Below are 173,333 nucleotides of genomic sequence, written 5' to 3'. Positions count from 1 at the left end.
AGTGGCCAAAGGGATCAGACTGTAAATCTGACGGCTCCGCCTTCGAAGGTTCGAATCCTTCTCCCTCCACCATCTTTTAAGCCAGTGCATTGCGCTGGCTTTTTTCTTATGGCTTTCTGTCAGATTTCTTCCACTGATCCATCTCACTTCTGCGACTTCGAGGATTCTGTGCCCGGCACAGCACACATGCTCAAAAAACCGCCACAAAAAAGGACTAAACTCAAACCAACAATAACTGTGATCCTTATCACTCCAAAGCCGTATGAGGACCGTGGTATGCCTGACAAAGTCCATAAACTGAACCTGACACCGCCTCCATGGCCGACCATGCGCGTTCTGGTGATTGATGATCAGCACAGTGCACAAAGTCTGATGAAAGGCATGCTCCTGCAAATTGGCATTCGTCATATTGATACCGCCTCAAACTATCGTGAAGCGATTCATCATTGCCAGCACACGGCCTATCAGCTGATTCTCGTCGATTATCATCTGGATCACATGCTGACCGGCAGTGAACTCATCAGCCTGCTGCGTAAAAAACAATTACTGAGCCCGGAATGCGGACTGGTCATTTTCTCTGCCGATACCAGCACCCGGGTTGTTCTCACGGCACTGGCTGTTGAACCTGATGCCTTTCTGACACTGCCGATGCCTGTGATCAGCCTGCAAAACAAGCTTTGTCAGGCATGGCAAAACAGTCAGGCACGTCACCCAGTCTATCAGCGGTTAACAGCACAGGGACTGACAGAAGGGATCCGGTACTGCAAGCAGCAACTCCTCAAACATGGCCCGGATTACCAGCTTGAGCACCTGCTGCTGGATATGCTGATGGAGAACAAAGACTGGTCTCAGGCAAACCGCTATGCCAGCCTGTTCAGGAAATATCACCCCTCCGTGAAAGTCTCACTGACTGAAGCTCGCCTGTATGCTCAGGCGGGAGACAAGAACAAAGCGATTCAGCACCTACAACAGTTGCTCGAAAAATCCCCGCTGTGCCTGGAAGCACTGGATTTACTGGCAAACTATCAGGCTGAAAATAAGGAAGTGCTTGCGGCACTGGCTACCGCCCAGCGCGCGCTGAAACTATCTCCTTCCGCCAGCCACCGGGCGCTGAAGGTAGCACAGCTGGCTGCGAAAACTGGCCAGAGTAAACCCTTAATGCAGGCAGGTATGACACTGGCAACGCATCTGCCCATCATCGATATCGGGTGGATCATCTGTCTGGCTGAATTCAGTGATACCTTTGAGCAACTGTACTTCACGACGCCCTCTGCGCAGACCAAACGACAGCTCAAAGTGCAGTTAGACAAAATCACGCAGCGGGCCCGTCATCGTCTGCTGCCTGCCCAGCGTCACTTTCTGTACTGCTTTCAACAGCTCGTACAGGCACGCCTGTTGCTGGCACAAGGTTCCGCACTCAAAGCAAAGCGCCGGTTGCTGCTTGGCCTGTCAGGCTATTTCAGCTGCATTCATAAATTACCGTCTGTCATTCTGGCTGAAGCGCTGCCACTGCTTTTGCAATTGGGCGAGACCGCCCTGATTGCCGATGCCTGTCAGGCTCTGAAACACAGAGACCGTTTCGACGGACACAGCCGGCACCGCTTGCAGGCACTGCGAGAAAACAGTCTGGCATTTGACGCCCTCAGATGGCTCGAAACCACGCTGAAAACAGCACAGGCCGCAAGATTAACCCGACCGGCACAAGCGTTGTTTCATTTTGAAACCATTCTCCGCGACTACCCATTATGCAGTGAAGCCCACCTGGGCCGTATTGACTGCCTGCTCAGAATGCCAGGCACGGTTCCTCCCGGGCTGTACCGCCAGAGCCTGAACGCTGTCTGCATGATGCCGCTTCCCGCCGAACAGGCAGCCTGGCGGCATGCCTTAAGTACCGAACTGAAAACCGGAAAACATCTGAGCCATCAGCCTCAAACGGGTCCGCTTTACCGGGAACTGCCGCCCATCCAGATCACCACCTGGTCTCCGCTGCTGCACTAATCTCAGAAATCCCGGCCGTGCGGCGAGTCCAGATCAAGTGCCGGGCCTGCTGGCACAACGCCGGTCGGGTTGATCATCTGGTGACTGAAATAGTAGTGGCGTTTTATCTGCTCAAAATCGGTTGTTTCTGCCACACCCGGGATCTGATAGAGCTCTTTCAAATAACCCTGTAAATTCGGATAGTCCGCAATACGCTGCTGATTACACTTAAAATGACCAACATAAACAGCATCAAAACGGATCAGGGTTGTGAATAATCGCCAGTCCGCTTCCGTGATTTGCTCTCCTGCCAGATAGCGGTTTGATGCCAGATGCGCATCGACTTTATCCAATGCGCTGAACAGCTCAGAAAATGCCGACGCGTACGCAGCCTGCGTGCTCGCAAACCCGCAGCGGTACACACCATTATTGATATTCGGATATATGAAATCATTCCAGCGGTCAATTTCATGCCGGAGCGCCAGCGGATAGTAATCATCGTGATTACCGGTGATCGCATTAAATGCCGTATTGAGCATCCGGATGATTTCAGACGATTCATTACTGACGATGGTCTGGGTTTGCTTGTCCCACAGCACAGGGACTGTCACTCTGCCAGTGTAATCCGGTTTGGCTTTTGAATAGAGCTGATGCATAAATTCAAATCCATAGAGAGGCTCTGGCTCAGAAAACTCCCAGCCGTGTTCCAGCATGTCCGGGTCGACAACCGTTACCCCAATATGCGCGGCCAGCCCTTTCAGCTGACGGAAGATCAAAGTCCGGTGTGCCCAGGGACAAGCCAGTGAGACGTACAGATGATATCGTCCGGATTCCGCCGGAAAGCCTTGCTGCCCCTCTGGACCCGGCGCTCCGTCGGCTGTCAGCCAGTGGCGGAATCCCGCATCTTCACGCACAAATTTGCCGTCGTGCTGCTCAGTCTCATACCATACATCGTGCCAAACACCCTTGATGAGCTTTCCCATGTTTACCTCGTCGTGAGTCGATTTATTCACCATTATAAGGAAGCTATTTTCATCCGTCGGCGCAGAAAATCCGGCAAAGATCATCAGGATATTCGAACGGACTTTTACAACGCTTACGCTCATTCAGGCACTATGCTAGGATGACCACATTTCCCACGCTGACAGAACAGAATTCAAATGAAAGTCATCTCATTTAATATCAATGGATTAAGAGCAAGACTCCACCAATTGCAAGCCGTCATCGATAAACATCAGCCGGATGTCATTGGTCTGCAGGAAATCAAAGTTCATGACGAAGCTTTCCCGTTAGAAGACGTTGAAGCTATGGGCTACAAGGTGTATCACCATGGCCAGAAAGGACACTATGGTGTGGCGCTGCTGTGCAAACAAGAGCCGGTTCATGTCCGCAAAGGCTTCCCGACTGATGACGAAGAAGCACAGCGCCGGATGATTATGGCTACTTTTGAGCAGGCCAACGGTAAGCCGGTCACCATCCTGAACGGTTATTTCCCTCAGGGTGAAAACATCAATCACGAAATCAAATTTCCGGCCAAAGAAAAATTCTACGCGGATCTGATGACCTATCTTGAGGCGCATCACAGCAGCGATGAAGAGCTGATCGTCATGGGTGACATCAACATCAGCCCGATCGATCTGGATATCGGTATCGGCCCGCAAAATGCCAAACGCTGGCTGCAGACCGGAAAATGTTCATTCCAGCCTATTGAGCGCGAGTGGCTGAAAAAGCTGCTGGACTGGGGGTTTGTCGATACTTTCCGTCAGCTGCATCCGAATGCGGATGACAAGTTCTCGTGGTTTGATTACCGCTCCAAAGGGTTCGACGACAACCGTGGTCTGCGCATTGACGTGGTTCTTGCGACCCCTTCACTGGCAGCGCGCTGCCATGAAGCTGGGATTGACTATGAACTGCGCGGGATTGAAAAACCGTCCGACCACGCACCGATCTGGTCTGTATTCGAATAATCCGGGTATCTCCAATCATCGCACCAATACAGAAAAGCCAGGGATAACCCTGGCTTTTTGATTGACCGGACACAGTTGAATCAGCTCAGCGCTTTCATATGGCGCAGATACCTGCCTTCCAGTTTGCGGAAAGTCCAGATCACGGTAAATGTCAGCACCATGTAACACAAACCTGCAAACAGGAAGGATTCGAACGGTGCGTAATAGCGCGAGTTCACAATCCGGGCAGCGCCGGTCAGATCGATAATCGTGACGATCCCTGCCACAGCGGATCCATGGATCATGAAAATCACTTCGTTACTGTAAGCAGGCAGGGCACGACGCAGCGAGCTCGGCAAAATGATACGGCGGAATGCCTGCATGTGACTCATTCCGTAAGCTTTCGCGGCCTCGACTTCTCCTTTCGGCATGCTGTTAATCGAGCCCCGTACAATTTCTGCGGTATAAGCAGCGGTATTAAGTACAAAAGCCACCAGCGCACAGAACCAGGCATCTTCCCAGAGGGTGCCCTGAACATTCATAAACTGGCTGACACCGTAATAAATCAGGTACAGCTGCACCAGCAGAGGCGTTCCGCGGAAAAAGTAAATATATGCCCAGGCCGGACCGTAGATCACAGGATTCTTGCTGTTCCGTGCCACCCCCATCGGAATGGCAATCAGAAGACCAATCACCAGCGCCAGCGCAACCATCCAGAGAGTCGTATAAAAGCCTTGCAGGTACAGCTGCCAGCTGTCTGTCAGAATACTAAAGTCCATCTCTTACCTCGTATGGATACTGAACCGACGCTCTGCCCACTTCAGTGCAGAAGTAGAAAGCGAGGTAAACACCAGAAACAGCACAGCGATTGCCATATAGAACGTAAATGGCATCTGGGTGGTACCAGCAGCCAGTGCCCCCTTCCGTACCATGTCATCCAGACCGATAATCGAAACCAGTGCCGTAGTTTTCAGCAGAACCAGCCAGTTATTCCCGAAGCCCGGCAGCGCATGCCGGATCATCTGAGGCAGCAGGACTCGGCGGAAAGACATCGCACTGCTCATGCCATAAGCTTTCGCAGCTTCCAGTTCCCCTTTATCCACCGCCATAATGGCACCCCGGAAGGTTTCCGCCATATAAGCACCGAAGATGAAACCTATGGTCAGAATACCAGCAACAAAGGGACTGACCTCAATATAATCGGGCAGGTAAGATGTCCATTCATGAGCCGGATCCGACGAGGCGAAGTAGTTGTTCAGCCACTCATTGATGCCATAGAGGCTGTTGTTCAGCAGAACCTGACCGCCGAAAAAGATAAGCATCATCAGCACCAGGTCCGGGATACCACGAATCACCGTGGTGTAAGCCGTAGCCGTCACTCGGGCGGTACGGTATCGGGAGAGTTTTGCCAGTGCACCCAACATGCCCAGCGTCATCGCCAGCAGCAGTGACAGCAAGGCAACCTGCAAGGTTATCCATGCGCCTTCAACCAGCGACCATTCGTATCCTTTTAAATCCAGCAAGGGGTCACTCCTTTAAACTGCAAAGGGTTTGCCATGTAAAAAGTGCCGAGCCACCTGTGACCCGGCACTCTCTGATTCATATCGTATATTTCACCGGGAGACGCATTATTGTCTCGTTACCGGGGGTTACTCACCGTAAACATCGTATGAGAAGTATTTATCCTGAATCTGTTTATAAACACCTTTCTCACGCAGTGACAGAATGGCTTTATCCAGCTTCTCAGTCAGGTCTTTGTCCTGCTTACGAGTCGCAATTCCGAAACCGTCACCGAACCATTTCGGATCAGTCAGCGAAGGACCAATGAATTCATAACCATCGCCGCCATCTTTATTCAGCAGACCTTCTTCCAGCGCAGAAGCATCTCCCAGAACCGCTGCGATACGACCCGCTTTCAGATCCAGATACGCATCATCGAATGAGCCGTAACGAACAATCTCAACGGAATCACCGTAGTTGTCTGTCAGGTATTTATCGTGCGTGGTTGCACGCTGAACACCAATTTTCACGCCCTTCAGGCCGTCTTTCGAGAAGTCCAGCTGCGTGCCTTTTTTGGCCACGTATTTATTCGGAATCAGAGCATACTTGTGGGTAAAGTCGACTTTCTTTTTACGCTCATCCGTGATCGACATTGCGGCAATGATGGCATCGTACTTACGGGCCAGCAGAGACGGGATGATACCGTCCCAGTCCTGAGCGACGATCTTACATTTGGCTTCCAGTTCTTGACACAATGCATTGGCCATATCGACGTCAAAACCTTTCAGCTCACCACTGGGTTCAGTCCAGCTGAACGGAGGATAGGCGCCTTCGATACCAAAACGAATTTCTTTCCACTCTTTCGCCTGAGCAGAGGTCACACCCAGAGCAGAAACGACTGCGGCAGCCAAAATCCATTTTTTCATTGTCTTACTCCTGTTGTATTTGCAACAACCCGCCATGTCGCCCGGGTTGAAAGATTCGCTGAATCAGCGAAGTTGTGAGTTATGTCGGTTTGAGTAAAACTCAATCCATATTTTAGTAAATCGACGAAATAAATTGCTTTAATCTTTCTGAGTCTGGGTTTTGGAACAGTTTTTCGGGTGCACCCTGTTCTTCCACCAACCCCTGATGCAAAAACATCACCTGATTAGACACATCTCGTGCGAATGCCATTTCATGCGTCACCACCAGCATGGTCCTGCCTTCCTGAGCCAGATCCTGCATTACACCCAGCACCTCCCCGACCAGTTCAGGGTCAAGCGCCGAAGTTGGTTCGTCAAACAGCATCACTTCAGGATCAACCGCCAGTGCCCGGGCAATCGCAGCACGCTGCTGCTGACCACCAGACAGATGTCCGGGATAATAATGACGTCTCTCGTACAGGCCGACTTTCTTCAGAAGGGCTTCTGCTTTTTCAATCGCTTCGGCCTTCGGTACGCCCAGTACATGAACCGGCGCCTCAATTACATTCCCCAGAACCGTCATATGAGACCAAAGATTAAAGCCCTGAAAGACCATCGCCAGCCGGGAGCGGATACGCTGAACCTGACGCTCGTCCACAGGTAAGAATTCACCGCGACGGTTGTTTTTCATTTTAATGAGTTCACCGTTGACCCAGATTTCACCCTGAGTCGGTGTTTCCAACAGGTTAATACAGCGAAGAAACGTACTTTTACCTGAACCTGATGAACCAATAATGGAGATCACATCTCCCCGGTGCGCTGTCAGTGAAATCCCTTTCAGCACTTCGTTCTGGCCAAAAGATTTATGTAAATCCTTTACTTCAAGCGCTACTGCATCTGTCATGCGCTTTGTCTCCTGTTGCTTTGTCAAACCCACAGACTGCACTGAAAACTAATCATGCAAATCTGGCTGAATGTACTTAATACTGCCCGCACAAACCTTTATGCACAGCGACAGTAACCTTCAAACCGACACCATTAACACAGTGCCAACATATAAAGAACGGAGAGAACTGATTCTGAAAACGATTCAATGTTTCACACGATTTCTTTATACAGGTAACTTTATTTTCTTATCAATCAATTAGAGAACATTCCGTTCTTTCTGCTACAACTGCCTTTACTGCAGAGAGATAGTCTGTTTTCTCATCCCTTTGTCGAAGGTATCACCACGAACTCAGATTGACAACATTTTGTTAACGTTCGGATTTTAGCATTATCAGATAAATAAATCGCATATTTAATCATTAAACACTGCCAATTGATTATTCTGCGAACACAATAGAATCTCATTAATTATAGATAGAAACCCAGTTTCATAGATGTTCCTTTTCTGCCTCTCCGGCCAAAAACAAAGGTACATGTGTCAAACACCGGGAAAATAAAGCAACACCGGACGTTCCAGGAAGTCAGAATCAGGGAAGGTATTTGTCGGGTTGCCTTGAAATGTAATCGTTCCCATCTGATGACAGCACCAACGTCTATGCCGATTTCCCCGGATGAGCTGATTTCTCAGACCATCTCAAAGTGGGAAAACATGCAGATTGAGTAACTGATAATGTGCTTCCTAAAGAGCCAGAAAATTAGCCAGAACTTGACGGCGCTTACAGATTTGCCAACATCCGGCATCCTCAAAACTATTCCCGGCATGAAAAAGGTTGATTGTCTCGTCCCTTCCGATGCCCCTATCCCCCGCCAAAAGAACACAACTTACGTAAATTAATTACACAAACTAGTAAGATCGCCCGTATTTCTCGGGACAAAAGATGCATTTCCGTAGTTTTCCTTCATTTGAGAGAAGTGAATGATCAGGATCAAATTTGCTGGGTAAGAGCGGGAGTAAACTAACACCATAATCAATATTCGATGCCAGATGTGCATCCGTACCGGACTCAGGCCCGATCCCCGGTACATATAAAAAGAATTTCTGACTTGTAGAACGAGGCCCGCTATGTCATCAAACATTCAATACGGTGACGTCCATACCGAGGTGGAAACCGATAGTTATTCGGCTCACCATCAACCTGCCAGTGCATTTCCAAACCGCTCACGCTATCTGGATCATGAACTGCAGATCATGAAACCCCGTCGATGGGGACTCAACCTGCCCGGCCGGGATTTCCGGTTTGAGTGGGAAGATTTAGTCCCGGCCATTGCCGGAACCATCGGCATCATCGCCATGTATTCCGCCGTGATGTCTTCCTATGCGGCCGCATTCGGCCTGGGCCCTGACTTTGTGGTTGAAAACGTGCGGGTCGAGATGCTGGTGTCCGCATCCCTCTTTTGTATCCTTGTTTCCGGCTTTTTAAACCCGCGCGCCAACCTGGCTGGTAACCATGGCCCGATGATCCCAATGATTGGCATGATTGCCGCCGCAGGTGGTCACCCGCTGGCACTGGGGATTTTACTGGGCGGTTTCGGCCTGGCGCTCAGCCTGTGCAAAGGGGGCTCAAGACTGGTCAAACTCACCAGTGACGGCGTTGCCGGTGGCCTGCTGATCTTCCTGGGCTTTGTCGGCTCGACCGGCCAGATCAAAAGCCTGCTGAGCTGGGGCGGCGATATCAACATGGGTTATGTCGCCGTGCTGATTCTTTTTGTCAGTATTGTGCTGTACGCGTTTCTGGCCCGTATCGGCAAACGCTGGCTGGCAATTCCGGTCTGTGCCGTCACCGGAGGCATCATTGCCGCAGTGATGGGGGCGCCTTTCGAATTTCATACCACTCCGGGACTGCCAAACCTGAATCCGGCTTACTGGTGGGGTTCAACTGAAACCGGCTGGAAACTGGGCTTACCGACCATGGAGCATTTCATCGCTTCCTTACCGTTTGCCCTGCTGGCCGTTGCCATGTGGTCTCCGGATTTTCTGGGCCACCGCATTTTCCAGGAAATGAACTACCCTGAGAAAACCGACAAGGTCTTAATGGATGTCGACGACACCATGACCGGCTGTTCTGTCCGTCAAATCGTTGGGGCAGCCTTTGGTGGCGGGAATGTCACCTCATCCTGGGGCACCTATATGATCCCGGCCGCAATTGCAAAACGTCCGATTCCGGCGGGTGCGATTTTACTGGGCAGCATCTGTATTGTTGTCGCCATTATCGGCTACCCGATGGACATTGCGATCTGGCCACCGGTCATGACGATTGCACTGCTAGCCGGGGTATTCCTGCCACTGCTGGAAGCCGGTATGCAAATGGTGAAAGACGCCAAATCCAGCCAGTCCGCCGGGATCTGTATCTTTGCCTCGATGGCCGTCAACCCGGTCTTCGGCTGGGCGGTCACTATGCTGCTGGATAACAACGGCCTGATTGGCGACAAAGATCGTCCGAACCACCTGACACTGGCTGACCGCCTGATTATTCCGGGTCTGACACTGATTGTCTGTCTGGGTGCCATGCTGGCAGTCGGCATGATTCCGGGTATCCCTGCACTGCTGGGATAATCCTGAAGAATATGAAATATTTAGCATAGCCGTGCGACACATCAAAGCCCGGCTCAGTGAAAACTGAAATACTGATACACATGCAGCCGCTGCACAATCGGTGCAGCGCCTGTAACACTTTCTACTGACGAATAACAGGTAGGTATACTATGGCAGACCAATTTGCTAACGCTTGGGAAAGCTTTGCTGCGGGTGACTGGCAAAACGAAGTCAATGTCCGTGACTTTATCCAGAAAAATTACACCCCTTACGAGGGCGATGAAGCATTCCTGGTCAGCGAAGGCACGGCTGCAACCCAGCAGCTGTGGGCAAAAGTGATGGAAGGCATCAAACAGGAAAACGCAACCCATGCACCTGTTGACTTTGATACCTCGGTCATTTCTACCATTACCGCTCACGACGCCGGCTACATCGATCAATCGCTGGAAACCATCGTCGGTCTGCAAACCGAAGCACCGCTGAAACGTGCCATCATCCCGAATGGTGGGATCCGGATGGTGGAAAGCTCCTGTAAAGCCTACGATCGCGAACTGGATCCGCAAGTGAAGAAAATCTTCACTGAATACCGTAAAACCCATAACCAGGGCGTGTTCGACATTTATACCCCGGACATCATGAAATGCCGTAAATCCGGCGTTCTGACCGGTCTGCCGGATGCGTATGGCCGTGGCCGTATTATCGGTGACTACCGTCGTATCGCGCTGTACGGTATTGATTATCTGATGCAGGACAAATTTGCGCAGTTCACTTCTCTGCAAGCGAAGTTTGAACAAGGCGAAGATCTGCAAATGACCATGCAGCTGCGTGAAGAAATTGCAGAGCAGCACCGCGCCCTGGGCCAGATGAAAGAAATGGCAGCTAAATACGGCTTCGATATTTCACGCCCGGCGGAAACAGCTCAGGAAGCCATTCAGTGGACCTACTTCGGTTATCTGGCTGCCGTGAAGTCTCAAAATGGTGCCGCGATGTCTCTGGGTCGTACCTCGACCTTCCTCGACATCTATATTGATCGCGACCTGAAAGCCGGCAAGATCACCGAAGAACAAGCTCAGGAAATGATTGACCACTTCGTCATGAAGCTACGGATGGTCCGCTTCCTGCGTACGCCTGAGTATGATGAGCTGTTCTCTGGCGACCCAATCTGGGCAACCGAATCCATCGGTGGTATGGGTGTTGATGGCCGCACGCTGGTATCGAAAACCAGCTTCCGCTTCCTGAATACCCTGTACACCATGGGCCCAAGCCCAGAGCCGAATATCACGGTGCTGTGGTCAGAAAGCCTGCCTGAAGGCTTCAAGAAGTTCTGTGCCAAAGTGTCCATCGATACCTCATCAATTCAGTATGAGAACGATGACCTGATGCGTCCGGACTTCGAATCTGACGATTACGCCATTGCCTGCTGCGTCTCGCCAATGGTGGTCGGTAAGCACATGCAGTTCTTCGGTGCCCGTGCCAACCTGGCCAAAACGCTGCTGTACGCAATCAACGGCGGTGTGGATGAGAAACTGAAAATCCAGATCGGTCCGAAGTCAGCGCCAATGGCTGATGACGTACTGGACTTTGACAAAGTGATGGCAAGCCTGGATTCTTTCATGGACTGGCTGGCGACCCAGTACGTCACCGCACTGAACTCGATCCACTTCATGCACGATAAATACAGCTATGAAGCGGCTCTGATGGCGCTGCATGACCGTGACGTCCGCCGCACCATGGCTTGTGGTATCGCGGGGCTGTCTGTTGCGGCCGACTCCCTGTCTGCGATTAAGTACGCCAAAGTGAAACCGGTCCGTGACGAAAACGGTATTGCCACCGACTTTGATATTGAAGGCGATTATCCGAAATTCGGGAACAACGATGCCCGGGTCGATGACATTGCCTGCGATCTGGTTGAACGCTTCATGAACAAGATTCGTCAGCTGAAGACCTATCGTAATGCTGTTCCGACTCAGTCTATCCTGACCATCACTTCAAACGTGGTGTACGGGAAGAAAACCGGGAACACGCCGGACGGTCGCCGTGCAGGTCAGCCGTTTGCACCGGGTGCCAACCCAATGCATGGCCGTGATGAAAAAGGTGCGGTCGCTTCACTGACCTCTGTCGGTAAACTGCCGTTCGCACATGCCAAAGACGGTATTTCTTATACCTTCTCCATTGTGCCGAACGCACTGGGTAAATCCGATGATTCTCGCCGCGCGAATCTGGCAGGTCTGATGGATGGTTACTTCCATCATGAAGCCGGCCTTGAAGGCGGACAGCACCTGAACGTGAACGTGCTGAACCGTGAAACGCTGGAAGATGCGGTGAAACATCCGGAAAAATACCCGCAGCTGACTATCCGGGTTTCCGGCTATGCGGTACGATTCAACTCACTGACCACAGAGCAACAGCAGGACGTGATTGCACGAACCTTCACTGATTCTCTGTAAGACTGTACCGGGCGGGAAACTGTCCGGTCATCTTGCTCCCCGCGGCTTCCCGGCCGTGGGGAATATACCCAAGTGACCACCGGAACCTGTCTCTTCTGAGCTGCCATCCTGAGGTGACTTGGGTATATTATTGAATAGCGACACCAAGCATTATCGGGGAGCGCGCATATGTCCGTAAAAGGCCGCATTCATTCATTCGAGTCTTGTGGAACAGTTGATGGGCCAGGGATCCGGTTCATCGTTTTCATGCAGGGCTGCCTGCTGCGATGCCAGTACTGCCACAATCGCGATACCTGGGATCTGGAAGACGGCCGTGAAGTGACCGTCGATGAGCTCATGAAAGAAGCACTCTCCTATCGCCACTTTATGAACGCCTCCGGTGGTGGTGTCACAGCCTCCGGCGGAGAAGCAATTCTGCAACCGGAATTTATCCGCGATTTCTTCCGGGCTGCGAAAGCCGAGAACATCCATACCTGTTTAGATACCAACGGTTATGTCCGCAAGCATACACCCGTCATTGATGAGCTGCTGGAAGCTACGGATCTCGTCCTTTTGGATCTCAAACAGATTGACGATGAAATTCATCACGATCTGGTGGGCGTTCCCAATAAACGGATTCTGGATTTTGCCCGCTACCTGCACAAAATCGGCCAGAAAACCTGGATCCGTCATGTCGTGGTTCCGGGGTTCACCGATACCGAAACGTCCGCCCGACTGCTGGGCGAATTTATCAAAGACATGGACAACGTTGAAAAAGTCGAACTGCTGCCGTATCACCAGCTGGGCGCCCACAAATGGGAAGCGATGGGTTATGACTATCCGCTGGAAGGCGTCAAACCACCATCGAAAGAAGTGATGGAAAAAATCAAGGGCATCCTGTCGGAGTACCACCCGAACGTGATGTACTGAGCTCGCTGAATCAACGGTGAACCGAACGGCTTCCGTATGGTTCCCGGATAAATGTCCTGCCGGTGCAATCGACTCTCGTCACTCCCGCACCGGCGGGCATCCAACCCCGGTTCAGCTCATTTATCCTGCCGGAAAATATAATCCCGATCCGCAAAAGTCCGGACCCATTCCGGCTTATAAACCACCAGCAAGGTGGTCGCCATGCCGTTCAGTAACGCCTCAGGAAACAGCAGCAATGGGATCAGAACCAGATAATTATCAACGATATACTGCCAGCGAAACTCCCCTTCCAGCCAGATCCAGCTCCCCGTCAGCAGCATATGAACCACCTGTGACAGTGCCCCGTTAAAAAAAGCAGCCACAAAAATATAAACAAACAAATGACGCGGCAGATAACGGTAACTCAGCAAAAAGACACCATAACTGGCCAAAGCCGGCGCGACCACGCCCGTCAGATTCACCAGCCCAAGATCCTGCCACGCCACAAGTCCGAAAACAGCCAGCAAGATACCCGGTAAAACACTGATCCAAATCGCAATCCGCCAACCGTGTGACAATGTCAGAACAGTCAGTGCCAGAAAATGGACCTGAAGCCCGTCGACCAGTCCGGCACGCAGACTCCATAACAAAAACAGGGCAACAGCCGAGCCCAGCACCAGATGCTGATAGTCTTTCTCCTGTCTGAATTTCGGATAGAACTCTCTGGGATACGAGGCAAGCAAAATCAAAAGCCAGACCGCCCAGCCTATCCAGGAAAGTGTTGTCATCAGTTACATCCTTGTCATCGAAATCAGGGTATAGATTGCCCAAATGCCCGGCGGCACAATTATACATCCGCAGCACCGATCATTTGACGAAAAAAATCAGGAATACCCTGTCAGATCAATAGCTGTGCGGTACATCCTGCTAAGCTGTAAACAGTGAAAAAATTGCAGGACATTGCTATGGAAATGACAAACGCCCAACGCCTCATTCTGTCGAATCAGTACCGTCTGATGGCTCAGCTTGATTCAGACAACGCCGCCAAATATGCCCGTCTGCAAACCATTGTCGAACGGGGTTATGGTCTGCAACTGCGAGAGCTGGACAAAGACTTTGGTGCCATTCCCGAAGCTGAATGTAAAGAAATCATCGAAGTGATGGAAATGCACCATGCCATGCAGGAATCCTGTAAGCAGTTGTCCGCAGAAAATCAGCAGCAGATTGACTGCCGTCGGCTCACGTTTCTCGGTTTTGACGCCATCAGCGAACCTCAGCAAATGCACTATGTTCGCTTCCTGGCTGAAGTTGAAAAACTGTATCCGCATTTTCTGCCCTCTGAGCACCACTTCAACAGTCATGTGCCGATGCAGAGCAAATACCGCCGCATGCTGACCGTCTGGCAGAAATGCCCTCGCCAGTATCATTTGTCAGCGACTGAAATTCAGCAAATTCTCAACGCCTGAACCAGGCAACAAAAGTTACGGAGATTACAAAATTCATCTCCGGGGTGGCAGCACACGCTGCCCCCATCACTCTTTCTCTCATTCACATTGGTATTCATGACGAAAATACGTCAGAGTATTGACACATCTTTTTGCAAATTAAACATTGGCGAATTCTGATGTTCCGGTAGATTTGTGTGATCTAAAACATGCTTTAAGTGAGTTTGGGTCAAAACAGGCCCAAGTAAGCGATCCGGCACAGGAAAATCGATAAGCAATGAATACTTCAGAAAACCGTTTCTGAATTTCCTGTCCCGATAGCAGCAAACTTATATATAAACGCATCAACACGATTCTGCTGATACCTGTAACCAGGCTACACCGGAAAGATGGTTACACACTGAATATCTGTTGTTACATTCGAAAGGACTCGGGTCATGTTATTCAGGCGATTCATCGTACTCATTCTGATCTCCGGCACCGCCTTTGCCGGAAGCAGGGAACAGCTGGTGATCCTGACCACTGACAATCCGGCTCTGCTCTCCCCCGGCGTTGAGCTTTTTCAGCAGCATTACCCAAATCTGGATGTTCAAATCCTGCAGCGTCGTGAAGCCGATGCTCTGGCCATGCTCTCGGCCCCAAACCATGACGTTGATGTCGTGTTCTCATCATCAATTAGGCTCTTCAGGCCCCTGACCAACCACAATGCTTTGATCCCGGTTGCCCGCCTTACCCCTCACAAAAGCCCGATGGATACAGAATATATTGCGGTTCTGGGGTATTCCGGTTATGGCCTGATCTGGAACCAGCGTTATCTGGATAAGCATCAGTTACCTGCACCACAACGACTGGAAGCCCTGACCGATCCGCTCTACTACAACCATTTGGTCATGAGCAGCCCCTCGCGCTCCGCCACGACGCACCAAATGATCGAGAATCTGTTGCAACGACATGGCTGGGATCACGGCTGGGGACTGCTGTTGCAGGTTGGCGGGAATCTGGACAGCGTTTCAGCCAGCAGCGAAAAGGTCAGTCATATCGTCGCCAGTGGTCAGGCCGGCGTTGGTCTGGGCATCAACAGTGATGCCAAGGCACAGCAGGCCCTGTTTCCATCCGTTCATTTTCGTTACCAGCCGGACAGTCTAATCCTGCCCGGTTATCTTGCGGCGCTTTCAACTGACTCTTCTTCCCCGTACGGGAAAAACTTTGTGCAATTCATGCTTTCAGAAGCGTTGCAGAAACAGATCGAACAGGCGCCGCTATATAAGCTGCGACGGCACGCGCGGCCTCAGTTTGAAGTCGCCACGTTCCCGCTTGATCAGACATTACTGCATCAGCGCGCCATCCTCGTCCAGCAATTGTTCGACATCAGTATCAGCAAACAGCTCCCCTTATTAAATCAAGCCTGGCATATGATTCATGAGGTCCGCCGACTGCCCGGTCTTGAGCCACAGCAGGCAGCCCAACTCGCACGAGCGGTAACACTGGCATCGACCCCGGTGATACGGCACGAACAGGCACATCAGCCCGCTTTCACTGCCCTGCAGGATCCCAGTCGTCACCCGGATTCGGCACAGAAACTTGAAAGCTTGCAGGATGCAATGAGCCGTCAGTTACAGGAATCAATTCAGCTGACTCAGGCCATCCTCTTCTCTCAGAAGCAGGTGCCGTAATGCTGAAAAGAAAAACGATTGGCAACCGGTTAATCAGTGCTATCAGCCTGATGGCTTTCCTGAGCATTGGCGTCAGCTTGATTGCTCTGATTACCTGGGAAAGCCTGGATGATCAGATTGATGCAATCGTCAGCAAAAACCTGCCCACGCTGCGTGCCAGCTACCATCTGGAACGAGATACCGCAGCACTGAAAGATACGTTGCATAAAATCAGCTTCAACAAAGATCATGCGCGCCACGCCGAGCTGAAACAAAAAATTACTGAGGAAGCTGCGCAAATTACCGAGTCCATTGCCAATACAGCCAGCCTGGCCTCATATCCGGCACTGAAAATCGAACTTGAAACCCTGCTCAGTGATATCGAGTCCTACACCAAGCTGCTGAATAAAAGGACCAGCTTGCTGCTGACACTGGCTCAGTCGGAAACCCGGCTGAACTGGCTGCACCAGAACATTGTTGAAGAGCTGGTCCCGATCCGGCAGGAACTAGAATGGCAGCTGACACGCCTGGATCCCAAGCAGTTGGATGACGGGAAAATCCGGGCAAATATTGATGAATTTTCCCTGTTACAGTCCATCACCATTCAGGAAAATGAACTGCATCAGCTGGTCAAAGATATCTTCCTGCAATATCAAAACCGGGATATTTCCAATAGCTTTCAGTATCTCGGCCACAAGACCGAGCAACTGAAAAGCATGGGCGATGTACTCAGCCACTATCCGTCGACCCTGCTTTTTCTTCAGCACCTCAATGAATTGGTGAGCCTGGTTGAACCCGGCGGTCCGGTGGAAAGACAGCTGCAGACTTTGTCCAGCCTGCAAAAATCTGTCCACATCTATGATAAGCGAATTCAGAACCGCCTGGTTTATCAGGAAGAACTCATTCAGGCCATGGTTGATCAGGCAGACAGCTCGCTGCTGGCACTCAATGATCATACCCGGCAGTCGGTGATCATCAGCAGTTACATCTTATTGGGCGTGGTCCTGCTGGCGATTACATTATCTGTCCTGCTTTCTGTCTATCTGGTCAGCCGGGGGATCGTCACTCGGCTGAACCAGCTCAGCCACGACCTCTATGCCGTGGCACACGGCGATCTGAACGCGACCATTCAGGTTGACGGTGATGATGAAATCGGTCTGCTGGGGGACAGTCTGCGTCAGTTCCGCCAGCAGATGCTGGAAATGCAGCAAACCAATGCCCTCAACCTGATCAATAATACCCAGGCCAGTATCATTACCTGTGACCTGTCCGGTGTTGTGGAGTCAGTCAACCCCAGTGCACAGGCCCTGTTTCAGACCGGCTCCATTCCCAAAGGGCACACCTTATGGTCCCTCTTCAACCACAACACGGAAACACGCCTCAAGCGCCTGTTTCAGAAAGGAAGCCTTTTACAAACGAACAGGGCCTGCAGCCTGACCATCAGGCATACACAGCATCAGGAGCCGCGTTACTTGCGGCTGGACTTCCGTCATTTCAATCAGGGACATGAAGACAAAGTCATCATCACGATGACAGATATTACAGAACAGGAAAGTGCAGCACGCTGGCTGGAAGGAATGGTACATGAAAAAACAGAGTCTCTGACCAAACGAAACCGCCAGTTAAAAGCAGAAATTGAAGACCGGAAACGGATTGAAGCCGATCTGCGGTCAACTCAGGACGAACTGATTCAGGCTGCAAAAATGGCCGTGGTCGGTCAGACCATGACCTCACTGGCTCATGAACTGAACCAGCCGCTATCGGCCATGTCAACGCACCTGTTTGCCACGAAAATGGCCGTCAGTCAGGACAATTATACCCAGCTGCCCGCCAGTCTGGATAAGATGGAAAGCCTCACGGAACGGATGGGCCGGATCATTTCCAGCCTGAGAAATTTCGCCAGAAAACAGTCTGCCAACCGTGCTGTTCAGGCGATCGATATCCAGCAGTCGCTCTGCCATGCCCGGCAACTGATCGAGAGTCGCCTGAAAATACAGCAGACTACGCTGCAGTACCTCGTCGACACCCCCTACCAGGTCCTGGCGGATCCGGTTCAGTTTGAACAGGTTCTGGTGAACCTCTTCGTCAACAGCTGCGATGCCGTAGCGGGCTGTCATACCCGGGAAATCCATGTCGATGTGCTCGACAATCATTCAGACAACCAGTCACTCAGACTGGCTGTCTGCGATACCGGCCCCGGATTTGCGGCCAGTATCATAGAGAAACTCTTTGTTCCCTTCACCACCACCAAAGATGTGGGACTCGGGCTGGGATTAAACATTTGCCGTTCCATCATGAACAGAATCGAAGGCAATATTTACCTTGCTTCAACATTGCAAGGAGGCGCTATGGTCGTTTTGGAGTTAAAGAAGTATGACGATTAACGATAACATTGAAGTGCTGATCATTGATGACGATCAGGATGTTGTAGATGCCTATCAGCACCTGCTTGAGGTGGCTGGTTATCAGGCAAAAACGGCCACAGACCCACTGCAGGCTCTGGCCCTGCTGCACAAAGACTGGCCCGGGGTTGTGATCACGGATATGTATATGCCGGGCACCAGTGGTAAAGATGTCTTACATCAGGTCAAAGCGCTGGATGACAGTTTACCCGTCATTATGATTACCGGGCACGGCGATATTCCCATGGCCGTTGATGCCCTGAAAAATGGTGCCGTCGATTTTCTGCAAAAACCGCTGCAACCCGCCGAACTGATCACCCTGCTTGAGAAACACCTGCCGCAGCGAAAGCAACTCGTCTCTCACCGCAAGAGAGTGCAGCAAACAACCCATGATGTCCTGCTGGGGGACAGTCCGCGTATCGAGAGCATCCGCGAACAAATCACCCTGGCGGCCAATAACAATAAAGACGTTCTGATCGAAGGTGAAACAGGCACAGGCCGCCACACCGTTGCCAGTCTGCTGCACCAGCACAGTGACATCAGCCAGGGACCATTGATTAAGCTGTGTGGCTCCAGAGTGGAGCGGACCCCGGATCTGCAACGGGCCATGATTAACGCGCGTGGCGGCAGCATCTGTATTAACAACCTGCCTGCCATGCCGCCGGAATCACAACGCTGGCTGTGCCGATTCTTACTCGAACAGGAGCGGTTGGGAAAACGGGAAGTCAGAGTGCTGGCGATTCTCGAAGGTACCGCAGAAGGTGCCGTGGAAAATGAGTCTCTGGTGCCGGAGCTGTTTTACTTCCTCAGCCAGGTTCGTTTTATCATGCCACCACTGCGCCAGCGGGTCAGTGATATCACGCCTTTATTCAAATACTTCCTGAATGCCAGTTGCCAGAAGCTGAATAAACAAGTCCCGGTGATTGATAAAGCCTATATCAATACCCTCAACCGCCATCAGTGGCAGGGAAATGTGCTTGAACTCCGCAACGTCGCTGAGCTCTATGCCATTGGTATCGTGAAGCTGACGGGGCAGGAACGTACTAAGCCCTTAGCACAGATGAGCAGTCCGTTGGACGATTTGATCGACAGTTATGAGAAACGGGTCATTGAGGATGCGCTTTACCTGTTCAGCGGCCGTATTAATGAAGTCTCGAACTACCTGCAAATTCCGCGTAAAAAGCTCTATCTGAGAATGAAAAAGCACAGTCTCGATAAAGCAGACTACAAAGCAAGATAAGCGGGACAAGCCCGAAACAAAAAAAGCCGGAGCACTGCCCCGGCTTTTTCGTCACTGAATTCGGGAAATCAGAACTCGTAACGGATTCCCAGCTGATAGAAATCTTCCTCCGCATCACCGAAGTCAGCACCGCCATTGGTGCCATTATCTCCATCACGGAAGACATAGCTGGCAAACAGTGAAGAACGGCTGGTGAGGTGATACTGAGCTTCAAGGGTCGTGTCTTTCAGTTCCAGTTCATCCCCATCCGTGTTCTCCAGGCTGCGGTAACCACCACGTAGGGTCCAGTAATCGTTCAGATCATAGATGGCAACCACTTCCCACACTTCATCTTTACTCTTATTGGCAGCTCCGGTATCCAGCTCATCTTCGGAGTATTCTGCACCCAGAGAGATTGCACCAATCTTATAGGTGGCACCAATCCCCCAGAAGTTATATTCGTTGCCGTCTTTATCTTCACTGTACTGATAAGCCAGTACTGGTGCCAGGCTGCCGCCTTCACCCAAGTCCAGGGTATATCGGGCCGCCGCATTCATACCGTAGTCCAGTACTTCGCCAAAACGGTTGACGTCATTATTGCCAAAAATGTAGGCAACCGAGAAATCCAGTCCGTTCACACTGTTCTGGTACTGCAGCGTTGCGTCCTGACGGAAGACCTGTACGGCTGTACCGTCAACCCGGTTGGCCTGACGCGCTGTTGCAATATCAGACAGAGCGAACACGTCCACGATATCGGTGAACATAATGAGACCAGACGCCACACGGCCACCCGTCACTTTACCCAATTCCTTACCGTCGATACCCGCCCAGACATAACGCGGAGACAGGCTGTCATCGCCTGAGTTTTCAGCTTCAGCTGCACCCACCTGATACTCAGCCCAGCCGATCACAGAAAACTGATCATTAATTGGCTGTGAACCGCCCAGTCCGATACGGGCATCGAATTCACCATTCGTATCATTTTCGTTGGTGTCTTTGTCTGTGATGTTATATCCCAGACGGCCGTACACATTCACTTCGCTGCCATCTTCTCCTTTGTAGATATTGGCTGCGTAGCTCGCACCACTGACACATAAGCTGGAAATAATTGCCGCTGCTAATGTTTTTTTCATCTTTGTTTCCTTGAGTCAATATCCGGGGCTTCCACCAAATCATCAGGGTCACCCGAAGCGCAAAAAAAAGGCTGGAAACAGCAGAAGCGGCCTCAGGGAAAGGCAGTTAAAGCCTGAAGCCGGCTCCATTAAATCTTCACAACCTCAAAAGACAGCATAGAGCAGAGATTCACTATATGCACAAACAGAGTAACTTCTTTCCCTGAATATGCCCTTAATAAAACTGTGCCTGTTTCACATTGATCTGCTTAATATTTTTCTGTGAAAAAGATCACTTTTTTCTTTAGCCCGATCGATTATGAAACCAGACCGCAGCGGCCGGTTTTCGGGTTCTCTGCCCGGATAAAACAAGGTACAATCCTGCGTTTTGACACTCGGTGCTCTCTCATGCCTTATCAATGTCCTTTATGCCATCAGCCTCTCGAACACCGGGAAAATTACTGGCGGTGTCAGCAAAACCATCAGTTTGATCAGGCCAAAGAAGGCTACGTCAATCTCATGCCGGTTCATCATAAAAGTTCGAAAAATCCCGGCGACAACAAAGAGATGATGCAGGCCAGAAGAGCATTTCTTGAAGCAGGCCATTATGCGCCGATGAAAGACAAAGTGGTTGCGCTGCTCCACCGATATGCGCCGGCGAACAGTCACCGTCTGTTGGATATCGGTTGCGGGGAAGGCTACTACACGTCCGCGTTCAGGGCTTTAAGCGACCAGCACCCGGCACTGACAGTACACGGACTGGATATCTCAAAAGTTGCGGTCCGGTACGCAGCAAAACGCTACAAAGATTGTCATTCCTGTGTTGCTTCCAGTCATCGCCTGCCCTTCGCCGATAACAGCCTGGATGCCATGGTGCGCATTTACGCGCCCTGCAAAGCAGATGAAATTACGCGCACTCTGAAACCGGGAGGGATTTTGCTGACCGTGACCCCGGCAGCACGGCATCTGCATCAGTTAAAAGCCCAGATCTATGATGAGGTCAGGCCGCATGATATTCCGGCAGAATCTCTGCCCGGTATGTCACTGATCCACGAAGAGCAGTTACATTACGAAATGACACTCGACGGCAAAGAAGCCACCGCCCTGATGCAGATGACCCCTTTTGCCTGGAAGACCCCGGATTCGGTCTGGCAATTCCTGGCCCAGCAGCAGGCGTTTCATTGCGAGGCTGATTTCACACTTCGCGTTTATCAGTTGTCGGAAGCTGAAATCTCGCAACCTAATTGAAATTAATTCTCATTACTATTGAGTATTCTGCCAGTCTTCTCTATCATAGCGTCCATGAAAGAACACCCTGAACCGTCCATACTGTGACTGATACGAAGTCAGTACGACGATTCAGGAGAAAGGATGATATGCATGAAGACTGGCTATGCCTTTATACTGACAGCCCTGCTCAGTGGCTGTACAACACCGTCAGCACCGGTTGAACAAGCTCCGCCTGACACATTTTATGATTACACCATTCGCTCACCTCAAGGCGCCTCTCTGACAGAGCAACAGCTTGCTGAGGCGTTGTCTGACGCCGATATTGTGCTGGTAGGAGAATGGCACAGCCATCCGGGAACCCACCTGTTGCAAACCCGTCTGCTGGCAGCCATGTATGCCAATCGCCCTGACCTGGCTCTGTCGATGGAGCAGTTTACCCGGGATAAACAAAGCGTCGTAAACCAGTACCTCAATGGTGAAATTGGTGAACAAACGCTGATTCAGCAAGGCAATGCCTGGCCAAACTATGAATCAGACTACCGTCCGCTGATTGAATTTGCCCGTGAACATCATCTGGATGTCATTGCCAGCAATGCGCCGAAATCGATTGTGCGTTGCGTCGGCCGCTACGGTCCCGATTACCTCAACCGTCTTCCTGCCTCAGAGCGCCAGTGGGTTGCTCAGTCACTTACACTGGAAAATGACCGATACAAAGAAAAATTCACTGCATCTATGCACCATGGTGATCAAGCCCAAACCGAGCGACAATTTGCCGCCCAAACCGCCTGGGACGACACCATGGCCGAAAGCATGGTCGACTACCTGCAAACCCATCCCGGCCACCAGATTCTGCACGTCGCCGGTCGGTTCCACACGGCAGAAGGACTAGGAACAGCGTCCCGCATTGCAGCCCGCCATCCCGGGCTCAAAGTTGTCATGGTGACTCCGGTCACCCAGGACAGTCCCGTTGCCGAAGGTTCACCTGATTTTCAGGTCGAAGTCCATCCCATGCCGCAACGCTATGTGCAGGAAGCCAATATGAAAGCGGCCTTCTCCAACCTGAAACAGCGCAGCAGTCAATTGACCTGTCTTAGTGAATAATCCCGCGCTCCGCCGGCAGCCGATATCCGGCTGCCTGTTACACCTCCCCTTCTTGTGCATCAACCGTTTCATTCCTGAAGAAATTGTTCACAAAACATGCAACGCGCCAATTTCCGTCACTGCGAGTGAGCGGCAGTTCACTGTAATCACAAAAATACCAATAAAAAATAAGTCACCAAATACCCGAACAAACGTCTAACTTTTGACCAATAAACAGCCATGAAAGCAATATATAAAACCAACCAATAACCAAAACTCAGTTTATCACCCCCAAACCTTGTTACATTGTTGTTAATTTTTGGATGTTCTTTCTTTTCCCATTGAGCTAAAACATTATGCCAATGACGGGTGTTTTTGATGGCCCAGCCAGCGGCCCGTCTCGTTATCACACCAGAACAAGGATTGGATTATGAAGGGAACCAAACTGCTTTCTGCGGCCTGTATTGCTGCGGCATTGGCGCTCACAGCAACGCCAACGCTGGCTGAGATGGCAAAAGTTGCCGTTTCACAGATCGTTGAACACCCGGCGCTGGACGCAACCCGTCAGGGCTTATTGGATGGCCTGAAAGAAAAAGGGTACGTAGAAGGCAAAAACCTGGAATTCACCTATCAGACGGCTCAGGGTAACCCGGCTATTGCAGTACAAATTGCCAAGCAGTTTGTCGGTGAACAGCCCGATGTTCTGGTTGGCATTGCCACACCGACCGCCCAGGCCCTGGCTGCAGCCACCCGTTCAATTCCCGTTGTTTTCACTGCAGTCACCGATCCTGTCGGCGCCAAATTGGTTCGTAATACCGAGAAGCCGGAACGCAACGTGACCGGCCTGTCAGATCTCTCTCCGGTTGCACAGCATGTCGACCTGATTAAAGAGATCCTTCCTGATGCCAAGCGAATTGGTGTGATTTATAACCCGGGCGAAGCTAACGCCGTGGCTCTGGTTGACCTGCTGCGTAAAGCTGCAAAAGAGAAAGGTATGGAAGTCGTTGAAGGCACAGCACTGAAGAGTGCAGACGTGCAGTCAGCCGCTCAAATTGTTGCTGCGAAATCCGATGCTCTGTACGCCCCGACAGATAACACCGTCGCCAGTGCCGTTGAAGGACTGGTCAATGCTGGTAACCAGGCGGGGATTCCTGTGATTGGAGCATCCACAACTTATATTGAAAGTGGTGCACTGGCCGCACTGGGCTTTGACTATTATCAGGTTGGTGTTCAGACCGCCGACTATGTCGATGCCCTGCTCAAAGGCAAGAAAGTCTCTGAACTGCCAGTCAAAGTCGCGGTCGGTTCCGACCTGGCCCTGAATGAAAAAGTGGCAGCGAAACTGCACATCACTTTGCCGAAATCACTGGTTAGCCGCGCAACCTCAATCACCAAATAACTACACATCTCTCAGGCACCGGCCGACCCGCCGGTGCCAGCAAGGAATAAGGAGCAGTTGATGTCTTTCTTTGCTTTGATCGGTACGCTGGAAATCGGCTTGGTTTATGGCCTGGTTGCTCTTGGCGTTTATCTCACTTTCCGTGTTCTGGATTTTCCGGATCTGTCTGTTGATGGCAGCTTCCCGATGGGGGCCGCTGTCGCTGCGACCGCAATTATCGCCGGAGTCAACCCTTGGCTTGCGACAATGCTGGCGGTGCTGGCCGGAGGAATGTGTGGTCTGGTGACCGCTTTTCTTGCCGTACGTTGTGGGATCCTGCACCTGCTGGCCAGTATCCTGACGATGATCGCCGCTTTCTCGATCAACATCCGTATTATGGGGCGTCCGAACCTGGCGCTGCTGGGCGATGACACCATTCTGACCCCATTCGAAAACTTCGCTTTTGACACCGGAATGGATGCCGGCCTAATCCGCCTGGCGGTCATTCTGGCACTGGTGATCTTCAGCGGCTGGTTTGTGGTTCGCCTGCTGGCCAGTGATTTTGGCCTGGGACTGCGCGCTACCGGCGTGAACAGCCGGATGGTCAGTGCCCAGGGTGGTAATACAGCCCTTTACACCTACTTTGGTCTGGCGCTGTCAAACGCATTTGTCGGTTTCTCCGGTGCGCTGTTTGCACAAACCAACAACTTCGCCGACGTGACCTCCGGGGTCGGTACCATTGTAGTCGGTCTGGCTGCGGTGATCCTGGGTCAAACCCTGATCCCGGGCCGTAAAATCTGGGTAGCGGTTGTTGCCGTAATTCTGGGCTCCGTGCTTTATCGTCTGGCGGTCGCGTTTGCGCTGAGTACCGGCATGTTCGGTCTGAAAGCCTCCGACCTGAACCTGATCACCGCAGTTCTGGTTGCGCTGGCGCTGATTGCACCGAAGATGAAGCGCAATTTTCAGCGGAAGAAAAAACAGGCCGTTGCCACAAAAAAGAAGCTCGCGTAAGCCGGACCAGAAGGTAAGAACACTATGATTGAACTCAACAACATCCGCGTTACCTTCAATGAAGGCACCATTCTTGAAAATCAGGCATTACGCGGGGTCAACCTGACGGTCCCGGAACGCCAGTTTGTGACTGTCATCGGCTCAAACGGCGCCGGTAAATCCACCCTGCTGGGTGCCATCAGCGGGGAAACCCCGATGTCCGACGGGAAAGTGGTTATCAATGGCGTTGATGTCACCAGCAAAGCGGTGCATGAACGGGCACAGTATGCAGCCCGGGTCTTTCAGGACCCGCTGGCAGGAACCTGCGCCTCACTGACTATTGAGGAAAATATGGCGCTGGCCATGCAGCGCGGCAGCCGCCGGACCTGGAAGCTGGCCTTGTCGTCACAGCGCAGAAAACTGTTTCAGGAACGGATCAGTATTCTGGGCCTGGGACTGGAAGACCGGCTGGGAGACAGCATCGGCCTGTTATCCGGCGGACAGCGTCAGGCTGTCAGTCTGGTCATGGCGACGCTGGCTGACAGTAAGCTGTTGCTGCTTGATGAACATACAGCAGCACTGGATCCAAGAATGGCCGCTTTCGTTCTGGAACTCACCAAGCGCGTGGTCGAGGAATTTGACCTGACTGTGATGATGGTGACTCACTCCATGAAAGATGCCCTCGCCTATGGCGATCGAACCGTCATGCTTCACCAGGGGAATATTGTACTGGATGTGGCAGGTCAGGAGCGGGCCAATATGGACGTGAAACATCTGCTGGAGATGTTCAGCAAAGTGCGGGGCGAAGAGCTGGCTGACGACAGCCTGCTGCTCAGCTGATTCATCAGCTTCGACTCATGAGGCGGAATTTTCCGCCTCATCTTTTTCTGCACTTCCTTGCCACTTCACTGTTCCTGCGCAGATTTACGCAGGACAGCCCCCTGATACCCGCCCAATTCAATGTAATTGATCGGTTCTCCTGTACTGCCGTCATAAAATACCTGATCATAAGTACCGGGCAGGGAGATGCGCATCGGCCTGGTTTCCAGAAAGCTTTTTTGCCCGGCCTTTTGGATTGCCCGGTATACCACCAGCCCATGTTCATACCGCCGGGCAATCACCCCTTCAGCCGGTTGTTTGCTGAACCAGCCGCTGCGATAGAGCCAGAACCAGTTCGCAGGCAGCATCTGATGCGGCCCCAACACCGGCTTTCGGCTGTCTCCGCTGAACGGGTCCGCCTGCCACCAGACGACTTTATACCCTTTCGGCGGAGCAACGGGTTTCCCCAGATCGACCCTCAGCATCCCGGATGGCTGATAGACCCAGTTCTTGGGCAAGCCGGGGCGATACCAGTCCCGCACCGTCGTATTGGTGCTGTCATAAGTCTGGCTGTTGCCCCAATTGTGGTAATACGTCAGCCCCGGCTGATTGAACAGGTAATAAAGTGCCAGTCCGGTTTCCGTATCACGCGTCCAGGCATTACTGTCACTGGGGTGTAAATCGCTGTAACCGTCTCGCATCGAAACCATCAGCACACTCTGTGCCCCGTCTGCACTCAAAGAAAATTGCTGCCAGCTTTGCTGCAGCTTCGCCAACCCCATCGCCGGGGAGATCAAACGGGGCCGCACCCAGATGTCCACCAATCCTTTCAAGGCAGCTTCCGGTGCATTTTGCTGCCACAGCGAGAGCCCTGAGAATTCGGCAGCAAGCACTGGCGGCGAAAACTGATGTTTCATCTTGTTCAGTAATGCCACCAGCATTTCAAAATAGCGGTCTTCGGCCTCTGCTGTCCCTGCCACCAAAGGCAGCTCCAGTAACTGCCCCCCGCTGTCGACCGAGATATTGCTTCCAGCCAGTAATGCCTTCAGTCGTGGCAGGTAGCCACCAGCGACGCCCTCACGGCGCCAATGGTATCGATACCATCTCATCAGCAAAACCTGGATTGCCGGATCGCTCAGATTCGCCCGGTATACACAAGAAGATGCCGGGCGGCGGCCACTGACAAGCACCCGGGCCTGATAGGGAAAGCGGGCACTCGCGGAAGGATTGATCCGGCTCTGGAATTCATCGTCGCTGAGCAATCCGTTCTGATCTTTGTCATTCACCGGATCCCAGCCGGGAACAAATAAACCATTGGTATCCTGAACCAGCCAGGGCTGCAACCGAACCGAAGCGACACGGGTTTCCTGCGGCCAGCGCAATGCGATCGTCCAGGCAGCCTCTGATGTGGTTCCCGTCAGCACCGCTGGCTGCCATCCGTCTGGCATGGTCAAATAGCCCGTAAACAGGGTTTCGCCCTGTTGCTGCCATCGCACATCAAGCAGCTGCCAGCCAATGGGGCTTTGCCACAGTACTTGCATTGGCGGCCTGCCGGCTTCCAGCTCAAGTACCGTGAACGGATCATCTGCCATCAGGATCAGGGACTGTGATTCCACCAGAGATACCGGCAGGTTTGCCGTGCTGAACTGGCCGTTCAGCTCAGTCCAGAACTGCCGGGGCTGCGGCTCAGGCAGTTCCGGAAAGGGAGATGACGCAGAATCCTGCCAGGACAGGCGGGTATCTTCGGCATAATGCAGAAACAGGCGTTCTGGCTCCACACCCGCCAATCCTGCCTGACGGTAAAGCCATTGACGCTGTTCATCCGGATGACAGGACAGATTCTGGAGCTGAAACGGAAGGAGTACGTGGCTTTGCTGATTGAGCGCCGGAGACTGCCAGCTTCCGAGCACCAGATCAGCATGGTGCAGTTCCCACTGTTTTACGGCTTCTGCCGAGTGAAAGCGTGACGTCGTCAGCGGTTCTTCCCATCCACCGGGAAAGAGCCACGCAGCTCCCGTTGACGGGTAAACCTGTGCCTTCACAGCACAGGTCAGCAAAATCATCAGTAAACAAATCAGTCTTCCGCAACGCATTCTGCTCCCTCAAGGCAGCGGGAATCAGCTTTAGCTTAGCGTGAAAGACGATACGATGAAGGGTTAAAAATTGGACAAAAAAGCCGTGCACAATGCACGGCTTTACAGAAGGCTTCACTTCGGGACTACCAGCCCATCCAGTGGCCCAGCCCCCACAGCGTAATCATGGCCATGAAACCGGCCAGGATGTCATCGACCATGATCCCCACGCCACCATGGACATTTTTATCCAGCCAGCTGATCGGCCAGGGTTTCACCATGTCGAAGAAACGGAACAGAATAAAACCGCTGATCACCCAGGGCAGGCTCATTGGCGGAGCAATGGCCATCGTGATCCAAAAGCCGACAAATTCATCCCAGACAATACTGCCATGGTCATGAACTCCCATGTCCTGCGCAGTTCTGTGACAGATGTAAATGCCCGCCAGCGCTGCGATCAGGGTGATCCCAAGATAAGCCGCGTAAGGCAACTGGATCAGCAGATAGTAAAACGGTACCGACGCCAACGTTCCGACTGTACCGGGAATGACAGGTGACAGGCCACTGCCAAATCCGGTTGCCAGCAAATGCCAGGGGTTACTCAGTTTGATATACAGTTTGGGATCTCGCACAACTTACCCCGAGAAATGATCGTATCCATGCAGCTGCCAATCAAGCGGCAGCCCGTTCCTTTCAAGTGTCACACTGTCTCCGGCCCGGATGTTTCCGATACAAGTCGCCTTCACGCCTGCATGAGACAAAGCCACATCCAGTGCACCACGGTGATGGGCCGGAACCGTAAAACAGAGTTCGTATTCTTCGCCGCTGGTGAGTGCCAGTTTCCCGGCAGCATCCTGATCGCCGCCACAGAATGACATCAGTTCAGCAGACAACGGCAGACGGTCAACATCAATCACCGCGCCGACATCCGACCGGTTGAGGATATGGCCCAGATCGGCAATCAGGCCGTCAGAAATATCCAGCGCAGCCGAGGCTATTCCACGCAGCGCTTGTCCGGCTAACACCCGGGGCTGCGGCTGATAATGCCGGTTCAGCAAATGCTCCGCCAGCTCAGGCTTAGTGCCCGTGACCTGCTTCAGTAAGACGGCCAATCCTGCCGCACTGTCACCGAGATTACCGGTGACATAAATCAGATCACCGGCACTGGCGCCGTGCCGGGTCAGCGCTTGCCCCTGAGGTACAAAGCCATGCACCGTCAGCGTCAGGCTCAGCGGTCCCTTGGTCGTATCACCGCCAATGAGCTGAACCTGATAGTAATCAGCCATCTCAAAAAAGCCGTCACAGAAGCGGGCCAGCCAGGATTCGTCCGCTTCAGGCAAGGTGATTGCCAGGGACACCCAGGCCGGTGTCGCCCCCATGGCCGCCAGATCACTCAGATTGGCTGCCAGTGCTTTCTTTGCCACCAGTGCCGGGTCCATACCCGCCAGAAAATGATTCCCGCATACCAGAGAATCGGTACTGACGGCCAGCTGGCAGCCAGCCGGGACTTCAAGCAAAGCACAGTCGTCGCCAATCGCCAGCGCAACATCACTCCGCTGAACCGGCTGACGGGCAAAATACCGGGCGATTAAATCGAATTCGTTACTAGCCATAGAAGGTCAGAAGTTCTTGATGGTCGTTTTACCCAGAAAAAAGGCCAGCAGAGCTGGCCTCAGTTTCGTTTTCAAAAAACGATTATGCTTTTTTACGCAGAACAGGTGCAAGTTTATCCAGCACACCATTCACAAACTTGTGACTGTCTTCAGCACCGAAAACTTTCGCCAGTTCGATTGCTTCGTTAATCACAACTTTGAACGGTACGTCTTCACGTTTCATGATTTCGTACACGGCCAGACGCAGCAGCGCCAGTTCCATCTGATCCAGATCCTGCAGCGGACGCGACAGATAAGGACGCATCTTGCTGTCCAGTTCCTGATGGTTCAGCACCACACCGGTAAACAGATCGCGGAAGTACTCCACATCGGTCTGTGGTGCAGCCAGAACAGGCGCTTCAGCCTGATGTGCTTCTTCTTCAAACTGTTCACCAGACAGAAAATGCATTTCGATATCGGCAGCATTTCCTTTGGTGATTTGCCAGGAATAAATGGCCTGGACGGCAAAGTGTCGTGCGTTACGACGTGCGGCTGGTTTCACACTAACCCCCATTAGGATTCAATTTGGGACAGGACGTTTACCATCTCAAGCGCGCTGAGTGCAGCCTCTGCCCCTTTATTACCAGCCTTGGTACCGGCACGCTCGATGGCTTGTTCAATTGTGTCTACAGTCAGGACACCAAATGAAACCGGAGTGTTGTACTCCAGAGCCACCTGAGCCAGACCTTTATTACATTCACCGGCAACATACTCGAAATGCGGAGTACCGCCACGGATCACAGAGCCCAGTGCCACGATGGCATCATAACGGTCGCTTTTCGCAACTTGCTGGGCGACCAGAGGCAGCTCATAAGCACCAGGACAACGTACAACGGTAATGTTGTCGTCGCTTACCTGTCCCTGACGTTTCAGTGCGTCCAGCGCACCTTCCAGCAGGCTTTCATTGATGAAACTGTTGAAGCGACTGATAACGATAGCAATTTTTGCGTTGGGTGCCGCGATGGCGCCTTCGATTACCTTCATGGGCCTTCCTGTGACTATGTCTTTTCTTTCCGGATTGAGAAACCGCGGGAGTCTATCACAATTTATACGTGATACCAATTGACTTCACTGTCAAGTCATAAACCGCGGTAAAGTGCGATCCCGATTCCGGCGCAGAGATGAATGAAAACAGTATGTTAAACGTATTTCAGGTTCAGGAGCACACCGCTCCTTTCCCCTTAGTTACAAATATATTCCACCACTTCCAGCCCAAAGCCGGACAGTGAATGGTAGCGCTGATTACTGGACGACAGCAGGCGCATCTTGCCAACCCCCAGATCAGCCAGGATCTGCGAACCCACACCGACCTGGCGTGACGGGTTCTTCGGATTCAGCTTCACTCCCGGCTGGCCGTCAGCCTGCGAAGCCATATGCTTCACTTTGGTGATCATACCATCCTGAGTTTCATGACGATTCAGAATCACCATCACCCCGCCCTGGTCAGCAATCCGCTGCATCGCTGAAGGCAAAGTCCACTGGGACGCGCCTGAATGCAGAATGTCTTTAAAAGTATCCTGCAGATGCACCCGTACCAGCGTCGGGTTATCTTGCGAGACATTGCCTTTCCGCAATGCATAGTGGATCTGGTTGTCGATCGTATCACGGTAAGTGATCAGGTCGAACTCACCGAATTCTGTCGGCAGCACGCACTCGGCCACACGTTCTATCGTTGTCTCGTTGTTATTGCGATACTCAATTAAATCCGCAATGGTGCCCAGTTTCAGGCCGTGCTGAGCCGCAAACACTTCAAGATCCGGACGACGGGCCATGGTGCCATCCGGATTCAGAATTTCGACAATCACACTGGATGCTTCTAATCCGGCCAGACGGGCCACATCGCAGCCCGCTTCTGTATGACCAGCACGAGCCAGTACACCGCCTTCCTGTGCCATCAGCGGGAAAATATGTCCCGGCATCACAATGTCTGCCGGTGAGGCGTCTTTGGCAACCGCTGCCTGCACGGTCCGGGCACGATCAGCGGCAGAAATACCGGTTGTCACCCCACGGGCAGCTTCAATGGAAATCGTGAAATTGGTACTGAATTGCTCGGTGTTGTCCTGCACCATCAGCGGCAGTTTCAGCTGCTGGCAGCGCGCCTGGGTCAGCGTCAGACAGATCAAACCCCGGCCATGGGTCGCCATAAAGTTAATCGCATCAGGTGTGATTTTTTCTGATGCGATAATCAGATCACCCTCATTTTCACGGTCTTCGTCATCCATCAGAATGACCATTTTGCCCTGACGGATATCTTCGATAATTTCCTGTGCGCTGCTTAACGCCATGTTGCAATCCCTCACCTAAGTTTTTCTTTATGATAGCGGTTTAGCCGAGAAAGCCGCTCCGGGCCAGAAGTTCCATGCTGAGCTCTGACGAACCGCCAGCCTGTGCTGCTTTCTCTCCCAGCATCAGACGCTCCAGATAACGTGAAATGACATCCACCTCCAGATTCACCCGGCGGCCGGCTTTAAACCCGTCCATCGTGGTTTCGCCAGCTGTATGTGGCACGATCGTCAGCTTGAATTCCGCACCTCGCACTGCATTTACGGTCAGGCTGATCCCATCAATGCTGACAGAGCCCTTCTCAGCAATGTATTTTGCCAGATGATCCGGCGCTTTCACCCAGAATTCAATGGCCCGGCCGGTTTGCGTGCGGGAAATAATTTCCCCCACATCATCCACATGGCCCGACACCATATGGCCGCCAAAACGGGTCGTCGGCAACATTGCCTTTTCCAGATTCACCACCTGTCCCGGTTTGTAATCTTTAAAAGCAGTCCGGTTCAGTGTCTCCAGTGAGACATCTGCAACATACCCTTGACCGGTGAGGGCCACCACGGTCAGACAGACGCCGTTGGTGGCAATACTGTCACCCAGCTTGACATCAGACAGATCCAGCCGGCCACTGTTCACCGTGACGGAAATATCCTGCCCTTTCACTGCCAGCGCCTGAATCGTGCCAACAGCTTCAATAATACCTGTAAACATCCTAATACTTCCTTACTCTACGGCGCAGGCGTTTTGATGCTGCCGCGAATGCGAATATCCTGCCCGACCATCCGAACGTCATTCAGAACCAGTGACGGCACTTCTGACATCACAGACAGGCCGTGCAAATTCATCAGGCCGCGGCTGTCGCTGCCCATCAGTTTCGGGGCCTGATACAGGATCAACTCATCCACCAGCCCGGCACGAACTAAAGCGCCGGCCAGACCGGCACCTGCTTCTACCCAGAGATGATTGATATCCTGACGGGCCAATGCCTGCATCAGCGCCGTCAGATCCAGCTGGCCGTTCTCCTGCACCGGAACAACCAGTTGTGTGACATTTTCCGGCCATGAAAGCGTATCTGCCCGCCCTCGGGCCAGCAGCACTTTCCCCGGCAGAGAAAACAAACGTTGTGTGGGCTGAAGACGATTCTGACTGTCGATAATCACCCGGACCGGCTGACGCAATTCAGGCTGAGGATATTCAGATTGCGTCCGTTCCCCCAGCTCCTGCCAGCGAACATTCAAAGACGGGTTATCCGCCAGAACTGTGGCACTGGTCGACAGAATCGCACCTGACTGCGCACGAAATCGCTGAACATCCGCTCTGGCTTCAGGACCGGTGATCCACTGGCTGGCGCCATTGGCCAATGCTGTTCTGCCGTCAAGACTGGCAGCCAACTTGAGCTGAACATAGGGCAAACCCGTTTTCATGCGTTTGATAAAGCCCGGATTGAGTGCCAGTGCATCAGCTTCCAGCAATCCTGTTTCGACTTCAATCCCGGCGTCTCTGAGCATGGCGACACCCCGGCCTGCAACCTGCGGATTCGGATCAACCATAGCGCAGATCACCCGGGAAACCCCAGCCGCAATCAGCGCTTCTGCACAGGGGGGTGTTCTGCCGTAGTGGGAGCAAGGCTCCAGCGTGACATATGCCGTTGCGCCCCGGGCGTTTTCCCCGGCAGCACGCAGTGCAAAGACTTCCGCATGCGGCTCCCCGGCACGATAGTGAAAACCTTCACCAATCACAGTGTCATCTTTCACGATGACGCAGCCGACATTCGGATTAGGGGCAGTGGTGAAACGGCCACGTCGGGCCAGACTGATGGCGCGACGCATCATGGCGTGATCGGTCGGTGTAAACATCTTGACTTATTTTTCCAGTTTGGCGATCGCTTCACCAAATTCCCGGATGTCTTCGAACGAACGGTACACAGAGGCAAAACGAATATAGGCGACTTTATCCAGTTCAATCAGCGCATCCATCACCAGGTTCCCGATCATGTCGGATTTCACTTCGCGCTCTCCGGTCGCACGCAAGCGGGATTTGATCGTATTGATCGCTCGTTCAATGTCATCTGCACTGACCGGACGTTTTTCCAGTGCACGTTCAATGCCACCACGCAGCTTGTCTTCGTTAAACGGCTCCCGGCTGCCATTGGTTTTAATGACATGCGGCATCACCAGCTCAGCGGTTTCAAAAGTTGTATAACGCTCGCTGCACGCCAGGCACTGACGACGGCGCCGGACCTGATGACCGTCAGCGACCAGACGGGAATCGATTACTTTGGTGTCATTGGCACCACAAAACGGACAATGCATCTTGCCTCCTCAATTTCGTCGACTCAGTGTAACCCAAATCAACTGACTTGAGAGGCGCAAAGCTAAATTTTTTATCAACAAAAACGGCATCCGATGGATGCCGTTTCACTATTCTGACCTAAATGTTGGTCTGTATTCAGCCTGACCTGCTTACGCGTAAACTGGCAGGCGCTTACAGATATCCAGCACTTTCGCTTTAGTTGCATCGATCACGTCCTGGCTCTCGATGTTGTCCAGCACGTCACAGATCCAGTTCGCCAGTGCTTTCGCGTCTTCCGTCGTGAAACCGCGACGGGTGATCGCTGGTGTACCGATGCGGATACCTGAAGTCACGAACGGACTGCGAGGATCGTTAGGTACACTGTTCTTGTTCACAGTGATATTCGCTGCACCCAGTGCGGCATCAGCTTCTTTACCTGTGATGTTCTTATCAATCAGGTCAACCAGGAACAGATGGTTCTCGGTACCGCCGGAAACGATCTTGTAGCCACGCTCCAGGAACTGACCCACCATAGCTTTGGCGTTATCAACAACACGCTGCTGGTAAGCTTGGAACTCAGGCTCCATTGCTTCTTTGAACGCAACGGCTTTGGCTGCGATGACATGCATCAGCGGGCCGCCCTGACCGCCAGGGAAAACGGCTGAATTCAGTTTCTTGTACAGCTCTTCACCTGCATTTGACAGGATCAGACCGCCGCGAGGACCAGCCAGTGTTTTGTGCGTTGTTGTGGTCACTACATGTGCGTGCGGTACAGGGTTCGGGTAAACACCCGCAGCAACCAGACCTGCAACGTGCGCCATATCAACAAAGAAGTAAGCACCAACTTTGTCTGCGATTTCACGCATGCGCTTCCAGTCAACAATCTGAGAGTAAGCAGAGAAACCACCGATGATCATTTTCGGCTTGTGTTCCAGCGCCAGCGCTTCCACTTCTGCGTAGTCAATCTGACCTTGCTCATCGATACCATAAGGAATGATGTTGTACAGCTTACCGGAGAAGTTCACAGGAGAACCGTGAGTCAGGTGACCACCGTGTGCCAGGCTCATGCCCAGAACGGTATCGCCGGCATTCAGCAGGGCCATGTAAACCGCACTGTTTGCCTGAGAACCTGAGTGTGGCTGAACATTCGCGTATTCAGCACCAAACAGCTGGCATGCACGATCAATTGCCAGTTGCTCGGCTTTATCTACATACTCACAACCGCCGTAGTAACGCTTACCCGGGTAACCTTCTGCGTATTTGTTGGTCAGTTGTGAACCCTGGGCTTCCATTACACGCGGGCTGGTGTAGTTCTCAGAAGCAATCAGCTCAATGTGCTCTTCCTGACGGGCTGTTTCTTCCTGAATGGCCGCAAACAGTTCCGCGTCATAATCAGCAATATTCATGTCACGCTTTAGCATCAGTCTCTCCTGACTCAGATAGTTCTCAAATTCGCTCACCTAAGTATCTGACAAGGTCAGACTCTTAGGTCAACGGGAAATAATCTGCATTTTTCCCGATTGGTGCTGAAAACACAACCCCAGACACCACGGCAACGCAAACGTTTTCGTCACACCAGCAGATAAGTCGGCATTTTAGCGAAAATACTCCTTTTCAGATAGCCCCGAAATCGCTTTTTTATCCCCTTTTTTGTTCGTTTTTCTCATCTGGAAGATGAATTTATTTCAAGTTTGCACAAACATCCATCAAAAAAATTACATCGTAAAATGTGAACGCAACCATAATGCGAAAATAATGATTTACAAAACCGTAAATTTTAAATTACAAACCGTATTTCTTTACCTTCAGCTCCGGGATTCATTTTTTCCAGCCAGGCTATAACATATCGCGCGCATTTCCCCTCCTGTGCCGTCGCACTGACGTCACGCAGTATCAGAGGGGTATTTTTGGAGGTATCGATTGAAACACCGCGGCCACTCTCGCAAAGAAAACCTGATTGCCATTCTGACTGGCACATTCATTGTCGCGCAAGGCGTTTTTTTCTTACAACAGGCAAACTTACTGACAGGCGGAACAACCGGCTTAGCGCTGCTGATGACCCACTTTACAGATTTCAGTTTCGGTCAGCTGTACTTTGTCGCGAATATTCCGTTTTACATCATGGCCTGGTTCCGCATGAACCGCAGCTTTGCACTGACCAGTGTGTGCTGTGGAGCGCTGGTTTCAGTCATTACAGACAACCTGCACCATGTGGTGGCTATCAGCCAGTTTGATCCGGTTTACTGTGCCGTGATTGGCGGCTTGCTGATGGGATTGGGAATGTTGATTCTGTTCAGGCATAACACCAGCCTGGGCGGGTTTAACGTATTGGTGCTTTATCTGCAGGAAAAATTCGGCATTTCAGCAGGCAAGCTTCAGATGGGCATCGATATCTGCATTCTGATTTGCTCTTATTTCCTGATGACACCGACTATTCTGCTGTTGTCACTGCTGGGCGCTGTGATGCTGAACCTGGTTCTGGCCATGAACCACAAACCAGGCCGGTATCACGATGGCAAAGCCACCGCGACCGTGACGAACGACTGATTACACAACGACTGGCTCATGCAGCAAACCGGCATGAGCCAGCTTGTCCAGCAAGACATCTTTTGCCTGACGGCGTAAGTCGCGATCCAGCGCATTGATATTTACCGCGAGCTGCAAAGGCTTCCCTTCCGCACACTCAACCTGCAGTTTCAGCTGATTTTTCACCATGGATACCGCAGAAATCTGAGAAAAAGGAATGCGATAGCAACCAAGCCAGGGATTGGGGGTGATAAACAACGCTTCAGGCGTAACCATCAGTGCCGTTTTCTTTTTCCCTGCCAGATTCCGGGCAAAAATAACCAGACCTGCCAGCACAGCCAAGCCGCCTAAAGGCATCCCCACAATCATCATCAGAATCCCGACGCCAGCCAGTCCGAAGGCCAGCGGATCTTCATCGCAAAAACCAAATTGCGGGTTTTCCGGCTTCAGTTCAGATTTCACATCCTGTACCTGCCGCAGCCGCCAGCGCTGCGCATCAGCCCAATAGCAAATATGGAAAATCAGCCCCAGCGGAAAAAGTACCACTGTTGCGAACAGGACCAGACACTTCCCCAGGAAAGCAGACTTTGTCAGCAGCTTCAGACTCAGAATCTGAGCAAAAACCGCCGCTGCTGCCAGCCATGGCCAGTATGACCATATTTCTGAAGAAATCGGGAGGACAGAAAAGGGAAAAAACTTCGGATTTGAGTGAATCAGTTTCGACATCAAAGGTGCAACGACGATCACCACTGCCGCAGCTGTCAGTACGGAGATGGCAAGGCCGCCATAAGTCGACAGGGACACGCGTTTCATGATGACTCTCCTTGCAGACATTGAAATAAACTTTCGGCCGTTGCGTCATTCCGATATCCGCGAAGACAGCCTAAGGCAACAATGCGACAGGGAAAATTGGATATTAAATGATCAAATCAACAATCAGAGACCGCTTCACAATCAGAGAACATCAAAAAAAGCACAGCCCCGGACAAAGCCGGGGCTGCAGCGGTGGGAGACATTGTGCGTCTCCGGGAATTCTTGCATAAATACAATCAGATGGCGTCTTCGTCTTCTTCACCGGTACGAATCCGGACTACGCGTTCAATATCAAACATGAAGATTTTACCGTCGCCGATCTTACCGGTTTGCGCCGTTTCAATAATCGTCTCGACACACTGCTCTGCCACATCATCACTGACCACGATTTCCAGTTTTACCTTCGGCAGAAAGTCGACCATATATTCCGCGCCACGGTATAACTCCGTGTGACCTTTCTGGCGACCAAACCCTTTGACTTCAGACACAGTCATTCCCGTGATCCCCACCTCTGCCAGGGCCTCACGCACATCATCCAGTTTGAATGGCTTAATAATGGCTTCGATTTTTTTCATCTCACAATATCCTTTGCTGAGGGTCTGTTGACCCTGAGGTCTGCTGCCCCCGGGGCGGGGTCTCGGCGTGCAATCACCGATACCGGAAAGCCCCCATTATCACCGATTTTTCATTGAAAACTCAACGGCTCGCTGGCAGACGGCTCATGATTTCCGAGCCGCCAGTAATTCCCGTCCCCATAAAAAAACCGCTGCACTTGGCAGCGGTTTGATAATCAGCTGTCCGGCACGCAGCCAGCAGTGTTTTAGCCCAGATTGACACGGGCATTACGGAACATCCGCATCCACGGACTGCTCTCATTCCAGTCGTCCGGATGCCAGGAGTTCGCCACGGTACGGAAGACCCGCTCCGGGTGCGGCATCATGATGGTCACACGGCCATCCTGAGTCGTCAGACCGGTGATCCCATTCGGTGAACCGTTCGGGTTGGCCGGATAGTTCTGAGTCACCTTACCGTAGTTATCGAGATAACGCAGGGCAATGGTGCCAGACTGCTCAATCGCAGACAGGTGTTCCGCATTGCGTACTTCAACCCGGCCCTCACCGTGAGATACGGCGATTGGCATCCGGGAACCCGCCATCCCGTTGAAGAACAGCGAATCGCTCTGCTGAACTTCCACCAGACTGAAACGTGCTTCGAAGCGCTCAGATTCGTTGCGGACAAAGCGCGGCCACAAATCTGCACCCGGAATCAGGTCACGCAGATTGGACATCATCTGGCAACCATTACACACACCCAGTGCGAACGTATTGTCACGATGGAAGAAACGCTCAAACTGATCACGCGCCATGCTGTTGAACAGGATGGACTTCGCCCAGCCCTCACCGGCACCCAGGACGTCACCGTATGAGAAGCCGCCACAAGCCACCAGACCGTTAAAGCCGTCCAGCTTAACACGACCGGACAGAATATCGCTCATATGCACGTCACGGGCATCGAAACCGGCACGGTCAAAAGCCGCCGCCATTTCAACATGGGAGTTCACACCCTGCTCACGCAGAATTGCCATCTTCGGACGCGCACCCGTCGCAATAAACGGCGCGGCGACATCTTCATTGATGTCAAAGCTCAGTTTGGTGTTCAGGCCCGGGTCCTGACTGTCTTTCTTGGCTTCGAATTCCTGCAGGGCACCGGCTGGATTGTCACGCATAGCCTGCATCTGATAAGTCGTTTCAGCCCAGATTGTACGCAGTTCAGTCCGGTTCTGTTCCAGTACCCGATCGTTGCCGTTCCAGATACGCACGACATCTTCATCGACGACCGTACCCATCACATGGCTGCAGGCTTCCAGACCGAATTTCGCCAGCACGTGTTCCACATGGGCCAGATCTTCCGTACGTACCTGCAGCACCGCGCCCAGCTCTTCGTTGAACAGGGCCGCCAGCACATCATCACAGGCATCAGCATCTGTGGTGTTCAGATCGACTTCAACCCCGGTGTGACCGGCAAAGGCCATTTCAGCCAGCGTCACGTACAGACCACCGTCACCTCGGTCATGGTAAGCCAGCAGCTTCCCGTCGCGCAGCAGACTCTGAACGGCATGGAAGAAGCCTTTCAGCAGCTCAGGGCTGTCCACATCGGCTGGCTGGTCACCCAGTTGCTTGTAAACCTGTGCCAGCGCGGTCGCGCCCAAACGGTTCTTACCGCAACCCAGGTCAATCAGGATCAGGCTGGATTCGCCCTGGTCTGTCCGCAGCTGTGGTGTCACTGTTTTACGGACATCTTCCACACGGCCGAAAGCGGTGATAATCAGGGACAGCGGAGAGGTGACTTCTTTTTCTTCACCGTTCTCTTCCCACTTGGTCTTCATCGACATGGAGTCTTTACCGACCGGAATCGTCAGACCCAGCGCAGGACACAGCTCTTCGCCGACGGCTTTCACCGCTTCATACAGACCAGCATCTTCGCCCGGGTGACCGGCCGGAGACATCCAGTTTGCAGACAGTTTAATCCGCTTCAGATCGCCGATGTCGGCACTGGCAATGTTAGTAATCGCTTCACCGACGGCCAGACGGGCCGAGGCCGCAAAGTCCAGCAGGGCAACCGGCGTGCGCTCACCCATTGACATGGCTTCACCATGGTAAGTGTCGTAGCTTGCTGCCGTCACCGCACAGTTCGCAACCGGTACCTGCCAAGGACCCACCATCTGGTCACGGGCAACCAGACCGGTCACCGTGCGGTCACCAATGGTGATCAGGAAAGTTTTCTCGGCAACGGCCGGCAGGCGCAGCACGCGGTGTGTCGCTTCTTCCAGCACAATACCGCTGCGGTCAATGGCCGTTCCCTGTGCTTTTTGTGAGGTCACATCACGATGCATTTTCGGCGGTTTACCCAGCAGAATATCCATCGGCATATCAATCGGCGTATTGTCGAAGTGGCTGTCATCCAGTGTCAGATGACGCTCTTCTGTCGCTTCACCCACAACCGCATACGGTGCACGCTCGCGCTGACAGATAGCATCGAATACGGCCATCTGTTCCGGTGCAACTGCCAGTACATAACGTTCCTGGGATTCGTTACACCAGATTTCCAGCGGACTCATGCCCGGTTCATCGTTAGGTACATCACGCAGCTGGAACTTACCGCCACGCTCACCGTCGTTCACCAGCTCAGGCAGAGCATTCGAGATACCCCCAGCGCCGACATCGTGGATAAAGGCAATCGGGTTGTCATCGCCCAGCTGCCAGCAACGGTCGATCACTTCCTGACAGCGACGTTCCATTTCCGGGTTTTCACGCTGAACCGAGGCAAAATCCAGATCTTCGGCTGACTGGCCGGAAGCCATGGAAGAGGCCGCGCCGCCGCCCAGACCGATATTCATCGCCGGGCCGCCCAATACGATCAGCTTGGCACCGACTGGAATTTCTTTCTTCTGAACGTGCTCATCACGAATATTCCCCATACCACCAGCAATCATAATTGGCTTGTGGTAACCCCGGATTTCTTCGCCGTTATGAGAAGAAACCATTTCTTCATACGTACGGAAATAACCCAGCAGGTTCGGACGTCCAAACTCGTTGTTGAACGCCGCACCGCCCAGCGGGCCTTCCAGCATGATATCCAGCGCCGTCACAATTCGGCCCGGCTTGCCAAAGTCGGTTTCCCAAGGCTGCTCAAAACCCGGAACGCGCAGGTTTGATACGGTAAAGCCAACCAGACCGGCTTTCGGCTTACCGCCGATCCCGGTTGCGCCTTCGTCACGGATTTCACCGCCGGAACCGGTCGAAGCGCCCGGCCATGGGGAAATGGCTGTCGGGTGGTTGTGGGTTTCCACTTTCATCAGGATATGAGCTGCTTCCTGATGGTAGTTATACTGACGGTTTTCCGCATCCGGGAAGAAACGACCCACTTCAGAGCCCACCATGACTGCAGCATTATCTTTGTATGCTGACAGAACGTAATCGCTGTGTTGCTCGTAGGTATTTTTGATCATCTTGAACAGCGACTTTTCCTGATCGACACCGTCAATCGTCCAGTCTGCATTGAAGATCTTATGGCGGCAGTGCTCGGAGTTCGCCTGTGCGAACATCATCAGTTCGATGTCGTTCGGATTCCGGCCCAGTCTGGTGAAGTTTTCAACCAGATAATCAATCTCATCTTCAGCCAGTGCCAGCCCGAGAGACAGGTTCGCTTCTTCCAGCGCCTGACGGCCACCGGACAGAATATCCACACTCTGCATCGGCGCAGGTTCAGCGTGTCGGAACAGGGCTTCTGCCTGACTGAAATCATCAAACACGACTTCCATCATGCGGTCATGCAGCAGACCTTGCAGCGTTGTTTGCTGGGCCTCGCTCAGCGCAGCGGAGGTCGCGACATAATAAGCCGTACCGCGCTCAAGACGTTTGATTTGTTGCAGACCACAGTTACGGGCAATATCCGTTGCTTTGGAAGACCAAGGGGAAATGGTGCCTGGACGTGGGGTAACCAGCAGCAGCGTGCCGCTTGGTTCATGCTCGACAATCGTAGGACCATAGGTGAGCAGGCTGGTCAGGGTCTCCAGTGCCTGGCTGTCGAGCGGCGCAGCCAGCTCAGCAAAGTGCATGTACTCGGCATAAATACCTGTGACAGGCAGACCCGAGGCTTGACAACGCGCCAGCAGTTTATTGACACGAAACTCAGACAGTGCGGGTGAACCACGCAAAATTTCCATGTGCGTACGACTCTCGATTAGCAATTGAATGAAGGTGATATTGGCCTGATCCCCACCCCGGGAGCCACGTCAATGCCACCTTGTTCAGCGCTGATTTCCCCCTTCGGTTCAGAGGAACGGCGGTAGTATACGGGAAAAGCGGGTGTGACGTAACACCTGACGCAACCGTTTGCGCGATTTTTTTTTCAATCCGTCGCCGATCGACAGCGATCTTTGACCACCTGCCCAAAAATGCGCAAATTTTCACCTATTATCCGGTCGCCGGATAAGATCAAATGGGGCTCAGCTTTGCCCGGAATGCGACCTTTGGTATAAAGGACCACTAAATAGACAGATGAGCATGAATTATTGAGACGGTTAGCTTTTTCCGCCAGACTGCGGAACCTGGTCGCTATCTTATTGACAAGCTTGATATTATCGGGATGTCAGTGGGAAAATGACACCCGCACAGAGTTGGAACGGATCCGCGACAGTGGCGTCCTCCGCGTCGGGACACTCAACAATCAGATTTCCTACTACATTGGTCCGGACGGCCCGACCGGACTGGACTATGACCTTGCCCAGCGTTTCGCCGACAAGTTAGGCGTCAAACTGGAAATGCAGCCGGTCTTCTCTCTCTCAGGTCTGTTCCCGGCCCTGACCCGCGGCGATGTCGATCTGCTCGCCGCCGGGCTGACCATGACACCGGAACGGGTCCGGTCTTTTCGTGCGGCCCCGGCCTACTACTATGCCAGTCAGATTCTGGTCTATAAGAAAGGGGAATGGCGCCCGCGTGATGTCGACGATCTGGCCCAGAATAAAGGCCAGCTGGTTGTCGTGCGGGATTCCAGCCATGAAAAGAACCTGCTGGAGCTCAAAAAAGATCACCCGGCCCTGACCTGGCATGCCGTTGATGAAGTCGACAGCGAAGAGCTGCTCAGACAAGTCGCTGTCGGCGAACTGGATTATACCGTCGCTGATTCTGTGGATGTTGCCCTGAGCCAGCGGATTCATCCGGATATCGCCGTTGCACTGGAACTGACCGATGACCAGCCGATCGGCTGGTTCCTGAACCCGAGCAATGACGACAGCCTGTATGCGCTGCTGATTGAATTTTTCGGCGAGCTCAAACAGAGCGGCGAACTGGCGAAACTGGAAGAGAAATATTTCGGCCATGTCGATCAGTTCGACTATGTCGATACCCGGGCATTTCTGCGCGCTCTGGAAAGTAAACTGCCGCGCTGGGAAAGTATCTTCAAAAAGTACGCCGACGAGTTTGACTGGCGCCTGCTGGCGGCGCTTTCTTATCAGGAATCGCACTGGAACCCGAGGGCCGTTTCTCCGACAGGTGTCCGCGGCATGATGATGCTGACACTGCCAACCGCGAAATTAGTCGGTGTCCAGAACCGTCTGGATCCGGAACAAAGTATTCGCGGGGGAACGGAATATCTGAGAAAAATGATCGCCCGAATCCCGGACAGCATTGAACCGCATGAAAAAGTCTGGTTCGCGCTGGCGTCATATAATGTCGGATATGGCCATATGATGGATGCCCGTCGTCTGACCAAGAAACAAGGGGGTAACCCGGACGCCTGGAGTGATGTCAAACAGCGGCTGCCGTTACTGCGCCAGCGGAAGTTCTATCGCCAGACCCGCTATGGTTACGCTCGCGGTGATGAAGCCCTGCTCTACGTGGAAAATATCCGCCGGTACTATCAGAGCATCATCGGCTATGAACAGGCACACAGCCAGCCCCTGAACAGTGAAGGGATCCGGCTGGTTGACGACTGGCAGACCATTGCCCCGGTTGAAACGAATGACAACGGGACGACCCTGCTTGAGCAGGCGGCAGACAATGCTATCGAAGCCGTGATCGAAAACACCCAGCCTCAAAAAAACGTGAGTCGCTGATCAACCCCGACCGGGTGGCTGCCAGGCCACCCGGCATTTAATCTTCCTGATGATTGTCCTGCTGTTCTGCAAGCCGGCTGGCTTGTTTCAGTGCTTTTTTCTCGGCACGGCGCCGTTTAAAAAAGGCCTGCAGCTGCTGACGGCATGCATCTTCCAGCATCCCGCCCTGAAACGCCACATGATGATTCACCCCGGTATAACTGAGCATGTTCATCACACTGCCCACAGCACCGGTTTTGGGATCCGGTGCGCCGTATACCACCCGGCCAATCCGGCTGTGCACCATGGCCGCTGCACACATCGGGCAAGGTTCCAGGGTGACATAGAGCACGACATCCAGCAGACGATAGTTAGCCAGCACTTGACCGGCCTGACGTAACGCCATGATCTCGGCATGCGCCGTGGCATCATGCTGACCAATCGAGCGGTTCCAGCCTTCACCAATCACTTCACCATTGAGGACAGCCACGGCCCCGACCGGCACTTCACCTTCGGCTTCTGCCCTGCCCGCCAGCTCAATGGCCCGCTGCATGAAAAATTCGTCCTTACTGCTTGTGTCGCTCACTTTGGTTCTCTGCTGTGACTTCCGGGGCGTCGGATTATAAGCGATGCGCCTCGCGCCCACCAGCATCGTCCAGCAATCCGGCAGGCTCCACATTAGGCACAACGCGTAATTCTCACCTACTTTATATGAATCATGACAATGACAAAGTGAGCATGCCATGGAAACGATCAAATCCCGGGCTGCAGTCGCCTGGGGGCCCAACCAGCCTCTGACCATCGAAGAAGTCGATGTTGAGCTTCCCAAAGCCGGGGAAGTGCTGGTTCGTATTGTGGCATCCGGAGTTTGCCATACCGATGCCTTTACGCTGTCTGGTGAAGATCCGGAAGGAATATTCCCGGCCATCCTCGGTCACGAAGGCGGCGGTATTGTCGAAAAAGTCGGCCCGGGGGTCACCACGGTTCAGGTTGGGGACCATGTGATTCCCCTCTACACACCGGAATGCGGCGAATGTAAGTTCTGTTTATCCGGCAAAACCAACCTCTGCCAGAAAATACGCGACACCCAGGGCAGAGGCCTGATGCCGGACGGCACGACCCGCTTTTCTCTGAACGGTGAACCGATATTCCATTACATGGGATGCTCTACTTTCTCGGAATACACCGTGCTGCCCGAAATCTCCCTGGCCAAAGTCAATCCGGCGGCGCCACTGGAAGAGATCTGCCTGCTGGGCTGCGGAGTCACCACAGGCATGGGCGCCGTACTCAACACCGCCAAAGTGCATCCGGGCGATACCGTGGCAGTCTTCGGCCTGGGCGGTATCGGCCTGTCGGTCATCCTCGGGGCAACCATGGCCGGCGCTTCGCGCATCATCGGGATTGATGTGAACGAACATAAATTTGCCCTGGCAAAAAAATTTGGCGCGACAGACTGCATCAACCCCAACGAAAACGACAAGCCCATTCAGGACGTGATCGTTGAACTGACGGACGGTGGCGTCGACTTCTCTTTTGAATGCATCGGCAACGTGAAGGTCATGCGTGCAGCACTGGAGTGCTGCCATAAGGGCTGGGGCGAGTCGGTGATCATCGGGGTCGCCGGAGCCGGACAGGAAATTTCGACCCGTCCTTTCCAATTAGTCACCGGCCGGGTCTGGCGCGGGACAGCCTTTGGCGGCGTGAAAGGCCGGACACAACTACCCGATATCGTCGAGCGATATCTGAACCATGAATTCCAGCTGCATGATTTCATCACGCACACCATGCCGCTGGAAGACATCAACCAGGCATTCGAATTGATGCATCAGGGAAAGAGTATCCGTTCCGTCATTCACTACTGAGTTGTGAGGATGGCATGAAGAGCGAACTTGTCAGCAACAACAAAAGCTTTGGCGGCTGGCACCAGCAATGGCGGCATGTGTCAGATGATCTGAAGTGCACGATGCGCTTTGCCATTTATCTTCCGCCGCAGACAGAAATCGGAGAAAAAGTGCCCGTGCTCTACTGGCTGTCGGGCCTGACCTGCACCGATGAAAATTTCATGCAGAAAGCGGGGGCGCATCGGGTCGCTTCCGAACTGGGCATCGCCATCGTTGCACCGGATACCAGTCCGCGAGGCGAGCAGGTTCCGGATGATCCTGAGCGGGCATACGACCTCGGCCTCGGGGCAGGTTTCTATGTAAATGCCACCGAGCCCCCCTGGCAGCAGCACTATCAGATGTATGACTATGTGGCCGATGAACTGCCCGCGCTGATCGAAGCACAGTTTCCGGTCACGCAGCAGCGGGCGATTGCCGGGCACTCCATGGGCGGCCATGGCGCACTGGTGATCGCATTACGCAATCCATTACGATACACCTCTGTATCTGCCTTCAGCCCCATCAGCCATCCGATAGAGACCCCCTGGGGCCGGAGAGCCTTTGCGAATTATCTGGGTCCGGATGATGGCGTCGTCTGGCAACAGTATGATGCCTGTGAGCTGCTCGCCCTGAGTACGCCCCACCTGCCGGTACTGGTGGATCAGGGAACCGCGGATGAATTTCTCAGCCACCAGCTCAAACCCGGCGCCCTGCTGAAGGCCGCCGAACAGGCAGACTATCCGATTAACCTGCGCATGCAACCCGACTATGATCACAGCTATTACTTCATTGCCAGCTTCATCGAGGACCACCTGCGATTTCATGCCCAGTATTTCTTCAGACCCTGAATCGAAAAACGCCCGGCATCAAGCCGGGCGTAACCGTTCAGAGTCTGATGATTTCTTCGCTTTAGAAACCCAGTGGCAGACTAAAGGCAAAGAAGATCACCAGCAACGCCGACCACAACACCAGGAATGCAGCGGAGTAAGGCACCATCATGCTGATCACATCCCCAAACTTCAGTTCAGGTTTGTACTTCCGCATAAAGGCCAGAATCACCCCGGCATAGGTCATCATTGGTGTGATGATATTGGTGGCAGAGTCCGCGACACGGAAGGCCGCCGTCACCATGTCCGGCGTCATGTTTGGATTCACCTGATACAGCATCGGCACGAAGATCGGTCCCAGCAGCATCCACTTGGAGGTCATCCCGCCCACAAAGAGGTTGATGAATGCAGTCGTCAGAATAAAGCCAATGATCAGCGCAATCGGGAACGACTGTAACCCCAGCGAACTCAGGAAAGTCGCCCCCAGGTAAGTGACGTAAGTACCCAGACCGGAATAGCTCAGCATCGCCAGAAAGTTGTAACAGAAGAAGGTCAGCACCAGGATGTATCCCATGGTGTTCATCTGTTTCACCATCGCTGTCACAACATCCTGCAAAGACTTGAACTTCCGCGTGGTAATGCCGTAGCACAGACCCACAACGACAAACACAAAAGAGATCAGCAGAATGACATTGTCCAGATATGGTGTGACTTCGCGGCCGGCAGCATTGGTATAAGGCGCCAGCGGACCGGTTGCCAGCAGGTAAATCCCGAGCAGCGCCGCAAGCAGGCCAAGACCAGCCATCCGCAGACCTTTCTGCTCACGATCCGTCAGCTGAAAATCATCCAGTTTCAGATCATCCGGCAGCTGATAGTCCATTGAAGACAAACGCGGGGCAATAAAGCGATTGGTGATCCAGCCACCAATCACGGTCAGCACAATGGTCGAAACAAATATAAAGTAATAGTGCATGGTTGCCGGGTTCAGTGGCTCACCGCTGGCCGTTGTGAACGGAACGCCCTGTGCTTCTGCAAAAATACGGGCGTTCACGCCCAGAATCACATCAGAAGGCGTCGCCGGGATCAGGTTGGCACTGAAACCAGCCGAAACACCGGCAAAGGCCGCCGCCATACCAATCAATGGGTTTTTACCCAATCCGGCATACAACAGACCCGCCAGCGGGATCAGCACCAGATAACCGGCATCGCTGGCAATCGAGGACATAATCCCCAGGAAAACCACCATATACGGCAACCAGCGATCACTGATGCGCAGGCCAACTTTCTTGATCAGTGCCGACAACAGACCCGAATGCTCTGCAATCCCTACAGCCAGCATCACAATCAGAATGACACCCAGAACACCACGGCCAAAAGCCAGCCAGTTTTGCAGCAATGCATTGTCAAACAACCAGCGAACATGCTCAGTATCCGTCATGCTCTTGATGGTATAAGTCACACTACCGCCATCGGCGCCCATCACTTCAAACTGCATGCCACCAATCAGGCTTGTCAGAACCAGAATGAAGGCGAAAAGAAACATGAAGATCACGACAGGATCCGGAATTTTTTGTCCCGCACGTTCTATGAACTTAATCACGCCCCGCGAGTTCTTCGCCGGGCTCAGGAGCTCACTCATAGTTGTACTTCCTTATTAAATCGAATGAGTAGAAAGCTGGAGAGTACTCGATTGTCATAATTCAGTAAAACTAATCCAGATGCATTTTTTAGTTATAAAGCCCACATTAACAAATTATTACAGAATAATTATCCACGCATTGATTTATTAAAAGATTGTTAAACCAACATCTGAGCCGTCTCTTTTCGGGCGTTGCCGTCAACCCAAAAGGCACCATCAAAGCACCTTGATTCAATAAATATGAACCGAAATGAATATAAAAATACCTGCTCGATTCTGTCTCCGACAACAATCACCATTACTTTATTGCCGATTTGCAGAAATAACCTCGGGTGCCAAGGTCGTCCGATCGCCTGCAAAGCATAGCAGCAGGCCTGAAACCAGCAGACAGAGTATCCCCGCACAGAACATGACGAAACCAAAGCTGTCTGCCATCGCAGATTGATAGAGAGAACCATAATGTTCGGCCAGCCGGTCTGTGTGCACCGGAAAAATGTTATCTGTCACTGCCCGTTCTGCCATTTCGGCAGCGCCAGCTAATCCAGCCCCTTTTCCGGCAACCGTCAACGTATGAACAGCATGAATGCTCATGATGCTGCCCAAGAGGGCAATCCCCATTGTCATGCCGGTTTGCCGCAATGCATTCATAGTAGCTGAAGCAATGCCAGCACTTTCCGGCGGGGCTCCGCCCATCACCATCATGCCAGTCGCAGGGACCGACAACCCAGTGCCCAGCCCCAGTAAGGCGAAAGTCACTGCGATAACACCAAATGAGGTGAACGGCGTGAAGCTCACCATGACACACAAGGCGGCTCCGACACATGTATAACCTGCGACCATCAGCAACTGAAGGGAAAAACGGGCTGCGAGGCGCCCAAACATCAAAGAGGCCACAGCCATAACCGCAAATTCCGACATCATCTGCCACCCGGTCTGCGCAGGTGAGTATCCTTGCGCCTGCTGGAGAAACAGAGATAGGAAAAAGAGGCTGCTGTAACTGGAGAATCCGAGTACAAACGACGCTGTATTGGCAAGTGCCAGAGATCGATTCCGGAACAACCGGACTGGCAATAACGAACGCCGGACGCGACGCTCTACCCAGATAAAAGCACAGAAACCTGCCAACGCAATACTCAGCGACACCAGTACATCATCAGATAAAGCTCCTTGCTCACCGATTTTGATCAAACCATAACTGAGCATGCCCAGCCACAACATACTGAGCACCTGCCCTGCCGGATCAAATGCGGCCAGTTCCGGATGCTTACGCTCAGGAATCCCCCATGCTCCGAGCATGAAGGCAACAATGCCAAAGGGGACATTCACAAGAAAAACACTTTCCCAGCCAAAATGTTCGACCAATAACCCGCCAGCCAAAGGGCCAGAAATGAGTGCCAGCGCACTAAATGCCGACCAGCCTCCGATCGCACGCGCTCGCTGATGCGGTTCAGTAAATGCATGCGTCAGGATCGGCATCGCCCCCGGGATCAGCAATGCGCCGGCAACGCCCTGAATCGCCCGCCCCCACAAAAGCGTTTCCAACCGGCCGGCTGCGGCACAGGCCAGAGAGCCAATCACAAACAAAAGTACACTGCCCAACCACACCCGTTTATGGCCATACCTGTCACCCAGGGGCCCTGCCGACAACATCACCGCTGACAGCGCAATCGCATAGATGTTTACCACCCACTGTAATCCCGCCAAGTCTGCATGTAGCGCTGACTGAAGGGTTGGCAGCGCGACATTGACGATACTGATATCCAGAGTCGCAAGAAATGTCCCCAGATAGGCTGCTGCAACTAGAGCATGAACACGATATTTCTGCATTGCGAACCACCGGTCAAAAATCGATATTGAGATTAATTCTCATCTTATGATCCGACCGACCGTCGGTCAATGGATTTATTCAGACCACAGTTCGCCTGGCAAATCGACTGACACACCACTGATCGTGTTGCGGCGATATAGTCGATCGCATACCATCGACCGACAGACGGCCGATGCCAACGCGCTAAATCGCCTGATGCATCCTCCGGATTTTCTCTGCCTGATGATTATTGATAACTGCCGCAAGTGAGCACAATGAAACAGCAAAAAACGCCTCGCACCAAACCCGCTGAAGTACGTCTGAACGAACTGATGGCTGCCGCAGAAAAGCTGTTTTTGGAGAAGGGTGTTGAAGCAACAACGATCAACGAAATCGTCAAACTTGCCCAGGTCGCAAAGGGGACCTTTTACCACTACTTCACCTCCAAGAATGAACTGCTTGGCGCCATGGGGGAGCTCTATACCATCCGATTTTTAAATCGTCTGGCAGAAGCGGTTGAAGCCTGTGCACCGGATGACTGGCAGAAGCGTTTATGTACCTGGATTTACACCAGTGTGCTGGTGTACGTCGAGACCTACCGTACGCACGACATCGTTTATACCCATCACCATGATCGGACCAATCCGGAGAGAAATGCTCTTCTGACGCAACTGGAAGGAATTCTACAGGGAGGCATGCAAGCCGGTCTCTGGACATTGGAGCAACCACGCATCACGGCCTTAATGATCTATCACGGCGTGCATGGCGCCACTGACGAAGCCATTGCGCTCAACCCGGAAAATTATGAATCGTATGCGCGTGACGTGACCTCTGTGTGTCTTCGACTGGTGCAAACGCGCTGACCGCAACAACAAAAATCACATCTGTGTCTTCCGATGATGATATTCAAGTTTCATCACAATACTGAGACTTCGATATCGCCAGATAAAAACAAAAAAGTCCGCAATTACGCGGACTTAAGTATGATTTAGTGCCTGTTAGTGCCAGACGTTTCCGGTTGGAAAATTATTCCCACTCAATGGTTGCCGGTGGCTTACCGGAAACGTCATACACAACACGGGAAATGCCATCGACTTCGTTGATGATCCGGTTCGAAACCCGACCCAGGAAGTCATATGGCAGGTGTGCCCAATGTGCAGTCATGAAGTCGATCGTTTCGACAGCACGCAGAGAGACAACCCAGTCGTACTTACGACCGTCGCCCATCACACCCACAGAACGCACTGGCAGGAAGACGGTGAAGGCCTGAGAAACCTTGTTGTACAGATCGGCTTTGTGCAGCTCTTCAATGAAGATTGCATCCGCACGACGCAGCAGGTCACAGTAATCTTTCTTCACTTCGCCCAGAACACGCACGCCCAGACCCGGACCCGGGAACGGGTGACGGTACAGCATGTTGTACGGCAGGCCCAGTTCCAGACCAATCTTACGAACTTCGTCTTTGAACAGCTCTTTCAGCGGCTCAACCAGACCCATCGCCATATCTTCAGGCAGACCGCCCACATTGTGGTGCGACTTGATCACGTGCGCTTTACCGGTCTTTGATGCAGCCGATTCAATCACATCCGGATAAATCGTGCCCTGTGCCAGCCATTTTGCGTTTTTCAGTTTCTTCGATTCTTCATCGAAAACATCGACAAAGACGTGACCAATGATCTTGCGCTTGGCTTCCGGATCCGCTTCACCAGCCAGTGCAGACAGGAAACGTTCTTCGGCATTCACATGGACAATGTTCAGACCAAAATGGTCACCGAACATTTCCATGACCTGCTCGCCTTCATTCAGACGCAGCAGACCATTGTCGACAAACACACAGGTCAGCTTGTCGCCGATCGCGCGGTGAATCAGCATCGCCACAACAGAAGAGTCAACACCACCGGACAGGCCCAGAATCACTTCGTCATCACCGACCTGCTCTTTAATACGGGCAATCGCATCGTCAATGATGGAAGAAGGCGTCCACAGTTTTTCACAGCCACAAATGTTCAGCACAAAGTTTTCCAGCAGACGCTGGCCCTGGCGCGTGTGGGTCACTTCCGGATGGAACTGCACACCGTAGAAACGTTTTGCTTCGTTTGCCATAGCAGCGTATGGGCAAGTTGAAGTGGCTGCGACTTTCACGAAGTCAGCCGGAATTTCAACCACTTTGTCACCGTGGCTCATCCAGACGTCCAGCAGCGCATTGCCGTCTTCTGCAACCGCATCTTCGATATTCTTCAGCAGTGCCGTTGGTTCAATGACTTCAACCTGCGCATAACCGAACTCACGCAGATCGGAACCGGCAACTTTACCGCCCAGTTGTTCCGCCATCGTTTGCATGCCGTAGCATACACCCAGAACCGGAACACCGGCTTCAAAAACATATTGTGGTGCACGCGGAGAGTTTTCTGCCGCCACACTCTCCGGACCGCCAGACAGGATAATACCGTTCGGATTGAAATCGCGGATATCCGCCTCATCCACATCCCAGCTCCACAGCTCACAGTACACACCGATTTCACGGATACGACGGGCAATCAGTTGGGTGTATTGGGAACCGAAGTCCAGAATGAGGATACGTTGATCATGAATATTTGTGGTCATTCAGGCAGTCTCAAATATCTATTGCAATCAAAAGGAGCGATCAGCCAGCGGCGTACCGCTCCGGAAAAATTCGTCGGTGTTGACGAAGACCGGCGACTGAAGTCACCGGTCTCAACGTTGTCTATATCAGCCCAGACGGTAGTTCGGAGCTTCTTTGGTAATGGTCACATCGTGAACGTGTGATTCCTGCATACCAGCGCCGGAAATACGTACGAATTCAGCCTTGGTGCGCAGGTCTTCAATGGTCGCAGAACCGGTTAGGCCCATGCTTGAACGCAGGCCGCCCATTTGCTGGTGCACGATTTCTTTCAGGTGACCTTTATAAGCCACACGACCTTCAATCCCTTCAGGAACCAGCTTGTCAGCTGCATTGTCTGTCTGGAAGTAACGGTCAGAAGAACCTTTAGACATTGCACCCAGAGAGCCCATGCCACGGTAAGATTTATATGCACGGCCCTGATACAGTTCCACTTCACCCGGTGCTTCTTCAGTACCGGCAAACATAGAACCCACCATCACACAGGATGCACCGGCTGCAATCGCTTTACACATATCGCCCGAGAAACGGATACCGCCGTCGGCAATCACCGGAATGTCATACTCATTTGCAACTGCGGCAGCATCAGCAATGGCTGTGATTTGCGGAACACCAACACCGGTGACAATACGTGTGGTACAGATTGAGCCCGGGCCAATCCCGACTTTCACTGCACTGACACCCGCTTCAATCAGGGCACGGGCACCTTCAGCTGTCGCCACGTTACCGCCAACAATTGGCAGCTCAGGGAAAGCAGCACGGGTTTCACGGATACGCTGCAGTACACCTTCAGAATGACCGTGAGATGAGTCAATCAGCAGCACATCCACACCGGCTTCAACCAACGCTTTCACACGCTCTTCGTTGCCTGCACCGGCACCCACCGCGGCACCAACTCGCAGACGGCCCTGCTCATCTTTACAGGCGTTTGGCTTACGCTCTGCTTTCTGGAAGTCTTTAGCCGTAATCATACCTTTCAGCTGGAACTTGCTGTTCACAACCAGTACTTTTTCGACGCGATGCGCTTGCATCACTGCTTCAACTTCTTCGCGGGAAGCCCCTTCCTTCACAGAAGCCAGACGCTCTTTCGGCGTCATCACGCTTTCGACTGTCTGAGTCAGATCGGTAACGAAGCGAACGTCACGGCCGGTGATAATCCCCACCAGCGCATGATTGTCATCAACCACAGGGTAACCGGCAAAGCCGTTTTCTTCGGTCAGACGCTTCACATCAGCAATGGTCTGGTAAGGTTTCACCGTTACCGGCTCCTGAACCACACCCGCTTCAAATTTCTTCACCATGCGCACTTCACGTGCCTGTTGTTCGATTGACATATTCTTGTGAATAAAGCCAATCCCCCCTTCCTGGGCCAACGCAATCGCCAGACGGCCTTCAGTGACTGTATCCATAGAGGCAGACACCATCGGGATATTCAGCGAAATAGTTTTGGTCAGACGGGTGCGCAGATCCGCAGTGTTAGGAAGTACAGTCGAGTGTGCCGGAACCAGCAGGACATCATCAAAGGTCAAAGCTTCTTGTTTGATACGTAACATCGCAATATCTCACACCATGTAAGGTTTTAAAGAAGGGATAAAATATTGCGGACGAATTATACGTACCAAGCAAACGTTTGGCTAGAAAAAAAATAAAAAAAATAATTGACACTTTTAACTTGATACGTAATATATTCCGGTTTAAGTGACCAAGCTGCGGGCCGAAATTCCAGCCCTCATTGCGCCTGTCGGTTTTTCAGCCATCCTCCTGCGACATTCATTTGATACTGCTATCAAATTCGGGCACCATCTGCTGCAACATCCATTTCCTGAATCACAGGTTACCTTGTCGTGAGTCTTTACAATACCGCTTCATCCCAGAATCAGCGTATCTTTACGGTTTCCAGCCTGAACGCCCAGGTCCGGCTGTTACTGGAAAATGAAATGGGTGTAGTCTGGCTGATCGGAGAATTATCCAACTTCTCTGCACCAGTTTCCGGACACTGGTATTTCACACTCAAAGACGCACGGGCCCAGGTGAAATGCGCCATGTTCCGGGGCAATAACCAGCGCGTAACTTTCCGCCCGGCCAACGGAAATCAGGTGCTGGTCAAGGCAAGGCTGTCATTGTACGAACCGCGTGGTGATTACCAGCTGATTATCGAAAGCATGCAGCCAGAAGGGGATGGCCGCCTGCAGCAGCAGTTCGAAAAACTGAAAATGCAGCTGGCTGGCGAAGGCCTGTTTGCTCAGACTTTAAAGAAAGCACTGCCGGAACAACCGAAACGCGTCGGCATCATCACCTCTAAAACCGGTGCTGCGTTGCATGACATTCTGAATGTCCTCAAACGCCGCGATCCCGGCTTGCCGGTCGTCATCTACCCGACGATGGTGCAGGGCGAAGGTGCCGCAATTTCCATTGCTCAGGCGATTGGCCGGGCGAATTCACGCCAGGAATGTGATGTCCTGATTGTTGGCCGGGGCGGCGGTTCACTGGAAGATCTCTGGGCCTTTAACGAAGAGATTGTTGCCCGAACCATCGCGGCCAGCCAGATCCCGATTATCAGTGCCGTAGGTCATGAGGTCGATGTCACCATCGCCGATTTTGTCGCGGACATGCGTGCTCCGACACCATCCGCTGCAGCCGAGCTGGTCAGCCGTGATCTCAGCGTACAAATGCAGAAAATCACGCAGCGGCAGCAGCATCTGCGCCATGCAATGCGCCACTATCTGTCACAACGCCAAAGTCAGCTGGTACGCTGGCAGCACAGGCTCGACCGCCAGCATCCGCAAGTTCAGTTGAATCAGCAGAGCCAGCGTCTGGATGAACTGCGCAGCCGTCTTGAAAGAGCGATGCGCAAACAGATCTCTGACAGCCAGCAACACGTCCATCGCAATGAGTACAAACTGGCGCTTCACTCACCAGCTCAGCGACTGGAAAAACTGAGCTCTCAGCTTGCCACCCATCAGCGCCGTTTGCAGGACGCGATGGATCGCCTGCTGGTCAATGCACGGCACCAGCTGGCAATGGCAACAGAAAAACTCGATGCCGTCAGTCCGCTGGCAACCTTAGCCCGCGGATACTCCATCACCCGGCATGAAAACGGCCAGGTCATCCGCAGCGCCGCTCAGGTCAAAACCGGAGACACCCTGCAAACGACACTGGCCGACGGAGAAATCCGCTCAACCGTGACAGGTTAAGCCGCGTCTTCAACGAGCATACACGCGCTGATCAAACGCTGTGTATACGCCTGCTGCGGATGGTCAAAGATCTGCTCAGGCGTCCCCTGCTCCACCACTTCTCCACGCTGCATCACCATCACATGATCCGAGATGGCGCGAACCACGGCCAGATCATGGCTGATGAACAGATAACCGATGTTATGACGCCGCTGAATGTCTTTCAGCAAATCCAGCACTGTCAGCTGTACCGAACGGTCCAGCGCTGAGGTTGGCTCATCCAGCAAAATAAATTTCGGCTCGAAAATCAGCGCACGGGCAATCGCAATCCGCTGACGCTGGCCGCCGGAAAACTCATGAGGATAACGGTTGATACAGTGCGGATCGAGACGTACTTCCTGCAGGACCTGACGGGCTTTCTGCATCCGCTCCGACTTGGACATATTCGTGAAGACAGTCAGCGGCTCAGTGATAATCTCACCAATCGTCATGCGGGGCGACAACGAACCATAAGGGTCCTGGAAGACCATCTGCATGTGGCGTTTCAGCTCAAATCGCTCTGATGCGCTCATCTGACGCATGTTCTTGCCTTCAAAAGAGATATTGCCGGTTGAAGGCAGCAACTGCATCAGCGCGCGGCCTAAGGTGGATTTACCGGAACCGGATTCACCGACAATCCCCACCGTTTCGCCCTGCCGCAATGTCAGGCTGATCCCCTTCACCGCTTCGAGGTACTCGGTCGGCTGTCCCATCCAGTTCGATTTCAGCACATAACTGACTTTGACATCATCCGCCTGAAGAATCACGGGTTCGCCGGCTTTCTCTGCATGCTCTCTCGGCTTAGGTTCGGCGTCCAGCAGCATCCGGGTGTAAGGATGCTCCGGATGATGGAAGACTTTCTCAACCGTTCCGGTTTCCACAACTTCACCCTGGCACATGACCACCACATCATCGGCAAAGTGTCGGACGACACCCAGATCATGGGTAATAAACAGGATTGCCATACCCATTTCAGCCTGAATTTCCTTCAGCAGCGACAGCACCTCAGCCTGTACGGTGACATCCAGCGCAGTGGTCGGCTCATCGGCAATCAGCAGATCCGGCTTATTCGCCAGCGCCATCGCAATCATGATCCGTTGCAACTGACCACCTGAGAATTCATGCGGATAATGACGAAGCCGCTTGTGTGGCTCCGGCAGATGAACCCGCTTGAACAGGGCCAGCGTTTCTTCCATGGCCTCTTTCGACGAAACATCCCGGTGGCAGCGAATTGCTTCAGCCACCTGCTCCCCCACCGGCATGTATGGATTGAGCGATGTCATTGGCTCCTGAAAGATCATGGCGATTTTACCGCCCCGAAAGCCCCGAAGTACTTTTTCAGGTAAAGCCAGCAGCTCTGTGCCCTGAAACCAGATCTTGCTGGTCGGATCGACCCTGCCATTTTTCGGCAACAACCCCATTACCGCACTGGAAGTCACCGATTTCCCCGATCCGGATTCACCAACCAGCGCCAGAGTCTGGCCTTTTTCAAGACTGAAACTGACCTGCTTCACCGCATCCACAATACCGCTCTCCATCGTGAATGCCACGGACAGCGCTTCGACTGACAGCAATGACTTCTGCATCTTCATACCTGCATCCTTACTTCTTTCTTCCATAAATAATAATGAGAATTATTGTCAAATAAGAGTATATCGAAAGAAGATTGTTGACTACCGCTGAGTATGGTCAAGATACAAAAATTTTACGAAAACCAAGTTCAGATCGATTTTCGGCTGACTAAAACGATTCAGGGCAACTTTTCTGCCGGGTGATTCTCTGAAAAACTAAAAGTAATCCGGGCACGGGATTTCGATTTCAGCGCATTGCACTGAGGACAAAAATAGCTGGCGGCTCCGCAGGCATTCAGTTGTTCCAATGACTGCTCACAGTCCGGACAACGGGCATGTTTGACCACTTCGCGCTTGCAATGCGGGCAATAATAATTTCCTTGCTGCCAGTCCAGATTCAGCTGACAAACAGGGCACAACGATGATGACATGGCGGGAACCTTACACAGAAATGACGTTCAGTCCACATTAGCAGGGATCGACATCTAAGACATGATCAACGACAAAGTCCGGACTGATCAGCGATCACCCCCTAAAAGAACATTTATCAATACACTTCCCGAAAGCATAAGTTACATGTTCTGCATTTGGATTTTGGGCAGAATAAAACTCTGAGCTTACCAAATATTTCATAAAGATCCAGAATGATTAAAAACTAAAATGTGATCAGTAATCTGAATGATGTTCCCGTGTTTACAGGTGTTTAGCCCCACAGCCTGGTGATCAAAAATACGATTGCTCAACAGGATAATCTCCGGCCACGATCCGAAAATTCCGTTCATAAGATCATCTCTTGGCTGTCAGGATCAAAAAACCCGGCTCAAAGGCCGGGTTTTTCTGGTTTACTGATTGTTTTCCCTGTTCTTCAGGGCTGTCGTCAGTCGTTTACGCTGACGCTCCTGAGAAACCGTCAGTTTCTGACGCTTCACGTTACCATATGGGTTATCACTGTTCTGGAACTGAATGCGGATTGGTGTCCCCATCATTTCCAGTGTCTTACGGTAATAGTTCATCAGGTAACGTTTGTAAGAGCCCGGAAGATCATTAACCTGGTTACCATGAATGACAACGATTGGCGGGTTATAACCACCGGCGTGCGCATATTTCAGCTTCACACGACGGCCACGAATCATTGGCGGTTGGTGATCATCCTGCGCCATTTGCATAATCCGGGTCAGCAGCGAAGTACTGATACGCTTGGTCGCAGACTGGTAAGCTTCCTGAACGGATTCATACAGATGACCAACGCCAGTTCCGTGCAGCGCCGAAATAAAGTGGATCCGGGCAAAGTCAACAAAGCCCAGACGGCGGTCCAGCTCAGACTTCACTCGCTCTTTCACTTCATTATCCAGACCATCCCATTTGTTCACTGCAATCACCAGCGAACGACCGGCATTCAGGGCAAAGCCCAACAGGCTCAGATCCTGATCAGAAATATTTTCACGGGCATCAATGACCAGCAGGACAACGTTGGCATCTTCAACGGCTTTCAGCGTCTGAATCACCGAGAATTTTTCAACAGCCTCGTTCATATTCTTCCGGCGACGTACACCTGCAGTATCAATCAGCACGTAGTCCTGGCCGTCACGCTCCATTGGGATATAGATGGAGTCACGTGTGGTTCCCGGCATGTCATACACGACCACCCGTTCTTCACCCAGGATCCGGTTCGTCAGGGTCGACTTACCCACATTCGGACGACCGATAATTGCCAGCTTGATTGGCTGTTCCTGCAGACGTTTGTAAGCTGCCTCAGCATCTTCTTCCGTCAGGTTCGCTTTTTCGATCGCTTCAACAGAGTCCAGTGACTCAATATCAACGAACTCTTCATCTTCGGCATGCTCTGCTTTCCATGCTTCCACGAACGGAGCCAGTGCACGTTCCATCAGCGCAGTCACACCACGGTTCTGCGCCGCGGCAATCTGGTGCATTTCATCAACACCCAGTTGCCAGAAGTCTGCACAGGCACTGTCGGCATCAATGCCGTCAATCTTGTTCACCACCAGAAACGTTGGTTTCTGTCGGCTGCGCAGGTGCTTGGCAATGGCTTCATCAGCCGCCGTCAGACCAGCACGGCCATCCACCAGAAACAGTACAACGTCTGCTTCTTCAATCGCCAGCAGCGACTGCTCGGCCATTTTGGTTTCAACGCCTTCTTCTGAACCGTCGATACCGCCGGTGTCGATGACAATAAATTCGTTCTCTTCGAGCTCAGCTCGACCGTACTTACGATCCCTGGTTAGGCCAGGAAAGTCAGCGACCAGCGCATCCCGGGTGCGAGTAAGACGGTTAAACAACGTCGATTTACCCACATTCGGGCGCCCGACAAGGGCAACTACAGGAATCATAATGAGTTTACCTCTATATTTTTCATCATCTTAATGCAGCCATGTTTGTCTCAAACGACAATCACGACGTCACGGGTAGAATAACAACGGCCCCTGATGCAAAAACAAACAGGAGCCGAAGCGTTAATCTTATCACAGAATGCAGCTGTGACTAAGGCAAATGCATTTTGCTCAGTTTGCCTTCTCTGGTTACCACCAGATAGCCATCGGCCAGTGCCAGCGGCGGAACGCTAATCCCGCTGCCATCCGTTTGTTGCTGAGCAACAAATTCACCACTGCGGGGATCCAGCCAGTGCAGGTATCCGAGGCTGTCGCCAACCACCAGTTTCCCGTTAATCACCGACGGTGCACTGAGAATGCGGTGAGCCAGATCTGTATTCTGCCATAGCTCAGTCCCGCTGCGGATATCAACGGCAACCAGGTGGTCATCCGCAGTCACCAGAAACAGCACGCCTGAATCAATCACAAAATCAGTCGCTGAGGAATAATTACGTTTCCACACCTGCTGACCGCTGCGAAGATCAATGGCTACCAGATTTCCGTTATATCCTGCGGTATAGAGTCGATCGCCCTCAACAACAGGCGCTGCATCCACATCAACCAGACGATCAATTTCCGTCGCACCCTGAGGCTGGCCAACCGGCTGTTGCCAGATCAGCTGACCATTACGGATGAAAGCCCCCGCAAGACGACCATTGGCCTGTCCCCAGAAAACACCGCCGGAAATCGAGACCGGGGCACTGTCACCGCGCAGAGTTAATGTAGGAACATCACTGCTGATTTGCCATTTGGTCACACCCGTCTGGGCATCCATTGCCTGAAGAATGCCACGGCTGGTATTGACCATCACCATGCCTTCATCAGCCAAAGGTTTCGCCAGCACTTCGCCGTCGACATCAACCCGCCAGACTTCTTCACCGGTTTCCGCATCCAGAGCAATCACTTCTGCATTTTCGCTGCCGATGAAAACTTTATTGTAAGCCACCGATAGGCCACCAGAGAGCTTCGCATTCTCTTCAGCGTGAACCTGATGTTCCCAGATCTGTTTCCCCGTACTCGGATCCAGTGCTTCAACCAACCCATCCCGGCTGGCAACATACAGTTTGCCGTAGCCGGTTACAGGTGCCAGACGGGAATAGAAATGCTGTACACCTTCGCCGATATTACGAGCCCAATCCTGAACGGGCTTGAACTGGTTTTCAACAGCAGGTAACGGAGCCATTTGCACCGCTTCTTCTTCGCTGGCACAGCCGCTCAAAACACTCAGAGTGACCGCCAGGGCTACGGCTTGCTTCAATAGCTTGCGCATGGTCTGCCGCCTTTACTGGGCCAAATCGTCAAGTTTGATTTGCAAAGCCGGAGAAGCACCCAGTTCATTCGCGCTGAGGTAAGCTTCACGGGCTGCAGACTTGTCACCTTTTTGCAGCAAAATATCACCGCGCAGTTCAGCAACTTTACCTTTCCAGCTTTCTGCTTTCACTTTATCCAGTTCAGCCAGCGCCTCATCATAAGACTTCTGAGCTGCCAGAATACGAGCCAGACGTGTATGTGCAACAGGTAACAAAGCGATATCATCCGTATGGCTGATCGCCCAGTTCAGCTGTTCAGCGGCCGCATCCAGATCACCTTGGTCAATCTGTACTTTCGCCAACTGCAAAGCTGCCAGGACAGCGTACTGAGTGCTCTCATAATCATGAATGAAAGTTTGCGCCTGACTCACCGCGCCGTCATTACCACTGTTCAGTGCCTGCACTGTCTGAGTATAGGCTTCAGAGGCCTGCTCTTTCGCAGCCTGCACTTCAGCCTGATAATAACGCCATCCGTAAAGGCCACCCAGACCTAATACGGCGCCAAGAACCACGGCTTTGCCGTTTTCCTTGATCCATGCCTTAATGATTTCAATCTGTTGCTCTTCAGTGGTATTGACGTCCACGTCCTGTCCTCTCTTAAATCAATTCTGCCAGCTTGGTCGCAACCTCTGCCTGAAGCAAAGTCAGCTGCTCGCCGCCACGAAGGTCTTTCACCACAACAGTACCTTCAGCAATTTCGTTCTCGCCCAGTACCAGTGCGACAGCCGCGCCGACATTATCTGCACGCTTGAACTGCTTCTTGAAGTTACCGCCGCCAAAGTGATTCATCACGCGAAGACCCGGTACGGCTTCACGCAGGGTTTCTGCCAGCTTCATACCCGCCATCAGCGTGCCTTCACCAGCCGTGACCACATACACATCTACATTACGGCGAACTTCTGTCAGTTCCAGTTCTTCGAGCATCAGCACCAGACGTTCCAGACCCATTGCGAAACCAACGCCCTGAGTTGCACGGCCACCCAGCTGCTCAACCATACCGTCATAGCGACCACCGCCACAGACGGTACCCTGGGCACCCAGGCTATTGGTGATCCACTCAAAAACGGTGCGGTTATAATAATCCAAACCACGCACAAGGCGTTCATTTACCTGGTATTCGATACCCGCAGCGTCTAATAGTTCACACAAACCTGCAAAATGCGCTTTTGATTCCTCATCCAGATACTCAGACAGTTTCGGCGCATCCGCCAGAATCGCCTGAACGGCCTGGTTCTTTGAGTCCAATACACGCAGAGGGTTGGTATACATCCGGCGTTTGCAATCCTCATCCAGCACTTCGGTATGCTGTTCCAGGAAAGCAACCAGCGCTTCACGGTAAGCGGCACGGGCTTCAGAAGAACCAATAGAGTTCAGTTCCAAGCGTACATGTTTATCGATACCCAGCTCACGCCACAAACGTGCGGTCATCATAATCAGCTCAGCGTCGACATCCGGTCCCTGAATCCCGAAGACCTCGACCCCAAACTGATAAAACTGGCGATAACGGCCTTTTTGCGGGCGCTCATGGCGAAACATCGGTCCCATATACCACAGGCGTTGTTCCTGATTGTACAGCAGACCATTTTCAATCCCTGCACGGACACAGCCCGCAGTACCTTCCGGACGCAGTGTCAGGCTGTCGCCATTACGGTCTTCGAAAGTATACATTTCTTTTTCAACCACGTCGGTGACTTCACCGATCGCTCGTTTGAACAGATTTGTCATTTCAACAATCGGCATACGGATTTCGCTGTATCCGTAAGCGCTGACAACCTGTTTCGCGGTATTTTCCACTTTCTGCCAAAGCGGAGTCTGGGTCGGGAGGCAGTCGTTCATGCCTCGAATTGCTTGAATTTGTTTCGCCACGTTGATTCTCAATTAACCGATGGGAATTAAGCTCGAATATATATAAGACCGAATATATAAGTTATGCAGGACATTGTGAACCTGCCCCGAAGGATTCCGGGGCAAGAAAAACAGAAAAGATTACTTTTCGGTAACGTCAATCCGGTTACGCAGATCCATCATGGACGCTTTTGCCCGGATTTTGGTTTCCAGCTGGTCGATCACGTTGTCGTTATCAAAGCGCTCTTTCTGACGGACACCGTCTTCGTAGAAAGCACTTTTGCGGTTACCGCCGGCAATGCCAAGATGGGAGACTTCCGCCTCGCCCGGACCATTCACCACACAGCCAATGACGGAAACATCCATCGGTACCGTGATATCTTCCAGGCGCTGCTCCAGTTCGTTTACCGTCCCGATCACATCAAATTCCTGACGCGAGCAGGTCGGACAGGCAATAAAGTTAATGCCGCGGGAACGAATCCGAAGCGATTTCAGAATATCAAAGCCGACTTTGATTTCTTCGATCGGATCTGCCGCCAGAGAAATACGCAATGTGTCGCCGATACCTTCCGCCAGCAGCATGCCCAGACCAACGGCAGATTTCACTGCACCGGCCCGTGCACCACCCGCCTCAGTGATCCCCAGATGCAAAGGCTGCTTAATTTCTTTAGCCAGCCTGCGGTAAGACTCCACCGCCAGGAAAACATCAGAGGCTTTCACACTGACCTTAAACTGATCGAAATTCAGACGGTCCAGAATATCGACATGACGCATTGCGGACTCAACCAGTGCTTCCGGCGTCGGTTCACCGTACTTCTGCTGCAGATCTTTTTCCAGTGAGCCACCGTTCACGCCGATACGAATCGGGATGTTTTTGTCCCGGGCACAGTCAACGACTGCACGGATACGGTCTTCCCGGCCGATGTTCCCTGGATTGATGCGCAGACAGTCAACGCCGTATTCCGCCACTTGCAGAGCGATTCGGTAGTCAAAATGAATATCCGCTACCAGCGGTACATTCACCTGTTGCTTAATCAGCTTGAAGGCTTCAGCCGCATCCATCGTCGGTACAGAAACACGGACAATATCAGCGCCGACCTTTTCCAGTGCGCGAATTTGCGCAACTGTTGCTTCGACATCAGTGGTTCGGGTATTGGTCATGGACTGCACGGCAATCGGCGCACCATCACCAATTGGCACCTTGCCCACATATATTCGGGTAGAAGGGCGGCGTTTAATCGGGGACTCGTTATGCATCTCTCATTCTCTGTTTACAACGGCAACTTCAACCGGGCCACTTTGCCGGCCGGAAAGCCGCTCAGATCAACTGGTTCACCTTTGAAGGTCATTGTAACAACACTCGGCGCGCCGAGCACTATCTTAAACGGCGCCTTACCATCCAGCGAAATCACATCGCCGGAGCTTTTAATACCGGTTTCAAGCTGCTTACCGTTGGCATCACGAATATCAATCCAGCAGTCGCCGTTAAAAGTCAGTTTTAAATCCGGCACCTGCGCAACTTCCGCTGGAGCCGAATCAACTGACAATAACGGATTGACTTCATCCAGCAATCCGCTTTCAGCACCCTCAACAACGCGATTCACAGGGGTTTCGTTGCCTGCACCCTGCATCGCTTCATCAAAAGTGTTCAGTGGCAGCTCATCATCACCGGCTGCATTGCTGCTGTATTCTTCACCGACTGAGTTCACAGCTTCAGACTGACTGGTCCCTTCCGCGATGGCGCTGACATCGTCACTGCTCAGTGAACCCGCCATTTCATCCGAAGTACCGGCCAGTGATTCATCCAGAGGCTGAGTGCCTGAAGTGTTTTGTTCAGAAATGACCGGCGGCTCTGTCTTCTGTTCTGTCTGCCACCACCAGGCAGCTGTCATTCCGACGATGATGGCACCAAAAATCCAGGTCAGCCCCATGACACGGCTGTCATGTTTTTCACGCTTTGTTTTGCGGGAAAAGCTATGCATGGTCTGAGCCTGAGGCTGCCCCTGACCGAAACTTTCCAGTTTAGTCAGGACATCATTGACATCCAGACCGACAAATTTTGCATAAGAGCGAACATAACCACGGGTGAAAGTGGCCATTTGTGCTTCATCAAATCGGTTTTGTTCAATGTCATCGATCACAGACACCCGCAGGCGCAGACGGCTGGCTACATCCTTCTGAGAATAGCCAAGCTGCTCGCGAGCCTGGCGGAGCATGTCTCCGGGACGAATGACGTCTTCCGTTACTCGTTCTTCGTTCTGTTCAGTATTCATTGGCTAGATAATTCTGATATTGCTGAGAATCAGGAAATTGTTGTCGTAACAATTCGGCATATTTTTTCACCCGATCAAGGCGACCGCTCTGGCTTGACGACTGAATTTTAAGAATAAGACTATCAGCAGTTTCTCCATAACGCTGGCTGAAAGCTGCCAGTCTGTCATCCGCCTTTTGATGTTCCCCGTCCTTGAGCTCTAACTTTGCCAGTTGCAGCATGGAAAGCGGCCGGTAGGGGTCATGACCAAGTGTTTTGTTGAAATAGTCCGCAGCCTGTGTCGCATTCCCTTGTTTCAGATGGCATAACGCAGCATTTTCGAAACTGCTGGCGACCTGAAAATAATCCGGTTGTGAGACGGCACGGTTGAAAGCCGTGATGGCTTCATCATAACGGGCTTCACTACACAAGAATACACCATAGTTATTAAGCACATCGCCATTTTTTGGTGATTCTTGCAAAGCCCGGACATAGAGTGCTTCAGCTGAGTGATTTTCACCCACCTGCTGATAATAATGTGCCATTGCGAGCAGTGCTCTGGGATGATCAGGCGCAACATCGAGCGCTTTATGCAAATTTAAATGCGCTCTTTGCCATTGCCCGCGCTCCAGATAGCCCAGTCCGAGGGTAATTCTTGCATCTGCCGCCGCAACTGGATCAACCGCTCGGCGGGTCTCCGGTGAATCCACTGTCACACAGCCAATTAAAAAACAAGCGGCTATCATGCCGCTTGCGCTTAGGTACATCCAGCGTACCATGACAACTCCCTGCTCATTTCCTTTGAGCTTGACCAAAAGGTCTCTGAATCCGGTCAGTTGAGCTGACTGGGGTAAATGCTGTCTTTATCAGACTGCTTTCACCGGAATTGGTTCACCTTTCGCCTGCTTTGCCAGGGTGCGTTTTGTGCGGTCAATCACATCACCGACCAACTGGCCGCAAGCAGCATCAATATCATCACCCCGGGTTTTCCGGACTGTCACCGTGAAATCGTATTCCATCAGTGTTTTCATGAAGCGATCAATCCGAGAGTTACTCGGCTTACGGTAAGGTGACCCCGGATACGGGTTGAACGGGATTAAGTTAATCTTCGCCGGTGTGTTTTTCAGCGTCTGTGCCAGTTCTCGGGCCTGGTCCATACTGTCATTCACGTGATCCAGCAGAATGTATTCAACCGTCACCTTACCCCGGTTGGCATTCGACGATGCAATATAACGACGCACGACTTCCAGGAACGTGTCGATGTTGTACTTGTCATTAATCGGCATGATTTCAGAACGCAGCTGGTCGTTCCCGGCATGCAGGGAAATGGCCAGTGCCACATCAACTTTGCCAATCATCTGTTCCAGACCAGAAACTACGCCAGAAGTAGACACCGTCACACGGCGTTTGGACAGGCCGAAACCCAGATCGTCCAGCATGATATTCAGTGACGGGATCAGGTTTTTCATGTTCAGCAACGGTTCGCCCATCCCCATCATCACAACGTTGGTGATCGGACGACGACCGGTTTCTTTCTCGACACCGATCTCTTTGGCTGCGCGCCAGACCTGACCAATGATTTCTGAAACTTTCAGGTTCCGGTTAAAGCCCTGCTGCGCTGTGGAACAGAATTTACAGTCCAGCGCACATCCCACCTGAGAAGACACGCACAAGGTCGCACGGTCATCTTCCGGGATATAGACGGTTTCCACGTCCTGGTCACCCACACGCATTGCCCACTTAATGGTGCCGTCCGATGAGTGCTGTGCTTCAGAGACGTAAGGCGCTCGGATCTCTGCGACCACTTTGAGTTTTTCGCGCAGCTTCTTGTTGATGTTGGTCATCTGATCGAAGTCGTCACAACCGAAATGATACATCCACTTCATGACCTGATCCGCACGGAAGGCTTTTTCGCCCAGCTCATCGGCAAAATACTGCCGCAGTCCTTCGCGATCGAAATCCAGCAGATTGATTTTGACATTCGTCATCGGTTGTCGCCTCACTAAAAAATGACAGATCCTGCGCCCTGCTCACCCGGACGCGGGGTCCAGACAGCGGGGTGATTCAAGGCGCGAAATTGTACAGACTTTATCGCTGCGTTTCCACTTTTGCGCACTTGGTTCCGATTCTCCTGTTTTGATCAGCTTAGCCGACTCAGACGCAGTTGCGACGCCATAAAAAAACGGGAAGCCAGGCTTCCCGTTTATTCTTCAGCATCGGAGCGTCAATTAACCACGCGGGCAGATTTCATCGTCAGAGAAGAAATAAGCGATTTCACGCGCAGCCGATTCCGGGCTGTCTGAACCATGAACGGCGTTCAGACGTGTGTTCTCTGCATAATCAGCGCGCAGGGTGCCACAGGCTGCTTCTTCCGGGTTGGTTTTACCCATCAGTTCACGGTAACGGGTGATCGCGTTGTCACCTTCCAGCACCTGCACCATGACAGGGCCAGAGGTCATGAACTCAATCAGTGGTTCATAAAACGGTTTGCCTTCGTGCTCAGCGTAAAAGCCCTGAGCCTGCTGTTCGGTCAGGCGCAGCATCTTTGCAGCAACAATCGTCAGACCCGCACTTTCCATTCGATGATAAATCGCACCGATCTGGTTACGACCGACTGCGTCAGGCTTCACAATTGAGAAGGTACGTTCAATTGTCATTATTATATTCCTTATCTTTGGTTCACTTCAGTCGGGCAGGCTTCCCTGCCCTCTGGCTCTTACTGTAACAGCAACGCCGCAATATTCGCTACCCCAAGACCTGTTGCACCGGCTGCCCAGCGAGCATCGGCACCGTCACGGAAGCAGGCGGCCAGATCAAAGTGCACCCAACGGCTGTCATCACTGACAAAGCGGGACAGGAATGCCGCCGCATTCGAAGCGCCGCCCATACCGCCACCTTTCACCGCACGGCTGTTGGCAGTCTCCGCATAGTCAGACGGGCAGTTACTCTGGTGCCATTTCTCCAGCGGTAGCGGCCAGGCCGGTTCATTCACCAGCTCAGACAGCTGCTGTGCTTTACGCAACAGCTCAGGCTGCATTGAGAAAATCGCATTATAATCCGTGCCGACGGCCATCATTGCAGCGCCGGTCAGCGTCGCTGCATCAATGATCAGCGGAGCTTTCATTTCGCTGGCCTTGATCAGACCATCCGCCAGCACCAGACGTCCTTCCGCATCGGTATTGACCACTTCAACAGTCAGACCGTTTTTGTAAGTCAGAATATCACCCAGCTTATATGCATTGCCTGCGATCATGTTCTCGGCACAGCACAGGATCAGCTTGACCCGCTTCTTCAGTCCCTGCTCAATGGCATAAGCCAGCGCTGCCGTTACCGTTGCGGCACCACCCATGTCACATTTCATGGCAACCATGCCGGCACTTGGCTTGATGCTGTAACCACCGGAGTCGAAGGTGATTCCTTTTCCGACCAGACAAGCATGAATCGGCGCATCTGCATCACCGGTCGGGTTATAATCCAGAGTCAGCATGACCGGCGGACGGCTGCTGGCACGGCCAACACTATGAGTGCCGATCCAGCCTTCAGAGAACAGCGCGTCCCCTACCACGACTTCATGCGTGATCTTGTCGCCGGCAACATTTTCCAGAAACGCCACGGCGTCCCGGGCCAGTTTTTCCGGGTACATATCTTCAGGGGTCGCATTCACTACCTGGCGAACCCATTCGACACTGCGGCGACGTGCATTCAGCAATTCCAGCTCGTCTTCATCCTCAGATGACCACTGCACTTCGACCGATTTACGCGGTGCCACAAAACCACAGTAGAAAGCCCACTGGCGCTCATAACTCCAGCCTTCCCCGCTCAGACTCACCTGTGACGCACCCTGAGCAGACAACTGACGGGCGGCCTGTTGAATACGACGCAGGACGAAATCGCCCTGGTAATGAATCACAGCACTTTCCTGCTGATAAGAAACCAGTGCCTTTTCTCCCCAGACGCCCTGAGAAGGTTCGGCAGACAGCAAAACCGTAAGCATATGCATGTTCCCTAAGTTGAAAACGCACAACTGGCGAACCGGTTGTGCGTTATAAATTTCCAAAGCGCGGAATTAAATATCCTGAGCCAGAAGGTTCGCCAGGGTCCGGACACCCACTCCGGTCGCTCCCACACCCCACTTATCACTGGCTGACTTGCGGTAAGTCGCGCTGCAGTCAATGTGGAGCCAGCCTTTTTTGTAGTCTTCCACGAAGTAAGACAGGAAGGCGGCTGCCGTGCTGGCACCCGGCATAAAGTCGCCGGTCGAGATGTTCGCCAGATCAGCAAAGCCAGATGGCATCATACGGCGATGGTGCTCTCCCAGCGGCAGTGGCCACATCCCTTCATGCTCTTCACTGGCAGCGATCAGCGCTTTCTGCGCCATGCTGTGATCGAAGCTGAACAGAGCGTGATAATCGTTACCCAGCGCATTTTTCGCCGCACCCGTCAGGGTTGCACAATCAACGATCAGGCTTGGCTTCTGTGCGCTGGCATAAATCAGACCATCGGCAAGTACCAGACGTCCTTCGGCATCGGTATTGAGAATTTCGACCGTTTTGCCGTTTTTATAAGTGATGATATCACCCAGCTTGAATGCACGGCCTGAAACCATGTTTTCCGCACAGCACAGGATCAGCTTGATGCGTTTTTGCACGCCACGGGCAATTGCCAGCGCCAGACCACCGGTAGCCATCGCAGAACCACCCATGTCAGCTTTCATCGCCGCCATGCCATCAGAAGGTTTAATGCTGTAACCGCCTGAGTCAAACGTAATCCCTTTCCCCACCAGGCAGGCAAAAACAGGCGCTGCATCATCACCGGTTGGGTTGTAGTCCAGAATCAGCATGGCCGGAGAGCGCTCAGAACCACGGCCGACGGTATGGATGCCAACCCAGCCTTCATCCAGCAGATCATTGCCTTTCATGACTTTGTAGGTCACGTGATCCGGTGCCAACGATTTAATGAACTCACCCGCACGGTTTGCCAGATGCGACGGATTTACAACCTCAGCACTCTGATTAATGATATCGCGAACCCAGTTAGTTGCGGTCAGGCGTGCCTGCAGTTCAGCTTCTTCCGCTTCTTCCAGCGCTGGCCAGGTAACGTTGTTGCCCGGCTTGGCATTCCGGTGGCCCTGAATAAAGGCCCAGACGGTTTCCAAATCCCAGTCATCGCCGCTCAGGCTGACTTGCTTGATGCCTTGTCCGTCCAGCGTGCGACCCGCGCGCTGAATTGTATTGAGAACATCATCATTGGTAATGTGAATTTGAACACCGTCAGCAGTGTATGACACCAGGGCATTCTCGCCCCACTGTTCTGCAGCAGCGTCTTCAGTCAGGAAGACTGACATAGTGGCAGACATGAAAAACTCCTTGAATATTTTCCCGCTGAGCGTTCACCACTCAGGGGCGCATGCTTATGACTTCAGAGCAACTGGCTCTGAATGATCTGCGTTACGATTGAGCAGACTTTCTCCGCAGACCTCATCCGCCAGACCTGTTCCGTTTTGGTCACACGAATGATCCCAATCATGGGGGCAGTCTGACAAGATACAAGAGAAGCAATGCGAAAATACAACAAAGCGGACCTGAAAGGGTATCTGTTCAACCCTGGGGTCCGCCATTATAGCTATGGTCATTGCAGACACTTTTCCGGCCTGCACTGACAAAAATAAGCGATTGCTTTACCTTGCCGTTAAAGTGACAAATAAACAAGACATTTGGGGCAAGATTAAGAGAATGATCGACTATTGTTGCAAATGCAATCAGTCCATCTCTTCCATCCAGCACATTTGTACCGCTTCCAGCACTTTTTCCCCGCAGTGCGCAGGATCGTCATCAAATTCATCTAACGCCAGAATCCAGTCACGTAAATCAACAAAATGAATCTGTTGCGGATCAACATCCGGATGTGTATCGATCAGTGCGAGGGCAATTTCTCTTGAATCGATCCATTTCAGTCCCATGATTCACCTGCATTAACTGATGGATAAAAGAAAGGAAGTACATAGAGTGTAGCAAGCCCGCTGCCGGACGACAGCGGGCGAATGGATCAGTGGTTTTCGCTGGCCAGGTTGATGGTATAACGAGGAATTTCTACCACCAGGTCTTCATCAGCCACTTTCGCCTGACAACCCAGACGAGACTCAGGCTCAAGTCCCCAGGCTTTGTCCAGCATGTCATCTTCCTGCTCTTCACTCTCTTCCAGAGAATCAAAACCTTCCCGGATGATAACGTGACAAGTTGTACAAGCACAGGATTTCTCACAGGCATGCTCAATGCCAATGCCGTTTCGCAGCGCAACGTCCAGCACAGTTTCGCCGGTTTCAGCTTCCAGCACAGCACCTTCAGGGCAAAGTTCTACATGGGGTAGTACAACAATTTTAGGCATGCCTAAACCTCATCAATCGAATGACCGGCCAGTGCCTCGCGAATGGATTTATCCATCCGGCGCGCAGCAAATTCCTGGCTCGCTTTATCTGTTTTCTTAATACCGGCTTCAATCGCACGCGGGTCATCCCCCTGACGTAATTGAACCAGCTCCATCATGACAGCTTCCAGTGCATCACGCTCAGCTTTCGACAACAGTTGGTCACCGTCGGCAGCCAGCGCAGAGATCAATCCCTCAAGAACACGGTCCGCTTCAACCCGCTGCTCGGCCAGTGCCCGCGCATCTTTATCTTCCCGTGCGTGAGCCATGGAATCACGGATCATACTGGTGATTTCGTTATCCGTCAGGCCATATGAAGGTTTCACCTGAATCGACGACTGAACGCCAGAGCTTTTCTCCATCGCCGTGACTGACAGCAATCCATCCGCATCCACCTGATAGGTAACACGAACATGAGCTGCACCGGCAGCCATCGCCGGGATACCACGCAGTGTAAAGCGGGCCAGAGAACGGCAATCTGCCACCATCTCACGTTCACCCTGAACAACATGAACAGACATCGCAGTCTGGCCATCTTTGAACGTGGTGAATTCCTGAGCACGGGCAACCGGAATCGTGGTATTACGCGGAATAATTTTTTCAATCATACCGCCCATGGTTTCAATCCCCAGAGACAACGGGATCACGTCCAGCAGCAGCATTTCAGAATCAGGTTTGTTCCCCGCCAGAATGTCGGCCTGAATGGCTGCACCAATCGCGACCACTTTATCCGGGTCAATTGAGGTCAGCGGCGTTTTGCCGAAGAAGTCTCCGACCAGATCACGGACCAGCGGTACACGGGTTGAACCACCAACCATCACGGTTTCAATCACTTCATCCAGTTCAATACCGGCATCTTTCACGGCCCGGCGACAAGACATCAGCGTCTTTTTCACAAGAGGCTGAATCAGAGCATCAAACTCAGTACGGGTAATTGTTCCCTGCCAGCCCAGCACCTCGATCTCTGTACTGTCATGATCGGTCAGCGCAATCTTGGCTGCAGTTGACACATCGTGCAGTGCACGACGCTCAGAGGCGGTCAGTGCCTCACTATGGCCGCTCTGTGCCAGAATCCAGTCCGCCAGCAGGTGGTCAAAATCATCGCCGCCCAGTGCTGTATCACCGCCGGTCGCCAGAACCTCAAACACGCCTTTCGACAAGCGGAGAATCGAGATATCAAAAGTTCCGCCGCCCAGGTCGTAAACCGCAATCACCCCTTCCTGGCCCGAATCCAAACCATAGGCAATCGCCGCAGCCGTCGGCTCATTCAGCAGTCGTAAAACTTTCAGATCAGCCAGTGCTGCTGCATCTTTGGTCCCCGCACGCTGCGCGTCATCAAAGTAAGCCGGAACCGTAATAACAACCCCTTCCAGATCGCCACCCAGCGTTGCTTTCGCACGTTCACTCAGGTGTTTCAGGATCTCAGCAGAGACCTGAACCGGGTTTACCTTCCCGCGACGGGTCACCAGTTGCGGCAAACCAGATTCTGAAGCCTCAAACTGATATGGCAAATTCGGATAACGTTGCCGGATATCTTCCAGTGAACGTCCCATCATCCGTTTCACGGAAATAATGGTGTTCGACGGGTCCTGTTGTGCCAGTTCTCTGGCAGTTTCACCGACGCGAATAACCTGCTCGTCATAGTGAACAACAGAGGGCAGAATCGACTTGCCTTGTTCATCCGGCAGCGTCTCAGCAACGCCGCTGCGTACGGCAGCAACAAGGGAGTTGGTAGTACCCAGATCAATCCCCACCGCCAGTTTATGTTCATGCGGTGCAGCACTTTGACCGGGTTCAGCAATCTGTAACAGTGCCATTATCCATCCTGTGGGCTTTAAGTGGGTAATGTTTCATAGAAATCAGTCGAACAGCGTTTCTTCCAGACGCTCGACTTCATGGCGCAGCTTATCAATAAATTTCAGTTTTCTGACTGCATCAGCGGCAGGTTCCCATTCACCGGCTTCCAACAGCTGTTGCAATTCAGCAAGCTGGGCTTTTTGTAAACTCACAGCCTGCTGATCAAATTCAAACAGAGCGGCATGTGGATCATCTGAATCAGGAATCTCTTCCAGCGCCTCGCGCAGCTCCATCTGTTGCATCAGAAACTCTGGGTCCTGCAACGTTTGCTGCTCGGCGCGAATATCCACACCATTTTCAGCCAGCATATATTCAGCGCGGCTGACCGGATTTTTCAGGGTCTGGAAAGCATCATTGATCTGTGCAGCTTTCTGAACCGACATCAGGCGGTCACGCTCAGAAGCGGTCGCAAAATTATCCGGGTGGAAACGGCGCTGCAATTCACGGAAGCGAGTGGCAAGAAGGCTACCGTCCAATTCAAACTGGAAAGGTAGCCCGAAGAGTTCGAAATGATTCATATGGCGTCTGATATCGGTTTACAAGCAAAAGGCGCGGTGCAGAATGTCCGCGCCCAGGCAATGCCTTGATCTCAGCAAATGTTAGACGTTGAAGCTTTCACCACAACCACACTCGCTGGAGACATTCGGGTTGTTGAATTTGAAGCCTTCATTCAAACCTTCTTTGGCGAAATCCAGCTCAGTGCCTTCGAGGTACACCAGACTTTTGGCATCGACGATAATTTTAACGCCGTTTTGCTCAAACACCTGATCACCTTCGTCAAGCTCATCAACAAACTCAAGGACATAGGCCATACCAGAGCATCCTGAGGTACGAACACCCAGACGCAGGCCAATGCCTTTGCCTCGATTTTCCAGAAAAGCCGACACACGGTCCGCTGCCGCTTCAGTGATGGTAATGGCCATAAACAACAACCCTTATTTCATTAATTGCTTGGATGTTTCTTTTTGTAATCGCTGACTGCTGCCTTGATAGCGTCCTCAGCCAGAATCGAGCAGTGTACCTTCACAGGAGGCAGTTCCAGCTCTTCTGCAATGGCAGAGTTTTTAATCGCTGCAGCTTCGTCCAGGGTCTTCCCTTTCACCCACTCGGTAATCAGTGAGCTGGACGCGATTGCAGAGCCGCAACCGTAAGTTTTAAAGCGTGCATCCTCAATGATACCTTCATCAGAGACCTTGATTTGCAGCTTCATCACGTCGCCACAGGCTGGTGCACCGACCATACCGCTACCGACGTTTTTGTCATTCTTGTCAAATGAGCCCACGTTACGCGGGTTCTCATAATGATCAATTACTTTGTCACTATATGCCATGGTAGTTTCCTCGAATTCGTGCAGACGGCAACTTAGTGGTGCGCCCACTCAACTGTGTTCAGATCGATTCCCTCTTTGTACATATCCCAAAGCGGTGACATCTCACGCAGTTTTTCGACTGCGGTACGGATTTGCGAAATTGCGTAGTCTACTTCTTCCGCCGTTGTGAATCGACCGAAAGAGAAACGGATTGAGCTGTGAGCCAGTTCATCATCCAGACCCAGTGCACGCAGCACATAAGAAGGCTCCAGACTTGCCGAAGTACAGGCAGAACCGGAAGAAACAGCCAGATCTTTCAGCGCCATCAGCAGTGACTCACCTTCAACAAAAGCAAAGCTGATATTCAGGTTGTTTGGCAGACGCTGCTCAAGGTCACCGTTCACCGTCATGGCTTCGATATCTTTCACGCCTTCCAGCAGACGGTTACGCAGTGCCAGCGCATGCTGACGGTCTTGTTCCATTTCTTCTTTCGCGATACGGAACGCTTCGCCCATACCCACGATTTGGTGCGTTGCCAGAGTACCAGAACGCATACCACGCTCATGACCACCACCGTGCATTTGAGCTTCCAGGCGGATACGCGGCTTACGGCGAACATACAGTGCGCCAATGCCTTTCGGGCCGTAAATCTTGTGTGCAGACAGTGAAATCAGGTCAACTTTCATTTCCTGAACGTCGATTGGCAGCTTACCTGCAGACTGGGCAGCATCCACGTGGAAAATCACGCCATTTTCACGACACATTTCACCAATCGCAGTGATGTCCTGAATCACACCAATTTCGTTGTTCACATGCATGATTGAAACAAGAATCGTGTCTTCACGCATTGCATCACGCAGCTTAGCCAGGTCAATCAGGCCGTTCGATTCAGGTTCCAGATAGGTAACTTCGAAGCCTTCACGCTCCAGTTGGCGGCAAGGATCCAGTACCGCTTTGTGCTCGGTTTTGCAGGTAATGATGTGCTTCCCTTTCTTCGCATAGAAGTGGGCCACACCTTTAATCGCCAAGTTATCAGATTCCGTCGCGCCTGAAGTAAATACAATCTCACGTGGATCGGCATTCAGCAGGTCAGCCACTTGCTCACGGGCTGTATCGACTGCTTCTTCGGCCTGCCAGCCAAAACGGTGTGAACGGGAGGCCGGGTTACCGAAGTTTCCGTCCATGGTCAGGCATTGCATCATTTTTTCAGCAACACGTGGGTCTGCAGGGCAAGTAGCGGAATAATCAAAATATATTGGCAGTTTCATCTTCATCTCCAAAAACACGGGCCGCTGGGCGCTAGGAGCGAACATCGACACCTATAGTGGCGCTGTCGTGTGTATTCTTATGTCCAAAAGACGACTTCTGAAGGCGTTGTTCCTGACGGTCTGAAATCTCGAGTACGTCATTGTCCTGCATCAGTTCACCCAGGGTGATATTGTTCAGGAAATCACTGATACGGGTGCTGAGATCATGCCAGAGCGTATGAGTCAGGCAACGGACGCCTCCCTGACAGTCTCCTTTACCATGGCATTTCATGGCATCGACAGACTCGTCAACGGCAGCAATCACAGTCCCGACTGCAATCTGGTTCGCATCATCACCCAAACGATAACCACCGCCGGGACCGCGGACACTCGCAACCAGACCGGCTTTACGCAAGCGAGCAAATAACTGCTCCAAATAAGACAGTGAAATCCCCTGACGTTCTGAAATATCAGCCAGAGGGACTGGACCTTCCTGAGAATGCAGAGCGACGTCTAACATGGCCGTCACTGCATACCGTCCTTTTGATGTCAATCTCATAACACACCGCTACCAACTCGAATCTATGGCAGCAGTGTCGCATACCTGACTAAAATGGTCAAGTATATACCTGAGTAAATTAGTCAGGTTTTATCCTGTTCATTCACAAACTATTTCTTCAATCCGGCAAGTGATTTTTGTACAGAAGACAAGATGCCGCGCAGGATATTCAGCTCCTGCTCTTCTGGTCTGGCGCGCACGAAAAGGCGACGAAGTTTGGCCATGACCATGCCGGATCGATTACTGATGAACTGCGTCTGTTCCATGACATCATTCAGATGATCAAAGAAGCGCTCAAGTTCCTCTGTTCTCGGGTATTCTGGCTGAGCTTCGGCCGGAAAAGCCTGAGCCTCTTTATCCAGATAAGCCATGCGTACTTCATAACTGATTGTCTGAACCGCCATCGCCAGATTCAGTGAACTGTATTCTGGGTTAGCAGGAATATACACATGACAATGACATTTTTGCAGCTCTTCATTGGTCAGACCAATACGTTCACGGCCAAACAGCAAAGCAACCGGCCGAGACGCGGCTTCCTGAACAGCCTTAACACCACACTCTCGCGGGTTCAGTTGGGGCCATTCTAAAGTACGGGAACGCGCACTGGAACCAACCACCAAACCACAGTCAGCAATTGCTTCATCCAGGCTGTTCACAATACGGGCGTTCTCAACGATATCCGCAGCACCGGCAGCCAGCGCAATGGCCTGGCCATCAATTTCGCAGGCCGGTTCCACGAGAACCAATTCACTCAGGCCCATCACTTTCATGGCGCGAGCCGCCGAACCAATATTGCCTGAATGGGATGTGCCCACCAGCACCACGCGAATTTGATCTAACATGAGAGCGTGTTTTCCAACTCCGATTCCAAAACCGGGGGATTCTAGCACAGCCTGTCATAAAGTGGGGAAAACATTGTAAAAGAGGCTGAGCTTTCAATGCCCGGACAAAAAATAACCACTTCCTTTTTGTACAGGCTCTGATATACTCGCCGCCGCTTTTTAGTTCTTTAACATCCGTTGGGAAGATCCTATGCATCCGATGCTAAATATCGCGATCCGTGCTGTGCGTAAAGCCGGTGACCATGTCGCTAAGTCTTTAGAAAAACCACAAGGCATTGAAGTCAGTAAAAAAGGCAACGACGTTGTCACCAATATCGACAAAGAAGCAGAAGCTATCATTATCGATACGATTCTGAAGTCTTATCCTGATCACTGCATCGTCGGTGCAGAGTCCGGCACAAAGGAAGGCCGTGACAAAGAATGTCAATGGATCATCGACCCGGTGGATGGCACTCAAAACTTCGTTCGCGGCTTACCGCACTTTGCGATTTCTGTTGCGCTGCGTATGCGCGGCCGTACTGAAATTGCCGCTGTATACGATCCTTCCCGTAACGAACTGTTCACTGCAACCCGTGGTTCTGGCGCACAGCTGAACAACCAGCGCATCCGTGCTTCTCAGCCACGTAACCTGACTGGTACGATTCTGGCGACCAGCCTGCCTTTCGCTGCAAAACAGCACGCGGAAAGCTTCGCAAAAATCCAGCAAGCTATGTTTGTTGATTGTGACGACATGCGTCAGTCTGGTTCAACTTCACTGGATCTGTGCTACCTGGCAGCCGGCCGTGTTGACGGCGTATTCAAGCTGGGTCAGAAGCCTTGGGAAATGGCGGCTGGTGAACTGATTGCCCGCGAAGCCGGCGCAATTTGCACCGACTTCACCGGTAACACCAATTACCTGACTTCGGGCAACATTGTTGCGGGTAACGTTCGTGTCGTGAAACCAATCCTGACCAAAATCCGTGAACACGGCAGTGAAGCACTGAATAAATAAGTCTGACACTGACATACAAAAAAGCCCCGGCAAGAATGCCGGGGCTTTTTTTATGCTTCAACTTCAGCCATCACGACAACCCGAACATGCCAGGCCATCGGATTCATTAAGGCATCGCGTCGAATTCTTCGCCTTCTTTTTCCACTTTTGGTGGCATCAGGTGCTCACGGGTAATTCCCAGTTTCAGCGCCAGTGCAGAAGCCACGTAGATGGAAGAATAAGTACCGACCGTAATACCAATCAGCAATGCTGTTGCAAAGCCATGGATCATGGTGCCGCCTTTCAGGAACAGGGCAATCACCACGAACAATGTCGTGCCGGAAGTGATCAGGGTACGGCTTAAAGTCTGAGTGATCGAATTGTTCATCACTTCTGACGGACCGCCCTTGCGCATCTTCCGGAAGTTCTCACGAATCCGGTCAAAGACAACGATGGTATCGTTGAGTGAGTAACCGACAACCGTCAGCAAGGCCGCCACAATTGTCAGGTCCACTTCAATCTGCATCAGTGAGAAAATACCAATTGTGATGATCACATCGTGAGCCAGTGCCAGAACCGCACCAGCTGCAAGACGCCATTCAAAACGAATCGATACATACAAAAGAATACAGATCAGCGACACCAGAATTGCCAGGCCACCCGCTTCGGCCAGCTCATCGCCCACATTCGGGCCAACAAATTCAATCCGGCGCATTTCAACATTCTGGTGCGTCCCGTTACGCAACGCATCCAGCACCTGGTTGCCCAGTGTTTCACCGGCCACACCATCACGCGGCTGAAGACGGACCATGACATCACGGGCCGTACCGAAGTTCTGCACAATAGCATCATCGAAGCCAGCGGATTCCAGCGACGTCCGGATCTTGCCCAGATCGGCCGGCTGTTCAAAGCCCACTTCAATCAGGGTTCCGCCGGTAAAGTCCAGCCCCCAGTTCATCCCTTTGGTGACCACCACGCCAATTGACGCAATGATCATGACCGCAGACAGAACGAAGGCCAGTTTCGACCAACGCATAAAGTCGATCACTTTATCCGCTTTCAAGATTTGAAACATGTCAGCGTCTCCTTAGATCGACAGCTTATCGATACGTTTACCGCCATACAGCAGGTTCACCAGCATCCGGGTGCCTACAATGGCTGTAAACATAGAGGTCAGAATACCGATCGACAGGGTCACGGCGAAGCCTTTAATGGCGCCAGTCCCCACAGCGAACAGAATAATCGCGGTGATCAGTGTGGTGATATTGGCATCTGCAATTGTGCTGAATGCATTCGCATAACCCTGCTGAATTGCCTGCTGCGGGCTGCGGCCTTCGCGAATTTCTTCCCGGATCCGCTCAAAAATCAGCACGTTCGCATCTACCGCCATACCGACCGTCAGGACAATACCGGCAATTCCCGGCAACGTCATGGTCGCCCCCGGAATCATCGACATCACGCCAATAATCAGCACCAGGTTCATGGCCAGTGCCAGGTTGGCGATCAGGCCGAACTTACGGTAATAAAGCAGAGTAAACAACATGACGGCAACCATACCCCAAATACAGGCTTGGATACCCATGTCGATATTTTGCTGACCCATAGACGGGCCGATCGTGCGCTCTTCCACAATGGAAATAGGTGCAATCAGGGCACCGGCACGCAGTAACAGCGCCAGGTTATGCGCTTCCGCCTGAGTATCAATTCCGGTAATCCGGAAATTACGGCCCAGTGCAGTCTGAATCGTCGCTTGGTTGATGACTTCTTCATGTTTCTCCAGAATCACTTTCCCTTCCGGAGAACGCTTGCCGCTGTCTTTATATTCAATAAACAGCGTCGCCATCAGCTTGCCCACGTTACTGCGTGAGAAAGCCGTCATCTTGTTCCCACCTTCACTATCCAGCGAGATGTTGACCTGCGGACGACCATACTCATCATTGCTGGAGCTGGCATCCGTAATGTGTGAACCTTCCAGAATCACTCGTTTTTTCAGCACAACAGGATTACCGTCACGGGAACGCTTCACTTCACTGCCCGGCGGAACACGGCCGGAAGCAGCCGCGGCCAGATCGGCACTGCCGTCCACTTCGCGGAATTCCAGTGTTGCCGTGGCACCCAGAATTTCTTTCGCGCGCGCTGTATCCTGAACACCCGGCAGCTCAACCACAATACGGTTTGCACCCTGACGCTGAACTAATGGTTCAGCCACACCCAGCTCATTCACACGGTTACGCAGAATGGTAATGTTCTGAGCCACGGCATAATTACGGATTTCCTGCATGCGGGCTTCACTGAAGCTGGCTTTCAATGCGAAGCCGCTGCCTTCAATGAACAGCATGTCCGGATGTAATTTCGAGAGTTCTCGTTTGGCCTGCTGAACTTGCTCGTCGTTACGCAGACGAATTTCGACACCATTGTCTTTGATGCTGATTGCGCGGTAACGAATGCGGGCTTCACGAAGCTCAGAACGGAAAGTGTCTTCCTGCTGACTCAGCAGTTTTTCCATGGCAGCATCCATATCCACTTCCATCAGGAAGTGCACACCGCCACGCAGGTCCAGGCCAAGTTTCATTGGCGTGGCACCCAGGCTTTCCAGCCACTGCGGTGTTGATGGTGCCAGGTTCAGCGCAACAACATAGTTGTCGCCGAGAAATTGATTCAGTAAATCGCGGGCACTGATTTGAGTCTCAGTGTCTTTGAAGCGGACCAGAATAGCCCCGTTTTCGAATGCGACAGATTTATAGGAGAGATTATCTTGATTAAGTTGCTCGGTCACCGTATCCAGCGTGGACATCTCTACCGAGGCGCCACGCGCCCCGGAGATTTGGATCGCTGGATCTTCACCGAACACATTGGGAAGCGCATAAAGCAAACCGATCAGCAGTGCGAACACCACCATCAGGTTCTTCCACAAGGGATACCGGTTTAACACTGAGAAGATCCTTCAAAGCCATAAATTACAAAGATTTCATGGTGCCTTTTGGTAGCACGGCAGAAACAAAATCCTTTTTGATCGTAACTTCAGTTGTGTCGTTCAGCGCGATCACAATGTAGTCATTTTCTTCTGAAACTTTCGTGATCTTGCCGACCAGACCGCCGTTTGTCAGAACTTCATCACCTTTACCCATCGAGGCCATCAGGTTCTTATGCTCTTTCACCCGTTTCGCCTGCGGACGGTAAATCATAAAGTAGAAAATAACCGCAAACAGGGCCAGCATGATGAACAGCTGCATGCCGCCACCTTGTGGTGCACCTTCGGCAGCTGCGTGTGCCTGAGAAATAAAAAGACTCATTTATTCACGTCCTCGTTATAGTTAAACGTCTTTCAATGGTGGAACTTCGCGGTTCCGGCGCGTGTAGAACTCTTCTACAAATGCGTCGAAACGATCTTCTTCAATCGCCTGACGAATGCTTTCCATCAAACGCTGATAGTAACGTAAGTTATGGATTGTATTAAGGCGTGCACCCAAAATTTCATTACATTTATCCAGGTGATACAGGTACGCCTTCGAGTAGTTGCGACAAGTGTAACAGTCACAGTGCGGATCCAGTGGGCTTGTATCCGTTTTATGTTTCGCATTACGGATCTTGATCACACCGCCCGTAACAAACAGATGGCCGTTTCGTGCGTTACGGGTTGGCATCACACAGTCAAACATGTCGATACCGCGGCGAACACCTTCAACCAGATCTTCCGGTTTACCCACACCCATCAGGTAACGAGGCTTATCTTCCGGCAGTTGCGGACAGGTGTGTTCCAGCACACGGTGCATGTCTTCTTTCGGTTCACCCACAGCCAGACCACCGACTGCATAGCCGTCAAAGCCGATTTCGGTCAGACCTTTCACTGAAACATCACGCAGGTCTTCGTAAACGCTTCCCTGCACAATGCCGAACAGGGCATTTTTGTTTTCCAGTTTATCGAAATGGTTGCGGCTGCGTTTCGCCCAGCGCAGAGACATTTCCATCGATTGCTTGGCTTCATCATGCGTTGCCGGGTAAGGCGTACATTCGTCAAAGATCATGACGATATCGGAGCCCAGGTCATACTGGATTTCCATGGATTTCTCTGCATCCATGAAAATCTTGTCGCCGTTCACCGGATTACGGAAATGTACACCTTCTTCGGTGATCTTACGGATATCACCCAGGCTGAAGACCTGAAAACCGCCTGAATCGGTCAGAATCGGGCCCTGCCACTGCATAAAGTCATGCAGGTCGCCGTGCAGTTTCATCACTTCCTGACCCGGGCGCAGCCACAGGTGGAACGTGTTGCCCAGCAGAATTTGTGCGCCGGTCTCTTTCACTTCTTCCGGCGTCATGCCCTTCACGGTGCCGTAAGTACCCACAGGCATAAAGGCCGGCGTTTCAACCGTGCCACGTTCAAAGACCAGACGGCCGCGACGTGCACGCCCCTGGGTTTTATCTAATTCAAATTTCACAAAGCCTCCAAAAGCCAGAGAAACAGTCTGACATTCAGGTCAGTTGACCCAAGATAAATGCACAAGGCCATCGCCTGATGCACTGTGATCTCAGCGAGATCGCAAACTGTCCGGCCAAAAGCCAGACAGTGAATTCATTAAAAAGTTCGGATTTTCCGGTTATCAGGCACCAAACTGTGCCCTACAGCCGGAAATTTGCCCGCTTATGCCTGACGGCGACGGATAAACATCGAATCGCCATAGCTGAAGAAACGATATTTTTGCGCCACTGCCTGCTGATAAGCGTTCATCGTGTGCTCATAACCGGCAAAGGCGCTCACCAGCATGATCAGCGTCGATTCCGGTAAGTGGAAGTTGGTAATCAGCACATCCACCAGCTGGAACTCATAACCAGGGAAAATAAAGATATCGGTGTCACCGAAGAAAGGAACCAGCTCAGTCCCTTTTTTCAGGGCATCCTGCGCAGCACTTTCCAGTGAACGAACCGACGTCGTCCCGACAGCAATGACACGTCCGCCACGCGCTCGGGTGGCTTTAATCGCATCGACCACGTCCTGCGGCACTTCAACGTACTCAGCATGCATGTGGTGATCGTGAATATTATCGACGCGAACCGGCTGGAAAGTTCCGGCACCAACATGCAGGGTCACGAAAGCAAACTCAACGCCTTTCGCCTTGATATCTGCCAGCAGCTGATCATCAAAGTGCAGTCCGGCTGTTGGCGCTGCAACTGCACCCGGTTTTGCGTTATAAACCGTCTGATAACGTTCTTTATCCGCGTCCTCATCCGGACGGTCAATATAAGGCGGCAGCGGCATGTGTCCGACCGTCTCCAGAATCTCCAGAACCGTCAGCTCACTGTTGAAACGAATTTCAAACAAAGCATCGTGGCGCGCGACCATTTCGGCTTCGAACTCATCGTTCTCACCCAGCAGCAGCTGAGTGCCCGGCTTCGGAGCTTTAGATGCACGGACATGCGCCAGAATGCGCTTGTCATCTAACAATCGCTCGACCAGCACTTCCAGCTTACCGCCGCTGGCTTTCCGGCCAAACATACGGGCAGGGATAACCCGGGTATTGTTAAAGACCAGCAAGTCACCTGGCTGCACCAGATCCAACACATTTTTAAACGACTGATGCTGTACATCACCGCTGTTTCCGTCCAGATGCAGCAGACGGCTCGCAGAGCGTTCAGGTTGCGGGTAACGCGCAATCAATTCGTCGGGAAGGTCAAAGTGAAAATCTGAAACTTGCATTTTTTAGGCCCTAAATTACAGCAGGCAGCTAGTATAGGCTGCCACACTGCAATATCAAGCCCGCTGAAATGGGATGAAATGATTTCCGTCCGGCTCAGACACGAAAACGCCGGATAGCCAGCCACAACAGAGCAAATAATGTGAGCCATGAAAGACTGCCCCCACTGTCGCTGCTACTGTTTGTCCGGGTACCAAAATCTTCCAGCCCGGCTTTACTGTAATCCTGCAAAAAAGGATTTACCGCAAACACTGAAGCCGGAGCGGGGTTGAAACGACTGCCCAAGACAGAGCCGATCCAATCGAGATAGGTCGACACCTGGGTGTACACTCCCGGCAGATTCCCCGCGCATCCTTCCCCAAAACTGACCAGCCCCACCAAGCGAAGACCAAAATCCGAATCACTGCTCGCCTGGGGATCCTGCCAAACCAGAGGCCCGCCAGAGTCACCAAAGCAACTGTCCCGGTACAGCTCCGGCGATGGCGGTCCGGCACAGACAAACAGACTGTAAACCTGCGGATAAACCGTGCTGCCCCATAACGCATCACAGCTCCTGTCCGGCACGCCGGACAGCAAAGTCTGATTCAGAGACATGACGCCTTTTTCGCTCTTGGGAAAATCACTGCCCCAGCCGCTGACCAGCAAATTGGCGGGACGTACTCCGTTGACCACCCAGGTACTGACAAACTCAGCATCGGCCCGACGCTGTGTTGCAACCGTTGCAATTCGGATGGGTATTGCTCTTGGGGGTAAACTGATCGCCAGACGCAGGATAGCAATGTCGTTATTGAAATTACTGCTGTTATAACTGGGATGCACAATAACGGCACTCACAGGGGCAAGATTCTGATTGCCCGCATCTTCTAATGACGTGATCCCGGCCCATACCCGGACATGCATAGGTGTCGCCACCCGCCCGGCATTCACCATACAATGTGCAGCGGTCAGTACTGTTTCCTGATCAATGACCACACCTCCGCACTGGTATGCTTCAGTGCCGTTCTCTGAAAAGTCGATTCTCACAAAAGCCTGCCAGGGCAATTCTCCCGGTTGCGTAAGAATACCGCCAATAATCCGGGCTGTTGCCTGAGGCGCCTGTTCATTCGGTGTACCCGATTCTTCATCCTGCGCATGCACTGATAACGAAGCAAACATGAAGAAACAACTGAGATAAAACAGGCAGATAGCGACAGGGGCCTTCATCACTACATCCCCTTCTGAAAGACAGTGGGTTAATTATAAAGCCCGCCGAAATTCAGCATTTGTTGCATAACTGATAATCAGGGTTAAAGTTGCGACCCCCTTTGCAGCACCGCAGGTGAGACTGAGCAGAAGGGGAAAAGGTGAAGACTGAACAGCCTGAGAGCAATGACGGTATCATCGCTCAGCAGGCCCAGAGAGAAAGAAACAGCAGGTTATCTGATTGACTTTTCGCGGCTTCGCCAAAAGAACAAGCCAAACAATACGATCAGGATCCCAGGAGCCATACTGCCGCCACTTCCGCCGCTGCCGGCATAACCGACCGTTTGATGAGTTGACGTCTCTCTATTCAGACGCGCTGAATTTTCCGCTGAAAAAGGATCACTCGTGAAAACCGGATCAGGGTCAAAATCAAAACCGGTGCCGGTAATCGTCCAAATCCAGGTTCTGAAATGGGAGACCTCCGTGTACACCGCAGGTACATCTGATGCGCACTGGGCGCCGAAACTGACCAGTCCGACCAAGCGTAAGCCAAAATCAGCATCAGCACTGGCCTGTGGATTCTGCCACACCAGCGGACCACCGGAATCGCCCTGGCAACTATCCCGATCAACATTGGGCAAAGGAGAAATCGCACACACAAAGCTATCCAGATTCGTTGAATTAATATTACTCCAGACACTGTTGCAATAATCGTCAGGCACTCCGGTAAGCAAAGTATGCTGCAAATCCTGAGAGACCGCCGCATCCGGATCTGCTGACGTTCGTCCCCAACCGGATACCAGCAAATTTTCAGGACTCTCCCCCCCATGGACGTAGCTATTCTCGAAGGCTAAATCAGCCTGATTTTGCTCACTGACCGTGGCAAGCTGAATGGGTTGGACTGAACTCGAAAAGCCGGTATTCAGACGGAGTAACGCAATGTCGTTGACGAAAGTAGAGGCGTCATAGCCTGGATGAATTGTCACACTGGCCACAGTATGGGCGTTTCCGATCGTCGCGCTGCTGGTTGAAGTAATCCCCCCCCAGACCAGAACCTCGTTCGACTGTGCCGCGACATTGTTATGTTTCATACAGTGTGCGGCTGTCAGCACAGTATCCATATCAATGATCACGCCGCCACACTGATAAACTTCGTTACCGTCCCGGCCGTAATCAATATAAATCAGTGCCTGCCAAGGCAGCTCTCCTGCGTAGGTTGTAGTCCCGCCGATCACCCTTGCAACAGGCGCATTCTCTTCCTGAGCAGAATTTTGCTCAGCAAAAACAGAACAGCTTGCCGTGATCAATCCCCCCACAATCCCGGCGGCTGCCCATTGAAATATCGTTCTTTTCATCATTCTCACTACCCCGCCGAAAGAATATTTAGCAACGCCCTGTATCTGTTAACCATTCGTCTTTTTTACAGTCAGTTACTGATTCTTCCTGCCCCGTGATACACGTTCGCGACCCACGATTCGCCGACCACACGGCAGTACCAGGCGGTAACAGACCCAACAGATTCACTCCGGCTTTCAATCATTATCCCCGGACAAAAAAGAACCACGAAAGATCAACAACCCTCAATAACAGTGTATAAAAAACTTCCAGTCACGATGTGACATAAACCGCCAAAGCCGGCTTCCTTTTGCTGTTCGAGCCACCACGTTTGAAAGTTGGACGCAATACCGCATTTTTGTGCAATGCCCTGTACGGTCCACACCGAATTTCTGACAGACCTTCCGTGCTGCCCTATTCCGCAAATTGCTGTTACAGTTTCAATGAGAGTTACCTGCGACCACATGACGAACACCATGAATTTTCTTGCACATCTCCACCTGGCCGATCACTGTCAAAGCAACCTCACCGGAAACCTGCTCGCCGACTTTGTTCGAGGGGATCCATATCGTTTCTATACACCGGACGTTGCTGCCGGGATCAAACTCCACCGCTTTGTCGACAGCTATATCGACAGTCAGCCCGAAGTCAGAGCGTGGCGGCAACAGTTTCCCCCGGCGATCCGGCGGGTCAGCGGCATTGCCCTCGATATGATCTGGGACCATTACCTGGCCCGGCACTGGACGGTCTTCCATGACTTACCCCTAGCCCAGTTTGTCCGGCAGACCAGACGTGAGATTGAACAGTTTCAGGAACCGGAACCGGAAAGCTACCAGCAAATGACCCGTCGCATGTGGGCGCAGGAATGGTTATTACAGTATCAACAGGAATCAGCCATTCATCAGGCGCTGGCAAGAATGGCCGTCAGACGTCCCAAATTACAGGCGCTGACAGAATGCCCGCCCTTTCTCTCCGACCATTATCAGGCGCTGGAGCAGAGCTTTTTCATTCTCTATCCGAGACTGATGCAGGCATCAAAAGCTTACTGGCTGGAAAGCCGTGATTCACTGGTCCGCCAGATACGTGTTGAGAAATAAAGGAAATCAAGGTGAGAATTGCCGGCTTGAACGGCTTTGCCCAAAAAATAAAAAGGGGAGCCGGAGGCTCCCAAGGCGATAACAATTTCATTATTAAAGTGCTATCCCGGTGAGGCTGGCAGTACACCCGCCTCACGCAGCAGAAGATAACGCTAATCGCAATACCTTTGCAGGCAACCGCTGCGAAATGGACTAACTAGGATAGATTGCTCGGTCAATCCGATCAGTCTGCTCAGAACTGATCTTCCTCGGTCGAGCCAGTCAGTGCAGTCACCGAAGAGTTTCCGCCCTGAATCACATTGGTCATCTTGTCGAAATAGCCGGTTCCCACTTCCTGCTGGTGTGCCACAAAGGTATAACCCTTCTCTGCTGCAGCAAATTCCGGACGTTGTACTTTCTCGACATAATGACGCATCCCTTCGCCCTGCGCATAGGCATGGGCCAGTTCAAACATGTTGAACCACATGTTATGGATACCTGCCAGCGTGATGAACTGGTACTTATAGCCCATATCCGATAGTTCCTGCTGGAACTTGGCAATGGTCTCTGCATCCAGATTCTTCTCCCAGTTGAAAGAAGGCGAGCAGTTGTAAGCCAGCAGCTGATCCGGATACTTCGCATGAATCGCCTCTGCAAACTGACGCGCTTCTTCCAGACACGGCGTTGCGGTTTCACACCAAATCAGGTCAGCATAGGGTGCGTAAGCCAGACCACGGGCAATCGCCTGATCAATCCCGGCACGTACACGGTAGAAACCTTCCTGAGTCCGCTCACCTGTGATGAAGTCGGCATCGTAAGCATCACAATCAGAGGTCAGCAGGTCTGCTGCATTCGCATCAGTACGCGCAATCACCAGGGTTGTCGTTCCGGAAACGTCCGCAGCCAGTCGGGCCGCAATCAGTTTTTGTACCGCTTCCTGAGTCGGCACCAGAACTTTACCACCCATGTGTCCACATTTTTTCACCGAAGCCAGCTGGTCTTCAAAGTGAACACCGGCTGCACCCGCATCAATCATGCTGCGCATCAGTTCATAAGCATTCAGGACACCACCAAAGCCTGCTTCCGCATCCGCAACAATCGGCAGGAAGTAGTCAATGCCGCCCTCTTCAGGACTCTTGCCGTTTGCCCACTGGATCTGGTCAGCACGGCGGAAAGAATTATTGATACGCTTCACGACGGCAGGTACAGAGTCTACCGGGTAAAGTGACTGATCCGGGTACATCGAAGAGGCGGTATTGTTGTCCGCCGCCACCTGCCAGCCTGACAGATAAATCGCTTCAATGCCGGCTTTGGCCTGCTGCACCGCCTGGCCACCAGTCAGCGCACCCAGGCAGTTGACATAGCCTTTCTTCGCAGAGCCGTTCACCAGATCCCACAGCTTGTCAGCACCGCGTTGTGCCAGTGTGTTCGCCGGGACGACCGAACCACGCAGGTTCACCACATCCTCCGCTGTATAAGTACGCTTCACGTTTTTCCAACGCGGATTCTCAGCCCAGTCCTTTTCAATGGCTTCAATCTGTTGCTGGCGAGTCAGAGTCATAATAAATCCCTCGTATTATGTGACGATAGTTCGCAAAATCTGGAGGTTCTGCGGTTCAGTTTTCAATGGGTTTTCTTGGGCTTCCCCTGCCCGGCCAGGCCGGACAGAGGCAATTGCACACAGTGCTTTTTGTTTTATGTTCCTTGGCGTTGCGTTTTTCAGTCTCGCAACGGCTATTCCAGGTATTCGTAACCGGGCAGCGTCAGGAAGGTCACGAGTTCATCGCTGGTCGTTAACCGGGCCATCATCGCGGCCGCTTCCTGATAGCGTCCTTGCCGGAAACGCTCAGCGCCGATTTCCTGCGACAGTACCTGCATCTCTTCAGCCAGCATCTGCTCAAACAGTGCTTTAGTCACAACCTGACCATTGCTTAATGTCTTGCCGTGTTTGATCCACTGCCAGATTGATGCACGGGAGATTTCTGCAGTCGCCGCATCTTCCATCAGACCGTAAATCGGCACACAACCATTTCCGGAAATCCAGGCCTCAATATATTGAACAGCCACGCGAATATTGTGGCGCATGCCGTCTTCCGTCCGCTCGCCATCGCAAGGGGCCAGCAGCTCAGCCGCCGTGATTGGTGCATCGCTGTCCCGGGTCACATCCAGCTGGTTCTTCCGGTCACCCAGACAGGCATCGAAAACAGCACGGGCGGTATCAGCCAGCCCCGGATGCGCCACCCAGGTTCCGTCGTGACCGTTTTGGGCTTCAAGTGCTTTGTCCGTCTGAATTTTGTTCAGAACCCAGGCATTTTGCTCCGGATCTTTGGATGGAATGAAAGCCGCCATTCCCCCCATGGCAAACGCACCGCGGCGGTGACAGGTTTTCACCAGCAGACGCGAATAGGCATTAAGAAACGGCTTGTCCATGGTCACGACCTGGCGGTCCGGCAGAATACGGTCCGGATGATTTCTCAATGTCTTGATATAACTGAAGATGTAATCCCAGCGGCCGCAGTTCAGTCCCACAATGTGTTCTTTCAGACTGTGCAGAATTTCATGCATCTCGAACACTGCAGGTAAGGTTTCAATCAGCACCGTCGCTTTAATCGTGCCGCGGGACAGACCCAGCTCATCTTCCGCAAAACTGAAGACATCACTCCACCAGGCCGCTTCCTGATATGCCTGAAGCTTTGGCACGTAGAAATAAGGACCGCTGCCATTGGCCAGAAGCTGTTTGTGGTTATGGAAAAAGTACAGACCGAAATCCAGCAGTGCTCCGGGAATCGGCGTGCCATGCCACAACACGTGTTTTTCCGGCAGGTGCAAACCACGTACCCGGCAGATCAGCACCGCAGGGTCGTCTTTCAGGGCATACACCTTTCCTGTTTCAGGCTGGGTGTAACTGATGGTGCGATTCACTGCATCGTGCAGGTTGCGCTGCCCGTCGATAACCGCACTCCAGGCGGGCGCAAATGAATCTTCAAAATCAGCCATGAACACTTTGACATTCGCATTCAGGGCATTGATCACCATTTTTCGATCAACGGGACCGGTAATTTCAACCCGGCGATCCAGCAAATCGGCCGGGATATTCTGAATGGTCCAGTCACCTTCACGGATATTTTGAGTTTCAGGCAGGAAATCCGGCAGCTGTCCGCCGTCAATCGCCTGCTGACGCGCTTCACGTGCCGCCAGCAGTTCCGGCACACGGGCAGCAAATCGGGTCACCAGTTTTTCAACAAAAGACACTGCCTCATCACTCAGAATATCGCGTTGTGCTTCTGACAGTGCCGTCAGGGTCAGTTGACCAAACTGATATTGATTTTCCATATCCATGTAAACTCCCCATTTACATCAAAACGACCAAATGTAACTAAATAACCACCTGAAATTCGAACAGCTGATGTTTATCTTAGACCACCTTTGGCGTAAACATGGTCTATACGTTGCCTGAATAAATCATCAATGGCAAACATCCAGAAAAACAAGAAAGATACAAAAACAAAACAAACCCAATAAAATCAATAAATTAAATGAAATAGAGTTATTACTCAAAACACTAAATTAAAACAGGTTTGAACGATATATTCGGTTTTTCCCCGCCTTACTGCGGAACAAGGAAAAATGTCACATATTACGTAATTAAATTACCAAACCACTCAATAGCAACAAGTTTGAAAAATACGTTTTAAACAAAAAGGTGAGCATGAAATGATTGCAAGCCACTCAATCTAAATACATTTATAGTCGAGAATTTGGAGAGTCATACACTCAGGAGAGGTTTAAAGCCGCGGAAAACAGAATTGTTTTTTTGAGCGAAACAAAAAAAACCTACAAAATGAATCACTTGCGAAAAATACGCAACAGAACAAAGATTCACAGGAACTGAGGATCGGCAGAATATTTCACCAAAAAATAAAAATATCTCTGCCGGGCATCCTGAATGTGATTAAAGCAGGGCTGCGACTATCTCTGCGAGGCTCTGAAAAGTGGAAATTCGGCTCGACGTGGGCCGCCAGACCAGACCAATTTCCCGAAATGCGGCTTGGCCGGGCGGATCCAGTATCACCAGATCCGGGTTATCAACCAAACCATGTTTGATGGCCATCTGGGGAATGAATGTCGAACCTAAGCCGTTCGACACCATCTGAACCAGTGTATGAAGACTGGTGGCCGTGAAGGGATTAATTTTTTCTTTACTGGTTAACTGACAAGCTGAGACAGCATGACCGGTCAGGCAGTGCTCTTTTTCAAGTAAAAAGACAGATTCGTCGGGTAAATCTGCATATCGTAACGGGGCCGTCACCTGAGAAGCCTGTGTTTTGCTGAGCACCATTTTGAACGGATCCCGACCCACAACCTGGCTGTGCATACCACTGATTTCAACCGGCAGCGCCAGAATCAGGACATCCATATCGCCATTGCGCAAAGCACTGAGCAAATTATCCGTGGTGTCTTCTCGCAACAAAAGATGAAGCTGCGGGTAACGCCGGTTGACCGCCTGAACCAGATCGCCCAGCAGGAAAGGAGCGATCGTCGGAATACATCCCAGCCGGACCTGTCCGGCCATGGTATCGTCGCCGCTTTTGGTGAGTTCCATCATGTCCTGGGTTCGTGCCAGCAGTTCACGGCTGCGGACCACCACTTCTTCCCCGGTCGCGGTAAAAACCAGCGCTTTGTTATCCCGTTCAATCAGCTGGCAGCCGATCAGATCCTCAAGATTCTGAATACCGGAACTTAAAGTCGACTGACTGACAAAGCATTGTTTGGCCGCTTCGCCAAAATGGCGGGTTTCATAGAGTGTAACCAGATAATGAAGCTGTTTAAGCGAGGGAAATTTGCTCATCGTATTTTTCGATTGTAATAATCTATTTATTCCACTTTTTTCAATGTAGCACTTTCGCTATAGTGTGTCCTGTTTTATCAGGGACTGCCCTTTGGGGGTGGTAATCATTCCAATATTAGGAGCACCAACATGGTACTAGTAGGTCGTCAAGCACCAGATTTCACAGCTGCTGCAGTTCTGGGTAACGGTGAAATCGTTGAAAACTTCAACTTCAAGCAGTTCACTGAAGGTAAAAAAGCGGTTGTATTCTTCTACCCACTGGACTTCACTTTCGTATGTCCTTCTGAACTGATTGCTTTCGACAAGCGTTTCGCTGACTTCCAAGCGAAAGGCGTTGAAGTTATCGGTGTATCGATCGATTCTCAGTTCTCTCACAACGCATGGCGTAACACTGCTGTTGAGAACGGCGGTATCGGCCAGGTGAAATACCCTCTGATTGCTGACGTGAAGCACGAAATCTGTAAAGCATACGACGTTGAGCACCCAGAAGCTGGTGTTGCTTTCCGTGGTTCTTTCCTGATTGACGAAGAAGGTGTTGTTCGTCACCAAGTTGTGAACGACCTGCCACTGGGCCGTAACATCGACGAGATGCTGCGTATGGTTGACGCTCTGAACTTCCACCAGAAGAACGGTGAAGTTTGCCCGGCACAATGGGAAGAAGGTAAAGCGGGTATGGACGCTTCTCCTAAAGGCGTTGCTGCTTACCTGTCTGAGCACACTGCAGACCTGTAATGCTTGCCTTGCACTAAATTGCTCAGCCCGGCCTTTGTGCCGGGCTTATTTTTTCTGTCTGCGCAACACTTGTTGATCCCGCTCTTCGACACCTGCATCATCTCCGATTACACTCGACCCGGATTTTATTGCGAAAGGCTGTCTCATGACCTCATTCCCGCTGACTCACCTTGAAGTCTGTATTGATAACATTGAATCACTTCATGCCGCACAACAAGGTGGCGCAACCCGCATCGAACTCTGCTCATCTCTTTCACTCGGCGGACTCACCCCAAGTGCCGGCTTCATGCGTCAGGCTGCACGCCTGTCGAGTGTGCCTGTCTACGCCATGATCCGGCCGCGACAAGGCGACTTTTTGTTTTCCGGCGAAGACATGGAAATCATGCTGGCCGATATTCATGCAGCCAGACAGGCAGGTTTGCAAGGCGTGGTACTCGGCGTGTTAACACCGGATGGCCGGGTCGATACGAACCAGCTCGCTGCACTGATGCAAGCTGCAAACGGACTGGGCGTGACCTTCCACCGCGCCATTGATCAGTGTACCGAATACCGTGAAGCACTGGACAGCCTGATGAATGCCGGATGTGAGCGCGTACTGACATCCGGCCTGAAGGCATCGGCTCTGGAAGGTGCTGAAATACTAGCAGACATGGTCCGCTACTGCGGCAACCGACTCAGCATTATGGCCGGCGCCGGCGTCACAGCCGACAACGCCTCACAGATTCTGTCCCGAACCGGCGTCAAAGAGTTACACCTGTCCGGTAAGACAACACGGCCAAGTCAGATGACTCATCTTGCCTCAGAAGCCCATATGGGAAGTCAGGACGTGGATGACTTTTCTATACCGGTCACCGACTGCGAGAAAATAGCGGCGGTGCGCAAAGCACTCAGATAGACAGCCGAAGACAAACAAAAAAAGGCCTGCAATCTGGCAGGCCTGTGATTTAAAAACCTTTAATCTTATCAACCGGATGAGGAACCCTCGGCTGATTACCAAACCGCTCTGAAAACCAGATGTATCGCGAGCACTCTCGATCCGAAATTTTCTCTTCCGGATTGATCAGATAACTTGTGGTGGCCTGATCAATACACGTGTTATCGCTGTAACTAAAGCCATGATTCACATAGTCATGCATCGTCAGGAAGCTCGCTGAATTTCCGAGTGCCTGCACCATTTCCTGCGCCCAGGTATATGGTGTAGCCGGGTCATACTGGCCCCCAATGACTAATATTTGCTGGCCATTTAACTTCAAACCCAGATCAGACATATCCGCAACCGGATCCCGCTGGGCTTGCCATCCCAGACAAAGTTCAGCTGTTTCTTCATGGGTTAATTTACCATACAACGCTGAAGCATCTTCATAACGGTATTGAGAGGATAAAATCTCACTATTTGACAATGGGATCCTTTCATCGGTACAAACAACAGCCTGGAACAAGGCACTGTCCCGGAGATCATCCGCAGCTAGCCGTGAGTATTGGTTATTACGACGCAGCCAGGCTAAATCCAAGATCAGCGATCGCCTTTTATCTTCATCCAATAAGCTTCTCAGCGAGAAATTGATTATCTTCCACTCATTCTCAGATTCTCTGGCCACCGTTGCGTTCATCGCCTGAGCCACTTCCTCTTTATCCAGATTTCCGTCAAGAGCTGCATAGCTACCATTGACGAACGCTGCTTCCATGACGGTACGATACCGGGCATCGCGGTCCGGAAAATTCTTATAATCTAACCGATACGCGGCAATTTTCTCGTAACCGGCTGCATTACCTAATCTGATTTCAATATTATTCGCCAGAGAAGGAGACATCGGCGAATCCAGCACGATGGCACGAACACGCTCCGGGAAAGTATTGGCATACAAGGCTCCCAAACGCGTTCCGTATGAATACCCAAGGAACGTTAGCTTTTCATCACCAAGTTTTTCACGAAGCCTGTCAATATCATGAACCACAGAATTACTGCCAAGAAACGGCGCAATTTGTCTGAAAGTATTCTCACAATTTCCTGTTTCATTGTATTCAGCAACCGCACATTGCGTTAACGAATCAGCGAACGCACTGAGACCAGCCCCTCTTGGATCGATCCCTACAATATCAAACCGGTCTAAAATTTCAGCAGGGAATAATCTCTCAGCCATGTAAGCGGCACTTTGAACGGCTTCGGCTCCTGGCCCGCCAAAGTTCATCAGCAAAGCGCCGATACGTTCAGCAGGATTGCGCGCAGGGTGGACACCATAAAATATGTCGACCATATCCCCGTCCGGCTGTGAGTAATCCTTAGGAACCTGCAGAAAATCACAGGTCATGTTGTCAGGGCAATTTTGCTCAATTAACTGTTGTCTGGCTGAAAAATGGTTATTTTTATCGCCGCCACAGCCAGCTAAAAACAAACATACAAGCGCTCCAATTACTAACGTCTTCATTTTACTACCCTTGAATTTTTGAGCGTTTTCATCATTACTCACTTTGTCCCGAAAAATGCTGGAACTGATATAAAATCAAGCAATTGCCAGATAAAAACAGTTCACCGGAATATTGCTTTCAGTATCTCTTATGCTTGATGCAACATTTTGAAACATATGCACTTGAAACAATAAAAGTCAGCCGGGATGATACCAGTAACTGTGCACACCGTTCCATAAAAACGGAGTAAGATATGAGTAGTTTTGATTTAAGTAAGAAATTGAAAAAGAAAGATTATGATGAAGCGCTCGAACTTCTCCAAATCGAGCTGGTGAAATGCCAGGAATGGGTCAAGCAGGAAGGCTTGCGCATTGTGGTGATATTTGAAGGCCGGGATGCTGCGGGCAAAGGCGGCACCATCAAGCGGATCACGGAAAAGCTCAACCCGCGTGTGTGCCGGGTCGTCGCTTTACCCAAGCCAACAGAAAAAGAACGTTCCCAGTGGTATTTTCAGCGGTATGTCGAGCAACTTCCTGCCGCGGGTGAGATCGTCCTGTTCGACCGAAGCTGGTACAACCGAGCCGGCGTCGAAAAGGTGATGGGCTTTTGTACCGGCGAGGAGTACGAAGAGTTTCTGCTTGCGTGCCCTGAATTCGAACGTATGCTGCAACGCTCTGGCATCATCTTAATCAAATATTGGTTTTCCGTTTCCGATGAAGAACAGGAGAAACGCTTTCTGGAGCGGATCAACACGCCCATCAAACGCTGGAAGTTCAGCCCGATGGATCTGGAATCCCGTTCCCGCTGGGCAGATTATTCAGCGGCCAAAGACAAGATGTTTGCCCATACCGATACCAAACAGAGCCCCTGGTGGGTGGTCGATAGCGATGATAAGAAAAAAGCCCGCATCAACTGCATATCCCACATGCTGAGCCAGATCCCTTACGAAGACATTGAGTACCCTGAAATCGTGCTGCCGGAGATCAACCAGGAAGGTTATTCTCGTCCGCCGATGGATGAACAGACGTTCGTGCCTGATCGTTTTGATAAAAATGGCGACTAGTGACTTATCAGACAAACAGGGAGCCTTCTGGCTCCCTGTTGTTCAGCGATGACTGTCGAGAAAATTTTCCATTTCCTGCGGGCTGGTATGACGAATATCCTTCCCTTTCACAAAATAGATAATGTACTCACAGATGTTCTGACACCGGTCACCGACCCGCTCAATGGACCGGGCTGACCACATCACCTGCAGCACATTCGGAATCGAACGCGGATCTTCCATCATATAAGTCATCAGCTGACGAATGATCGCTTCATATTCCTTATCAATCCGGTCGTCTTCCTGATAAACACGGATCGCGGCTTTCACATCCATCCGGGCAAAAGCATCCAGTACCTCATGCAGCATACGGGCGGCATGCTGACCCAGTGCTTCCAGTGATACCAGCAGGTTGTACTGCTTGTTGGTAAAGTTTTCCAGAGCAACTTTAGCAATGCTTTCCGCAACATCCCCGATCCGCTCCAGATCCGTAATGGTTTTGATGATGGCAATCACCAGACGCAGATCACTGGCTGTCGGCTGTCGCTTGGCAATGATCCGGGTACAGGCCTCATCAATCGCGACCTCCATCGCATTGACCTTGTGATCGTCCTTAATCACCCGACGTGCCAGATCCACATCCTGCTTGTGCATAGCTTTCAGGGCATCCGTCAGTTGCTGCTCAACCAGTCCGCCCATCGCCAGCACATGAGAGCGGATACTTTCCAGTTCTGCATTAAACTGGCCGGAGATATGACGGCTAAGACTCAAATTATCCAATCTGTAACTCCTCAGCCGTACCGGCCAGTAATGTAATCTTCTGTGCGTTTCTCTTTCGGGGTGGTGAAAATATCATTGGTAGACGCATATTCCACCAGCTCTCCCATGTGCATAAAGGCGGTATTGTCCGAGACCCGGGCAGCCTGCTGCATGTTATGCGTCACGATAATCACCGTGTACTTTTTCTTGAGATCGTTAATCAGCTCTTCAATGGTCAGGGTCGATATCGGGTCCAGCGCCGACGTTGGCTCATCCAGCAGAATCACTTCGGGCTCAATCGCAATTGCACGGGCGATCACCAGCCGCTGCTGCTGCCCCCCCGACAGACCAAAGGCATTTTCATGCAACCGATCTTTGACTTCGTCCCACAAAGCCGCGCCCCGCAGTGAGTTTTCCACCGCATCATCAAGTACCCGGGTGTTTTTCACCCCCTGCAGACGCAGGCCGTACACCACATTTTCATAAATCGATTTAGGAAACGGATTCGGCCGTTGAAACACCATTCCTACCCGGCGGCGCAATGAGGCAACATCCACATCCTGATCATAGATGTTTCTGCCGTGCAGCAGGATCTGACCTTCCACCCGGCATCCTTCCACCAGTTCATTCATTCGGTTAATACAACGGAGAAGCGTCGATTTACCGCAGCCTGACGGACCGATAAAAGCCGTCACCTGCCCTTTGGCAATCTTCATGTCGATATGATACAGCGCCTGTTTCTGACCATAGAACAGATCCAGCCCGTCAATGGTCAGGGCAGTTTTCTCCTCGGGTAATGCGGTCAGATCGACTGGCTTGAGCAAGTCCATACTGGCGTTGAATGAAAACATCTACATCCTTCTCGTTATTGTTCCAGATCGCGGAATTTCTCCCGCAGGTGATTACGAATCCCGATCGCGGTCAGGTTCAGCCCCACAATCACAGTGACCAGCAGCAGCGAAGTGGCATACACCAATGGCCGGGCTGCTTCAACATTCGGACTTTGAAAGCCCACATCATAAATATGGTAGCCAAGATGCATGAACTTCCGATCTAAATGTAAATACGGAAACTGAGCATCGACCGGCAGGGACGGCGCCATTTTCACGACTCCGACCAGCATCAGTGGTGCAACTTCACCGGCAGCCCTTGCCACCGCCAGAATCAAACCGGTCATGATGGCAGGGCTGGCCATTGGGATCACGATGCGCCACAGGGTTTCAGCCTGTGTAGCCCCTAAAGCCAGCGAGCCGTGGCGAATCGAAGGCGGGATCCTTGCCAGCCCCTCCTCTGTAGAAACAATCACCACGGGCAGGGTCAAAATCGCCAGTGTCAGTGCCGACCATAAAATGCCCGGCGTTCCGAAAGTCGGGGCAGGCAGCTGATCGTAAAAGAAAATCTCATCAATCGTGCCGCCAATCATATAAACAAAAAAGCCGAGACCAAAAACTCCGTACACAATCGACGGAACACCCGCCAGATTGATGACCGCCACCCGAATCAGACGGGTAAACCGGTTCTGCTCAGCGTATTCATGTAAGTATATCGCGGCCAATACCCCTAATGGCGTCACGATAACGCTCATCAGTAGTACCATCAGCACGGTGCCGAAAATAGCAGGAAACACACCGCCTTCCGTATTGGCTTCACGAGGCGAATCGGTCACAAAGTGTCCGACCTGGCGCCCCCAGTGCGCGACCTTTTCGCTGAACTTCATATCGTTGGGATACCAGAGATACAAAATTTCAGCCAGCGGAATCCGGACTGTCTGCCCTTGTGCATCTCTGACCAGCAGTGCCTGCCCATCCAGCTTTTGCTTCATCTGCTTTAGCTGTTGCTCAACATTTTCAAGCTGTGACTGCAGTGCCTGACGCGAGGTTTCCGGAGCCGTCTGACCACGCTGATTTTTCATCCCGGCCAGTTGCCGGTACAGCGGAATATACTGACTGTCGTTCAGCTCCCGGATGGCCTCGCGCATGACTTCCGCTTCTGTCAGCCATGTTCCCAGCGACGCCAGTGAAGAAACCTCATGCCGGGTACTGCCGTCTAAAACCGCCTGCGGGTAACCGTAAAACTTACCGTTTCTTACCCGGTCCATCACCGCCACCCCGTGGGCGACAGTTTGCGAGTGGATCTGGGTTGCCAGCACGGTTACGAAATCCAGCTCTGCCAGTTCCCGGTTTCCGGTTTTAATCAAATAGCGATCAATGGTCGGGCTGTCGTTTCCCTGCAGCGAATACCCGGCTTCCAGCAGCTGCTGACGCGGTACAGCTCTGGTTTCATAAATTTCACCCAGCACGACCTGCTCCCGGTCAGCCATGCTGACCGAAAACTGGTACACAGGTGCCGGCCAGAAGTAGCTCAATCCCTTCCAGCCAATCATCAGTAATAGTCCCAGAACCGCCAGCAGACTTAAACTGACTGAGCCTGCAGTCAGCCAGATCCAGGGCGATCCGGAACGCATCCATTTCAACATTGATTCTGCAACTCAGCCTTTCCCCCGGCCGTCACAGCGACTTGTATTTCTCACGCAGTCGCTGCCGGACAATTTCCGCCAGGGTATTGAAGAAAAAAGTAAAGACAAACAACACAAAAGCCGCCAGAAAGAGCACACGGTAATGGGCACTGCCAACTTCTGATTCCGGCATTTCAATCGCAATCGTCGCTGACAGCGTCCGTAAGCCTTCCAGCACATTCCAGTCCATCAGCGGCGTATTGCCTGTCGCCATCAGGACAATCATCGTCTCACCGACCGCACGACCCAGCCCCATCATAACCGCCGAGAAGATCCCGGGACTTGCCGTCAGCAGGACCACGCGGGTCAGGGTCTGCCAGGGCGTTCCTCCCAGTGCCAGCGAGCCATGACTCAGATGTGAAGGCACGGAATAAATCGCATCTTCAGCTATCGTGAAGATCGTCGGGATCACCGCAAATCCCATGGCAATCCCGACCACCAGCGCATTCCGCTGGTCGTATCCGATTCCCCAGACATTGGTCAGATAACTGCGAATATCGCCGGCAAAAAAAGCCTGTTCAATCCAGGGGCTGAGCGAAAAACACAGATAAACCGCAAGCACTGACACCGGCATCAAAAGCAAAATATGCATCCCGGTCGGGATCCGCCGGTGCCAGCCGCCGGGCAGCATCGCCCATCCCAGCCCGACTCCCATCATCGCCAGCGGTAAGAACACCAGACTCAGAACAATACCGATCAGGTGATTTTCCACAATAGGCGCCAGCCAGATCCCTGCCAGAAATCCCAGAATCACCGTCGGTAACGCTTCCATAATCTCAACCGTCGGCTTCACCACCCGGCGCATTTTCGTGGACATGAAATACGCCGTATACACCGCACCAGCCAGTGCCAGCGGAATGGCGAAACACAGCGCATAAAACGCCGCTTTCAGTGTCCCGAACACAATCGGCATCAGGCTCAGTTTGGGTTCTGCTTCATCAGACGCTGACGTCGACTGCCAGACATAGTCCGGCTCCGGATAACCTTCATACCAGACCTTCTGCCATAAACTGTTGACGCTGACTTCCGGATAAGGATTGTCAACGCGAAACAGCTGCCATTGCTCACCGGTAATCGCGAGCAAGCGATCCGCACGGGATGAAACCACCATCTGATCCGGCACCTGACTGAACAGAGACTGGCTCAGCACCGGTGCCAGGTTGTCCGAGGTGAAAAACACCTTCAGTAGCCCGTCATCCTGCAGGGCAAAAAAACCTTTCCGGTAATATTCGGGCACCAGACGGTTGAACGCGCCGCCTTCCGCGTCAAAGGTTCGCGCTGCAACCAGCTGGCGCTGCCCGTCTTTCACCACTTCAAACCACTGGGTCACCCGGCCGTCAGCGCCGGTAATCAACAGGGAATTCGCCCCAGACAGGGCCGTCATCGCAACGGGCGCGGCATCTTCCGGACCAACATCCTGTCGCAGACGGATCCGGGCCTGAAGTGACTGTAAATCAATGGCCAGCACCTGCCGTCCCGCCAGCACATAGAGTGTGCGGCCGTCAGGCGTGGCAATCATTTCAGTGACGGCATCCGGGATTTCCGGCATCGTCACCCTTTGTTCCTGCCAGGCATCGTTCCCGGGATTCAGTCCATGGCTGCGATGGTAGGTCAGCGCAACCAGACGCTGATCACGGGTCAGCCCGATCAGTGTTGCTGTTTCATCCCGGACAGACACAGCCAGCCGGTCTAAGGGCTGACGCTCAGGATCTAACTGGATATATGCCTGATCCAACGGATAAGAAACACTCAGACCGCCCTGACGGATCAAGGGCTTGATAACACTGACCCCGCCAGTCTCGTTCCCATACACATAGACGTTCTCATGGGGCAATGCCGCAGCAAAACTGACCGGGTGATCCATGACGGATATATGTTTACGGGTATCCGGATGCGCCGCATGGGCGAGCGATACCAGACTGACCTGTCCGTCCGATGAAAAATGAAAGGCGTAGGTATTCTGCTCGTTCAGACGCACAGCCTGCGTACCGGACAAGGGCACGGTGAATGACTGAAGAGATGTGATCCGGGCTGGCGAAAAAACTGGCACGATCACATAGAGCAGATAGAAAAAGATCAGAACCAGAGTCAGAAGGACAGAAATTCCACCGGCAATCACACTAAAACGCGCCACCCTGTCTTTCAGCTGACGGCGACGGCTATCGTTCGTCAAAAATGCACCGGCATCTGCCATTCTCACCCCATGAAAATTACAAACTGACAAAGTATATGTCTGCAAGATGACAATTATATTACACCTGCGGTAAGTTTTTCATTTGTCGGATGAAACTGTGCAGCAGTTAGAAGGTTGACATCAAATTGTCACAAAAAACGAATAATCTGAAGGCTTTATGACGGCAGCCTGATTCTGGGAACTCAATGCATATCCTGTCTGGACATAAACTGAGGGTGGTCAGATAATGAATTGAACCGCTACCAGAAGGAGACGCGACATGAAACATCTTGTTATCACTGTCATCGGCCAGGATCGCCCGGGGTTAGTCGGATCTTTATCTGACACCGTCTACAAACATCATGGAAACTGGCTGGGCAGCAGCATGAGCAAGCTGGCCGGACAGTTCGCTGGGATCCTCCAGGTGGATGTCCCCGAAGAATCGGTTAAATCGCTGCGTCAGGCCATGTCAAAACTGGATGGGCTGAACATTCATATTGCTGAAGACAGCCACACCCCACCGGCCCCCAAACAGCTGCAGGCACTGACCGTCACCGGCAATGACCGTCCCGGCATTGTCAAAGAGGTCACAACCCGCCTGAGCGAGCTTGGTATCAACATCCATAAACTGAAAACGGATACCCACAGTGCGCCCAACTGGGGATATCCCATTTTCACCGCGTGGTTCGAACTCGAGATCCCTGCAACACTCACGGTTGCCACGGTCCAGCAACAACTGGAAAGTCTGGCCGATGATCTGACCATCGATTTTGAGGAACCCGAGGGTATAGAAGTCCATTAATTGCTCTTGTTAGGAAAACTATGAGTACTGAACCGCTGTATATTGACAAAGAACTTAGCTGGTTGTCATTCAACGAGCGTGTCCTGCAGGAAGCGGCGGACAAGTCCGTTCCCCTGATTGAACGCGTCCGTTTTCTGGGCATTTTTTCCAGCAACACGGATGAGTTTTATAAAGTTCGCTTCGCAGATGTAAAACGGCGCATTCTAATCAGCCAGGAACGTGGCGGCGATGACAATGCCAAGCATCTGCTGAGTAAGATTCAAAGCCGGGTCCTAAAAATGAATCAGGATTTCGATACCCTGTATAACGAAATCCTGCTGGAAATGGCCCGGCGCAATATTTTTCTGGTCAATGAACAGCAAATTGATGAAAACCAGACCGAATGGCTGAAACGGTATTTTCGCAACACGATTCTGCCGCATGTCACCCCGATCCTGCTTACAGACGACATTGAGCTGCTGCAGTTTCTGAAAGATGAATATTCTTATCTGGCAATTGACATGAAACAGGGCGAATCCAGCCAGTATGCGCTGGTGGAAATCCCGACAGATCAATTACCCCGATTCATCAAAGTTCCTGAAGCGAAAGGGAAGAACCGAAAAACGCTGATTCTTCTGGATAACATTATCCGGCTTTGTCTGGATGACATTTTCAGTGGTTTCTTCGAATACGACAGCCTGTCTGCTTACTCGATGAAAATGACCCGGGACGCTGAATACGATCTCAGTCAGGAAGTCGATCACAGTCTTCTGGAGCAGATGTCAGAAGGTCTGAATCAGCGTCTGACGGCCATGCCGGTTCGCTTTGTGTATCAGCGGGATATGCCGGGTGAAATGATTGAAAAGCTGTGCCATCTGCTCAAGGTTTCCAGCTATGACAGTATCATTCCGGGTGGCCGTTATCATAACTTCAAGGACTTCATCAGTTTCCCGAATATCGGCCGTAAGTATCTGGAGAACAAGCCACTCCCGCCACTTGAAAGTTACCCGTTTATCAGTGCTCGAAATGCGTTCGAGGCGATTAAGGCGCAGGATATTCTGCTGTATTACCCTTATCACACCTTTAACCACATGACGGAATTTGTCCGTCAGGCCGCATTTGACCCCAAGGTCCGCAGTATCCACATCAACATTTACCGGGTCGCGAAAAATTCTCGCATCATCGATTCCATGATTGACGCCGCCAACAACGGCAAACAAGTCACGGTCGTGGTCGAACTGCAGGCCCGTTTTGATGAAGAAGCGAATATTGAGTGGGCCAGACGCCTGACTGAATCAGATGTGCGTGTCGTATTCGGTGTCCCAGGGCTGAAAATACACTCGAAGTTATGTCTGGTGACGCGTCAGGAGGACGATGCGATCGTCCGGTATGCCCATGTCGGAACCGGCAACTTCCACGAGAAAACCGCCCGTATTTATACCGACTTTTCGCTCTTCACCGCCGATCCTGAACTGACCAATGAAGTCCGCCAGGTGTTCAGTTTTATTCAGAACCCTTATCGTCCGGTGAAATTCAATCAGTTAATCGTGTCGCCCAGGAACTCCCGCAGCCGGATGTACGAACTGATCGACAATGAAATTGCCAATGCCAAGCAAAAACTGCCATCGGGCATTACACTGAAGATAAATAACCTGGTGGATAAAGGGCTGATTAACCGCTTATATCAGGCCAGCAGCGCCGGTGTGAAGATCAATATGATCATCCGCGGTATGTGCTCTCTGGTACCGGATATCCCGGGCGTCAGCGATAACATTAAAATCATCAGTATCGTCGATCGCTTCCTGGAGCATCCGCGCGTCATGGTCTTTGAGAACAATGGCGATCCGGAGATTTATATTTCATCCGCCGACTGGATGACCCGGAACATCGACAACCGGATCGAAGTCGGCTGCCCGATCCGTCAGCCCGAACTGAAACAGAAGATCATTGATATTCTGAACATCCAGTTTTCCGATACGGTGAAAGCCCGGGTGCTGGATAAAACCATGGGCAACGAGTACGTGCCGCGCGGAAACAAACGCAAGATCCGCTCTCAGATTGAAATTTACGATTACCTGAAGCAATCAGAGAAAAAACTGCAAAAACAGGCCAGCCAGAAGGCTGAAAACGTCATTACTGAGAATAACGAAAACGCCGCATGATAGAGATCGATCGTCCCCGAGAAATCGCAGCCATCGATATGGGCTCCAACAGCTTCCATATGGTGGTTGCCCGGGTGGTCGGCCACAGCCTGCAGATCGTCAGCCGCCACAAACAGCGTGTGCATCTGGCTGACGGCCTGAATGACAACATGGAACTGGATCAGGCCGCCATTCAGCGCGGCCTGAGTTGTCTGGCGATGTTTGCCGAACGGATTCAGGGGTTTGACCCGGAAAATGTCCGTATTGCCGCCACCTATACCCTGCGCCAGGCCCGGAATGCCCAGGTCTTCCTGATGCGGGCAGAAAGTGTCCTGCCGTACCCGATTGAAATCATTCCGGGAACCGAAGAAGCCCGGCTGATTTTTCTGGGTGTCGCCCATACCCAGCATGAACCCGGCCAGAAGCTGGTCGTGGATATCGGAGGCGGCAGTACTGAACTGATTATCGGTGAGGGATTTGAACCCAAGCTGCAATACAGCAAGCATATGGGCTGTGTCAGTTACAATCTGCACTACTTCCCCGAAGGAAAAATTTCCGCCAAAGCCATGGCGAATGCCCAGATGGCCGCGCTGCAGAAAATGGAAAGCATCGCCAGCCAGTACAAAAAACTGGGCTGGGAAGCCGCCATTGGCGCCTCCGGCACCATCAAAGCCATTCGTGAAGTGATCATCGCACAGGGTCATGCTGATGGCATCATTACCAAAGAACGACTGGAAGAGGTCGTCAAACTGGTCACAGCCTGCAAACACAGTGATGAACTGGCACTGCCGGGGCTTACGGATGACCGAAAACCCGTCTTTGCAGCCGGAGTAGCCATTCTGAGTGCCGTCTTCAGTGCACTGAAGATCGAGAGTATGGTTTTTTCTGATGGGGCATTGCGCGAAGGTCTGCTCTATGAGATGGAAGAGCGGTTTCGCCACAGTGATATCCGCAGCCGGACAGCCATCGCCATGGCCACTCAGTACAATGTGGATATTGATCAGGCCAACAGAGTCCGGGATACCGCTGAACAGATCTACCGTCAGGCAACCTCAAATGGCACCCACACCGAGCTGGCCGCTTTACTGAGCTGGGGAGCCCAGCTCCACGAAGTCGGACTCAGCATCAGTTATCCGGGCTTTCACCGCCATTCCGCATATCTGCTGCGTCACAGCACCATGCCGGGCTTCAACCTGGAAGAGCAGACCGTTCTGGCAACTTTAGTCCGCTTTCAGCGTAAATCACTCAAACTCGACGAAATGCCCGAGCTGAGCATTTATAAACGCAAGCACCTCTACCCGATGATCCGGGCGTTACGGCTGGCCGTCGCCCTGCATGGTCAGCGGACTGACGAAGCGTTGCCTTCCATGGTTCTGACCGCGGATAAAGAAAAGTGGCTGCTCAGCCTGCCCGATGGCTGGCAGACCAACAACCGCCTGCTGGCCGCCGATCTGACCAAAGAGCAGGACTACTGGCGAAAAGCCGGCTGGGAGCTTGTGATCAATCCGCTTGAGGAATTGGACTAACCCATCAAAAAAGCGGCTGAAAAGCCGCTTTTTTTCTGTGTGCTGAATTAATCCAGCCCCAGTGCAGCCAGTTCTCTGGCCACCACCGCCGGTGGTAACGACACATAACCGTCTTTATCAACCATCTGCTGCCCCTGCTGAGACAGCACAAAGCGCAGAAATTCTGCTTCAGGTTTTGGCAACGGCTTGCCCGGGACTTTATTAATATAGATATAAAGATAGCGGGCCAGCGGATAACTGCCGTTTGCCACGTTTTCCTTGGTGGCAGCAACAAAAGGCCCGTCCCCCTGCGCAATCGGAATCGCCCGGATCCCTGTCGTCCGGTAACCAATCCCCGAATAACCAATTGCATTTAACGACGTCGATACCGACTGCACTACGGAAGCAGAGCCAGGCTGTTCATTCACATCCTGCCGAAAATCCCCGTTACACAATGCTTTTTGCTTGAAGTAACCATAAGTACCGGAAACCGAATTTCGCCCGAACCGCTGAATATCCCGCTGAGTCCAACGGCCTGTCAGTCCCAGCTGACCCCAGTGTGTGACAGGCTGGTTAGCACCGCAACGCAGCGTCCGGGAAAACACGGCATCCAGCTGCCGGAATCGGAGACCGGGCAATGGGTTGTCTTCGTGAACAAAAACCGCCAGTGCATCAATTGCAACCCGCACTGCTGTCGGCGGATAGCCGTAATTATGCTCAAACGCCGCAATTTCACGGGTCTTCATGGGACGACTCATCGGGCCCAGCTGAGCGGTGGCTTCTGTCAGTGCTGTCGGGGCCGTTGATGAACCCGCAGCCTGCACCTGCACATGTACCGTCGGATAGAGATGCATAAAGGCTTCAGACCAGTAGGTCATCAGATTGGCAAAAGTATCCGATCCGACTGAGTTCAGTGTTCCCGTCACACCTTGCACACTCTGATACGGCGACAATGCTGTGTCCGGTTCAGATAAAAGCCCGCTCTGGCTCTCTGCCATTGCCTGCCCGATGATCAGCACACTGCATAACAGCCCGCTCAGAATACCTCTCAATCCCCAACCTCTGTGTTTCATGTACTGCTCTGATGCCTCCACCCGTCATCGGGTTACCACGGTTTACCAAAATTCTGTGCCGGGACTTTCCATCCCGGCCTTGTGGTTTCAGGCCGCTTTCGATGTCAGCCGTTGCGGCAGGGTAAAGGAAAAGGTACTGCCCTGCCCGACCACACTTTCAATTTCCAGGAAAGAATCATGATGGCTGAGTGCGTGCTTCACGATCGCCAGCCCCAGACCACTGCCGCCGGTTTCCCGGGAGCGGGCTTTGTCGACCCGGTAAAAACGCTCGGTCAGCCGATGGATATGCTGAGGCTCAATCCCGCTGCCGGTATCGGTCACTTCCAGCCGCGGCCCTTTCGGCGACAGGAACCAGCGCACCTTCACCTGACACTTCGGTGGCGTATGTTTCACCGCATTGTAAACCAGATTCGAGATGGCACTGCGAAGCTGGTCCGCATCCCCCAATACCTGAAGACCTTCGTCGACTTCAAATTCAAAGATCTGATCTTTATCGCCGCTGAGTGAGATCGCTTCTTTCTCCAGCACATCCAGCATCGCCGGGACATCCACCTTATCTTCCAGATCCAGATGCGGCGCGGCTTCAATTTTGGACAGGGTCAACAATTGTTCGACCAGAGAATTCATCCGGGTCAGCTGCTCTGTCATCACGCCATGGGCTTTTTCCCACATCGGGCCAATCAGCATGTCCGGGTCACGCGACATTTCCAAATAGCCCTGCAAAACCGTCATTGGAGTCCGCAGTTCATGAGACACATTGGCAAAGAAGTTGCGGCGCATGCCTTCCAGTTGCTTGAGCTGAGAAATATCACGTACCACCATCAGGTATTCTCCCTCGGTGTAGCGCATGATCCGCAGCTCCAGCGTCCGGTCGTAGTTCAGCGGTGAGGTGATTTCCAGCGGATCTTCAAAATCCTGACGGGCCAGATAACGGACAAAATCCGGGCTACGCAGCAAATTACTGACCGGCTGACCGGCATCTTCCGGCCAGCGAAGGCCAAGTAGTTGCTGGGCCAGTTTCGTGCACCAGACAATATTGCCTTCACTACGGAACACCACCACGGCATCCGGCAGGGATTCCGCACCATTGCGGAAACGGCGGATCAGCGTCGCCAGCTCGCGACGGCGGCGGCGGTTGCGTTGCTGCAAACGGTAAATACCGTTAAATAAGGGCTCCCAGCTGCCAGAACCGGACGGCGGCGTCAGGCTGCGATCGGTCCACAGCCAACGGGACATTTTCAGTTGATGATGGCAATGCCAGCCCAGCAAAATCCAGCTGGCGGCCAGCAAAAACCAGGGCATGTAACCGAAAATCAGACCCAGGATGACCCAGGGCAAATAAAAAAAAGCCAGTTCTCTGACCAGCTTTTTCCAGGACAAGCGTTCTACCATTCATGTCTCCCGCCAGCAGTTGCAGTAATCGATTACCGGACAACCAACTCCTGGCTTTTCAATCTTGTGTGGCCGTTAAACCCTGGTGGAAAAACGGTAGCCGGCACCACGGACCGTCTGAACCATTTTATCGTGACCGCCGGATTCCAGTGCTTTACGTAAGCGGCGGATATGCACGTCAACCGTCCGGTCTTCCACATACACATTGGTGCCCCAGACGTTGTTCAGTAACTGCTCACGGCTGTAAACACGTTCCTGATGCGTCATGAAGAAATGCAGCATCTTGAATTCAGTCGGCCCCATTTCCAGCGGCGCTTCATTGGAAGTAACACGGTGTGAAACCGGATCCAGTTTCAGTCCCTGAACATCAATGACCTCATCCAGCGAGGTTGGGGAGACACGACGCATCACCGCTTTCAGGCGTGCCATCAGTTCTTTCGGAGAGAAAGGTTTGGTGATGTAATCATCCGCACCGACTTCCAGTCCACGGACTTTGTCTTCTTCTTCGCCACGTGCCGTCAGCATCACCACAGGAATATTGCGGGTGACTTCATCGCGTTTGAGGTGTTTGATCAAATTGATCCCTGAACCACCCGGCAGCATCCAGTCAAGCAGGATCAGCTCAGGAAAAGGTTCACAGATCTTTTCCAGCGCGGAGTCGTAATCTTCAGCTTCAATGGCCTGGTAGCCTTTTTGTTCCAGCACAAAGCACAGCATTTCGCGGATTGGTGCTTCATCCTCTACCACAAGAATCCGTCTAACCATAGTTTCGATACCTAAGTCATTGCTCTCTGTCGGGCGCCATTATCCAGATTAAGTATGACACTTTTGTGACCAAAGGAGCAGTTATCCGCAAAAGCTTAATGCGGTTGCTATTCAATTGTCACCTTATCCGGCCTGAGCAATTGACCATCCTTGCCCGGCCAGCCAGCAGGCCAGGCTGATCGGATCAGCCCTGAACACTGATCCGGCTGCGTCCGCCGCCCATGGCTTCCACGGCCACCTGCACTCCAATCCGCTCCACCAGGGTGCCCACGTGAGAAATAACGCCAATCTGGCGGCCATCTGCCTGCAGCGCATCGAGACAGGCCAGCGCCATTTCCAGACTGTCCGGATCCAGCGTGCCGAAGCCTTCATCAATAAAGAGTGACCCCAGCTGGCGGGTATCCGCAGCCAGTGAGGCCAGCGCCAGTGCCAGTGCCAGCGAAACCAGAAAACTCTCGCCGCCGGACAGCGACTCAACGCTGCGGACTTCATCACCCATATCATGGTCGATCACCTGCAGCGCCAGCGGACTGCCCGGGACCGGTTGCAGCGCATAGCGCGGCGCCAGATCCCCAAGGTGCTCATTGGCCAGCAGGACCAGTTGCTGCAGCGTCAGTCCCTGTGCCAGCGTGCGGAATTTACTTCCGTTCGACGAACCGATCAGTTCACTCATTTCCAACCACAGCTCAGTATGCTGCTGTTGCTGCTGCAACTGCCGGGTCAGGTCTCCGGCCTGTTGCTCTGCCTGTCCGGCCTGAGCCAGTCGCTGACGCAGACTGAAATACTGCTCTTCAAGCGTCCCCTTCTCAGCCTGCCACTGTGCTTTGCATGCTTGCTGATGTTCCGATGCCAGTGAAATCTCCTGCGCCTGGAACCAGGCTCTGGCGGTTTCCGCATTCGGCACATGCTCTTTCAGCGCCTGCTCCCGCTCTGACAGCCGGGTCTGAGCCGCTGCCAGCGTCTGTTCCAGAATGCGCAGAGCCGATTTTTCCTGGGTGACCCAGTCTTCATCCCGGCTGAGCAACGCCACCAGCTCATTTTCCGCCATCCCCAGCTTCTGATGCCAGCTTTGCCATAACTGAAGTACTTTGCCATGTTCGGTCTCCGCATCACTCAGTTGCTGCCGGACACTCTTCAACGCCGACTGGGATGCGGCATACGCCTCCCCGGCTTGTCGCTGCTGCTGTTCACAGGAAGCCACAGCCTGACGGGCCTTTTCAATCAGAGTCTTATGTTGCGCTTCCAGTGGCGCCACAGGCTGATCACCGACCAGCGCCTGGCGTTCCTGCCACAACTGCTGGATCTGACGGGACAGCTCTGCCTGTTTCTGCTCTGTCTCAGCCAGTTGTTTTTGCAGGTTCTGAATCTGTGTTTGCCCCTGCGTCAGCACAGGGACAAGTTCATGCAGTTGCCTGTCCGTGCTTTGCAGCGTCTGCTGCCATTGCCGGTAATCTTCAACCTGCTGATTCAACTGCTGTTTATATTGTTCTTCGCCGAGCTCTCGCAACTCTGTCAGCCATACGTCACTGCCAAACTGCTGGTTCAGCGCCTCGGCTCTCTGGCTGCGTACCGCGTGTTGTTCCTGCTGCTGTTCTTCGAGTGAAGCCAGCCTTGCCTGCCGGCCGGCTTCCTCCTGAGCGAGCTGATGTAAATCATGAGACAGACGGGATTCCGCCTGTGTCAGTTGCTGAAGCTGCTGCTCGATTGTACGTCCCTGTTTCAGGCGATTCTGGCCCGCTTCATACTGCTGCTGACGATGCTTCAGCGCCGAATGTAACTGCTCAGCCTCATGCTGCCATGCCTGCATCTGCTCCCGTAAAGCAGCAATCTTGATGTCAGCAGAAAGCGTAATCTCCAGTGACTGCGCCAGAGAACAAACCTGCGCTGAAATTGTGCCCGACACCGCCTGAATACTGGCCAGTTCATCACGCATCACAGCTAAGCGCTGTGCATGCTGCGGCAACAGCTGCTCAAGGTGATGGCGTTCACCTTCCAGAGCCTGATACTGTTTTGTCAGCGTCTGGCGACGTTGATGCTGCTGCTCCAGCAGACTTTCAACGACCGGATGTTGCTCTGCATAAGGGTGATCCGCCCCGCCGCAGAGCGGGCAAGGCTCGCCCGGTCTGAGCAAAGTACGGTAATCCGTCAGCTGCAGTACGGCCTGATTTTGCTGAAACTGATACTCTGACTCTTCAATACGCGCAGCAAGCTGAGTCATTTCCGGAGCGAGCTCCTGCAAGCGTTTCCCGGCACTCTGATGCGCCTGATTCAGCTCCTGTTGTTCCTGTGACAGCCGCCCGGCTCGCTCCAGCAGAGCACTCCATTCCTGTGCCTGCGCCATCAACTGCCGCAGCCCGTCCAGTCGCTGCTGACTCAGACGATGTTCCCGCTGACTTGCTTCCTGCGCCGTTTCCAGTGCAGTCAAATCCAGCTCGTTCAATTGCTGAATGAACTGCTGCTTTTGTGTAAGCAACTGCTCAATGTCTTGCTTGAATTTACTTTCCTGAAGCCTGAATGCCTGCTGGTCCTGCAGCGCTTGCTGACTCTCTTTTCTGAACCGGCTTAGTGCGCGATGAGCGCTCAGGTACTGTTTCAGGTTGTCTTGAACAGGCTGAAACTGCTCGGAAACGGCTGCCAGTTTCTGGTTCTGTTCGAGCCTGACGGACAACTGCTGACTACGACTCTGAAGCGCTTGCTGTTCAGCCAGCTTGTTCTGATACTCACGGTCTTCCTGCGTTCGTTGCTGCTGCAACAACTGAATTTCCTGAGCCAGCGACTGGTGCTGAAGTTCCAGGCCTTCCTTTTTTTGGTCAAGGATTTGTGCCTGCTTCAGACTGGGCTCCAGTTGCTGCCACGCTTGCTGCACCTGAGCCAGAGACTGTTGCGACTGCTGCACTGCCGCATCGGCCTGTTGCCGCTGCTGCTGATGCATATCCAGATCCTGTTGCGCGGTTGTGAGCGACTGCTTCAGACGCTCAGTGAGCTGCCCGGACTGATTCAGCAAAGTAAAATCTGCGCGCGCAGGCTGAGCCTTTTCAAGCTGCTCAAGGTACAGATTCCTTGGCGCGGCCTGTTCGCACTGCGTTTTTGCCTCAGTCAGCGTCTGCACACTCTGTGTTATCCGTTCCTGCAACGCAGCTTCGGTCTGCAGGGCCTGCTGATGTTGTCCGAATTCAGCCAGTCGGCTGTCACAGGCCGCCAGCTGAGATTTCAGGCCTGAAATCTCTTCATTCAGCACCTGTTTTTCTTCCTCAGTCAGCAGCGCGATATCGCCCAGTTTCTCCTGTAACTGAGCCAGTTTCAGCTTTTCATCCCGGGCTTTTTCAAACGCAGCAACCGACAGACGGGCATAAATTTCACCGCCGGTCATTTTCTCCAGCAACGCTGCCCGCTCGTCGGCACCGGCTTTGAGGAAAGCAGCAAACTCCCCCTGCGGCAGCATGACTGCACGGCGGAACTGATCAAAGGTCAGGCCAATCAGCCGTTCAATTTCAGTCTGTACTTCCTGCTTTCTCCCGGCAAAGCGCTGACCGCTGTCCAGATTCTCCAGCCACTGCTCCGCCGCCTGCACCCGGCCTTCGGCATTGCCTCGGGCCCGGCGAACCTGCCAGCGGGCGCGCCAGCGGGTGCCGTCATTTGCCTGAAAATCAACCTCAGCAAACGCCTCTGCTTTCCCGCGCGACAAAATGCTGCGCACATCATTGGCTTTGATCCGATTGCTGTCTTCACCGCGACCAATTTCTGCATCTTTCTGTTTATTTGGCTGTAACCGCGGCATCCGGTCATACAGTGCCAGACAGATGGCATCCAGCAAGGTCGACTTCCCCGCTCCGGTTTTTCCGGTAATGGCAAACAGACCCGCTTCACCCAACCGCCCGTTCGCAAAATCAATCTCAAACTGTGTTTGCAGGCTGGCAAGATTCTCGCCTCTCAACGCCAGAATTTTCATGGTCTCTGTCTGCCTTTATTCCTGTTCATCTTCAATTTGCGTAAGCAACAGCTCGAAAGCATCCCGCATCGCCTCTGAGGGCTGGCCGTCATATTTCTTCTGCCAGCTCAGGTCAAATACCTGCTGTGGACTGACATCGGATAAACGCTGATGGGCCAGCGGCGACGTCTCTTCCTGCTGCCGGTAATGCGGTGTGATTTTAGCCAGCCGGACCGCCTTGCCTTCTAATGCCTGCAACACTTTTTCACGCAGCATCGCCTGCGGCTTATCCAGCAACACCGGGACCTCGAGAAACGGCTGGGCTTCCCGAGGGCTGTCATCACGGTCCAGTTCTTTCAGAGCTGCCAGCACCGATTTGAGCGGCTGAGGCTCAGCAGGAACTTTCAGCATCTCAACCACTCTGGGCACCGGGATCGGCTGAATTTCCGCGAGCTTTTCCCCGTCCAGCTCAACTAAAACCACCTGGTGCTTGTAATGACGCTCCGACATTGAGAGTGGCAAAGGTGAACCGCTGTAACGAATGTGTTCTGTCTGCGCAACCCGCTGAGCCAGATGCAAATGACCTAACGCGGCATAACAGAGTGACTCAGGAAAAATCGAGGCAGGCAATGCATGCTGATTCCCGCCCAGCACCCGGCGCTCCGACATTTCAGAAAGCTGTCCCGATGCCATGTAAACATGTCCCATGCCGATCAGCGCCTGCCCCGGCTCACGCCGTTGCTTGGCAGCATCCGTCACCTGCTGATACAGAATTTCGACCCCTTTGATCAGGCGGTCATCGTTCTCGCTCAGATCGTCTGTCCGCAGATCACTGCTACGCAGGAAAGGCACCGCGAGCACCCAGGCTGCCGTGTGCCCGTTTTTATCGGTGAGCGGCACCAACAGACGATCCATCTCAAGCTGGCCCTGTTCATCGCGGCTGATCCCTCCGACCAGGTGAAGATCAAACGCCTTCAGCAGCTCATGCGGCGCGTCCAGCTTACTTGGGGAGTCGTGATTCCCGCCCGTGATCACCACATTGAGATCCGGTAACGTTTTTGCCAGCCGGGCCAGAAAGCGGTACAGCATCCGCCAGGCACTGGCAGGCGGATTAGCCGTATCGAAAATATCGCCCGCCACCAGCAGGGCATCCACCTGCTCAGCTTCCAGCGTTTCAGCCAGCCAGTTCAGAAACTGCTGGTGCTCGTATTCACGCGGATAGCCATGCAGCTGATGGCCGAGGTGCCAGTCTGAGGTATGTAATATTTTCATGCTGTTAGAATCATCGCGGACAGGGATAGTCAGAATTTGGAACCGATTGTACCTCAGGCAGGTAAGCGGAAGGTGAAGAGACCGGAAAAAATTGCGACAAAGTCTGACTGATTTCCTCCGCCGAAATTCATCGGCCAAACAAAGTGCACCAGCCTAGCATCGGACAGCGACTTGGGTATAAGATTGTCGGCCCAATGCACAACCTAGGATCTGTCCCAACTATGCTGTGGTTTAAAAACCTGCTGACCTATCGCTTCAGCCGCGACATCAACATCAACCCGGATGAGCTGGAAAAGCAGCTGGAAGAGTTCCGGTTCACTCCCTGCGGCAGCCAGGACATCCAGAAATTTGGCTGGGTCTCTGCGCTGGGTAAACACGGTGACATGTATACGCACGTGGCCGGTGACAACATTCTGCTCTGTGTCCGGAAAGAAGAAAAAATGCTGCCGGCTTCCGTGATTAAAGAATCTCTGAATGCCAAAGTGGAAGCACAGGAAAAAGAACAGGGCCGTAAACTGAAGAAAAACGAAAAAGACACCCTGAAAGATGAAATCGTCATGGATCTGCTGCCGCGTGCCTTCAGCCGTCGCAGCCACACCTATGCGCTGATTATGCCGTCGCTCGGTTTGCTGCTGGTCGATGCCGGCAGCTTCAAGAAAGCCGAAGACTTGCTGGGCCTGCTGCGTAAATCCATCGGCAGCCTGCCGGTTGTACCGGTCACCCTGGCCAAACCTGCCGCTCAGACCTTGACCGAGTGGGTCCGTTCCGGTGACTCACCGAACGGTTTCACCATCGGCGAAGAAGCAGAACTGAAAGCGATTCTGGAAGATGGCGGCGTGATTCGCTGTAAACAGCAGGATCTGAGCTGTGATGAAATTCTGGCTCACATTGAAGCAGACAAAGTGGTGACCAAGCTGGCCATGAACTGGCAGGACCGGATCGACTTCGTGCTGGCCGATGACCTGTCTTTGAAACGTCTGAAGTTTTCTGATGAGCTGAGAGAGCAAAACGACGATATTGACCGCGAAGATATGGCACAGCGTCTGGATGCTGACCTGTCTCTGATGTGCGGTGAACTCTCTGCCATCCTGCCCAACCTGTTTGAAGAAATGGGTGGTCTGGAAGATCGCGTCTGATCAGACGTTGTCTTGCCCAGGCACTTAAATAGACCCCAATAAAAAGCCCCCGTGTCCTCAACAGACACGGGGGCTTATTGATTGAGCAACAATCGCCTAACTGGCGTCTTCGCGAACCAGAGGCTTGACGGTGAAACGGCCGACATCAACTGCGACCACCTCAACTTCTTGCCCTTTTTCCAGCACATTGCCGTGGTAATCATGGCTTAGCACCAGAGTCCAGCTGATCCCTGAATATTTCACGGTCCCGTTTTGCTCATGACTGAGCGGCGCATCCAGCCTGAATTTCAGGCCGATAAAGTCACTGCTGGTATTGTTGACGGGTCTTTGCGACTGCTGTGAATTTTTCATCGGTTTCCATAGCAAGAGCGTCAGCAATCCGGCACCAATGCCACTGACCCCGACCAATGCCGGGAAGGTCTCCGGCACCACACCCACCAGCGACAGCGTCCCCGTCAATACAGCGGAAACCCCGAGCGCCAGCAGCACAATGGTCGACAACCCCAGCATCCAAACTTCAATGGCCAGCAACAGCAGACCAATCACGATGGTTAACTGGGCCGGGCTTAATCCAAACAGCTCAGTCATGATTACTGCTCCTCAGGCAAGTCCTTCTGCGGTGCTTTTCCGCCCTGCTGGCGGTTCAGCTGATGAATAATGGTCATCGCCTCGGCCACGACATTACTGGCTGAAGCACTGCTGTCCGGCAGAAGAACCACTGAAGATTCTTTTGCAATGGCTTCTCTGGCCTGGATGGCTTTACCCGCCAGATCCAGCTGGATGGCTTTCTGGCCTTCATCAGTTACCGCAACATGGCCAATGATTGTCAGCGCATCCGCTTCTGCTTTCGAGACCGCCAGAATAGCCTGCGCCTCACCTTCTGCCTTCAGAACCTGCTCTGCTTTTTCTGCTTCCGCAGCCAGAACGCGAGCCTGCTTCATCCCTTCCGCGATATTGATTTCGCTTTGGCGTTTACCTTCAGATTCCAAAATCACCGCACGCTTTTCCCGCTCGGCTTTCATCTGACGCTCCATCGCGTCCAACACTGAACGCGGCGGTTCAATATCTTTGATTTCATAGCGCAGCACCTGCACGCCCCAAGGCATCGCAGCATCGTTGATGGCCGAGACAATCGCGGTGTTCAGATTTTCACGCTCTTCAAATGTCTTATCGAGATCCATCTTACCGACTTCACTCCGCATCGTGGTTTGTGCCAACTGGGTGACTGAGAAAATATAGTCATCCACACCGTAACTGGCTTTGTAAGGGTCAACGACCTTGATATACAACACGCCGTCAACCACCAGCGAGATGTTATCTTTCGTAATCGCCGACTGGCTCGGTACATCGTACGCCTGCTCTTTCAGCGTCTGGCTGTATGCCACGCGATCAATTAAAGGCACCAGAAAGTTCAGACCGGCTTCCATGGTCTTGTGATATTTGCCGAATCGCTCCACCACAACAGCAGTATTTTGCGGTACAAACTTAATCGCACTGCGAAGAATGACGATAATCAGAATCGCCAGAACAACCCAGATGCTGAGTACAGATGAAATGATATCCTCGATATACATCATTAATTTCCAACCATATGCAATGAGTGAGACATTATGAGATTAAATGGGAAAAACGAACAGCCTTAAATGTACCTAAGGTGCTTAAAATAACCCGGTATATCTCTATAAACGACCAAATATGTATGGGGCTTAGCTCATACACCAACAAAGACTAAAATATGCATGCCGCAATGAATACCCATAAAAAGTTTCAGGCTATTTGCCAGCGCGCAGCCTTCACAGTAAAATCCGCCCTCTGTTTTTCGTCTCCCGTATGTTTATCTCCGGATAAACAGGAGTTCGACCTGATCTGACATCAGACTTTGACCCAGAAGGGGAATCCCGAGTTATGTTTAAACCTGAATTGTTATCGCCTGCCGGCAGCCTGAAAAACATGCGTTATGCCTTTGCCTATGGCGCAGATGCGGTTTACGCAGGCCAGCCACGTTACAGCCTGCGTGTCCGCAACAACGAGTTCAACCATGAGAACCTGAAAATTGGCATCGACGAAGCCCATGCTCAGGGGAAGAAATTCTATGTCGTCTGTAACATTCAGCCTCATAACTCAAAACTGAAAACCTTCATCCGCGACCTGACCCCGATCATCGAGATGGGTCCGGATGCCCTGATCATGTCCGATCCCGGCCTGATCATGATGGTGCGTGAAAGCTTCCCGGACATGCCAATTCATCTCTCAGTTCAGGCCAATGCCGTCAACTGGGCAACGGTGAAGTTCTGGGCATCGCAGGGCGTAGAACGTGTCATCCTGTCGCGCGAATTGTCTCTGGAAGAGATCGAAGAAATCCGCGAGAAATGTCCGGAAACCGAGCTTGAAATTTTTGTTCACGGCGCACTGTGCATGGCTTACTCCGGCCGCTGCCTGCTGTCGGGTTATATGAACAAGCGTGACCCGAACCAGGGTACCTGTACCAACGCCTGCCGCTGGGAATACAAAGCAGAAGCGGCGAAAGAAGATGATACCGGCCAGATCGTCGAAGTTCAGGATGCCAGTGCCGCCGTTCAGATCCAGGACGTCGCACCGACTCTGGGTGAAGGCCAGACAACCGATCAGGTGGTTCTGCTGAGTGAAAGCCATCGTCCGGAAGAGAAAATGGCCGCATTCGAAGACGAACACGGCACTTATATCATGAACTCCAAAGACCTGCGGGCAGTTCAGCACGTTGAACGTCTGAGCCGGATGGGCGTTCATTCACTCAAGATTGAAGGCCGCACCAAATCGTTCTACTACTGTGCCCGGACTGCTCAGGTTTACCGTAAAGCCATTGATGATGCCGCCGAAGGCAAACCATTTGATGAAACCCTGATGAGCACCCTGGAAAGCCTGGCGCATCGCGGTTATACCGAAGGGTTCCTGCGCCGTCATACCCATGATGCTTATCAGAACTATGACTACGGTTACTCCATCTCCGACAGTCAGCAGTTTGTCGGAGAATTCACAGGCCAGCGTCGCGGCGAACTAGCTGAGGTTGAGGTCCGGAATAAATTTATGGTGGGAGACAGTCTGGAACTGATGACGCCAAACGGCAACATCACTTTCACACTGGAAAGCATGGAGAACCGTAAATCAGAATCAATAGACGATGCCAAAGGCAGCGGCCACTTCGTCTTCATTCCGGTTCCGGAAGATCTGGATCTGTCGTATGCCCTGCTGATGCGTAACCTGACAGGCAACGCAACAACACGGAATCCAACTGCAGCCTGATGACCTGCCCACCGTATTGCTGTCATCCGGCAATACGGTGTTCAATTAACTTTTTACAGTTACATTCGGAATATCAGAGCATTTGATAGGAATGGTATACCTCACTCCCTGCTGCATCATTTCCTGCTGACAGATCGGCTCTGTCGTTATTTCCGTCCAGCCCCAGCCAAGAATAATAGAGACGACAATCAACGCTATGGGGTCTAATCTCACCTTCATTTAATGCTCCCCCGCATATATCAGGAACCACGAAAGTAACCTGAATACAATTCAGGTACTTCACTTCAACCTCAATGCCAGCCGGGCTTAATGCTGCTGATCGCCCGAAACCAGCATTGTCACGAACACATATGAAGTGCGGCTAAGTGAGAAATAACGTTAAATCGACCCCATTCCGTAAACATCTGACGTAAATATGACCATATACCCCGTTTTATTTGGCCTTCGCGACTTCTGTGCTAAACTTGCGCCGTTTTATCTCCTTTCAATTTTTGGGGACATATCACACCCCGCGAAGGATCGTCTCTTCTGTAAGCGAATGCTTTAAATTTCTGCGGATGTAATCTTATGGCCTTACTCATTACCGACAAATGTATCAACTGCGACATGTGCGATCCTGAATGTCCGAATGACGCCATCAGCATGGGGGAAGCGATCTATGAGATCGACCCGAATCGCTGTACCGAGTGCAGAGGCCATTATGAGAAGCCGACTTGTCTGTCGGTTTGTCCGATCAACAACTGCATCATCCCCGATCCCGCACATATCGAGACCGAGGAAGCTCTGCTGGAAAAATTCGTGCAGCTGCAGGGGCTGGCCTGAACCGGCACTCTATTGCGCGATCTTCTTCGCTTTCTTCAGATCAACCGCATACCGATCTTTTTCCTGCACCGGCTCAGTTCCATTCAGCATCGCCATACAGCCTGCTGGCGGTAAGGGTTTGAGCACCGGACGTTTCTTGGTGGGTTTCGCTTTGGCGGTTTGACGCTCAGAGACAGGTTTCGGCTTCCAGGAAGCCAGTTCTGCCCCGCAGCCATCTCCCGGCGGTGGCGGCAGCTGTTCCTTACACTGGCTGTCCCCCTGTGGGCAATGCATCCGGACATGGAAATGATAATAATGCCCCCACCAGGGCCTGACCTTGCGCAGCCAGCGGCGATCAGTCCATGTCGCGGCACACAGCTGCTCTTTGATCACCGGATGGACAAAAATCCTCGCCACCTGATCATCGGAAGCTGCCAACTGGATCAAATTCGCCTGATTGTCCGTCCAGTTGTCCCTGATGATCTGGTATGCCTTCAAATCAACCATCGGCAGCGGTTGAAGTGTTTTCAACACCTCTTCTGAGGCTGGGTGTTCCAGGGTGGTGAGCCAGATATCAGCATCCAGCCCGGTCTGGTGACTGGCATGCCCGGAGCGAAAACGTCCGCCCCGCGGCATTGCAATATCACTGACCAGCAGTTGACCCAGCCGGAGTTTGCTTGCTTTGGCAGACAGTTGTTCAAGAAACGCGATCATACTCTGGTGACCGTAATACCGGCCCCGCTCTGACCGTACCCGCTGATACCCCTCTCCTTCTGCCGGGAGCGGGGTTGCACCGGCAAGACAGCCATTACTGTAGCTGCCAATTGCCTGAGGCTGACCTGGAGTCGGGGTTTCAAAATGTTCCCAGGGCGTCGACCAGGCGGGCAAGCTGACCAAACCGCTGGCCATACAGCCCAAGAGCAGAACGGATACAGATAATCTTTTGAGGAGAAACCGCCTCGCAGCAACAAACTGAAAGACGGCAGAATGGAAGTGGACATGAAGCACCGGTGCTCACCCTGTGATTAATTTGAGAACTTAATCACATAAGTTTATACCATCCGAATTATTTTATTTGCTGATCAAGATTGAGAATGGTCAGCGCATTACTGACACTGGTCGCCAGCACATCAACGACGCCGGATCGCAGTGCGCCAAGTAATGCCAGTGCCTTACTGTTCTCAGCGGCTGTGACCACCACCGTCGGAATATGGCGCAGTTCCTCCATGCTCAGACCGATCACCCGATCGCTCATCATGGTGTCGGAGCGTTTCCCCTGACTGTCAAAAAAGTCATAGCCGGCAATATCACCGACGACACCTTTCCGGATTCGGGCCTCAACAATTTCCTGGGGGGTAAACCAGCCCATTTTCACCATGTGGCTGTTTTCATTCATGTCGCCCACCCCAACCAGGGCCAGATCCGCCCGCCGGGCACGGTCCAGTGTTTCCTTCACTGTACTGTTCATCATGAAAGCATCTTTCACGCGGATATCGGCGACATACGCCGGGGCATACAGGGTTTCACTGATGCCGTCGTACTTCTTGGCCAGCTGACGGCAGATATGGTCGGCATTGATGGCATTACCCGAACGATGGGTTCCGCCAATGCCGCAAACAAAGCGGCAGTTGCGATGCGGGACCACCCCGACATGGCTGGCGATCGCGGCAATATTACGTCCCTGTCCGACAGCCACCACCATATCATCGGTCAGGGTCGAGGCAAGATAACTGGACACCAGACTGGCAACCTGTTGACGCTGAGCTTCTTCATCCGGCTGATCAAGCGCGATCAGGGCCCGTTTCAGCTGAAAACGGTCAATCAGCTGCTGTTCCAGCTTTTCACTGAAGACCGGGTGATACTTAACGGTAATTTCCACCACACCCTCATCACGCGCCCGGCGAAGCAGCCGGCCTACTTTGGCCCGCGACATCCCGAATCGCTGTGAGATTTCTTCCTGAGTGGCACCATCCTGATAATACGCAATGGCAATTTCGGTCAGCTGATCACTGTCGACCTGTGCCGCATCCGTGGTGTTAAGATTCATCGTCAAGTCCTTAGCTCATCCAGACCCGGCTATTTTACCCTGTCCCGTCACCGCGTGCGAGGCATGAGCCTGTACAGCTTTACTGACATCTTACAGCTGAGTGCTGTACAGCTTTCCAAGCAAAAAGAATACCACAAACCATTTAATAGTAAGCCATTGATTTATATAAGACGATCAGCTTGTACAGCTTTTTGACCATTGTAACCCCAAAGCTAAAAAAGCTGATCACCTGTATGGGGAAGAACGACACAGCGACTACCCGGTGATCCCCCATGCCAGTTCCACCGCTTCACGACGGGCAAAGCGGTCAAAATGAGTTTTCACAATCTCTTTTACCACTTCCAGCGCCTCATCGGAGTCCGCCTGACATTCAACCGTCAGCATGGATTCCGTCGCGCGAAACTCACAGGTTCCCATCGCAAAAAATACCTTGCCCTGCCGATCGTCCCATTCGGCATCCACTTTATGATTAAAATGCTTACACAAATGACGGAGATATTTACTGCCGTCCGGGGTCTGGATGTGTGTCATAACATGATGACTCATCACGGTTCTCCTGTTCCGCTTACAATAAAGCGTCAATATAGCACAGTAATGAGAACCATTATCAACCCATTGAATTAATTTAATGGGTTGATATATGTTTCTATTTCAATAAGATGCGACTTCATCCATCGATCCTGCCATCGGACTGACACCACCACACGTGTTACCCTGCTCACCGGCACATTCTGATAGGCACTGACTTCGAGGCCTACCGGCGTATTGTAAAGCATCAGCGTTTCCTGCCTTGCCTCGGGCGGGTATTCTGGCCGGCCCCGCAGCGCTTCCAGTGCAGATTCAGCCTGATTCACCGCAGAAAGCGTCAGGACTGCGTTGTCAGTCTGGATATTCAGATATGCCTGCAGCTTCATCATTCCGGCCAGTCCGACACTGACCAGCAAAAGTGCAACCAGCGCTTCGAAAACACTGAAGCCTTGTTGTCGTCCGTGAACAGGCAAATTGCATTTAGAAATCATGCCAAGTTCCCGGCACCCAACGGAGCAGCAATTGCTCCTCCGTCTCCACCACGTCGCCATCCGACCACTGACGGCAGTCAGATTGATGTTCCGACCTGCAGATCACCACTTGAGCCTGCTGAGCCAGATGAACACGTGCTTTTCCGGCCACCAGCGATGCAGCTCTGAACTGAAAACCGCCGCCGCTCACTTCAGTCATTTGCACAGTCAGTTGCCGCCCCTCCGTATGCTGGTCGCAGGTGATAAAGCTGATATCAAGCGGTAGCAAAGTCATTAACCGGACCGGCCGAGCTTGAGAGATAGTTTTAAGCTGAGTCTGGAGCCGTTCAAAAGCACAAGTGAGCCCGCCTTCCGCCAGCCAGTGCGCCTGCCGAGAAAACAGCGTATTTTGTGCCCGTTTCACCTGATAGAGGGTCGTGCCGGAACTTCCCAGTACAAAAACCATGGCAACTGAAAGCATCATGCTGGTGATCAGCAGCGTGGCCACTCCTCTTTCTGAGACACGAGAACCAGACACCGTCATGACGGATTCCTCAAATTCAGCGTCATGTCTTCGTGATGACTCACCGAACCATCCAGCGCTTGTACCGAGAGTGAAAATTGAAGCTGCTGGCCCTGTTGGCGGCCATGAGACCACGAAACGCTCTGAACCTGCCAGTCAGTCACTCTCATCCACCGGGAATCCAGCAAGGCCTGCCCGCCATGGCATGCCTGCTCCGGCGAAGTAAACACTGCACCAGAAGAGCGGACCCTGAGTTCACCATCCTCGTGATAATAAGCTTTCACCACGGCGCCATCACTGAGCTCAAAGCGCATCACAAAGCACTGCATCTCTGTCACATGGACAGTGTCTTCAGAACCATTCAGCCGCAAGGGCCCACCACTCTGCATCTGGTAGCCCGCACGGCGTAAATCTGCCGACAGCATCCGCCAGGCATCCTGTACGTCCTGCGCCAGCATCAATTGTGTCGCGCGGCTGACCGCCGCCCGCTGGCCCGCCATCAGTAAATGCACCAGCATGGTGAGTACCATCATACTCAGCGCACTGGCCACCGCCATTTCAAGGAGGCTGAATCCGGCCATCGAATGCTTAGCAGGCAGCATAGCCAAACTCACCTTGCGGACTGCAGACATATATACGCCCAGTGACATTACTGAACGTAATCCGCGCCAGAACATCCTGATGCCGGGATACATACAGACTTCCGGCGGCATGAGGTCGACCGGTCAGCGGGTCAAGCGAGATATGCTCATTGGAGAAACTTCGGCTGAGCTGAAAAGGAGCATTATCCTGGCCGGAAAGCGCTTTGGTCACCTGAACCTCTCCCGCGAGCGCCGCCCAAATTTGCCAGTCGTTCCGGCTGACGATATCCGATTCGGAGAAACGTGGCACATGCTGAAACAGAATCTGAACCACTTCACCCCGTGTCACGGCCTCCGATTTTGCCTGCACCAGCAGCCATTCCAGTTCACTGACCAGCCGGGCCAGCCGCTGTCTGGCCATCAATTCAGAAAAAGACGGGACCGCAGCAGATACGACGATCCCGATAAAAAGCAAGACCACTACCATTTCCAGCAGTGTCATACCGCGATCACTCGCAACGCAGTGAAACCGCTCTGGCCGGATATCCCTGACTTTCCGGCACGTCTCCCAACTTACCATTTCCCTCAACTCCAGCTTCTTTTTTCACTGGTCGTCATGATGACAAAGCGTCAGGATAAAACAGCGCTCAATAGCTCACACAGTGATGTAAATCGAAAGGAAATCAGGATGATGAAAAACGTAAAACAACAGGGAGTGACCCTGATCGAACTACTGATTGTCGTCGTGCTTATCGGGATCCTGGCGGTGTTTGCTCACCCGACCTATGTGTCACAACAGCATCAGGCGTATCTCCGTCAGGCACAGGCTGATCTCATCATGCTGCAACTGGCGGTTGAACAGACCAGAACCGAAAGCAATCACTACCCGGAAACCCTGGATGAACGCCTTTGCCCGGCCTGTCAGTTTGATAATCCGTACTATGGTTACCGAATTGTCCGCACAGCGGGTCAGTACACTTTGTTAGCCGAACACAGAAGAGAGATTTCCAGTTGTCAGAGTCTGGGTATAGAGCCGAATGGCACTACGTTTCCGCCAGAGTGCTGGTAAAGCGCTGCAGGAGAGAAGCCATAAAAAAGGCCGACATCACGTCGGCCTTTGGTAGCACATCAAACCGGAAATTTAACCGGTCAGATCATCAAAGAACTTTTTCACACCATCGAAGAAACCTTCGGAACGTGGCTTATGCTTCTTTGCATCAGAGCCAGTCAGGGTTTTTTCAAATTCCTGCAGCAGTTCTTTCTGGCGGGAGCTCAGATTCACAGGAGTCTCAACCACCAGTTTACAGATCAAATCACCCACAGCTCCGCCACGGACAGACTTCACGCCTTTTCCGCGCATCCGGAACATACGGCCGGTTTGAGTTTCAGACGGTACTTTCAGGCTGACACGACCGTCCAGGGTCGGTACTTCCACTTCGCCCCCCAGTGCAGCCATCGTAAAGCTGACCGGAACTTCGCAGTACAGGTTGTTACCGTCACGTTCAAAAATCGCGTGTTTCTGTACATGGACCTGAACATACAGATCACCGGCTGGAGCGCCGAATTCTCCGGCTTCACCCTCACCCGTCAGACGGATACGGTCACCCGTGTCCACACCGGCAGGAATTTTCACAGACAGCGTCTTGGTTTCCTGAACCCGGCCCTGACCATGGCACTTACCACATGGATCGGTGATGATCTGACCACGGCCATGACAGTGCGGACAGGTCTGCTGAACGGCAAAGAAACCCTGACGCATCTGGACCTGACCGGAACCATGACAGGTACCGCATGTCGTCGGTGAAGAGCCTTTCTTGGCACCGGAACCCTCACAGGTATCACAATTGACCAGCGTCGGTACGCGAATTTCCTTGGTGCAGCCGCGAACAGCTTCTTCCAGAGTCAGCTCCATGTTATAGCGCAGATCCGCCCCGCGCTGTGCACGCGGCTGGCCGCCACGACGACCGCCGCCACCAAAAATATCACCGAAAACATCACCGAAAATATCGCTGAAATCTGCGCCGCCGCCAAAGCCGCCGCCACCGCCCATACCACCTTGTTCAAAGGCAGCGTGGCCGTACTGATCGTAGGCTGCTTTTTTCTGCGGATCGGTCAGAATTTCATAAGCGGTCTTCACTTCTTTGAATTTGTCCGCCGCGCTCTCGTCACCCGGGTTACGGTCCGGGTGAAATTTCATCGCCAGACGTTTATAGGCCTTTTTGATGTCACGCTCACTGGCGTCACGGCCTACGCCTAACACTTCGTAAAAATCACGTTTTGACATATTAAACTGTCACCTGCCTTGATACAGCTGCGGGCGTAAGAGTTCCCTCTAAACGCCCGCGCCCAAATAAGATTATGAAATCACACTCTTATTTTTTATCGTCTTTAACTTCTTCGAACTCAGCATCGACAACATCGTCATCTTTCGACTGAGACTGCTCACCAGCGTCAGCCTGTTGAGCCTGTGCCTGCTGCTGGGCGACTTCCATCAGCTTTTGAGAAGCTGCAATCAGTGCCTGTACTTTGGCATCAATTGCTTCTTTGTCTTCGCCTTTACGTGCTGCTTCAAGCTCAGAAACAGCGGCTTCGATCTTCTCTTTCTCATCCGCAGGCAGTGCATCGCCAGCTTCTTCGATTTGCTTGCGAGTGCCGTGCACCAGCTGGTCAGCCTGGTTACGGGCAGAAACTAAATCTTCGAACTTCTTGTCCGCTTCTTTGTTCGCTTCTGCTTCCTGAACCATTTTCTCGATTTCGTCGTCGCTCAGACCACCAGATGCCTGGATTGTGATCTTCTGCTCTTTACCTGTGCTCTTGTCTTTCGCAGAGACGTGCAGGATACCGTCCGCATCCAGGTCGAAAATCACTTCGATCTGAGGCATACCACGAGGCGCTGCCTGAATACCTTCCAGGTTGAACTGACCCAGAGACTTGTTGAAGTTCGCTTGTTTACGCTCACCCTGCAGTACGTGAATGGTTACTGCACTCTGGTTGTCTTCAGCCGTCGAGAACACTTGCTCCGCTTTCGTTGGGATAGTCGTGTTCTTCTCGATCAGCTTGGTCATCACACCGCCCATGGTTTCGATACCCAGAGACAGTGGCGTCACGTCCAGCAGCAGTACGTCTTTCACTTCACCAGCCAGTACGCCGCCCTGAACCGCAGCACCGACAGCAACAGCTTCGTCCGGGTTCACGTCTTTACGCGCTTCTTTACCGAAGAATTCAGCAACTTTTGCCTGAACCATTGGCATACGGGTCTGACCGCCCACCAGGATCACGTCGGTAATTTCGCTGACAGACAGGTCTGCATCAGCCAGAGCAACTTTCATTGGCTCCAGTGAACGCTGAACCAGATCTTCAACCAGTGACTCCAGTTTCGCACGGGTCACTTTGATGTTCATGTGTTTCGGACCGGTCGCATCTGCAGTGATGTACGGCAGGTTTACGTCAGTCTGTTGTGCAGAAGACAGCTCAATTTTCGCTTTCTCTGCGGCTTCTTTCAGACGCTGCATCGCCAGCGGATCTTTACGCAGGTCGATGCCTTGCTCTTTCTTGAATTCGTCAACCAGGTAGTTGATCAGGCGGTTATCGAAGTCTTCACCACCCAGGTGGGTATCACCGTTGGTTGCCAGAACTTCAAAGGTTTTCTCGCCTTCAACTTCGTCGATCTCAATGATAGAGATATCGAAAGTACCGCCACCCAGGTCGTATACCGCAATCGTGCGGTCACCGCCTTGCTTGTCCAGGCCGTAAGCCAGTGCAGCAGCAGTCGGTTCGTTAATAATACGCTTAACTTCCAGACCCGCGATACGGCCGGCATCTTTGGTTGCCTGACGCTGTGCATCGTTGAAGTACGCAGGAACAGTAATAACTGCACCCGTTACTGTCTCGCCCAGGTAATCTTCAGCTGTTTTCTTCATTTTTTTCAGAACTTCAGCGGAAACCTGAGGTGCTGCCATTTTCTGGCCTTTTGCTTCAACCCAAGCGTCGCCGTTGTCTGCTTTCACAATTTTGAAAGGCATGATTTCGATGTCGCGCTGTACTTCTTCATCTTCGAAGCGGCGACCGATCAGACGCTTGATTGCAAACAGGGTGTTTTCAGGGTTTGTCACCGCCTGACGTTTCGCAGGCTGACCGACCAGTGTCTCGCCATCTTGTGTATAGGCGATGATCGAAGGCGTTGTACGATCACCTTCTGCGTTTTCAATCACGCGTGGTTTATCACCATCCAGTACAGCTACACATGAGTTGGTTGTACCCAAGTCAATACCAATGATTTTACCCATCAGGCTCTCTCCGAAATTCGTTGGTTTACTGGCTTCGTCCTGTTCGCAACAGTGACGAGCTTGGGGCGTATGGCCCGCGATTCTGTTATTACGGTATCGTATGACTACTAAATAAGGCCGTCCGATACCTTTTCAAGGGGCAGATCGAAAAAAAATTAAAAAATAAAACCCACCGAAGTGGGCTTTCATTCATTCCGCCCCGAATGGATCAATCAGGCTTGCGTATCCACATTGCTGCCCGGAGCAGCTTTGGAAACCATCACCATCGCCGGACGAACCACACGGCCGTTCAGCTCATAACCTTTCTGCAGGACCATCATCACCGTATTCGGCGCATGTTCCGCGCTTTCCTGCATTGACATAGCCTGATGGAATTCAGGATTAAAAGCTTCACCCAGCGGGTTAATTGCTTTCAGGCCGAATTTCTCAACCGTGTCTGTCATCGTTTTCAGGGTCAGCTCGACACCTTCAACCATTGGCTTGATGGTTTCATCTTCTTTGTCTGCCACTTCCAGTGCGCGTTCCATATTGTCGATCACTGGCAGCAGTTCACCGGCAAATTTCTCCAGCGCAAATTTACGCGCTTTGTCAATTTCCTGCTCGCTGCGGCGACGCATGTTTTCAACATCTGCACGGGCACGCAGCACGGCGTCCTGCTGGTCTTTCACTTTGGCTTCACTGGCTGCCAGAGCCGCTTCCAGTTCTTCGATACGGGACAGTGCCATCGCTTCCGGAGACAGTTCATCTGCAACCTGCTCAGCTTCTGCTGAAGCCACTTGCTCCTGCTGCAGTTCTTCTTCCTGTAACACTTCGTCTTTCTTGCTCATGCTTTCGCTACTCCGCTAAGCTCAAAAAGGTGAATGCATGGCCGATGCGCCGAACAAACGCGACCAATCGACCACTCTTAAAACGTGATGGGCATATTATGGGGATGAAGTTCAACGATTCAACCCGAGATCGACGACAAAGGGCGACAATTCATCATTGCTGAGGCTATACTGGCCCCATTCTTACCCGTTGGATCAAGGACATGACGCGCCCGTTTGAAATCATTGCCCTGATTGGCAAACCGAGAAACCCTGATGCGCTTCACACACACACCAGCCTGTACCACTGGCTGACCGCCAAAGGCTACCAGGTACTGGTTGATCACCGGCTTGCCCATGATCTGGATGTCCCGGCCGACGCCCTGTGCGATTTGCTCACCATCGGCGACCGCGCCAACCTGGCCATTGTCGTCGGGGGTGACGGTAACATGTTAGGCGCCGCACGGGTACTCTCACGTTTTGATATCTCTGTAATTGGCGTCAACCGCGGCAATCTGGGCTTTCTGACTGATCTGGATCCGGACAATTTCGAACAGGAACTGGAAAAAGTCCTCGACGGTGAGTTCGTCATCGAACACCGCTTTCTGCTGGAAGCTGAAATCCACCGCCACGGCCAGATTAAAAGCCGGAATGCAGCGCTGAATGAAGCCGTCCTGCACCCGGACAAAATCGCTCATATGATTGAGTTTGAGGTCTATATTGACGAACATTTTGCCTTCTCGCAGCGTTCGGACGGTCTGATCATTGCCACACCAACCGGCTCGACCGCCTACTCGCTGTCCGGTGGCGGCCCGATTCTGTCACCGAGCCTGAATGCGATTACCCTGGTCCCCATGTTCCCGCATACTCTGTCGAGCCGCCCGCTGGTGGTCGACGGCAACCGCCGGATCAAACTCATTGTGCCGGATGACGGCCGGACCCTGGAAGTCAGTTGCGACGGTCAGGTCTCACTGCCCGTCAATCCCGGCGATGAAATTCATATCTATCAGAGCCCGGACCAGCTCCAGCTGATCCACCCGAAAAGCTACAGCTACTACAACATCCTGCGCGGCAAGCTGGGCTGGTCCAGCAAACTGTTTTGAGCCCATCACCGCTCCCTGCCAAAGCCAGCCTGATGCTGGCTTTTTTATTGCCTGACAGAAACTTACCCTGTATCACAAAATCAGACGGAAATTTTTGATCCAGCACTTTACTGTATGTAAATACAGTATATACTGTGCAAATAAACAGGTGTTGATTTAAACAGGTGAACACACATGCTGGCTCATATGACGATCTCTAATTTTGCTATTGTCAAAGATCTCGAATTCGAGATGAAACCTGGGATGACAACCATTACAGGTGAAACCGGTGCAGGGAAGTCCATTGCCATTGACGCACTGGGCTTATGTCTTGGCGACCGCGCCGAAGCCAGCATGGTCCGCCCCGGTGAAGCAAAAGCCGAAATTCATGCCACATTTTCACTGCGCAATAATCAGGCAGCCCGCCGCTGGCTGGAAGATAATGAGCTGATGGAAGGCGAAGAATGCATTCTGCGTCGTGTGATCACCAAAGAAGGCCGTTCCCGCGGTTTTATTAATGGCAGCCCGGTTCCGGCTTCCCAGCAAAAAGCGCTGGGCCAGCTTCTGATCAACATTCATGGTCAGCATGCGCACCAGATGCTGATGCGTCCTGAACACCAGCAGGAGATGCTGGATAACTATGCCGGTCACCATCCCCTGATGGAAAAAGTCCGCAGTGACTATCAGGCCTGGCGCCAGGCCAAGAATGAGCTCAACCGACTGAGCCAGAACCGTGCCGACAACGAAGCACAGAAACAACTGATTCAATATCAGGTCAAAGAACTGAACGACCTGGCTCTGGGCGAAGAAGAATTCGCCCAGATCGAAGAAGAACATAAACGCTTATCGAACTCAGGCGATCTGGCACTGACCAGCCAGCATGCCCTGACCCTGCTGTATGAAGGGGAAGAAGTGAACGCCCTGCAGCTTCTGCAACAAGCCAGCCAGCAGGTGATTGATCTGGGTGAAATGGACAGCCAGCTGAGCACCATTGCCCCGATGCTGGAAGAAGCCATCATTCAGGTGCAGGAAGCCAGCCAGGAACTGCGCGGATATCTGGATCATCTGGATATGGACCCGCAACGTCTGGTCTATCTGGAAGAGCGGCTGGCAAAAATTATGTCGTTGGCACGCAAACATTATGTGATGCCCGCGGAGCTGTGGCAGAAACATCAGGATCTGCTGGCCGAACTGGACAACCTGGACGGCAGTGATGAAAAACTGGATGCGCTGGCCGATGCCGTTGAAGCCAAACGCCTGGCGTTTCTAGACAGTGCCGAAAAGCTGAGTAAGAGCCGCCAGCGTTATGCCAAGGAACTGAACAAAAAGATTTCGCACAGCATGCATGAGCTGAGCATGGAAAAAGCCGTGTTCCAGATCGATATTCACAGCGATCCGGAGCGCATGCTGACGCCATTGGGCTTTGACACCATCACCTTTATGGTTTCAACCAACCCGGGCCAGCCATTGCAGCCGCTGGGTAAAGTGGCCTCTGGTGGTGAACTGTCGCGGATTTCACTGGCAATTCAGTTCATTACAGCCCTAAAAGTAGAAACACCGAGCCTGATTTTTGATGAAGTTGATGTGGGGATCAGCGGCCCGACAGCAGCGATTGTTGGCCGTATGCTGCGAACCCTGGGCGATTCGACACAAGTAATCTGTGTGACCCACCTGCCTCAGGTCGCTGGTTGCGGCCACCAACAGATGTTTGTCGCCAAGAAGACCAGTAAAGGCCAGACCGAAACCAACATGAAACCGCTGGATGAAAATTCCCGGATCAGCGAACTGGCAAGACTGCTGGGCGGCAGCGAAATCACTGAGCGTACGCTTGCGAACGCGAAGGAATTACTGGTCGCGGCCTGACCTGGCTCGCGAAAAACGAATTCATTGCTTTTTCAGATGCAACTTTCAGACATTTTGTGCGTCTCATCCCTCACCTACTCCCATGGATTAGGTGAGTTTTTTTATGGTGCTTTCACTTTGTCTGTAACTTGCTTATCATCACAAGCAGAACTGAATTTTTTGCCGGGATGCTATGAACTGGAAAACTTTTGCCGCGCTGGCGTTGAGTGTCAGCCTGCTGGGCGGCTGCTCTTTGGTTGAACGCTTGGTCTACCGAATCGACATCAATCAGGGTAACTACCTGGATGAAAAGGATATCGACAACCTGAGATACGGCATGAACCAGGAACAGGTCCGCTATGTACTGGGCTCCCCGATGCTGGTTGAGCCGGAATACCCGAACACCTGGTACTACGTGTTCTACCACAAACCGGGCCATCACGATCCGGAACAGAAAAACCTGATCCTCAAGTTCGATGCGAACCGACAATTGATCAGCATGAGTGGTGACTACCAGACCGGGACAAACTTTAACAAACCGTTGAATTAGGTTTACGCTTCCCTTTCTCAAGTCAATCTCATAAGACACAAACTAAAAAGCTCGCCAAGGCGAGCTTTTTAGTTTCAACATTTTCATCGCGCGTTAAATTGCTCAGGATGCTGTGTCGTCATTTTCTGCATCATCAGCATCGCTGTTCGTTGAAGCATCTTTCTGAGCTTTCTTGGCAGCCAGTGCTTCCAGCTTGGCCTGCTCGGCTCGCTTACGACGGATATCTTTCGGATCAGCCAGGAGCGGTCGATAAATTTCGATACGATCGCCGTCGTGTACTGTGGCATCCAGTTTCACCGGGCGACTGAACACCCCGACTTTGTTTTTCTTCAGATCGATCTCAGGGTACATCTCCAGCACACCCGAGCGCTCGATGATTTCCTGCACCGGCGTGTCTGCAGTAATCGCCAACTTGATCACCCGCTGGGTGTTCGGCAGCGCATACACGACTTCGACATGGATCAGATTGTTCTGTTCAGAGGTCATAAACTTCCCGTGCTCGTTGGGTAAAAGCATTAACCATGTTATTGGTCAGTTCATGGAAAACTTTGCCAAAGACCGCTTCCACCAAAGCGTTGGTGAACTCAAAATCCAGCTTCAGCTCCACCTTACAGGCATCGGTATCCAGCTCGGTGAAGTGCCAGCCACCCACTAACCTGCGGAACGGCCCTTCCACCAGCTGCATGCTGATTAGATGAATACCTTCCAGTGTGTTACGAGTCACGAAGGTTTTTTTAATCCCGGCCTTGGAAACGTCCACCGACGCCATCATATGTTCAGTAGAGCTTTCCAGAATTTTGGTGCCACAGCATCCTGGCAAAAATGCAGGATAAGACTCAACATCGTTCACCAGGTCAAACATTTGCTTGGCACTGAACGGGACCAGTGCAGAGCGACTGATTTGAGGCATAGTTTCTCCTTAACCCTATATCGCCGCTAATGATACCATTAGTCCGCGATCTGCCAAAGATTCCGTCGCCGCGTGAGCACCCTGGCACAGTCATTGGGAAAATCGTTCCCCCTAACACCTTGAATACGTATAATAACGAGCTATGGCAAAGAAAAAACCAAACAAGCCGGGCAGCAATACCATTGCGCTGAATAAGTCTGCCCGCCATGAATTCTCGATTCATGAAGAATATGAAGCCGGCATTTCGCTCCAGGGTTGGGAAGTGAAGTCCCTGCGCGCAGGTAAAGCAAATATTTCAGAAAGTTACGTGTTTTTACGAAACGGCGAGGCGTTTGTCTCCGGCATGACCATCACGCCGCTCAATGCCGCCTCAACACACGTGGTTGCCGACCCGGGCCGCGTGCGTAAGTTGCTGTTAAACCGCCGTGAGCTCGACAAAATTACCGGTGCCGTGAACCGCGAAGGTGAAACCATCGTCGCACTTTCCCTGTACTGGAAGGGTTCATGGGTTAAACTGAAATTAGGTACCGCGAAAGGTAAGAAACTTCACGACAAACGTGCTGACGCCAAAGACCGCGACTGGCAGCGCGATAAGGCACGAATTATGAAGCATAGTTCGCGGTAGTCATTGACCCGGCAGAATTTTCTGCTAGTATGGAACACCTCTTTGGGGCTGATTCAGGATTCGACAGGATCATGAAGGCCTGTGGAGCATGCAGAGGTGCGGTTGGCCTCTTTAAAAAGCCGCAAAAAAATAGTCGCAAACGACGAAAACTACGCACTAGCAGCTTAATAACCTGCTTAGAGCCTATCCTCCCTAGCCTTAGCTCGTAGGACGGGGATCAAGGGTAGTCAAACCCAAACGAGATCGCGTGGATGCTTTGACCTGGGAGCTGAAGCGTTAAACCTAATTCAGGTATGTCTTAACGTGGCGTGTTTGTTCGCAGCGTTCTGACGAGAATAAAGACAAACTAAGCATGTAGCGCCATTGGTTAGAGTGATTTTGGACGCGGGTTCAACTCCCGCCAGCTCCACCAAATCGTATATACGACGACATCTTCGGATGTCAAAAGCCCGCCGAGGTCCTGACCTGGCGGGCTTTTTGTTTGTTTCATCAAAACCTCTCGTTTTAAGTTATCCAAATATTTGATAAAGATGTAGTGAACCAGTTTGGATAGCCATTCCGTTATCCGCATCACTCATAAGTCAGTATCTTTTCTGCTTTTATTCATCATTTGATATAGTCATGCAAATGCATTTGTAATGAGCTGGCTAATCGCATGGAATCGACAATAAATAAAGCAAAGCTGTCTGAAACAGACATCATCACGAAATTTATTCTACCAGCCATCAAAGATGCTAACTGGGATGATATGTCCCAGATTCGTCAGGAAGTAAAACTCCGAGATGGTAAAGTGATAGTTCGTGGTCAAGCGGCAGCAAGAAAAAAGGTAAAGTCCGCGGATATCGTTCTTTATCACAAGCCAAGTATGCCTTTAGCCGTTGTCGAAGCCAAAGCCAACAAACATGAAATTGGTAAAGGCGTGCAGCAAGCGTTGGACTACGCTAACTTGCTCGACGTTCCGTTTGCTTTTGCTTCAAATGGTGATGGTTTCATTTTCCATGACAAAACCAACACAACTCAGCTAGAAACTGAAATTCGTCTGGAAGATTTCCCAACCCCTAAACAACTTTGGGACAAGTATTGCGTTTGGAAAGGTTATAAGACTGAACACTTATCCGTTATTACTCAGGATTACCACGATGATGGTAGTGGCAAATCTCCGCGCTATTACCAACTGCAAGCCATAAACAAAACGGTTGAAGCCGTGGCAGCAGGCCAAGACCGAGTACTGCTGGTTATGGCAACGGGTACGGGCAAAACTTACACTGCATTCCAGATTATTTGGCGACTGTGGAAGTCCCGAGCCAAAAAACGCATTCTGTTTTTGGCGGACAGAAACATTCTGGTTGATCAAACTAAGACCAACGACTTCCAGCCTTTTGGCACCGCAATGACAAAAGTCACAGGGCGAACTGTCGATCCTGCTTACGAGATCCATCTAGCTCTGTATCAAGCTCTGACTGGCCCAGAAGAACACCAAAAGGCATACAAACAGGTCGATCCTGATTTCTTTGATCTTATTGTTGTTGACGAGTGCCACCGTGGCAGTGCCGCTGAGGACAGCGCGTGGCGTGAGATTCTTGAGTATTTCGGTTCAGCGACTCAAATAGGGCTAACCGCGACACCAAAAGAAACCGATATCGTGTCTAACACCGAATACTTTGGCGATGCCATATATACCTACTCTCTGAAGCAAGGCATTGAAGACGGTTTCTTAGCCCCTTACAAAGTTGTGCGTGTGGATATCGATGTAGATTTGCAAGGTTGGCGGCCAACCAAAGGGCAAGTCGATAAGCATGGTGAAGTCATCGAAGACAGGATCTATAACCAGAAAGACTTCGATAGAACGATGGTCATTGATGAGCGAACCGAGCTTGTTGCACAGACCATCACCAGCTACCTCAAGCGAACCGACCCTATGGCTAAGACCATTGTGTTCTGTAATGACATTGACCATGCAGAGCGTATGCGTCGAGCGCTGATCAACTGCAACCCTGAGCAAATTGCTAAAAATGAAAAATACGTCATGAAAATTACAGGTGACGATGAAATCGGCAAAGCTCAGCTTGATAACTTCATCAACCCCAAAAAGGCTTACCCTGTTATCGCGACCACCTCAGAACTCATGACAACAGGTGTCGATGCCAAAACCTGTAAGCTGGTTGTTCTTGACCAGGGCATTCAGTCAATGACCAAGTTTAAGCAGATCATCGGTCGCGGTACTCGTATTGATGATCGTTACGGAAAGCTGTGGTTTACCATTCTCGACTTCAAAAAGGCGACTGAACTGTTCGCTGATGAGCGCTTTGATGGTGTACCTGAGCGAGTTAAAGAGACAAAACCAGAAGACTTCGATACCGATGAAGGACTCGATGAGATCATCGATGGTGAAGATGAACTTGAACAAGATGATCCATTTGAAGGGGAAGATATCGACCCTGAAAGCATCCATGAACCAGAAGCTTCATACGACTCTGGCTCATCTCCTTCTGATGGTAGCAATGCCGATGATGATTGGCAGGATGAAAGCCGAGTTAGAAAGTTCCATGTCAACGGTGTAACAGTGAAAGCCATTGCCGAGCGTGTTCAATACTACGATGCCGACGGTAAACTCGTGACCGAATCGTTCAAAGACTATACCCGCAAGACGATGGCAAAACAGTTCACCTCAATGGATGACTTTGTTAAGCGCTGGCAAGATGCCGATAAAAAGCAAGCAATCATCGATGAACTGGCAGAAGAAGGCATCATATGGGAAGCGTTAGAGCTGGAAGTCGGCAAAGATCTCGACCCATTCGACATGATTTGTCATGTCGTGTATGACCAACCAGCACTCACCAGAAAAGAACGGGCTGATAACGTCAAAAAGCGCAACTACTTCACTAAGTACGGTGAAACGGCTCAGCTGGTGCTGAACAACCTACTGGACAAGTATGCAGATGAAGGCGTTCAAGAGATTGAGAATATCCATGTATTGAAAGTTAAGCCTTTTGACGAGATGGGACGTCCTGCTGAGATCGTCAAAAAGTGCTTTGGAGGAAAAGTGCAGTACTTAGAAGCGATTTCTGAGTTGGAAGCTGAAATTTATCAATCAGCCTAAGTATTTCATGCACAGATGAGCTATGTTGACGACCAATATTAAATCGATAATATTTTAACGCAACAGTGCCCAGTCCCCTGTTTCTGACGTTTTCTTTAGAGATGACTTTAGAATCAAGGCTGGGCGTTCTTTGTATCTGTAGCGAGAAAAGTCAATATTCACTGGCACTACATTACAACTAATACTGTTGTTTATTGAGCGACAAATAACCACCCTTTTGCATATGCTCTAATTCACGTTTTTCATGTCAATTCTGTTATAATCCGACCCAATTTTTTGTCCGTTAGCAGTAGTAAACCATGTCAATCAGTTCAGTGATTAAGTCCATTCAAGACATCATGCGTAAAGATGCAGGTGTTGATGGTGACGCACAGCGTCTGGGCCAAATGTCTTGGCTTTTATTCCTTAAAGTGTTTGATGCCCAAGAAGAAGAGCTGGAGTTCGAGCTAGATGATTACCGCGAACCCATCCCAGCGAAGTACCTATGGCGTCACTGGGCGGCAGATAATCAAGGCATTACAGGTGATGAACTGCTTGAGTTTGTTAACGATGACTTGTTCCCTAAACTGAAGAACCTAACGGCACCGAGTGATATTAACCCGCGCGGCTATGTGGTGAAAGAAGCCTTTAGTGATGCCTTCAACTACATGAAAAACGGCACCTTGCTTCGTCAGGTGATTAACAAGCTCAACGAAATTGATTTTACCGACTCCAATGAGAGACACCTATTTGGTGATATCTACGAGCAAATTCTGCGCGATCTTCAAAGCGCAGGCAACGCAGGTGAGTTCTATACCCCTCGCGCGGTGACTCGCTTTATCGTCAACAGACTGGATCCAAAACTAGGCGAACAAATTATGGATCCCGCCTGTGGCACGGGCGGTTTCTTGGCTTGCTCATTCGATCACGTCAAAGAGAACTACGTGACAAGCGCAGCCGACCACCAAACACTGCAAAAGCAAATCCATGGTGTAGAGAAGAAACAACTGCCACATTTGCTGTGTATCACCAATATGATGCTCCACGGCATCGAAGTCCCCGTGCAGATCAAGCACGGCAACACGCTTAACAAGCCGCTTTCAAACTGGGATAGCAATATCAATGTGATTGCGACTAACCCACCGTTTGGCGGCACAGAAGAGGACGGGATTGAAAAGAACTTCCCTGCCGAAATGCAAACTCGTGAAACGGCTGACTTGTTCTTGCAGCTTATTGTCGAAGTATTGGATAAAGATGGTCGCGCTGGTGTGGTGTTGCCTGATGGCACCTTGTTTGGTGAAGGCGTAAAAACCAAAATCAAAAAGATGCTGACGGAAGAGTGTAACCTGCACACGATTGTTCGCTTACCGAATGGCGTGTTCAACCCATATACAGGTATTAAGACCAACATTCTGTTCTTTACCAAAGGCCAACCGACCAAAGAAGTGTGGTTCTATGAGCACCCTTATCCAGAAGGTGTGAAGAATTACAGCAAAACCAAACCAATGAAGTTTGAAGAGTTCCAGCAAGAGATCGATTGGTGGGGTAACGAGGCCGATGGATTCGCTAGCCGCATCGAGACCAAGCAAGCTTGGAAAGTGCCGATTGAAGATATTATCGAGCGCAACTTTAACCTTGATATTAAAAACCCGTATCAGGACGAAGTCGTCAGCCATGATCCTGAAGAGTTACTGGCGAACTATCAGCAACAACAGCAAGAAATTAAGGCACTACGTGACCAACTGAAAGGCATTCTCGGTGATGCGCTTAGCTCTACCATTCAAGATAAAAAGCAAGGTGGAGAGCAATAATGGCAGTCGAAAACCTAATTACCGAACATATTGATATTTGGACTTCAGCAGTTAAGAGCAAATCGACCTCTGGTCGCGGTAGCAGTAAGAAGCTAGAACTGTATGGTGTTAAAAAGCTGCGTGAGCTGATTTTAGAGTTAGCTGTGCGAGGAAAGCTTGTGCCTCAAGATCCTAATGATGAGCCTGCTTCTGTGTTGCTTGAACGTATTGCTGAAGCAAAAAAGAAACTAATCCAAGATAAAAAGCTTAGGAAAAGCAAAGATCTCGGTGATATACCAGAAAAAGATATTCCATATCGTATACCATCCACTTGGAAATGGTGCTATTTATCAGATCTCGGTGGCATTATCGGAGGAGGCACTCCCAAATCAAACGAAGATTCTTACTGGACTGACAAAGGTGTAAAGTGGCTTACGCCTGCTGATTTATACGGGTTAAAGTCCAAATATATCGGAAGTGGCAAGAGAGACATTACCAATTTAGGCCTAGAAAAATCGTCGGCTCAACTATTACCTAAAGGAAGTGTTCTTTTTTCTAGCCGTGCGCCTATTGGTTACGTTGCGATTACTTCCAACGAGTTAGCGACAAACCAAGGCTTCAAATCTGTTGTACCAATATTTCAAGAGTTATCTGAGTACATCTATTACTTCCTGAAGCGTTCAGGAAAGTTTATTGATGCAGAAGCAAGTGGAACTACCTTCAAAGAAGTATCAGGGACAGTTGTGTCAAAGGTATTGACTCCACTTCCCCCAATTGATGAACAACATCGTATCGTCGCCAAAGTCGATGAGCTAATGACACTCTGCGACCAGCTAGAGCAACAAACCGAAGCCAGTATCGAAGCACATCAAGTGCTGGTAACGACTCTGTTGGACACACTCACCAACTCTGCCGATGCTAACGAGTTAATGCAAAACTGGGCGCGAATCAGTGAGCATTTCGATACCTTATTCACCACCGAAGAGAGTATCGACCAGCTTAAGCAAACCATCCTACAACTGGCAGTGATGGGCAAGTTGGTTCCTCAAGACCCAAGCGATGAGCCTGCTGCTGAGCTACTAAAAAGAATTGCGGAAGAAAAAGCGCAATTAGTTAAAGATAAGAAAATCAAAAAGCAAAAAGCGCTACCGCCGATTTCTGAAGATGAAAAGCCATTTGAACTGCCTAATGGGTGGGAATGGTGTAGGTTTGGAAATGTGTTTGTGGATCTAAAATACGGTACATCGAAAAAGTCTGACTATAAAATGAATGGCTCACCAGTATTAAGAATTCCCAATGTTGTTGGTGGTAAAGTAGATTTAAGCGATCTGAAGTACTCGGTGATGACAGAAAAAGAATTAGTTGATTACCAATTGCAACAAGGGGATCTTCTTCTAATACGCTCAAATGGTAGCTTAGGTATCGTCGGTCGCTGTACTGTTGTGGATAATGATTTGGTTAATACTGTTTATGCTGGCTATTTAGTTCGTGCTCGAATTCTACCAGACACTATTAACTCTCATTATGTAAAATCTTTACTAGACTCTCGCGATGTGAGGCGACAAATAGAAGGCCCTATAAGAACAACTAGTGGTGTCAAAAACGTTAACAGTACAGAACTGTCAAGTTTACTAATTCCTGTGGCTCCCGCGTGTGAGCAACTGCGGATCAATGAGAAAATAATTGAACTTCATACTATGTGTGACCAACTAAAACAACACCTCTACGGTAACCAACAAACTTCGCTTCAGCTCACCGATGCAATTGTTGAACAGGCAATGTAACTATGAGCCTATACAATATCACCAACAAAAACCTCACCGCACTGACACCAACCACTTTTGCAGCCGAAGGGCTGCAAGAGCGGCACGATTTACAAGAAGCGCTGAAAGGCTGTATTGATGCCATCGCTCCTGATTGTTTGGTGATATCAGAAGAGTTTTCAGACTGGGAAGACAGCCGTCGCCGTATCGACCTGTTAGCCATCGACAAAAATGCCAACTTCGCGGCTTTTAAACTTACGCGTGTGACTACTTTGCCCATTAATTGAAGCAGAAAGAGCTAGATATCGACGCCCATAAAGCCATCCTGTTCCTGAATAAGTTAACCACGACAAACTCATTTTCCAGCGTAAGCGATAGAAAAAACAATACATTCGTATTAGCATGCCTGGGATTAAACTCTACAAATTCAAAGGCTTTTCAAATGGCGCGTGGCACACAGCTCAAAATCTATCTTGCAAACGGAACGGTGACCGGCATTCGCCATGCAGAGATTGTTAATTGGACTGGACAAGCCATTGCTGTACCGCGCATTCATGTCAAAGATCTGACGGATTGGGAAGAAACACAAAGGCCTGGCGTCTATTTTCTGTTTGGATTTGATTCTGACACGGGCAAAAACCTTGTTTATATTGGTGAAGCAGAGCACATCCAGAGGCGATTGCAGCAACACATCGCGGCAAAAGATTTCTGGAATGAAGCCATCTGCTTTACTAACAAAGATGAAAACCTGACCAAAGCTCATGTGAAATACCTGGAAGCCCGGCTCATCGAGATTGTCGTTTCATCGAACCGATACGCCCTGGATAACGACAAACGCCCACCAACCTCATCTCTGCCCCGTGGAGACAGAGATGCCATGGAAACATTCATCGACAGCATCCGCGTTGTGATTGGCTCTCTGGGCCATAAATTACTTGAGCCGAAAGTCATCTTTGATGCTCAGGAAACCGAAGCGCAGCAGAAAAGCCTGTTAAAGCTGAAAGTTAAAAAGATTGACGCAACTGCCAAGTTAACCGATGAAGGCATTGTGGTCCTCAAAAACTCTCAGGCATTGCCGGAAGTACAGAAGAGTCTTTCAAATGGCTACACCAATCTGAGAGCCAACCTGAAAGAAAAAGGGCTGTTAGTCGAGAGCGGCGACAAGCTGATTGCCACCGATGATATTTTATTTACCAGTGCCTCGCAGGCCTCAGCAGTTTTGCTTGGGTATCCGTGCAGCGGGCCGGAATACTGGCGCGACGCACAAGGCCGATCGCTGAAAGAAATCGAGATGGCAATTTAGTCATCCGTTTCACGCTCAATTGCACCTCAGCATTACAACTTGAATCACTGACAAAGCACCATAAAGGCTAAAGACGGCATCTTGGGATGCCACAAAGCCCGCCGAGGTCCTGACCTGGCGGGCTTTTTGTTTTCTGTAAGGGATTTAATCCTCCTGCAATCCCTTATCCCTCGACGCCCCTTTCTCCCCCCACGCTTTGACCATCGCTTCCAGTCCTTTAATACTCACATCCCGTTGCGGGAATGGGATGCTGACGCCTTGGTCAGTGAGGATTTGGTAGATGTCGAACAGCAGATCGGACTTAATGACTTTGAACTCTTTGATGTCGCGGACGAAGCAACGCAGTTCAAACAGCAGGGCGCTGTCGGCCATGTCGGTGAAGACGACGCTGGGTGCGGGGTAACTGAGGATCATGGTGTGCTTTGTCGCGGCGTCCATCAGGACTTGTTTGACAATGCTGAGATCGCTGCCGTAGGCGACACCGATAGAGACAACCAAGCGGCCGTGGTTCGAACGCAGAGTCATGTTTTTAACGATGCCGGCGATGAGATCAGAGTTGGGCACCACAACATCCTGCAAATCGAAGGTTTCAATTCGGGTGGAGCGTACGGCGATTTTACGCACGAACCCGGAATGGCCGGAGACTTCAATCCAGTCCCCCTCTTTGATGGGCCGTTCGATCAGCAGAATGATGCCGGAGACAAAGTTTGAAACAATGGTCTGTAAGCCAAAGCCAATCCCGACTGACAGTGCCCCGGCCACCACGGCAAGATTGGACAGATTCAGTCCAGCCGCAGAGACCGCAATGATGATTGCCAGCGTATAACCGACATAACCCAACCCGGTGACAATCGCAGTGCGGGCACCGGGGTCGGTTTTGGTTTTCGGGAGTACGGAATTGCGCAGGACGTACTGAATCCAGCGGGTCAACAGTACCCCGGCGAGCAGGACCAGGACAAAGGTAATGATGACATCCAGCGACAGATGCACATCACCCAGTTCAATGCCGTCAGACAGTAAACGCCAGACTTCAGCGATATCGGTCAGGCGAGCGCCCCAGATCAGCGCCAGTCCCGGCGCAAATAACAAACAGATGATCACGATCAGCACAATGGGCAACAGGCTCTCACTGACCCCGGCGTCCGGTGCGTCTGCCGGGCTGTCTGAGTTGCCGAAAATCCGGAAGATAAAATTCAGCAGACCGTAGTAAATCACCATAGCAAACGCGAGCAAGGCAATCGACATTACCATAGGGATGATGGCCTGACGTGCCAGGCTGTCATACCCCAGACAGACAAACACCACACTGAGCACACTGGAAGCTTTCATCAGCCAGACCAGCGCATTGAGTACCCCGCGGCTGACGTGGCTGGTCTGCTCGCTGTCCGCTTCCGTTTCATCGGCCCGGTTCGCAGCTTTTCGCAGCAACTGCGCCAATCGCCACATTAACCAGCTGCCGAACAGGATCACCGGTAAGGTAAAAAAAGCCGAGCTGGCAGCCGAAAAAGAATAATCCCCTTTCCAGGCGGTCAGCAGAATAATCAGCCCGATAAACACCCCAAGCCACTGACAGATATGAATGCCCTCCGTGGCAGACGCATCGTCCAGATGAATGATCCGCTGCTCCGGCGTCTGAGGACGGAAGATCAGAAAGCCCAGCCAGTGGCTGATCACGATATAAAGCGCCGCCCCCGCCAGCGACTGAATCGTCAGTTGTGCTGAGGGCAACGGCAGCTTCAGCTGCCCAATCGCAGTCAGCAACAACAAGGCCGAAAGCAACGGAAAGACGAGTCTCAGTAAGGTTGAGAACAGGTTACAAATCAGAATATGGCTCTTCCGGCGCAGCGTACGGCTGTACTGGTCCAGTTGGTTAATCCCCCAGGGCTGAGCCAGAATCATGGTGAGCACCGCCACAGCGGTCAGACCGACAAATGGCAGGATTGATCCTGTCATTGCCCTGGCTTTGTCTGCATCTTGCCGGGCGGCCTGAAACTCAGCTTTGACCTGACGCGCATACTGAACCAGTTCACTCAGCGCATCGCCCCAGTGTCCGGGCCACAATGGCGTCGGACTTTTATCCAGCAGTTTGTCGGTCAGCTGCCTGCGGATCACTTTATCCACTTCGCCCACCATCAGGTTGGCCCGTTCGTAGGCAGCAACCGCCAGAAAAAGGGGAGCGCTGGCGGTGGCCAGTTCATTTTCAAGCTCACTCCGGCGACTGGCGATCACCTCCGGCTCACTCTCCCCTTCTTTGGGCGCCGGGCCGAGCGATTTAATCTGTGCCTCCAGCCAACGTACATCCACAGATTTATCCTGCGAGATCTGGTATGCCTCGGCCCGCTGCTCAGCGAGCGTCGCCCGAATTTGCTCCAGTTTGGCGGTATCCGCTGACGGGGTTTTGAGCATATCCCGGGCCTGAGAGGCCGTCTGATCCCAGCTGACATAAGGCTCTTTCTGGTGCAGAGCTTTCAGCTCCGTTTCTCCGGCGCCGGCCAGTCCGACATCCAGCAGCACTGGCACAAGACAAAGTAAAAACCACACTCGCCAGGCTTTCTGCCCCAATTTTCGACCAGCCTTTCGCCAAATTTTTCGCCAAAAATGTTGCCCGGCGTTTCGAGATTCCATCACCGCTTGCATGCACGACATCCAGACACAGGAACACATCATGAGCTTAAGCGATAGCTATTGCTCCGGTCGTCATAAGGCTAAGAAATCAGACAGAAATGAGCCGTCTGGATAACAACTCACTAGATAACAGTACACACGAAAAATGCCGCACAAGGCGGCATTTTCAATGGCTGAAGTTCAATCAACTTATTCCATGTTGATCGCACTGATCTTATGGATGGCCAGATCGGCGCCATTAAATTCGTCTTCTTCGCTCAGGCGCAAGCCGGACAGTTTATCGACCAGACCGTAAACAATGAAAGCCCCGACAAGTGCGATGACAATGCCGATGCCGGTACCCATCAGCTGAACCACCAGACTGACACCGCCGATGCCGCCCAGCGATTGCAGACCAAAGATCCCTGCGGCAATACCGCCCCAGGCACCACACACGCCGTGCAGGGGCCAGACGCCGAGTACGTCATCAATTTTGGTGTGATTCTGAATATAGGTAAACAGCCAGACAAAAACCGCTGCGGCTACAATCCCGGTCACGAAAGCACCCAGCGGGTGCATCAGATCGGAACCGGCACACACGGCAACCAGTCCGGCCAGCGGGCCGTTGTGAATAAAGCCGGGGTCGTTTTTCCCCAGAATAACCGCAGTAAGAATACCGCCAACCATTGCCATCAGTGAGTTCACCGCAACCAGCCCGCTGACGCCATTGATCGACTGTGCCGACATCACATTAAAACCGAACCAGCCGACACATAAGATCCAGGCGCCCAGCGCCAGAAACGGAATATTCGACGGGGCGAAGTTGGTGTGTTTTCCGGCCCGGATCCGGCCTTTTCGCATGCCCAGGAGCATCACAGCGACCAGTGCAATCCAGCCGCCGACCGCATGCACCACCACAGAACCGGCAAAATCGTGGAACACAGCACCGAACTGGTTTTCAAACCAGGCTTGCAGGCCAAAATTGCCGTTCCAGATCATGCCTTCAAACAACGGGTAGACAAAGCCGACAATAAAAAAGGTGGACACCAGCACCGGATTAAACCGGGCGCGTTCCGCAATCCCGCCCGAGACAATCGCCGGAATGGCGGCAGCAAAAGTCAGTAAAAAGAAAAACTTCACTAAGGCAAACCCGTTCCCCTCAGACAGGGTCTGCGCATCTTCAAAAAAGTGCGCGCCATAAGCCAGCCAGTACCCCACGAAGAAATAAGCCACCGTTGAGACCCCAAAGTCAGCCAGAATTTTCACCAGCGCATTGACCTGATTTTTCTGCCGGACGGTCCCGACTTCCAGAAACGCAAACCCGGCGTGCATCAGAAACACCATGATCGCGCCGAGCAGTAAAAATAGTGTATCCGCGCTTTGTGTCAGGGCCTGCACGGCCCCGGAAACCTGCGACATCGATTCAGTCATTGAACTCTTCCCTAAGTTCGCACAAGAACTGTGCAAAAAACAACCAATAGCCCTAAAAGAGGGCAAAACTTTACAAGACTCAGGGTTAAGCAATAAGTGTTCCAAAAACACCAGACATGGACACGACTGAACAGCAATAAATCAAACTATTGATATTTAATCAAATAAAAAACAAATCTCGTATTATCAACATCGGGCAAAGGCTTTACGCCTGCACCACGAGCGTGCTGGATGACCTAAAGTTGTGCAAGAAGGTTTTTTGGGAATCGGAAAAATGCCATTCCACATTCAGCCATCTTCAGCCATCCTTATTCGCACTTTTCGCATTGCCTGTATGCATGAGCTGCTGGCAGACGCCCAATTGAGTCAAAGCACACCCAGAGACATACCTGGAGGGAATAATATCAGCATTCGCTATAGATAAACTGCACATCGCAAGCCGGGATATGAAATCGTTTACAAAAAGAAAAGCGTTTAAACGCTTGGAATCAAGTTCACATCTTTTGGCACAAATATCAGAAAACCTTGGGTTGCATATCATAAAATATGCACAAAACCTCACTTTTCATGCAATAAGCTTATTTCTTGAGGGAAATTGATATGATATTTTTATGCGCAGCTGGCAGGTCAATTTTCCTTACTGGCTTATTTTACTGAGAAAATATTGTACCCTTTTTTACCCAACCAAGTGCAAAAGCATATTCCTTTAACGAAATCCATCGCACTTTTCAGCTTGAGTAAAGCCTTTAGACAAGGATATCAGTAAAATAATTTATGACTTTTGCGAATGCCTTTCGCATTCATTCTCACTGCGAGCGGGAAGCCATTCATATGGAATATTTAGAGCGAATTAAGCGCCTGGCGAAGATCCAAGGGATCAGCCAAAAACAACTCGGTGAAACACTGAGTCTTCAACAAGGGACGATGAGCCGGAAACTGTCCGGTAAGTACGGCATTGAAGTACGCGAGCTGGAAAAAATCGCGGAAACACTCAATACTTCAATCAGTTATCTGCTGACGGGTCAAATCGACTCCGGAACGCAGGCAACAACCGCCATCAGCCACGAAACGGGACATCATTCGACGTCAACCTACATTCCGATCATTCACCGCAAAGACTATCTGTCTTATCGTGAAGGCGGGAATGTCGAGGTACTGAGCAAACGTGCGATCCCGCAACACCTGGATCGCGAAGACTGCCTGGGCCTGCTGGTTGATAACGAAAACATTGCACAGTGCGCACCACTGGGCAGCTATGCGCTGGCCACGCGTAAGGCACCCTACCGTCCGAAGCAACCTGTGTTTGCCTCGGTCCGCGGCAGCGAGCCCGATTTTTATCATATGACGCAGCTGGCTGACGGTGTCGTCTTCTCCACCTCACAACCGGACTTTCCAAACCTGTTCGTCAACCACGACGAATTCAAAATTCACGGTTATATCATTCAGTCCGACTGGTCATTCGACCGCCTCTGATCGCAAATTTAGTGCTCCTGTCGCTCCCCCCTGACTCACAAATTCATCCGGTTTCGTCAGTCAGGGGTGACAGCGCCCCTTCAAATCGTACAATAGCGGCATGAAACTGAAGGAGCATGCCATGTCTATTGCTACACCATCCCCCGCCACAGAGATCCACGTCATCGTTGCATCCACCAATCCGGCCAAAATCCGGGCCGTTGAGGCAGCCTTTTGCGACGTCTTTCCCGGGCAGACGCTGAGCATCCGGGGACTGGCGGTTGACAGCGGTGTCCGCGCCCAGCCGATGTGCGCCGATGAAACCCTCACGGGTGCACGCAACCGGGTCGAACATGCCAAATCACAGCAACCGGATGCTCACTTCTATGTCAGTCTGGAAGCCGGCCTTGATGAAGGCGCCACCTTTGCATGGATGGTCATCGACAATAGACAGGTGCGGGGTGAATCACGTTCAGCGTCCCTGCCGCTGCCGCCTCAGGCACTGGCTCGTTTACATGACGGTGAAGAACTGGGCGACGTGATGGATGACATGTTCCAGCAGCAGAACGTCAAACAGCAGGGCGGTGCGATTGCCATGCTGACCGGCCACAAGCTCAGCCGCAGCAGCGTTTATCAGCAGGCACTGATTCTGGCGCTGATTCCGTTCATGAACCCGGCCCTTTACCCCGCAGAATAAGCAAAAAAAAGCACCGGCCCTGTCGGAGCCGGTGCATGTTCTCGAGTGCTGTCAGTCAGACACGAATACTTACTGAGCGTCCTGCTGTTTTTTCAGGATATCCGACAACCACTGACGGATGTCTGCATCATGGTGCTTCAGCTCATTGGACCCCCGGGTGATGGTCGCCACGCCGACGCCCAGCAGTTCGCTGATCTTCCGCTGACTGCGGTCGCCGTTCAGCAGCTCATGAAAAATATTCACCCGGGCAATCAGCGATTCCCGCTCATCCGGGGTCAGTAACAGGCGCAGCAGCAGTTCATCTTTGCCCTCGGCTGATGCCTGACGGAACAGGGAGACAATTTGCTGCCAGTCAGTAAATTCCGGCGTATCGGCTTGAGATGACATGGTTTTCCTCAGTCTTCGCCTGTGCAAAACAAGTTCCTCTGCACAGGCTGGTTAACGCTGACCGGATTCTACCCTGAACCGGAGCCGATATCGACTCTCGGCCTCAATACTGCGTGTTCAGTTCCTTGCTCGTCAGCAACTCCGTCGGATTCCCGGTCAGTTTGTCGTAATACACCTCAAACATCAGCACATTCTGAACATAGCCACGCGTTTCACCAAAAGGAATAGTTTCCATAAAAGTAAAAGCGTCCAGCTGACCATCGCTGAGCTCACGCCAGCGTGTCACCCGCCCGGGCCCGGCGTTATAGGCCGCAAAGGCAAAAATACGGTTATTGTCGTAACGTGCCAGCATCATCTTGAGATAACCACTGCCCAGACGGATGTTGACCTCGGGATCTAACAAACTGTTGCTGCCTTTGTATTTGTAACCCAGCTTCCGGGCCGTATGCTTGGCGGTCGCCGGCATCAGCTGCATCAGTCCCCGCGCCCCCACCGGAGACATCGCCTGCGGGTTGAGGGCACTTTCCTGCCGGGCCAGCGCCATCATAGTAGTCATCGACAGTTCACGTTTTTTCCCGAAAGACTGGAACTGATCTTTGAATGCCAGCGGAAAACGCAGTGACAGATGCTCCCACATCTGACCGTAAATCGTGGCCTGTACCGTCAGATGATGCCATTGATTCTGATCGGCATACCCTGCCAGCGGCCAGATGGCTTTCGGATCGAGATCTTTCAGCAGATACCACCATTCCAGATTGGCATCATAGACCTTATCCTGCGCCAGCATTTCCTCAATCCGTTTCAGGGCCGGCAAATAAGGCGTCACATCCCGCTCCGCTTCGGTCAGCGTATCGACGGGAAAATCAATTTTCTCGCCCAGCACCGTCGCGGCAGCCGCGCTGTAGAAATTCCGCTCTCCGAGCAGTGCCTGATACTTCGGCTTTGCGGCAGCCGGATCGCTTTTCGCCAGCAGATGCGCCTGCCAGAACTGCCAGCGCAGCGTGCGCTGTTCTTCCTCAGACAGCTCCGAAATCCAGTCCTGCGCCTCATTCCAGTGTGCTTGCCGGAGGGCAACACGGATCCGGCGTTCAATCAGGCCGTCATCGCTGCTGTCCCGCAGCACCTGATCCCGCCAGCGGATTTGCTCCTGATTCTCGCTATCCATCAGCCGGGATGCGGTGAAATCTGCCAGGGCCTGTTTCTGCTCAGCACTGAGCTTTTGCCCCTCAGCCACCTGTCCGAACTGTTTCAGTGCAGCCCCGACGTCCGAAAACACCAAGCGCTGATACGCCAGCGTACTGAGCTGACGGTTAAAATCATTCACCTTGCTGCGCTTGGCAAAATCTGCCACCCCTTCCGGATTTTTGTACAGCGACAGCATGGTCTTGCCTTTTTTATCTGCCTTGCCGGTCAGTTGCTTATCCAGAAACTTCAGCAGACCATAGTTCCCGGCATCAAACACCAGCAGCATCCGGTCCAGAATCAGCTGACTGGTCCGTTTTCCCGCTTTCTGCCAGGCCGCCAGCAGCGGGTCGCAGTCATCATCCAGCGACTGTCCGGTCAGCCATAACGACTTGGCGCCAGCCCAGGCATCTTCTGTGTGACCGGTTTTGCTGAGTGCATAGTAATACTTGCACTGATAACTCTCCCGGTATGGCGGTTCTTTCTGAAAATCGACCATGTCCTGCCAGCGCTTGGCATCGACCAGTTCATCCAGATAGGCATAGCCCAACTTGATCGTGAAAGGAAAATCCTGATATTTATCGATAAAAGCCCGGACTTCCGCAGGTTTCCGGCGGGCCAGCCCGTCCTGAAACTGGCGGTAATCCAGATAAGGTGTCAGTGGGTAATCATTGAGTTTCGATCGGTACGACTTGTAAGTAGCCTGATCATCACTTTCCAGTGCCGCTTTGGCAGCCTCGTACCACGTTCTTTGCTGCTCCAGCGAAGCGGCCTGCGCGACGCCTCCACCCAGCAGCACCCATAGTCCAAGACCCAGAATCCAGCGACCCCGACGGTGCACAACTGCTTCAGACTGCATACGTCTCCTTTCCAGCTAATTTATTGTCTGCGCTCAATATGTTAGCTTTCCCTGCCACACCCAACGTCAGCCCGGCGTCAGGCTCAGGTCAGAAAGCCAGAGAAGCCTTCAATTTTCTGATCTGCGCTCCAATTTGTATGCGTTCAATCTGCCCCGGAAGGCGTTCACCTGATAGAACGGTCATCTATTCATCTTAATCATCATTGTGAGACATTGCTGTTAAACTTAGGCCCAGAATGGTTAAAATACCCCTTTCTCCTTAGATCTAGAGATGACTTACGGAAATGGCTGAATACGTCTATACCATGTCGCGCGTGAGCAAAGTTGTGCCACCTAAGCGACAGATCCTGAAAGATATTTCACTGAGCTTCTTCCCGGGCGCGAAAATCGGCGTACTGGGCCTGAACGGTTCTGGTAAATCCACCCTACTGCGGATCATGGCCGGCATCGATACCGATATCGAAGGTGAAGCCCGTCCGCAACCCGGCCTGAATGTCGGTTACCTGCCACAGGAACCCGTCCTGGATGAAGAGAAAACGGTTCGTGAAGTGGTCGAAGAGGCCGTCTCTGACGTCGCAAATGCATTGGCACGTCTGGATGCTGTTTACGCGGCATACGCGGATGCCGATGCCGATTTCGATGCCCTGGCGAAAGAACAAGGCGAACTGGAAGCACTGATCCAGGCGAAAGACGGCCATAATCTGGACAACACCCTGGAGCGTGCTGCTGATGCCCTGCGTCTGCCGGAGTGGGATGCCCAGATCAAGCACCTGTCCGGTGGTGAGCGCCGCCGTGTCGCGATCTGCCGCCTGTTGCTGGAAAAACCAGACATGCTGCTGCTCGACGAACCGACCAACCACCTGGATGCAGAATCTGTGGGCTGGCTGGAGCGCTTCCTGGTTGATTACACCGGTACAGTGGTAGCCATCACGCACGACCGTTACTTCCTGGACAATGCTGCCGGCTGGATTCTGGAACTGGACCGGGGTGAAGGTATTCCATGGCAGGGCAACTATACGTCCTGGCTGGAGCAGAAAGATGCCCGTCTGAAGCAGGAAGCCTCCCAGGAGAAAGCGCGTCAGAAAACCATCGAGAAAGAGCTGGAGTGGGTTCGTCAGAATCCAAAAGGCCGACAGGCGAAATCCAAAGCCCGTATGGCCCGCTTTGAAGAGCTGAACACCACAGATCACCAGAAGCGGAACGAAACCAACGAGCTGTTTATCCCGCCGGGTGAGCGTCTGGGTGACAAAGTCATTGAAGTCAGCAACCTGACCAAATCGTTCGGTGATCGCGTCCTGATCGATGATTTGTCCTTCAGCATGCCGAAAGGTGCAATCGTGGGCATCATCGGTGCCAACGGTGCGGGTAAATCAACCCTGTTCAAAATGCTGAGCGGCACCGAGCAGCCGGATTCAGGCAGCATCGAACTGGGCGACACCGTGACCCTGGCGTCTGTTGAACAGTTCCGTGACAGCATGAACGATACCAACACCGTGTATCAGGAAATCTCTGAAGGCAACGATGTCATTCGCATCAACAACTTCGAGATTCAGTCCCGCGCTTATGTGTCCCGTTTCAACTTCAAAGGCAGCGACCAGCAAAAACGCATCGGCGAGCTGTCCGGTGGTGAGCGGAACCGTGTCCACCTGGCAAAACTGCTGAAAGCCGGCGGCAACGTGCTGCTGCTCGACGAACCAACCAACGACCTGGACGTTGAAACCCTGCGAGCACTGGAAGAAGCCCTGCTGGAATTTCCGGGCTGTGCCATGGTGATCTCGCACGACCGTTGGTTCCTGGACCGGATTGCGACTCATATTCTGGATTACCGTGATGAAGGTCAGGTGAACTTCTTCGAAGGCAACTACACCGAATACACCGACTGGCTGAAAAAGACCCTGGGTGCGCAGGCTGCAGAGCCACACCGCATCAAGTACAAGCGCATTGCGAAATAATCACTTCCCTGCAAAAAATGAAGGCTGCCTCCGGGCAGCCTTTTTATTTGGGGCGGTATATCCAGCAGTGATGATTGAAGGTTCTGTCAACAAACCGTTGTGTCAATTGGGCAAGCCGGAAAGATGGCCCTACACTCGAAGATATCAATCCGTGAAGGTGTACACAGATGATGAAAGAAAGACGCCAGTTTATCCGCATTGTGTATCAGGCTCCGGCGACGCTGCGGCAGGGGGACTTCCAATGGAATACCGCCCTGAAAGATATCTCGCTGCATGGCATCCTGCTTTCCCGTCCCGACGGTTGGCAACCCGGGGGCGATCCGGCCTTTCAGGTTGATGTCGTCCTGCCGCAGACCGATGTCCACCTCACGATGCTCGCAGAGCTGGTCGATCAGAACAACCACAGTCTGCGGATGAAAATCGTCAATATCGATATCGACAGCATTTCCCATCTGCGTCGCCTGATCGAGCTCAATCTCGGCGATGATGCGCTGCTCCACCGCGAGCTGGAGCATCTCGCTGATCTGGCTGAAGATGAGTAGCCGCTAACCGGCGACCCGTTCAAAAGCCCCAAGGGCTTCCTGCAAATCTTCAACCGGGATAATTTCAATGCCCGGTAAAGATCGGCTGGCATTGGCTTTGGGGATAATCGCCCGGGTAAAACCCTGCTTCGCCGCTTCCCGGATCCGCTCAACGCCATTGGCAGAAGGACGGATATCCCCGTTCAGGCCAATTTCACCGAACACCAGAACATCCTGCGGAATCGGTGCATTCTTGAAGCTGGAAAAAATCGCCAGCAGCACCGAGAGATCTGCAGACGTTTCTTCAATCCGGATCCCGCCGACACAGTTCACGAAGATATCCATATCCGACAGCATCACCCCGCCGTGACGGGCCAGCACCGCAATCGACATCGCCAGCCGGTTGGAATCGTAGCCCACGCTCAGGCGTCGCGGTACTTCGGTCAGTGACTGGTTACACAGCGCCTGAATTTCCACCAGCAACGGCCGGGTACCTTCCCACAGCGTGGTACAGACTGAACCGGCGTGGTTTTTGTTGGAGCGGCTGAGGAAGATAGCCGACGGGTTCTTCACTTGCTTCATGCCGGTTTCTGTCATGGCGAAAAAACAGGACTCTGAGTCTGCCCCGAATCGGTTTTTCGACGTTCGCAGCACCCGGAATTTTTCATCAGAGGTCGACGACAGGGCGAACAGGCCGTCCACAATATGGATCAGTTGCATCGGACCGGCGACATTCGAATCTTTGTTGATATGGCCGACAATCATGAAGGTCACGCCTTCCGTCTTGGCAAACCGGGTCAGTGCCGCTGCCGACTCTTTGACCTGACTCGGACTGCCCGCAGCAGAATCATTGTGCGCCACGGTCATGGTCTGAATCGAGTCGATAATGACAAACTCGGCTTTCTGCTCCTGGATATGGTGCAGGATCTGTTCAACCGAGGTTTCAGCAACCACCTGAATTTTATCGATATTGGGCGTCCCCAGGCGCTTAGCCCGCTGGGAGATCTGATGAATAGATTCTTCACCGGAGACATACAGCGCCTCACGCGAGCCCGCCACAGACCCGATACTTTGCAGCAGCAAAGTGGACTTACCCGCGCCCGGATCACCACACAACAGCAGGACTGAGCCAGGCACAATACCGCCGCCCAGTACCCGGTCCAGTTCAGAGATCCCGGAACTGAACCGCGGCAGATCTTTGCTCTCAACCTCAGACAATTTCTGAACCTTGGTCGTAGCTCCGGCATAACTGCTGGCGGTACCGCCACCGACGCTGCCCAGCGCAGACTTGGTCTTGGGGATCGTAAATTCTGTAATGGTGTTCCAGGCGGCACAGGCATTGCACTGCCCCTGCCAGCGTGGAAAATCAGCGCCGCATTCACTGCAGACGTAAGCTCTTTTGGTTTTCGCCATTGTAACCCTTCAGTGACCCAAGCCCGTGGCCTGCCAAACCGTGCGGCAGCAGGTGAATAAAATGACGAATAAACAGCCAGGATATGCGCCAGGCCAGACTTTCCGTCCACAAGCTTATGACAATTTTCATTTTTACTGCACAATTGGAAATCATACCCGATTGAGACCAAATGCTAAAACCACTATGTTGCTGGACGAATACAAAGGACTGATTGAACAATTGCTGCCTGCTTATGACAGCGAGGATTTCAACGACTTATTTCTGCACCTGACCGCAGACTTAAGTGGCCCGGCCCGCCTGCAGGTCAAAATGGAGCTGAACCGAGTGATGGCCCCCTGCCGTCAGGCGATTGATCTGCGTGGCAAAGTCAACGGCGAATGCCGTCCGTACGAGCTGCATGGCATGACCCACTGGCTGGATGATGTGGCGATGAACGTGTACCGCCGACGCATCAAAGCTTATGGCGATCAGTACCGGATCGGCCTGTATGAGTCGCTGATGAACACCCGCAATAACTTCCGGGTCATGCAGCAACAGCAGCAACAAAAGCCACAGGAACCGCAACCCGCAGAGAAAGAAGCGCCGGTTGCAGAAGAAGTCTCGCCATTTTCGGCAGAGCTGCTGCGTTTTGGCTACCATCTCAGCCGCAGTGAGCAACGGGTCCAGCTCACCACCCCAGTCGTATTGATGCTGCCCTATTCGCAGGAGGTCAACGGGACCACGGCCGATATCTCGCCATCGGGTGCACGTTTTCGGGTATCGTCTGCTTTCCGTTACTTTGAAGGGCAAATGATCACAGCTTATTTCCCCGAACTGGCCAAACAGTTAAAGGACGACCGCCTGATTCAGGGGATCACATACCGGGTACTGGGCGTCACACCGCATGCAGACAATGACAGTTTCACCTGGCTGCGTCTGGTGCTGGTCGAACCGAGTGAAGCCATCAAGGCTGCCATCGAAGCCCGCCTGCAGATGGCCTCGAACCGCTCACGCCGCAATTATGAAGATAAAATCATTCAGACCCGGACCCGGGGCTACGAGCACTGTTTTCTGAAACATACCAGCAGCATCCCGATGTTTTTTGCCGGCAGTGAACTGAAATACTGCCTGCTGACCGAACATAACCGCCATGTCTGGGAACACTGGCATGACGAACGCAATCAGTCGGTGATCAACCATCTGTTGTCTGAAGAGCGGATCAGCACGCTGGGCAGAGAAGGACTCAGCCAGTGCAGCACCCTGATCTACAGCTTTACCCATCAGCATGAAGAGAAAACTTATTTTTATTCGGCTGCACTGCCGGAGATGGGCGTCGAGGAACGGCAACTGTTCTGGCATATCGGTGCGGCCCGGGAAAGCTGGCGAGTGGTTCGCCTGACGCTGTATCCGATCAGCCAGGAAGACCGGAATCAGTTACAGGAAATTGCCCCGGAACTGCTGGAAACCCTGTCGACTCTGACCCATATCGGTGTCTTGCAGGATCTGACGAATCTGGCCGGAAGGCATGATTACCGCCTGACCGAAAAACCGGCTTTGCCGAGCAAACACCTGCAGACATTTCGCCACCCGCGCAATCCGGTGTCCGGGACCCGGGCAATCTACTTCGACCCGAAACCACAGCGCAGCGAATCCCGCTTCCTGTTCAAAACGCCGGTTACGCTTCAGCTACCGGCTGAATCCGGTCAGGAAGGTGTTGTCGTTAATGGCCATACCGTCGATATTTCCACGCGGGGACTGAATCTGCGTCTTGCAGAGCCCCTGGAAGCCAAACGCGGCGATCAGGTCAAAGTGACTTTTGATGAGCTGCTGCAAATGGCCAAAGAGGCACCACTGCGGCGTATCCCTTATCAGGTGGTTCGCCTCAGCCCGGATCGGCGCAATGTTCAGTTCGAGTCCGGTAACGGTGAAGATGTCACCCGCAGTGAGCACTTTCTGCGCCGCCTGATCAAACACAATGAAGCACGTCTGCCGGTCAGCGAGGAAATCATGCCGGCAGGTCCGCTGTTGCTGGCAATGCACCAGATGCTGCTGACCCGCCTGAACTGCCTGCCATTTTTCTGCGAGAAAATCGACAATCAGGTCAAGGTAAGGGCGATGGGCTCCAACAAACCGCTGCCAACACTGGGTAAACTGTTACTCCAGCATGGTGAAGGAAAACGGGTCTCGCTGGCCCCTATCTTTCAGAACCGGGTCAAGCAACTGCTGAGCGAACCGATGCGTCCTGTGGCCGTCAGCCAGCCTTATGTCCGTGAACTGTATCTGGCGATTTTGCCCCAGTCGGGTGCCCAGCCCAAAATGATCAGCAAACTCTTCGATGATTTCCCGACCGGTGAAAGTCGCCGCCGATTTGCACAACAGGCCCGCGAACAGGGACATTTCCTTGCCATCCGGATCGCTGCCGTGCCGGTGATGGACCCGACCACGGCGCTGATCAGCCGGGAGCTGGCCGAACTGTCCCGGGTCGCGATGCACCGGGCCCGCTCACTGGAGATAGAGTTTACGTCACTGACAGGATTCGGCGAATTTTACGACATTACCGATGAGGTCTTACTGCGGCTGGGACTGTAACGATTTCCTTTCAGGGATTCGTTCGATGATCCCCTGAGAGCAACGTGTCGCATGACAATTGTCATTCCCGCACAAGCGGGAATGACGGGGTGATTGAGATGGCAACCTCAGCGACTGATTCCGGTTGACTTACCAGCCAATCTTCTGAGGCCACAGCGAAGCAGACAGCAGACAAAGCACGCCGCCTAAATCGGCATAACGGACCGCAGCCGGTGCCGTGGCCTGAACTTTCGGCTTGGCATGATAGGCAATGCCCAATCCGGCCGCAGCCATCATCTTCAGATCGTTGGCACCATCACCGACAGCGACAGTATTGTGTGCTGCAATGCCGTATTCTTCGGCCAGCTCACGCAAAATATCAGCTTTTGTCTGTGCATCCACCACTTTCCCCTGCACCTTACCGGTCAGCTGACCGTCGATAATTTCCAGCTGATTGGACTGGGTATAACTCAGGGCCAGCGTTTCTTGCAGATAGTCCGAGAAATAAGTAAAACCGCCTGAGGCAATGGCCGTCTTCCAGCCATAGTGATGCAGCGCATCCACCAGTTCCCGCATTTCCGGCATCAGCGGGAGTTTCTGGCGGACCTGCTCCAGAATCTCCGCACTGGCGCCTTCCAGCGTCGCAACCCGCTGGCGCAGGCTCTGTTCAAAATCAAGCTCTCCCTGCATGGCTCGTTCGGTCACTTCAGCAACCTGTTCACCAACCCCGGCCAGTTTGGCAATCTCATCGATACACTCAATCTCAATCGCCGTTGAGTCCATATCAAACACCGCCAGCCCCGGCTGAGACAAATCCGGCAGGGACTGGTACGGAGCATAATCGATTTCATGCGCTTCCAGAGACTCGGTCAGGCGCTCAGTCAGCGGGTTTGCCAGCAAAAGTACCTCGTAGGGGCCGACTTTCCAGGCCGCAATCACCGACAACGGTTCACCGCTCTGGGAAGCAATGCGATCGAGACATTCCGGGGTCAGGGGCTGGCGACTGTAGATCACAGCCGAGACGTTTTTCACATCCAGGTTGCTGCTGGCAACACTCTCAGGAAAGCGGGTATGCAGCGAAGTATGTTTCTTAATGGTCAGCACGGTATATCACATCCATGTAAAAGCGTTTTCATCTCCCTTCAAAGTACCCTATTGCAATTTGTCAGGGCAAGTCCCAATATTGTTCAGTTAGTTTCATGAAAGAAGTCCCCACTATGTTTAAGTTCAAAACTGTACGCATGCAACGTATCTGGCAGTTTCTGGTATTGGCCCTCAGTTTCGTCGGCCTGATCACCATGCTGGAGTATGGTGCCCGGCTGAATCAGAACAACTTCGACATGCTGAGTGAACAAACCCAGTCTCTGTCCCGCATTATTGCCCGACAGGCGGCCAGCACGGCTTCCGATGATATTCTCGACAAAGATCAGGACCGGCTGCAGGCGCTGGTGAACCGAATTTCCGATGAACCTCTGATTCTGGATGCCAGTGTTTACGATCTGGAAGGCTCGCCGCTAGCACAGACTGAAGACGCCATGCCACTGGAACAAATCTCCGGTCTGACAACCCCTCTCTCAACCGCAAGCATTGGCCGCCAGCAAATTGTCCAGCCGGTGCTGACAGATGATGGTCAGATTGTCGGCTATCTGCGTCTGACGCTGGAGCACGGCAAGCTGGTTCAGCATGCGGCGGATCAGATCGAAAGCATGACCAATACCGTCCGCGGACTGGTGATTGCCGCGCTCTTCATCGGCTTTGTACTGGCCTATACCTTCGGCCGCCGCAAAGACGTCTGGCACTTCCCGTTCCTGCTGACCGCAAATGCGAAGGACTGAGGGACCGAACTCCGGCTGCGATAGCAATCGGCTTCCTGCACCGTCACTCAAAGAATCAAGTCATAAAAAAAGACGACCGGTGGGTCGTCTTTGACTTGGTTGGGGCCAAAGCCCCGTGCGCGTCCGCCCTGACCGGGCAGAAATCATTTATGCGTCCTTGATTTAAGCGTCCTTGGCTTAAACGTCTTTGGCTTAAGCCTCTTTGTCACCCAGCAGCACAGATTCCAGGGCAATTTCCATCATTTCGAGGAAAGTGGTCTGGCGCTCATCTGAAGTTGTTGCCTCACCCCGCAGGATATGGTCAGACACAGTACAGATGGTCAGGGCTTTGGCACCGAACTCGGCAGCGACACCGTAAATCCCGGCCGCTTCCATTTCCACACCCAAGATGCCGTACTTATCCATGGTCTTGAAGAAGTCAAAATCCGGGTTATAGAAAAGATCTGCAGAGAACAGGTTACCGACTTTCACTTCGATACCCTTGGCTTTCGCGGCTTCAACCGCATTCTGAACCATGCCGTAATCCGCAATCGCCGCAAAATCATGGCCGCCGAAACGAATCCGGTTGACTTTTGAGTCGGTCGAAGCACCCATGCCGATCACTACATCACGCAGATATACGTCATCACGAACAGCACCACAGCTGCCAACACGGATGATTTTCTTGACGCCATAGTCTTTAACCAGCTCCGTGGCGTAAATAGAACAGGACGGAATGCCCATACCATGGCCCATCACGGAAATTCTGCGGCCTTTGTAAGTCCCGGTGAAACCGTACATGTTGCGGACATTACAGACTTCTTTGACATCTTCCAGGAAAGTGTCGGCAATGAACTTGGCACGCAGCGGGTCACCCGGCATCAGGACGACATCTGCAAAATCACCCATTTCGGCATTAATATGTGGAGTAGCCATCTGTTCGCTCCTTCTTGTATTTGGATTGCCTCACCCCATCCGGAGCGAGGCCAGTTGCGCATTCAGCGTCAAACATTACCGCGCTATCATGCGGTTACAGGAAAGACTGACCGAAATCCATGGCCGAGATACCGAAGTAGCTCGCCAGACTCTGACCGATATCGGCAAACGTCTCGCGACGCCCCAGAGAACCGGCCGGGATTTTCGGACCACTCACCAGCACAGGAATGTGCTCACGGGTATGATCAGTGCCCGGCCAGGTTGGATCGCAGCCGTGGTCAGCGGTAATTACCAGTACATCATCTTCTTTGAGCTGGGACAGCAACTCAGGCAGACGACGGTCGAAGTATTCCAGCGCGGCAGCATAACCGGCGACATCGCGACGGTGGCCGTAGGCCGAATCGAAATCAACGAAGTTGGTAAATACAATGGTGTTATCACCGGCTTTCTCCACTTGTGCCAGCGTGGCATCAAACAGCGCTTCCAGGCCGGTCGCTTTGACTTTCTGGGTGATCCCGCAGTGCGCATAGATATCAGCAATCTTACCGACAGACACCACCTCACCCTGCTTCTCTTCCACCAGCTTCTGCAACACGGTTGCTGAAGGCGGTTCAATCGACAGGTCACGGCGGTTACCGGTCCGCTCAAACTGACCTTTCTCCGGACCGATGAACGGACGGGCGATCACGCGGCCGATGTTGTAATCTTCCAGCTCTTCACGCACGATTTCGCAAAGTTTCAGCAGATTATCCAGGCCATACGTCTCTTCATGACAGGCAATCTGGAACACAGAATCCGCAGAGGTATAGAAAATCGGCTTGCCGGTTTTCATATGCTCTTCACCCAGATCATCCAGCACTTGTGTACCGGATGCATGGCAATTACCCAGGTAGCCCGGCAGCTGAGCGCGCTCAACGATGCGGTCCAGCAGTTCCTGCGGGAAACTGTTGCTGGTGTCGCGGAAGTAGCCCCACTCAAACAGTACAGGAACACCGGCGATTTCCCAGTGGCCGGACGGTGTATCTTTACCGGACGAGATCTCGGCCGCATGGCCGTAAGCGCCCGTGATTTCTGCCAGCGGATCCAGACCCGCCGGGAACTCACCGCACGACTCTTCCGCCGCCTTACCAAGACCCAGACGGGTCAGGTTTGGCAGATTCAGCGGACCGCTGCGGTCGGCGTTATCTGCACGGCCTTCCGCACAGGCTTTCGCGATATGGCCCATGGTGTTTGAGCCTACATCGCCGAACTTGACCGCATCTTCCGTTGCGCCCAGGCCAAAGGAATCGAGTACCAGGATAATTGCTCTTTTCATCATTGCTCCAATTTAGACATCTTCAGCACGAATACGACGGTAAACGTCAGGTGTCGCAGCTGGTGCCTGCTCAGTGATTGTAATTGCCTGACGCACGGCATGGGCAGCTTCCTGCCATTGTGCTTCATTACGGGCATGAATGACGGCAAGTGGTGTCTGGCTGTCCACTGTCTGACCCAGGCGGATCATGTCAGTCAGACCCACAGCATAATCAATGCTGTCTGTCGCCACTTTACGGCCACCGCCCATGCTGACGACCGCCATGCCCAGAGCACGGGTGTCCATCGCACCGGCAAAGCCGCTGTTTTGCGCAAACACAGGTTTGATGATCTCTGCGTTTGCCAGGTAATTGTTATAGTTTTCAACAAAATCGGCCGGGCCACCCAGGCCGTGAACCATCTTGCCGAAGCGCTCTGCTGCCGCACCGTTATCCAGTACCGCCTGCAGTTTAGTGCGGGCTTCACGGTCATCTTTGGCCAGCCCTGCATTCAGCAACATGTCGGCACACAACGCCATGGTGACTTCGAACAGACGCGGGTTGCGGTATTCACCGGTCAGGAACTGAACGGCCTCACGCACTTCCACTGCGTTCCCGGCACTGGACGCCAGCACCTGGTTCATGTCCGTCAGCAGCGCTGTGGTCTTGGTACCTGCACAGTTTGCCACGGCAACGATTGATTTCGCCAGTTCTTCTGAAGCTTCGTAGGTCGGCATAAAGGCACCGGAACCCACTTTCACGTCCATCACCAGAGATTCCAGGCCAGCGGCCAGTTTCTTGGACAGAATGGATGCCGTGATCAGCGAAATATTATCAACAGTCGCCGTGATATCCCGGGTCGCATACACGCGTTTGTCGGCCGGTGCCAGATCGCCGGTCTGACCGATAATCGCCACACCGGCATCTTTGGTCACCTGACCGAAAACGTCGTTCGACGGCATGATGTTATAGCCCGGAATAGACTCCAGTTTATCCAGCGTGCCGCCGGTATGACCCAGACCGCGGCCGGAGATCATTGGTACGAAGCCGCCGCAGGCAGCAACCATCGGACCAAGCATCAGAGAAGTCACGTCACCCACACCACCGGTGGAGTGTTTGTCGACAATCGGGCCACCGAAATTCATGTGGTCCCAGTTCAGCACCATGCCGGAATCTCGCATCGCACAGGTCAGTGCAACACGCTCGTCCATGGTCATATCGTTGAAGTACACCGCCATTGCAAAAGCTGCAATCTGTCCTTCAGACACTGTGTCTTTGGCGATGCCCTGAATAAAAAAGTTGATTTCGTCTCGGGTCAACGCAATATTATCGCGTTTTTTGCGGATGATTTCCTGAGGTAAGTACATAAGATGCCTCGACGTGGCTGAGGAAAGGCAGAAAATGCTGCGAAAGGAAATAGGATTCCGTCAGCAGTCCAGCCGTCACGGCTCTGCCTGTCCTTATATTTGGCTGTTCCTGTGGCAGCCGGTGCTCAGACCCGCCGCCACAGACCAGTATTCCGTATGGATGAAGTCGTCAGACTCAGTAACCGCCTTCCGCGGCTTTTTCACCTTCACCCAATGTGTGCAGCAGATTTGCCAGCAAGCTGGACGCACCAAAACGGTAGTGCGCGCTGTCGGCCCAGTCTGCACCCAGAATACGATCGGCCATGGCCAGGAACTGCGCTGCATCTTCAGCAGTTCTTACGCCACCCGCAGGCTTAAAGCCTACTTTGTCCTGCACGCCCATGTCTTTGATCACGGTCAGCATAATCTCAGCGGCTTCCGGAGTTGCATTCACAGGCACCTTACCGGTAGAAGTCTTGATGAAGTCAGCACCCGCCTTGATAGAAATTTCTGAAGCCAGACGGATCAGCGCCGGATCTTTGAGTTCACCGGTTTCAATGATCACTTTCAGCAGGATGTCGCCACACGCCGCTTTACACTGTTTCACCAGCTCAAAGCCGACTTCTTCGTTCCCTGCAATCAGAGCACGGTACGGGAAAACCACGTCCACTTCATCAGCGCCGTAAGCCACTGCAGCCTTGGTTTCTGCTACCGCAATCTCAATGTCATCGTTGCCGTGCGGGAAGTTGGTCACTGTGGCAATGCGGACTTCCGGCGTGCCCTGCTCGCGCAGTTGCTTTTTGGCAACCGGGATAAAACGAGGATAGATACAAATTGCCGCAGTATTGCCTACCGGGGTTTTTGCGTTCTTACACAGCTCGATCACTTTGGCATCCGTATCGTCATCGTTCAGTGTGGTCAGATCCATCAGTTTTAACGCACGCAGTGCCGCTGTTTTTAAATCGCTCATGACTTTCTCCAGTCGAAATTGCTCTACCAAGTGTTCTGCTCCGCTGTCCCAGACCCGGCTTCTTTGCCGGCCATTGTAGCCACAGAGAAACAGAAGCGGACTTGATTCCGTGAAGACTCAGGCTAACCTGATTGACATCCTTTTCACCGCGTAAGTGGGTTTCCGAACGCTTTCCGAACGGGTAATCCCCTTACCAGCCATTCAGTTCACAGCCTGATTCACAAAAAAACCATCAGACTGCTTTCATGCAGAATCCATCATTCTGCAACCTTTCGCTGTCATATTACCAAGCCATATTCAGGCGAACCATCATTCAGACGTTTCCCAGCGTGGATAATGTGTTGACCAATTCACCCGGTGGCTGACGGCTTTTCCGCAGGCTGAAATCCTGCGTCTTCACACTCAGGAAAAGAACCGTTCGATGATCCACTGATACAGCTGACCGCCCACATAGACGCCAACAATGCCCATGACGCCTGATAATACTGGCGGTGCCGGAATCGGCAGTTTCAGTGCTGAAAATAACAAACCAACGATGACACCAGCGAGTAAAGCGAATACAACTTCATTCATGGCCTGCTCCAGTCCGGTGGCAGCCGCTGACACCGCGACAGCCGGAAAACACTCACAGAGTGTAGACCGCAGGCAACGAAGTGTCCTTTTTCCCGGTTGACCTCAGGAGACATGCTTTGCAAGGGTATAGCATGCGCGTCAGGGCAAGAGGAAAAAAGGCCACAAGACCGCTTTTTGCTATTTTTTACCAGAAAAGATTCAGATAGTTACTGAATTTGTTGGAAAGGCGAAAATCTGTCCGTCTGTCTGACAGACAAATAAAAACGCCACAGCAAACATACTGTGGCGTTTTTGTGCCTAATTAGATTCTGTTCGTCTTACAGTGACAGGAACAGACCTGCAATCGTTGCAGACATCAGGTTAGACAGGGTACCCGCGGCAACGGCTTTCATACCGAAGCGAGCGATGTCGTGACGACGGCTTGGAGCCAGACCGCCCAGACCACCCAGCAGGATTGCAATTGAGGACAGGTTTGCGAAACCACACAGTGCGAAGGAGATGATTGCACGTGTCTTCTCAGACATTGCAGCACCTGTTTCAGCAATCACCATGCCGCCATCAGCTACATCTTTCAGGTAAGGTGTGAAGTTCAGGTAAGCAACGAACTCGTTCACAACCAGTTTCTGACCGATGAAAGAACCGGCAACTTCAGCTTCGTTCCATGGCACACCAATCAGGAAGGCCAGTGGCTTGAAGACATAACCCAGGATCAGTTCCAGAGTCAGCTCAGGCATACCGAACCAGCCACCGATACCACCCAGCATACCGTTGATCAGCGCGATCAAACCGATGAAGGCCAGCAGCATCGCACCTACGTTCAGTGCCAGTTGCATACCGGAAGACGCACCCGCTGCAGCCGCATCAATTACGTTTGCAGGTTTGTCATCGTGGCTGTCATCGTCGCCGCCCATTTGCTCAACAGGCTTCTCAGTTTCAGGCTTGATGATTTTCGCAAACAGCAGACCACCAGGAGCCGCCATGAAGGATGCCGCGATCAGATATTCCAGAGGAACACCCATCGATGCGTAACCTGCCAGTACACCACCCGCAACAGATGCCAGACCACCACACATGACCGCAAACAGCTCAGATTGAGTCATTTTAGGTACAAACGGACGCACAACCAGTGGTGCTTCAGTCTGACCTACGAAAATGTTTGCTGTTGCAGACATAGATTCGGCACGAGAGGTACCCAGAGCTTTTTGCAGTGCGCCACCCAGAATGTTGATGACAAACTGCATCACACCCAGATAGTACAGCACGCTGATCAGCGCAGAGAAGAAAACGATAACAGGCAGTACTTTCAGTGCGAAGACGAAACCGCCGCCACCGAAGACTTCAAACATCTTGCCTGATACCAGGCCGCCGAACAGGAAAGAAATACCCTGATCACCGTAACCAATCACATTGGCAACAGCTTGCGATACACCATACAGCGCATCACGGCCTACCGGTACATACAGAACGAATGCACCAAAGAAAAATTGGATGGCAAACGCGCCCCCAACAGTACGTACGTTAATAGCTTTGCGGTTATCAGACAGCAGCACGGCTACCAGCAGCAGCACAACCATCCCAACCAGGCTCATAAACAGGCTCATGGTTTATGGCATCCCTATAGTTAAAATTTGGCGTCTCGACAATTCGGCTCACAAGGAGTCGGGCGCATTATACGCATGGCAACTATCAGCATGTAATGCACACGTCACACTTTGGTTGGCAACCGAGTGAAAGTTGAACATCAAGTGTGATGGCAATCACACTCAAGTTCCACTTGATGCACAATAAAAAGCCAAATAAACGTCAGAATCTTCAAATTTGAGAAGGCAATGCAAACAAGACTTCTGCATTTTTGTTAGTCGCCTGTGTTAACTGGGCTACTGACTCTGATCTCAGTTCCGTCAGAGCGTTCAAAACCTGCACGACTCTGTCCGGACGGTTCGGCTCTCCCTGGAAACCAGCCGGTGGCATATCCGGCGCGTCAGTTTCCAGCAACAATGCATCAAGAGGCAACTGAGCTATTGTAGTGCGAGTTTTGTTTGCTCTGCGATAGGTGATCGTACCACCGACACCAATTTTGATACCTAGATCAAGAAGTTGAGTCGCTTGCTGCAAACTGCCACTGAAAGCGTGATAAACCCCTCCCCGAACCGGCGAACAGGATTTCAGACACTTTAGCAATTCAGGGAAAGCCTTCCGGCAATGAAGAATCACGGGCAGGTTAAACTGATTGGACAGGGAAAGCTGCGCTGAAAGCCAGTCGGTTTGCTGGCGGCGGTCCGCATCCGGAATGGCGAAATCGAGCCCGCATTCGCCCACCGCAACACAACACGGGTCATTCCGGGCCTGTTCAAGCGCCTGTTCCAGCCGTGCCAGCGTCTGTGGTCCGTGCTCCTCTGCAAAGTACGGATGCATCCCCAGGGCATAAAACAGCGCCGGTGCCGTCGGCCCGCCGGTGTGACACAGATTTCTGACCTGCTGCCAGTTCTGCTCCCCGACCGACGGAATCACGATATGGCTGACACCTGCCTGCCGGGCCAAATCGAGATAGTAGCCGGAATTGTCCGCAAAGGGCGGGAAATCAAAATGGCAGTGGCTGTCAATCAGTTGCACGCGGCTCACCGTTGTCTCGGGTCTGGCTCTGAGTTTGGGCCTGGCTCTGGCAGGCTTTCAACCGGGCTGCCCGCTGCGCAGGATGACGGGCATCATCTTCATCATAGCGGACCGGCGCACAACAGCGACGGTTTTCCGGAATCAATCCCATGCGCTCACACCAGGCGTCGTACCGTGCAAGCCAGCTTCGAATGACGTTCAGCATTTGTATGGACTCAAAAAAGAAGAGAGCCTGATTATTTCAGGCTTGCCGAATGAAAGAAACGGCTCCCGCATATTTTCGGGACTCAAAGCACCGGCGCGGAAACACAGCATTACATCCATCACAGTGCGATAAATTTTTCGCGATTCACCCCAAGTTTTCTGGCATTTCACATATAAAACTGCCGTTTATGATACTAAGCATCATAAAACTCATAAAAACGACTTCAGAATGAAAAAGCTCAGTTCCATACTTTTATGTCTTTCGCTGGCAGCATGCGGCGGTGGCGGAGATACAAAAAATGACGGCCAGAATGCAAGCGGGGCAAACTTGCCCCTGGATCCGATCAATGCCGCGGTGAAACTGGGCGATCCCCGACTGCTGCCCAGCGACAGTGCTGCACTGGAACAACGTATCGCAACCATCATCAGTAAGGAACATTCCAGTCTGGCTTCGCTACAGAGCCAGATTTTTGGCCAGAATACGATCCAGTACGATCCCGGCAGAAACTCCCGCTATTTCAGCCTGAAGCATCTGACCAGTGCGAAAGAACTGATCACGGGAAATCAGGGCTATCCCCTGGTTACCCTGAGAGATGCAAAAGAGCGACGCAGCGTGGCCTTTGGCACCAATATCCTACGTGAGCTGGATGCCGGTTCCCACGGCGATTTTGCATCGAACATGCAAAAAATCATCGACTGGCTGCTGGTCCCCGCACTGAGCACGGGCCGTTCCGACCTCAAAGTGTCGTTTACGCTGCTCAGCAGCAGTCACTTTAATCAGTCCAAGAACTGGCTGCAAAGCCGCTACCCAAACCTGACGTTTACCCTGTGTGAAGATGAAGCTCAGCTGTCTGACTGCCTGTCACAAGCCGATCTGATCATCACCGGGACCAGCGGTTCGTTCAGCGAGCACAGTGTAACCACTGCACTGGATGCAGCAGCAGCCCGCAAGCGCGCCATGCTCTATGTGCACACCAACAGCTGGAACTCAACGCCACTGACCAACCCGGTTCTGAGCTACTTTGGCGTACAGACGCAAGCCGTCGGCGGTGCCGGCAATTATTTTACCCAGGATAAGGCCAACTGGTCGTCAGCCGCAGAGATGCGGGACCAGACCGGCTCTCTATCCGGCATTGAAACACTGATTGCCCGTCTCCGGGACAACAGCTTCAGCTTCCATATTGCAGATTGCGAAGATGACAATAACAGCTGCGACAATCTTCCGGCCTTCGGTACCGAGTTTCTGACACCGGCAGAATCACTGCGTGCCATTGTTCGCAATGTTGATGAATCCGCGACCGACATCTTCACATTGCCGGATGATTACACGCTGGAAAAACACCTGATCCTGCTTGCAGATCAATACCGGAAAAACGTCCGTTTCCCGATGTCAAAAAACAGCACCCCGACACTGACGTTTTTGAGAAGCTACTTTGCCGACCATCTGGTGTATAACACGCGTCAGATCAATCCGGTCCAGCCGGATCTGGGGAATTTCAGCCGCACCGATTTCAGCCATGTCTCCCCGGCAGAGCAAACCGTCACGCTGACCAGCCGGACACCGTGGCGTGCCGCCGGTGTTTATGCCCTGCCGGGACAGACCCTGACCGTCACCCGGACAGACCCTCACAGCGACGTGGCCGCCCGGATTTTTATCAATACCCAGCGTGCGACTTCCACCAAACCGATGGCACCGAATGACGGCTACAACCGGCCGAAATTCCTGCAGTCACATCCGGTCACCATCCAGGCCGGCGAGACCATCCACCTGACATCACCTTATGGCGGCCCGGTTCAGGTTGGCTTTACAGACAAAGGGACCGAGATGACCTTTGCATTTCGTCAGATTGGCCAGCATCCGTACTGGAAACCGGGTGAGAATGATGCTGCCTTCATCACGGCGGTGAACAACAACGCCTACGACTGGGCCGAAGTGGCGACCGAACATTTTGAGATCCACTCACGAAACAGCCGGATGCAAACCACGCTGTCTGAAAACAGCCGCTGGGATACACCGGGAGAAATGGCCACATTCATCCAGACTTATCACCACAGCGCTCTCCGGGCACTCGCGGGCTATCATGGCGAGAACATTACGCCGATCAGTGAAGTGGATTCTTTTGCTGCTGCCCATACCCTGAATATTCCTGAATGGGATCAGGTTCAGCATATGAATGCCGACCAACCCACCTGCGGCTACGGCTGCTCGGGTAACCCCTATGATGCCGGCTGGGCATTCAGCGTGCTGGGCCATGGTGACCTGCATGAGGTCGGACATAACGTTGAAAGCGGACGCTTCAAATTCAACGGCTTTGAAGGCCATGCCACCACCAACTTCTATTCCTATTATGCGAAATCTCTGGCAACCGTAAATGAGCCGGGCTACGAGCACCAGTGCCAGTCTCTGCCTTTCGACACCATTCTGGCCGATATCCAGCAAAGTCAGCTGGAAACCGATCCGGCTGCCTATATGGCGGGACGGGGATACAGCAGTTGGAGTCAGGGCGCGGCACTGGTGGTCGAAATGATGATGCATGCGCAGGACAAAGGCGCCCTGAGCAATGGCTGGCACCTGATCCCTCGCCTGCACCTGCTGGACAAAGCGTTTTCGGATGCCGATAACGATGATGCCAGCTGGGATGCAACAAAAGCATCACTGGGCTTCTCCACCTACAGCCGTGCTGAAGCGGGGACGCTGAGCAATAACGACTGGCTGCTGATCGCTGCCAGTTATGCGACGGGTCTCGACTACCGGCCGTATCTGGATTTGCTGGGCCTGAACTACAGCAGCAAAGCCGGCAGTCAGGTGGCCGCATTTGGCAATACGGCCGTCGACAAGGCGTTCTTCAAGCCAGCTTCGAACAGCGCCTATTGTGACAGTCTGAACCAGCCCAAGACCTTCTTCTGAGGCCGGATTCACTCATAAAAAAAGCCCCTGAGATCAGGGGCCTTTTTTGTTTCAGTGCAGCGTGCTGTTTCACGACTGTACTTTATCTGTTCTGCGAATCAGTGCTCACGGGTCGCACGGAAGTCAACTTCCGGGAAGCGCTCTTTCGCCAGGTTCAGGTTCACCATGGTTGGGGCGATGTAAGTGAGATTGTCTCCACCGTCCAGTGCCAGGTTCACTTCATTCTTGCGACGGAATTCGTCGAATTTCTTCGCATCATCGCATTCCACCCAGCGGGCCGTCGCAACGTTCACACCTTCGTAAATCGCTTCGACGTTGTACTCAGATTTCAGACGGGCCACAACCACGTCGAACTGCAGCACACCGACTGCACCCACAATCAGATCATTGTTCTGCAGCGGACGGAACACCTGGACGGCGCCTTCTTCCGACAACTGAACCAGACCTTTCAGCAGTTGCTTCTGCTTCAGCGGATCTTTCAGGCGGATACGACGGAACAATTCCGGCGCGAAGTTCGGGATCCCGGAGAACTTCAGGCTTTCACCCTGCGTAAAGGTATCACCAATCTGGATCGTCCCGTGGTTGTGCAGACCGATGATGTCACCGGCGTAGGCATTTTCCGCGCGGGCACGGTCACCGGCCATAAAGGTCACAGCATCCGAAATGCTGACATTTTTGCCGGTCCGGACATGGTTCATCTTCATGCCCTGCGTGTAAGTTCCCGAAACGACACGCATGAAGGCAATCCGGTCACGGTGTTTCGGATCCATGTTCGCCTGAATCTTAAACACGAAACCAGAGAATTTCTCTTCTTCCGCTTCGACCTGACGCTCATTCGCCTGACGCGGCAGCGGCGCAGGCGCCCATTCGGTCAGGCCGTCCAGCATGTGGTCGACCCCGAAGTTACCCAACGCGGTCCCGAAGAAGACCGGTGTCAGTTCACCCTTCAGGAACTGTTCATGATCAAACTCGTGTGATGCGCCCAGCACCAGTTCCAGTTCATCACGTAACTGCCCGGCCAGATCTTCACCCACAGCCGCATCCAGCTCCGGGTTATCCAGACCTTTAACAATCCGTACTTCCTGAATAGTGTGACCCTGACCGGTTGCGTACAGAATCGTTTCGTCACGGTGAATGTGGTACACACCCTTGAACTCTTTACCACAGCCAATCGGCCAGCTCACCGGCGCACAGGCAATGTTCAGCTCACTTTCCACTTCATCCATCAGTTCCATCGGATCACGGATGTCGCGGTCAAGTTTGTTCATGAAAGTGACAATCGGTGTATCACGCAGACGGGTCACTTCCATCAGCTTACGGGTCCGGTCCTCAACACCTTTCGCCGCATCGATGACCATCAGACAGGAGTCCACCGCTGTCAGCGTACGATAGGTATCTTCCGAGAAATCTTCGTGTCCCGGGGTATCGAGCAGGTTCACCAGACAGTCATTGTACGGAAACTGCATCACGGAGGTCGTTACCGAGATACCACGCTCTTTTTCCATCTCCATCCAGTCGGACTTGGCATGCTGATTTGAGCCGCGGCCTTTAACCGTACCGGCACGCTGTAAAGCGTTTCCGAACAGCAGAACTTTTTCTGTAATCGTGGTTTTACCCGCATCCGGGTGAGAAATGATGGCAAACGTGCGGCGTTTACCCACTTCGGTTAAAAAAGACATATTCAGTGCAGATCCAGTTATCGAATAAAGTCAGCCCAGGCAGGCCAGCATTCTGGCTCAGGCGCCCGGTATTCCAGTTGAGTTTGACCCGGTTCAGTCCGGGTGTTGGCTGATTAACCTGTGGTTACATCCTGGCCTCTGTTCGCTCTTCTGTGCCGTTTCGGCGATGGGAATGACTCTGTACCAGGCCATCACAAGATGCCCGGGGGATTAAGATGGCGGAATTATACGCAAAGTCAGCGCAAAGAAACAGTCACTCGCAGCCAAAGCTGCGAGCATTCTTTTGAACTGCCGCGGTGGGTACGCTCTGAGGCAGTTCACAACCGGCAGCCAGACCCGGTTCAGACAATCGGCAGGACCTGTATGCCGCGATTCAGAGCAGCAGAAACCATGAACGGTTTCACTCAGCAGCAAACACTGCAGCGGCCTTGTCCAGTACCCTCACCAGAGGCTGAGGCAGGCTGTCCATATCCAGACTGTCGAGCTGATTTTTCACCGCCAGTCCCAGTTCGGTATCCCCTTCCATCTTCAGCCGGCGCTGAAAGAACAGGGTATCCGGATCCACCTTGCGGGACGCGATACGCAACAGATCCCGGCTGGCTGCCCGCATCACCGCGTCGGGTTCCATCACGGCGGGCTGCACAGCCAAACGTT

General features: G+C 52.3%; 144 protein-coding genes, 1 other RNA gene and 1 pseudogene (1 of these 146 cut by a window edge). 49 read left to right on the top strand and 97 right to left on the bottom strand.

Annotated elements, in window-relative coordinates; all coding sequences use genetic code 11:
* Positions 1 to 276 precede the first annotated feature (276 nt).
* The gene (locus tag ACYP03_RS09655) at positions 277 to 1,998 is read left to right on the top strand and encodes a response regulator (RefSeq protein WP_459779428.1); all 1,722 of its coding nucleotides are present in this window, start codon (positions 277 to 279) and stop codon (positions 1,996 to 1,998) included.
* Positions 1,999 to 2,000: 2 nt separating this feature from the next.
* Here the strand turns inward: ACYP03_RS09655 and ACYP03_RS09650 are convergent, their stop codons facing one another.
* A complete protein-coding gene (locus ACYP03_RS09650) occupies positions 2,001 to 2,960 on the bottom strand; it encodes a glutathione S-transferase family protein (RefSeq protein ID WP_459779443.1) in 960 nt (319 codons plus the stop codon).
* Between the two features lie 177 nt (positions 2,961 to 3,137).
* On the opposite strand from ACYP03_RS09650, the gene xthA reads away from it, so the two are divergent.
* A complete protein-coding gene (gene xthA, locus ACYP03_RS09645) occupies positions 3,138 to 3,944 on the top strand; it encodes an exodeoxyribonuclease III (protein WP_459779426.1) in 807 nt (268 codons plus the stop codon).
* A gap of 80 nt (positions 3,945 to 4,024) precedes the next feature.
* Here xthA and ACYP03_RS09640 read toward each other — a convergent pair whose 3' ends face one another.
* The 4 genes from ACYP03_RS09640 to ACYP03_RS09625 form a co-directional block, all read right to left on the bottom strand.
* Complete coding sequence (locus ACYP03_RS09640) at positions 4,025 to 4,702, bottom strand: ABC transporter permease (RefSeq protein ID WP_248141160.1); 678 nt, start codon at positions 4,700 to 4,702, stop codon at positions 4,025 to 4,027.
* 3 nt (positions 4,703 to 4,705) lie between these two features.
* Complete coding sequence (locus tag ACYP03_RS09635; protein WP_248141161.1) at positions 4,706 to 5,446, bottom strand: ABC transporter permease; 741 nt, start codon at positions 5,444 to 5,446, stop codon at positions 4,706 to 4,708.
* A gap of 126 nt (positions 5,447 to 5,572) precedes the next feature.
* Positions 5,573 to 6,349, bottom strand: coding sequence for an ABC transporter substrate-binding protein (locus ACYP03_RS09630; RefSeq protein ID WP_248141162.1), 777 nt, complete (start codon positions 6,347 to 6,349; stop codon positions 5,573 to 5,575).
* Positions 6,350 to 6,461: 112 nt separating this feature from the next.
* Positions 6,462 to 7,232, bottom strand: a complete 771-nt coding sequence (locus ACYP03_RS09625) for an ABC transporter ATP-binding protein (protein WP_248141163.1) — start codon at positions 7,230 to 7,232, stop codon at positions 6,462 to 6,464.
* A gap of 1,107 nt (positions 7,233 to 8,339) precedes the next feature.
* On the opposite strand from ACYP03_RS09625, the gene ACYP03_RS09620 reads away from it, so the two are divergent.
* From ACYP03_RS09620 to pflA, 3 genes are all read left to right on the top strand, one after another.
* Positions 8,340 to 9,830: a DUF3360 family protein gene (locus ACYP03_RS09620; protein WP_248141164.1), complete on the top strand. Its 1,491-nt coding sequence runs from the start codon at positions 8,340 to 8,342 to the stop codon at positions 9,828 to 9,830.
* 149 nt (positions 9,831 to 9,979) lie between these two features.
* The gene (pflB, locus tag ACYP03_RS09615; RefSeq protein WP_248141165.1) at positions 9,980 to 12,256 is read left to right on the top strand and encodes a formate C-acetyltransferase; all 2,277 of its coding nucleotides are present in this window, start codon (positions 9,980 to 9,982) and stop codon (positions 12,254 to 12,256) included.
* Positions 12,257 to 12,424: 168 nt separating this feature from the next.
* The gene (gene pflA, locus ACYP03_RS09610) at positions 12,425 to 13,165 is read left to right on the top strand and encodes a pyruvate formate lyase 1-activating protein (RefSeq protein WP_248141166.1); all 741 of its coding nucleotides are present in this window, start codon (positions 12,425 to 12,427) and stop codon (positions 13,163 to 13,165) included.
* A gap of 116 nt (positions 13,166 to 13,281) precedes the next feature.
* On the opposite strand, the gene ACYP03_RS09605 is transcribed toward pflA, so the two are convergent.
* A complete protein-coding gene (locus ACYP03_RS09605) occupies positions 13,282 to 13,932 on the bottom strand; it encodes an energy-coupling factor ABC transporter permease (protein ID WP_248141167.1) in 651 nt (216 codons plus the stop codon).
* Positions 13,933 to 14,109: 177 nt separating this feature from the next.
* On the opposite strand from ACYP03_RS09605, the gene ACYP03_RS09600 reads away from it, so the two are divergent.
* The 4 genes from ACYP03_RS09600 to ACYP03_RS09585 all read left to right on the top strand — a co-directional run bounded on the left by ACYP03_RS09600 (position 14,110) and on the right by ACYP03_RS09585 (position 19,883).
* Positions 14,110 to 14,610 (top strand): YfbU family protein, encoded by a 501-nt coding sequence (locus ACYP03_RS09600; protein ID WP_248141168.1) that lies wholly within the window; start codon positions 14,110 to 14,112, stop codon positions 14,608 to 14,610.
* A 416-nt stretch (positions 14,611 to 15,026) separates the two neighbouring features.
* On the top strand, positions 15,027 to 16,262 hold the full coding sequence (locus ACYP03_RS09595; protein WP_459779422.1) for an ABC transporter substrate-binding protein: 1,236 nt from the start codon (positions 15,027 to 15,029) through the stop codon (positions 16,260 to 16,262).
* The gene (locus ACYP03_RS09590) at positions 16,262 to 18,625 is read left to right on the top strand and encodes an ATP-binding protein (protein WP_459779420.1); all 2,364 of its coding nucleotides are present in this window, start codon (positions 16,262 to 16,264) and stop codon (positions 18,623 to 18,625) included. The genes ACYP03_RS09595 and ACYP03_RS09590 overlap by 1 nt, the downstream gene beginning before the upstream one ends.
* A complete protein-coding gene (locus tag ACYP03_RS09585; RefSeq protein WP_248141171.1) occupies positions 18,615 to 19,883 on the top strand; it encodes a sigma-54-dependent transcriptional regulator in 1,269 nt (422 codons plus the stop codon). Before ACYP03_RS09590 ends, ACYP03_RS09585 begins: the two co-directional genes overlap by 11 nt.
* Positions 19,884 to 19,951: 68 nt before the next feature.
* Here ACYP03_RS09585 and ACYP03_RS09580 read toward each other — a convergent pair whose 3' ends face one another.
* Entirely contained in the window at positions 19,952 to 20,995 is a 1,044-nt protein-coding gene (locus tag ACYP03_RS09580; protein ID WP_330960614.1) for a porin, read from the bottom strand.
* 387 nt (positions 20,996 to 21,382) lie between these two features.
* Between ACYP03_RS09580 and rlmA the strand changes: the two genes are divergently transcribed.
* From rlmA to ACYP03_RS09555, 5 genes are all read left to right on the top strand, one after another.
* On the top strand, positions 21,383 to 22,222 hold the full coding sequence (gene rlmA / locus ACYP03_RS09575) for a 23S rRNA (guanine(745)-N(1))-methyltransferase (RefSeq protein ID WP_459779417.1): 840 nt from the start codon (positions 21,383 to 21,385) through the stop codon (positions 22,220 to 22,222).
* Between the two features lie 132 nt (positions 22,223 to 22,354).
* Positions 22,355 to 23,305, top strand: a complete 951-nt coding sequence (locus ACYP03_RS09570; RefSeq protein WP_248141174.1) for a ChaN family lipoprotein — start codon at positions 22,355 to 22,357, stop codon at positions 23,303 to 23,305.
* Positions 23,306 to 23,714: 409 nt separating this feature from the next.
* Entirely contained in the window at positions 23,715 to 24,683 is a 969-nt protein-coding gene (locus ACYP03_RS09565) for an ABC transporter substrate-binding protein (protein ID WP_248141175.1), read from the top strand.
* A 60-nt stretch (positions 24,684 to 24,743) separates the two neighbouring features.
* Positions 24,744 to 25,673 (top strand): ABC transporter permease, encoded by a 930-nt coding sequence (locus ACYP03_RS09560; RefSeq protein ID WP_248141176.1) that lies wholly within the window; start codon positions 24,744 to 24,746, stop codon positions 25,671 to 25,673.
* 24 nt (positions 25,674 to 25,697) lie between these two features.
* Positions 25,698 to 26,492 carry an ABC transporter ATP-binding protein gene (locus ACYP03_RS09555; RefSeq protein ID WP_248141177.1) on the top strand — a complete coding sequence of 265 codons (795 nt, stop codon included), beginning with the start codon at positions 25,698 to 25,700 and terminating at the stop codon, positions 26,490 to 26,492.
* Between the two features lie 65 nt (positions 26,493 to 26,557).
* Here the strand turns inward: ACYP03_RS09555 and ACYP03_RS09550 are convergent, their stop codons facing one another.
* The 10 genes from ACYP03_RS09550 to glyA all read right to left on the bottom strand — a co-directional run bounded on the left by ACYP03_RS09550 (position 26,558) and on the right by glyA (position 36,185).
* A complete protein-coding gene (locus tag ACYP03_RS09550) occupies positions 26,558 to 28,564 on the bottom strand; it encodes a hypothetical protein (protein WP_459779412.1) in 2,007 nt (668 codons plus the stop codon).
* A 125-nt stretch (positions 28,565 to 28,689) separates the two neighbouring features.
* Positions 28,690 to 29,175 (bottom strand): phosphatidylglycerophosphatase A, encoded by a 486-nt coding sequence (gene pgpA, locus ACYP03_RS09545; RefSeq protein ID WP_330960610.1) that lies wholly within the window; start codon positions 29,173 to 29,175, stop codon positions 28,690 to 28,692.
* Between the two features lie 3 nt (positions 29,176 to 29,178).
* The gene (gene thiL / locus ACYP03_RS09540; RefSeq protein ID WP_248141180.1) at positions 29,179 to 30,156 is read right to left on the bottom strand and encodes a thiamine-phosphate kinase; all 978 of its coding nucleotides are present in this window, start codon (positions 30,154 to 30,156) and stop codon (positions 29,179 to 29,181) included.
* Between the two features lie 82 nt (positions 30,157 to 30,238).
* Positions 30,239 to 30,709 (bottom strand): transcription antitermination factor NusB, encoded by a 471-nt coding sequence (nusB, locus tag ACYP03_RS09535; RefSeq protein WP_248141181.1) that lies wholly within the window; start codon positions 30,707 to 30,709, stop codon positions 30,239 to 30,241.
* A complete protein-coding gene (ribH, locus tag ACYP03_RS09530) occupies positions 30,709 to 31,179 on the bottom strand; it encodes a 6,7-dimethyl-8-ribityllumazine synthase (protein WP_036749961.1) in 471 nt (156 codons plus the stop codon). Before ribH ends, nusB begins: the two co-directional genes overlap by 1 nt.
* Positions 31,180 to 31,376: 197 nt before the next feature.
* A complete protein-coding gene (gene ribBA / locus ACYP03_RS09525) occupies positions 31,377 to 32,480 on the bottom strand; it encodes a bifunctional 3,4-dihydroxy-2-butanone-4-phosphate synthase/GTP cyclohydrolase II (protein WP_248141182.1) in 1,104 nt (367 codons plus the stop codon).
* 40 nt (positions 32,481 to 32,520) lie between these two features.
* Positions 32,521 to 33,183, bottom strand: a complete 663-nt coding sequence (locus ACYP03_RS09520) for a riboflavin synthase (protein WP_459779407.1) — start codon at positions 33,181 to 33,183, stop codon at positions 32,521 to 32,523.
* A 17-nt stretch (positions 33,184 to 33,200) separates the two neighbouring features.
* Positions 33,201 to 34,328 (bottom strand): bifunctional diaminohydroxyphosphoribosylaminopyrimidine deaminase/5-amino-6-(5-phosphoribosylamino)uracil reductase RibD, encoded by a 1,128-nt coding sequence (gene ribD / locus ACYP03_RS09515; protein WP_459779404.1) that lies wholly within the window; start codon positions 34,326 to 34,328, stop codon positions 33,201 to 33,203.
* A 6-nt stretch (positions 34,329 to 34,334) separates the two neighbouring features.
* Complete coding sequence (gene nrdR / locus ACYP03_RS09510) at positions 34,335 to 34,784, bottom strand: transcriptional regulator NrdR (protein ID WP_036751583.1); 450 nt, start codon at positions 34,782 to 34,784, stop codon at positions 34,335 to 34,337.
* A 150-nt stretch (positions 34,785 to 34,934) separates the two neighbouring features.
* Entirely contained in the window at positions 34,935 to 36,185 is a 1,251-nt protein-coding gene (gene glyA, locus ACYP03_RS09505) for a serine hydroxymethyltransferase (protein ID WP_248141185.1), read from the bottom strand.
* A gap of 499 nt (positions 36,186 to 36,684) precedes the next feature.
* Between glyA and ACYP03_RS09500 the strand changes: the two genes are divergently transcribed.
* On the top strand, positions 36,685 to 37,311 hold the full coding sequence (locus tag ACYP03_RS09500) for a YitT family protein (protein WP_459779402.1): 627 nt from the start codon (positions 36,685 to 36,687) through the stop codon (positions 37,309 to 37,311).
* On the opposite strand, the gene ACYP03_RS09495 is transcribed toward ACYP03_RS09500, so the two are convergent.
* The 3 genes from ACYP03_RS09495 to purL form a co-directional block, all read right to left on the bottom strand.
* Complete coding sequence (locus ACYP03_RS09495) at positions 37,312 to 38,103, bottom strand: hypothetical protein (protein WP_248141187.1); 792 nt, start codon at positions 38,101 to 38,103, stop codon at positions 37,312 to 37,314.
* Positions 38,104 to 38,339: 236 nt separating this feature from the next.
* Positions 38,340 to 38,678: a nitrogen regulatory protein P-II gene (gene glnB, locus ACYP03_RS09490; RefSeq protein ID WP_248141188.1), complete on the bottom strand. Its 339-nt coding sequence runs from the start codon at positions 38,676 to 38,678 to the stop codon at positions 38,340 to 38,342.
* A 245-nt stretch (positions 38,679 to 38,923) separates the two neighbouring features.
* Positions 38,924 to 42,829, bottom strand: coding sequence for a phosphoribosylformylglycinamidine synthase (purL, locus tag ACYP03_RS09485; RefSeq protein WP_459779399.1), 3,906 nt, complete (start codon positions 42,827 to 42,829; stop codon positions 38,924 to 38,926).
* Positions 42,830 to 43,228: 399 nt separating this feature from the next.
* Here purL and mltF point away from each other — a divergent pair, with 399 nt between their 5' ends.
* Complete coding sequence (gene mltF, locus ACYP03_RS09480; protein ID WP_248141190.1) at positions 43,229 to 44,719, top strand: membrane-bound lytic murein transglycosylase MltF; 1,491 nt, start codon at positions 43,229 to 43,231, stop codon at positions 44,717 to 44,719.
* Positions 44,720 to 44,756: 37 nt separating this feature from the next.
* Here mltF and tadA read toward each other — a convergent pair whose 3' ends face one another.
* A complete protein-coding gene (gene tadA / locus ACYP03_RS09475; protein WP_459779397.1) occupies positions 44,757 to 45,284 on the bottom strand; it encodes a tRNA adenosine(34) deaminase TadA in 528 nt (175 codons plus the stop codon).
* Positions 45,285 to 45,441: 157 nt separating this feature from the next.
* Between tadA and ACYP03_RS09470 the strand changes: the two genes are divergently transcribed.
* Both ACYP03_RS09470 and fghA read left to right on the top strand, forming a co-directional pair.
* Positions 45,442 to 46,560 carry an S-(hydroxymethyl)glutathione dehydrogenase/class III alcohol dehydrogenase gene (locus ACYP03_RS09470; protein WP_459779395.1) on the top strand — a complete coding sequence of 373 codons (1,119 nt, stop codon included), beginning with the start codon at positions 45,442 to 45,444 and terminating at the stop codon, positions 46,558 to 46,560.
* A gap of 14 nt (positions 46,561 to 46,574) precedes the next feature.
* Positions 46,575 to 47,426, top strand: coding sequence for an S-formylglutathione hydrolase (fghA, locus tag ACYP03_RS09465; protein ID WP_459779393.1), 852 nt, complete (start codon positions 46,575 to 46,577; stop codon positions 47,424 to 47,426).
* 61 nt (positions 47,427 to 47,487) lie between these two features.
* Here fghA and ACYP03_RS09460 read toward each other — a convergent pair whose 3' ends face one another.
* Both ACYP03_RS09460 and ACYP03_RS09455 read right to left on the bottom strand, forming a co-directional pair.
* A complete protein-coding gene (locus ACYP03_RS09460; RefSeq protein WP_459779392.1) occupies positions 47,488 to 49,044 on the bottom strand; it encodes an AbgT family transporter in 1,557 nt (518 codons plus the stop codon).
* Between the two features lie 303 nt (positions 49,045 to 49,347).
* Positions 49,348 to 50,871 carry an MFS transporter gene (locus tag ACYP03_RS09455; RefSeq protein WP_459779389.1) on the bottom strand — a complete coding sequence of 508 codons (1,524 nt, stop codon included), beginning with the start codon at positions 50,869 to 50,871 and terminating at the stop codon, positions 49,348 to 49,350.
* 255 nt (positions 50,872 to 51,126) lie between these two features.
* On the opposite strand from ACYP03_RS09455, the gene ACYP03_RS09450 reads away from it, so the two are divergent.
* The gene (locus ACYP03_RS09450) at positions 51,127 to 51,714 is read left to right on the top strand and encodes a TetR/AcrR family transcriptional regulator (protein WP_459779388.1); all 588 of its coding nucleotides are present in this window, start codon (positions 51,127 to 51,129) and stop codon (positions 51,712 to 51,714) included.
* Between the two features lie 163 nt (positions 51,715 to 51,877).
* Here ACYP03_RS09450 and guaA read toward each other — a convergent pair whose 3' ends face one another.
* Together guaA and guaB are read right to left on the bottom strand one after the other, a co-directional pair.
* The gene (guaA, locus tag ACYP03_RS09445; RefSeq protein ID WP_248141195.1) at positions 51,878 to 53,455 is read right to left on the bottom strand and encodes a glutamine-hydrolyzing GMP synthase; all 1,578 of its coding nucleotides are present in this window, start codon (positions 53,453 to 53,455) and stop codon (positions 51,878 to 51,880) included.
* Positions 53,456 to 53,581: 126 nt separating this feature from the next.
* The gene (gene guaB, locus ACYP03_RS09440; RefSeq protein ID WP_248141196.1) at positions 53,582 to 55,045 is read right to left on the bottom strand and encodes an IMP dehydrogenase; all 1,464 of its coding nucleotides are present in this window, start codon (positions 55,043 to 55,045) and stop codon (positions 53,582 to 53,584) included.
* Between the two features lie 291 nt (positions 55,046 to 55,336).
* Between guaB and xseA the strand changes: the two genes are divergently transcribed.
* Positions 55,337 to 56,686 (top strand): exodeoxyribonuclease VII large subunit, encoded by a 1,350-nt coding sequence (gene xseA / locus ACYP03_RS09435; protein WP_459779386.1) that lies wholly within the window; start codon positions 55,337 to 55,339, stop codon positions 56,684 to 56,686.
* On the opposite strand, the gene ACYP03_RS09430 is transcribed toward xseA, so the two are convergent.
* From ACYP03_RS09430 to trmJ, 22 genes are all read right to left on the bottom strand, one after another.
* Positions 56,683 to 58,290 (bottom strand): ABC transporter ATP-binding protein, encoded by a 1,608-nt coding sequence (locus ACYP03_RS09430; protein WP_459779441.1) that lies wholly within the window; start codon positions 58,288 to 58,290, stop codon positions 56,683 to 56,685. The two genes, xseA and ACYP03_RS09430, sit on opposite strands and share 4 nt — an antisense overlap.
* A gap of 164 nt (positions 58,291 to 58,454) precedes the next feature.
* A complete protein-coding gene (locus ACYP03_RS09425; protein WP_248141198.1) occupies positions 58,455 to 58,706 on the bottom strand; it encodes a zinc ribbon domain-containing protein in 252 nt (83 codons plus the stop codon).
* A 411-nt stretch (positions 58,707 to 59,117) separates the two neighbouring features.
* Complete coding sequence (der, locus tag ACYP03_RS09420; RefSeq protein WP_248141199.1) at positions 59,118 to 60,623, bottom strand: ribosome biogenesis GTPase Der; 1,506 nt, start codon at positions 60,621 to 60,623, stop codon at positions 59,118 to 59,120.
* A gap of 151 nt (positions 60,624 to 60,774) precedes the next feature.
* Positions 60,775 to 61,932: an outer membrane protein assembly factor BamB gene (gene bamB / locus ACYP03_RS09415; protein WP_459779382.1), complete on the bottom strand. Its 1,158-nt coding sequence runs from the start codon at positions 61,930 to 61,932 to the stop codon at positions 60,775 to 60,777.
* Between the two features lie 12 nt (positions 61,933 to 61,944).
* A complete protein-coding gene (locus ACYP03_RS09410) occupies positions 61,945 to 62,556 on the bottom strand; it encodes a YfgM family protein (RefSeq protein WP_248141201.1) in 612 nt (203 codons plus the stop codon).
* A 13-nt stretch (positions 62,557 to 62,569) separates the two neighbouring features.
* Positions 62,570 to 63,838, bottom strand: coding sequence for a histidine--tRNA ligase (gene hisS, locus ACYP03_RS09405; RefSeq protein WP_459779379.1), 1,269 nt, complete (start codon positions 63,836 to 63,838; stop codon positions 62,570 to 62,572).
* 120 nt (positions 63,839 to 63,958) lie between these two features.
* Positions 63,959 to 65,074 (bottom strand): flavodoxin-dependent (E)-4-hydroxy-3-methylbut-2-enyl-diphosphate synthase, encoded by a 1,116-nt coding sequence (ispG, locus tag ACYP03_RS09400; protein ID WP_248141203.1) that lies wholly within the window; start codon positions 65,072 to 65,074, stop codon positions 63,959 to 63,961.
* 14 nt (positions 65,075 to 65,088) lie between these two features.
* Entirely contained in the window at positions 65,089 to 66,090 is a 1,002-nt protein-coding gene (rodZ, locus tag ACYP03_RS09395) for a cytoskeleton protein RodZ (protein WP_459779376.1), read from the bottom strand.
* Positions 66,080 to 66,883 carry a type IV pilus biogenesis/stability protein PilW gene (gene pilW, locus ACYP03_RS09390; RefSeq protein WP_459779374.1) on the bottom strand — a complete coding sequence of 268 codons (804 nt, stop codon included), beginning with the start codon at positions 66,881 to 66,883 and terminating at the stop codon, positions 66,080 to 66,082. Before pilW ends, rodZ begins: the two co-directional genes overlap by 11 nt.
* 51 nt (positions 66,884 to 66,934) lie before the next feature.
* On the bottom strand, positions 66,935 to 68,056 hold the full coding sequence (gene rlmN / locus ACYP03_RS09385; RefSeq protein ID WP_248141205.1) for a dual-specificity RNA methyltransferase RlmN: 1,122 nt from the start codon (positions 68,054 to 68,056) through the stop codon (positions 66,935 to 66,937).
* Positions 68,057 to 68,296: 240 nt separating this feature from the next.
* Positions 68,297 to 68,725 (bottom strand): nucleoside-diphosphate kinase, encoded by a 429-nt coding sequence (gene ndk / locus ACYP03_RS09380; protein ID WP_248141206.1) that lies wholly within the window; start codon positions 68,723 to 68,725, stop codon positions 68,297 to 68,299.
* Between the two features lie 59 nt (positions 68,726 to 68,784).
* Positions 68,785 to 70,062: an aminopeptidase PepB gene (gene pepB / locus ACYP03_RS09375; protein ID WP_459779371.1), complete on the bottom strand. Its 1,278-nt coding sequence runs from the start codon at positions 70,060 to 70,062 to the stop codon at positions 68,785 to 68,787.
* Positions 70,063 to 70,134: 72 nt separating this feature from the next.
* Entirely contained in the window at positions 70,135 to 71,424 is a 1,290-nt protein-coding gene (pepB, locus tag ACYP03_RS09370) for an aminopeptidase PepB (RefSeq protein WP_459779369.1), read from the bottom strand.
* A gap of 402 nt (positions 71,425 to 71,826) precedes the next feature.
* Positions 71,827 to 72,027, bottom strand: a complete 201-nt coding sequence (gene iscX / locus ACYP03_RS09365; protein WP_248141209.1) for a Fe-S cluster assembly protein IscX — start codon at positions 72,025 to 72,027, stop codon at positions 71,827 to 71,829.
* Positions 72,028 to 72,113: 86 nt separating this feature from the next.
* A complete protein-coding gene (fdx, locus tag ACYP03_RS09360; RefSeq protein WP_036751536.1) occupies positions 72,114 to 72,452 on the bottom strand; it encodes an ISC system 2Fe-2S type ferredoxin in 339 nt (112 codons plus the stop codon).
* Positions 72,453 to 72,454: 2 nt separating this feature from the next.
* Positions 72,455 to 74,308 carry a Fe-S protein assembly chaperone HscA gene (gene hscA, locus ACYP03_RS09355; RefSeq protein ID WP_459779367.1) on the bottom strand — a complete coding sequence of 618 codons (1,854 nt, stop codon included), beginning with the start codon at positions 74,306 to 74,308 and terminating at the stop codon, positions 72,455 to 72,457.
* Positions 74,309 to 74,350: 42 nt separating this feature from the next.
* On the bottom strand, positions 74,351 to 74,866 hold the full coding sequence (hscB, locus tag ACYP03_RS09350) for a co-chaperone HscB (protein ID WP_459779366.1): 516 nt from the start codon (positions 74,864 to 74,866) through the stop codon (positions 74,351 to 74,353).
* Between the two features lie 81 nt (positions 74,867 to 74,947).
* Complete coding sequence (gene iscA, locus ACYP03_RS09345; RefSeq protein ID WP_248141212.1) at positions 74,948 to 75,271, bottom strand: iron-sulfur cluster assembly protein IscA; 324 nt, start codon at positions 75,269 to 75,271, stop codon at positions 74,948 to 74,950.
* A 20-nt stretch (positions 75,272 to 75,291) separates the two neighbouring features.
* Entirely contained in the window at positions 75,292 to 75,678 is a 387-nt protein-coding gene (gene iscU, locus ACYP03_RS09340; protein ID WP_036751529.1) for a Fe-S cluster assembly scaffold IscU, read from the bottom strand.
* Positions 75,679 to 75,710: 32 nt separating this feature from the next.
* Positions 75,711 to 76,925: an IscS subfamily cysteine desulfurase gene (locus ACYP03_RS09335; RefSeq protein ID WP_248141213.1), complete on the bottom strand. Its 1,215-nt coding sequence runs from the start codon at positions 76,923 to 76,925 to the stop codon at positions 75,711 to 75,713.
* 31 nt (positions 76,926 to 76,956) lie between these two features.
* Positions 76,957 to 77,463 (bottom strand): Fe-S cluster assembly transcriptional regulator IscR, encoded by a 507-nt coding sequence (gene iscR, locus ACYP03_RS09330; protein WP_248141214.1) that lies wholly within the window; start codon positions 77,461 to 77,463, stop codon positions 76,957 to 76,959.
* A 110-nt stretch (positions 77,464 to 77,573) separates the two neighbouring features.
* A complete protein-coding gene (gene trmJ / locus ACYP03_RS09325) occupies positions 77,574 to 78,305 on the bottom strand; it encodes a tRNA (cytosine(32)/uridine(32)-2'-O)-methyltransferase TrmJ (RefSeq protein WP_248141215.1) in 732 nt (243 codons plus the stop codon).
* Between the two features lie 190 nt (positions 78,306 to 78,495).
* On the opposite strand from trmJ, the gene suhB reads away from it, so the two are divergent.
* Positions 78,496 to 79,296: an inositol-1-monophosphatase gene (gene suhB, locus ACYP03_RS09320; protein ID WP_248141216.1), complete on the top strand. Its 801-nt coding sequence runs from the start codon at positions 78,496 to 78,498 to the stop codon at positions 79,294 to 79,296.
* Positions 79,297 to 79,402: 106 nt separating this feature from the next.
* Here suhB and secF read toward each other — a convergent pair whose 3' ends face one another.
* The 7 genes from secF to ACYP03_RS09285 all read right to left on the bottom strand — a co-directional run bounded on the left by secF (position 79,403) and on the right by ACYP03_RS09285 (position 87,508).
* The gene (gene secF, locus ACYP03_RS09315; protein WP_248141217.1) at positions 79,403 to 80,350 is read right to left on the bottom strand and encodes a protein translocase subunit SecF; all 948 of its coding nucleotides are present in this window, start codon (positions 80,348 to 80,350) and stop codon (positions 79,403 to 79,405) included.
* Between the two features lie 12 nt (positions 80,351 to 80,362).
* Entirely contained in the window at positions 80,363 to 82,207 is a 1,845-nt protein-coding gene (secD, locus tag ACYP03_RS09310) for a protein translocase subunit SecD (protein WP_459779360.1), read from the bottom strand.
* A gap of 25 nt (positions 82,208 to 82,232) precedes the next feature.
* Positions 82,233 to 82,568 (bottom strand): preprotein translocase subunit YajC, encoded by a 336-nt coding sequence (gene yajC / locus ACYP03_RS09305; RefSeq protein WP_036751515.1) that lies wholly within the window; start codon positions 82,566 to 82,568, stop codon positions 82,233 to 82,235.
* A 21-nt stretch (positions 82,569 to 82,589) separates the two neighbouring features.
* Positions 82,590 to 83,717 carry a tRNA guanosine(34) transglycosylase Tgt gene (gene tgt, locus ACYP03_RS09300; protein ID WP_248141219.1) on the bottom strand — a complete coding sequence of 376 codons (1,128 nt, stop codon included), beginning with the start codon at positions 83,715 to 83,717 and terminating at the stop codon, positions 82,590 to 82,592.
* A gap of 203 nt (positions 83,718 to 83,920) precedes the next feature.
* Positions 83,921 to 84,973: a tRNA preQ1(34) S-adenosylmethionine ribosyltransferase-isomerase QueA gene (queA, locus tag ACYP03_RS09295; RefSeq protein WP_459779357.1), complete on the bottom strand. Its 1,053-nt coding sequence runs from the start codon at positions 84,971 to 84,973 to the stop codon at positions 83,921 to 83,923.
* 94 nt (positions 84,974 to 85,067) lie between these two features.
* Positions 85,068 to 86,174, bottom strand: coding sequence for a S1 family serine peptidase (locus tag ACYP03_RS09290; RefSeq protein WP_459779439.1), 1,107 nt, complete (start codon positions 86,172 to 86,174; stop codon positions 85,068 to 85,070).
* Between the two features lie 212 nt (positions 86,175 to 86,386).
* Positions 86,387 to 87,508, bottom strand: a complete 1,122-nt coding sequence (locus ACYP03_RS09285) for a S1 family serine peptidase (RefSeq protein ID WP_459779354.1) — start codon at positions 87,506 to 87,508, stop codon at positions 86,387 to 86,389.
* Between the two features lie 456 nt (positions 87,509 to 87,964).
* On the opposite strand from ACYP03_RS09285, the gene ACYP03_RS09280 reads away from it, so the two are divergent.
* A complete protein-coding gene (locus ACYP03_RS09280) occupies positions 87,965 to 88,585 on the top strand; it encodes an acyl carrier protein phosphodiesterase (protein WP_459779351.1) in 621 nt (206 codons plus the stop codon).
* A 232-nt stretch (positions 88,586 to 88,817) separates the two neighbouring features.
* Here the strand turns inward: ACYP03_RS09280 and aceA are convergent, their stop codons facing one another.
* The 3 genes from aceA to ACYP03_RS09265 form a co-directional block, all read right to left on the bottom strand.
* On the bottom strand, positions 88,818 to 90,125 hold the full coding sequence (gene aceA / locus ACYP03_RS09275; protein WP_248141223.1) for an isocitrate lyase: 1,308 nt from the start codon (positions 90,123 to 90,125) through the stop codon (positions 88,818 to 88,820).
* Between the two features lie 173 nt (positions 90,126 to 90,298).
* A complete protein-coding gene (gene aceB, locus ACYP03_RS09270; RefSeq protein WP_459779437.1) occupies positions 90,299 to 91,897 on the bottom strand; it encodes a malate synthase A in 1,599 nt (532 codons plus the stop codon).
* Positions 91,898 to 92,516: 619 nt separating this feature from the next.
* Positions 92,517 to 93,413 (bottom strand): hydrogen peroxide-inducible genes activator, encoded by an 897-nt coding sequence (locus ACYP03_RS09265; RefSeq protein ID WP_330960582.1) that lies wholly within the window; start codon positions 93,411 to 93,413, stop codon positions 92,517 to 92,519.
* A 129-nt stretch (positions 93,414 to 93,542) separates the two neighbouring features.
* Between ACYP03_RS09265 and ACYP03_RS09260 the strand changes: the two genes are divergently transcribed.
* Positions 93,543 to 94,145, top strand: coding sequence for a peroxiredoxin C (locus tag ACYP03_RS09260; protein WP_248141226.1), 603 nt, complete (start codon positions 93,543 to 93,545; stop codon positions 94,143 to 94,145).
* Between the two features lie 145 nt (positions 94,146 to 94,290).
* On the top strand, positions 94,291 to 95,040 hold the full coding sequence (locus ACYP03_RS09255) for a copper homeostasis protein CutC (RefSeq protein ID WP_459779348.1): 750 nt from the start codon (positions 94,291 to 94,293) through the stop codon (positions 95,038 to 95,040).
* A gap of 49 nt (positions 95,041 to 95,089) precedes the next feature.
* Here the strand turns inward: ACYP03_RS09255 and ACYP03_RS09250 are convergent, their stop codons facing one another.
* Complete coding sequence (locus tag ACYP03_RS09250; protein ID WP_459779346.1) at positions 95,090 to 96,613, bottom strand: alpha/beta hydrolase; 1,524 nt, start codon at positions 96,611 to 96,613, stop codon at positions 95,090 to 95,092.
* A gap of 191 nt (positions 96,614 to 96,804) precedes the next feature.
* Between ACYP03_RS09250 and ppk2 the strand changes: the two genes are divergently transcribed.
* Positions 96,805 to 97,614 (top strand): polyphosphate kinase 2, encoded by an 810-nt coding sequence (gene ppk2, locus ACYP03_RS09245; protein ID WP_459779344.1) that lies wholly within the window; start codon positions 96,805 to 96,807, stop codon positions 97,612 to 97,614.
* A gap of 42 nt (positions 97,615 to 97,656) precedes the next feature.
* On the opposite strand, the gene phoU is transcribed toward ppk2, so the two are convergent.
* Genes phoU through ACYP03_RS09225 form a run of 4 tightly spaced genes read right to left on the bottom strand, consistent with a single transcriptional unit; the run spans position 97,657 to position 103,061 of the window.
* The gene (gene phoU, locus ACYP03_RS09240) at positions 97,657 to 98,373 is read right to left on the bottom strand and encodes a phosphate signaling complex protein PhoU (protein WP_248141230.1); all 717 of its coding nucleotides are present in this window, start codon (positions 98,371 to 98,373) and stop codon (positions 97,657 to 97,659) included.
* 11 nt (positions 98,374 to 98,384) lie between these two features.
* Positions 98,385 to 99,203, bottom strand: coding sequence for a phosphate ABC transporter ATP-binding protein PstB (gene pstB / locus ACYP03_RS09235; protein WP_248141231.1), 819 nt, complete (start codon positions 99,201 to 99,203; stop codon positions 98,385 to 98,387).
* Between the two features lie 14 nt (positions 99,204 to 99,217).
* Positions 99,218 to 100,828: a phosphate ABC transporter permease PstA gene (gene pstA / locus ACYP03_RS09230; protein ID WP_459779341.1), complete on the bottom strand. Its 1,611-nt coding sequence runs from the start codon at positions 100,826 to 100,828 to the stop codon at positions 99,218 to 99,220.
* Positions 100,829 to 100,859: 31 nt separating this feature from the next.
* Complete coding sequence (locus ACYP03_RS09225; RefSeq protein ID WP_459779337.1) at positions 100,860 to 103,061, bottom strand: ABC transporter permease subunit; 2,202 nt, start codon at positions 103,059 to 103,061, stop codon at positions 100,860 to 100,862.
* A gap of 259 nt (positions 103,062 to 103,320) precedes the next feature.
* Between ACYP03_RS09225 and ACYP03_RS09220 the strand changes: the two genes are divergently transcribed.
* The 3 genes from ACYP03_RS09220 to ppx are packed head-to-tail and all read left to right on the top strand — an operon-like array spanning position 103,321 to position 107,488.
* Positions 103,321 to 103,842, top strand: coding sequence for a glycine cleavage system transcriptional repressor (locus ACYP03_RS09220; protein WP_248141234.1), 522 nt, complete (start codon positions 103,321 to 103,323; stop codon positions 103,840 to 103,842).
* 20 nt (positions 103,843 to 103,862) lie between these two features.
* Positions 103,863 to 105,983, top strand: a complete 2,121-nt coding sequence (gene ppk1, locus ACYP03_RS09215; protein WP_459779335.1) for a polyphosphate kinase 1 — start codon at positions 103,863 to 103,865, stop codon at positions 105,981 to 105,983.
* Positions 105,980 to 107,488 (top strand): exopolyphosphatase, encoded by a 1,509-nt coding sequence (ppx, locus tag ACYP03_RS09210; protein ID WP_330960577.1) that lies wholly within the window; start codon positions 105,980 to 105,982, stop codon positions 107,486 to 107,488. The genes ppk1 and ppx overlap by 4 nt, the downstream gene beginning before the upstream one ends.
* A 47-nt stretch (positions 107,489 to 107,535) precedes the next feature.
* Here the strand turns inward: ppx and ACYP03_RS09205 are convergent, their stop codons facing one another.
* The 5 genes from ACYP03_RS09205 to ACYP03_RS09185 form a co-directional block, all read right to left on the bottom strand.
* Positions 107,536 to 108,540: a PstS family phosphate ABC transporter substrate-binding protein gene (locus ACYP03_RS09205; RefSeq protein ID WP_459779333.1), complete on the bottom strand. Its 1,005-nt coding sequence runs from the start codon at positions 108,538 to 108,540 to the stop codon at positions 107,536 to 107,538.
* An 87-nt stretch (positions 108,541 to 108,627) separates the two neighbouring features.
* On the bottom strand, positions 108,628 to 109,932 hold the full coding sequence (phoR, locus tag ACYP03_RS09200; protein WP_248141237.1) for a phosphate regulon sensor histidine kinase PhoR: 1,305 nt from the start codon (positions 109,930 to 109,932) through the stop codon (positions 108,628 to 108,630).
* Between the two features lie 75 nt (positions 109,933 to 110,007).
* Positions 110,008 to 110,697: a phosphate regulon transcriptional regulator PhoB gene (gene phoB / locus ACYP03_RS09195; protein ID WP_036751482.1), complete on the bottom strand. Its 690-nt coding sequence runs from the start codon at positions 110,695 to 110,697 to the stop codon at positions 110,008 to 110,010.
* Between the two features lie 184 nt (positions 110,698 to 110,881).
* The gene (locus ACYP03_RS09190; protein WP_459779330.1) at positions 110,882 to 114,646 is read right to left on the bottom strand and encodes an AAA family ATPase; all 3,765 of its coding nucleotides are present in this window, start codon (positions 114,644 to 114,646) and stop codon (positions 110,882 to 110,884) included.
* Positions 114,647 to 114,661: 15 nt separating this feature from the next.
* Positions 114,662 to 115,897, bottom strand: a complete 1,236-nt coding sequence (locus ACYP03_RS09185; protein WP_459779328.1) for an exonuclease SbcCD subunit D C-terminal domain-containing protein — start codon at positions 115,895 to 115,897, stop codon at positions 114,662 to 114,664.
* 224 nt (positions 115,898 to 116,121) lie between these two features.
* Here ACYP03_RS09185 and rdgC point away from each other — a divergent pair, with 224 nt between their 5' ends.
* Positions 116,122 to 117,033, top strand: coding sequence for a recombination-associated protein RdgC (gene rdgC / locus ACYP03_RS09180; RefSeq protein WP_330960627.1), 912 nt, complete (start codon positions 116,122 to 116,124; stop codon positions 117,031 to 117,033).
* 96 nt (positions 117,034 to 117,129) lie between these two features.
* Here the strand turns inward: rdgC and ACYP03_RS09175 are convergent, their stop codons facing one another.
* Together ACYP03_RS09175 and ACYP03_RS09170 are read right to left on the bottom strand one after the other, a co-directional pair.
* On the bottom strand, positions 117,130 to 117,621 hold the full coding sequence (locus tag ACYP03_RS09175) for an NfeD family protein (protein WP_330960573.1): 492 nt from the start codon (positions 117,619 to 117,621) through the stop codon (positions 117,130 to 117,132).
* A 2-nt stretch (positions 117,622 to 117,623) separates the two neighbouring features.
* On the bottom strand, positions 117,624 to 118,607 hold the full coding sequence (locus tag ACYP03_RS09170) for an SPFH domain-containing protein (RefSeq protein WP_330960626.1): 984 nt from the start codon (positions 118,605 to 118,607) through the stop codon (positions 117,624 to 117,626).
* Positions 118,608 to 118,938: 331 nt separating this feature from the next.
* On the opposite strand from ACYP03_RS09170, the gene trhP reads away from it, so the two are divergent.
* Complete coding sequence (gene trhP / locus ACYP03_RS09165; protein ID WP_330960572.1) at positions 118,939 to 120,312, top strand: prephenate-dependent tRNA uridine(34) hydroxylase TrhP; 1,374 nt, start codon at positions 118,939 to 118,941, stop codon at positions 120,310 to 120,312.
* Positions 120,313 to 120,879: 567 nt separating this feature from the next.
* On the top strand, positions 120,880 to 121,134 hold the full coding sequence (locus ACYP03_RS09160) for a YfhL family 4Fe-4S dicluster ferredoxin (RefSeq protein ID WP_248141243.1): 255 nt from the start codon (positions 120,880 to 120,882) through the stop codon (positions 121,132 to 121,134).
* Positions 121,135 to 121,143: 9 nt separating this feature from the next.
* On the opposite strand, the gene mepA is transcribed toward ACYP03_RS09160, so the two are convergent.
* The 7 genes from mepA to ACYP03_RS09125 all read right to left on the bottom strand — a co-directional run bounded on the left by mepA (position 121,144) and on the right by ACYP03_RS09125 (position 125,842).
* Positions 121,144 to 122,022, bottom strand: coding sequence for a penicillin-insensitive murein endopeptidase (gene mepA / locus ACYP03_RS09155; protein ID WP_459779325.1), 879 nt, complete (start codon positions 122,020 to 122,022; stop codon positions 121,144 to 121,146).
* Between the two features lie 157 nt (positions 122,023 to 122,179).
* Positions 122,180 to 123,160, bottom strand: a complete 981-nt coding sequence (locus ACYP03_RS09150) for a sugar-binding transcriptional regulator (RefSeq protein ID WP_248141245.1) — start codon at positions 123,158 to 123,160, stop codon at positions 122,180 to 122,182.
* 255 nt (positions 123,161 to 123,415) lie between these two features.
* Positions 123,416 to 123,706, bottom strand: a complete 291-nt coding sequence (locus ACYP03_RS09145; RefSeq protein WP_459779324.1) for a DUF2218 domain-containing protein — start codon at positions 123,704 to 123,706, stop codon at positions 123,416 to 123,418.
* A 74-nt stretch (positions 123,707 to 123,780) separates the two neighbouring features.
* Positions 123,781 to 124,179, bottom strand: coding sequence for a type IV pilus modification PilV family protein (locus tag ACYP03_RS09140; RefSeq protein ID WP_459779323.1), 399 nt, complete (start codon positions 124,177 to 124,179; stop codon positions 123,781 to 123,783).
* The gene (locus ACYP03_RS09135; RefSeq protein WP_459779321.1) at positions 124,169 to 124,702 is read right to left on the bottom strand and encodes a hypothetical protein; all 534 of its coding nucleotides are present in this window, start codon (positions 124,700 to 124,702) and stop codon (positions 124,169 to 124,171) included. The genes ACYP03_RS09140 and ACYP03_RS09135 overlap by 11 nt, the downstream gene beginning before the upstream one ends.
* Entirely contained in the window at positions 124,699 to 125,283 is a 585-nt protein-coding gene (locus ACYP03_RS09130) for a PilW family protein (RefSeq protein WP_459779319.1), read from the bottom strand. The genes ACYP03_RS09135 and ACYP03_RS09130 overlap by 4 nt, the downstream gene beginning before the upstream one ends.
* Complete coding sequence (locus ACYP03_RS09125) at positions 125,270 to 125,842, bottom strand: GspH/FimT family pseudopilin (protein ID WP_459779317.1); 573 nt, start codon at positions 125,840 to 125,842, stop codon at positions 125,270 to 125,272. Before ACYP03_RS09125 ends, ACYP03_RS09130 begins: the two co-directional genes overlap by 14 nt.
* 108 nt (positions 125,843 to 125,950) lie before the next feature.
* Between ACYP03_RS09125 and ACYP03_RS09120 the strand changes: the two genes are divergently transcribed.
* Positions 125,951 to 126,331 (top strand): type IV pilin protein, encoded by a 381-nt coding sequence (locus ACYP03_RS09120; RefSeq protein WP_459779315.1) that lies wholly within the window; start codon positions 125,951 to 125,953, stop codon positions 126,329 to 126,331.
* A gap of 72 nt (positions 126,332 to 126,403) precedes the next feature.
* Here the strand turns inward: ACYP03_RS09120 and dnaJ are convergent, their stop codons facing one another.
* The 3 genes from dnaJ to grpE all read right to left on the bottom strand — a co-directional run bounded on the left by dnaJ (position 126,404) and on the right by grpE (position 130,375).
* The gene (gene dnaJ / locus ACYP03_RS09115; protein WP_248141252.1) at positions 126,404 to 127,546 is read right to left on the bottom strand and encodes a molecular chaperone DnaJ; all 1,143 of its coding nucleotides are present in this window, start codon (positions 127,544 to 127,546) and stop codon (positions 126,404 to 126,406) included.
* An 88-nt stretch (positions 127,547 to 127,634) separates the two neighbouring features.
* Positions 127,635 to 129,548, bottom strand: coding sequence for a molecular chaperone DnaK (dnaK, locus tag ACYP03_RS09110; protein WP_248141253.1), 1,914 nt, complete (start codon positions 129,546 to 129,548; stop codon positions 127,635 to 127,637).
* Between the two features lie 212 nt (positions 129,549 to 129,760).
* Positions 129,761 to 130,375, bottom strand: coding sequence for a nucleotide exchange factor GrpE (gene grpE / locus ACYP03_RS09105; protein WP_248141254.1), 615 nt, complete (start codon positions 130,373 to 130,375; stop codon positions 129,761 to 129,763).
* Between the two features lie 203 nt (positions 130,376 to 130,578).
* On the opposite strand from grpE, the gene nadK reads away from it, so the two are divergent.
* The 3 genes from nadK to bamE all read left to right on the top strand — a co-directional run bounded on the left by nadK (position 130,579) and on the right by bamE (position 133,828).
* The gene (gene nadK, locus ACYP03_RS09100; protein WP_248141255.1) at positions 130,579 to 131,457 is read left to right on the top strand and encodes an NAD(+) kinase; all 879 of its coding nucleotides are present in this window, start codon (positions 130,579 to 130,581) and stop codon (positions 131,455 to 131,457) included.
* Positions 131,458 to 131,631: 174 nt separating this feature from the next.
* Positions 131,632 to 133,299, top strand: a complete 1,668-nt coding sequence (recN, locus tag ACYP03_RS09095; RefSeq protein WP_459779309.1) for a DNA repair protein RecN — start codon at positions 131,632 to 131,634, stop codon at positions 133,297 to 133,299.
* 172 nt (positions 133,300 to 133,471) lie between these two features.
* Positions 133,472 to 133,828 carry an outer membrane protein assembly factor BamE gene (bamE, locus tag ACYP03_RS09090; RefSeq protein ID WP_459779307.1) on the top strand — a complete coding sequence of 119 codons (357 nt, stop codon included), beginning with the start codon at positions 133,472 to 133,474 and terminating at the stop codon, positions 133,826 to 133,828.
* A gap of 102 nt (positions 133,829 to 133,930) precedes the next feature.
* Here bamE and ACYP03_RS09085 read toward each other — a convergent pair whose 3' ends face one another.
* Complete coding sequence (locus tag ACYP03_RS09085) at positions 133,931 to 134,314, bottom strand: RnfH family protein (protein ID WP_459779304.1); 384 nt, start codon at positions 134,312 to 134,314, stop codon at positions 133,931 to 133,933.
* Positions 134,304 to 134,738, bottom strand: coding sequence for an SRPBCC family protein (locus ACYP03_RS09080; RefSeq protein WP_248141259.1), 435 nt, complete (start codon positions 134,736 to 134,738; stop codon positions 134,304 to 134,306). Before ACYP03_RS09080 ends, ACYP03_RS09085 begins: the two co-directional genes overlap by 11 nt.
* A 142-nt stretch (positions 134,739 to 134,880) precedes the next feature.
* Here ACYP03_RS09080 and smpB point away from each other — a divergent pair, with 142 nt between their 5' ends.
* The 7 genes and pseudogenes from smpB (at position 134,881) to ACYP03_RS09045 (ending at position 143,298) form a co-directional block, all read left to right on the top strand.
* Positions 134,881 to 135,363, top strand: a complete 483-nt coding sequence (gene smpB, locus ACYP03_RS09075) for an SsrA-binding protein SmpB (RefSeq protein ID WP_036751449.1) — start codon at positions 134,881 to 134,883, stop codon at positions 135,361 to 135,363.
* A 44-nt stretch (positions 135,364 to 135,407) separates the two neighbouring features.
* Positions 135,408 to 135,775: a transfer-messenger RNA gene (gene ssrA / locus ACYP03_RS09070) on the top strand.
* Between the two features lie 243 nt (positions 135,776 to 136,018).
* Complete coding sequence (gene hsdR / locus ACYP03_RS09065; RefSeq protein WP_459779299.1) at positions 136,019 to 138,463, top strand: EcoAI/FtnUII family type I restriction enzme subunit R; 2,445 nt, start codon at positions 136,019 to 136,021, stop codon at positions 138,461 to 138,463.
* 299 nt (positions 138,464 to 138,762) lie between these two features.
* On the top strand, positions 138,763 to 140,253 hold the full coding sequence (locus tag ACYP03_RS09060) for an N-6 DNA methylase (protein ID WP_459779297.1): 1,491 nt from the start codon (positions 138,763 to 138,765) through the stop codon (positions 140,251 to 140,253).
* Complete coding sequence (locus tag ACYP03_RS09055; RefSeq protein ID WP_459779294.1) at positions 140,253 to 142,016, top strand: restriction endonuclease subunit S; 1,764 nt, start codon at positions 140,253 to 140,255, stop codon at positions 142,014 to 142,016. Before ACYP03_RS09060 ends, ACYP03_RS09055 begins: the two co-directional genes overlap by 1 nt.
* Before the next feature lie 2 nt (positions 142,017 to 142,018).
* A pseudogene (locus tag ACYP03_RS09050) lies at positions 142,019 to 142,258 on the top strand (hypothetical protein); the annotation flags it as partial.
* A gap of 20 nt (positions 142,259 to 142,278) precedes the next feature.
* Entirely contained in the window at positions 142,279 to 143,298 is a 1,020-nt protein-coding gene (locus ACYP03_RS09045; RefSeq protein WP_459779292.1) for a GIY-YIG nuclease family protein, read from the top strand.
* A gap of 144 nt (positions 143,299 to 143,442) precedes the next feature.
* Here ACYP03_RS09045 and ACYP03_RS09040 read toward each other — a convergent pair whose 3' ends face one another.
* Positions 143,443 to 145,839, bottom strand: coding sequence for a DUF3772 domain-containing protein (locus ACYP03_RS09040; protein ID WP_459779290.1), 2,397 nt, complete (start codon positions 145,837 to 145,839; stop codon positions 143,443 to 143,445).
* 273 nt (positions 145,840 to 146,112) lie between these two features.
* On the bottom strand, positions 146,113 to 147,333 hold the full coding sequence (locus tag ACYP03_RS09035; protein ID WP_330960556.1) for an ammonium transporter: 1,221 nt from the start codon (positions 147,331 to 147,333) through the stop codon (positions 146,113 to 146,115).
* Positions 147,334 to 148,164: 831 nt separating this feature from the next.
* Between ACYP03_RS09035 and ACYP03_RS09030 the strand changes: the two genes are divergently transcribed.
* A complete protein-coding gene (locus ACYP03_RS09030) occupies positions 148,165 to 148,806 on the top strand; it encodes a helix-turn-helix domain-containing protein (RefSeq protein WP_248141288.1) in 642 nt (213 codons plus the stop codon).
* A gap of 121 nt (positions 148,807 to 148,927) precedes the next feature.
* Positions 148,928 to 149,482 (top strand): inosine/xanthosine triphosphatase, encoded by a 555-nt coding sequence (gene yjjX, locus ACYP03_RS09025; RefSeq protein WP_459779287.1) that lies wholly within the window; start codon positions 148,928 to 148,930, stop codon positions 149,480 to 149,482.
* A 69-nt stretch (positions 149,483 to 149,551) separates the two neighbouring features.
* Here the strand turns inward: yjjX and trpR are convergent, their stop codons facing one another.
* Both trpR and sltY read right to left on the bottom strand, forming a co-directional pair.
* Entirely contained in the window at positions 149,552 to 149,869 is a 318-nt protein-coding gene (gene trpR, locus ACYP03_RS09020; RefSeq protein ID WP_330960554.1) for a trp operon repressor, read from the bottom strand.
* Positions 149,870 to 149,972: 103 nt separating this feature from the next.
* A complete protein-coding gene (gene sltY, locus ACYP03_RS09015) occupies positions 149,973 to 151,910 on the bottom strand; it encodes a murein transglycosylase (protein WP_459779284.1) in 1,938 nt (645 codons plus the stop codon).
* Between the two features lie 284 nt (positions 151,911 to 152,194).
* On the opposite strand from sltY, the gene ettA reads away from it, so the two are divergent.
* Positions 152,195 to 153,862: an energy-dependent translational throttle protein EttA gene (gene ettA, locus ACYP03_RS09010; RefSeq protein ID WP_248141292.1), complete on the top strand. Its 1,668-nt coding sequence runs from the start codon at positions 152,195 to 152,197 to the stop codon at positions 153,860 to 153,862.
* A 170-nt stretch (positions 153,863 to 154,032) separates the two neighbouring features.
* Positions 154,033 to 154,404 carry a PilZ domain-containing protein gene (locus ACYP03_RS09005; protein WP_459779436.1) on the top strand — a complete coding sequence of 124 codons (372 nt, stop codon included), beginning with the start codon at positions 154,033 to 154,035 and terminating at the stop codon, positions 154,402 to 154,404.
* A 3-nt stretch (positions 154,405 to 154,407) separates the two neighbouring features.
* On the opposite strand, the gene radA is transcribed toward ACYP03_RS09005, so the two are convergent.
* Positions 154,408 to 155,796 (bottom strand): DNA repair protein RadA, encoded by a 1,389-nt coding sequence (radA, locus tag ACYP03_RS09000; protein ID WP_248141293.1) that lies wholly within the window; start codon positions 155,794 to 155,796, stop codon positions 154,408 to 154,410.
* 61 nt (positions 155,797 to 155,857) lie between these two features.
* Between radA and ACYP03_RS08995 the strand changes: the two genes are divergently transcribed.
* The gene (locus ACYP03_RS08995) at positions 155,858 to 158,365 is read left to right on the top strand and encodes a PilZ domain-containing protein (protein WP_459779281.1); all 2,508 of its coding nucleotides are present in this window, start codon (positions 155,858 to 155,860) and stop codon (positions 158,363 to 158,365) included.
* Positions 158,366 to 158,494: 129 nt separating this feature from the next.
* Here ACYP03_RS08995 and serB read toward each other — a convergent pair whose 3' ends face one another.
* Positions 158,495 to 159,448, bottom strand: a complete 954-nt coding sequence (gene serB, locus ACYP03_RS08990) for a phosphoserine phosphatase (protein ID WP_459779279.1) — start codon at positions 159,446 to 159,448, stop codon at positions 158,495 to 158,497.
* 113 nt (positions 159,449 to 159,561) lie between these two features.
* Here serB and ACYP03_RS08985 point away from each other — a divergent pair, with 113 nt between their 5' ends.
* Positions 159,562 to 160,179 (top strand): YtjB family periplasmic protein, encoded by a 618-nt coding sequence (locus ACYP03_RS08985; RefSeq protein ID WP_248141296.1) that lies wholly within the window; start codon positions 159,562 to 159,564, stop codon positions 160,177 to 160,179.
* A gap of 192 nt (positions 160,180 to 160,371) precedes the next feature.
* Here the strand turns inward: ACYP03_RS08985 and deoD are convergent, their stop codons facing one another.
* From deoD to ACYP03_RS08945, 8 genes are all read right to left on the bottom strand, one after another.
* Positions 160,372 to 161,094, bottom strand: a complete 723-nt coding sequence (gene deoD / locus ACYP03_RS08980) for a purine-nucleoside phosphorylase (RefSeq protein ID WP_459779277.1) — start codon at positions 161,092 to 161,094, stop codon at positions 160,372 to 160,374.
* Between the two features lie 94 nt (positions 161,095 to 161,188).
* Positions 161,189 to 162,409, bottom strand: coding sequence for a phosphopentomutase (locus tag ACYP03_RS08975; RefSeq protein WP_459779276.1), 1,221 nt, complete (start codon positions 162,407 to 162,409; stop codon positions 161,189 to 161,191).
* Between the two features lie 12 nt (positions 162,410 to 162,421).
* Positions 162,422 to 163,753 carry a thymidine phosphorylase gene (gene deoA / locus ACYP03_RS08970; protein WP_459779275.1) on the bottom strand — a complete coding sequence of 444 codons (1,332 nt, stop codon included), beginning with the start codon at positions 163,751 to 163,753 and terminating at the stop codon, positions 162,422 to 162,424.
* Positions 163,754 to 163,928: 175 nt separating this feature from the next.
* Positions 163,929 to 164,702, bottom strand: a complete 774-nt coding sequence (gene deoC, locus ACYP03_RS08965; RefSeq protein WP_248141299.1) for a deoxyribose-phosphate aldolase — start codon at positions 164,700 to 164,702, stop codon at positions 163,929 to 163,931.
* A gap of 402 nt (positions 164,703 to 165,104) precedes the next feature.
* Complete coding sequence (locus ACYP03_RS08960; RefSeq protein ID WP_036751405.1) at positions 165,105 to 165,275, bottom strand: XapX domain-containing protein; 171 nt, start codon at positions 165,273 to 165,275, stop codon at positions 165,105 to 165,107.
* A 317-nt stretch (positions 165,276 to 165,592) separates the two neighbouring features.
* On the bottom strand, positions 165,593 to 166,876 hold the full coding sequence (locus ACYP03_RS08955; protein WP_248141300.1) for a NupC/NupG family nucleoside CNT transporter: 1,284 nt from the start codon (positions 166,874 to 166,876) through the stop codon (positions 165,593 to 165,595).
* A gap of 211 nt (positions 166,877 to 167,087) precedes the next feature.
* Positions 167,088 to 167,888 carry a TatD family hydrolase gene (locus ACYP03_RS08950; RefSeq protein ID WP_330960548.1) on the bottom strand — a complete coding sequence of 267 codons (801 nt, stop codon included), beginning with the start codon at positions 167,886 to 167,888 and terminating at the stop codon, positions 167,088 to 167,090.
* Positions 167,875 to 168,093, bottom strand: a complete 219-nt coding sequence (locus tag ACYP03_RS08945; protein WP_330960547.1) for a hypothetical protein — start codon at positions 168,091 to 168,093, stop codon at positions 167,875 to 167,877. The genes ACYP03_RS08950 and ACYP03_RS08945 overlap by 14 nt, the downstream gene beginning before the upstream one ends.
* A gap of 228 nt (positions 168,094 to 168,321) precedes the next feature.
* Between ACYP03_RS08945 and ACYP03_RS08940 the strand changes: the two genes are divergently transcribed.
* On the top strand, positions 168,322 to 171,000 hold the full coding sequence (locus ACYP03_RS08940) for an ImpA family metalloprotease (protein WP_330960546.1): 2,679 nt from the start codon (positions 168,322 to 168,324) through the stop codon (positions 170,998 to 171,000).
* 98 nt (positions 171,001 to 171,098) lie between these two features.
* Here the strand turns inward: ACYP03_RS08940 and prfC are convergent, their stop codons facing one another.
* The gene (gene prfC, locus ACYP03_RS08935) at positions 171,099 to 172,679 is read right to left on the bottom strand and encodes a peptide chain release factor 3 (RefSeq protein ID WP_459779274.1); all 1,581 of its coding nucleotides are present in this window, start codon (positions 172,677 to 172,679) and stop codon (positions 171,099 to 171,101) included.
* A gap of 400 nt (positions 172,680 to 173,079) precedes the next feature.
* A protein-coding gene (gene ubiT / locus ACYP03_RS08930) for a ubiquinone anaerobic biosynthesis accessory factor UbiT (RefSeq protein WP_459779273.1) crosses the window boundary here: on the bottom strand, positions 173,080 to 173,333 show its 3' portion. It continues 193 nt past the right edge of the window; 254 of the gene's 447 nt are visible here — the last part of the coding sequence; its start codon lies beyond the right edge, outside the window; it ends in the stop codon at positions 173,080 to 173,082.

The sequence above is a fragment of the Photobacterium sp. R1 genome (assembly GCF_054600795.1).
Note: the sequence above shows the minus strand (reverse complement) of the source record. Positions and strands in the feature narration are given on the sequence as shown.

What these genes read in the sequence shown, in the direction of transcription:
- deoA (WP_459779275.1), bottom strand. Translation starts at nt 163,753, where the DNA reads ATGTACTTACCTCAGGAAATCATCCGCAAAAAACGCGATAATATTGCG.
- pflB (WP_248141165.1), top strand. Translation starts at nt 9,980, where the DNA reads ATGGCAGACCAATTTGCTAACGCTTGGGAAAGCTTTGCTGCGGGTGAC.
- ettA (WP_248141292.1), top strand. Translation starts at nt 152,195, where the DNA reads ATGGCTGAATACGTCTATACCATGTCGCGCGTGAGCAAAGTTGTGCCA.
- ppk2 (WP_459779344.1), top strand. Translation starts at nt 96,805, where the DNA reads ATGAGTAGTTTTGATTTAAGTAAGAAATTGAAAAAGAAAGATTATGAT.
- ACYP03_RS09585 (WP_248141171.1), top strand. Translation starts at nt 18,615, where the DNA reads ATGACGATTAACGATAACATTGAAGTGCTGATCATTGATGACGATCAG.
- ACYP03_RS09055 (WP_459779294.1), top strand. Translation starts at nt 140,253, where the DNA reads ATGGCAGTCGAAAACCTAATTACCGAACATATTGATATTTGGACTTCA.
- ribBA (WP_248141182.1), bottom strand. Translation starts at nt 32,480, where the DNA reads ATGGCGTTAAGCAGCGCACAGGAAATTATCGAAGATATCCGTCAGGGC.
- trhP (WP_330960572.1), top strand. Translation starts at nt 118,939, where the DNA reads ATGTTTAAACCTGAATTGTTATCGCCTGCCGGCAGCCTGAAAAACATG.
- deoD (WP_459779277.1), bottom strand. Translation starts at nt 161,094, where the DNA reads ATGGCTACTCCACATATTAATGCCGAAATGGGTGATTTTGCAGATGTC.
- ACYP03_RS09265 (WP_330960582.1), bottom strand. Translation starts at nt 93,413, where the DNA reads ATGAGCAAATTTCCCTCGCTTAAACAGCTTCATTATCTGGTTACACTC.
- ACYP03_RS08995 (WP_459779281.1), top strand. Translation starts at nt 155,858, where the DNA reads ATGACGAATAAACAGCCAGGATATGCGCCAGGCCAGACTTTCCGTCCA.
- ACYP03_RS09145 (WP_459779324.1), bottom strand. Translation starts at nt 123,706, where the DNA reads ATGAGTCATCATGTTATGACACACATCCAGACCCCGGACGGCAGTAAA.
- pflA (WP_248141166.1), top strand. Translation starts at nt 12,425, where the DNA reads ATGTCCGTAAAAGGCCGCATTCATTCATTCGAGTCTTGTGGAACAGTT.
- ACYP03_RS09590 (WP_459779420.1), top strand. Translation starts at nt 16,262, where the DNA reads ATGCTGAAAAGAAAAACGATTGGCAACCGGTTAATCAGTGCTATCAGC.
- guaA (WP_248141195.1), bottom strand. Translation starts at nt 53,455, where the DNA reads ATGACCACAAATATTCATGATCAACGTATCCTCATTCTGGACTTCGGT.
- mepA (WP_459779325.1), bottom strand. Translation starts at nt 122,022, where the DNA reads ATGGCCAGCGGTTTGGTCAGCTTGCCCGCCTGGTCGACGCCCTGGGAA.
- ACYP03_RS09220 (WP_248141234.1), top strand. Translation starts at nt 103,321, where the DNA reads ATGAAACATCTTGTTATCACTGTCATCGGCCAGGATCGCCCGGGGTTA.
- ACYP03_RS09650 (WP_459779443.1), bottom strand. Translation starts at nt 2,960, where the DNA reads ATGGGAAAGCTCATCAAGGGTGTTTGGCACGATGTATGGTATGAGACT.
- yajC (WP_036751515.1), bottom strand. Translation starts at nt 82,568, where the DNA reads ATGAGTCTTTTTATTTCTCAGGCACACGCAGCTGCCGAAGGTGCACCA.
- ACYP03_RS09170 (WP_330960626.1), bottom strand. Translation starts at nt 118,607, where the DNA reads ATGTATATCGAGGATATCATTTCATCTGTACTCAGCATCTGGGTTGTT.
- queA (WP_459779357.1), bottom strand. Translation starts at nt 84,973, where the DNA reads ATGCAAGTTTCAGATTTTCACTTTGACCTTCCCGACGAATTGATTGCG.
- bamE (WP_459779307.1), top strand. Translation starts at nt 133,472, where the DNA reads ATGAACTGGAAAACTTTTGCCGCGCTGGCGTTGAGTGTCAGCCTGCTG.
- hscB (WP_459779366.1), bottom strand. Translation starts at nt 74,866, where the DNA reads ATGAATCATTTCGAACTCTTCGGGCTACCTTTCCAGTTTGAATTGGAC.
- hscA (WP_459779367.1), bottom strand. Translation starts at nt 74,308, where the DNA reads ATGGCACTGTTACAGATTGCTGAACCCGGTCAAAGTGCTGCACCGCAT.
- ndk (WP_248141206.1), bottom strand. Translation starts at nt 68,725, where the DNA reads ATGACAATTGAACGTACCTTCTCAATTGTGAAGCCTGACGCAGTCGGT.
- ACYP03_RS09595 (WP_459779422.1), top strand. Translation starts at nt 15,027, where the DNA reads ATGTTATTCAGGCGATTCATCGTACTCATTCTGATCTCCGGCACCGCC.
- sltY (WP_459779284.1), bottom strand. Translation starts at nt 151,910, where the DNA reads ATGCAGTCTGAAGCAGTTGTGCACCGTCGGGGTCGCTGGATTCTGGGT.
- ACYP03_RS09430 (WP_459779441.1), bottom strand. Translation starts at nt 58,290, where the DNA reads ATGCAGAAGTCATTGCTGTCAGTCGAAGCGCTGTCCGTGGCATTCACG.
- aceA (WP_248141223.1), bottom strand. Translation starts at nt 90,125, where the DNA reads ATGACTCTGACTCGCCAGCAACAGATTGAAGCCATTGAAAAGGACTGG.
- suhB (WP_248141216.1), top strand. Translation starts at nt 78,496, where the DNA reads ATGCATCCGATGCTAAATATCGCGATCCGTGCTGTGCGTAAAGCCGGT.
- rodZ (WP_459779376.1), bottom strand. Translation starts at nt 66,090, where the DNA reads ATGAATACTGAACAGAACGAAGAACGAGTAACGGAAGACGTCATTCGT.
- ppk1 (WP_459779335.1), top strand. Translation starts at nt 103,863, where the DNA reads ATGAGTACTGAACCGCTGTATATTGACAAAGAACTTAGCTGGTTGTCA.
- ACYP03_RS09185 (WP_459779328.1), bottom strand. Translation starts at nt 115,897, where the DNA reads ATGAAAATATTACATACCTCAGACTGGCACCTCGGCCATCAGCTGCAT.
- ACYP03_RS09030 (WP_248141288.1), top strand. Translation starts at nt 148,165, where the DNA reads ATGGAATATTTAGAGCGAATTAAGCGCCTGGCGAAGATCCAAGGGATC.
- ACYP03_RS09520 (WP_459779407.1), bottom strand. Translation starts at nt 33,183, where the DNA reads ATGTTTACAGGTATTATTGAAGCTGTTGGCACGATTCAGGCGCTGGCA.
- dnaJ (WP_248141252.1), bottom strand. Translation starts at nt 127,546, where the DNA reads ATGTCAAAACGTGATTTTTACGAAGTGTTAGGCGTAGGCCGTGACGCC.
- ACYP03_RS09290 (WP_459779439.1), bottom strand. Translation starts at nt 86,174, where the DNA reads ATGAAGGCCCCTGTCGCTATCTGCCTGTTTTATCTCAGTTGTTTCTTC.
- pstA (WP_459779341.1), bottom strand. Translation starts at nt 100,828, where the DNA reads ATGTTGAAATGGATGCGTTCCGGATCGCCCTGGATCTGGCTGACTGCA.
- ACYP03_RS09085 (WP_459779304.1), bottom strand. Translation starts at nt 134,314, where the DNA reads ATGACCTCTGAACAGAACAATCTGATCCATGTCGAAGTCGTGTATGCG.
- prfC (WP_459779274.1), bottom strand. Translation starts at nt 172,679, where the DNA reads ATGTCTTTTTTAACCGAAGTGGGTAAACGCCGCACGTTTGCCATCATT.
- ACYP03_RS09460 (WP_459779392.1), bottom strand. Translation starts at nt 49,044, where the DNA reads ATGAGTGAGCTCCTGAGCCCGGCGAAGAACTCGCGGGGCGTGATTAAG.
- yjjX (WP_459779287.1), top strand. Translation starts at nt 148,928, where the DNA reads ATGTCTATTGCTACACCATCCCCCGCCACAGAGATCCACGTCATCGTT.
- fghA (WP_459779393.1), top strand. Translation starts at nt 46,575, where the DNA reads ATGAAGAGCGAACTTGTCAGCAACAACAAAAGCTTTGGCGGCTGGCAC.
- der (WP_248141199.1), bottom strand. Translation starts at nt 60,623, where the DNA reads ATGATTCCTGTAGTTGCCCTTGTCGGGCGCCCGAATGTGGGTAAATCG.
- ACYP03_RS08940 (WP_330960546.1), top strand. Translation starts at nt 168,322, where the DNA reads ATGAAAAAGCTCAGTTCCATACTTTTATGTCTTTCGCTGGCAGCATGC.
- purL (WP_459779399.1), bottom strand. Translation starts at nt 42,829, where the DNA reads ATGGAAATTTTGCGTGGTTCACCCGCACTGTCTGAGTTTCGTGTCAAT.
- ACYP03_RS08960 (WP_036751405.1), bottom strand. Translation starts at nt 165,275, where the DNA reads ATGAATGAAGTTGTATTCGCTTTACTCGCTGGTGTCATCGTTGGTTTG.
- ACYP03_RS09335 (WP_248141213.1), bottom strand. Translation starts at nt 76,925, where the DNA reads ATGAAACTGCCAATATATTTTGATTATTCCGCTACTTGCCCTGCAGAC.
- ACYP03_RS09135 (WP_459779321.1), bottom strand. Translation starts at nt 124,702, where the DNA reads ATGACGGTGTCTGGTTCTCGTGTCTCAGAAAGAGGAGTGGCCACGCTG.
- nusB (WP_248141181.1), bottom strand. Translation starts at nt 30,709, where the DNA reads ATGGGGGTTAGTGTGAAACCAGCCGCACGTCGTAACGCACGACACTTT.
- ACYP03_RS09160 (WP_248141243.1), top strand. Translation starts at nt 120,880, where the DNA reads ATGGCCTTACTCATTACCGACAAATGTATCAACTGCGACATGTGCGAT.
- smpB (WP_036751449.1), top strand. Translation starts at nt 134,881, where the DNA reads ATGGCAAAGAAAAAACCAAACAAGCCGGGCAGCAATACCATTGCGCTG.
- trpR (WP_330960554.1), bottom strand. Translation starts at nt 149,869, where the DNA reads ATGTCATCTCAAGCCGATACGCCGGAATTTACTGACTGGCAGCAAATT.
- ACYP03_RS09625 (WP_248141163.1), bottom strand. Translation starts at nt 7,232, where the DNA reads ATGACAGATGCAGTAGCGCTTGAAGTAAAGGATTTACATAAATCTTTT.
- pstB (WP_248141231.1), bottom strand. Translation starts at nt 99,203, where the DNA reads ATGTTTTCATTCAACGCCAGTATGGACTTGCTCAAGCCAGTCGATCTG.
- thiL (WP_248141180.1), bottom strand. Translation starts at nt 30,156, where the DNA reads ATGGCTAGTAACGAATTCGATTTAATCGCCCGGTATTTTGCCCGTCAG.
- ACYP03_RS08955 (WP_248141300.1), bottom strand. Translation starts at nt 166,876, where the DNA reads ATGAGCCTGTTTATGAGCCTGGTTGGGATGGTTGTGCTGCTGCTGGTA.
- bamB (WP_459779382.1), bottom strand. Translation starts at nt 61,932, where the DNA reads ATGCGCAAGCTATTGAAGCAAGCCGTAGCCCTGGCGGTCACTCTGAGT.
- nadK (WP_248141255.1), top strand. Translation starts at nt 130,579, where the DNA reads ATGACGCGCCCGTTTGAAATCATTGCCCTGATTGGCAAACCGAGAAAC.
- ACYP03_RS09035 (WP_330960556.1), bottom strand. Translation starts at nt 147,333, where the DNA reads ATGACTGAATCGATGTCGCAGGTTTCCGGGGCCGTGCAGGCCCTGACA.
- ACYP03_RS09580 (WP_330960614.1), bottom strand. Translation starts at nt 20,995, where the DNA reads ATGAAAAAAACATTAGCAGCGGCAATTATTTCCAGCTTATGTGTCAGT.
- ACYP03_RS09555 (WP_248141177.1), top strand. Translation starts at nt 25,698, where the DNA reads ATGATTGAACTCAACAACATCCGCGTTACCTTCAATGAAGGCACCATT.
- ACYP03_RS09600 (WP_248141168.1), top strand. Translation starts at nt 14,110, where the DNA reads ATGGAAATGACAAACGCCCAACGCCTCATTCTGTCGAATCAGTACCGT.
- fdx (WP_036751536.1), bottom strand. Translation starts at nt 72,452, where the DNA reads ATGCCTAAAATTGTTGTACTACCCCATGTAGAACTTTGCCCTGAAGGT.
- glnB (WP_248141188.1), bottom strand. Translation starts at nt 38,678, where the DNA reads ATGAAAAAAATCGAAGCCATTATTAAGCCATTCAAACTGGATGATGTG.
- ACYP03_RS09285 (WP_459779354.1), bottom strand. Translation starts at nt 87,508, where the DNA reads ATGAAAAGAACGATATTTCAATGGGCAGCCGCCGGGATTGTGGGGGGA.
- radA (WP_248141293.1), bottom strand. Translation starts at nt 155,796, where the DNA reads ATGGCGAAAACCAAAAGAGCTTACGTCTGCAGTGAATGCGGCGCTGAT.
- ACYP03_RS09560 (WP_248141176.1), top strand. Translation starts at nt 24,744, where the DNA reads ATGTCTTTCTTTGCTTTGATCGGTACGCTGGAAATCGGCTTGGTTTAT.
- phoB (WP_036751482.1), bottom strand. Translation starts at nt 110,697, where the DNA reads ATGGTTAGACGGATTCTTGTGGTAGAGGATGAAGCACCAATCCGCGAA.
- ribH (WP_036749961.1), bottom strand. Translation starts at nt 31,179, where the DNA reads ATGAAGGTAATCGAAGGCGCCATCGCGGCACCCAACGCAAAAATTGCT.
- ACYP03_RS09450 (WP_459779388.1), top strand. Translation starts at nt 51,127, where the DNA reads ATGAAACAGCAAAAAACGCCTCGCACCAAACCCGCTGAAGTACGTCTG.
- ACYP03_RS09225 (WP_459779337.1), bottom strand. Translation starts at nt 103,061, where the DNA reads ATGGCAGATGCCGGTGCATTTTTGACGAACGATAGCCGTCGCCGTCAG.
- ACYP03_RS09655 (WP_459779428.1), top strand. Translation starts at nt 277, where the DNA reads ATGCCTGACAAAGTCCATAAACTGAACCTGACACCGCCTCCATGGCCG.
- iscR (WP_248141214.1), bottom strand. Translation starts at nt 77,463, where the DNA reads ATGAGATTGACATCAAAAGGACGGTATGCAGTGACGGCCATGTTAGAC.
- ACYP03_RS09470 (WP_459779395.1), top strand. Translation starts at nt 45,442, where the DNA reads ATGGAAACGATCAAATCCCGGGCTGCAGTCGCCTGGGGGCCCAACCAG.
- ACYP03_RS09280 (WP_459779351.1), top strand. Translation starts at nt 87,965, where the DNA reads ATGAATTTTCTTGCACATCTCCACCTGGCCGATCACTGTCAAAGCAAC.
- ACYP03_RS09150 (WP_248141245.1), bottom strand. Translation starts at nt 123,160, where the DNA reads ATGAATCTTAACACCACGGATGCGGCACAGGTCGACAGTGATCAGCTG.
- recN (WP_459779309.1), top strand. Translation starts at nt 131,632, where the DNA reads ATGCTGGCTCATATGACGATCTCTAATTTTGCTATTGTCAAAGATCTC.
- ACYP03_RS09140 (WP_459779323.1), bottom strand. Translation starts at nt 124,179, where the DNA reads ATGATTTCTAAATGCAATTTGCCTGTTCACGGACGACAACAAGGCTTC.
- ACYP03_RS09495 (WP_248141187.1), bottom strand. Translation starts at nt 38,103, where the DNA reads ATGAAACGCGTGTCCCTGTCGACTTATGGCGGCCTTGCCATCTCCGTA.
- ACYP03_RS08945 (WP_330960547.1), bottom strand. Translation starts at nt 168,093, where the DNA reads ATGCTGAACGTCATTCGAAGCTGGCTTGCACGGTACGACGCCTGGTGT.
- ACYP03_RS09125 (WP_459779317.1), bottom strand. Translation starts at nt 125,842, where the DNA reads ATGGTAAGTTGGGAGACGTGCCGGAAAGTCAGGGATATCCGGCCAGAG.
- phoR (WP_248141237.1), bottom strand. Translation starts at nt 109,932, where the DNA reads ATGGTAGAACGCTTGTCCTGGAAAAAGCTGGTCAGAGAACTGGCTTTT.
- ACYP03_RS09455 (WP_459779389.1), bottom strand. Translation starts at nt 50,871, where the DNA reads ATGCAGAAATATCGTGTTCATGCTCTAGTTGCAGCAGCCTATCTGGGG.
- iscA (WP_248141212.1), bottom strand. Translation starts at nt 75,271, where the DNA reads ATGGCCATTACCATCACTGAAGCGGCAGCGGACCGTGTGTCGGCTTTT.
- glyA (WP_248141185.1), bottom strand. Translation starts at nt 36,185, where the DNA reads ATGCTAAAGCGTGACATGAATATTGCTGATTATGACGCGGAACTGTTT.
- ACYP03_RS09060 (WP_459779297.1), top strand. Translation starts at nt 138,763, where the DNA reads ATGTCAATCAGTTCAGTGATTAAGTCCATTCAAGACATCATGCGTAAA.
- rlmN (WP_248141205.1), bottom strand. Translation starts at nt 68,056, where the DNA reads ATGACGAATGTCAAAATCAATCTGCTGGATTTCGATCGCGAAGGACTG.
- rlmA (WP_459779417.1), top strand. Translation starts at nt 21,383, where the DNA reads ATGCCTTATCAATGTCCTTTATGCCATCAGCCTCTCGAACACCGGGAA.
- guaB (WP_248141196.1), bottom strand. Translation starts at nt 55,045, where the DNA reads ATGTTACGTATCAAACAAGAAGCTTTGACCTTTGATGATGTCCTGCTG.
- ACYP03_RS09565 (WP_248141175.1), top strand. Translation starts at nt 23,715, where the DNA reads ATGAAGGGAACCAAACTGCTTTCTGCGGCCTGTATTGCTGCGGCATTG.
- ACYP03_RS09640 (WP_248141160.1), bottom strand. Translation starts at nt 4,702, where the DNA reads ATGGACTTTAGTATTCTGACAGACAGCTGGCAGCTGTACCTGCAAGGC.
- deoC (WP_248141299.1), bottom strand. Translation starts at nt 164,702, where the DNA reads ATGAGCGATTTAAAAACAGCGGCACTGCGTGCGTTAAAACTGATGGAT.
- ACYP03_RS09630 (WP_248141162.1), bottom strand. Translation starts at nt 6,349, where the DNA reads ATGAAAAAATGGATTTTGGCTGCCGCAGTCGTTTCTGCTCTGGGTGTG.
- xthA (WP_459779426.1), top strand. Translation starts at nt 3,138, where the DNA reads ATGAAAGTCATCTCATTTAATATCAATGGATTAAGAGCAAGACTCCAC.
- trmJ (WP_248141215.1), bottom strand. Translation starts at nt 78,305, where the DNA reads ATGTTAGATCAAATTCGCGTGGTGCTGGTGGGCACATCCCATTCAGGC.
- nrdR (WP_036751583.1), bottom strand. Translation starts at nt 34,784, where the DNA reads ATGCATTGTCCGTTTTGTGGTGCCAATGACACCAAAGTAATCGATTCC.
- ACYP03_RS09175 (WP_330960573.1), bottom strand. Translation starts at nt 117,621, where the DNA reads ATGACTGAGCTGTTTGGATTAAGCCCGGCCCAGTTAACCATCGTGATT.
- dnaK (WP_248141253.1), bottom strand. Translation starts at nt 129,548, where the DNA reads ATGGGTAAAATCATTGGTATTGACTTGGGTACAACCAACTCATGTGTA.
- ACYP03_RS09570 (WP_248141174.1), top strand. Translation starts at nt 22,355, where the DNA reads ATGAAGACTGGCTATGCCTTTATACTGACAGCCCTGCTCAGTGGCTGT.
- pepB (WP_459779371.1), bottom strand. Translation starts at nt 70,062, where the DNA reads ATGCTTACGGTTTTGCTGTCTGCCGAACCTTCTCAGGGCGTCTGGGGA.
- ACYP03_RS09260 (WP_248141226.1), top strand. Translation starts at nt 93,543, where the DNA reads ATGGTACTAGTAGGTCGTCAAGCACCAGATTTCACAGCTGCTGCAGTT.
- ACYP03_RS09120 (WP_459779315.1), top strand. Translation starts at nt 125,951, where the DNA reads ATGATGAAAAACGTAAAACAACAGGGAGTGACCCTGATCGAACTACTG.
- ACYP03_RS08985 (WP_248141296.1), top strand. Translation starts at nt 159,562, where the DNA reads ATGTTTAAGTTCAAAACTGTACGCATGCAACGTATCTGGCAGTTTCTG.
- pepB (WP_459779369.1), bottom strand. Translation starts at nt 71,424, where the DNA reads ATGTCTGCCACTATGTCAGTCTTCCTGACTGAAGACGCTGCTGCAGAA.
- iscU (WP_036751529.1), bottom strand. Translation starts at nt 75,678, where the DNA reads ATGGCATATAGTGACAAAGTAATTGATCATTATGAGAACCCGCGTAAC.
- ACYP03_RS09190 (WP_459779330.1), bottom strand. Translation starts at nt 114,646, where the DNA reads ATGAAAATTCTGGCGTTGAGAGGCGAGAATCTTGCCAGCCTGCAAACA.
- ribD (WP_459779404.1), bottom strand. Translation starts at nt 34,328, where the DNA reads ATGTTTACACCGACCGATCACGCCATGATGCGTCGCGCCATCAGTCTG.
- aceB (WP_459779437.1), bottom strand. Translation starts at nt 91,897, where the DNA reads ATGGAAAATCAATATCAGTTTGGTCAACTGACCCTGACGGCACTGTCA.
- ACYP03_RS09255 (WP_459779348.1), top strand. Translation starts at nt 94,291, where the DNA reads ATGACCTCATTCCCGCTGACTCACCTTGAAGTCTGTATTGATAACATT.
- ACYP03_RS09425 (WP_248141198.1), bottom strand. Translation starts at nt 58,706, where the DNA reads ATGTCATCATCGTTGTGCCCTGTTTGTCAGCTGAATCTGGACTGGCAG.
- ACYP03_RS09205 (WP_459779333.1), bottom strand. Translation starts at nt 108,540, where the DNA reads ATGAAACACAGAGGTTGGGGATTGAGAGGTATTCTGAGCGGGCTGTTA.
- hsdR (WP_459779299.1), top strand. Translation starts at nt 136,019, where the DNA reads ATGGAATCGACAATAAATAAAGCAAAGCTGTCTGAAACAGACATCATC.
- ACYP03_RS08975 (WP_459779276.1), bottom strand. Translation starts at nt 162,409, where the DNA reads ATGAAAAGAGCAATTATCCTGGTACTCGATTCCTTTGGCCTGGGCGCA.
- ACYP03_RS09080 (WP_248141259.1), bottom strand. Translation starts at nt 134,738, where the DNA reads ATGCCTCAAATCAGTCGCTCTGCACTGGTCCCGTTCAGTGCCAAGCAA.
- ACYP03_RS09620 (WP_248141164.1), top strand. Translation starts at nt 8,340, where the DNA reads ATGTCATCAAACATTCAATACGGTGACGTCCATACCGAGGTGGAAACC.
- secF (WP_248141217.1), bottom strand. Translation starts at nt 80,350, where the DNA reads ATGTTTCAAATCTTGAAAGCGGATAAAGTGATCGACTTTATGCGTTGG.
- ACYP03_RS09130 (WP_459779319.1), bottom strand. Translation starts at nt 125,283, where the DNA reads ATGCTGCCTGCTAAGCATTCGATGGCCGGATTCAGCCTCCTTGAAATG.
- ppx (WP_330960577.1), top strand. Translation starts at nt 105,980, where the DNA reads ATGATAGAGATCGATCGTCCCCGAGAAATCGCAGCCATCGATATGGGC.
- ispG (WP_248141203.1), bottom strand. Translation starts at nt 65,074, where the DNA reads ATGCATAACGAGTCCCCGATTAAACGCCGCCCTTCTACCCGAATATAT.
- iscX (WP_248141209.1), bottom strand. Translation starts at nt 72,027, where the DNA reads ATGGGACTGAAATGGATCGATTCAAGAGAAATTGCCCTCGCACTGATC.
- ACYP03_RS09005 (WP_459779436.1), top strand. Translation starts at nt 154,033, where the DNA reads ATGAAAGAAAGACGCCAGTTTATCCGCATTGTGTATCAGGCTCCGGCG.
- ACYP03_RS09550 (WP_459779412.1), bottom strand. Translation starts at nt 28,564, where the DNA reads ATGCGTTGCGGAAGACTGATTTGTTTACTGATGATTTTGCTGACCTGT.
- ACYP03_RS09605 (WP_248141167.1), bottom strand. Translation starts at nt 13,932, where the DNA reads ATGACAACACTTTCCTGGATAGGCTGGGCGGTCTGGCTTTTGATTTTG.
- grpE (WP_248141254.1), bottom strand. Translation starts at nt 130,375, where the DNA reads ATGAGCAAGAAAGACGAAGTGTTACAGGAAGAAGAACTGCAGCAGGAG.